176 protein-coding genes, 2 tRNA genes and 2 riboswitches (1 of these 180 only partly in view) are annotated in these 190,940 nt (G+C 50.4%); of the genes, 67 read left to right on the top strand and 111 right to left on the bottom strand.

Going from position 1 to position 190,940, the window contains the following annotated elements:
- Window positions 1-98 precede the first annotated feature (98 nt).
- The gene (locus tag CRG97_RS03660) at window positions 99-1,349 is read right to left on the bottom strand and encodes an MFS transporter (protein ID WP_098741796.1); all 1,251 of its coding nucleotides are present in this window, start codon (window positions 1,347-1,349) and stop codon (window positions 99-101) included.
- A gap of 327 nt (window positions 1,350-1,676) precedes the next feature.
- On the opposite strand from CRG97_RS03660, the gene CRG97_RS03655 reads away from it, so the two are divergent.
- Window positions 1,677-2,195 (top strand): sigma-70 family RNA polymerase sigma factor, encoded by a 519-nt coding sequence (locus CRG97_RS03655; RefSeq protein ID WP_098741795.1) that lies wholly within the window; start codon window positions 1,677-1,679, stop codon window positions 2,193-2,195.
- Window positions 2,192-3,040, top strand: coding sequence for a hypothetical protein (locus CRG97_RS03650; RefSeq protein ID WP_098741794.1), 849 nt, complete (start codon window positions 2,192-2,194; stop codon window positions 3,038-3,040). Before CRG97_RS03655 ends, CRG97_RS03650 begins: the two co-directional genes overlap by 4 nt.
- Before the next feature lie 128 nt (window positions 3,041-3,168).
- Here CRG97_RS03650 and CRG97_RS03645 read toward each other — a convergent pair whose 3' ends face one another.
- From CRG97_RS03645 to CRG97_RS03635, 3 genes are all read right to left on the bottom strand, one after another.
- Window positions 3,169-4,230, bottom strand: coding sequence for an NAD(P)-dependent alcohol dehydrogenase (locus CRG97_RS03645; RefSeq protein WP_098741793.1), 1,062 nt, complete (start codon window positions 4,228-4,230; stop codon window positions 3,169-3,171).
- A 39-nt stretch (window positions 4,231-4,269) separates the two neighbouring features.
- Window positions 4,270-5,946, bottom strand: coding sequence for a glycoside hydrolase family 13 protein (locus tag CRG97_RS03640; RefSeq protein WP_098741792.1), 1,677 nt, complete (start codon window positions 5,944-5,946; stop codon window positions 4,270-4,272).
- Window positions 5,947-6,245: 299 nt separating this feature from the next.
- The gene (locus CRG97_RS03635; RefSeq protein WP_098741791.1) at window positions 6,246-8,498 is read right to left on the bottom strand and encodes an ATP-binding cassette domain-containing protein; all 2,253 of its coding nucleotides are present in this window, start codon (window positions 8,496-8,498) and stop codon (window positions 6,246-6,248) included.
- Between the two features lie 287 nt (window positions 8,499-8,785).
- Here CRG97_RS03635 and CRG97_RS03630 point away from each other — a divergent pair, with 287 nt between their 5' ends.
- Both CRG97_RS03630 and CRG97_RS03625 read left to right on the top strand, forming a co-directional pair.
- Window positions 8,786-9,361: a 5' nucleotidase, NT5C type gene (locus CRG97_RS03630; RefSeq protein WP_071222106.1), complete on the top strand. Its 576-nt coding sequence runs from the start codon at window positions 8,786-8,788 to the stop codon at window positions 9,359-9,361.
- Window positions 9,362-9,592: a hypothetical protein gene (locus CRG97_RS03625; protein WP_071222107.1), complete on the top strand. Its 231-nt coding sequence runs from the start codon at window positions 9,362-9,364 to the stop codon at window positions 9,590-9,592.
- Between the two features lie 51 nt (window positions 9,593-9,643).
- Here the strand turns inward: CRG97_RS03625 and CRG97_RS33175 are convergent, their stop codons facing one another.
- The 7 genes from CRG97_RS33175 to CRG97_RS03595 all read right to left on the bottom strand — a co-directional run bounded on the left by CRG97_RS33175 (window position 9,644) and on the right by CRG97_RS03595 (window position 16,190).
- Window positions 9,644-9,802 (bottom strand): hypothetical protein, encoded by a 159-nt coding sequence (locus tag CRG97_RS33175; protein ID WP_202618862.1) that lies wholly within the window; start codon window positions 9,800-9,802, stop codon window positions 9,644-9,646.
- Window positions 9,803-9,990: 188 nt separating this feature from the next.
- The gene (locus CRG97_RS03620; protein WP_098741790.1) at window positions 9,991-10,509 is read right to left on the bottom strand and encodes a DinB family protein; all 519 of its coding nucleotides are present in this window, start codon (window positions 10,507-10,509) and stop codon (window positions 9,991-9,993) included.
- 113 nt (window positions 10,510-10,622) lie between these two features.
- Window positions 10,623-10,922, bottom strand: coding sequence for a phage holin family protein (locus tag CRG97_RS03615; protein ID WP_098741789.1), 300 nt, complete (start codon window positions 10,920-10,922; stop codon window positions 10,623-10,625).
- A gap of 189 nt (window positions 10,923-11,111) precedes the next feature.
- Entirely contained in the window at window positions 11,112-11,666 is a 555-nt protein-coding gene (locus CRG97_RS03610; protein ID WP_098741810.1) for a hypothetical protein, read from the bottom strand.
- A gap of 143 nt (window positions 11,667-11,809) precedes the next feature.
- Window positions 11,810-13,615 carry an ABC transporter ATP-binding protein gene (locus CRG97_RS03605; protein WP_098741788.1) on the bottom strand — a complete coding sequence of 602 codons (1,806 nt, stop codon included), beginning with the start codon at window positions 13,613-13,615 and terminating at the stop codon, window positions 11,810-11,812.
- Window positions 13,612-15,357: an ABC transporter ATP-binding protein gene (locus tag CRG97_RS03600; RefSeq protein ID WP_098741787.1), complete on the bottom strand. Its 1,746-nt coding sequence runs from the start codon at window positions 15,355-15,357 to the stop codon at window positions 13,612-13,614. The genes CRG97_RS03605 and CRG97_RS03600 overlap by 4 nt, the downstream gene beginning before the upstream one ends.
- Before the next feature lie 230 nt (window positions 15,358-15,587).
- A complete protein-coding gene (locus CRG97_RS03595) occupies window positions 15,588-16,190 on the bottom strand; it encodes a DUF4352 domain-containing protein (RefSeq protein ID WP_237566277.1) in 603 nt (200 codons plus the stop codon).
- A 246-nt stretch (window positions 16,191-16,436) separates the two neighbouring features.
- Here CRG97_RS03595 and CRG97_RS03590 point away from each other — a divergent pair, with 246 nt between their 5' ends.
- A complete protein-coding gene (locus tag CRG97_RS03590; protein WP_076322226.1) occupies window positions 16,437-16,769 on the top strand; it encodes a hypothetical protein in 333 nt (110 codons plus the stop codon).
- Between the two features lie 566 nt (window positions 16,770-17,335).
- On the opposite strand, the gene CRG97_RS03585 is transcribed toward CRG97_RS03590, so the two are convergent.
- Window positions 17,336-18,067 carry an N-acetylmuramoyl-L-alanine amidase gene (locus CRG97_RS03585; RefSeq protein WP_098741808.1) on the bottom strand — a complete coding sequence of 244 codons (732 nt, stop codon included), beginning with the start codon at window positions 18,065-18,067 and terminating at the stop codon, window positions 17,336-17,338.
- 308 nt (window positions 18,068-18,375) lie between these two features.
- Between CRG97_RS03585 and CRG97_RS03580 the strand changes: the two genes are divergently transcribed.
- From CRG97_RS03580 to CRG97_RS33495, 4 genes are all read left to right on the top strand, one after another.
- A complete protein-coding gene (locus CRG97_RS03580) occupies window positions 18,376-18,579 on the top strand; it encodes a hypothetical protein (RefSeq protein WP_098741786.1) in 204 nt (67 codons plus the stop codon).
- 508 nt (window positions 18,580-19,087) lie between these two features.
- Window positions 19,088-20,896, top strand: coding sequence for a laminin G domain-containing metallophosphoesterase family protein (locus CRG97_RS03570; RefSeq protein ID WP_161952909.1), 1,809 nt, complete (start codon window positions 19,088-19,090; stop codon window positions 20,894-20,896).
- A 516-nt stretch (window positions 20,897-21,412) separates the two neighbouring features.
- The gene (locus CRG97_RS03565) at window positions 21,413-21,958 is read left to right on the top strand and encodes a cupin domain-containing protein (protein ID WP_098741783.1); all 546 of its coding nucleotides are present in this window, start codon (window positions 21,413-21,415) and stop codon (window positions 21,956-21,958) included.
- Between the two features lie 663 nt (window positions 21,959-22,621).
- Window positions 22,622-22,969: a tyrosine-type recombinase/integrase gene (locus tag CRG97_RS33495; protein WP_098741807.1), complete on the top strand. Its 348-nt coding sequence runs from the start codon at window positions 22,622-22,624 to the stop codon at window positions 22,967-22,969.
- A 96-nt stretch (window positions 22,970-23,065) separates the two neighbouring features.
- Here the strand turns inward: CRG97_RS33495 and CRG97_RS32995 are convergent.
- Window positions 23,066-23,128: transfer RNA gene (locus tag CRG97_RS32995), tRNA-Thr, on the bottom strand.
- A gap of 174 nt (window positions 23,129-23,302) precedes the next feature.
- Between CRG97_RS32995 and CRG97_RS33490 the strand changes: the two genes are divergently transcribed.
- Both CRG97_RS33490 and CRG97_RS33485 read left to right on the top strand, forming a co-directional pair.
- Window positions 23,303-23,731 carry a hypothetical protein gene (locus CRG97_RS33490; RefSeq protein ID WP_237566276.1) on the top strand — a complete coding sequence of 143 codons (429 nt, stop codon included), beginning with the start codon at window positions 23,303-23,305 and terminating at the stop codon, window positions 23,729-23,731.
- Window positions 23,700-24,428 (top strand): hypothetical protein, encoded by a 729-nt coding sequence (locus CRG97_RS33485; RefSeq protein ID WP_237566275.1) that lies wholly within the window; start codon window positions 23,700-23,702, stop codon window positions 24,426-24,428. The genes CRG97_RS33490 and CRG97_RS33485 overlap by 32 nt, the downstream gene beginning before the upstream one ends.
- Before the next feature lie 447 nt (window positions 24,429-24,875).
- On the opposite strand, the gene CRG97_RS03545 is transcribed toward CRG97_RS33485, so the two are convergent.
- The 3 genes from CRG97_RS03545 to CRG97_RS03535 form a co-directional block, all read right to left on the bottom strand.
- On the bottom strand, window positions 24,876-25,427 hold the full coding sequence (locus tag CRG97_RS03545; protein ID WP_098741782.1) for a GrpB family protein: 552 nt from the start codon (window positions 25,425-25,427) through the stop codon (window positions 24,876-24,878).
- 406 nt (window positions 25,428-25,833) lie between these two features.
- Window positions 25,834-25,905, bottom strand: a tRNA-Thr gene (locus tag CRG97_RS03540).
- A 108-nt stretch (window positions 25,906-26,013) separates the two neighbouring features.
- Window positions 26,014-26,319: an MTH1187 family thiamine-binding protein gene (locus tag CRG97_RS03535; protein WP_076322239.1), complete on the bottom strand. Its 306-nt coding sequence runs from the start codon at window positions 26,317-26,319 to the stop codon at window positions 26,014-26,016.
- A 368-nt stretch (window positions 26,320-26,687) separates the two neighbouring features.
- Window positions 26,688-26,920, top strand: a riboswitch (cobalamin riboswitch).
- Between the two features lie 194 nt (window positions 26,921-27,114).
- Between CRG97_RS03535 and CRG97_RS03530 the strand changes: the two genes are divergently transcribed.
- Window positions 27,115-29,448 carry a ribonucleoside-diphosphate reductase subunit alpha gene (locus CRG97_RS03530; RefSeq protein WP_098741781.1) on the top strand — a complete coding sequence of 778 codons (2,334 nt, stop codon included), beginning with the start codon at window positions 27,115-27,117 and terminating at the stop codon, window positions 29,446-29,448.
- Between the two features lie 600 nt (window positions 29,449-30,048).
- Complete coding sequence (locus CRG97_RS03525) at window positions 30,049-31,080, top strand: ribonucleotide-diphosphate reductase subunit beta (RefSeq protein ID WP_098741780.1); 1,032 nt, start codon at window positions 30,049-30,051, stop codon at window positions 31,078-31,080.
- A gap of 205 nt (window positions 31,081-31,285) precedes the next feature.
- Here CRG97_RS03525 and CRG97_RS03520 read toward each other — a convergent pair whose 3' ends face one another.
- From CRG97_RS03520 to ssuE, 14 genes are all read right to left on the bottom strand, one after another.
- Window positions 31,286-32,740, bottom strand: coding sequence for an MDR family MFS transporter (locus tag CRG97_RS03520; RefSeq protein WP_098741779.1), 1,455 nt, complete (start codon window positions 32,738-32,740; stop codon window positions 31,286-31,288).
- A gap of 220 nt (window positions 32,741-32,960) precedes the next feature.
- Window positions 32,961-33,431 (bottom strand): DinB family protein, encoded by a 471-nt coding sequence (locus tag CRG97_RS03510; RefSeq protein ID WP_098741778.1) that lies wholly within the window; start codon window positions 33,429-33,431, stop codon window positions 32,961-32,963.
- A 51-nt stretch (window positions 33,432-33,482) separates the two neighbouring features.
- Window positions 33,483-34,109 carry a ThuA domain-containing protein gene (locus tag CRG97_RS03505; RefSeq protein WP_237566274.1) on the bottom strand — a complete coding sequence of 209 codons (627 nt, stop codon included), beginning with the start codon at window positions 34,107-34,109 and terminating at the stop codon, window positions 33,483-33,485.
- Between the two features lie 238 nt (window positions 34,110-34,347).
- Window positions 34,348-34,749, bottom strand: coding sequence for an Rrf2 family transcriptional regulator (locus tag CRG97_RS03495; RefSeq protein WP_053490127.1), 402 nt, complete (start codon window positions 34,747-34,749; stop codon window positions 34,348-34,350).
- A gap of 323 nt (window positions 34,750-35,072) precedes the next feature.
- Window positions 35,073-35,681, bottom strand: coding sequence for a TetR/AcrR family transcriptional regulator (locus CRG97_RS03490; RefSeq protein WP_098741777.1), 609 nt, complete (start codon window positions 35,679-35,681; stop codon window positions 35,073-35,075).
- Window positions 35,608-36,549: a CPBP family intramembrane glutamic endopeptidase gene (locus CRG97_RS03485; protein WP_098741776.1), complete on the bottom strand. Its 942-nt coding sequence runs from the start codon at window positions 36,547-36,549 to the stop codon at window positions 35,608-35,610. Before CRG97_RS03485 ends, CRG97_RS03490 begins: the two co-directional genes overlap by 74 nt.
- Window positions 36,550-36,757: 208 nt before the next feature.
- Entirely contained in the window at window positions 36,758-37,699 is a 942-nt protein-coding gene (locus CRG97_RS03480; RefSeq protein ID WP_098741775.1) for a GNAT family N-acetyltransferase, read from the bottom strand.
- Between the two features lie 132 nt (window positions 37,700-37,831).
- Window positions 37,832-37,966: a hypothetical protein gene (locus CRG97_RS33970; protein ID WP_272914349.1), complete on the bottom strand. Its 135-nt coding sequence runs from the start codon at window positions 37,964-37,966 to the stop codon at window positions 37,832-37,834.
- Window positions 37,967-38,130: 164 nt separating this feature from the next.
- A complete protein-coding gene (locus CRG97_RS03475) occupies window positions 38,131-38,928 on the bottom strand; it encodes a DUF817 domain-containing protein (RefSeq protein WP_098741774.1) in 798 nt (265 codons plus the stop codon).
- Between the two features lie 310 nt (window positions 38,929-39,238).
- Window positions 39,239-40,657: an MDR family MFS transporter gene (locus tag CRG97_RS03470; RefSeq protein WP_098741773.1), complete on the bottom strand. Its 1,419-nt coding sequence runs from the start codon at window positions 40,655-40,657 to the stop codon at window positions 39,239-39,241.
- 82 nt (window positions 40,658-40,739) lie between these two features.
- Window positions 40,740-41,165: a MarR family winged helix-turn-helix transcriptional regulator gene (locus CRG97_RS03465; RefSeq protein ID WP_237566273.1), complete on the bottom strand. Its 426-nt coding sequence runs from the start codon at window positions 41,163-41,165 to the stop codon at window positions 40,740-40,742.
- A 322-nt stretch (window positions 41,166-41,487) separates the two neighbouring features.
- Window positions 41,488-42,255 carry an AAA family ATPase gene (locus CRG97_RS03460; RefSeq protein WP_237566272.1) on the bottom strand — a complete coding sequence of 256 codons (768 nt, stop codon included), beginning with the start codon at window positions 42,253-42,255 and terminating at the stop codon, window positions 41,488-41,490.
- Between the two features lie 286 nt (window positions 42,256-42,541).
- Window positions 42,542-43,132 (bottom strand): P-loop nucleotide/nucleoside kinase family protein, encoded by a 591-nt coding sequence (locus tag CRG97_RS03455; protein WP_098741771.1) that lies wholly within the window; start codon window positions 43,130-43,132, stop codon window positions 42,542-42,544.
- Between the two features lie 60 nt (window positions 43,133-43,192).
- Window positions 43,193-43,738, bottom strand: a complete 546-nt coding sequence (ssuE, locus tag CRG97_RS03450; RefSeq protein WP_098741770.1) for an NADPH-dependent FMN reductase — start codon at window positions 43,736-43,738, stop codon at window positions 43,193-43,195.
- Window positions 43,739-44,287: 549 nt separating this feature from the next.
- On the opposite strand from ssuE, the gene CRG97_RS03440 reads away from it, so the two are divergent.
- Together CRG97_RS03440 and CRG97_RS03435 are read left to right on the top strand one after the other, a co-directional pair.
- The gene (locus CRG97_RS03440; RefSeq protein WP_098741769.1) at window positions 44,288-45,196 is read left to right on the top strand and encodes an SDR family oxidoreductase; all 909 of its coding nucleotides are present in this window, start codon (window positions 44,288-44,290) and stop codon (window positions 45,194-45,196) included.
- 56 nt (window positions 45,197-45,252) lie between these two features.
- On the top strand, window positions 45,253-45,708 hold the full coding sequence (locus CRG97_RS03435; RefSeq protein WP_098741768.1) for a hypothetical protein: 456 nt from the start codon (window positions 45,253-45,255) through the stop codon (window positions 45,706-45,708).
- Between the two features lie 67 nt (window positions 45,709-45,775).
- On the opposite strand, the gene CRG97_RS03430 is transcribed toward CRG97_RS03435, so the two are convergent.
- On the bottom strand, window positions 45,776-47,524 hold the full coding sequence (locus CRG97_RS03430) for an NAD(P)H-hydrate dehydratase (RefSeq protein ID WP_098741767.1): 1,749 nt from the start codon (window positions 47,522-47,524) through the stop codon (window positions 45,776-45,778).
- A gap of 66 nt (window positions 47,525-47,590) precedes the next feature.
- Entirely contained in the window at window positions 47,591-48,223 is a 633-nt protein-coding gene (locus CRG97_RS03425) for an NAD(P)-dependent oxidoreductase (protein ID WP_098741766.1), read from the bottom strand.
- A 364-nt stretch (window positions 48,224-48,587) separates the two neighbouring features.
- Here CRG97_RS03425 and CRG97_RS03420 point away from each other — a divergent pair, with 364 nt between their 5' ends.
- Window positions 48,588-49,478 (top strand): hypothetical protein, encoded by an 891-nt coding sequence (locus CRG97_RS03420; RefSeq protein ID WP_098741765.1) that lies wholly within the window; start codon window positions 48,588-48,590, stop codon window positions 49,476-49,478.
- A gap of 391 nt (window positions 49,479-49,869) precedes the next feature.
- Here the strand turns inward: CRG97_RS03420 and CRG97_RS03415 are convergent, their stop codons facing one another.
- Both CRG97_RS03415 and CRG97_RS03410 read right to left on the bottom strand, forming a co-directional pair.
- Window positions 49,870-50,622: a MerR family transcriptional regulator gene (locus CRG97_RS03415; RefSeq protein ID WP_098741764.1), complete on the bottom strand. Its 753-nt coding sequence runs from the start codon at window positions 50,620-50,622 to the stop codon at window positions 49,870-49,872.
- A 21-nt stretch (window positions 50,623-50,643) separates the two neighbouring features.
- Window positions 50,644-51,627, bottom strand: a complete 984-nt coding sequence (locus CRG97_RS03410; RefSeq protein WP_098741763.1) for an alpha/beta fold hydrolase — start codon at window positions 51,625-51,627, stop codon at window positions 50,644-50,646.
- Between the two features lie 149 nt (window positions 51,628-51,776).
- On the opposite strand from CRG97_RS03410, the gene CRG97_RS03405 reads away from it, so the two are divergent.
- Window positions 51,777-52,688, top strand: coding sequence for a hypothetical protein (locus CRG97_RS03405; protein WP_098741762.1), 912 nt, complete (start codon window positions 51,777-51,779; stop codon window positions 52,686-52,688).
- A 248-nt stretch (window positions 52,689-52,936) separates the two neighbouring features.
- On the opposite strand, the gene CRG97_RS03400 is transcribed toward CRG97_RS03405, so the two are convergent.
- From CRG97_RS03400 to CRG97_RS03385, 4 genes are all read right to left on the bottom strand, one after another.
- Window positions 52,937-53,158: a YezD family protein gene (locus tag CRG97_RS03400; protein ID WP_098741761.1), complete on the bottom strand. Its 222-nt coding sequence runs from the start codon at window positions 53,156-53,158 to the stop codon at window positions 52,937-52,939.
- Between the two features lie 145 nt (window positions 53,159-53,303).
- Window positions 53,304-54,167, bottom strand: coding sequence for a sulfate ABC transporter permease subunit CysW (cysW, locus tag CRG97_RS03395; RefSeq protein WP_098741760.1), 864 nt, complete (start codon window positions 54,165-54,167; stop codon window positions 53,304-53,306).
- Between the two features lie 13 nt (window positions 54,168-54,180).
- Window positions 54,181-55,029 carry a sulfate ABC transporter permease subunit CysT gene (gene cysT, locus CRG97_RS03390; protein ID WP_098741759.1) on the bottom strand — a complete coding sequence of 283 codons (849 nt, stop codon included), beginning with the start codon at window positions 55,027-55,029 and terminating at the stop codon, window positions 54,181-54,183.
- 38 nt (window positions 55,030-55,067) lie between these two features.
- Window positions 55,068-56,144, bottom strand: a complete 1,077-nt coding sequence (locus CRG97_RS03385) for a sulfate ABC transporter substrate-binding protein (protein WP_098741758.1) — start codon at window positions 56,142-56,144, stop codon at window positions 55,068-55,070.
- Window positions 56,145-56,505: 361 nt separating this feature from the next.
- Between CRG97_RS03385 and sleB the strand changes: the two genes are divergently transcribed.
- Window positions 56,506-57,165 carry a spore cortex-lytic enzyme gene (gene sleB / locus CRG97_RS03380; protein ID WP_098741757.1) on the top strand — a complete coding sequence of 220 codons (660 nt, stop codon included), beginning with the start codon at window positions 56,506-56,508 and terminating at the stop codon, window positions 57,163-57,165.
- A 204-nt stretch (window positions 57,166-57,369) separates the two neighbouring features.
- Here the strand turns inward: sleB and CRG97_RS03375 are convergent, their stop codons facing one another.
- A complete protein-coding gene (locus CRG97_RS03375) occupies window positions 57,370-58,278 on the bottom strand; it encodes a phosphotransferase family protein (protein WP_098741756.1) in 909 nt (302 codons plus the stop codon).
- 186 nt (window positions 58,279-58,464) lie between these two features.
- Window positions 58,465-59,529 (bottom strand): lactonase family protein, encoded by a 1,065-nt coding sequence (locus tag CRG97_RS03370; protein ID WP_098741755.1) that lies wholly within the window; start codon window positions 59,527-59,529, stop codon window positions 58,465-58,467.
- A gap of 235 nt (window positions 59,530-59,764) precedes the next feature.
- Here CRG97_RS03370 and CRG97_RS03365 point away from each other — a divergent pair, with 235 nt between their 5' ends.
- The 4 genes from CRG97_RS03365 (at window position 59,765) to CRG97_RS03350 (ending at window position 62,448) form a co-directional block, all read left to right on the top strand.
- The gene (locus CRG97_RS03365) at window positions 59,765-60,925 is read left to right on the top strand and encodes a copper amine oxidase N-terminal domain-containing protein (RefSeq protein ID WP_098741754.1); all 1,161 of its coding nucleotides are present in this window, start codon (window positions 59,765-59,767) and stop codon (window positions 60,923-60,925) included.
- Between the two features lie 174 nt (window positions 60,926-61,099).
- Window positions 61,100-61,483, top strand: coding sequence for a cytochrome-c oxidase (locus CRG97_RS03360; RefSeq protein WP_098741753.1), 384 nt, complete (start codon window positions 61,100-61,102; stop codon window positions 61,481-61,483).
- Between the two features lie 146 nt (window positions 61,484-61,629).
- On the top strand, window positions 61,630-62,040 hold the full coding sequence (locus CRG97_RS03355) for a hypothetical protein (RefSeq protein ID WP_098741752.1): 411 nt from the start codon (window positions 61,630-61,632) through the stop codon (window positions 62,038-62,040).
- A gap of 198 nt (window positions 62,041-62,238) precedes the next feature.
- Window positions 62,239-62,448, top strand: a complete 210-nt coding sequence (locus tag CRG97_RS03350) for a DUF6199 family natural product biosynthesis protein (protein ID WP_076322269.1) — start codon at window positions 62,239-62,241, stop codon at window positions 62,446-62,448.
- 2 nt (window positions 62,449-62,450) lie between these two features.
- Here CRG97_RS03350 and CRG97_RS03345 read toward each other — a convergent pair whose 3' ends face one another.
- The 3 genes from CRG97_RS03345 to CRG97_RS03335 form a co-directional block, all read right to left on the bottom strand.
- On the bottom strand, window positions 62,451-63,854 hold the full coding sequence (locus CRG97_RS03345; protein ID WP_098741751.1) for a DUF4179 domain-containing protein: 1,404 nt from the start codon (window positions 63,852-63,854) through the stop codon (window positions 62,451-62,453).
- Window positions 63,847-64,377, bottom strand: coding sequence for a sigma-70 family RNA polymerase sigma factor (locus tag CRG97_RS03340; RefSeq protein ID WP_098741750.1), 531 nt, complete (start codon window positions 64,375-64,377; stop codon window positions 63,847-63,849). Before CRG97_RS03340 ends, CRG97_RS03345 begins: the two co-directional genes overlap by 8 nt.
- A gap of 138 nt (window positions 64,378-64,515) precedes the next feature.
- On the bottom strand, window positions 64,516-64,707 hold the full coding sequence (locus tag CRG97_RS03335) for a hypothetical protein (RefSeq protein WP_076322272.1): 192 nt from the start codon (window positions 64,705-64,707) through the stop codon (window positions 64,516-64,518).
- A 229-nt stretch (window positions 64,708-64,936) separates the two neighbouring features.
- Between CRG97_RS03335 and CRG97_RS03330 the strand changes: the two genes are divergently transcribed.
- The 3 genes from CRG97_RS03330 to CRG97_RS03320 all read left to right on the top strand — a co-directional run bounded on the left by CRG97_RS03330 (window position 64,937) and on the right by CRG97_RS03320 (window position 66,831).
- A complete protein-coding gene (locus CRG97_RS03330) occupies window positions 64,937-65,656 on the top strand; it encodes an MBL fold metallo-hydrolase (protein ID WP_098741749.1) in 720 nt (239 codons plus the stop codon).
- Entirely contained in the window at window positions 65,653-66,213 is a 561-nt protein-coding gene (locus tag CRG97_RS03325) for a TetR/AcrR family transcriptional regulator (protein WP_098741748.1), read from the top strand. Before CRG97_RS03330 ends, CRG97_RS03325 begins: the two co-directional genes overlap by 4 nt.
- Before the next feature lie 126 nt (window positions 66,214-66,339).
- Window positions 66,340-66,831, top strand: a complete 492-nt coding sequence (locus tag CRG97_RS03320) for a cytochrome c biogenesis protein CcdC (protein WP_098741747.1) — start codon at window positions 66,340-66,342, stop codon at window positions 66,829-66,831.
- Window positions 66,832-67,198: 367 nt separating this feature from the next.
- On the opposite strand, the gene CRG97_RS03315 is transcribed toward CRG97_RS03320, so the two are convergent.
- Both CRG97_RS03315 and CRG97_RS03310 read right to left on the bottom strand, forming a co-directional pair.
- Window positions 67,199-68,212, bottom strand: coding sequence for an NADP-dependent oxidoreductase (locus tag CRG97_RS03315; RefSeq protein WP_098741746.1), 1,014 nt, complete (start codon window positions 68,210-68,212; stop codon window positions 67,199-67,201).
- A 223-nt stretch (window positions 68,213-68,435) separates the two neighbouring features.
- Complete coding sequence (locus tag CRG97_RS03310; RefSeq protein WP_076322276.1) at window positions 68,436-68,696, bottom strand: metal-sensitive transcriptional regulator; 261 nt, start codon at window positions 68,694-68,696, stop codon at window positions 68,436-68,438.
- Window positions 68,697-69,040: 344 nt separating this feature from the next.
- On the opposite strand from CRG97_RS03310, the gene CRG97_RS03305 reads away from it, so the two are divergent.
- Window positions 69,041-70,789: an alpha-glycosidase gene (locus CRG97_RS03305; protein WP_098741745.1), complete on the top strand. Its 1,749-nt coding sequence runs from the start codon at window positions 69,041-69,043 to the stop codon at window positions 70,787-70,789.
- A gap of 65 nt (window positions 70,790-70,854) precedes the next feature.
- Here the strand turns inward: CRG97_RS03305 and CRG97_RS03300 are convergent, their stop codons facing one another.
- The 3 genes from CRG97_RS03300 to CRG97_RS03290 all read right to left on the bottom strand — a co-directional run bounded on the left by CRG97_RS03300 (window position 70,855) and on the right by CRG97_RS03290 (window position 75,138).
- A complete protein-coding gene (locus tag CRG97_RS03300; protein ID WP_098741744.1) occupies window positions 70,855-71,730 on the bottom strand; it encodes a UbiA-like polyprenyltransferase in 876 nt (291 codons plus the stop codon).
- 12 nt (window positions 71,731-71,742) lie between these two features.
- Entirely contained in the window at window positions 71,743-73,050 is a 1,308-nt protein-coding gene (locus CRG97_RS03295; RefSeq protein ID WP_098741743.1) for an aspartate aminotransferase family protein, read from the bottom strand.
- Between the two features lie 108 nt (window positions 73,051-73,158).
- Window positions 73,159-75,138, bottom strand: coding sequence for a peptidase U32 family protein (locus tag CRG97_RS03290; RefSeq protein WP_098741742.1), 1,980 nt, complete (start codon window positions 75,136-75,138; stop codon window positions 73,159-73,161).
- A gap of 222 nt (window positions 75,139-75,360) precedes the next feature.
- Between CRG97_RS03290 and CRG97_RS03285 the strand changes: the two genes are divergently transcribed.
- The 5 genes from CRG97_RS03285 to CRG97_RS03265 all read left to right on the top strand — a co-directional run bounded on the left by CRG97_RS03285 (window position 75,361) and on the right by CRG97_RS03265 (window position 80,035).
- A complete protein-coding gene (locus CRG97_RS03285; protein WP_098741741.1) occupies window positions 75,361-76,110 on the top strand; it encodes an alpha/beta fold hydrolase in 750 nt (249 codons plus the stop codon).
- 7 nt (window positions 76,111-76,117) lie between these two features.
- A complete protein-coding gene (locus CRG97_RS03280; RefSeq protein WP_098741740.1) occupies window positions 76,118-76,702 on the top strand; it encodes a TetR/AcrR family transcriptional regulator in 585 nt (194 codons plus the stop codon).
- 277 nt (window positions 76,703-76,979) lie between these two features.
- Complete coding sequence (locus CRG97_RS03275; protein WP_098741739.1) at window positions 76,980-77,927, top strand: helix-turn-helix domain-containing protein; 948 nt, start codon at window positions 76,980-76,982, stop codon at window positions 77,925-77,927.
- A gap of 151 nt (window positions 77,928-78,078) precedes the next feature.
- The gene (locus CRG97_RS03270; protein WP_098741738.1) at window positions 78,079-79,161 is read left to right on the top strand and encodes a Gfo/Idh/MocA family protein; all 1,083 of its coding nucleotides are present in this window, start codon (window positions 78,079-78,081) and stop codon (window positions 79,159-79,161) included.
- A gap of 34 nt (window positions 79,162-79,195) precedes the next feature.
- Complete coding sequence (locus tag CRG97_RS03265) at window positions 79,196-80,035, top strand: Gfo/Idh/MocA family oxidoreductase (protein WP_098741737.1); 840 nt, start codon at window positions 79,196-79,198, stop codon at window positions 80,033-80,035.
- Between the two features lie 113 nt (window positions 80,036-80,148).
- Here CRG97_RS03265 and CRG97_RS03260 read toward each other — a convergent pair whose 3' ends face one another.
- From CRG97_RS03260 to CRG97_RS03235, 6 genes are all read right to left on the bottom strand, one after another.
- A complete protein-coding gene (locus tag CRG97_RS03260; RefSeq protein WP_098741736.1) occupies window positions 80,149-80,883 on the bottom strand; it encodes an ABC transporter permease in 735 nt (244 codons plus the stop codon).
- A gap of 1 nt (window position 80,884) precedes the next feature.
- A complete protein-coding gene (locus CRG97_RS03255) occupies window positions 80,885-81,601 on the bottom strand; it encodes an ABC transporter permease (protein ID WP_098741735.1) in 717 nt (238 codons plus the stop codon).
- Complete coding sequence (locus CRG97_RS03250) at window positions 81,598-82,518, bottom strand: ABC transporter ATP-binding protein (RefSeq protein WP_251036145.1); 921 nt, start codon at window positions 82,516-82,518, stop codon at window positions 81,598-81,600. Before CRG97_RS03250 ends, CRG97_RS03255 begins: the two co-directional genes overlap by 4 nt.
- Before the next feature lie 540 nt (window positions 82,519-83,058).
- Window positions 83,059-84,447 (bottom strand): sensor histidine kinase, encoded by a 1,389-nt coding sequence (locus CRG97_RS03245; RefSeq protein ID WP_098741734.1) that lies wholly within the window; start codon window positions 84,445-84,447, stop codon window positions 83,059-83,061.
- Entirely contained in the window at window positions 84,444-85,118 is a 675-nt protein-coding gene (locus tag CRG97_RS03240) for a response regulator transcription factor (RefSeq protein ID WP_098741733.1), read from the bottom strand. The genes CRG97_RS03245 and CRG97_RS03240 overlap by 4 nt, the downstream gene beginning before the upstream one ends.
- 250 nt (window positions 85,119-85,368) lie before the next feature.
- Complete coding sequence (locus tag CRG97_RS03235) at window positions 85,369-86,313, bottom strand: helix-turn-helix transcriptional regulator (RefSeq protein ID WP_098741732.1); 945 nt, start codon at window positions 86,311-86,313, stop codon at window positions 85,369-85,371.
- A gap of 99 nt (window positions 86,314-86,412) precedes the next feature.
- Here CRG97_RS03235 and CRG97_RS03230 point away from each other — a divergent pair, with 99 nt between their 5' ends.
- Window positions 86,413-88,680 (top strand): ATP-binding cassette domain-containing protein, encoded by a 2,268-nt coding sequence (locus CRG97_RS03230; RefSeq protein ID WP_237566271.1) that lies wholly within the window; start codon window positions 86,413-86,415, stop codon window positions 88,678-88,680.
- A gap of 119 nt (window positions 88,681-88,799) precedes the next feature.
- Here CRG97_RS03230 and CRG97_RS03225 read toward each other — a convergent pair whose 3' ends face one another.
- Window positions 88,800-90,497, bottom strand: coding sequence for an alpha-amylase family glycosyl hydrolase (locus tag CRG97_RS03225; RefSeq protein ID WP_098741731.1), 1,698 nt, complete (start codon window positions 90,495-90,497; stop codon window positions 88,800-88,802).
- Window positions 90,498-91,110: 613 nt separating this feature from the next.
- On the opposite strand from CRG97_RS03225, the gene CRG97_RS03220 reads away from it, so the two are divergent.
- The 3 genes from CRG97_RS03220 to CRG97_RS03210 all read left to right on the top strand — a co-directional run bounded on the left by CRG97_RS03220 (window position 91,111) and on the right by CRG97_RS03210 (window position 95,339).
- Entirely contained in the window at window positions 91,111-92,145 is a 1,035-nt protein-coding gene (locus tag CRG97_RS03220) for a LacI family DNA-binding transcriptional regulator (RefSeq protein ID WP_098741730.1), read from the top strand.
- A 149-nt stretch (window positions 92,146-92,294) separates the two neighbouring features.
- Entirely contained in the window at window positions 92,295-92,945 is a 651-nt protein-coding gene (gene pgmB / locus CRG97_RS03215; RefSeq protein WP_098741729.1) for a beta-phosphoglucomutase, read from the top strand.
- 90 nt (window positions 92,946-93,035) lie between these two features.
- Window positions 93,036-95,339, top strand: coding sequence for a glycoside hydrolase family 65 protein (locus CRG97_RS03210; protein ID WP_098741728.1), 2,304 nt, complete (start codon window positions 93,036-93,038; stop codon window positions 95,337-95,339).
- A gap of 252 nt (window positions 95,340-95,591) precedes the next feature.
- Here CRG97_RS03210 and CRG97_RS03200 read toward each other — a convergent pair whose 3' ends face one another.
- Together CRG97_RS03200 and CRG97_RS03195 are read right to left on the bottom strand one after the other, a co-directional pair.
- Window positions 95,592-96,626 (bottom strand): EAL domain-containing protein, encoded by a 1,035-nt coding sequence (locus tag CRG97_RS03200; protein ID WP_114149299.1) that lies wholly within the window; start codon window positions 96,624-96,626, stop codon window positions 95,592-95,594.
- 205 nt (window positions 96,627-96,831) lie between these two features.
- A complete protein-coding gene (locus tag CRG97_RS03195) occupies window positions 96,832-98,370 on the bottom strand; it encodes a GGDEF domain-containing protein (protein ID WP_098741726.1) in 1,539 nt (512 codons plus the stop codon).
- Between the two features lie 235 nt (window positions 98,371-98,605).
- Here CRG97_RS03195 and CRG97_RS03190 point away from each other — a divergent pair, with 235 nt between their 5' ends.
- The 6 genes from CRG97_RS03190 to CRG97_RS03165 all read left to right on the top strand — a co-directional run bounded on the left by CRG97_RS03190 (window position 98,606) and on the right by CRG97_RS03165 (window position 103,522).
- Complete coding sequence (locus CRG97_RS03190) at window positions 98,606-98,989, top strand: VOC family protein (RefSeq protein ID WP_098741725.1); 384 nt, start codon at window positions 98,606-98,608, stop codon at window positions 98,987-98,989.
- Window positions 98,990-99,161: 172 nt separating this feature from the next.
- A riboswitch (TPP riboswitch) is annotated at window positions 99,162-99,273 on the top strand.
- Between the two features lie 113 nt (window positions 99,274-99,386).
- Window positions 99,387-100,418 (top strand): ABC transporter substrate-binding protein, encoded by a 1,032-nt coding sequence (locus CRG97_RS03185; protein WP_098741724.1) that lies wholly within the window; start codon window positions 99,387-99,389, stop codon window positions 100,416-100,418.
- Between the two features lie 274 nt (window positions 100,419-100,692).
- Window positions 100,693-100,986: an MTH1187 family thiamine-binding protein gene (locus tag CRG97_RS03180; RefSeq protein ID WP_098741723.1), complete on the top strand. Its 294-nt coding sequence runs from the start codon at window positions 100,693-100,695 to the stop codon at window positions 100,984-100,986.
- Window positions 100,983-101,738 (top strand): ABC transporter permease, encoded by a 756-nt coding sequence (locus tag CRG97_RS03175; protein ID WP_098741722.1) that lies wholly within the window; start codon window positions 100,983-100,985, stop codon window positions 101,736-101,738. The genes CRG97_RS03180 and CRG97_RS03175 overlap by 4 nt, the downstream gene beginning before the upstream one ends.
- Window positions 101,739-101,792: 54 nt before the next feature.
- Entirely contained in the window at window positions 101,793-102,626 is an 834-nt protein-coding gene (locus tag CRG97_RS03170) for an ABC transporter ATP-binding protein (protein WP_098741721.1), read from the top strand.
- Between the two features lie 80 nt (window positions 102,627-102,706).
- Window positions 102,707-103,522: a TatD family hydrolase gene (locus CRG97_RS03165; RefSeq protein ID WP_098741720.1), complete on the top strand. Its 816-nt coding sequence runs from the start codon at window positions 102,707-102,709 to the stop codon at window positions 103,520-103,522.
- 32 nt (window positions 103,523-103,554) lie between these two features.
- Here CRG97_RS03165 and CRG97_RS03160 read toward each other — a convergent pair whose 3' ends face one another.
- The 4 genes from CRG97_RS03160 to CRG97_RS03145 form a co-directional block, all read right to left on the bottom strand.
- Complete coding sequence (locus tag CRG97_RS03160) at window positions 103,555-103,731, bottom strand: aspartyl-phosphate phosphatase Spo0E family protein (protein WP_076322303.1); 177 nt, start codon at window positions 103,729-103,731, stop codon at window positions 103,555-103,557.
- Between the two features lie 157 nt (window positions 103,732-103,888).
- Entirely contained in the window at window positions 103,889-105,439 is a 1,551-nt protein-coding gene (locus CRG97_RS03155) for an extracellular solute-binding protein (RefSeq protein ID WP_098741719.1), read from the bottom strand.
- A 69-nt stretch (window positions 105,440-105,508) separates the two neighbouring features.
- Window positions 105,509-106,393, bottom strand: a complete 885-nt coding sequence (locus tag CRG97_RS03150; protein ID WP_098741718.1) for a carbohydrate ABC transporter permease — start codon at window positions 106,391-106,393, stop codon at window positions 105,509-105,511.
- 32 nt (window positions 106,394-106,425) lie between these two features.
- On the bottom strand, window positions 106,426-107,406 hold the full coding sequence (locus CRG97_RS03145; protein ID WP_098741717.1) for an ABC transporter permease: 981 nt from the start codon (window positions 107,404-107,406) through the stop codon (window positions 106,426-106,428).
- Window positions 107,407-107,784: 378 nt separating this feature from the next.
- On the opposite strand from CRG97_RS03145, the gene CRG97_RS03140 reads away from it, so the two are divergent.
- Complete coding sequence (locus CRG97_RS03140) at window positions 107,785-110,103, top strand: helix-turn-helix domain-containing protein (RefSeq protein ID WP_098741716.1); 2,319 nt, start codon at window positions 107,785-107,787, stop codon at window positions 110,101-110,103.
- 251 nt (window positions 110,104-110,354) lie between these two features.
- The gene (locus tag CRG97_RS03135) at window positions 110,355-110,582 is read left to right on the top strand and encodes a hypothetical protein (RefSeq protein ID WP_098741715.1); all 228 of its coding nucleotides are present in this window, start codon (window positions 110,355-110,357) and stop codon (window positions 110,580-110,582) included.
- A 199-nt stretch (window positions 110,583-110,781) separates the two neighbouring features.
- On the opposite strand, the gene nfsA is transcribed toward CRG97_RS03135, so the two are convergent.
- Window positions 110,782-111,522, bottom strand: coding sequence for an oxygen-insensitive NADPH nitroreductase (nfsA, locus tag CRG97_RS03130; RefSeq protein WP_098741714.1), 741 nt, complete (start codon window positions 111,520-111,522; stop codon window positions 110,782-110,784).
- 187 nt (window positions 111,523-111,709) lie between these two features.
- Complete coding sequence (locus CRG97_RS03125) at window positions 111,710-111,913, bottom strand: cation transporter (RefSeq protein ID WP_076322308.1); 204 nt, start codon at window positions 111,911-111,913, stop codon at window positions 111,710-111,712.
- A gap of 298 nt (window positions 111,914-112,211) precedes the next feature.
- Between CRG97_RS03125 and CRG97_RS03120 the strand changes: the two genes are divergently transcribed.
- The 8 genes from CRG97_RS03120 to CRG97_RS03085 all read left to right on the top strand — a co-directional run bounded on the left by CRG97_RS03120 (window position 112,212) and on the right by CRG97_RS03085 (window position 120,123).
- Window positions 112,212-112,832 (top strand): DUF5317 domain-containing protein, encoded by a 621-nt coding sequence (locus CRG97_RS03120; RefSeq protein ID WP_098741713.1) that lies wholly within the window; start codon window positions 112,212-112,214, stop codon window positions 112,830-112,832.
- 264 nt (window positions 112,833-113,096) lie between these two features.
- Window positions 113,097-114,953: a bifunctional diguanylate cyclase/phosphohydrolase gene (locus tag CRG97_RS03115; protein ID WP_098741712.1), complete on the top strand. Its 1,857-nt coding sequence runs from the start codon at window positions 113,097-113,099 to the stop codon at window positions 114,951-114,953.
- A 100-nt stretch (window positions 114,954-115,053) separates the two neighbouring features.
- On the top strand, window positions 115,054-115,284 hold the full coding sequence (locus tag CRG97_RS03110) for a hypothetical protein (protein WP_098741711.1): 231 nt from the start codon (window positions 115,054-115,056) through the stop codon (window positions 115,282-115,284).
- A 151-nt stretch (window positions 115,285-115,435) separates the two neighbouring features.
- A complete protein-coding gene (locus CRG97_RS03105; protein WP_098741710.1) occupies window positions 115,436-116,563 on the top strand; it encodes an ArnT family glycosyltransferase in 1,128 nt (375 codons plus the stop codon).
- 174 nt (window positions 116,564-116,737) lie between these two features.
- Window positions 116,738-117,358, top strand: a complete 621-nt coding sequence (locus CRG97_RS03100; protein ID WP_098741709.1) for a hypothetical protein — start codon at window positions 116,738-116,740, stop codon at window positions 117,356-117,358.
- 55 nt (window positions 117,359-117,413) lie between these two features.
- Window positions 117,414-118,175, top strand: coding sequence for a stalk domain-containing protein (locus CRG97_RS03095; protein ID WP_098741708.1), 762 nt, complete (start codon window positions 117,414-117,416; stop codon window positions 118,173-118,175).
- A gap of 200 nt (window positions 118,176-118,375) precedes the next feature.
- The gene (locus CRG97_RS03090) at window positions 118,376-118,876 is read left to right on the top strand and encodes a sigma-70 family RNA polymerase sigma factor (protein WP_098741707.1); all 501 of its coding nucleotides are present in this window, start codon (window positions 118,376-118,378) and stop codon (window positions 118,874-118,876) included.
- Entirely contained in the window at window positions 118,873-120,123 is a 1,251-nt protein-coding gene (locus tag CRG97_RS03085) for an anti-sigma factor (protein ID WP_098741706.1), read from the top strand. The genes CRG97_RS03090 and CRG97_RS03085 overlap by 4 nt, the downstream gene beginning before the upstream one ends.
- A gap of 210 nt (window positions 120,124-120,333) precedes the next feature.
- Here CRG97_RS03085 and CRG97_RS03080 read toward each other — a convergent pair whose 3' ends face one another.
- Entirely contained in the window at window positions 120,334-120,528 is a 195-nt protein-coding gene (locus tag CRG97_RS03080) for a hypothetical protein (protein WP_098741705.1), read from the bottom strand.
- Window positions 120,529-120,817: 289 nt separating this feature from the next.
- Here CRG97_RS03080 and CRG97_RS03075 point away from each other — a divergent pair, with 289 nt between their 5' ends.
- From CRG97_RS03075 to CRG97_RS03060, 4 genes are all read left to right on the top strand, one after another.
- Window positions 120,818-123,280, top strand: coding sequence for a UvrD-helicase domain-containing protein (locus CRG97_RS03075; RefSeq protein ID WP_098741704.1), 2,463 nt, complete (start codon window positions 120,818-120,820; stop codon window positions 123,278-123,280).
- Window positions 123,281-123,552: 272 nt separating this feature from the next.
- A complete protein-coding gene (locus tag CRG97_RS03070) occupies window positions 123,553-123,960 on the top strand; it encodes a VOC family protein (protein ID WP_098741703.1) in 408 nt (135 codons plus the stop codon).
- Between the two features lie 246 nt (window positions 123,961-124,206).
- Window positions 124,207-125,709 carry an MDR family MFS transporter gene (locus tag CRG97_RS03065; protein WP_098741702.1) on the top strand — a complete coding sequence of 501 codons (1,503 nt, stop codon included), beginning with the start codon at window positions 124,207-124,209 and terminating at the stop codon, window positions 125,707-125,709.
- 4 nt (window positions 125,710-125,713) lie between these two features.
- Window positions 125,714-126,295 carry a PadR family transcriptional regulator gene (locus CRG97_RS03060; RefSeq protein ID WP_098741701.1) on the top strand — a complete coding sequence of 194 codons (582 nt, stop codon included), beginning with the start codon at window positions 125,714-125,716 and terminating at the stop codon, window positions 126,293-126,295.
- Between the two features lie 96 nt (window positions 126,296-126,391).
- On the opposite strand, the gene CRG97_RS03055 is transcribed toward CRG97_RS03060, so the two are convergent.
- A complete protein-coding gene (locus CRG97_RS03055) occupies window positions 126,392-127,222 on the bottom strand; it encodes an aldo/keto reductase (RefSeq protein ID WP_098741700.1) in 831 nt (276 codons plus the stop codon).
- 208 nt (window positions 127,223-127,430) lie between these two features.
- On the opposite strand from CRG97_RS03055, the gene CRG97_RS03050 reads away from it, so the two are divergent.
- A complete protein-coding gene (locus tag CRG97_RS03050) occupies window positions 127,431-127,622 on the top strand; it encodes a hypothetical protein (protein ID WP_098741699.1) in 192 nt (63 codons plus the stop codon).
- Window positions 127,623-127,725: 103 nt separating this feature from the next.
- Here the strand turns inward: CRG97_RS03050 and CRG97_RS03045 are convergent, their stop codons facing one another.
- Together CRG97_RS03045 and CRG97_RS03040 are read right to left on the bottom strand one after the other, a co-directional pair.
- A complete protein-coding gene (locus CRG97_RS03045; protein WP_098741698.1) occupies window positions 127,726-128,097 on the bottom strand; it encodes a hypothetical protein in 372 nt (123 codons plus the stop codon).
- Between the two features lie 101 nt (window positions 128,098-128,198).
- Window positions 128,199-128,783: a nitroreductase family protein gene (locus tag CRG97_RS03040; RefSeq protein ID WP_098741697.1), complete on the bottom strand. Its 585-nt coding sequence runs from the start codon at window positions 128,781-128,783 to the stop codon at window positions 128,199-128,201.
- Window positions 128,784-129,086: 303 nt separating this feature from the next.
- Here CRG97_RS03040 and CRG97_RS03035 point away from each other — a divergent pair, with 303 nt between their 5' ends.
- Window positions 129,087-131,087 (top strand): alpha/beta hydrolase family protein, encoded by a 2,001-nt coding sequence (locus CRG97_RS03035; protein ID WP_098741696.1) that lies wholly within the window; start codon window positions 129,087-129,089, stop codon window positions 131,085-131,087.
- A 76-nt stretch (window positions 131,088-131,163) separates the two neighbouring features.
- On the opposite strand, the gene CRG97_RS03030 is transcribed toward CRG97_RS03035, so the two are convergent.
- The 13 genes from CRG97_RS03030 to CRG97_RS02970 all read right to left on the bottom strand — a co-directional run bounded on the left by CRG97_RS03030 (window position 131,164) and on the right by CRG97_RS02970 (window position 147,006).
- On the bottom strand, window positions 131,164-132,324 hold the full coding sequence (locus tag CRG97_RS03030) for an N-acetylglucosamine-6-phosphate deacetylase (protein ID WP_098741695.1): 1,161 nt from the start codon (window positions 132,322-132,324) through the stop codon (window positions 131,164-131,166).
- 14 nt (window positions 132,325-132,338) lie between these two features.
- A complete protein-coding gene (locus CRG97_RS03025) occupies window positions 132,339-133,076 on the bottom strand; it encodes a glucosamine-6-phosphate deaminase (protein WP_098741694.1) in 738 nt (245 codons plus the stop codon).
- A 36-nt stretch (window positions 133,077-133,112) separates the two neighbouring features.
- Window positions 133,113-134,387, bottom strand: a complete 1,275-nt coding sequence (locus CRG97_RS03020) for a Gfo/Idh/MocA family protein (RefSeq protein WP_098741693.1) — start codon at window positions 134,385-134,387, stop codon at window positions 133,113-133,115.
- A complete protein-coding gene (locus CRG97_RS03015; protein WP_098741692.1) occupies window positions 134,380-136,578 on the bottom strand; it encodes an alpha/beta hydrolase family protein in 2,199 nt (732 codons plus the stop codon). The genes CRG97_RS03020 and CRG97_RS03015 overlap by 8 nt, the downstream gene beginning before the upstream one ends.
- The gene (locus CRG97_RS03010) at window positions 136,575-137,816 is read right to left on the bottom strand and encodes a Gfo/Idh/MocA family protein (protein ID WP_098741691.1); all 1,242 of its coding nucleotides are present in this window, start codon (window positions 137,814-137,816) and stop codon (window positions 136,575-136,577) included. The genes CRG97_RS03015 and CRG97_RS03010 overlap by 4 nt, the downstream gene beginning before the upstream one ends.
- 16 nt (window positions 137,817-137,832) lie before the next feature.
- Entirely contained in the window at window positions 137,833-138,663 is an 831-nt protein-coding gene (locus CRG97_RS03005; RefSeq protein ID WP_098741690.1) for a carbohydrate ABC transporter permease, read from the bottom strand.
- Window positions 138,656-139,537 (bottom strand): carbohydrate ABC transporter permease, encoded by an 882-nt coding sequence (locus CRG97_RS03000; protein ID WP_076322333.1) that lies wholly within the window; start codon window positions 139,535-139,537, stop codon window positions 138,656-138,658. Before CRG97_RS03000 ends, CRG97_RS03005 begins: the two co-directional genes overlap by 8 nt.
- Before the next feature lie 80 nt (window positions 139,538-139,617).
- Complete coding sequence (locus tag CRG97_RS02995) at window positions 139,618-140,931, bottom strand: ABC transporter substrate-binding protein (protein ID WP_098741689.1); 1,314 nt, start codon at window positions 140,929-140,931, stop codon at window positions 139,618-139,620.
- A 327-nt stretch (window positions 140,932-141,258) separates the two neighbouring features.
- A complete protein-coding gene (locus tag CRG97_RS02990) occupies window positions 141,259-142,296 on the bottom strand; it encodes a LacI family DNA-binding transcriptional regulator (protein WP_098741688.1) in 1,038 nt (345 codons plus the stop codon).
- Window positions 142,297-142,544: 248 nt separating this feature from the next.
- Complete coding sequence (locus CRG97_RS02985; protein ID WP_098741687.1) at window positions 142,545-143,765, bottom strand: asparaginase; 1,221 nt, start codon at window positions 143,763-143,765, stop codon at window positions 142,545-142,547.
- Between the two features lie 347 nt (window positions 143,766-144,112).
- Complete coding sequence (locus CRG97_RS02980) at window positions 144,113-144,928, bottom strand: hypothetical protein (RefSeq protein ID WP_098741686.1); 816 nt, start codon at window positions 144,926-144,928, stop codon at window positions 144,113-144,115.
- Window positions 144,918-145,460, bottom strand: coding sequence for an RNA polymerase sigma factor (locus CRG97_RS02975; RefSeq protein ID WP_098741685.1), 543 nt, complete (start codon window positions 145,458-145,460; stop codon window positions 144,918-144,920). Before CRG97_RS02975 ends, CRG97_RS02980 begins: the two co-directional genes overlap by 11 nt.
- A 154-nt stretch (window positions 145,461-145,614) precedes the next feature.
- Window positions 145,615-147,006 (bottom strand): MATE family efflux transporter, encoded by a 1,392-nt coding sequence (locus tag CRG97_RS02970; RefSeq protein ID WP_098741684.1) that lies wholly within the window; start codon window positions 147,004-147,006, stop codon window positions 145,615-145,617.
- Window positions 147,007-147,162: 156 nt separating this feature from the next.
- Here CRG97_RS02970 and CRG97_RS02965 point away from each other — a divergent pair, with 156 nt between their 5' ends.
- Together CRG97_RS02965 and CRG97_RS33170 are read left to right on the top strand one after the other, a co-directional pair.
- Window positions 147,163-148,032, top strand: a complete 870-nt coding sequence (locus CRG97_RS02965) for an AraC family transcriptional regulator (protein WP_098741683.1) — start codon at window positions 147,163-147,165, stop codon at window positions 148,030-148,032.
- 184 nt (window positions 148,033-148,216) lie between these two features.
- Window positions 148,217-148,369 carry a hypothetical protein gene (locus CRG97_RS33170; protein ID WP_179090620.1) on the top strand — a complete coding sequence of 51 codons (153 nt, stop codon included), beginning with the start codon at window positions 148,217-148,219 and terminating at the stop codon, window positions 148,367-148,369.
- Window positions 148,370-148,511: 142 nt separating this feature from the next.
- Here CRG97_RS33170 and CRG97_RS02960 read toward each other — a convergent pair whose 3' ends face one another.
- The 12 genes from CRG97_RS02960 to CRG97_RS02910 form a co-directional block, all read right to left on the bottom strand.
- On the bottom strand, window positions 148,512-149,066 hold the full coding sequence (locus CRG97_RS02960; protein WP_098741682.1) for a hypothetical protein: 555 nt from the start codon (window positions 149,064-149,066) through the stop codon (window positions 148,512-148,514).
- Between the two features lie 135 nt (window positions 149,067-149,201).
- On the bottom strand, window positions 149,202-150,779 hold the full coding sequence (locus tag CRG97_RS02955; protein ID WP_098741681.1) for a helix-turn-helix domain-containing protein: 1,578 nt from the start codon (window positions 150,777-150,779) through the stop codon (window positions 149,202-149,204).
- Complete coding sequence (locus tag CRG97_RS02950; RefSeq protein WP_237566270.1) at window positions 150,754-152,679, bottom strand: cache domain-containing sensor histidine kinase; 1,926 nt, start codon at window positions 152,677-152,679, stop codon at window positions 150,754-150,756. The genes CRG97_RS02955 and CRG97_RS02950 overlap by 26 nt, the downstream gene beginning before the upstream one ends.
- A gap of 181 nt (window positions 152,680-152,860) precedes the next feature.
- Window positions 152,861-154,534: a type 2 periplasmic-binding domain-containing protein gene (locus tag CRG97_RS02945; protein ID WP_202618858.1), complete on the bottom strand. Its 1,674-nt coding sequence runs from the start codon at window positions 154,532-154,534 to the stop codon at window positions 152,861-152,863.
- Between the two features lie 135 nt (window positions 154,535-154,669).
- Window positions 154,670-155,551 (bottom strand): carbohydrate ABC transporter permease, encoded by an 882-nt coding sequence (locus CRG97_RS02940; protein WP_098741679.1) that lies wholly within the window; start codon window positions 155,549-155,551, stop codon window positions 154,670-154,672.
- 31 nt (window positions 155,552-155,582) lie between these two features.
- The gene (locus tag CRG97_RS02935) at window positions 155,583-156,572 is read right to left on the bottom strand and encodes an ABC transporter permease (protein WP_098741678.1); all 990 of its coding nucleotides are present in this window, start codon (window positions 156,570-156,572) and stop codon (window positions 155,583-155,585) included.
- A 335-nt stretch (window positions 156,573-156,907) separates the two neighbouring features.
- Window positions 156,908-157,081 carry a hypothetical protein gene (locus CRG97_RS33165; protein WP_179090623.1) on the bottom strand — a complete coding sequence of 58 codons (174 nt, stop codon included), beginning with the start codon at window positions 157,079-157,081 and terminating at the stop codon, window positions 156,908-156,910.
- Between the two features lie 187 nt (window positions 157,082-157,268).
- Window positions 157,269-157,505, bottom strand: a complete 237-nt coding sequence (locus CRG97_RS02930; RefSeq protein WP_071222231.1) for a cold-shock protein — start codon at window positions 157,503-157,505, stop codon at window positions 157,269-157,271.
- Window positions 157,506-157,601: 96 nt separating this feature from the next.
- Window positions 157,602-157,802: a cold-shock protein CspD gene (gene cspD, locus CRG97_RS02925; RefSeq protein WP_006207896.1), complete on the bottom strand. Its 201-nt coding sequence runs from the start codon at window positions 157,800-157,802 to the stop codon at window positions 157,602-157,604.
- A gap of 304 nt (window positions 157,803-158,106) precedes the next feature.
- Window positions 158,107-158,571, bottom strand: coding sequence for a pyridoxamine 5'-phosphate oxidase family protein (locus CRG97_RS02920; protein ID WP_098741677.1), 465 nt, complete (start codon window positions 158,569-158,571; stop codon window positions 158,107-158,109).
- Window positions 158,572-158,591: 20 nt separating this feature from the next.
- Window positions 158,592-160,241 (bottom strand): cellulase family glycosylhydrolase, encoded by a 1,650-nt coding sequence (locus tag CRG97_RS02915; protein WP_098741676.1) that lies wholly within the window; start codon window positions 160,239-160,241, stop codon window positions 158,592-158,594.
- Window positions 160,242-160,467: 226 nt separating this feature from the next.
- Window positions 160,468-161,649, bottom strand: coding sequence for an acyltransferase (locus CRG97_RS02910; RefSeq protein WP_098741675.1), 1,182 nt, complete (start codon window positions 161,647-161,649; stop codon window positions 160,468-160,470).
- A 147-nt stretch (window positions 161,650-161,796) separates the two neighbouring features.
- Here CRG97_RS02910 and CRG97_RS02905 point away from each other — a divergent pair, with 147 nt between their 5' ends.
- From CRG97_RS02905 to CRG97_RS02880, 6 genes are all read left to right on the top strand, one after another.
- A complete protein-coding gene (locus tag CRG97_RS02905; RefSeq protein WP_098741674.1) occupies window positions 161,797-162,570 on the top strand; it encodes an amino acid ABC transporter ATP-binding protein in 774 nt (257 codons plus the stop codon).
- A gap of 157 nt (window positions 162,571-162,727) precedes the next feature.
- The gene (locus CRG97_RS02900; protein WP_076322350.1) at window positions 162,728-163,537 is read left to right on the top strand and encodes a glutamate ABC transporter substrate-binding protein; all 810 of its coding nucleotides are present in this window, start codon (window positions 162,728-162,730) and stop codon (window positions 163,535-163,537) included.
- 135 nt (window positions 163,538-163,672) lie between these two features.
- Window positions 163,673-164,332: an amino acid ABC transporter permease gene (locus tag CRG97_RS02895; RefSeq protein ID WP_098741673.1), complete on the top strand. Its 660-nt coding sequence runs from the start codon at window positions 163,673-163,675 to the stop codon at window positions 164,330-164,332.
- Window positions 164,333-164,374: 42 nt separating this feature from the next.
- The gene (locus CRG97_RS02890; RefSeq protein WP_098741672.1) at window positions 164,375-165,025 is read left to right on the top strand and encodes an amino acid ABC transporter permease; all 651 of its coding nucleotides are present in this window, start codon (window positions 164,375-164,377) and stop codon (window positions 165,023-165,025) included.
- Between the two features lie 263 nt (window positions 165,026-165,288).
- Window positions 165,289-165,786 carry a hypothetical protein gene (locus CRG97_RS02885; protein ID WP_098741671.1) on the top strand — a complete coding sequence of 166 codons (498 nt, stop codon included), beginning with the start codon at window positions 165,289-165,291 and terminating at the stop codon, window positions 165,784-165,786.
- Between the two features lie 81 nt (window positions 165,787-165,867).
- Window positions 165,868-166,302: a DUF6376 family protein gene (locus CRG97_RS02880; RefSeq protein ID WP_098741670.1), complete on the top strand. Its 435-nt coding sequence runs from the start codon at window positions 165,868-165,870 to the stop codon at window positions 166,300-166,302.
- 123 nt (window positions 166,303-166,425) lie between these two features.
- On the opposite strand, the gene CRG97_RS02875 is transcribed toward CRG97_RS02880, so the two are convergent.
- From CRG97_RS02875 to CRG97_RS02795, 18 genes are all read right to left on the bottom strand, one after another.
- Window positions 166,426-167,535 (bottom strand): hypothetical protein, encoded by a 1,110-nt coding sequence (locus CRG97_RS02875; RefSeq protein ID WP_237566269.1) that lies wholly within the window; start codon window positions 167,533-167,535, stop codon window positions 166,426-166,428.
- Window positions 167,536-167,709: 174 nt separating this feature from the next.
- Window positions 167,710-168,336, bottom strand: coding sequence for a nitroreductase family protein (locus CRG97_RS02870; RefSeq protein WP_098741669.1), 627 nt, complete (start codon window positions 168,334-168,336; stop codon window positions 167,710-167,712).
- Window positions 168,337-168,358: 22 nt separating this feature from the next.
- Window positions 168,359-168,763 (bottom strand): DoxX family protein, encoded by a 405-nt coding sequence (locus CRG97_RS02865; protein WP_076322356.1) that lies wholly within the window; start codon window positions 168,761-168,763, stop codon window positions 168,359-168,361.
- 304 nt (window positions 168,764-169,067) lie between these two features.
- Window positions 169,068-171,473, bottom strand: coding sequence for an arabinan endo-1,5-alpha-L-arabinosidase AbnB (gene abnB, locus CRG97_RS02860; RefSeq protein ID WP_098741668.1), 2,406 nt, complete (start codon window positions 171,471-171,473; stop codon window positions 169,068-169,070).
- A gap of 275 nt (window positions 171,474-171,748) precedes the next feature.
- On the bottom strand, window positions 171,749-172,972 hold the full coding sequence (locus CRG97_RS02855) for a family 8 glycosyl hydrolase (RefSeq protein ID WP_098741667.1): 1,224 nt from the start codon (window positions 172,970-172,972) through the stop codon (window positions 171,749-171,751).
- Between the two features lie 349 nt (window positions 172,973-173,321).
- Window positions 173,322-174,329 (bottom strand): zinc-dependent alcohol dehydrogenase, encoded by a 1,008-nt coding sequence (locus CRG97_RS02850; protein WP_098741666.1) that lies wholly within the window; start codon window positions 174,327-174,329, stop codon window positions 173,322-173,324.
- Window positions 174,330-174,350: 21 nt separating this feature from the next.
- On the bottom strand, window positions 174,351-176,591 hold the full coding sequence (locus CRG97_RS02845) for a helix-turn-helix domain-containing protein (RefSeq protein ID WP_098741665.1): 2,241 nt from the start codon (window positions 176,589-176,591) through the stop codon (window positions 174,351-174,353).
- Between the two features lie 65 nt (window positions 176,592-176,656).
- Entirely contained in the window at window positions 176,657-177,538 is an 882-nt protein-coding gene (locus CRG97_RS02840) for a carbohydrate ABC transporter permease (RefSeq protein ID WP_009595681.1), read from the bottom strand.
- Complete coding sequence (locus CRG97_RS02835) at window positions 177,532-178,497, bottom strand: ABC transporter permease (protein ID WP_098741664.1); 966 nt, start codon at window positions 178,495-178,497, stop codon at window positions 177,532-177,534. The genes CRG97_RS02840 and CRG97_RS02835 overlap by 7 nt, the downstream gene beginning before the upstream one ends.
- 79 nt (window positions 178,498-178,576) lie before the next feature.
- Window positions 178,577-180,187, bottom strand: coding sequence for an extracellular solute-binding protein (locus CRG97_RS02830; protein ID WP_098741663.1), 1,611 nt, complete (start codon window positions 180,185-180,187; stop codon window positions 178,577-178,579).
- A 511-nt stretch (window positions 180,188-180,698) separates the two neighbouring features.
- On the bottom strand, window positions 180,699-181,631 hold the full coding sequence (gene sdaAA / locus CRG97_RS02825; protein WP_098741662.1) for an L-serine ammonia-lyase, iron-sulfur-dependent, subunit alpha: 933 nt from the start codon (window positions 181,629-181,631) through the stop codon (window positions 180,699-180,701).
- The gene (gene sdaAB / locus CRG97_RS02820; protein WP_076322365.1) at window positions 181,628-182,311 is read right to left on the bottom strand and encodes an L-serine ammonia-lyase, iron-sulfur-dependent subunit beta; all 684 of its coding nucleotides are present in this window, start codon (window positions 182,309-182,311) and stop codon (window positions 181,628-181,630) included. The genes sdaAA and sdaAB overlap by 4 nt, the downstream gene beginning before the upstream one ends.
- Window positions 182,312-182,350: 39 nt before the next feature.
- A complete protein-coding gene (locus CRG97_RS02815) occupies window positions 182,351-183,433 on the bottom strand; it encodes a dihydrodipicolinate synthase family protein (RefSeq protein WP_098741661.1) in 1,083 nt (360 codons plus the stop codon).
- Window positions 183,433-184,449, bottom strand: a complete 1,017-nt coding sequence (locus CRG97_RS02810) for an NAD-dependent epimerase/dehydratase family protein (RefSeq protein WP_098741660.1) — start codon at window positions 184,447-184,449, stop codon at window positions 183,433-183,435. The genes CRG97_RS02815 and CRG97_RS02810 overlap by 1 nt, the downstream gene beginning before the upstream one ends.
- A 312-nt stretch (window positions 184,450-184,761) precedes the next feature.
- Entirely contained in the window at window positions 184,762-184,896 is a 135-nt protein-coding gene (locus CRG97_RS33965) for a hypothetical protein (RefSeq protein WP_272914348.1), read from the bottom strand.
- Window positions 184,897-185,026: 130 nt separating this feature from the next.
- Window positions 185,027-186,121: a DUF4349 domain-containing protein gene (locus CRG97_RS02805; protein ID WP_098741659.1), complete on the bottom strand. Its 1,095-nt coding sequence runs from the start codon at window positions 186,119-186,121 to the stop codon at window positions 185,027-185,029.
- 491 nt (window positions 186,122-186,612) lie between these two features.
- Window positions 186,613-187,944 (bottom strand): hypothetical protein, encoded by a 1,332-nt coding sequence (locus CRG97_RS02800; protein WP_098741658.1) that lies wholly within the window; start codon window positions 187,942-187,944, stop codon window positions 186,613-186,615.
- A 295-nt stretch (window positions 187,945-188,239) separates the two neighbouring features.
- Window positions 188,240-188,692, bottom strand: a complete 453-nt coding sequence (locus tag CRG97_RS02795) for an SRPBCC family protein (protein ID WP_098741657.1) — start codon at window positions 188,690-188,692, stop codon at window positions 188,240-188,242.
- Window positions 188,693-188,902: 210 nt separating this feature from the next.
- On the opposite strand from CRG97_RS02795, the gene CRG97_RS02790 reads away from it, so the two are divergent.
- Together CRG97_RS02790 and CRG97_RS02785 are read left to right on the top strand one after the other, a co-directional pair.
- Window positions 188,903-189,703 (top strand): helix-turn-helix domain-containing protein, encoded by an 801-nt coding sequence (locus tag CRG97_RS02790; protein ID WP_098741656.1) that lies wholly within the window; start codon window positions 188,903-188,905, stop codon window positions 189,701-189,703.
- Window positions 189,704-189,721: 18 nt separating this feature from the next.
- Window positions 189,722-190,180, top strand: a complete 459-nt coding sequence (locus CRG97_RS02785) for an SAM-dependent methyltransferase (protein ID WP_098741655.1) — start codon at window positions 189,722-189,724, stop codon at window positions 190,178-190,180.
- A gap of 134 nt (window positions 190,181-190,314) precedes the next feature.
- On the opposite strand, the gene CRG97_RS02780 is transcribed toward CRG97_RS02785, so the two are convergent.
- Window positions 190,315-190,940 carry the 3' portion of an ATP-binding protein gene (locus CRG97_RS02780; RefSeq protein WP_098741654.1) on the bottom strand. The gene runs 1,003 nt beyond the window's last position, so 626 of the gene's 1,629 nt are visible here — the last part of the coding sequence; the start codon falls outside the window, past its right edge — the gene reads right to left on this strand; the stop codon is at window positions 190,315-190,317.

The raw sequence follows: 190,940 nt of genomic DNA, 5'->3' as shown, positions 1-190,940 counted from the left end.
GAAGTGACCACTTAAAAAGGGAGAAACCCTGTACTTTGAAAAAAGCACAGGGTTTCTCGACAATCTGACGAGCTTTAAGCTCGCCTTTTGTTTATTGATTATTCGATGCCGATCCGTCCTTGTTCAAGCCCCTCCCCTAACTCCGGCAATCTCGTTCGTATCCGTAATGCGTAACATCCCGAGATGAACAACACCGTGGCAGCGATAATGTACGTAGCCCGAATGCCGAATTCATCGGTTATGAACCCAAACAACAGGGTGGATAAGCCGAATACCAGCGAAACGAGCGCGCTTTGAGCTGCGTACACTTTCGGCAATAAATGAACAGATACACCCCGCTGCAGTGTAGTCTGAAGCGAGACTGCCTTAAGCTGTTCAAAAACGCCGAAGCCTGCCGAGAACACCAGGGCCAGCCAAGGCACCGAGGTCAATCCAAAACCGAACGTCATGATACTAATGCCGAAGGAAGAGCAGATGACGAACTTGCGGATATTGCGGTCGATCAGCCCCGCGTTTCTCATTCCAAACAGTCCACCCAGCATGAGTCCCAGGAAAAAGCTTGCGTTGATATATCCCCACCAAGCCTCCTCCCTGTGCAGCACATCGGCTACATACACGTAGATGGTCGCTGCGATCCAAATCACGCCCGCCATCGTCTCCAATACATAAATCACATGAATCGCCCGAAGAGAAGGCTGTTTCCAAATGAGTGTCCAGCCTTCTTGAATGGAGCTCCAATTCGAAACGCGCGCCTTCTCTTTCTGTTCCTGGGTGGATTCATGCCGATCCTCTATAAGCTTCATGAAGACAGCGGCTGCCAGGGCCAAGGCAAAGGTCAGCCATATCACGTTGCTTCCGCCCAAGGCTACGACCAGCAGTCCCCCAACAGCCCATCCTCCCAGTTGAATTAGCTGATCCACGATGGCAACAAAGCTATTCGCTTTCGTCAGCTCGGCGGCATCCACCAGACGCGGCAGCATGGCATGGCTTGCAGGTGCAGCCCAGCCATCGAGCAAAGAGATGAGGAATACGAATCCGAGAATCGCATAGACCGTCACCTCCTGCTCTCCCAGCGCATAGTAGGTCATTAACAATAGGAACAACACGGCCGTTTTCCCGATTTGCGACGAAGCAAGCAGCGACTTGAGGCTGTATTTATCCATCAACACGGGCGCAAAGCTCCCGCTTATAAACCGTGCCATCGTCGTGACAAAAGGTATCATGGCCATCATCATGGCGGATCCCGTAATCCCATAGATAATTGCCATCAGGCCGACAATGTAAAACAAATCGCCGCTATTGGCGAGCGCCTGACCTATCCAGAGATACCGAAAAGATTTCCTCTTCATCTTTCTACCCCAATTCTGTATTTAGTTGTGTTGGTTAGGGTATAAAAACCTACATGTTCTGGCCTCCGTACATTTTATATGGTTAATATAGTAACACCGTTAATGACTTCTGTTAAGTTCACGGATTAATTTTTTTAAGTGAATCAGATGGTATATCTCACCAAGTCGCAACTTTTTTATCCCCGGCTAAAACTATTTGGCCCGCTCCACGGTCTAATGATCAGTCAAGCGCACTCAAGTACTTGAGCATGATCCAACCCATTAAACCAGGAATAGATCAAAACGAATTCGTGCCATGACATAAAATACTAGCGCTAGTAGTTAGGGGTGAGTGAACTGAGAGCGAAAGAGTCGAAGCCAAAACAGTTCAGCGAAAATATTGAGAAATGCAAAAGCAAGTTATACCGGGTGGCCTATTGCTATGTCAAAAATGAGCAAGAGGCACTCGATATCGTCTCCGAGGCAACCTATAAGGGATATCTCGCTTACGAGCGGATGAACACGCCGCAGTATTTTGAGTCCTGGATGACCCGGATTGTCATTAACGCTGCCATCGACCATCTCGGTCGCAAGAAGCGGGTAACTTATATGGAGGACCAAACGCAAGACTATGCAGCCGCAGAGCATACCATACCGCTGGAAGAGAAAATGGATTTATATGAAGCGCTGGACAGACTGATGCCAGAAGAGAAAACCTATATTATTCTGAAGTTTTTTGAGGACCTGCGCTTTCGAGAAATGGCAGATGTGCTGTCATTGTCCGAAAACACGGTCAAGACCAGATTCTACCGCATTATCGGAAAATTAAAATCGTATTTAATCGAGGGAGAGGTCGATAATCTATGACAGGAAAAGAACGCTACGAACACATTGAGATCCCTGCCCAGCTAACCGACGTTATGGCCGCAGCACAGAAAAAGGCGGCTGCCCGCAAACGCTCCATGCGCTTGACGAGATATTCGTCCGTTGTTGCAGCTGCCATTGCCCTGCTATTCGTGGTCAACATCCCGACGGTGGCCAACGCCTTAGCCAAAGTCCCTGTGGTGGGCAGCATCGTTCAGGTTCTGCAGTTCGGGGGCGGAGGCGAGCGGACCGACGGCGTTACCGTGGGTACGGAAGCTTCCGAGGACGTGTTTAAGATTCAATTTGATCAGGAAGGCAAGTCCGTTTCCAGCGTCCCGGCCTACACCGTGGATCATCGGGATGCACCAAACCGTCTGATCTTCACGTTTAACGGCGTACGAAACTTTGATTATGAAACCCTCAAGAACGACATGCTGGCCCTGCCGCTGGTGAAGGATGTCTATGAAAATGTGATTTTGGACGACTCGGCCATGCGTTTTGTCGTTGAACTGAAGGATGGCGTGAAGCATACCGTATCCGAATATAAAGACCCCGGCTATATTGAGCTGAAGCTCACTTCGACCGGCGAGCCGGTAACCCCGCGCGAGGTCTTCTATATCCGCAGTGAATCCATGCCACAAGGGGAATCCCTTGCTATTCTTGAAGAGATTTATATGGAAGACGACGTGACCTTCATTAAGACCGCTGGCGGTGACTTCATCGCGGTCATCGGCGGGTTCGATACCCGTGAGGAAGCCGAGCAGAAGCTTGGTGAAATTTCGGCTCGCGACAGCTACAGCGATGATCTGCGTATCGACAGCTGGATGAGCAATGAACGCCCGAACTAACCTGGATTATGAAAAGGCACCGCTCCGACTAATGTTGGAATGGTGCCTTTTTATGATGATCAATGACGTTGTTTGGACACGATTAAACGTGCTGGACCCGAAAAGCGACTCTCCCGGTTGCAACCATGTTATGCGGTTGGATGAGGATAGATCATGACTTTTACGCTGGTGTCCTTTTGCGTGCGAGCAAGCTCTACAGCTTCCTCGATCTGTTCTAAGGAAAACTGGTGGGTGATGATATCGCGTATGCGGCTGCCCTTGTTTTGCAGCATCTGAATAGCCGCCGGGTACGTGTTTGCATAGCGGAACACGCCGTATACATCCAGCTCGGCATCAACCAAAGCGCCAATATCCACCGGGATGGCATCCTTTGTGGGCAGACCTACATACACAATCCGGCCACCGCGGTTTACATAACCGATTGAATCCGCGATGGCACCGGCGTTGCCCGACGTTTCAATAATAAGATCAATGCCTTTGCCGCCCGTAAGTTCGTTCAATCGCTGCGGAACGGATTCATCCATCGGATTGATCACACCGGAGGCTCCCATCTGCAGGGCCAGATTACGCCGGTATTCCACGACGTCGCTGCCATATACCTGTGAGGCTCCGGACATTTTGGCCGCCTCCATCGCAAGCAAGCCAATCGGCCCCAGTCCGAGCACCAGCACCCGGTCCTCTGGCCGGATACGCCCGCGGCGTACGGCATGAAGTCCTACGGACAGCGGTTCAAGCAAAGCGCCTTCCTCAAAGGACATTTCATCCGGCAGCCGGAACAGGAAGTCGCTTCGCACCGCGACGTATTCAGCCCAAGCTCCGTCAACCGGCGGGGTGGCCATAAATACAACATCCGGACAGAGGTTGTAACGTCCGCTTTTACAATAAGAGCAACGCCCGCACGTAACGCCCGGTTCCACGGCCACGCGGTCACCGACGGAGACATTTCTCACCTTCTCCCCCGTTCTTACGACAACGCCGGCAAGCTCATGTCCCAGAATCAACGGTTCCTTCACCTCATACCTGCCAATCCGTCCATGCTCATAGTAATGCACATCCGAACCGCATATGCCGATGCAATACACTTGAATCAAGGCTTCATCCGGCTTCGGCTCCGGAATGGGAACCTGCTTCACCCCAATGGATAAAGGGCGATCAAGAACGGCGGCAGACATCATGTTTGGTTGTGACAAGCTGCATTCACCTCTCATCTCAAGAAATCGCTTACCAACTTAGTTTACACGATAAACTATCGCTTCATAAGGGTGTAGAGCGAATTCGTCGAAACTTCGGTCCGAGCGCTCGTAATTCGAGAGTACCACTTCTGGATGATGCTCACGCCATTCTGCCGGGAATTGAAAATCCGGTGTTCCGCTATAGAAATTGAGTACGACCAAGTACGTCTCATTCCCCAACGATCTGGAATAAGCGAAAATTTCTGAGTGTTCCTTAAGCACGGCTTCATATTTTCCGTAGATCAGCGCCTCACTGGATTTGCGCAATCGGATCAAGGTTTTATAGTAATTCAGAATGGAATCGGGATCATCTAACTGCTGCTCCACGTTGATCTCATGATAATTCGGATTACAGCGGATCCACGGCACAACCGTGGAGAAGCCGCCATAAAGCGTGTCATCCCACTGCATCGGCGTTCTTGCATTGTCCCTTGCCCGGTACGCGATTCTGCGCATCGTCTCGGACACATCTTTCCCGTCCAACAGCCGCTCTCGGTAATAATTGTAGATCTCTACATCCCGATAATCGCTCAGCTCCGCAAACTCGACATTCGTCATTCCGATTTCCTGCCCCTGATAAATAAACGGCGTCCCCTGCATCAGCATAAAAAAAGTAGCCAGCATCTTGGCCGATTCCTTATGATAGTGAACCGGATCGCCAAAACGGGATACGGAGCGCGGCTGATCGTGATTCTCCATATAGAGAGCATTCCAGCCCATGCCTTCAAGGCCCGTCTGCCATTTATGCATGATCTGCTTCAATTCGGCCAAGTCCCAGATCGCATAATCCCAGCGTCCTTCGAGTCCGAAATCAAGATTGACATGCTCAAATTGAAAAATCATGTTCAGCGCCCCGTTCTCTTCCCCGATCCAGCGGTCTGCTTCCGCTATCGGAATGCCGCTCGCTTCGCCAACCGTCATAATGTCATAATGCGCGAACGCCTCGCGTTTGAATTGCTGAAGAAAATCATGGATGCCCGCTATATTCCGATGTCCAGGATTCGAGTCGACATATCGAAGGTGATTCGGATTCGGCATATCCGGCAAACCCGGAAGCTTCTTAATATGGGTAATCGCATCCACGCGGAAACCGTCAATCCCTTTATCCAGCCACCAACGGATCATCCTGACCAGATCATCCCTGACCGCCGGATTCTCCATATTTAAGTCAGGCTGCTTCTTGGAATAGAGGTGGAGATAGTATTGATCCGTTAACTCGTCATATTCCCAAGCGGAACCGGTGAAGACGGATTCCCAATTGTTCGGCTCGGCCCCGTCCCTCGCATCCCGCCAGATGTAGTAATCCCGCTTCGGATTAGTCCTTGAGGAACGGGATTCAATAAACCAAGGATGTTCATCCGAGGTATGATTGAGCACCAGATCCATAATAAGCCGCATGCCGCGGTTATGGATTTCGGCCAGCAGCTGATCGAAGTCGGCCATGGATCCGAACTCCGTCATAATATCCTGATAATCGCTGATATCGTAACCGTTGTCGCTATTGGACGAGCGATAGATGGGGCATACCCATATAACGTCAATCCCGAGATCCTTCAAATAATCCAGACGGGATATAACCCCTTGCAGATCCCCGATGCCGTCTTCATTCGAATCCATAAAACTGCGCGGATAGATCTCGTAAGCAACGGCTTCTTTCCACCATACCTTCTGCATTGTCGTATCCCCCATTCACAATAAAGATGCTGCTAAGTTAGGAATTCAGACCGAGTTATTACACCTACTTCATTAACCAACTTGGTCTGTCGCAGCATACAGTATTGCCGTTTAAGCGGTCTTATAAGCCTAACAACGCTAGAATGGCCATACCGCGGGGATAAGCGGCATGGCCACTATAAAGTCCACTATGAAACAACTACGGAAATGAATTCGTGCCAACTCCATGTAACATACTGCATGGGTTAGGTCAGACTCCGGTAAGGACCCGCCATTCACTCCACTTCTTTGATCTCCCGCTAACCCCGTACATACTTCCCTGTCAATGAGTGTTCCGCCATGATCAGTTCAGCAGGCGTTCCTTCGAACATGACCCTGCCTCCCCTGCTGCCTCCCTCAGGTCCGAGATCGATAATCCAATCCGCCTGACGAATTACATCCAGATTGTGCTCGATCACGATCACCGAGCTGCCGTTATCGACGAGCCGATTCATCATGTCCAGCAAATGCCCGACATCCGACATATGCAGCCCCGTTGTCGGCTCGTCCATCACGTAGATCTTTCCCTGCTTGTGCAGCTCGCTGGCCAGCTTGATGCGCTGGCTTTCGCCCCCGGACAGGGTGCTTAGCGGCTGTCCGAGTGTTAGATAGTGCAAGCCGACATCGTGCAGGGCCTCCAGCCGCCGTCTGATTTCTTTTTTCTCGAAAAAATCGAGTGCCTGCAGCACCGTCATATCCAGTACGTCGGTAATCATTTTTCCATGGAGCTTATACTGCAGCACATCATCCTTAAAGCGCCTGCCATCACAGGTGTCGCATGGAGACTTGATGCCTTCCATAAACGCCAGGTCCGTATAGATGAACCCGAGACCGTGGCAGTCGGGACAGGCTCCTTTGGAATTGAAGCTGAACAGGGATGGACTCTGATCGTTAGCTTTGGCAAACATGCTCCGGATGTCATCCATGATCCCCGTATAGGTAGCAGGGTTGGAACGGATCGAGGTGCTGACGGCGGACTGGTCGATGACGACAGCCTCGGGATGCTGGGACAGGAAGGCATGATGAATCAGCGAGCTCTTACCTGACCCCGCTACGCCCGTGACCACGGTCAACACGCCTTCCGGGATATCCACCGTTACATTTTTCAGGTTATGATGACTGGCATTAGCAATCCGCATTTGTCCTGTCGGTACCCGGAACTGTTCTTTCATCGGCATGCAACGTTTCATATACTGCCCGGTTAACGTAGCGTCTTGGCTGCACAGCTGCTCAACCGTACCCTCGAAGACAACTTCTCCACCCCGAGTACCGGCATTCGGTCCCACATCCACCACATGGTCGGCAATTTCAATCACGTCACGGTCATGCTCCACGACCAGTACCGTGTTGCCCTTATCACGAAGCTTCCTGAGCATGTCGTTTAGACGGTGAACATCCCGTGGATGCAAACCAACACTAGGCTCATCAAAAACATACATCATGTCCGTCAGACTGCTGCCCAGATGCCTAACCATCTTCACCCGCTGCGATTCACCTCCGGAGAGCGTGGTCGTCTCCCGATTCAGCGTCAGGTAATCCAGCCCCATATCCATCAAGTGCTGCAGCCGCTCGGCCAAACTGGCCACCATACTGGCAGCCACCGGCTCCTTGATATTCAGGATGACCTCTCTTAACTCCCCAATCTCCATGGCCGCACACTCGGCGATATTATACCCGTTGATTCTGCAGCTTAATGCCGCTTGACTGAGCCGTGTTCCCTCGCATAACGGGCATGTGCCATGCGTAATAAAATTTTTGACGTGATTTAAGGTCCGCTCGGATAACTCACTGCTGTCTCTCTGTATATACAGTCGGTTGAACTTCAACACGAGGCCTTCGAAGTCAGACTGTACCGGTCCACCCTTGGACGGAAACGTCACCTTTCCCTCCTTGCCGTATAGAAAGAGATCCCATTCCGCTTCCGAATAGTCGGTCAGCTTCTTATCGTTATCAAAGAAACCGGACATGGTGTAATTTTTCATATACCAGCTATCCACTGAGAAAATAGGAAATCGGACTGCTCCCTCATTCAAAGATTTGCTCGTATCCAGCAGTTTATTTAGATCCAGCTCGACCTTCCTGCCAATACCTTGACATTCCGGACACATGCCTTGCGGGTCGTTAAAAGAAAAGACGTTGGAGTATCCCACAAATGGCTGTCCCACCCTGGAAAACAACAGACGGAGTATGGCGTACAGATCCGTGATCGTGCCTAGCGTGGACCTTGAATTCCCCCCCAGACGCTTCTGGTCGATGACGATGGCCGTCGACAAATTCTCGATCGAATCGACGTCCGGCTGGCTATGCCGTGGAAGTCGGTTACGGACAAAAGCGGTAAACGTCTCATTCAGCAATCGCTGAGCTTCCGAGCTAATGGTATCGAACACGATGGACGATTTGCCCGAGCCGGATACGCCGGTAAAGACCGTGATTTTCCGTTTTGGAATTTGCAGCGAAACATTCTTCAGATTATTCTCCCTGGCTCCACGTATGTTGATATATTCTTGCGCCATGGCCGTTCCTCCCTTGTGCCCTGTAGTGTTCTTATTATAAAAGGGCAATCATGACATGTACTGTCATAATGGGTGAAGGTCTCTATTATTAAGTTATTCCCGCAACCGGTAAATATCAGGAAGGTTGTTGACCGTATTAATGCTATACTTAGTTTATAAGAGTTTGGGGAAAGAAAATGTTACATCCTCCCATTTTTAATTCCGGTTTGCCAATAAGCATCCTGTCCCTTACAATTACGGAACATCATCGTTTCCAGAATTCATGATTACAGGAGAGTAATGACGATATGAGCAAAAAAATAGTCGCCATCGATATGGATGATACCATCTGCCATCTCATACCCAAGGCCATTCACTATCACAATCTGCAGTACAAAGATCCTCAGCTGACGCTGGATCAGATTACCGATTATAACCTGCACCAAATCTGGCATCCTGAATGCTCAGAAGAGTTTTTCTTCGGAAAGCCGGGCTTATATGAAGAACTTGAACTATTTGATGAATATACGATTGACGAAGTCCACAGAATGACGCATGATTATGACGTTATTGTTGTTACCGCAGCGCGTCCCTCCTCGGTGCCCGAGAAGTGGAGATGGCTGCAGCGGCATATGCCTTTTATTCCGTTCGAGAATTTTTTCGTGGCCAAGCGCAAGGATTTAGTGGAATTCGATCTTCTGATTGACGACGGTCCCCATAATGCGATTGCCGCTAGAAAAGCCGGAAAGCAAACCATTCTGATTCCGCGTCCGTGGAACGCGCATATTCAGCATGAATTTATTCTGAAGGATTCCTGGAAGGGAATGAACGAGTTAGTTGACCGTATTTTATCTGATTCTAACCATCAAGGGGATATGAAATAAATGAATACAGACCGCAATAGTCGGTACCTATCGCAAGACATCCATTTTTTCGCGGCCGCACTGTCGGAAACGGTGGTTTCCGTATGGGAAGAGGATCCCGCAAGCGTATACGTGGAGATCGAGCGAGGTTACATTGAATGCTACACACCGGATGTCGTCCGCATCCGCAACGAAGAGACAGGTTATCTGACACACTACAGCCGTGACACCGCCATGTTTCAACGGATGTAATACGATAAAGGCCGCTTCCCTTGCCGGGAGGCGGCTCTTTTATTGCTCAAATCATCTTTTAGCTGACAGAACAAGAAACAGGGTTGCGAGCGGGCCTAACAACAGGGATAGCAGAAACCAGTTTAATCCCGTTCTGTTTTTTCCTTGAGCCAACCCCGCATTAATCAACGCCAGCGTTCCCCATCCCACGTAAAATTCATTATTCATCATATCTCCTCCGATACCGTGCTCTTTATCTGCTTATTACGTTTTGACATGCTGAATCGTTGCAGGATATACAAAAAAGAGCAAGGAAAGCTCCATGCCCCGGGAAAATTTAACGCTTATAGCAGCAGCCTCAAAAGGCTCCGGCATTATGCAACGAAGGCCCCAGTCTCACTTGAGTGGACAATCGATCCTTATGCGTGCTCCAACTCTCTTAACAGCTGAAATATCTGTCCCCGATGATGGGACTCATGCTCAATCAGATGATAGATTACCCATTCTGGTGTTACATCGTACGGTTCCAGTTGTCTGACTCGCCTCCAGTCCGAAAGGTCCATGCCTTTGAAATGGGCAAGCAATTCCTGGCGTACCCTCTGCATGCGGTCAAGGTGTTCATCCAGTGACTGATCCGGCACTTCAGAAAGACTGTTATCCTCGGTACGGTGATCCCAGGGAAAGCACGCCTTTATTTTCGGGTCCCAATCGGATTCAAGCACCTCGGCGTACAGCCAGTCCGCTTCAATGTAAGCAATATGGTACAACAGTGAACCGATCGACTGCCGACCGTCCACCTTATGGTTCAAATGATCATATCGAATCCCTTCCAGCCGTTTCAATATCGTTCGCCGCACATCCTCAAGTCCCCATATCCAGCGGCCGATCTCCGGCTCAAACCCAGGCAATGCCTCAACCGTCAACGTTTTCCTCTGCAAATCTTCACGCTCCCTTACATCATCTCATAAACCTAAGAATAACAGGCTCAAGCGGCAGACTGCCAGGTAAAGTTCGGTTTAGGCAAAAACAATCCTGAGCCATTCAGCCCTTCTTACTTCTTTCTAGTCGCAATCGCCTCTGCCGTTTGTTTAACGGCCTGATGTCCGAATACCGCAAACGCCCCTGCGAGTATGCCTTGAATGATATTTTCCACGCTCCAGCCGATCAAGCCGGTTGTGAACAGAATCGATACGACCATAACCAGATATACAATGCTCCAATTCGGAACCTTGGGGGTTTGCTTCAGCACATATCCGATTACCCAACAGGCAGCAACGACCATGAAGAGCCGCGGGTCGATCAATTGAAAAATGACGCTCCATTCCATGGTAAATTCACCCTTTCCATTCATCTTCTACATCCTATCCCTCGAGCCTATCGATTGGCTTGTATTTATATCCTTATTCTCGCAAGTAAAATAATAGAATCTGCGAAATGGAATTTTCGATAGGTTTGACGATGAGCAGACGCAGCACAAATTTCGTTATTCCCGGGTGGAGGAAATACGCAGTGAGTATCCAATATGAATGGCGGGAGACACTTAAGGCTGCTGCCTCCCCGCTTCAATAATTCCGTTGATCCAGTCGGTCAGCCGCCGATCCTTCTCTTCTTGACTGCAATCAGAGGGAAAGGCTAGGTAGTGCTGATGCTCAGGAATCCGGGGTACCCCGTTCTTAAGAGAAGCTTCTTCAGAATCCTCTTCGTACTGCAAAAAGCGAAGATCCCTTCCATCCAATGTCTGATAGGCATAACAGCTGTACTCGTGCCCATCAATAACGGTCCAGTGATGTCCTTGCACCCTCGGATTACACAACACGTGTGTGCCCTTCAGCTTGTTTAGCGAGTAAAGAAAGCCTTGCAGTTGGGCTTCTGTGACGTGGTAATCATCCAAGTAATACCGCTGCGAGACTTTGGCCACATTCGTGTCGATGATCTGATAGTTTAGAATAAACGCAGCCCCTGTGTGCAGCACCGGATCGAAGTAATCCTTCTGAATCCAGCCCTTATGGGGGGACAGGCGATCTGACACCAGGTAATCGATATTGCTATGGTCCAGGTTATAACCGAAGGTAACCAAGAATTTGCGATTCTTCATATAGATCTCCCCCTGATATATCAGAATAAATGACCCATTATTTTCCATTCATATTATACAAAAAAAAGGCAGCCTCCATACCAACGGAAGCTGCCTTGCTCGAAACCTGTTCTAACATCCCCAATTCCAAACCAAACTTGATGTTATACCTTGCTAACCTCAGCTCTATCCTCTACGGGGGCCTGAGTCTCGACAGTGGACTGCTCACCCTGCCATAACAGCTGCATCTCTTCGCTCGTGGCGAGCAGCGCAGGCAGGCTGCCCTCCGCTTCGATCCGGCCATCCTTCATGACGATGATATGATCGGCCTTCGAAAGGGCTGCCCTGCGATGCGATACCGCGATGCAAGTGACGCCCTGCTCCTTGAACAACCCATCCCATACCAGTTGCTCCGTCTCCACGTCCAGCGCGCTGGACAGATCATCAAAAATGAATAAATCCGCGCCCGTGATCAGCATGCGTGCCGTAGCCGCCCGCTGGATTTGCCCTCCCGACAGCATGACGCCCCTCGGACCGACCAACGTCTCCAGTCCCTGATCCAGATTCTCGATATCCTTCTCCATGACGGCCAGACGGATGGCCCGTTCCAGAGCTTCCTCCGTCCGCTCTTTCTTCCCTTGCACAATGTTCTCTCTCAAGGGATCACTAAACAGCCTAGGAACCTGCGGTGTATACGCCGCCCGAGGAGGCATAAGGAAGGTTGCCGGATCCACCTCTTCCCCGTTCCAGCGGATCGTCCCTTCCTGTTTCGGCAGCAGACCCAGCAATGTCCGGACAAGCGTCGATTTACCCGCTCCGATTCGTCCTGTCACCACCAGAAACTTGCCGCGCTCCAAGCGGAAATGAATATCCGATATGCCATTCTCCGAATTCGGATAATGATATGATAAATTCTTGACTTCCAGCTCCTGCAGCTTCTCCCCCGGTTCTCTGTGAATGACGGGCAGTTCCGGCGGCTCTTCGTTCAGATACGTTTCCCGCGCCTCAATAATCCGGTCTTCCTCACCAGGACGGAACAGCGAGCGCATCCGGTCAAAGGAAACCTTCAGCCGCTTGTGCTGAAACACCATATACCCGAACAAGGAAATGCTGAAGCCGATATTAGCCAGGTAAGACGTAAACAAAGCGAAATCCCCGACGGTAAAATGCCCGGCCTGCATTTCGGCAGCGCACATCAGCAGAATCAGTCCCGTACAGATGCTAAGCACATGCTGATTCAAAGATCGCATCCATTGCTTGAACAGATTATCCTTCAGCGCTGCCTGCCGGCGGTCTTCGTTCAGCTTCATGAAGCGCTCATGAACATGATCCTCGGCCTGCCCGAGCTTCAAGGCTTGAACCGCACCGAAGGTTTCGGCGATAAAGCTGGTAATGCGCCCCGTAGCTTCCCGGTTCTTTAGCCCGTAACGACGCGCGCGGTTGCCGGACAGATTGTTCAGGAGCGTGACCACTACGAGCGGCAGCACGGCCACCAGCATGATCTTCCAGTTAATGCTTGCCATAATGACTACGGATACGAGGGCAAAAACGAGGCGCCCCCAGAAATCCACCCAGGATTCCACGTATTCCACAACTTCTTCCACGTCATCGCGGAAGCGACTCATCGCCTCCCCTGGAGAAGCCGGCAAATTCCGCCCCGGCCAGCGCATGATCCCAGCCAGCATGTTCGTGCGCAGAATGGCCTGAATGTGGTAAATATACGTTACCCATTGATAAAAGGCCGCAAAGAACGTCCCCACCCGCGCAACCCTTACTACGGCAATGAAGATCAAAGGAACGGCTAGCCATACATAATCCGTCGAATTCGATGTAGCCCGGTCAAAAAACCACTGCATCCCAAGCCCGATCAATAGCGGCAAGGAATGAAATATGCACCACAACAGACCGTTGAATAAAAATAATGAAGGCTTGAAACGAAATAGGCGCCCTATAAAACCTGTGATGGTCATGCCAGTTCCTCCTCTCTGCCTGTGATCAGCAGTCTGGCATAATGCGATGCCGGATCTTGTGCAAGTGCTTCCCGTGCGCCGAATTCCAGAATTCGTCCGTCACCCAGCACCATAATTTTATCCACCTGCTCCAGCGTAGCCAGCCGGTGCGCGATGATGATGCCCGTACAGCTGCTCATCAGCTGATCCACCGCCGTCTGCAGCATCATTTCCGTTGCAGCGTCTAGGCGTGAGGACGGTTCATCCAGAATCACCAGGCTCGGCTGCGTCAAAAATACCCGGGTTAAAGCGAATAGCTGCGCTTCCCCCGCGGATAGCGATGCTCCGCCTGTTGTCAGATGCGTATCCAGACCTTCCGGCTGCGCATCGATCCATTGCCGAAGTCCCAGACGCTCCGTCGTTTCCAGAATAAATGCATCCGACACGCCGTTATCGAACAACGTCAGGTTGTCACGCAGCGAACCATCGAACAGCTGTACATCCTGCGTGACCATCCCCACCCGGCGGTAAAGCGCCGGCAGCTTCAGCTTCGTAATATCGGTCCCCCCGACGCGGATCACACCGCTGTCGATGTTATACAGTCGAAGCAGAATACGGCTGAGACTCGACTTTCCGCTGCCGGTACGTCCGATAATGCCCAGGCGTTCGCCTGGTTTGACCTCAAAGTTGATGTCTTTTAACACCGGCTTATCTTCGTTATAACTGAAGTTGACGCCCTCAAATTTCAAACCGAGCGCTCCCTCCGGAAGCTCTTCTTGTTCTCCGTCCACAATTTCGCTCTTGTTGGACAACAGCTCTCTGGAGCGCAGCATGCCGGATTTTGCTTTTTGGAACTCCTGCACCTGGTCACCCAGCATCTCGATCGGGTCATTCAGCATCTGCGTATATTGATAGATTAGGAACAGGGTCCCTAGCGTAATTTCACCGATCAAATAATAACGAACCCCTAGTAACAGGACAGCGGTAACTGCAAGGGCAAACAGAATCACCGTGGTGTTCCAAGGGACGACGCGGAGCATCCAGGCTTTTCTCCCTTTCAGGAACACGCTGCGCATCATGCGATGAAACCGATTCATTACATACGGCACATTGCCGTTCGCTTGTACATCCTCAATGCCAGCAATGCGTTCCTCAATTAAGCCGAACAGCGAAGCGCTGGCTTCCCGTTCATTCTTCGAAGAATTGACGCCCATATTCCGGATGAACACCATGAACAAAATAGACAGCAGTGTAAACACCGTCATGACGATCGCGATCGGCAGATTGACCGTGAACATAAATCCTAGTATGCCGGCAAGCAGCACAAAACTTCCGATAACCTGCACGATGAACATCGCGAAGAAGTTCGAAATATTCGTCACGTCTCCGTCAACCCGCTCGATCATCTCGCCTGGCGTTTTCACATTATGAAATCGCATATCCAGCCGTAAGCAATGCTTCAAAAGATCGCCGCGAAGCCGGTTCGTTGCGCGCCATGAAATATCGTTCCCCATATAGCTGACGGCCACGGTAATCAGCTGGTTAAAAACAGCCACGACCAGAAACAATCCCGCCAGCTGAATCAGCGTGGCTATAACGCCGCCTTCGGCTGCCGTGTCAATAAACCGTTTGACAATCTGCGGATTCAGAAGCTGCAAGCCTGTCGACGTCAGCAGCATCATGATCAGCAGTATCAGCCGTCCTTTAACCGGTTTCAAATACCGCAGCAGCCATGACATTGAAACCTTTTCTTGTTTGGGCACAGTGCCCACCCCCATATGCAAGCAAGTATGTACAGACCTCCATTCCCCATAAAGCAAGGCGTGGCGGCAGTAAATCATTACCAGTCTACATGATATCCACAGTCATTCCTAGGTAAAGAATAATTATAATATGTACTAAGAAAAAGCAAACGAACGCCTAGCTTCTGCATCTATGCAGAGCTGGCGTTCGTTTATTGTGCTAGAATATAGCGTCGGTCGTTCTCTCGGTGTTATCGTAATGTGATTTGTGCCTTGTCCTGATCTTCAAGCTTGATGACCAAGCTTTCTTTAGAATCAGCTACGCCATCGGGTACTTCTATGACAACAAATCCGGATTTCGTAGCCAAAGGCTTGATGCTGCCTGTTCCCAGATCGCCATCAATCATGGTTACCGTGTAGTTATACTCATATTCCTCTTTAAATATGGCTTTCATACTAACGCCACCAATGATTGATGTGAAATCCTTTGCCTCTTTACCATTATTGGTGACTGTATAATTTAGAATAAGGAACTTGTTGCCTTCATCAGCACTCGACGAAAACATATCTGCACTTACTTTTTGATCAAACTCAAACGAATCAAGTACAACTTCCCAATCACCTAAGGTGAATTTTTCTCCAGGTTTGTTAGAAGCCTCTTTTGGTTCCTCTTTTGGCTCCTCTTTGGCTGGCTCTGTTGTTGCTTCTTTGCTCGGCTCATCCTTAACGGTCTCCCCAACTGCATTGACACTTTCGTCTTGCTTAGCGGAGTCACTGCTCGTAGGATTATTTCCGCATGCCGAAATAACTAAAAATGCACAAATCATCAAAATCAATCCAAACTTTGTTCTCATTTACTGACCTCCGTGTAGGTAATATATACCACATTATCATACCATATATGATTTTTCTATTATTTTCTTAACTATTCGACATTTTCTTATGCAAGATTTAAACCATTCAGTCTAACGAATTTCCGTATTCTCCTCCTATATAAAACAAGCAAGTCAATACCCGCTTCAAAAAAAAGCGAATCCAATAATTCAGCATACTCGTATATGTATAATAGAGTGACGTGCAACTTTTTGGAGGTGGGCATAATGAATACTGGGATCAGTGGATTAGACGGACTGGATGAACAGAAGCTATCAGAAATTCGCGAAAATGCCGCAAGGCTCTCGGACATGAAACAAGAAGTGCCCGTGGAAGAACTGTTCTCGGAATCATTTATTCAAAGACATACCAAGTTTTCTTCAATCGGTCACTTGCTGAAAGCCGCAGGTTATGAGGGAAGCACAGATGAAGAGTTTGACGAATTCATACAAGGACATACGATTAACCCATTTATCGTTGAACATACCCCATTTCGCAGCTGGCAGGATTTTCAGGAGTTAGCCGTATCCGCTTATATCACGAAATGGCTGGGATTCTAAATATTCAATCAGAAATCCGCCTGTACGCAGGCGAGGGAAGATAACCAAAGAAGCCCCTCTAACCGATGTTAGAGGGGCTTCTGATATATTTTTTAAGGGGTGCTTTTATCATATGCTCCGAATATTAATGGAAGCTTAAATTATGATTAAAGGGACATAAATTGTTTAGTTCAGGTTTCTGATGGTATTGTAATTAGGCTGAACTAGGAAAGATGGTTTGACGATTTTTGTCCTACGACAGCTAATAAAGAAGGAAGCGAATCTACTGAATTATCCATTCTTTTGGGTTCATCTAATTGTCTGCAAATGGATCATATAATGCCATCTGGTAACCTCCATAAAAGGTACTTACTGCAGCTACAATGATTTCCTTCATGTATTATTATTCTACACTAGTATTTCCAGTCCTGTTATTTATTCTAACGAATCACTCCACTCCCTGAATTAATTCGGGAAGCTCTGTTAATGAATATCGGATACTACTAAAATATTGAGTTTTAGAAATGCATACTTGGTAAACAAAACAAAGACCCTGCCAGCGTCCAAGCCAGTAAGGTCTTAATAATTTATGGCTTTGTTGTAACTGTAGCCGTCTTGGTCTTGTTATCCCAGACCACCTTGGCGCCTAACGCCTCACCGATGGCCCGAAGCGGCACATAGGTCACGCCATTCTCAAGCTTGCCGTCCGCGATCTGCTTCCCGTTTACGATGACATGTACCTTATCCTCCACCGTAACGCCCCCCTCTTTCTTCTGAAGTCCCAAATATTTAGCAATGCCATTCATATGACCGATCGCAATAGCATCAATCACATCCTGCCGTTTAAGCTTGGCTGCATCTGCCGCCACATCGATAAACAAGTTTTCGGTTAGGACAGCAGGCATCTTAGATTCACGGACCATATGCAGGTTAGCGGCCTTCTGCCCTCGATCGATGACACCGAAGGATTTAATGGTACTCATGATTTCCGTGTGCATAACGTTCTGCAATTTTACCGAAGCCGAACTTGCCGAGGTATATCGATATGACTCAAAGCCCCCAGCACCGCCACCCGCGTTACAATGGATGCTGACTAGGATATCGGCGCCAGCAGCGTTTGCCTTATGGGTCCGTTCAGCCAATTCAAGGAACACATCTGAAGATCGGGAGAGTAGTACTTGGACATCGCCATATTCCGCTTCCAATCGTTTCTTCACAGCAAGAGACACCGCTAATACGATTTCCTTCTCCTGCAGGTCGTTTCCGGTTGCTCCAGAATCCTTCCCGCCATGCCCTGCGTCAATCCAAACCTTTTTCACGATCATTCACCGCCTTTGTAGGTTGTTGAATAGCCCGGTGATCCATTACAGCGAAGGCAACTGCAGCAATTGCTTCCAACTAATGCTTCAATGGTTATATTAGGCAAGCAACTGTAAGTCCTACTGCAAGGACAAGTATAATATATAAGATACTCCTGTTTAGTGCATTCGGTGTTTGCTTGTGCCTATATTGAACGGCCTAGATACGGTTTCTAGTCACCTTTTGAGCATAGATACAAGCCCTGCATTTTACATTTAATGGAACCCTGAATTGGGATTTTCGTATTATCTGTTAAGGGGTTGATTCTATGTTTACCATGCTCGTCGGTGCCATTAATATCTGGCTTGGTCTATTAATATTCAGAAATCCCGAAGAAATGGAAATCCGCATGAATCGGGATGAATACCACGAAATAGATGATAATGATATATTAAAAATGCAGTTTCTTGGAGTATTTGTTGTTGGTTTTGGTATTATTTTAGCTCTTGTAGGGTTATCTACTTTTTTCTAACTTGTAATATGTATTACTCGCATTTAACTTTTTCATTAAGCCATTGATGAGGGGCTGGTTATATGTCTGGCTTTACACTTATCCTGTTCGCTGTCGTTTTTCTAATACGTGGTCTATTGAGAATACGCAAACCCACATGGGGTTCGTTATATAAGGGTTGGAAAATAAAGTATGAATCCGAGCCGAGCTTGGACTACATTCAATATATCAAATCTAGTGGGCTTCCCTGGATCGTTCTAGGATCCTTTTTTCTAGTGTTAGGCATTCTCCTTATGACTCTTTGAACACTCCTTCATAGCTTAGTGGCCGGGTGCTCGCGATTCCCAAGATCCATATACTGCCGATTGGTCCACACTGGAAGCCACCGGCGGCTGACCGCCAACGGCAATTTAATCAGTACAGACCATTTTCCATACTTTACACAAATCCGTTTCTCTCCTAACATCCCGGTAATACACATTCCGTACAATGTCCCTATCACATTACATCAATGAAGGGATATGACAGAATGAAAAAGAAATTCAAGAAATTGCTCGCGCTGCTGTTGCCAGCGACGATGATTGCGGGGCTGCTGTCGGGCTTCCAAGCGTCCGCAAGTCCGGCCACTTCACCAGATAGCGACAATAGCTTCAAAATGGCCATACTGCCGGATACGCAAAAGTATGCGCGTTACAAAAACGAGCTTTGGCTGTCGCAAACGAATTGGATCGCAAAGAACGCGAAAAAAGAAAATATTGTGTTCACCGCACATTTAGGCGATTTGGTCGATCGTGCCGATGAAGAATACGAATGGCGCAACGCCGACGAGGCGATGAAAGTACTCGATAAAGCCAAGCTTCCATACGGTTTTTTGGCAGGAAACCATGATGTGCTCAATTCGCAGCAATACGACAACGAACGGGATTTGGCCAAGGAACCGTTTTTGAACTATTTTTCGACAGATCGGATGAAGAACATCCCGGGTTTTACTGGCCATTCGGAGGACGGATTTAATTCCTACTATATTTTTGAAGGGTCCGGGAAAAAGTACATGGCACTCTTTCTGGATTGGAGAGCGTCCGAAGAGACGTTGAAGTGGGCGCAAAAAGCAATCGACAAACATCCTACGTACCCAGTAATGGTGTTCACCCACCAACTGCTGAACATTTCCAACGACAAAAAATCAGCCGTCATGACAGATCACGGGCAATTTCTATGGGACAAGCTGATCGCGAAGAACGATCAAATCTTCCTCACCGTAAACGGTCATCATCATGGCTATGCTCATACGGTCAAGAAAAATAACAAAGGTCACGACGTCGTTATGATGGTCGTTGATTATCAGAGCGCCTTTCACGGCGGCAACGGAATGTTACGAACGCTTGAATTCGACATGGAGAAAAACCGCATTCATACATCCTCCTTCTCCCCATGGGTCATGGGAATGCCGGAGAAACAAAGAACCGCGTTTGATGAGGAGAAATTAGTAGACGATTTGAACGATTTTACAGTCGCGATGGATTTTGAAGAACGGTTCTCCGGATTTCAGCCCATCATTTCCGTCAATAAAGAAGTGCCAAAAGTAGAAGGTACGGTCGCTTACTGGCAAATGGACAACCGTTCGGCCGCTGAAGGGCAAGCTGTGACAGGCAAGGGAGCAGCGGTCAAAGATCTTTCCGGCAAAGGGAACGATTTGTACCGTATCGACGAAGGCGACGCCAAGCCAGGCGATCTGATCTGGTACAAAGGAAATGCGCAAAATCCGCAAAGTAATTCGGGCATTCGCTTCTTCAATAACAAGTCACAAAAGAAGGGCTCGTATTTGAAAACATCCGATCATGCGCCTATCAATGCACTGACATTCCCGAACGGATATACGATTGAAGCGGTCGTGAAGCTCGGGCCTGACTTTGACGCCGACAAGCATTCCTGGATGGGCATTCTGGGCCGGTACGGCACCGGACAAGACGTTGGCAAGAAAGAAGGCGACGCCGACGCTCCGCTAGCAACGTTGGCTGTGTCAAGCTTACGGGAAATTCAATGGGCGTCCTTCCCGCTCAATTACGGAAGCGAGCAAACGAGTTGGTCATGGGAAATGAACGACAGCTGGCATCATATCGCGCTGGTAAACAACGGGCAATCGACTAAGATGTATATCGACGGCGTGGAAGTACTGCGCAACCCCGACACGAAGCCGCAGGGCATCGCCACGACCGGCAAACCGTGGATCATCGGCGCGAGCCAATATGCCAATAAGCTGGACGGCGTGTTTAACGGATGGATCAGCGAAATTCGTATCGTCGATCATGCGCTGAACAAGAAAGATTTCTTACAATAGTTAGACATGCGCAAGCGCCGGGACGATTCCCGGCGCTTGAAGCGCTCCTGCTCGCTTTTATGATGTTTCATCTTCCAGACATTTTTGAATGGCTACTGCTGAGATGATCAATGGTTCCTGATTTGGGTAAAAGATATGGTAGAAGTTCTGGTAGAGGACTACGGCTCGCTGGCTAAAAGCCGGCGGGCAATTTTTATTAATGCTGGTACGATATTGGACTTATTAGACGAATAGACAAGAAAGTTTAACAATAATTGCTTTTTCCCTATCGATTTGCATATCCTCCTTGGCCGGAGGATATCCTGGATGACTCTTCCAATAACCAGGAAAAGCGCTCCTTCATCCCAGCGACCAGATATCTTGTTAAGAGCTGTTTTAAAGGAAAAAATATCATTTCCAAAAAACGGTCGATAATATTGTTATAAGCCATAGACTCCAGCCCATTTTTGTCTCCTCTATATAGGCTACTGCATAGGATAGAAAGAAAATAACGAAACCATGAAGAGGAGATTGAATATGTACCGTTATCCATGCCACCCTTACCAAGGGCATAATCCCACGCATAACTACTGGAATAACCAAAGTTGGAGCGATAATTTGAATTTTCGTTATTCGAGTTGGAACAATAACAATTGGCATCGTTATGATGAAAATATGAAATTAACTGATTATGGACAAAGGCCTCTTGTGTTGAATATTGATCAAGCAGCCAAACATAACAATACTTACCGAACCGCCTTATGGACAGGGAAGCACTTTCAAGTGACACTAATGAGCATTAATGTTGGAGATGACATTGGTTTAGAAGTTCATCCTACAACTGATCAATTCATACGAATTGAACAAGGTAAAGGACTTGTTCAAATGGGTGATAGTAAAGATAATTTGGATTTTCAAAAAATGGCCTATGATGACTATGCAATCATGATACCGGCTGGAAAATGGCACAATGTAACCAATATGGGGAATGTACCACTAAAAGTATACGTCATCTATGCTCCTCCTGAGCATCCATTTGGCACGGTTCAAGAAACCAAAGCAGATGCCATGTCTGCTAGGTAAAATAAAGGATAGAACCTTTTAAATTAAAACAACGGCAAACTGGGGTTTTGACATCTCAGTTAGCCGCTGTATTTATTCCCCTTTCAAAACTCCACATTATCTTGATCAAAGAACCCCATGAGCTTAAGCGTGTTGGCCATGCTCTCTTGCCCTCAGCTATCTTCCGACGAATAGTGCTGTCACTCAGACCATGCCGAAAGAACAGCATCGTCTCTTTATATGAATAACCTTACATATATCTATAGTCTACAGCTTTCCTCGAGTCGTCATCCTGAATCAAGCTGAATGCTCTCCGAAGCTGATGAGTATAAAACTGATATCTCTGATACCCAACGTTGCTTTTCGATCAGAATCGTGGCGTTAGCCGTCTTATCGGATTCGCCTGATCAATACGGCGAGCTGCTTCGCCATTATGTGGCTTTCGAGCTCGCGGCATCTACCGACATGAGGCAAAGTGAGATCCTTGCTTTAAAGACGAATTGATGTAGACCTAAACATCAGGAGCATATCTGTAAGACAGGCATATACAATTGCTGAGGTTGGACATGACTTTGATGATACAAAAAATGATAGCAGCATTCGATCAATAGCTCTATTTGCTAACACAGTACAAATGCTCCGAGACCATTTTGAAAAACAGCGGATAGTGAAAGAAACAAATAAATTCTACACAGATTCGGGTTTAGTCGTACAAACAAGCTTGGGTACCCCTCTTGGACCGCGAAACCTCCTGAGGATTACTATAGCATTCTTGACAGCATTATTAAGGAACACCCGGAATTTCCGAGGATTCGATTTCACGATCTCCGCCATACCCACGCTACACTTGTTCTAAAAGCAGGTATACACCATAAAATCGTTCAGGAACGTCTAGGCCATTCTTCTATTAATGTAACCTTAGATACGTATTCCCACGTACTACCCAACTTACAAGAAGCTGTTCTTAATACAATCGGTGACTCAATCTTAGGGAACCAAATCGAGGACGAAAAACCCACTTTACTCGACTAAAGGTTAGAAGAATGTTAGAAGTGTAGTTTAATAAACAAAAATGGCGCGATTCCAAAATCTCGGAAAACCGCGCCGTTATTGACTTTGTAAAGATGCTGGTGAAGGGAATTGAACCCCCGACCTACGCATTACGAGTGCGCTAGATAGCGCTATTTCCCTCCGATACCTGACGTTGCCTATAACGCACATTCAGACGTGTCTTATGGAAAAATGAGTTGTAATGGGAATGAATCATCTATTTCATTATTAGGAAGAGCTCAAGGAGCTAGCTAATTAGTACTACATATGATACCTTTGGATAGGTAATGATATCCATATAAGGTGGGAGAATTCATGAAAAAGGAACTAAAGATGCCTCTTTTAATCGCTACATTAGTTTCAGTAATTCTGTTCATAAGTCCATTAACTAAAATAGAGGCTGCATCCAATATTATCCCTAGTAATGCATATGCCTCTGAAGCAATTGCGATATTTTTAGATGGGCAGATAGTTGTAACAAAAGAAAAAACATACAACCTTGATGGGATCAAAAAGAGTGGGATCTATTTACCAGTAAAACTTTTAGCCAAGCTCAAGAATGTAAAAGTGAATTATGAAAAGCCTATTACGGTCAAATCTGATATTGGCACTTTTAAACTGAATAATACTAATTCATATTTGTATGATAATACGACTTATATAACTATTGAAGATTTCTATAGAATGACAGGCTTATCAGGGAAGTACTTATATGAGCCTAACTCCCTTTTTTTTATGGAGTGACACGAATGGAAAATCTAAAGCTACACAACTAATTGAACAAATGGATAAGGTTTCAGATGATCTAAAAACCTATATGGGTAAGAAAATATACATATATAAAGGAGAAAAAGTAGGTCACGTCATTGAAATAGACCCTATAACTAGTAATTCAGTTAGATTTATTATCCTTCTCAATAATGGTAAGGTAATTGAAGAAATTGTTATTGGTGAAGTACCCGATTCATTTTGTACATACTTTCACTATGAGCTCATAAGTTATCTCTATACAGGCAAGTATTTCTGGGCAAATAAAAATCTCTTACCAACCTCTAGTCCCCTGTTGAATATTGAAAAGGTGTATTTTAAATCAATTAAAATGAAGGGGAAAGAATTAATTATTCAAGCAAAGCGTGCGAGCGGCCATGATGTCACTTTTAAGCTAAGTTTTTACGATGATCCTAGTGAACCAATTAAGAATGGATTTTATTCAACCAATCCAAAGAGTGTGTATACCAACTGGTCATCTAATGTCTGGGCCAAAATAACACACCAAAAAATAAGCATAGGTATGTCTGAGGATCAAGTCTACTTGTCTTGGGGGGCACCAGATGAAATAAACTCGTACACAAGTGCTAACATGAAAATAGACCAGTGGGTTTATGGAAGAACCTATATACACTTCCATAATGGAAAGCTTAACTCGTGGACTGAATTCTAGTAAATCCTTCAGATTAATTTTAAAAGGAGACAATGATGGAGAAGTGGTTACTCCGCATGAATGCGTAAAAAATGATTGAAACTGTTCGTGGAATGCGTTAGAAATGACAGTAATAACTAACCCCAAAATAGGAATTAAGTTTTCATGAAGTTAGAGACACGCTCGATGAGTTAATGAGTCGTAGGTTACAAATTAGCTGGAGGAATTGCTTCAAGTAAAGAATTATTTAGTGTTATCCCCTTAGGCAGGGGCAGGGGCCCCACTTCAGAGTTGAAATATCTCATCTTTGTCTTACACAATTCCAGATAAATCGATTCCGTAGTATTTACGACTTGAAGACAAAAAGGGATGTTTATAAATAACTAAATTTTCAAAAGAGGAAGAGCCTCTATAATGACGGGACTGCCTCCCATCTGTGAGGATTCAACCGGCACTGTACTAGACGAACTAATCAACCCATACGTTTTGAAGAGGAAGTCCTCGTTCTGTTCGCGCCAAGTCAACAACACGTTGGATAAAGTCGGTTTTTGCCCGCGTATAACCTTCAGGATCTGAAGGATATTCTTCAGCCAACGTTCGTTTTAGTTCCCCGTACTCTATTACGAAATCGGGATGGGCCCTAAGGTAATCGCGAAATAGTAATTCATTTCTTTCGTAAAATCCTTCAAGTGGAAAGATATGCAAATGATGCGTACGTATTCCTGCGTGTTCTTTTGCGAAGAAGTGTCGCCCGGTCTTGAAGGCTCCAATATAACGATAGCCTGAATTGCTAAGCAGATTTTCATAGATTTGTTTATCAAGCAAAGTATGAACTGCAGCGGAAATATCGATAATAGGCTTTGCGCCTTGATTGGGTATTGAAGTACTGCCGGTATGTTCAATGGCAGCGATGTGTGGGGCCAATATTCCAAGCAATCGCTCTTTCTCTTTCTCAAATTCCATAGACCAGTCAGAACTGTAGGGAACTACGTTGACTAAATAATGTTGTTGGGCGGACATTCTTTCACTCTCCTTTTTTTCTATTTCAAGATAGAATGTACAAAAAATGTGATGAAGATACTACCATTTCATGTTTGTTTTGTCAATGTCGCAAATGATCGCCTTGGCGACGAAGGGACCCTAAAATTGTCCAGGAGAGACTCGGTCATAGTTCAATTAATATTACCCTAGAACATATTCAAATGTTCTCCCCAACCTTCAGGAAGCTGTCCTGAATAATATTGGCGATTCTATACTCGGCAAGGAATTTGACGCTTTGATCGAGAACAAAAGTGATCCTATCGACGGTGAAAATAACACTTCATCAGATTAAAGGGTAGAAAAATGGTAGAAGAACGGAATAAATAACAAGAATGGCCCGGTTCCCGAATGCCGGAAAACCGCGCCATTATTGACTTTATGAAGATGCTGGTGAAGGGAATTGAACCCCCGACCTACGCATTACGAGTGCGTTGCTCTACCCCTGAGCTACACCAGCAAATGTGGTTCGATGATATTCCTCACGAAACAACAAAAATTATTATAATACTTCAGCAGCAAAATGCAAGTCCTATTCTTACGGAAATATCCTCCGTAACTGGCGGCATTACCCGCCTAATTTCTCCTGCACGGACTGGATCTTCTGTTTGCTCGAGGAGACTTGATCCCTGCGGTCGTCGATCTTCACGGAAGTCGATACGCGCTTCGCACCGGACAGAAAAGGTGCTTCATGCAAAGCCTCGATCGCCCGCCAGATCATGTTAAGCTCTCCCTCGATGATGGTGCTCATCGAAGTTAGCTCATAGGATATTCCATCCTGTTGTTTCAATATACGCTGCATCTCGGCAACATAAGAACTCAAGCTCGTTGTTGCGGTTCCGATCGGAATCACCGTTACCTCCGCTATAGCCATCTTGAATACCTCCCTCGTTGCATCTCATTTATATGGAATGCTTCCGAATGCGTTAAACTCCCGGATACAGTTATCATATCAATGCTGACCCTCCATATCAAAGTCCGTCTGTCTGTAACTTCATACAAGATATGGTGTATCTTCCTCGTTTCGTCCGTACGAATATATCCTATTTTGTCAAAACGATAATATACGTGGTATCTGCGCAGAAAAGGTCGCATTTGGTCACAATTCAGGAAATGTTATGGCCTTTTGGCAGTTTCTTAACTGGCACAATGGCCGCTCGTTTGCTATAATTCTTTTTGCGTTCAATTTTAAGAATATAGTTTACAAACACAATATATTGGGTTAAATTAGATTAACAACAACCAAATATAGTGTATGTAGGTGCCGGATCAACCTATAAGGCAGTCCGGCTTAATAGGGAAGCATGGTGTAAATCCATCACGGTCCCGCCACTGTAAGGGCCTAAGGCTGTTTATGATCTATCAGCCATCCACATACGACATATGCCACCGAGGAACCGGATCAAGGTCTCAGGGGAGGCAATGCCGAGGGAAGTAGCTCAAGTCAGGAGACCTGCCTATATGCAGCAGACACCAACCTACGGGGTTTTAGGTAAGTGTTCGTTAAGCTTGCGTCTGTACATAACATCATGCCCATTCATGGGCTTATGGCAAACGTCATTTTCGAATCACAGCGCACGGACATTTTCAAGCCTGCCCGCGGGTTTTAGAAAATGTTTTTTTGATGTCCTTTTTCATATTTCCCCCGAAGAAAGCGAGGAATTTATTCATGCCCCAGCTCGTAGTTAAACCGAACAACCGTCAGCTCGCCTTTGATGAAATTCGTCTCTCCGTCTATGCCGACCGGACTCTAAAAGGATTGGACATGCTCGATAAAGAGCGCCTGCTTCGCGGCGTCAATGCCAAATTGCGCGGTGAGCAAGTTACCGGCGAAGAAATCAGCAACGCCTTCACGATGTCCGCCCTTGAGCTTGTAACCAAAGAGGAGCCGGATTGGAAGTTTGCAGCTGCGCGTTCGTTTCTGACCTCTTTATATAAAAAAGCGGCCACCAACCGCCGATACAAAGCATACCCGGAAGAACCATACGGTGCCTTCTACCCGCTCATTACAGAGCTTGTACAGAAAGGCATTTATCGCGAGGATCTTCTGACCAGCTACACCAAAGAACAAATCGAAGAACTCGGCGAATGCATCGATCCAAGCCGCGACCTGCTGTTTGATTACATCGGGCTGTTGACACTGGCTGAGCGTTACCTGGCAAACGACTTTGACGGTCGCGTCATGGAACTTCCGCAAGAACGGTACATGGTCATCGCGATGTTCCTCATGCACAACGAGCCAGCTGACAAGCGTCTTGACCTTGTCAAAGAAGCCTACTGGGCCATGAGTAACCTGTATATGACGGCCGCTACGCCGACCATGTCTAACGCAGGTAAAAAAGTAGCCGGCCAGCTTTCCAGCTGCTTCATCGATACCGTGGACGACTCCCTGGAAGGAATCTTCGATTCCAATACGGATATCGCCCGTCTCAGCAAAATGGGCGGCGGCATCGGGGTTTACCTCGGTAAAGTTCGTGCACGCGGCTCTGACATTCGCGGTCACAAAAACACCAGCTCCGGCGTTATCCCTTGGATTCGCCAGTTGAACAACACCGCTGTTAGCGTTGACCAATTGGGAACTCGTAAAGGCGCTATCGCGGTTTACCTGGATGTGTTCCACAAAGACATTCTGTCCTTCCTGGACCTGAAGCTGAACAACGGTGACGAGCGCATGAGAGCACATGACGTGTTCCACGGCGTATGTCTGCCTGACCTGTTCATGGAAGCTGTAGAAGCACGTGAAGAGTGGAGCCTGTTCTGTCCACATGAAGTGAAGAAAATCATGGGCTGGAAAGACGAGAACGGCCGTCCCCTGGGCCTGGAAGACTTCTATGATCAAGGACAAGGCGAAGGTGAATTCCGTCAAAAGTATGCTGAAGCCGTGGCGAGCCCGCTGCTGCCGCGTATTACGGTACAGGCCATCGACATTATGAAGCGCATCATGAAATCCCAGCTTGAAACGGGTACACCGTATATGTTCTACCGCGACACGGTCAACCGTGCGAACCCGAACTCTGCACATGGCATGATCTACTCTTCCAACCTGTGCACCGAGATCATGCAGAACCAATCTCCGACGGTCGTTGAGCAAGAGGAGCTGGTTACGAAAGACGGCCAAACCCGGATCGTAATTTCCAAAATTCCTGGCGATTTCGTTGTCTGCAACCTGAACTCCATTCACTTGGCTCGTGCTGTACCTGCTGGTGTGCTGGAGCGTCTCGTTCCGATCCAGGTTCGCATGCTGGATAACGTTATCGACATTAACAATATTGAAGTTCTGCAAGCTCAATATACCAACAGCCAATACCGTGCGGTCGGTCTCGGCACCTTCGGTCTGCACCACTTGTTGGCGCTGGAAGGCATCCGCTGGGAATCCGACGAAGCCGTTGCATATAATGACAACCTGTATGAGCACATCAACTACCTGCTCGTTAAATCCAGCATGGAGTTGGCCAAGGAAAAAGGCCACTATCCGAAATTCAAAGGCTCCGACTGGGAGAGCGGCGAGTACTTCACGTTCCGCGGTTACACCGACGGCGAGCATGAAGGCAAGTTCGTAACCACCGAACAATGGCGCGAATTGCAGCAAGAAGTACAAGAAAGCGGCGTCCGTAACGCATGGCTGTTTGCCATCGCGCCGAACGGCTCCACATCGATCATCGCGGGTTCCACGGCGAGCATCGATCCATTGTACGAACTTCTGTCTTATGAAGAAAAAACCACTTACAAAGTGGCTAACCCGGCTCCGGATCTGTCCGAAAAAACGATCTGGTACTATAAAACGGCTTTCTTGATCGACCAGCATTGGTCCATCAAAATGGCTGCCGCCCGTCAGCGTCACGTTGACCAAGCGCAAAGCTTTAACCTGTACGTCCGCCCTGATATCCGGGCTTCGGAATTCCTGGAGCTGCACCTGCATGCCTGGAAAGCCGGCATCAAGTCCACTTATTATGTACGCAGCCGTGCGCTGACGATTGAAGAGTGCGAGTCGTGCGCAAGCTAACCTTTAATTTCGAACCCACCCAAACCCTCCCTTCCAAGGGAGGGCCCCAAGGGCTCTGCCCTCTGGACACCCGCAAGGTGCTTAGGTTCTGAATGAGGCGCTTCTACGTTACTTTAGTGGTTAGGAGCGCTTTCTCCCTTCGGGAACGCTGGAATTTAGTGCGGAGGCTATTTAGTTACTTCTTGCGATTGGTGAGTTGCTGCCTGCTGGGATCGCTCGCCCTTTGGGAGTCGCTTCTCATGCGGCGCAGGGACTGTGAGTTACTTCGTGCGTTTGTTGAGTTACATCCTGCTAGGAGCGCTTTCCCTTCGGGAATCGCTGTAAGTTTGGTTCACATCGAACGGCTGCATGCGGGTGTTCCCGCTAAGTAGGAGTGAATATGCTATCTAATAAAAGACTACAAGGGTAAGGGTATCCAATCGGAAGAGTTTACGTCCGCCTTTGGGAGCCCTTTGCAACCTTAAAAATACATTCAGGCAAAGGGCGGACAACAGCGGCTGGAGAATGGATACCCGTCCCGTGAATATGCTGGGAGTTGTCCCTGTCCCTCAGCTTCGCCTCTGCACGCCCTACTATGATATACAAGGAGAGAAAATCGGCATGCAAATGCAAAAGATATTTAACACCGAAGCACCCAACCGCTCCACTCGCGTCATTGAAGGTGAATGCTCCGGGATCCTGAACTGGAACGATATTCGGATGCCTCATATGTATAAGCTGTACAAGGTTCTGCTACTGAACCACTGGATCGCGGACGAGATTCCGATGTCCAAGGATGCGCAGCAGTTCCCGCGCCTGGACCCTGAAGAGCAGCGCACCTTCAAGATCAACATCTCCCTGCTCGCTGTTCTAGATTCCATGCAGACGATGTTTGTCAGCGACGTGAAGCGTTACTTCACCGATTCGTCGCTCGAAGCCATCTCGGCCATCATCGGTCAACAAGAGGTGGTTCACAACCAATCCTATTCCTACGTGCTTTCCTCCATCGTATCGGATCAAGAGCAGAAGGAAATCTTCGAATACTGGAAGCATGACCCGGTACTTCTGGAACGCAACCAGTTCATCTCGAACATTTACCAGAACTTCCGTGACAATCCGTCGCCGCAATCCTTCTTCGAAGCGATGGTGGCCGACCTGATCCTGGAAGGCATCTTCTTCTACAGCACGTTTGCTTTCTTCTACAACTTGGCTCGTGATCAGAAGATGATGGCAACCAGCCAGATGATCTCCTATATTCAGCGTGACGAGAACCAGCACTGCTACTTCTTCGCCGAAGTGTTCAAGCAGCTGCTCAAGGATTTCCCTGAGCTGAACTCCAAAGAGAACATCGACTACCTGTACCGTACCATTGACCGTGCCGTCGAGCTCGAAACCAACTGGGCCCACTACACGCTCAGCAATGTGCGCGGCATCGATCTGAACGAATTGGGCGATTACATCAAGTACATCGCGAACCGTCGCATCACCATGATGGGTCTGGATAAAGCTTACGAAGGCGTGGACGTTAACTGCATGCCATGGATCAAGCCTTTCTCCGATGAAGCCCTTAACGCGACGAAGACCGACTTCTTCGAAGCCAAATCCCGTAACTACGGCAAAGTTGGCGACGACAACGGTTTTGACGATCTATAAGCTCCTCTCCATATACACAAACCTCCGTGATCCCTTAATAGGGATCACGGAGGTTTTTTATATCATATGATCGGCTGCAAAAAAATGTAATACAACAGTGTGTCATCATAGAATTTATGAAGGTGACATTTCTGTACCTGATCGGTTCCGTGCCGCTGAAACTGCTGGCCGCGCTGGTTGATTTTCAAATTTCAAACATTGAAGATTATTTCTGCTCCGCTATGTGAACACGCTTCATGAAAAGAGAAAAGACGAAACCTACAATCGCAACAACAATAGCAATATCAAAAACATGTTGTATACCTTCTGTCAAAGCAAGCGCGGCGTTAGCGGGGTCCGCCTGGTCTGCCGTTTGCTTCAGAAAGCTGCTCATGCCCATAGACATGATACTTACCGCAACCGCTATGCCGATCGCACCCGCCACCTGCTGGACCGTATTCATAATGGCGCTACCGTGCGGGTAAAGTGAAGGTGGCAATTGGTTCAGTCCATTCGCCTGCGAAGGCATCCAGACCATGGAGATCCCGATCATCAAAAAGGTGTGAAGCACAATGATTTGGGTTATTGTCGTCGTTGTCGTAATTCCTGAGAGAAACCAGAGAACGACGGATATCAAGGCCATGCCAGCGGGAACAACCCATCTCGGCCCAAATTTATCGAATATTCTGCCCATAATCGGTTGCGTGATCGCGTTCACAACCCCCCCGGTCAACAAAACAAGTCCGGCCGAAAAAGCATTAAGTCCGAGGCCTCTGATCAAGTACAAGGGCAACATAATCATGGCTGCCATCATCACCATTACGGCAATCATAAGCATAACAGTGCCAACCGTAAACATAGGCTGTTTGAATGCCCTCAAATCCATCATCGGCTGCTTCATTCGCAATTGCCGTACCGCAAATATCAAAATCGACAATATGCCGACAATCATCGGGATCACGACCTTGGGCGTTCCAAGTCCTCCTTCCCCTTCCCCTGCACTGCTAAAAGCAAATACAATTCCGCCGAAGCCAAGCGTGGATAAGATAAGCGAGTAGATATCTATTTTCGGCTTGGTAATCGTCGTTATATTTTGCATATATCGCATTCCAAACAGAAGAGAAAACGCCAAAACGGGAAGAGTCAATCCGAAAATCCAGTTCCAGCTAAGCTGCTCGATCAACAAACCGGAAAGGGTAGGTCCGACAGCAGGAGCAACCACAAGGACAAGTCCGATCAGCCCGTAGGTCGTCCCCCTCCTCTCAGGTGGAACAATGACCAGCACTGTGTGAAACATCAGCGGCAGGATAAGCGCTACGCCCGCAGCTTGAATAACCCGTGCAATCATGAGCAACTCAAATCCCGGGGAAACGGTCGCCACCGCTGTGCCGAGTAAAGCCAATAGAAGCGAAGCCGTGAACAATTGTCTGGTTGAAAACCATTGGAGAAACAACCCGGATACCGGAACCAATATGCCGAGGGTCAATAAGTAACCTGTCGTCAGCCATTGTGCCGTTGCGGCGGTGATATGAAACTGGTTGATTAAATCGCTGAGCACTACATTTAAAGCTGTCTCGTTAAACATCCCAATAAATCCGCTTAATAGTAAGGAAATCATGATTGGAATAACATTATATTTTTGCACCGCATTATGCTGTGCTTCTGGCGTCACTGCTTGCATATCTCCACTCTCCCAGTAATAATTCAATATTACAGACTTTAAAGGCATCAGTTGTCTTTAATTGGTTTAAAAAAAGAACACTACCTTTTGAATCGAGCATCCTGGTCCATAATCGAAACTGCAATCGAACAAGGAGACCGAGCCTTTAATTACATGAATAATGCCCCATTAAGGTAATATTTTCCTGATTTCGTTTGTCGAAAGTATCTCCATGAAATCACTAAGGTTTAGCGAGGTTCATTTTCGGCGGGATATACCCGAGTTGCCTGCCTATTTTTACAATTTGTCCTCTATGATGAAATTCGTGGGTGATGGTGTGCGTAAAAAGCCATAATTCGGTTAACTCTACGCTGTCACTCTGCCAGGATGCTGGAATGGTAGGATCCCATTTGTTTTTAAATTCATTCAGAAATTCATGAACCAGGGCATCCGTTTTCTTAAAAACTTCACGCATTTCCTGTACATTGTCAACGGATTCTGGTTTTATTTTGGGAAGTGATTGACCAAGGGCACGGCTCCCCAACCATACCCTATAACAATCGGCTACATGAGCATGCAGACTGCGAATAGAAACTCCGCCTAAGGTTTCAACTTCTTTAACATAATCTGTGGGGGACAACGTTTCGCAATAACAAAATAATGATTCCCTTGTGCGTCGGATCAATTCATACTGGCTTTCGAATACATCCATCTTCTCGCTCCCCTTTTGATAATAAGACACGTATGGGTTAAATTGTGGATTTCACCCCCGGGCAGCCCACATTCCGCTATTCCGAATCAGCTTACGCACGGATTCTACCTGGAAAGATGGAAGATGATGCCCCGGCATCAGATATACCACGCGACCAGAGCCATATGTATGTGCCCACGCAGCAGGCCACCGCTGGCCATCATGCACATATTCGGCAAGTATAACCACCGATTCATGCGGACTCAGCTCGAACCGAAACGGTTCTTCATCTATCGTAAAATCGCTTAAGTTCTCCACAATAGGGTGACTCCCTTGATTATATCGAATTGGCAGTGACGTATATTCCGGATGTCCCGTAACCCTGCCGCCGATTAGCTTTTCCAGCTCTTTGCTTTGCTGCAGCGAGATTCCGTTGTGGATAACTAGCAGCCCTCCGCCGTTTCTCACATAGGATATGAGCGCTTGTACCTGATCTTGGAGTATCTCCATATCCGAAAAATCCGCGTACGATATGAACAGATCATAGCCCTCCAGCTTATCCTCCTGAAGCACGGCGTAATCATCCGTACATTCAACGTCCATATGTTCAAATATGGTTTGTAATTCGTGATCAATATGCGTAAAAGGATGATATTTCGCTCCCTCGTATTGTCCAAGCGCAATTGCTTTCATATTCATAGTCTCCTCTCCTTCCCGTTTGCCAGGGTCACTCTTGTCCTTCATGCTGTTCGCCAAGGTACGCCTTTTGGTCCATCACAAGTTTCATGATGCGATCGGCAGACACATCCGGCGGCACGGCCGCTTCTTGATCCAAATCGCGGCTCATGTAGGACTGCAGCCACCCCGGTTAGTTATAAATCGATATTGTAGATTTTAAAGACACTTGTTGTCACTAATTGACTTAAAAAAAGAAGTGTCATATGACTATATTATGTTCCCGTACAAGATCCGACATTTTCTGATTTCTCAACTGTTCTTCCATTTTCTCTTCTGCCGATAACACCACCTTTTGAATCGGGCATCCTGGTCCGTGATCGAAACTACAATCGAACAAGGAGGCCGAGCCTTCAATCGCATGAATAATATCTAGGAACGAAATATTTTCCCAATTTCGTTTGAGTCGATAGCCGCCATTCACCCCCGTTATCGATTCAATCATGCCCGCCTTCACCAACTTGGTCAGTATTTTGGACAAATAGGTTGGAGACACACTTTGTCGCTCCGCCAACTGCTGTACACCTATTGGTTTTTGGGGCGTCGCCGCAGTAAGAAAGAGCATCGTATGGAGGGCATAATCGGTAGCCTTGGAGTACTTCATTCAACATCACCTCAATTAAGGACTTTGCAGATCTATAATAACTATTATGTTTCATTACGTCAAGCATAAAACATGGCTTTTTTTGGAATCTCACGAAGTTTCTTCAGGAGAAAAAGGAGCGGTTTAGAAACGACCACGTCATTGAAGACGCCACTCCGGATGAAATTCGCCAGGCAGAGCCGAAGGCTGCTAAAAAAGCTGTACCCGGATCGATGAGGGAAGTGCATAGTGGATCGCTTGGGTGAAGAAAGCCTACGATGCACACCTATCGATCATCGATTGTCCGAGCAATGAGTGTTTTTCAGCAAGTGTGTTCTCTTTTTTCAGTTGGGATCATCCATCGATATTCCCTTTAAAAGGAGCTTGATCGCATTGACATGCAGGGCTGCATATTCGTCCCCGCTTAATTTTGGCATCGTTAGGCAGAGCTGCGTTGCTCCAGCTAATGCGGACATCACACCAAAACTCAACGTTTCGATATCTTCATTAATAAAAACGCCTTGCTCGATCCCTTTTTGCAGCACTTGTCTAATCGCACGATAGGCTACGTCTGTGATCTCTCTCAATGTAGCCAATGCTTCGGATTCGCTTGAAAGAGTTTTAGCATACTCTTCGAGTGCTTGGATTAAGGGACTTTCACAATCTCGTCCGAATAAATCAGCCATTTCAAGCAACTGTTCGCTGGGAGACGTGGATTGCTCGGCCGAACGAAGCCACTTTTGTGACATGTCTTCGGCATGCTGGGTAAGCAATTGGAGAAAGAGTACCTCTTTATTTTTAAAATGATGATACAAATTGCCTTTACTCATCTGTGTCGATACACATAAATCGTCCATTGTAGCTCGATCATAACCTTTTTCAATAAATAATAACTTGGCATGGTTCAATATAATCGTTTTTGCTTCTTCTGCTGGCAATCGCCTTCTGGTCATAAGCTCCTCCCGGAACCTTAGAACGGTTCCTTTTATGCTTGAAAAATTGAAAAGCACCATATGAGATAACAATAGCAAAAACCATAGAAAATGCAAACGGCATATCTAGCGTGTGGCGGTATACAATATTTTGCAGCCCCATGTTTTCCAGCGTCGATGATCCATATCCCCAAATGGATGTATTAAAAATGTTCGTGGCAAAATGGATCCCGATGGGAGCAGCCAGACCATTGGTGTGGTAGGCAACGATTCCCAGAAAGAATGCCCCCAGCAGGTAATACAACGGTCCAAAAATCCCGTAGTTTAGCATTTCGGGGTTAACACCATGGATCAGGGCAAAAATTAGGGAAGTGATGAAAATGGACCAGAATACACCGCCTCTTAATGATCTAAACATACGGTACATATAACCTCGGAACAAAATCTCTTCAGCAGCACTTTGAACCAAAATCAAAGGAGCGGTAACAATGAGTACACCTAACCATGGAAGCGGGTCAAAATGAAGCGTAAAAGCTTGAGGATGCACGACGATATCGACAAGCAAATACAAAATAAGCGCCATAAAATACCACAAGAAATAAATCGCAAACTTTCGGAAATCGGGCCTTTTACCTTCAAACAAAAATGTTCTAAAACGAATTTTGAAGAAATATTTGGTGACAAGGAAGATGCCGAGAATAAGGAATAAAAAAGACAAATAGAGTGTGATTAAACTTGGTAACCCTGAGCGAGTAGCGGGAATCAAAGCATTAACAAGATTTAACCATAATAAAGTGCCGCCTTGCCAAATTATAAAAATGACGATGAACCCTGCTACAGATTTGAAGCTGAATGGTATCGGCGGTTGAAGGCCATATTTTTTTTCCATGTCATGCACCCATCTCTCATTGTAATTACCGACTAAATAGTCGGTAATTACAATATACATACCCAATATATGTCTGTCAACAATGAACAAAGATTTTGACGCTTGTTATCGCTTGGTTGACTATAAAAACCATCGCTTCTTTGCTTGATCAGCAGCTAATTTTGTTGAAACCAAGGAGCTGAAGATTCAATCTATCCTCCTGGTCGTTTTACCCCTTCGCTGCCCATACCTCGATCTCTACCTGAATGGACGGCATCGCCAGTGCCGGTATGTAGGCCATCGTCATAGCCGGCGCCTTCCCCCCGTGGAATTTCTCCCATACCTGGTGGAAGTGATCCCAGTCGACCTCCTGAGCTGCCCAAATGTTGATTTTGACAATATGATCCGCCGACATCGCTTCCGTTGCCAGTAACCTCTCAATGTTCGCCAAGGTATTTTCCACCTGCTGTTTCATATCTTCCGGCAAGTTCCCCTCCCTATCGGTTCCCACCTGACCGGAGAAGACCAACAGCTCAGCCCCTCTCGGAACCTTGGTTACATGGGTATAAGGCCCGATCGGCGGGGCGATACCTGGCGGATTGTACCGCTGAATTGGAGACGGCTGTTCCTCATCGGCTTCATTCAAAATAGCCAGCGTCTGATGGTCTTCCCATGTCCCGTTGATTTTCACGTTTTTCCGGGCAATGCCTTCTTTATGGAATCCAGCTTTCAAAAGCACTTGGATCGAGCCCAGGTTGTGCGGCATCACACCCGCCTCAATCCGGTGAAACTTCAATTCCTGAAAGGCAAACTTCACAATCAATTGAACCGCTTCGGTCATATAGCCCTTTCCGTTGTGGTCTTGGTCCAGAAAATAACCGATCCAGCAGCTCTGCAGATTCTCCCGCACCACTTCGGTCAGCATAATCTCGCCGATCATCTCTCCGGAGTCCTGTAATCCAATCACATAGACATACCCTTGGTCTGCCTTGCTGGCTTCCATGGCCTTTCGGATCCGCTCAAGTTGTCCCTGATGGGTGTAGAAGCTCTCTTCCCTTAAGCCCGTGAACCGCTGAAAAAAGTCCCGGTTATCCTTCTCGAGCTTCAGCAGTGCCTCTACGTCCGATTCCTCTACCGACTTGACATAAATCTGTTTCCCTTGCATGAACATGGTATCCTCTCCTTTGTTCGAATCAATTAGAAACGCAAAAAAACACCACAGCGCACCTGTGGTGTACATACCGATCTATGCAACCACAAGCAAGCGACCTGTGGTGTTTAATTCCACTGCATCCTCATTCGGTTACCGAATGGAAGGATCCTTGATCGCTGAATATCCGATTTTGGACACACTTCTCCCATTATCGGACGGATCAAAGAAAACAGCGGTGGAGTATCCCATGCCTTTTGCCAAAGACGCCAATGATCTTTTTTTCATGTGAATACTCCTCCCTTCTGCTTCGCGCGGTTCATCTGTTCCAAACATCTATGTTCATACAAAGTCTCTCGCTTTACAGCTCGAGTCGAACGTTAGCCTTCCATACCTTAATTAGCCATAGGATACCTGATTTCGCATGAATGGTCAAATCCGCTAAACTGGATTCACATGACCGTTCCCTTCGGATTGTCTTTGGCCGGTCCTCTGCCCTGCTTCAGATGCTTCAGCTGAGCCACAATGATGACGCTGATAACCACTAACAGAAACCACGAGCTGATTTTGCCAATATGCACAAGGCTCCATGTCCGCTCCTGACCCGGATAGGTCCAGGCCCCGAGAAACGTAGAAATATTCTCAGCGATCCAGATGAAAAAGCCAATCAGCAGAAACGACAGCACCAGGGGCATCCGCAAGGTTTTTCCGTCCACGTCAAAATACACCATGGTTCTGCCAAAAACCACAAATAATAATGCCGTGAGAAGCCAGCGTGCATCCCACACGTAGTGATGGGTAAAGAAATTGGCATAGATCGCTGCGCTGATCAGCACGGTCAGCACAGGCAGCGGCCAGCCGGTGATGCGTAAATTCATTCGGCGCCATGCCTGGCATATATAACTGGCTACGCTGGCGTACATAAAGCCGCTGTACAGCGGGACGCCGCCGATTTTGCTCCAGCCCTCCTCCGGGTAAGACCATGAGCCCATATGCACTTTATACAGCTCCAGCATCAAACCGATGATGTGAAAGACGCAGATAACCTTCAGCTCATCCCATGTCTCCAGCTTGCTCACCAGCATCCCGATTTGTGCCAGTACACATATGAGAAGGATGAGATCATACCGCGCCAAACCGGGAATTTCAATCACCTTGCTCAATCCCAGCGCGCCGAAGATAATCACCGGAAATATGCAGGACAAGGCCTGCTGATAACCGAAAATCCACAGCTTCCGTATAAATTCCATAAGCTCCTCCTACCACCTGCACATTCGTATACTTCACCCTACCACAGACCACGAATTCAATAAAAGAACAGCGTTGTCATAATTCGTCCAATCCATTGAAGGGTGCAAGGCAAAAAAAGAGAGCAGCCCTTCAGCTGCCCTCTCATCGGTTAACGTCCTATTTGACTATGACTTGAGGTTGTACATGACGCCAATGATGCAGTTCAACCACCCCCGTTCAATCGCTTGATACCTTTCGAGTTACCCTGTCTTGCGCTAAGCTTCAACAGCGCGAAGGATCCTCTTCTTCACATGGCCGATGAACGCCGGGTCAGAGCGCGACAGAGTGAACCGATTTTTTCTTTTTGACCCGTAACAAAAATGTAAGAGGTATGGCAATAACAGCCACCATCGTTCCGATCATAAACACATCATCAATACCCATCGTTGTTGCGGCACGCTGGGTCGAAGCCCCCGCTCCCATGTAATAGGATGTTCTGGATACCACCAGTGCGCTGAATATGCCGATCGATAATGAAGCAAGCCCTTGACGGGCCCAGTTCGTGATGGACGATGCGTGACCTGAATATTCGCTGGACACCGCGCTCATCGCTGCGTTTGTTAACGGCATATTGCATAATGCAATGCCGAGGCAGCGAACCAGCTGCAGCAAGGAAATGTACAGAACCGAGGTGTGGGTGCCGATTCCGCTGAAAGCGAGCGTGGCTGCCACAATGATGAGAACTCCCGTGATCACCAGCCGGAATGGACCGATCCGATCATAAAATTTACCGATAAGCGGCGACGCTGCTGCCATGACAATCGCGCCCGGCAGCATGATCAGGCCGGTATCCATCGGGGACAGCTTCAGCACGGTCTGCAAATAGAGCGGAACCAGCAAGGTTCCCGTATACAGGGATATCGTCACGATGCAGTTCAGGATCAAGCTGTAACGAAATCGAGGAAATTTGAATACTTTAAGCTGCAATAACGGGGATGAAATCCGCAGCTCCCACTTAATGAAGAACAGCAGCAGTAAGACTCCGGAGATGAGCAGGGACAGGGTCTTCCAGGATCCCCAGCCCCAGTCGTTACCATGGCTGAAGGAGAGCAGCAAAAGAGAACTGCCCGCCACCACCGTCAAGAATCCGAGGAAATCAAACGACTTCTTCCCGGTCAGTCGGTAAAAAGGAATGAATTTGCTTACGATGACAATCGAGATCAGGCCGATCGGAATATTTAGAATGAAAATCGATTTCCAGCCAAAATATTGCACCAGCCATCCGCCAAGTGTCGGCCCAATCACCGGTGCCAGCATGGAGGCCAGGCTCCATAGACCCATGGCATAGGCTTGCCGTTCCCGGGGGAATACCTGGTAGATGATCGTCATCGTAATCGGGATAATCATCCCGCCGAACACACCTTGCGTAATCCGGAACGCAATCAAGGTCTCGATATTCCAGGCTACGACGCATAATAGCGACGAGAGCGTAAAACCCATCAATGCCAGGACAAACAGCCTCTTATAACTGAGCTGGTCCCCCATGTAGCCTACGATGGGAGCCACAATTCCCGTTGCTAGCAGGTACCCGGCCATCAGCCATTGGGTGGTGCTCAGCGTGGTATCGAATTGCTTCATTACAACCGGAAAGGCCACGTTGATGGTGGTGATGCTGAGCACCGCCAGAAAGTTACCGAAAAAGATAGCGCTCATAATAAGCCAAAATGAAGATTTATCTTGTGTATTCACATGAAGCCTCCTATACAAAGTAACCCCGCCCGGATCTGATTAACAGAGCTGGAGGCGGGATTCGAAGAGTACAGTCCTAGGGTTATGGAAATAATTTTTTGCCAAGCAATCGCAGTAAAATATACAGGTTATCCGCCTCATCCTCATCCAGCTGCTTGAAGGATTCCATGACGGCATAATCCCCCTCGCTGCGCGCATCGAGTACAAGCTGCCGGCCTTCTGCCGTAAGATTGACATAGTGGCTTCGTCCATCACTGGGATTGGGCGTTCGAACCACCAATCCCCGCTGTCCCAGAGCGTCCACCAAATACGTGATCGTTGCAGCCTTAAGCTCCATATGCTCAGCCAACCGGTTGGGAAGCAGCGGACCCTGCTGCTCGATCAAACTTAGAATCTTATACTGATTCATCGTTAAATCGTTCTTTCTCAAGTGATTCAAAAAAGATACGACGCGATGCCTCGTCATTTTATCCGATAACTCACGGTACATATCCATGAGTCTCTCCACGCTTGCTTCTCTTCCGTTCTCCAGAGCATTTCACCTCGATCTTATTTTAGTTCAATGATTCTAACTTGTAAACACCATTTTCATGTTTTCATTTCCGTATTTCCCTTTTAATTCATGATTTATCACTAAACTAGTTAGATTATTCGAAGTTAATTGCAGGATCTGAGCCGCCATAATCTCTAAAGAAGACACCCTTCCAGAAAACCTCCCCATGGTATGCCCTTCATAACGATTCGTCTAGTCTAAATCCCCGCTGCTATACAAAAAAGGGGCCCGGTAAGGCCAACTAACGCCTTCGGAACCCTTCACACTTGATATATGGCTATTCTTCATCGTCTGCAAACAATTCATGAAGCATCGCTTCCCGGCGATTCACAAATTCCTTCGTAATCATATAATGATCCGTTTCCTCCAAGCTCGACTCTTCCACCCCTTCGGAAGTCAGCTTATAGATGACGGAATCGGGATAGGCCATAACAATCGGCGAATGCGTGGAAATAATAAACTGCGAATCTTCCTGGACCAGGTCATGGATGCGTCTGAGCAGCGCCATTTGGCGAAATGGGGACAACGCCGCTTCCGGCTCGTCCATAATATACAGGCCATTCCCCCAAAACCGGTTCAAAAAAGTGGCAAAAAACGATTCTCCATGCGATTGCTGGTGAAGCGATTTGCCGCCGTAGGAATCTTTGATGGGCGGGCCGAAGCTCCATTCGGCATCCAACCGGTCAATATTCGTCGCGACGTTATAATAGCTCTCCGCACGAAAGAAAAACCCGTCACGCGGTTTGCGTACGCCTCGAACGGTTCGTATATATTCATGAAGCTTGGAATGCGTCTCCTCGGTTGAGAACGAGAAGTTCATCGTTCCTCCTTCCGGATTAAACCCAAGGGCCGTGGCGATCGCCTCCAGCAGCGTGGATTTGCCCATACCATTCTCGCCTACGATATAAGTGACCTTCGGATGAAAATGGAGTCCGTCCAAAGCCGCAACCGCCGGCAAATTAAAAGGATATTCATGAAATGACGGGACACGATCCCTCATTAACACAACGCTTCGCAGATAGGCAAGCATAGCAGCGTTATCCAAGCGCTTCCCCTCCTTGATTTTGAAGCCTATAATTACTAGTCTACTATATAACATTCAAGCAATGGTTCCAATTCAGGATCATCGCTTGATATTTCCGAGCATAAGCATGGTAACTTTTCCTGAAGAATGGACACGAGCAGCACCTCTTTTTTTGCCATAACAGGAAGGCATTCCTTAGAGCTGTTGATGCCTCATTGATATCCAAAAAATGCGCCATCACAGGGCTCGCCGGCACCTGGAATGACGCACTTTTGTATACGATATCGAAAGCTGTTGTTCCGATATGCTATTCGCTTACGATAAATTGATAAAGCTCCTCGACCTTCTCTTCCGTCAGATCGCCGCTGTTATCGAATACCTTAATGGACGTCTGCGGAATATCCCAGTTCACTTCCGGAACGAAATCGACGCGCTTCTTGAAGTCGTCCCAATGATCCAGCTTCCACTGATCCCGCTCGGTCTGTCTGTCAACGATCCGTTCCTTCTGCAAATCCATGTCTTTGAGCGCGACCACAATGACCTTCACGTCAACGTCGCTCTTCGTTAACCCTGCCGATCCGATGACTTCTTCAATCCATTCGCGGCTCTTGAGCTCCGCGGTAAACGGAGAAATCATAAAGACATTTTGTCCGGCACTCAGGTTCTCGATGCAAATGTCCTTGGTCGTATCATATTCCAGATTGCGCAGGTTCTCTTTATAGAAGGAAGAGTCGCGATCGTTCGGATCCAGTCCGTTACTTTCCAGGAACTTCTCAACAAAGCGTCCCCCCACCGTATCACGGTCGAGAAATGCAGCCGGTATACGGACTGCAAGCTTCTTGGCTACGGTTGTCTTGCCTGTACCGGCCACGCCGACAAAAAACACTAGCTTTTGCAAATGGTATCCCTCCATATGATCTCTATCGCTTTCATATCCCTGCCGTTCACTCATGCATCCTTAAACACGTTCTGTCCGGTAACGGGTTTCCTCAATCAATTCCTCCATGGCAGAGGTCAAGCGTTCCTGAAGCACTTCTGCTACATCAAATCCGCCGTCCTCAGTACGTGCCACTTGGGCATCCACCGCGTACACGCCGCCTAGAATATGACGGGCTCCGATCGAAGAAAGCACGGGCTTAAGCGAATAATCAATCGCCAGCAGATGCGCGAGACTGCCGCCGATGAACATCGGGAGCACGATTTTGCCGGCCAATCCTTTTTGCGGAATCAGGTCTAAAAATGTTTTCAGAACGCCCGTAAACGAAGCTTTATAAACCGGACTTGCCACAATCACGGCATCAGCCTCGGCCACAAGACCGTTCGCTTTGACAATATGCTCACTCTCAAACTTGGTATGAATCAAATCCTCAGGCGGCAGCCCGGCCACGTCGATCCGGCTAACCTCGAAATTCGCAGCAGTCAATGCCTGCTCCGCATACTCCATAATCGCATTCAATCGGGATCCGGCTGTGGGACTCCCGTTAATAATAACAGCTTTCGCCATAATCATTCACCTCGGCTTATCTTATAGTGTCGCCATCTCATCCATTCATAAGATCGCTATGTAAGGTCCTCTCGACTTAGAGTCAGACGGCCTTAGCCAACATCTTTTAGAAAAGGAGGACTTTACAAAGAACCACAAAGTCTTCCATAAACAGTCGCTCTTAAATCCGACGTTTACCAACATAAATCAGAGCAAACTTGTCAGAATTAATATCATCGTATCAATGTGTCCGCGCTTTTGTCAATGCAGCAGCAACACCGGCAATTGAACCTTGGCATTTCGCGAACCACTACGCTCATTTCCTCCCCAAACTTCCTGGGTAATGTGATGATCCCGTTCATATACTTCATAGCGATACAGCGGAAGCGGCGCTGGAGCGCCATTCCGCGATCAATTCCTCGCCACTCTTCTTCATCCATTCCCAATAACGCCGATACGTAAAAGCACGACCTTTCACCTATTCTGTTCACAAACGGCACCCCGGACTAGGCGAATGCATAGAGATAAAGCATCGACGTTCAACGATAACAACCTAAAAGGAGGAATGAAATGAATCCCCAGCAGCCCGTTCCCTACGTAGGCTCCAAAACCGAATGCAAAGAACAGCCCATCGCTTTCCCTCCCCAGCATCAATACTGCCAGCCGGGCCTGGAGAGTCTAATGTCTCCGCGTCCGATCAGCGAAGATCCCGCGTACCGGGGCAGCGGTAAACTGGATGGCAAAATCGCCATTGTAACCGGGGGAGACAGCGGTATCGGCAAAGCGGCCGCCATTGCCTTCGCCAAGGAAGGTGCCGATCTGGTCATCCCATACTTATATGAGACTTCGGATGCGGAGGTGACGAAACAACGGATTGAATCGCTCGGCAGACGATGCCTCTTAATGAAGATTGATCTGCGGTACAAAAAAAACTGCGAAGCCGTAGTTAACGAAACGATAGCCTGCTTCGGCAAGCTGGATGTTCTCGTGAACAACCATGGCGTCCAGTATGTGCAGCGCAGCATCTTGGACATCACGGAAGAACAGCTCCATCACACCTATCAAACGAATATCTTTCCCTTCTTCTTCATGATCCAGGCCGCGCTGCCCCACATGAAATCCGGGGCGTCGATCATCAATACGGCCTCCATTACCGCCTATGACGGTTTAAAGGAGCTCATCGACTATTCCTCAACCAAAGGCGCCATTGTTTCCCTTACCCGATCCCTGGCCCTTTCGCTGGTCGATCAAGGCATCCGCGTCAATTCCGTCGCTCCCGGCTCAGTCTGGACGCCGCTCATCCCATCCAGCTTCTCCGCTGAAGAGGTCGCCGTATTCGGAACGAAATCACCGATGAAGCGGGCCGCACAGCCCTATGAGCTGGCACCCGCCTATGTTTACCTGGCGTCATCCATCTGCTCATCTTTTGTCACGGGTCAGGCTATTCACGTTAACGGAGGGCAGATGGTAACCAGCTAGCATGGATGCCGCAAGCATCCGAGGATTCTATGAATAACGAGCAGAGGATGTGTACAATGAACACCGGAATTCCCAAACGGTCTGCCCGGATGGACATGGGGTTTTATGCATTAAACAAGCTCGCCAGTGCCGGCATCGTTGTGCTGCTGCTGAGCCTGCTTGATTGGGTGTGGCCTTCCAGCGCTGATCAAGCTTCGGAATGGTTAGGCCTCTATATGCCGCAAGAGCACTGGGTATACGGTTACGCGCTGACCGCGTCTCTTGCAGCGGATGCCATTCTCTCGTTCCTGCCTTCCCTGCATAAGGGTAAACAAGCCGCCGTGTACGGAGCGGTCGGTTTTCTGTTCTTCGCCTTATTCACAGGCGGGAATCCGGAGCAGCTCTGGCTTCGCGCAGCAGCGGGAGCCTTGACACTGCTGCTCTTCTTGTGGGGGAAGCATACGTTCTCCAGCAATTCTCTGGCCACCCCGTTCTTTGCCTTGGCCGTTCCCCTCTTGTGCTGGGTGATCTGATTCAAGTGCCTATAGCTGCCTTCCATGCAAAAAGGGCCCTCCGAGGGCCCTTCCCTTGCTCTTCGCTTCAAAGTGCTTCAATGACATCCCCGGCGATGACCGAGGCGGGATGTCCCCGGTGCCGCGCGGCCCGCTCGCCGGCACGGCCGTGCAGCCACACGCCAAGTGCGGCTGCAGACGGACCGGCATATCCTTGCGCCAGCAGGCTGGCAATGATGCCGGTCAGCACGTCCCCGGTGCCTCCGGTCGCCATGCCGGAGGTGCCGGTTGGGTTGATGTAGGCTTGTCCGTCCGGCGAAGCCACGACGGTATGCGCCCCCTTGAGCACGAGGGTAACCCCGTGCTCGGTCGCGAACCCTGCGGCGGCACCGATCCGGTCCCGCTGCAGCTCGGCGGTGGGGATACCCAACAGCCGGGACATCTCCCCCGGATGCGGGGTCAGCACGGTTGCCGCATCGCGCGGCTTCCAGGTGCCGAAATCACCGGCTGCGGACAGCATATTCAGCGCATCAGCATCCACCACTAACGGCCCTTCCCATTCTTCCCACAAACGGCGGAGCCACCTGGCATCTCCGTCAAAGCGGCCAAGCCCCGGACCTACGGCCAGCACATCACGGGTTTTGGCGAGTTCCAGCACCTGTTCCGCAGAGGCCTCATTCCAGTAGCCACCACTCTCTTCGCCTGTGGCAGGTGCGAGCATCACCTCGGGTGCGGCTCCGCTCAGCGGCAGCACCAGGCTTGCAGGGAGCGCCCAGGTCACCAAGCCGCAGCCCGCGCGAAGCGCTGCCCGGGAAGCGAGCAGGCCTGCGCCGCTCATCGTGCGGCTGCCCCCTACGGTCAGGACGTGACCGTAGGTGCCCTTGTGTCCGTCCGGCGAGCGGTGGCGGGACACGTCCGCATCCAGCTCGGTCCGAAGGACATGCGGGGTGAGCAGATGCGTGCTAACGCCCTGCTCCCGGCACAGCGATGCCGGAATGCCGATGGCGCGAACCACCACGCGGCCAGCCGCCTCGGCGCCGGGGTACTGCACCAGGCCGCGCTTCAAGAAGGCGAGGCATACCGTCACCGCGGCCGAGATGCACGGCTCGTGCCTCGCGCCGGTATCGGCGTCCAGTCCGCTCGGAATATCCGCGGACACAATCGGCAGGCCGCTGTCATTCGCGGCCTGGATCAGCGCGGCGTAAGCGCCGCGGGGCGCGTCCGTCGCGCCCGTGCCGAGCAGCGCGTCCACGATGCCGGTGTACGCGCCGTAGTCCACGGCTTCACGGCCGTGGACCAGAGCCGGGATGCCGAGCGCTACCGCGGCATCCCGCTGCACCGCCGCCTCGCCGGCAAGCGCAGACGGCTCGGCGGCATAGAGCAGCGTGACGCGCATACCGGCGTCACGCAAATGCCGGGCGGCGACCACGCCGTCGCCGCCGTTATTGCCTTTGCCCACCAGAATGAGCCAGTGCTGCTGGGCCGCGAGCGCGGTGGGCAATCGAGCCTCTCCGTCGATGACAGGCGACGGGCGGCTCATCGCCAGAGCACGGTCATTCCCGGCGGAAGGAGCCTCCGCCACTTCCGAATGCTCCGGTAAAGAGAGCCGCTGTTCTTGCCACCCATCATCCCGTATGAATGACTGAGACTTTCCTGCGGTCACAGCACCTGCAGTGTAAAGGGAACAGCTCACTCTATCACGCTCTAGGCACAGCTTCAGAACTTCCTCGGCAATCGCTTTGCCCGCATTCTCCATCAGCGCAATCGCCGGAATACCGATTTGATGAATCGTATGGTTGTCCAATGCCCTCATCTGTTCAGACGTTACAACATACATCCAAGCTCTCCCCTTTGCTTCGATATATCCTACACAAACGTTCTGTCGACTCAGGATACCCCTCTATTAATAAGCAACAGTAAACCGGGACTGAATAAACTGCGGATCATCCAGCTCATCGATCACGGCTACCGCGAAATCTTCAACCGAAATTCGGCTGCTTCCACTCTCATCGGTCACCAGTCGATCCATGCCGATTCGGAACTGTCCGGTGCGTTTCCCCGGCTCGATGATCGCCGCCGGACTGACATACGTCCATTCCAGATCGCTTTCCTTATACAGGTCGTAAGCATCCGCATGCGCGCGGGCAAGGGGCCTGATCTCCTCCGGAAATTCGGGGGTATCCATAAGGGGTACGCCACTGTCGGCGATCAAGCTACCAGCGCCGCCAACGATCAACAGACGGGTTACGCCGCCGCGTCTCGTTCCCTCTACAATCGTGCGTGCGGCTGCAACGAGTTCCTCTTCCTGGCCGAACTTCGGACCAAAAGCGCTAATGACAGCATCATGCCCTTGAATCGCCTCTTCTAATGATGAAGGATCCATGACATCCGCTTTGACTTTCTTTAATCGTTCATGCTCTGAATCCAATCGATCCGGATTACGCAATACCGCCGTGACTTCGTGCCCCCGGCGCAGCGCTTCCTCCGTAATTCGTCTCCCGATCGTTCCGCTTGCTCCAATTAATGCTACCTTCATGTTCATCGCTCCTTCGCTTAGAAATTATACTATATCACCCCTGGTGATGAATGGCTCTTTACTGAATCTTAAGTAGTATTATAAACACCTAGTGCCGACTATAGCCGTTCCGGGCTGTCGCACCTCCTATTTACTTATCCCCATACAGACCTCTTCAAACTCCATTCATTCATTTTTCCTCAAAACAATAGACCTTTAGACCTATGTATCACAATATTATTTTCACCGATAGAATACATAGATGCATTTTTACGAATATATATATCTTGCATAATGACTTAATTCGCATTACTAAGGTTGTGTGTTTGCTGGAATTTGTCGTTTCCTATGATGTAATCGTAATGTAAAGGAGATTATCCATACAATGAAAATAAAATACGTCCACTTGCTGGCCCTCTGTCTCGCAAGCAGTCTGCTGCTAAGCAGCTTCTCCCTTCAGCCTGATGCGGCTGCAGCCGAATCCCGCCAGAAGGCAACCTGGTTCTGGGATACCCCGCAGATTCAAGATTCGGCTGACGACATTCTGAATTTTGCCGCCAGCCAAGGCGTCAATGTGCTCTATCTGCAGATGAACCGCGATGTTCGGCCCGAATATTATCGCAGCTTTATCCGCCAAGCAGGTGAACAGGGGGTCGAGGTTCATGTCCTTGGCGGCGCGCCTAACTGGGCGCTGGAAACGGAGCGTCATCGATTGGAGACGTTCATTCAATGGACCGCTGAATATCAGGCTTCCGCTGCTCCGAATGAGCGCTTCACCGGCATTCATGTCGATATCGAGCCACATGTGCTGGCCGAGTGGAAAACAAACCAAGCCTCCTTGGTAAAGCAATGGCAAGCGAGCGTCCGCTATCTGGTCCATGAAGCGCACACAATGAATCTACCCATCGGTTCCGACATGACATTCTGGCTGCACGGCTACCAGCTGCCGGATCAGTCGATGTCGATCAGTCGTTGGATGATCCAGCAGTTCGACCAGGTTGTCATTATGGCCTATCGTGATCAGGCAGATAACATTTACAGCGTCGCTGCTGCCGAGCTTAAGGAAGCCGATGAACTTGGCAAGGAAGCCCTGATTGCCGTAGAGACCAAATCGAGCAATGAGGGAGCTTACATTACCTTTTTTGAGGAAGGCACGTCCTATATGGAGGAGCAGTTGTCCAAAGTATGTATCAAAGCGGAGAAGCACCCTTCGTTCTCCGGATTCGCCATTCATGACTACAGGTACTGGAAGGCATTACATGACTCCGATCGATAACATCGCGATTATTTCATAATAGGAATAAAAAAGATGGCGTTTCAAGAGGGTGTTTCCTCTGGCGCCATCTTTATATTTTTAGATGAAGGAACTCATCCTCTCCACCCGGGTAAAGGCCTGATCGCTCTTAAACCGTCAACATGAGAAGCAGTACATAACCGACCGTCAATTTCGCACGTTGCAGCGGCGCTTTTTTTACCTGCACTTCCATCACCCCGGCCCCTCCCTCTCTTTCGATGCTACCGTCTTATTCATATACTATATGCGGCTCGGTCTCTTATGTTGCCTTGAGGAAAAATTGTTTGCCAAGAAAAAACCGATTAGCCGTGTAAACAGTAGAATACGATTTAAGCTTCCTGCATAGGAAGCAGAACCCGAGCTGCAATGCAGCTCATTCACGATCAGGATAGCGCTTCAAGACGTCCTGCAAATATTGTTCTGCTTCCATTACAAGCTGACGCTCTCCAGCGTTCCATTGATCCCGATTTCTATCGACTGCTAAGAAGGCAGCATGAATCTGTTCATCGCCATGTGTCACACGTTGAACCATCCGATGCCATTCTTGGGCCAAGGTCCTGGCTAAACGTGACTCGATCGGAACGTTTGAAGCCTTATAAGCTGCAGCTTGCAGCGATATTTTTCTGAACGTATTGTAAAAATCCAATGCCGCCTGCTCAGAGTTAAATACCTTTTGAAATAGCCGCCAGTCTTCCTCCGAAAATTCGTATTCTTTCCAAGCCGACATATCGACCTCATTCAACGAACGCATGAGATGGGCTAACAGCTCCCAGGGTACGTTGTAACCTTCTTTCATCATTTCCTTTGCGACATGCAATCCGTCAAGCTTGGCCTGGATACTCTCTTTCTGTGAATAGAGGACCGATGCCTGGTAATCTAGAATGTTCTCGATATCCTGCTCCTCGGTGCCCACGATCAATTGTTCTTTGATCTTTCTTAAAGAGAATCCGATGGCCCTATAGAACATAATCTGTTCAAGTACATATAGCTGTTTATCATAATATACTCTATGCCCCAGCTCATCTCGCTCCGCCTTAAGAATCCCTTCATTATCGTAATACTGAATGGTTCGCGGAGTTATTCCCGACAATTGACTGATTTCTTTTACGGAATATTTCCTTTCCATGAACCCATCCCTTCCCGTCCCTTACTCGATTTTTGCTAAAAAAGCTTCTATCGTTTCCAGTAACTCTTTAGGGTATTCCCCGTTAATTGCATGTGAGGCATCTTCAAATACGACCATCTCGCTATTAGGGTCTTTCAGGGAATCCATCCCCGTTTGATACGACTTTTCAGCATGGTGCATCGTCGATTGTCCAGCTAAAATACCGAGCACCGGTATCGTCAGCTCAGCTAATCGTTCCGGCTGGATGGCTTCCGGCATGGGCAGCTTGCTCTTGAATGTCCGCATACCGGTTTCGATTAATTTGGCGGTCGGGTCGCTGTCATCAACTTCAGCCCCGCCGGATATATAGCTGAGCATTTTCTCCCGGATCGGTTTGGGCACCATGGGCACAGACGCCGGAATGGATACCAGTATCATTTTCAGTGGAATGGGGCCAAACACATAGACAGGGTCCAGCAATATGAGCGAGTGAATCTTCTCAGGATGCTTGAGCGTCACATTCGCCGCACTCCACCCGCCGAACGACAGCCCTAATAGGTGGATCTCTGATTCCGGCAGCTGATCCAGCACTTGCCCTAACCATGCTGCTTGGTCCGCAGCAGTTTCAATCCGTCTGGTTTCTGTACTTAAACCCGGCTCTCCTATCAAATCAAGGGTATATACAGGCCGGTGTTCTAAAAAGCCGCTCAGATTGGCCTCCCACATGGGTGTAGCAGATCCTTTTCCGGGAAGCAGCAACAAGGGTGTTTTATGCGGTGTATCGCTCTCCCGGAACTTGTAGAGCTGCACCACGCCAAAATCGGTATTAACCTTAATCGATTCAACCGGTTCTGGTAAGTGATTCATCGCCTCATCATAAGCCACCGCATATTCCTTCTGCCCATCCTCTGTAACAAAACCGCTTAACGACCCGTCATCTCTGAATAGAAAGCCTATTACCGTCAGTATAGCTAGTATCGCAATGAGAATGCTACCCAAGATCACCCATCCTTTTTTTCGTTTCACTTCAATCCCCTCCTAAGGTGACTATAGGATATGACGTAACGTTATACGCAACCCCCTATGCTCTCCATAGCTGCCTGTTACCGAATCGGCTTGAAATCCCTCCCTTGTTATGCAATAGTGAAAGGTAGAATATTGAAGGAGGGGTCCGCTTGTCCCTTACGGAATGGATGGTTGATATCTTTGGCTCCTTGGACACGCTCGTGGCCGTGCTTCTTGCCACTGCAATATTTTCGGGCCTGTACATATACAGTGCATCCCGGCTATTGGGTGCACGCAAGGATTCACTCGCTCGCATTCGTCAGTCTTTAACGATTTACACCAGACTGGCTGGGCCTCTGGGAACCCTCATCAATCGACCGACCCGAACGGCTATCCCCGAAGATCTGTTGATCCGGCTTCTGCAGGAATGCAAATCCGCTGACCTGTTGACGCGGGAGCTCCACGAACAGATTGATACCTTTCTTAGTGATCGTGATGAATCCAGACTAACAACGCTTCACAAGCTGCTGGACCGCGAGATCAACAGACTTATGAAGGAGCGCGACGAACTGGTTGGGCGGCTCGAGAAACCCGGTTGGGGTATGGGGTTGTGGCTGCTCCTGAAACCTGCCGTACCTGCCCTTTCACTGGGTGCCGCGATCCTATGGACGACGATTCTCGTCCAGGAACTAAGGCAATCCTCTGCCTGGACAAACCCCGAGGTATGGTGTCTATGGCTCTCCAACATAATTGCCACGATCTCTTTTTACCGACTATTGATGGATTCCAGAAGAAGAACGCATGGTATGATCTATACCGTACTGCATCTGCTGATTGTAGCTTCAGCCCTGTTTAATCTGATCTGGAGCGAGGCCTCGCCTTATGTTTTGGCTACCCAATGCTTGCTGTATCTGGCGGGTTTCCGGGTTACAGCCACCCGCAAGCGCCGTGAACGGCCCTATGCCGGACACCCGGAGCTAATGGAACAATTCCTTCATCCTACGGGCGAGAATGACCCTCTTAGTGAGACGGGAGGTTCCAGCGACCCGGAGATCACTAACAGCCCTCTGCGATCCAGATAAGATAGCAACGACATGAATATTACGAGATACAGCCCGTGCCGAATTCAACGGCCGGGCTGTTTTTATATCTCCGCAATCCTGAATCCCTATGTTCATACAAAAAAAAGAACTCCCGCATGATTACCAAAACGCACTCCTATAGTCTACATCGGTTAACACTCCAGGGTGTTTCTCCAAAGTCTACTGGGTAAGGCGTACTTATGGCATCTAAGGAAATTCTTCTCTCGGTACTCGATAACCCTTTGGGATCATCTTGCATTCGTTCTTCGCTGTTGGCCGGATGCCCGGGACGGTCCTGACGTCTTGACCGCTCCGGAGGGCGTATTCTCAAAACGCTTGCGCTCCGTTCGTTCCATCTGAACGATTTGACCCTCATGCACTACAATTTGCAGCGAACCGAATTCCATGTCGTTCAGCAGGCTGGCTATGCGTTCGAGCCACATTTCATCCACTTTTAAAGGTTTAGCCATGGATACGCCTCCTCACCGGGCAAAGCCCAAATATATTTACTCATCCCCACAAATCGAAGTGACATTCTACCTGCACGTTTCCATTATTCATTCTTTTCCAACCTACATAGTATGAATTAACATTAGCATGGGTTGGAAACGACTGTCAATGGGCATTTTTTCGCGTAAACCAATTTTTCAGCAGCAGGGTTACGACGGCTAATAACAGCAATAATGAGGCCACCGCGAACGATGCCGAAAACTGATACTCATTGTACAAAATTTCGACATGAAGGGGCAGCGTATTGGTCTCGCCGCGGATATGGCCGGATACAACGGACACGGCCCCAAACTCGCCCATGGCTCTGGCGTTACACAGTATGATGCCGTACAATAGCCCCCACTTGATATTGGGCAGGGTGACCCTCCAGAATATTTGCCAGCCCTTGGCGCCCAGCGTTACTGCCGCCTCCTCTTCCTTCGTCCCTTGGTCTTCCATCAGCGGGATCAGTTCCTTTGCCACAAAGGGAAACGTGACAAATAATGTAGCCAGAACAATGCCGGGCACGGCAAAAATAATCTTGATATCATGGCTTTCAAGCCAAGGGCCAAACCATCCCTGCCGACCGAAGATCAGCACGAAGATTAACCCCCCGATCACCGGCGATACCGCAAACGGCAGATCCAGCAGCGTAATCAACAGATTTTTGCCTTTAAAACGAAACTTCGTTATGGTCCATGCTGCAATAACGCCGAATATCGAATTCAGCGGTACCGCAATAGCCGCCACCAGTAAAGTCAGCTGAAGCGCAGATAGAGCATCAGGATCGGATAAGGCCGCTACATAGACCTCCCAGCCCTTCTTAAGCGCCTCGGACATCACCGTAATCAGAGGCAGCACAATAAGCCACAGCAGCACAAGCCCAGCCAAGCTTATGAATGTCCATTTCACCCACGGCTTCTCCGCTGCCGCCGGAGAGGACGGCGTGTTTCGTTTCGCTGCAGGAACGGCAGGTACAGTTCCAGCCATTAGTATCCCCTCCTTAACGGGCGGTTTTCCGCGTCCAATGTTGTAGTATATTGATGCCGAGCAGCAGTGCGAAAGAGATGAGCAGCAAGATCAAGGCAACCGCCGTCGCGCCGGCATAATCAAACTGCTCCAGCTTCGTCATGATTAACAGCGGCGCAATCTCCGTCTTCATCGGCATATTCCCCGATATGAAAACCACGGAGCCATATTCACCGATGCCCCTGGCAAAAGCGAGCGCAAATCCGGTCAGCAGCGGCGGAATCAAGGTCGGCAGAATGATGGTGCAAAACGTGCGCCATCGGCCTGCCCCGAGCGTTGCAGCCGCCTCTTCCGTATCCCGCTCCGCGTCCTCCAGCACCGGCTGTACCGTCCGCACAACGAACGGTATGCCGATGAACATAAGGGCCAGCGTGATGCCTAAGGGAGAGAATGCCGCCTTGATCCCCAGCGGCTCCAGCAGCGATCCGATCCAGCCGTTAGCGGAATAGATCGCGGTTAAAGCCACCCCTGCTACTGCCGTTGGCAGGGCGAAGGGCAAATCGATAAGGGCATCCCACAATTTTTTGCCGGGGAAATCATACCGCACCAGCACCCAAGCCAGCAGCAGCCCCAGTATCGTATCCGCGAATGCGGCCAGCGCCGCTGTCGTCAGACTAACCCGGTAGGAGGCCAGCACCCTCGGATCGGTTGCAACCGACCAGAACTTCTCCCAGGTTAGTCCGGTTTGATTGAGAAGCAGCGCCGACAGCGGCACAAGCACAACCAAGCTCATATAAAGGACGGTCAGTCCCATGCCGATTCCAAAACCCGGGAGTACGCTGCGATTGTTTCTGCTTTGCTTTTGTAAGGGGAGTACTGCCATATCCACTCATCCTTTCCTGCCTTCGGCGGTTATGCCGATCAGCTGCCTGGCACGTAAATCTGATTAAAGATGCCGCCGTCATTGAAATGCTTCGTTTGTGTCTCTTCCCATGTTCCAAACACGTCCTTGAGCGTAAACAATTCGATAGCCGGGAATTTCTCCTTGTACTTGTCAGCCACGCTGGCAAGCGTTGGACGATAGTAATTCTCCGCCGCAATCGTCTGCCCCTCTTCACTGTATAGATATTGCAGGTAGGCTTCCGCTACCTCGCGGGTCCCACGCTTGTCAACGTTCTTATCCACGACGGCAACCGGAGGTTCCGCCAAAATACTGACGGACGGATTCACGATCTCGAATTTGTCCGGTCCCAGCTCGTTAATCGAGAGATAAGCTTCATTCTCCCAAGCCAGCAGCACGTCCCCGATTCCGCGTTCTACAAAAGTGGTTGTTGCACCGCGGGCTCCGCTGTCCAGCACCGGTACGTGGGTGAATAGCTCTTTCACGAATTCCTGTGCCTTCGCTTCATCGTTATTGTTTACCTTGAGTGCATAGCCCCATGCCGCCAGGTAGTTCCACCGTGCGCCGCCGGAGGTCTGCGGGTTCGGCGTGATGACCTCCACGCCCTCCTTGATCAGGTCCGGCCAATCTTTGATGCCTTTCGGGTTGCCTTTGCGGACGAGGAAAACGATGGTTGAGGTGTAAGGCGCACTGTTATGCTCAAACTTGCTCTCCCAGCCTTCATTGATCAATCCGGCCTGACGGATCGCATCGATATCGTATCCGAGGGCCAGTGTCACCACATCCGCCTCCAAACCGTCGATAACCGAACGGCTTTGCTTGCCTGAACCCCCGTGCGATTGCTTAAATGTTACCTTCTGGCCTTGTTCCTTCTCCCAATGCGCCGCGAATGCTTTATTGTATTGGTCATATAACTCTCGGGTCGGATCGTAAGAAACATTGAGCAGTTCCACGCTCGGCTTGCTTGAACCCGAAGCAGGCGCGTCTCCATTGGCGGTTGCGACTGTCTCTGTTTTCTCTGCACCGCAAGCTGCAAGTGCCGCCGTCAGCATCACTGTTAATCCGATGAGAACCCCTTGCTTCAACACCTTTTTCATATGGATCACTCCCCCTATTATTCTCTACTAAACAGGCCGTATGGCAAAAAAAGACGGAGGAAGGCTCATCAGAACAGAGTCAAGCCGGTTTGCAACCGTGCCTGCTCTTAGTCTTCGAGCGTTCCTCCGTCGATACGGTGAGAACAATATATTATAATTCCTACCTGTTTAGTATGTTATGTTGCTATTGTAATAAGTCCCTCTCCTGCTGTCAAACCTTTTTTTCAAAAAATTTCAAGTTTAGGACCACACGGACCATAGAACCATTTTTGGTGCAACGAACGCAGTCACGGCGCGGATTTCCATTTACTGATGGTTGTATGAACCCGCTTCCAACCTTATAATTCTACCCCAAAGGGAGTTGATCACCATAAGAAAGCCAAATCGAAAAATAATTTCTGCTCTTTTCCTTAGTATTCTGCTGTTCATGCCTGCATTTGCCCAAACGACGGAGGCAGCTCCGGTGTTAAAGCCTGGCAATGAAAACGGGGATGTCTGGGAGCTTCAATATCGCCTGAAAACGCTGGACTTCTACACGCAGCCGCTGGATGGCAAATATGGCGCAAACACGAAAACAGCCATTATCCGTTTCCAAAAAGAATACGGTGTGCCAGCCGATGGAGTTACCGGCGCACAAACCTGGAGACAGCTGAAAAAATATACGTTAAATCAATCCGAAATGGATGTCATGGCCAGAGTCATTTATAGCGAAGCCCGCGGTGAGCCTTACAAAGGACAAGTTGCCGTCGGGGCTGTTGTCATGAACCGCATTCAATCCAGCGAATTTCCGAATGATATTCGGGGCGTCGTCTTTCAAAAAGGGGCCTTTACAGCCGTAGATGACGGACAATACTGGTTGACTCCGAACCGGGCCGCCTATCTTGCCGCATTGGATGCCGTTCGCGGCTGGGATCCGACTTATGAATCCCTTTATTATTTCAATCCGAAAACAGCAACCAGCAAATGGATCTGGTCCAGACCGCAAGTGCTGCAGATCGGCAATCATATCTTTGCGCATTAATGATTCATCGAATGAATCTTTAAACCAATGAATTCGCAATTAACTTCGTTAAATATTTATAAAGAAGCAGCTTGAGACCAAATCCACGGCCTTAAGCTGCTTCTTCTACTGAATAGATAATAACTTCTGTGACAATGATTCAATCTATCTCTTATACCTGCCACGACTACTATCACTAGAAGGCATAAGAGTCCAGCCTTTTACCTAGATGTAAGTCAACAATTGGTTGGCGTTACGTCTCATATCCTCAAGACGCTGTCTGAATGCACTGTAGGCGATATGATCCAAGCCGATGTGAATAAGGCAGCATAGCAGACGGTCTTCCATCTGCGGGGGCCGGTCTCCGTACTTATCCCAGTGGCGTTCTAAAATTCCCTCCAGATCGATGTCCTCCCATTCCGGATACCAGGTCCACCAGTACAGAAGCCAAGCTATGTCATAGAGAGGATCGCCATAGAATGCATTGCCCCAGTCGATGACCCCGGACAACTTCCCATCACTCACCAGCACATTTCGGTTCAAAAGATCACTATGAACAATTCCCCGATACTCTTGAAGCTGCGGTAAGAGCTGACGCAATCTTTCGATGCCGGCGTCGAAGATCTTCGCCTCGTAAGGCGAAGCATCCAGTCGTTCGCGCCAGCCTGGCAGCCGGTCTCTTGGCTCAGCAACAGAGAGAAGCCAGGCCCCCCAGCTGGGCCCCGCCCCCTCAGGGTGCCAAATGCCAGCTTTCTGTGTAGCTGCGAAGTCAAACTTCTGAAATTCATGAAGAGCGTCTATCAATTGCGGCAGTACTACCCGAATCTCAGGCCCGCTCAGCTCATCGAGATGCTTTCCCGGTACCAGCCTGGATACAGCATAGTAGCCGCTCTCCGTCTCGCCAACCTCAAGAACCTTCGGGATCGGAAGCATTTCGGAGGAATAGGCACCCATCGCCCGATCCTTCTCGAAATCACCAGAATAAGCCCCGAAGCGAATAACCATATCTTCCCCATCGAGGATGAAAGAATAGGCACTTGACCAATCCCCGGAAGCGAGAGGGGTGAGATTCGCTGCGCGTTCACCAAAGCGGGCCTCCACAAAACGGCCCGCCGCCCGTATAAAGTCCTCCATGATGCTCCTCCTTATGAATGATGCCTTGAATTCGGTATACTGTTAAATCATACGCCGCTCTTCTATTAACCTTGCTAAACATGAACAAAGGGCCGCACTCGGCAGCCCTTCTGTCTAATCTAAGATTCCCCGCACCAGCACTCATTTGGGCTATAAGCTTCATTCATTCAGCCCATCTAACAGCTCTTACGCCTTTGCCTTCTCCACGGGACAGATGCATACCGGGCGCGTAACTTCTAGTGTATAACCCGTAGATACCAGGTTGCCCGTGTCCGGATCGATCCGATAACTTGCGATCAAACCATTGTCCTGATTCGCCGCCAGCAGGAAGCCATCCGGCATGATATTGAAGTGGCGCGGCGTTTTACCACCGGAAGACACCCAGTTGACGGCACGGAGCGTACCGGTCTCCTGGTCGATTACATATTGAACGATGCTGTCATGGCCCCGGTTGGAGGCGTACAGATAACGGCCGCATGGAGATACCAGCAGATGGGCCGATGTGTTGTTATCCATCACTACGTCTTCTGGCAAGGTCGATATATGCTGCAATATTTTCAAATCCCCAAATGTTCCATCGTTTGCGTAAGCCGTTACCGTACTGTTCAGCTCGTTCGTGCCATACACCCACTTGCCTGATGGATGAAAAGACACATGCCTCGGGCCCGAGCCTGGCGGCAGACTGATCTCGCGGTGGGTCACCAGCTTGCCTTCCTCCAGCCGATACAGGTTCACATCATCCATGCCCAGGTCACTGACCACGATATACTTGCTGACGGGGTCTTCAAATATCGAATGCGGATGCGCTTCGGATTGACGGTCATCGTGAAGACCGCGTCCGCTGTGCTTGATCTTGGAGGCCAGCTCTCCAACCCGGCCGTCCTCTTCTAATGCCAGCACCGATATATGTCCATCGCTGTACCCTGTCGTAAGCAGATACTTCCCGTCCGATGTACGGGATACATGACATGCACCGGACGAGCCGGTAGACTGAACGTTCAGCAGCGTTAATTTACCGGTTACCAGATTGGCCGAATAAGCCGACACATCGCTTTCGCCCTTCTCGCTCGCTGCATACAATACAGAGATCGAATCATCGAAATCCAGATAGGTAGGGTTTTCTATACCAGCCGTACCACCTAAGAGACGCAGCTCCCCAGTACCTCGATCCATCGCCCCCCAATGAATTCGATTCTCTTCCTCCGAACCATAGGTTCCTATGTAAAATATCAGTTCCTGTCCTGCTGTCATGTGATCCACTCCTTTGTCTAATGAATGATCCGGTGAACCGGTCTAATCCTTATTATGTATTACCCATCAGGGCTCCGCGCTTACCGCCTTTTTTCAATTCGATCCGGCAAGCCGTCCCGCGTTGCTCTACCAATTATTACTCATAAAGAAATGTATTGCTAGCATTGGTTTTATCATGTACGATTACCACAATTACCACTCTATTCTATCATTCGTTAAAGGAGATGACAGCCAATTGAAGAAAAAAATCAGCCTACTGACGATCGCTTTCCTGTTCCTGCTCGCTACTGCGGCGCAAGCGGCTCCGGCAAAGAATCAAGGGAATATCCGGGTCTACCTCGATAACCAGGAAATCAAATTTCAGGCAGCGCCTATTATGAAAAATGGAGTCACCTTCGTGCAATTCCGCCCTCTGTTCCAGGCCTTGGATTATAAAGTCAATTGGAACAGCACGAATAAACAGGTGACGGGTACATACCTCGATCAGAAGCTGCAGATGACCATCGGACAGAAAACCGCTTATGTCAATGGTGCAAAAACCACGCTTCAGATTGCCCCATTCACCGATGGCGGCAACACCCTGGTTCCCCTTCGTTTCGTAGCTGAAGCCACCGGACTGCCCGTGAAGTGGGATTCCAAGGCACGTACCATCAAGATCGACCGTGAGGGTGCAATTGATAAAGCCACCGATGAGGTAAAGAAGCTTTACCATACAATTGAAGAAGCTGGAAGTGCCAAGAAACTAGATGCTGTCATGAGCGCCTTCCATCCGAAATCTCCTATTTTTGCGGAAATTCAAGAAAATTATCAGAACCAATTTAAGAACGATCTGCACGTATCTGCTGACGTATGGGAAGTAACGGTAGCCGGAACGTCGATCCATGCCTACACCAGCGTGACCCTCGACCGCACCGGCGGACCTTTTGCTTGGGATGCTACACTCCATTATGAGAATCTCTTGAAGAAAGATGCTTCGGGAGCATGGAAAATCTATGATCTGGTCCATTACGAGACGGAATATCTGGTCGTAGATGAACTGCTGGAAGCTCGTCCGGAAGTGCCGGCAGCGGATCAAACAGCCATCGTGGCTACCATTGATACCCAGTCCAAGGGCTTCAATGAGGAGGATGGTCCGCTGCTTATGTCGGTTATTCATCCGGAATCGGCCTACCACGAGATATTCCAAACCAGCATTGCGGAAGGCATCTTCGATGAGGTGAATTTCAACATCAAGTCCGAGGAGATTCGGACGGTCTTTTTCCAAGGGGAAGACGCCGTTGTCTATGCCAAAGAAAGCGATGATGCAGACGGTGAAATCATCCGTTCGACCTCTCTTTACTGGCTCAAGAAAGCCGAAGGCAAATGGCTGATCTATGATGTACTGGAGCTTGAATAGATCATTGCATAACGAATGCGTACAAATGAACCGTGAATTTCCCGGCGAGGGAGTTCACGGTTTCTTTTTTTGCTGGCTATAAAACATCGGTCTTCATTAAATCTTCCTCCCTCTTGGTCTACTTCACCATAGCTGACATATATCATAGTAGTAATCCATAAGAGGAGGGGTTATATGGGTGTTAAATTAATCAAGATCGCTGCTGTATACTTCGTACTGGGGATATTGCTCGGCATGTACATGTCGATCTCCCACAGCTACGATTACGCCACAGTTCACACACACGTCAACCTTCTGGGCTGGGCATCCCTGGCTCTTGCAGGTGTTATTTATGTTCTGTTCCCCGCAGCCGGAGAATCCACCGCAGGCAAAGTGCATTTCTGGCTGCACAATATCGGTCTGCCTGTCATGATGATCGGTCTCGCACTGCTGGTAAGCGGTATGGAATCGGTAGAGCCGGTCATTGCCGTTGGAGGCGTTCTGGTAACGTTGGGCATTCTGGCTTTCCTCTATAATGTGCTAACCCATGTTAAAAGTACGCATAGAAGGAAACGCTGATTTTGGGCTCGGATCCTCAAGGAATCGCCTCTATTTGGCGGTTCCTTCTTCATGTTTCATGCGCCTCTTTCATCGGAAGATGGGTCATAGTTACCGACTAATGGGTATAAGTAGATACCTTTCTCTTCGAAGGAGGCACCATAGACATGGAAACAAACTCAGCAATTGAAGTCCAATTTCACTGCCGTCAGTGCCAAGCGGATATCGGGGTTACGTTCAAATCAGAACAGTTCACCACGGTACTCTGCCCGCAGTGCGATTACAGCTATTCACTCATGAGACCAACCATTGGGGAAGAGATCCTGCTGGATTGGGAGAAAGAAGCCGTATTCCAAAAAATCCGCGCGGATCAAACCGAGCATGACAAAATGGAGCTGATGCTCCTCGTCATTAAGGTCGTCGAGCTGCTGACCTGGCGGGATGAAGGAAATGGCCATATCCGCGCCATCGAAACGCTTCGTCAATGGCTGCTGCTTAACGGGGTGCCCAAAGCGCTAATTGAACTCCTGGATGCTAAGGGACCTGAAGGCAGCTCCACTACCGAGCATAGGGAATAGTGTAATCAAGCCCATGATTCAAGATATCATAAATGAAAAAAAGAACCGTCCTCCGGCCAACATGGCCGGGGCGGTTCCTTAATCGTGTCCTCAATTCTGGAGCATAACATTAAATGAGAATGCTCTATTATTTACATATGTTGGAACTTTGTTAATTAACCATACGTATTATCTCTAAAGAAAGGAGCTGACTAATCCATGTTCAACTTCATTTTTATTGCCTTTATGGGCATCGTACTCATCGCGATTGGTCTATACGCCATCAGAAATCCGCATTCATGGTGGTTCAGAAGAACAAGGGATGATATTGAACTCAGCGATTTGAGAATATGGTATCTAAAATTCGCTGGCAAAATGACCATCGCATTCGGCGTTGTAGTTATCCTGATGAGCTTTCAGCATCTCTAAATTTATTGAATCGGCACCTCGAATGCCTGCTCCATAACTCCGGGGTAGCTGCTAAACGTAAATGTGAGCGGCTGCGGATAATCCCCAGGTTTAAGGTGGATATACTGCGTGATAAGGCTTACGTCGGTATCCGAAGAGGATCGGGACGAGGAACTGAGCCCCCCTGCATCTTCGTTGATCCTATGCTTTTTCCCCTCTCCATCCACAAACTCCGGCTCAATCGATACACTGCCCATATGCCGGTCAGTCTGTTCTTCGTATTCAAATGTCAGGGTATGCCCCGTGTACTCTCCGAACCGAAGGTCGCCGTCCGGTGAACGGATGACCTCCTTCTTATCCGTATCCACCACGAGTTTCATCTTCGAGGGGTCCACCGCCTGGAATCCGCTTGCTTTCAGCGTGATTGATTCTGGCTTCTCCAATATATTGCTGTCGAAGAAGTAAGTCATATCCCCTCCCCCGGCACCGGGTAAGAATGCGGAATCACTGTTCAATCTGATCTTCTCGCCGTTAACCACAGCTTCCAAATACACATCCCATAAGCCGGTTACCTTCATCGTATTACTGGATGGGACGTTCGCTTTCAAGACGATTCCGGCAGGAGACAATACAGCTTCTTTCAAATAGAACCTCTGGCTCTCAATCTGCAGCATTTTGTTGAGCGGAACGGTGCTGGTATACTTCTGAACTGTCTCCATATCAACGGATACGTTAATATCGAGCACCTGCTCGTTCTCTGTAGCGGATTCATAAACCGTATTCGTCGAATAGGGGGCGATCCTAAAAGATAATGTCAGTTCCTCAGGTATAGGGTGATTCTCGCCCATATGAATGTCTGATCGGGAGTGGAACAGCTTGCCAGGGCCGGGCTTAATCTCGGTTCCACCCGACGACCCGATACTATAAGGCAGCGATTCGCTGGATCCCCGGCGCTTCATCTCCACCCTCTTTAAGTCTGCGGGATTCTCCGCATGGTTCTGGACCGTATAGAACACCTCCATCTGCTGGGAGCCTACAAGTATCCCGTTCACCGTTACCGTATAATCCCCCTTGGTCACCGATTGATTAACCTGCTGAATCATGCCATGTTTATTAGCCGAATTTAAAGTGATATCTTCTCCGAAATCAAACCCGGTCAATGGCGGATACGGCCCTTGAGCCGCCATTTGCTTTTGGGGATTCACCAGCCCTTCGTTCCCGCTCCATACTACGAATAGCAGCGCAGCCGCTACAGTTACAAGCACGGCAGAGACGGTAGCCATTCGTGCCCGGCCCCGCTGCGTGCGCCGTCCTCTTCGCATCCCGCTTCGCACCGCCGCGTCCAATGCTTCATCGGATACAACCGCGGAGATGATCTCCGCGTCCCTATTCATCTCCTTCAGCATTCGCTCTTCCTTCTCAAACATGGAATATGGCACCTCCTAGCTCGATTTTTTGCCGAAGCAGCTTTAATCCTTGATACAGCCGGGTTTTGACTGTACCCTCCGGAACATCGAGAATCTTGGCGATATCACTGATCGTCATGTCCTGATAATATTTCAAAATCAGCACATGGCGGTATTTGGGCTTCATCCGGCTGAGCGCACGCTCCAGATCCAGCTTGCTATCGCTGACCATCTCGGCAGCCGTTTCCCGGCTGCGAATTTCTTCAACCGGAACCATGCGCTTTTTTCGTTTCTGCTCATCCACGCAGCAGTTAATCAGGATCCGAATGAGCCAAGGAACAAATGCCTCCGGATGCTTCAGCTTCCGGCACTTCATCCACGCCCGGCATACCGTCTCCTGCAATACCTCCAGTGCGTCACTCTCGTTATGCAAATAACTGTACGCAATTCCGTATAGGCGCCTTCGGTGCTCCGTAACGAGTGCATAGAACGCTTCCTCGTCCCCTCTGCAGGCAGCAGCCGCAAGCTCTTTATCTTCCATCATCCGATTACCCTTCCCCTCCGACCTACCCCATTTGTATTCATCTCTGTATATAAGACTGCGAAGCGATTCAAACGGTTTTTTTTATTTTCCACACAAAAAAAGTCCGCCCGGGCAGGCAGACTTGAACGTATCTCTTGATTAACTTCGTTTTCTGCGTCCTTTAAAGAAGTAATGGTATCCTAGATATCCGATGCCGCATAACAGCAGCATAAGCGCAGAAAGCCAGATGACAGGAAGCAGATATGGCGTGTGCTGACTGGCTACATACAGAAGTACCGCGGAGAAGGCATACATCACCATCAGAAGTACGATGCGTTTGAAAATATCCATGTCGTCCGCCCCTCACCCTTCATCTCAATAATCTACATTTTTTTCCGTATATCTATCTTTATGGTAACTCAAAATAATGAAAATTGCACTCAAAATTTGGTAAATTTATAAAAAATTTAGGGGTTAAACGGGCCTATTCATGAAAATGTTAAAATTCAGGCTTGATAAAACTAATACCATTAGTTATTATACTAATATGATTAGTTTTGAATGAGAGGGGAACTGTATTATGTTAATAACAACGATTGAACACGTGACTCAAATTTCTTTTCTTCCTCGTCTTTTCCCGGTAAATGTCTATCTTGTAGAAGAAAACGACGGGGTTACGCTGATTGATACAGGTATGTCATTTTCCCAAAAGGGAATTCTTCAAGCGGCAGCCGCTATAGGAAAGCCCATCACCCGGATCGTGCTGACCCATGCTCACGGCGACCATGTCGGGGCGCTCGACGGGTTAAAGAAAGAGCTTCCGAATGTTTCGGTTTACATCTCGCGGCGTGATGCGCTGCTGTTAAAGGGAAATGCCGAGCTCCAGCCTGGAGAGCTGCAAACTCCGATTCGCGGAGATATTCCCAAGAACATAACCACCGTTCCGGATGTGCTTCTGGGTGACGGGGATTCCGTTGGTTCGCTCAAGGCCATCGCCACTCCCGGACATACGCCGGGGCATATGGCATTCCTTGATGAGCGCAGCGGTATCCTGGTAGCCGGCGATGCTTGGCAGACACGGGGCGGATTAGCCGTATCCGGTGTGCTCAAGCCCTGGTTTCCCTTCCCTGCCATGGCGACCTGGAGCAAGGAGCTTGCTCTGGAAAGCGCCAAAATGCTAACCGCACGGAAGCCCGCCGTTCTGGCTGTCGGCCATGGACGGATGCTAAAGAATCCGGCGGCTCCCATGCAGCAGGCCGTTGCGCATGCGGAATCTATTATGAGGAGGAATGCAAAATGAGTCCGAGACCCGGAATCGACCGGCTTCAACTGCTTCAAACCGCTGCCGAACTAGCGGATCAAGATGGGCTTCATACCGTAACCTTGGCCGCACTTGCAGGTAAGCTGGGCGTTCGGTCGCCTTCCCTGTATAACCACGTAGACGGACTGCCCGGTCTGCATGCCGCCCTGATGCTGTATGGCCTCCAGACATTGCATGATCGGCTGCTGAAGGCTGTCGCCGGCCGGTCAGGCGAAGATGCCCTGCGTTATGTATGCCTTACCTATGTTGACTTTGCCAGATCTCACCCCGGATTATACGAAGCCGCATTGCAGCCTCTCCGTCCGGAACAGCAGGAGACGCAGCAAGTAGGCAATCAGATTGTCGAGCTTCTGCTCCAAATCTTAGCTCCTTACCAGCTCAGTGAGCCGGAGGCGCTGCATGCCGTGCGGACACTTCGCAGCCTGTGCCATGGCTTCTCATCTCTGGAACGTGGGGGTCAATTCGCCATGGATCTGAATGTAGATGAAAGCTTGGATTTTATGATCCGGATTTTCATCGATGGACTCCAGCCTTAAAGACTGCCGGCGCTAACAGCACTGCTCCTCCCGAGCCTGCCTGATTTTGCCTGGCATCAGAATGTGCTATAATCAGAAGGCAGCACATTGTCATGTCATTTTATTTATGGAAAGAGGTTCTGAATTGTGGTTAATTTCGATTCCCCAATTCTTCAGATAGGCTCTACGATTGTGATGCTGGTTATGGCACTGACCGTTATTTTCATTCGAATGAAAGCGAGTCACCGACCCGTCACCGTCAAGAAGATCATCATCCCTCCGCTAGCGATGAGCACCGGGTTTCTGATGTTCGTTGAGCCGCAAGTACGCATCCCCATATGGTGGGCGGGAATTGCCTTTCTGGTAGGCTGGTTCATCTTCTCCTATCCTCTGATTCGCAGCACCAAATTCGAGAAGGTCGATGGCCAGATTTTCGTGCAGAAATCGAAAAGCTTTATTTACATTCTGCTGGGCCTGCTGGCTATCCGACTCCTGCTTCACGGATACATCGAGCAGCATATTTCCATCCCGCAGACCGCGGCGTTGTTCTTCATGCTGGCTTACGGCATGATTGTCCACTGGCGCATTTCGATGTATCGCCAGTATCAGCAATTTACGACACCAGAAGCGGCTATATAGCGGACATGTTCCATCGTTAACTATATAAGTTGAACTAAAGATCCTTAGCCTAAGCATCACTACGAATGCGGATTATTCTTCCGATCGCTGTTGCCCCCAGATTTCTTCGATACATTCATATCATGGTTAAAATCCGGGGGCAAAGGCGACCACTTCGTTTCTACATAATAATTCCGCCTTCTCCGTTGAAGTTCTTCTTTTCTTTAGTTCAATCTATATAGTCATTAAACTTAATAAGCGCAAAAAAAGAGTGCCGATGATCACGCAAGCCGGAAGGCTATGACCCTTCCGCTCGCAGAGCTCCCGTATGAGGAGGCTTGCGAAGTGCGTAGATTCGACACTCTTTTATTTTTTGTCTGTCAAAAGACTAGCTTTGCTCTTCGCTTACCTTCACCAGCTGTTTCCCGAGATTTTCCCCGGAGAAGAGCCCCAGAAACGCCTCAATGGTCTTCTCAAAACCGTCGACGATATGTTCGGCGTACTGAATTTTGCCATCCCTCAGCCATTCGGCCAGTTCATGCAATGCCTCATTGTACCGACTGGCGTAGTCGCCGACCAGGAAGCCCTTCATCAGTGCCGTATTGGTCAGTAGCAGGCTCTGGATTCTCGGACCCGTATCGGGTTTCTCCAGGTTATAGAGTGCGATTTGGCCGCAAATCGGAATCCGTGCATTTTTGTTGATAAGACGCAGCACCGCATCGGAAACCTCACCGCCGACATTGTCAAAATAGACGTCCACCCCATTCGGGCAAGCTTCCGCTAAAGCCGATGCCAGATCTTCGGTCTGGTAATTGATCGCTGCATCAAACCCCAGCTTCTCCGTCAGGTACTTGGTTTTCTCTTCAGAACCGGCCATACCGATCACCCGGGTCCCTTTGATCTTGGCAATCTGCCCGACAATCATGCCTACGGCACCTGCGGCGCCCGATATCACCACCGTCTCGCCTTCCTTCGGCTGACCGATATCCAGCAGTCCGAAATAGGCAGTCAAACCGGTCATCCCCAGCACACCCAAGGCGGTCGATACGGGTGCCAGATCCGGGTTGACCTTACGCAGCGTCCCGGTCCGCACGGCGGCAAAGCGCTGCCAGCCCCATGTTCCTGCAACAAAATCGCCTTCCCGATAGGTCGGGTCCGTCGATTCCATCACCTGCCCTACTGCGCCTCCAGCGACAACCTGTCCTACCTCGTAGGGCTTCGCGTAACTTTTGGCATCACTCATTCTCCCCCGCATATACGGATCCACCGACAAGTATACGGTCCGTACCAGGACTTCTCCAGCTTGCGGAACGGGCAAAGGCTGCTCCTCAAATGTAAAATCCGACTCATCCGGCATGCCTTGCGGCCTTTTGGCTAGTATAATTTGTTCGTTCACAGACATCTGAGTACCCTCCTTTAAAAAAACCGTCATCTTATCTTTACCCATTTTGTCCGTTTACAAATTTCCTAGCCCTTGCCAGACCCCTTAACGGCAGGTGATCCTTTCGCGTTCGGGTGCATGTTCAATTCGGAGGGTTCCGCTAAATTCAAGCGGTTCCATCATGGGTCGGATACCTGAGGGGAGCGGTTCATCCAGGCCTTCACCCTGCCTGCTATTCAAACGTTTACCTGCTCTTCACGAGCAGATTAACGGCATCCTGCACAAGCTTCTCCGTATCCTCACCGTTCGCTTCGGCCTGCCGTACACAATCCACCAGGTTGGAGCTGACAACAACGCCAATGGTCCGGTCGATCGCCGTACGCGAAGCGGATAATTGCGTGATGACCTCCCTGCAGTCCTTGTTCTCCTCCATCATCTTCAAGATGCCGCGAAGCTGTCCTTCAATCCGCTTGATCCGGTTTTTCATCTGATCGTCGTATTGCATGTGACTGTCCTCCTATAATACGTATCTGCACTGTCAGGCTTATCCTTGTCCCTATATTATACAACAAACGTCCGCTCTTTCCTTACGACCTGCCCCGCCAGCAGGATCCCGCTTAAAAATCTGCATTCTGCTGCTCGCTACTGCATAGCATTAGCAACTTCGATATAGGGCTTGTATACGCCAAGAGCGCATGGTATATTTTTAAATAACGAATGAAATCATAGTCATCCAGATCCAAACCTCATAATTTAAAGGCAATGTTATCTTACAAAGGTACAACCTCGGCTATTCATAGTCCTGGCTGTGCCTTTTTTTAATTTCACTTACTTAAGGAGGAATTATCGATGTTCTTGGAAGCCATCTATCACCGTCCGCGTAAAAACTGGTCCTACGCCTATAACGGTACGACCATCCATCTCAGAATCCGCACCAAAAAAGACGACATTACCGAAGTGTACGCCCTCGCAGGCGACAAGTACCTGTGGGATCAGACGATGGAATACATTCCGATGACCAAGCTGTCCTCGGATGAAATGTTCGATTATTGGGAGTGCGAGGCAACCCCTCCGTACCGCCGCTTGAAATACGGCTTCCTGCTCCAGCAGGGCGACGAGAAACGCTGGATGACCGAATATGACTTCCTGACGGAGCCGCCGGCCAATCCGGACCGCCTGTTCGAATACCCGTTCATCAATCCGGATGACGTTTTCCACCCGCCTGCATGGGTCAAAGACGCGATCTTCTATCAAATCTTCCCGGAACGCTTCGCGAATGGGGATACAAGCAATGACCCGGAAGGCGCCTTGCCTTGGGGCAGTGCCGAACCGACGCCGAAAAACTTCTTCGGCGGTGATCTTCAGGGGGTTATCGACCATCTCGATTATCTAAGCGAGCTCGGCGTTAACGCGATTTATTTCACGCCGCTGTTCACGGCAACAACAAACCATAAATACGATACGGAAGACTATATGGAAATCGATCCGCAGTTCGGCGACAAGGACACGCTGAAGAAACTCGTCGATCTGTGCCATGCACGCGGAATCCGCGTATTGCTGGATGCAGTCTTCAATCATTCCGGCAGAACGTTTGCGCCGTTCGTTGACGTGCAGAAGAACGGTATGAACTCCAAATATAAGGATTGGTTCTACGTTCGCTCCCTGCCGCTGGAAGTGGTGGATGGCATTCCAACTTACGATACCTTTGCATTCGAGCCGCTGATGCCGAAGCTGAACACGGAGAACCCGGAAGTTCGGGCTTACTTGCTCAAGGCTGCCGAGTACTGGATCAAGGAAACAGGCATCGACGGTTGGCGCTTGGATGTAGCCAACGAGGTAGGGCACAGCTTCTGGCGCGAATTCCGTCAAGTCGTGAAAAAGGCCAACCCGGATGCTTACATCCTTGGCGAGGTGTGGCATGAATCCTCCATCTGGCTGGAAGGCGACCAGTTTGACGCCGTCATGAACTACCCGTTCACGAATGCCGTACTGGACTTCTTCATCAATCGTACCGCCGATGCCGAGAAATTCTCTTTCATGCTTGGCAAACAGCTTGCCGGTTACCCAAGACAAGCCAGCGAAGTGATGTTCAACCTACTGGACAGCCATGACACTGCAAGACTGTTAACGCAGGCGAACGGCGACAAACGCCTGATGAAACTTGCCGCGATGTTCCAGTTCACGTATTTCGGCACGCCTTGCATCTATTACGGCGACGAAATCGGCATGGACGGCGGGCACGATCCGGGCTGCCGCAAATGCATGGAATGGGATGAGTCCAAGCATGACAAGGACCTGTTCAATTTCTATCAAACGCTGATTAAGCTCCGCAAAGAGCATTCCGCTCTCCGTACGGGAACCTTCAAATTCTTGAAGGCCGAGAAGAACGGCGGTAAAATCGCTTACCTGCGCGAGGACGACAACGAAACGATCCTCATTGCCGTCAACAACGACAAGGCGGGCAACACGATGACCGTCCCTGTGCTGGATCATCAGTGGACGAACCTGTGGAACGGCGAAAGCCTTAGTGCGAAGCAAGGCCAGCTGACTGTCAAGCTGCCGGCCTATGGCTTTGCCATCTTAAAGGCCGGTCAATAAAAATCAAACTCCCTTTGAATGCCATATGGCCCGTGTATGCGGGCTGGCAGTCGAAGGGAGTTTTTTTATCCGAGCAAAAATTGGTCAGCCAAGGTAAAGAGCAGAATCGTCAAACTAATCACCTGATTCAGGTTATAGGATGCCAGATGCATCCGCCTGCGGCTGGAAGGCTTGATGATGCGATGTTCCACGGCAAGCAGCATGACCGAGACAGCAATTCCCGTCAAGTAGAGCCAGCCCAAGCCTTGGATAAAGTAAAGGGAAACCAGCAGGATGACCATAATCCCATGCAGCATTCTGGAAATGAGCAGTCCGCCCTCTAACCCAAACGCGCGGGGAATGCTCCACAAGCCGGTGCTGCGATCGAATTCGATATCCTGTGTTGCATAAATGATATCGAAGCCCGCGATCCACAGCATCACAACGGTACCGATGATAAACGGAATGAAGGCAAATTGGCCCGTTACGGCAAACCATGCCCCGATCGGAGCCGAAGCAATCGTGAAGCCCAGGTACAGATGGCACAGCCAGGTGAAGCGCTTCGTGTACGAATACGAGCAGATCAGTATAATCGCTGCCGGTGAGAGCCACAAGCATAGCCGGTTCAGCATCCCTGCCGCGAGAATGAAGATGGCAAAGTTAACGATGACAAACACGTACACTTCGCGAGGCAGCAGAAGCTTTCTCGGCATATGGCGGTTCGCCGTTCGCGGGTTCGCGGCGTCGAACTTCAAATCGGCGATACGGTTGAAGGCATTGGCCCCATTGCGTGCAGCAACAAGCGCAATCAACGACCACAGCATGACATGCCATGACGGTACGCCGCCCGCGGCCCAGATCATGGAAATGATCGCAAAGGGCAGCGAGAACAGCGTGTGGGAGAACATCACCAGTTCTCCGAACATTTTGGTCTTATGAACGACTTTATTGATCATTTGCATCCGGATCCAACCTCATTCGTTTACGAATTGGGATAACCCAGCCAGTACCTTGTCCAAGGCGCTGAGCATGGCCTCGATATCTTCCTCCGGAATCATCATGGCCGGCTGGAACGCCAGCACGTTTCGGCCGATGCCATTTTTGCCAATAATGAATCCTTCTTCCTTCATGCGCTCCAGAATGATATCCGTCCATGCTGCGCTCTCCTCGTCGGTCGCTCCCCGGATTTCGGCCCCGGCCATAAAGCCCTTGCCTCGGACATCGGCGATCAGCTCGTATCGGCCCTGCAGCTCCCTCAAACCATCGATGAGCCGTCCGCCGACACGCAGAGAACGTTCGACCAAGCCTTCCTGCTCGATGTAATCCAATACGGCAAGCGCCGTGGCCGATGACACCGGGTTGCCGCCGAAGGTGGAGGCGGATGGTCGGTTTAGACTGGCGGCAATCTCATCCGTCGTGGAGAAAGCGCCGATGGGCACGCCATTGCCTAGCGCCTTCGCCATAGTCAGAATGTCGGGCACGATGCCGTAATGCTCGATCGCAAACATGCGTCCTGTACGCCCGCAGCCTGTCTGGATCTCATCGGCAATCAGAAGAATCCCGTGTTCCTCCAGCATCGTCTTCAGCTCATGGAAATACCAATCCGGCGGTACGATCATTCCCCCGTTGCCTTGGATCGGCTCTACGATCATCGCTGCGAAGGTGTCTCCTTTCGCAGCGAGCACACTCGCCAACGCATCCAGGGAGCGGCGAGCGGCAGCATCCTGATCCATGGCAGGGTCATAAGGACGCGGAATAAACGTAGTCACCTCCTGGTCCAGGAAATCATCGGCACGCCATATTGGAATGCCAGTCACGTTCATGGTCAGGAAGGTGCGGCCATGAAGGCCGTGTTCCAGCGCCAGAAAGTTGCGGCGTTTCGTGTGCAGACGCGCGACAAGCAGGGCGCCTTCATTCGCTTCGGAGCCGCTGTTCACGAAGAACGTTCGCTTTAGGTTGCCAGGCAAAACACCGTTTGCCAACCGCTCCGCCAGATCCGTCATCGGCTGGGTAAGGTAAATGGTTGACGTATGCTGCAGCGTCTGCAGTTGTTCGATCGTTCTTGCAGTAATGGCTTCATTGCAGTGACCACAGGCGACAACCGACACCCCCGTGAAGAAGTCCACATACGCCTTGCCATCATGGCCGTAAAGTTTATGCATCTTGCCGCTGACGATCTGAGGCGGCTCTTTGTAGAAATTAGCCGTGCAGGGGTAGCCGTACTCCCGACGCTTTGCCACGATAGCTTCGGGACCGATATACGTCTGATCTGCATGCGTCATGGATATTCACCTCTTTGAATTGATCTCATTTCTTCCATGTTCCGTGAAAATATATCAAAAATGATAGCCATATCAGGTTCATCTTCATTCTCCGTTTCGAAGCTCATCTCATACTTCTGTCAGCTCAAGCTGCAGGGTATGGCCGAATTGGAGCGAACCCAGTGTATAACCGGCATAGATCGGTGTCATGTCTGCATACAGCCTGCTGCATGAATCCAGATTCAGGGCAGCTTGGCGATATATCCGCACCAGGCCGCGAAGCTGCTCCGTCGTATATGTCTTCCCTTCAATGCGGAAATGATTTACGCCAGCTTCGAACAGTTCCTTCAAGAACGGCATGTTGCACAGCTCCTTCGCCAGTGCCAAGTGGTTACGTCCCGCGGCATCCCGGTATACAGGGTTCTCCCCTTTATCCGTAAGCAGTACGAGATGACGGTTATCCACGAACCGGTTATCCTCTTCAGCTATGGGCTCAAACTCTGCCGCATTGGTGTATAAGTCATGCTCCAGATACATCACGATGGGCGATCCGTGAACGATGATCTCGACGGGAATCTCCGGATGACGCAGCAATTTCGTTAAATCATGGAGCTGAAGCTCAAGCGACGGATTGATTCTGGATATGCCAAAATGCTTCTGATAGAACGAAGCCGCCATATGGTTGTATATATTCAGGCTGAAATCGGCAATCATCGGCAGCCCTAGGGATTGAAACTTGTGCATGGCACCGATGTTGGATACAAGCAAGCCATCAAGGCCATAATGGTTATGCTTCTTGCCTGCGCTGAGGAATTGATGATACTGCTCCATATGAAGCTCATTCATCATGCGGGGCATGCCAAGAATAATTTCGGTGTTCCCTTTATCCGCCGTCAAAGCTTCGATATCTTCACGGCCGAATGGAAGATCCGGTTGGAACACGTCACCTGTCAGGTAGATGACGTTCGCCCCTTCTTCTATTGCCGCACGGGCCTGCTCTACCGTGTTGACATGCACCGTAATTTGCGGAATCGACGTGCTCGGCTGCTCCCGCTTCGCATGATGCAGCGATTCCTTCACCTGAAGCACCCGTTCCTCCTTCATCTCGCGTTCCGCTGTAGGTGTGCTGAACACCTTCCCCGTACTGTAAAACTTGCCTGTTCCTTCATAACGGCGATTGATGAAATCCAGTCCCGGCTTGCCAAAAGCATAAGCTGTCGTGAAATCACGTTTCCGGTTTTTATGCAGCGTATCTGCCCCGTCTTCGCGGTTAAAGCCTATCGGATCCGCAATGTAACGATCGATGGCATCTCCGTAAGCATTAACGACCATCAGCAAAAATTCGGTATCTCTCATGCGTCCTTCAATTTTGAAGCTGGTAATGCCGGACTTAACCAGTTCCGGAATATGCTCGTACATATACATATCTTTTGCAGCAAGCGGGTACTCGGTAGGATAGAGGTATCCATCTTTTTTCACCCGATAATCCCAGCGGCAAGGCTTCATGCATCGTCCCCGGTTGGAGCTATTGCCAAACAGCATGGAGCTGTACAGGCAGTTCGCACCGTGAACGGTGCACATATCGCCGTGCACGAAGTACTCGAACTCCATTCCGCTCTTAGCGTGCAGCACCTCCGCCGTCTTCAGGTCCATCTCGCGGGAAGCCACGATACGGGAAACGCCCAATGCTTTGACGGCTTCAATCATCTCCAGATTGTGCACGTTCATCATGACCGAGGAGTGAACCGGAATATTCGTATAGTTCATCTCTTGAATCAGGGGAAACACGGCCAGATCCTGCGCAATAATAGCATCCGGGCCAACCTCGTTCAAAAAGGCGAAGTAACGTTTCGCTTCCTCCAGGTCTTCTTCATCCATCAGGTTGTTCACTGTAATGTAGGCGCGTTTACCGCGCTCATGGGCCAATTGAACGGCTTCTCTGACTTCCTCATAACTTAAGTTATAGCCCTTGCGCATCATGCGCATATTTAGGGATGGTCCCCCGAAATATACGGCATCGCAGTTTGCGTCAATGACGGTTTTGAATATCTCGAATGTTCCGGCAGGAGCCAACAGTTCCACTTCTTTACCGTTAAAATAACGAGCCATCGTCCGTTCCTCCTACTCCGCTAAGTTTATTTTTTCCGATTGTAACATAATTCACAATTAACATTAGTGAATTAATTCACAGCGAAATTCACAGTACGATCCCAGCTCCGAAAAGCATCTCAAGATTCGATTCGGTTTTTATATTGACCGATCGTTCATTCAATAATAAAATGAACTCATCAAGCGCTGCAAATGATTGAAAATCGATTGGAGGGTATTCTATTGGATTTGCACTACGAAGTTCATGGCAACGGTAAACCTGTCGTTCTTGTTCACAGCGGTGGAGCAGATATGCGGGATTGGAGCTATCTTATCCCTCTCTTATCCGAGAACTTTCACGTAATTGCCTTTGACGGTCGCGGAGCCGGACGCTCTCCCTCTCCCGTCCAGCCGCCAAGCTATGTTGAAGATCTGTTACCTCTGTTTGATCATCTGGATATTTCGCAAGCTGCGATTGTCGGTCATTCTATGGGCGGCCGGATTGCCACAGAGTTCGCGATCCATTATCCTGAAAGAGTATCGGAATTGATTGTCATTGCGCCAGCCCTGTCCGGTTTTCCTTATTCTGAGGAAATGCAAGCTTACATGCTCCGGGTAAGCGCTGCTGCCCCTGATATCGAGAAAATGATCGAGCTGTGCATAGAGCCGCCTTCTTATGAAATTACAAGGAACCGTTCCGAGCGGGAGCTTATGATCCACATGCTTCGCCACCATTTTGAACGTACGTTTACCTGGTCTACCTTTGACTCGGTTTGGCCGGAGCCGCCGGCAATGGATCGATTACAGGATATCTCGGCCAAAACGCTGTTTATCATAGGAGATCATGAACTGCCCGATAACCAGCAGGTAGGAGAACAATTTCGGAGGGTTCCGAGCATTCGCTTTGTCACCATCGCGGGAGCGGATCACATGGTCACATTAACGCATCCGGAGGAGTTATCCCGCTATATCACCAAATTTGTGAAGGAATGAAGATTTCATGCCACGCACACCCAGCGAGAACGAACGCATACGCCAGATAGCAAAAGACAAAATTTTAGAAGCCGCCATGGATTTATTTATCCATCAGGGCTACCATGCCACTTCCATTAGCGATGTAGCCAAGCAAGCCGGAATATCCAAAGGGCTGCTTTATAACTATTTTTCAGGCAAGGAAGGACTGCTGGCCACCATGGTCGAGGAGCGAATTGCAGGCGTGGCCGAAGTCATAGAGAATGCCGCTTCACTCCAAGCACCTGCAGATCAGCTGAAATTTATTTTGGAGCAAGCCATCGACAACGTCTATCAGCAGCCGGAAGTATTCCGGTTTTACTTGCATCTTCAAACCCAGCCCGAAGCGGATCAAGAGCTGTTTCCCTACAGCAAGCGTCTTGTCGAAGAGGCTGCACGGCAGTTTGAGATTCAATGCCGCATATTCGAAGGCCTCGGAGTTCCCGAGCCGCGCAAGCGCTCCTTGTACTTCTCTTCTACTCTGCAGGGCATCATGCTGATGATATCCACGTATCCCCAGCACTTCCCCATTGATGAAGTGAAGGAGCAGATGCTGAAGGAGTTTTGTCCGTAACAAAAAAGAGCCGAGGTTTCACCTGTGTTTCAGGACGCCTCGGCTCTTTGCAACACGAAACTTGATCTTCGCACGCGAAAGAAGATTTGATCTTTAGAAATTAGCCTAGCCTAATACCACGTACCGTCCCCCTCCAATTCAATCTCCTTATAACATCGTCTCTCTCCCTGAACGCCTTGAATTCGATTAACTTTTTCAATTTTCCTCTTCCTTCATGTCCTTAATCAGTTATGCTGTTAATAACAGGATCGACACGCGTGTGAGGAGGTAATGAATCATGGCTATTCACTGGTTGGCACCGGATATCGCCGAGTGTACCCGAAGAGGAATCGCCTACTTTACATCGGAGCTGGAAATGACAAATGGCCTGCCCTGCAAAATGTACCGGATTACCGAAAAGTTCGGGAGTTTATCCGACCATATGCACGATTATCTTCAGATCTGGTATGTCAGCAAAGGCGAATTCATCCATACGCTCTATGGTCAAAAATACCGGATGGTCCAAGGCAATATATTCGTGCTTCCTCCCTATAGCGTCCATCGCGTAGAGATGATACCGGGCAAAGAGCTGGAGGTGCTGGGGTGCGAATTCATGCCGGCCTTCATTAATGAACGACTGAATGAGACGCCGACTGAGTCGCAGCTGTTCGACCTTTCCTTCATCAAGTCTTTTGTTACGACCGAGGACAACGTCCCGCTCAAAATTACCTTGACTGGCAGCAGCGACCTGGCCGTGAAGGAGCTCCTTACCGAAATGCTGGCCGAGTACGGAAGCCGGGGTCCATTCTTTGATATTTTGCTGAAAGCCAATCTGCTGAAGCTGCTGGCGATCGTGAACCGCGAGCATGCCGAGCAGGGCAAGCATACATCGATCACCGTGGGCAGCGACCAGTACCGGGAGCCCATCCTGGAATCAGTTCAGTATATTCATGACCATTACGACCAGCCCCTATGGCTGGAGGACCTGTGTGCCCGGACGATGATGTCCCGGACTAATTTTTGCCGCCGATTCAAGGAGGTTACAGGCCGGACCTTCAGCCAATACTTGGCCAACTACCGGATACGGATGGCCATGCGGCTGCTCACGGAGCCTGAACTCACGGTAACCGATGTATGCTTCAAGGTCGGGTTTAACGAGCTTCCCTACTTCTGCCGCATTTTTAAGAAATATACGGGAACGACTCCCGCATACTATAAAAAGAATGCTTTTAAAACCGTGGACTAACACCCCGGTACGATAATCCAATAAATAAGCACGATAGTGAAATCGAAGCGAGCGTTCCCATGCTATACTCGGGGCAAGCAAGAACGAAGAATCAAGTGTCAGGCTCATGTATTCCTTTGCATCATCAATCCACGATTTTGGAGGAAAACCGATGAACAAAATTACAATTGCCGTGATTGGCTGCGGCACGATTGCGAACAGTGCCCATATTCCCGCCTATATGGCCAACGAAGACGCCGAGATCAAATACTTTTGCGATATCGTGAAGGACCGGGCCGAAACCGCCGTCGCCAAATACGAATGCGGTCAAGCCATTGAGGATTACCAACAAATTCTGAATGATCCTGAGGTCGATGCCGTATCCATCTGTACGCCGAATGACGTCCATGCCTCCATCGCCATCGATTGTTTACGCGCAGGCAAGCATGTATTATGCGAAAAGCCGGCAGCCCGGACCTACGCGGAAGCGCTGGAAATGCAGAAGGTTCAGCACGAAACGGGCAAGACGCTGAATATCGGGGTGGTCAACCGCTACAATGAAAGCGTAAACAGAATCAGAAAAATGATCCAAAACGGCGATCTTGGCGAGCTGTATCACGTATATGCCAGCTTCCGTTCCCATCGCTCGATCCCGGGACTCGGCGGCGCCTTCACGACTAAGGCCATCGCTGGCGGTGGCGCGCTGATTGATTGGGGCGTTCACTTCCTCGATGTCGTAATGTACTGTACGGGCGATCCGAAACCGAAGACCGTTTCCGGCCAGGCTTACTGCAAGCTGGGCAAGGATATGGAGAATTACACCTTCCTCAACATGTGGGCAGGTCCACCGAAATATGACGGTACGTATGACGTCGACGATTTTGTCACGGCCCTCGTCCGCACGGAAGGCCCAACCATTTCCCTGAACGGTGCATGGGCGCAAAATATCGGCGCCGAAGAAATGTTCATCGACTTCCTCGGCGACAAGGGCGGCATCCGGCTGAAGTACGGCGCGGACTTCACCTTCTATACCACGGAGGACGGCGCATTGATCGAAACCACGCCGAAATTCAATCTCGGCAGCATGTTCCAGAATGAAATCGACGGATTCATCCGCTGCATTCAAACTGGGGAGAAGCAGCCTTCGCATATCGATACGGTCATCCTCTCCTCCCAGATCATCCAGGCGATTTACGACTCATCCGACCAAGGCGCAGAAGTTTCGCTGCAGCCCGTTGCCCAGAACAGCCTTTAACCTATAGTTCGAACGCCAGGGAGGACCATTTATCATGAAAAAAATCGGATTCATCGACCTGCATCTGGACCAATTCCATGCGAATAAATATCCCGGCTGGATTGAACAGGCTACGGAAAGTGCCATGAAGGTCGTGTACGCCTACGGCAAAAGAGACAAAGAGAACGGGCTCACTAACGAAGCCTGGAGCAAGGAGAATGGAATTGAGCTGCTGCCCACGATCGAAGACGTGGTGGAGCGCAGCGATTACCTGATCGTGCTGTCCCCGGATAACCCGGAATTCCATGAGGTGCTGTCCCAGCTTCCGCTGCAATCCGGCAAACCAACCTATATTGATAAAACGTTCGCGCCTGACCGGGATACGGCTATCCGCCTGTTCGATCTGGCGGCAAAACACGGAACGCCGATGTATTCAACGTCCGCACTTCGTTTTGCCAGCGAATACACGGAGCTGGACCGGAGCGATATCCAAACCATCAGCAGCTGGGGCCCCGGTGGATTTGCCAATTACTCGATCCATCAGATCGAGCCGATCGTTAGCCTGATGGGGGCCAGCCCGAAGAGGGTGATGTTCATCGGAACGCCTGACTCCCCCGCCCTGCTGATCGATTTTGGTGATGGACGTCAAGCCACCGTGAATCATCTTGGGGAGAACTGCCCGTTTACCTTAGGGATAAAAAATGACGCCGGGAGCTTCACGCAGGTCACCGCCAATTCGAATTTCTTCGCCTTGTTCATCGAGAATCTGGTGAACTTCTTCGAATCGGGCAAGCCAGCCGTCAACTCAGCGGAAACCATTGCTGTCATCACGATTATCGAGTACGGATTAAAGGCAGCCGACACGCCATTTACGTGGCTAGAATTGCCCCAATAACGTAACCGCGGGTTCGTCACACATATGAACATACAAAAAAAGAGCTGCTCCAGCAGGCCGTAAGGGCCCGGGCAGCTCTTTTTGCATGAAAACACGGTTTTTCTCGTTCTGGATTACACTTCTTTCCGCTGAAAATAGATGAATCCCGCGAGAAAGAACAGGAGAAACCCTCCAACCACGACGGTCATGAGGCTCTCGAACGGCAGATTGAATGCACCGAAATCGGCTTGACCCGCCGGCATCATCGCAAGAAACGGCTGTGTCCACGGATAGTAAGGGGCATATGTCTGCGAGTTGGCCACCAGCATGTTCGGTATGGTAAAAACCACATTCAATGCTAGCGGAGCGGCAAAGCTGCTCCAGGCTGTGGAGACTCCAAGCTGCAGCGCAGCCAGCGGCAAACAGGCAACCCATCCGCCCAGCACGCAGCGCAGCAGCATTTCCCACGGAATCGGAGTTTCCACCTTATGGATCAAACCGGCTCCCAGGACGGCCCCCAGGAACAGCAACTGCACCACGGCAAGCAGCATGGCCACCACCGAGAATTTCGCAAAATAGACGGCGCCGCGTGAAACCGGCAGGACGAGCAGCTGCTTCCACCCCCCGCCCGTATGCTCATACCGGCACACCATGGCACTAAAAATCCCCGTCAGAATCGGGAGCAGCAGCATCGCATGCAGGATAATCATAATGCTGATCAAATGCTCCCATGGCGCCAGCTCCTCAGGCTTTCCATTTAATATGCCCACCAGCATAACCAGGATCGCGCACAGGAAAATCTGCGGCCACAATTTGGATTTTGACAGCTTAAGCCACTCTGCGGACACCGCTCTTATACAGGATGCCATCTTAGTCCACATCCTTTCGGTTAAAATGAATCAGGCCGGCACACGTGATCACCGCACCCAGCAGCAAACCCGCTCCGATGACCTTGACTTCTCCCGGCCCCATGTAAGCCAGCAGCGGCCACTTTAGCGGCATCCAATCGGGAAACTGCAGGGCAAACATCGATACAACGGAGGCGGTAATCCCGATTCCGACCGCGATCCCCTGGTTCTTGAGCGTCAATGATAGCCACAGCTGAAAGGCCAGCATCGGAAGCGCAGCAATTAATTGCACAAAACCGATGCGCAGCAGATCTAGATACGGCATTTGATCTGCGCCCATCCCCAGTATGATGCCGAGCACGGCGGTACTGATCGACAGAAGGAGACAGGATACGCATAGAATTAGGAAGGCCTGCACGAACTTGGCACTGAATACTGCCGTTCTGGAAATAGGCAATGCGAGCAGCTGTTTCCACGAGCTCAACTGATGCTCCACGTTGGCCATCAACGAGCAGACCAGTGTAATCCCAAGAAAAAGGGCAATCGGCACGAAAAACAGTACATTCTCCAGCAGCCCGCCCCACGGATCGGCCGCGTAGGATTTCATCAGGTAATCATATCGAAGTCCGAAGTTCAGCCCTTGCATCGCTACCAGCCCGATGGGACCGAGCGCAGCGAGAAACCAAATGCCTTTGCCCCGGATTTTCAGCCAATCGGCGGAAAGCGCACGGAACATCATACCCGGCTTCCCTCCCCTACGATCTGCATGAAGATATCCTCGAGCGACTTCCGCTGTTCTTCCACTCGGTACACCGCATGCTGATTCTCCACCAGCCGCTTCACGAGCAGCGCGATCTTGGCGTCCTGCATGCTTTCCAGCTCCAGCATCTGATTACGCAGAACTCCTTCACAGCCCAGGTCCAGCGCCAACCCGAGCGCTAACTCCGGCTCGGACACCGATAGACGGAAGCCGCTGGACGCCGTGGATACCAGGTTGCTGATCGTATCCTGGAACACCATGCGTCCCTCACGGATGATGCCGACTTTATCGGCCATCTGCTCAACCTCACCCAGCAGGTGACTGGATACCAGCACGGTTATCCCGTATTGGCGCGGCATATTCTTGATCAGCTCCCGGATTTCATGAATACCGGATGGATCCAGGCCGTTGGTCGGCTCGTCCAGAATGAGCAGCTCCGGATTGTTCAGCAGGGCGGCTGCAATGCCAAGACGCTGCTTCATCCCAAGGGAGTATCCCTTGACCGGGCGCTTGGCTTCCTTCGTCAAGGAGACAATCTCCAGCACTTCCGAGATGCGGGACTTCGGCCCGCCGGTAATCCGGCGAATGGCTTCCAGATTCTCTACGGCTGTTAGATGGCCGTAATAGGATGGGTATTCCACGAGCGATCCGGTCCGGCGTAAAATATTCATTTTTTCGCTTTTCAAATCCTTGCCGAACAAATGAATCGCACCACGCGTTGGTTGAATGAGTCCGAGCAGCATGCGGATGGTCGTTGTTTTCCCGGCACCGTTCGGTCCGAGGAAGCCATAAATATCGCCGCGTGCGATCTCCAGATTCAAATCCACAACGGCTGCGCGCTTTTTGTATATTTTATATAAACCTTTTGTTTGAATGACGAGTTCCGTCACGTTCATCACCTCAGGTATAAATCCTACATGTCCAAGGTTAAATGCCGGTCGACCTCAAGTTTAAATTTTCTTTAAAAAAGCTATGCGGCTATCGAAGTCTATTCGAAATGTCTGTTTCATCGGAGAAGTTCTACAGATCATGAAGCTAAGAGTGAATTCGTGCAGCTAAGGCGCTGCGTGGCCGGATCGTCCTTCCGATCGCTGTTAAAACCGGGAAACTGGAATTTGCCCAGCGGTGGTTTCCCGGTTTTAAAGGCGAACGCTTCGCTTCTCCAGCAACGATTCCGTCCCCTCCGCTGGTGTATCTGCATGAGTTCAAGAGGCAGCCTAGCAGCTGTAGCCTGCCTTGCTTATGAACCCGGTTCACTGACGAGTTCGTGAAACTCGAGCGAAAAGTAATGGTACACAGACGCCTGATAGGATGTCTTTTCCGTTGTGGACAGCAAAAAAAGAGGAACCGGTAAAAATGCCGGTTCCTCTTTCTATATATTCGATCTAGATGTAATCATCCGAGAGATAATGTTTGATAACCTAGCCCCTGATTCTTCACCGCTTCCAGATGCGGATCCTCGTCCCCTCATCTGAGCTTTCCACATGGCATCCAAGTCCCATTTCCCTTGTCAGGTGATCCACGATGGCCAGGCCGATACCTGTTCCTTTGTTGCCAGAGTCGCTTTCGATTCCCGGTCCGTGATCCGAAATGACAAGCACACCCTCAAGCCCTTCTCTCTCCTCGGTATGTATTCCGATGTACTGCCCGGATTTGGCGTGGCGGACGACATTTTGGAACAGATTATCAAGAAGCCTTCGGAACCACAGCACGTCCACGTTCCAGCTTAGCAGCTCGTCACGCACCTGGATATCGGGTTCGATCCCCGCCTTCTCCCATACGGGGTACCAGGCCGCAGCGCTTTCCTTGACGATTCGCAGAACGTCGGTCGGCTCCATGTTCAGCTGCACTCTGCCGCTGGTGAGCAGGTTGTAGGACAACAGGTTGTCGATCAGGCCGCCCAAATCCGCGATTTTCGATTCGATGAGTGACAACGATGCTTTCCCCTTCTCGCTCAGCGGCTCCCGCTCCATGGAGAAAATATGGCTTCGAATCACCGTCAAGGGGGTTCTCAGATCATGAGACAGATTGGCAATCAGCGACTTGCGCAGCTCCTCTTCCTCGCGCTGGCGGCGCTGACCCTCCTCTAATTGGATGACCATATCGTTATAGCCCTCCTCCAGCTGCCCAATCTCGTCATGCTTGGTTAAGGTAACCGGCTGCGGTATGCCTGTCACCGTATGAGAAGACGTCATGGCAAAGCGAAGTCGCAGCAGCCGCTTGCGGATGCGCACAAAGAACAGCCAGGAGACCAGAATGAACAGTCCGGACATCAAGGCCATGAACAGGCCGTACAGCGCCGTTTCGCTGGCAATGGGCTGCTGGACGTTAATATATTTTCTCGGCAGCTGCATGACCATAAAGCCTTCTCCCGATCCCTCTCCCCCAATAAAAGCGACGGATGTGAACGGGTCGCTATCCAGGGAGTTTTTCATAAACTGCACGGTATAAAGCGCGCTCCATACCTCGGGAATGTTAGACTGTGCAGGCAGCTGCAGCCTAGTCTCATTGCTGCCGTCCACCCAGAACATGGAGATTTCCGGATACTCCTGCCGTACCGAATTCAGCTTCTGCTCAATAACCTTCGGCGAGGCTCCGCTTAATCCGATTGCTTCCGCATGCCACATTTTCTCTAACACGGCACCGCTGGTATACTTCCCGACAGGGGCCGGCGGCCGATCCGAGAACGTATCATTCACGAACCAGTAAAAAATCGACGCTAACGGAAACATGATCGGCATGAAGATCATCGCCATTGAGATTAACAGCAGATAGCGGTTGGTCAGGGAATTGCGGAACCTGCCCTGCTTCCTTCTCCATCTCATGCTCTCACCCGATAACCAAGCCCGCGAACCGTCTCAATAATCTCCGGGTTGGCGGGATCCCGCTCCAGCTTCTCGCGCAGATACCGGATATGGACCATGAGCGTCTTGTCCCCCTCGATATAAGACTCTCCCCAAACCGATTCGTAAATTTGCTCCTTGGTCATGACACGCCCGTGGTGCTGGAGCAGGTACATAAAGATTTGATACTGCTTACCGGTCAGCAGCGTCTCCTCGCCGGTATCTTCGTTCACGATCCGATTCTCGGCTTCATATACGGATAAGTGCTTTACTCTCATGGGCTCCGCTGATTTCACGACAGACCGGCGTAGAAGCACCTCCAGACGGGCAGCCAACTCGTCCGGGTGAAAAGGCTTCGTTAAGTAATCATCGGCAAACTCAAGCCCCTGCAGCTTATCGTCAATAGAGGTGCGGGCCGACAGCATCAGGATAGGCAGTCCAGGATAGGCTTTTTTGAGGCGCTGCCCTATTGTAAAACCGTCAAGCCCCGGGAGCATGACATCCAGAACAACGACCGCACACGGAGCCGCTTCCTCTACGGCCTTCTCTCCAGTCAGCAACCACCGCACCTCATAGCCCTTATCCCTGAGAAATTCACTGACCCACCCGCCGATCTCCTGGTCGTCCTCGATATATAGAATGCATGCGCTCATGATCCATCTTCCTTTCTCGTGCCAATATTCATATCCCCTGTGAAGAGGTTCCGTAGATCTTTTAAGTCAAAAAAGACTTCCGTATCTATTTATGTATACATTGATCCATCATTTGTCATTGTATCATGGGATACCAAGCGTGCAGGCATCTAGTTCGCTAACCAACCTTGATCCTTCATCAACCTTCTCTGAATCTCACTCCAAACGCTTCACGCCACTTAATCTTACGGCCCTTAGGTGATTCGGGCACCTATGTATCCGCCACTCCGTAATGTAGGCTCAGCTGCCTTGCCTTCTCCCTCAGCATATCCACGATCTCCGGAGGTTCAATGACTTTCGCCTCCATACCCAAACGCAGGAAGACCTGAGCGACATATTCATAATCATTGCGATCTACGATGGTATCTACAATGCTCCGTTGCTCATCTTGCATGACCACCTCGTTCTCCAGCCACGCAATGCTCTCGCACTGTCTCGCCCCTTCTCTTGTCAGCTCGGCATATAGTCGAACCGGCTCCCGAATGGGATATTCCTCAAGCCATTCTTGCATGCTAACGTCCGCCTCATAGGTGCTATCGGTCAGGGCTAAGGATTCCATCCGGTCCATGCGGAACACACGCACACTCTCCTTCTCGCGCTCCACCGCGGGCATATACCATAAACCATCCTGGGCATAAACGCCAATCGGCAGCACTTCCCGGTCACTCGTGCCTGATTTGGAACGATAGCTGATCCGTATAGCCCGCTGATGAAGAGCGGCTTCAATGACGTCTTTTAGATAGGGGGAGCCTGCGGTTCTGTTTGGACTCCAGAATGTCAGCACCGATTCCAGTCGGCTGATCATCATTTTGGTATCCTCCGGAAATCCGGCCAGCAGCTTGCGGGAGGCAGAGTCGATATTCAGCTCAAACGGTAACGAGGTATAACGCTTTAAGGCTTGAAAGGCAAAAAATATAGCAAACACTTCATCTTCATCGAACAAGATCGGCGGAAGAACGCGACTCTTCAATGTACGATATCCCCCGTGCCGCCCTTGCTCCGTATATAAGGGAACGCCCATATCGCTGATTTCGGTAAGATACCGGTGCGCCGTGCGAACGGAAACGCCGAATTCGTCGGCCACTTCCTGAGCGGTAAAACTCCTTTTGGCATTGACATACATGATGACATCCATAAGCTGTTTCGCTTTTGACATAATACCCACCTCACACGCAATAACTAGACAAGAATTGTCATGTTTATAAGATATGCTATTGCTGTGTCAAGGTCAAAACGATACAAGAAAGGAGCCCTTATGATGTGCAACCACATGGAACAGGCCATCAAGGTAAACGGTGCCCGAAACAAAAACCTGCGTAACGTGAGCCTAACTATTCCCAAAAAACAAATCACGGTGTTCACTGGTGTGTCCGGTTCCGGCAAATCCGCCATGGTCTTTGATACGATTGCCGCGGAATCCCAGCGTCAGTTGAATGAGACGTATTCCAGTTTTATCCGTCATCGCCTCCCACATTACGGACAGCCGGAGGTTGATTCGGTTGAAAACCTGTCGGTGGCCATCGTCGTCAATCAGAAAAGAATCGGCGGCAATGCCCGTTCAACCGTGGGAACCATCACCGATATCCATTCCTTGCTGCGCTTGTTATTCTCCCGGATAGGCCAGCCCTTCGTCGGATATGCGGACGTCTTTTCCTTTAACAATCCTCAAGGCATGTGCCCCCACTGCGAGGGACTGGGCAAAGTGAACAGCTTTCGGATCGAGAACTTGATCGACAAGGAGAAATCGCTGAATGAAGGCCCCATCCGGTTCCCCACATTCCGTCCGGGGGAGTTCCGCTGGAAGCGTTATGTCGCCACAGGCCTGTTTGATAATGATAAGAAGCTGAAGGATTACAGCGAGGAAGAATGGGACACGCTGCTGTACAAAACCGGCTTTAAACCGCCGAACCCGATGGAGGAATGGCCGCCCACCTCGTATTATGAAGGCATTATTCCTCGATTGGAGCGAACATTCCTAAGTAAGGATTCACGGGATGTGAGGACCTACAGGGAAGCCATCGAACAAGTAGTGGCTGAGACCGCCTGCCCGTTATGCCATGGCGGGAGACTGAATCAGGAGGTGCTCTCCTGCAAAATCAACGGAACATCCATCGCCGACTGTGCACGGATGCAGGTCAATGAGCTGATCGCTTTTTTGCAGACGATCGAGAATCCGGCGGCAGCAACCATCGTGGAAACCTGCATAACTCGGTTGGAGCAGCTGCTTCTGGTCGGGATCGGTTACCTGACGATGGACCGGGAAACCGCAACCCTGTCCGGCGGCGAGTCCCAGCGCATCAAGATGGTGCGCCAGCTGGGAAGCAGCTTGACGGATTTAACGTATATTTTTGACGAGCCCAGCATTGGCCTGCATCCGCACGATGTGCACAACATGAACCGCCTGCTGCAACAGCTTCGGGATAAGGGAAACACGGTCATCATCGTGGAGCATGATCCGGACGTCATCCGGATTGCGGATCATATTGTAGATATGGGGCCGCGAGCCGGCACCGCTGGCGGTACAATCGTGTATGAGGGGGACCCGGAAGGGTTGCGGCACGCCAACACCCTGACAGGTAAATATCTCAGTCAACGCGCCCGGATAAAGTCCTCAGTCCGGGAGCCGGCCGGATGGCTGCACATTGAGGATGTCTCCCTTCACAATCTGAAGCAGGTGTCTGTGAGCATTCCAGCCGGGGTGCTGACGGTGGTAACAGGTGTTGCCGGGTCAGGCAAAAGCACGCTCATTAACCAGGTGCTGCCAAACGTTTATCCGGAGGCCATCATTATAAATCAGGACATGATTCAGGCATCCAACCGCTCCAATATCGCGACGTTTACCGGCATTTTTGATGCCATCCGCAAGCTGTTCGCCGACGAGAATCGGGTAAGCCCATCCCTGTTCAGCTTTAATGCCAAGGGGGCTTGTCCGGTGTGCAACGGCTCCGGCACGATTACGATGGATCTGGCTTTTATGGACAGCCTGGTTACCGTTTGCGAAGCCTGCCGGGGCCGCCGCTTTCATGATGACGTTCTGCGCTATCAACTTCGCGGTAAAAACATCAGTGACGTGCTCGCCATGACCACCGACGAAGCACTGGATTATTTCACGGAACAAGGGATCGTAGCCGCGCTTCAGCGCATTCAGCATGTTGGACTGGGTTACTTGACGCTCGGCCAGCCCTTAAGCACGCTATCGGGAGGGGAACGGCAGCGCGTGAAGCTGGCAGCCGAGCTTGATAAGCAAGGTGAAATTTATGTACTGGACGAACCCTCGACCGGGCTCCATCTGTCCGATTGCGAGCGGCTAATGTCCATCATCAACCGCCTTGTCCGTCAGAACGGCACGGTCATTGTGATCGAGCATAATCTGGATATCATCAGCCAGGCCGATTGGATCATCGACATGGGACCCGGTGCGGGGCAAGACGGCGGGAATATCCTGTTCTCCGGTAAACCGGCCGATCTGCTGAAGAACCGGCACTCCCTAACGGCCAGATATTTACGGCAGTTTCAATCCTAGACATCTATGCCTTCCAGGCTCATGTGGAGGCATCCTAACGGTCAAAAAGACCCCGAGCACACCTCCTTCCAAGGGGCTCGGGGTCTTTTTGTGTTCCAATGCAATAGACAAGCTGCGACCTACTCCAATATGACGGTCGTATAGGGCGGTAGCTTTAAGCTGCCACCGCTTAATGCCGCTCTATCGTCCGTTGCTTTCGACAAGGATTGGAATAGCGATTCCCCGCTCTTTGCCGCCAAATCGACCGTCTGCTCTTCGCCTGACAGGTTATGGACCACAAGGGCTTTGTTGTCTTGGGTACGGCGGATATAAGCCATCACCTGCCCATTGCCGGAAGCATAGGATTCAATCGTGCCGCTGTTCAGCGCAGGCATATCATTCCGCCAGCGAATCAGCGTGCGATAACGGGATAGCAGAGAACCCGGGTCACCCGTCTGCTGCTCCACGCCCTGCACCTGGTCGCCCCGGTTATGCTTAAGCGGCTCCCAGGTCGTCTGCCCCTTATCGCTGCCCGTATTGGACCAGATCATCGGCTCGCGGATTTGTTCATCCGGCTTCGCTCCCTTCATCCCGATCTCTTCTCCGTAATAGATAAACGGATTGCCCGGCATGGTCAGCAGAATGCCGGCGGCCATCTTGGCGTGGTTCTCATCGTTTTTCAGCTGTGACATGACACGGTTCATGTCATGATTCGTCAAGAACGCGGCATCCGTAAACTTGCCGCCTGATACCTGGCTGAACAAACCATAAGTCCGCTCCAGGGTGAAGGCCAGATTGTTATCCTTTTCGTTCATCGCGGCACCGATGATGCTCTCGCCCAGGCTAAAGTTGAACCCGGAATCAAACGCGTTATCCAGATACGGCGCAATGACCGCAGCGGAATTATCCCAAATCTCCCCGACAATATAAGCGTCCGGATTCACCTCATTCATGCTGGCGCGGAATTCCTGCCACCATGCTGTATTCTTAGCCGTTGTCGCTTCGCTTTTATCGGACATCAGATCCTCATAAATATGTTTGGCTGCATCGATCCGGAATCCATCGACACCGAGCTCCAGCCAGAACTTCCCGATATCCTTCATCTCCTCGCGGACCTTGGGATGATCGAAGTTCAGGTCGGGCATTCCGCCCCAGAACGTGCCCATGTAATGAGCTCCGTTCATCTCATGCCAAGGCGAGCCGCTGCCTGCCGCGCTGGCTCCCGAAGGGGTCTTCCCTTGATCCTCGGCCCAGATGTACCAATCGCGGGTAGCCGAAGCCTTATCTTTCGCAGCCTGCTGAAACCAGGCATGCTCCGTGCTGGTGTGATTGACTACCAAATCCATAATAATCTTGATTCCGCGCTTATCCGCTTCGGCAAGCAGCGTCTTAAAGTCATCAAGGGTTCCGTAGTCCGGGTGGATGGAACGATAGTCGGTCACATCATAGCCGTGATAGCTCGGCGAAGGATTAATCGGCATCAGCCAAATCCCCGTCACGCCAAGATCGTCAGAAGTGTCCGGATTTCCGTCATTCAGATAATCCAGCTTCTCAATGACGCCTTGTAAATCACCGATCCCATCCCCATCGGAATCATAGAATGATCGTACGAATATTTCATAATAGACATCGGAGGGCTGCTCATCCACCTCCGCTGTCTCCATTGTTGCAGGCGCTTTCGGATCCGACTGTTTCGTTTCCGGTGCCGCTGGCGGCTTAGCCTCCTCTTGCGGTGGAGCCGCGTTGCCGCTGCAGCCTGTCAGCAGACTTCCCGTAAGCGCAAAGGCGACGAGCCATAAAGGTAGGGCCCTGCGTCTTCCCCATGCAGAACGTATCACGTGTTACCTCCTGTACGCTGCAGCAGCTGATGTTCATCCAGTCACTGCACTTATGTATTCGATAGTATCTCTTGTATCTCTACAGCATTCTCAGAAAAGCGCAAACGTTTGTACTCGAATTCACCATCGTTTTCCAGTAAAACGGTTACATTTTGTAGTTCAACTTGAATTCAATCTTCTTCAGTCGATCACGTCCCGTTTTTATCCATCCATATCATAACTCACTTCTTCGTTTTGTTAAATCGTTTGCACAATGCCGTTTTAAGTTGTTTTCCGGGCTTTTCTGGTGATAATGTGGACCTTTCTCCCGTTTTCTAACCCTTGCTTCTTTTTTGATGCATTTGTGAAATAATTGCGCTGGACTGACTTGGATACGTATTTACAAGCCTATCGATTAACGTTAATATAGCAGTGTGAAACCGTTTAACATTCCGGATCAATATGGCTTTAGATCAATAGGTATCATGTATACTCAGGGCCTGACAGACCCACAATTAAATAAAGAAGAACGGTCCGCGATTAGCGGAAGTTACTCTTCTGAAATAAGAGAGAACTCCAGTAGTCGCTTTCTTATTTTCAAAAAAACGCAAACGGTTCCACTGGAGGTCCTATTATGTCTGTAACGATTAAAGATGTCGCAAAACGAGCGGGCGTATCCCCCTCCACCGTCTCACGGGTGCTTTCCAATCATCCTAGAATCAGCCGCGAAACCTCGCGTAAGGTGAAAGAGATTATGGAGGAAATGGGCTATCATCCCAATATTATGGCCAAGAGCCTTGTTTCCAAAACGACGGAAAGCATATGCGTCATTCTGCCGAAGCCTGCGGAGGAATTGTTCCTCAACTTATTCTTCATGGAACTGATCCGCGGTATCGTCACCCAAGCGAACCGGTCCGGATACGACGTCGTTCTCAGTTCGGGCGGCAACGAGAAGGAAGAAGTCGAAGCCGTATCCCGGCTGCTTAACGGTCGCCGCGTCGACGGCGCCATTTTGCTGTACTCCAGGCAGGACGATAAGGTGGTTGATTTTCTCAAGTCCAACAACTATCCGTTCGTGCTTGTCGGCCGGAGCGAGAAATACCCGGATCTGTTATCCGTCGATACCGATAATGTGCAGGCTGCCTATGATGCAACCAAGCATCTAATCTCCCTTGGACATCAACGGATTGGCTTTGTCAGTGGCCCGCCTAACCTGATCGTATCTCAGGACCGGATGAAAGGCTATGGCAAAGCGCTTGCCGATGCGGGTCTGGAGATGAGAAAAGAGTGGATTGTGGAAGGCGAGTTCCTTCAGGAGAGCGGCTATCGCGCCATGTCCTTTTTCATGAACCTGCCTGAACGTCCGACGGCGCTTGTCATTGTTGATGATATTGTATCTTTCGGCGTGCTTCGGGGACTGCACGAGCTGGGGTATAAGGTACCCGAAGATGTATCCATTATCAGTTTCAACAATATCTCTTTGACCGAACTATCGACCCCGCCGCTGAGCAGTGTGGACATCGGGATTTATAACCTGGGTTATACCGCTTCCCAAGCGCTGATCCAGACCGTTCGAAACGATGACAACACGATACTGCCGCACCGTTATATCATTCCGCACCGGTTGATGATCCGCGAATCCTCGATGTTTTCGCTGCCGAAATCTTAAGGTCCGGATCGAATCGCGGAAGATACACAATGTGTTTCCAAAATGCGGAAGATACACGAAGTATTTCAAAATAAAGAAGCATCGTGGTGCTTCCTTTATTTTTGCAGCTTGGTTCAAACGTTTGCACTTATTTGTTAAGGAGGATGTTCATGTCATCCATATCCGCTTGTTTATTTGATCTTGACGGCGTTCTGGTGGATACCGCCAAGTATCACTACATTGCCTGGAAGCGTCTTGCCGGGGAACTCGGCTTTGAATTCACGGAGCAGGACAATGAACGCCTGAAGGGAGTAAGCCGCATGGCCTCCCTCGATATTCTGCTCGAGGTTGGCGGAGTGAAGCTGGATGAAGGCGCCAAGCTGGCACTGGCCGAGAAGAAGAACGCCTGGTATGTCGAGTATATTTCCAACATGGATGAATCCGAGATTTTGCCTGGAGCCCTCGAATTTATCCAAGCGCTGAAGGACCGCGGCATCAAGGTTGCGCTTGGCTCCGCCAGCAAAAACGCCATGCTGATCCTGAACAATACCGGCCTCACGCCTTACTTCGACGCCATTATCGATGGAACGAAGACTGCCCAAGCGAAACCGGATCCAGAGGTATTTACGATGGGGGCTCATGAGCTTGGCGCCCGGCCTGACGCCTGCGTCGTATTCGAGGATGCTGAAGCCGGTATCGAAGCTGCCACGCGCGCGGGAATGCGCAGCGTCGGCATCGGTTCCCCTGAAACCTTAAGGCGGGCCAACATCGTTCTTCCCTCCCTGGAAGGATTCACAGTGGATCGTCTACAGGAGTTGTAAGCGAATGCGTACACATGCTTACGGCATCTGGTAGTTTCAACCCATATAGATCTGCAACCATTTTTCCTAAAAACAAAGGAGCCGATGATTGTGAAACAATATTTAAAGCTTGATGAATGGTCAATTATTGAGGAGGGCTTTGATCCTCACACGCATGAGATCTCGGAGAGTATCTTCAGTATCGGGAATGGATTTATGGGCCAGCGCGCCAACTTCGAGGAATCCTACAGCGGCTCCTCCCTGCAAGGCAGTTATATGGCCGGCGTGTATTACCCGGATAAAACCCGTGTAGGCTGGTGGAAGAACGGTTATCCTGAATATTTCGCCAAAGTGCTGAACAGCACCAACTGGATTGGCATCGGCATTGAAATCGACGGCGCGCCGCTTGATCTGGCTAAGAGCACGGTGAAGAATTTTGTGCGTGAGCTGAATATGAAGGAAGGCTTCCTCTCCCGCAGCTTCACCGCTGTCATGGAAGACGGCAAAGAACTCAAGGTTGAAGCTGTCCGTTTTGTCAGCATCGTACGCCATGAGATTGGTGCCATCCGTTATGCAGTTACCCCACTCAATTTCAGTGGTGAGCTTACGATTACCCCTTATCTCGATGGCGATGTGAAGAACAAGGACTCCAACTATGACGAGAAATTCTGGCTTGAAGTATTCAAGGAAGCTGCGCAAGGTTCGGCCGCATTGACTGTAAAAACCAAGAAGCTCGATTTCCATGTAACCTCCGTCATGTCTTATGCTATTTTAAAGAACGGCGAGAAGCTGGAACTTCAAGCGGAACTGGTGGAGAAAGAGAAATATGCGGGGAACCGCGTAGGCATACCCGTGTCTGAAGGTGAAGTCATCACCATCTATAAATATGTGGCTAATGTTACTTCCCGCAATCATGGATTCGGCGAATTGGTGGATGCTGCACGTGCTGTGCTGGAGCCGGCGGCCCGGACCGGATTTGAGTTGCTGCTGAAGGAGCAGGCCGATGCATGGGGCGATAAATGGAAGGAAAGTGATATCGTCATTGAAGGCGATGTAGCAGCCCAGCAAGCGATCCGTTTTAACATCTTCCAGCTGAACCAAACCTACAGCGGCGAAGACGACCGTCTGAATATCGGGCCGAAGGGCTTCACCGGGGAAAAATACGGCGGCAGTACCTACTGGGATACCGAGGCGTATTGCCTGCCGTTCTACTTGAGCACCGCGGATGCCAGCATCTCGCGCAACTTGCTGATTTATCGTTATAAGCACCTGGAAAAAGCGAAGGAAAACGCCAAGAAGCTCGGCTTTACCAAAGGCGCTCTCTATCCTATGGTGACGATGAACGGCGAAGAGTGTCATAACGAATGGGAGATTACCTTTGAGGAAATTCACCGTAACGGGGCGATTGCCTATGCCATCTACAACTATGTCAACTATACCGGCGACTTCTCTTACCTCGGCCAATACGGTCTGGAAGTGCTCGTGGAAATCTCCCGTTTCTGGGAAGAGCGCGTGAATTACGTGCCGGCGAAGGATCAGTATATGATGCTCGGCGTTACCGGTCCGAACGAGTATGAGAACAACGTGAACAACAACTGGTACACAAACCGGATTGCCAGCTGGACGATGGAATACACGCTCGACGTGCTCGAATATTTGAAAGAGAACGAGAATTCCCGCTATGCCGAGCTTACAGCGAAGCTTGCGCTGCAGGATGTCGAGACAACCAAATGGCAGGATATCATCAGCAAAATGTACTACCCGGTAGATGAGGAGCTCGGCGTATTCCTGCAGCAGGACGGATTCCTCAACAAGGAGCTTGTTCCGGTGAAGCAATTGGACCCAGCCCACCTGCCCCTGAATCAGAACTGGTCCTGGGACCGCATTCTGCGTTCGGTATACATTAAGCAGGCTGACGTGCTGCAAGGATTGTTCTTCCTTGGCGATCAGTACGACTTGGCTGCGAAAAAACGCAACTTCGACTTCTATGAACCGTTCACGGTACACGAGTCCTCCCTCTCACCATGCGTACACTCCATTCTCGCGTGCGAGCTTGGGTACCAGGAGAAGGCGTACGAGATGTACCTCCGTACAGCTCGCCTGGATCTGGACAACTACAACAACGATACCGAGGACGGCTGTCATACAACCAGTATGGCGGGAAGCTGGATGTCCGTTGTGCATGGCTTCGGCGGCTTGCGTGTGAAGGATGGCGTATTGCATTTGAATCCATTCATTCCAGGCCACTGGTCTTCCTTCTCCTTCAAGGTGATGTTCCGCGGGTCCCGCCTGAAGGTCAACGTCAAAGGCAAGGAAACCATCATCGTGAACGAAACGGATACGCCGGCTGTCCTGAACGTGAATGGCAAGGAATACAGTATCAGCGGATTTGGAGAGGTAACAGCCGCAAGATAACAAGCATGCTTGTTCAATCAATGGCTACTCCGAACTATATAAAAACAAGAGCCCTGGAGAAACACTCCAGGGCTCTTGTTCTTACAGAAAACAGGCTCCTTCAGACATCATTACTCCTTCTTGAAGGACCCGTCTTCATCCATGCCAAGCATCTGTATTGTCCGAACTCAGCCGAAGGCTGCGGCAACCAGATGCCAAAGCTCCGCATCAAGATAGCGGGGGGAATTACCGATTATGTATGCTATGAATAGATTAGTTGAGAATGAGGTCACGCGGAGGCCGTTCAGATGGCTTCCCAAACAAATACCCCTGCGAGAGCTCGATCCCGATTTCTCGGCAAAAATGAAACTCCTCCCGTCTCTCAATGCCTTCAGCCAGCACCATGGCCCCAAAATCATGAGCCATGTTGGTGATCATTTTGAGCTGCTTCTGCTGGGCGGGATTACGATCGCAATGGTCGATCAGACTCCGGTCGATTTTTACATAATCCGGCTTAAGCTTAATCATCTGCTCCAATGTGGAATATCCTGCGCCGACGTCATCCATGGCTACCGAGATTCCATGACTGCGATAAACCTCGAAAATCGATTGCAAATGCTTAACATCATCAATCCGCTCGGTTTCCACGACCTCAAATACGAAATCCCTCGGATCCAGATGGAGCCTGTCTATGGTATTAAAGGTGTGGCTTAGACACATCTGCGCATCATATATGGAGGATGGCAGGAAGTTCACGAATCGCTTCACGCCGAGAGGAAGCCACTCGGCACTGGTCTCAATGGCACTGGTTCGTGCTGCCCGGTCCAGAAATGCATGCAATCCGGTTTTACGGGCTGTCTCAAACAGCTCATACGGCTGGAACCTGGCTCCCCATTCTACCGGACGAAGGAGAAATTCATAGGCCACGATCTGCTCGGATGTATCCACGATGGGCTGCATGTAGCTCGTAAACTGCTTATGTAAAATGATACTCACCATATCGTAATGCTCCATCTGCAGTTCGAACTTCTGCATAGGGGTCCACGAATGCCGGATTTGCGGAGCTTCTCCACCGGTAACACAGAAGGACAGCTCTTGACGAATCTTCAGCGGAAGGGGCTGCAGACACTTCATCATAGAGATCAGGTCCGCACGTACCTTGTAGTTCACAGCGCAACCCTCATTGTTCTCTTGTACCGTGTAGCCGTTCACTGCCAGCAATTGAATAAGCTCACCACTTGCAGGCTTCATATGAATGGTCCCCTGGTCCTCAATCGGTTCAAAGGTGCTGCAATTGTCGCAAATCATGTTCGTCCTCCTTGGCAAGCTAGCTCTCACTATGCTTCTTATCGGCATTTTGAATATGATTTCTTTGCATTTTATGGATTTTATATCGAAGTTATGACCTATTTTAAGAGAAATGCGCAAGATTCGTGCAATGATTACGCCAAATTCTACAAAAATCGACTTATATTGCTTTTAACAACCTATTGTCGATACTGTGGTCATACATTCATCTACTCACCTTTTGATCCAAAAGCTGCAGCAGCATCGTCCGCTCTACATCAAAATGCCAGGGGGCGTTCCGTTCCTTCGCCGCATACATCGCTGCATCCGCACGACCAATCAGCTCCTGGTCATTTCTGGCATGATCTGGATAAACCGCAATACCGATACTCGGCGTGGTCCGGACCTCATGCCCTTCCAGCTCGTACGGCTCACTAAGCATCGTCCAGATCTCCTCCGCCATCCAGATCAGCTCCTGATCATCGCCTGCCGGATGGATCATGACGGTGAATTCGTCTCCACCTAAACGGGAAACCAAAACTCCCTTGGATTCGAGTGATTGAAGCCGGTCTGCAACCTTTCGTATCAACAAATCGCCGGCACGGTGGCCGTAACGATCATTGACTCGTTTGAAACGGTTCATATCCATATACAGCAAGCCTACACGGGAACCTGTGCGGTCCGCCTCCTTCAGCGAACTTGACAGCCTTGCATTAAAATAACGACGATTATACAGACCCGTAAGATCATCGCGATGTGCCAGGGATTCACTCTGCATCAGACTTTCATGCAGTCGATCAAACAAGCGGTCGTTCTCGAACTGGATCAAAATCTGCCTGAATAGGATCAGGATAACGCACAGAGATAGACCGGTAAACAGTCCATTCCACCCTCCAAAATGCTGCGCCATAAGGGCAAACATCCCGCCGAGCACGCTGTAGGGAAGCAGGTACCTTACGATCAGGTTTCCGATTGAACGCGGCTCCCGCTCGCCAACAGATGGATTACGGGTATCAGGAGCGGACTGTCCGCCTGCGAAACTAATGAAAAATACCGATAACGTATAGAGTGGATACAGGTAAGAGCGAACCTCGATATCCAAAAGATCAACGAGATAGATGTACAGAACATCTCCGGCAATAAATGTACTTCCGCCAAGACATAACAGGATGGCCGCCCATTTCCTTAACTGTCCGGTATTAAAATACAACACCAGTGTAAAAAAAATAAGTACCATTGCGCACAGTGGATACAGCATGTCCACCCAAAGGTTTCCCCATACTGCCTCATGGGCCAGACCCTGAAGCTCAGGCTTGATGAAATATTCCCATCCTACCGTCATGACCGCTATGCCAACAATCACGATATCCAGCATAAACCGCAGCCCCCGAAACGAACCCTGAACATGCCGGAATAAATAAATGAGAGAACTTGCGAACAGGATAAGTTCGAGCCCCCAGAACAAATGGGTTAGAACCGGCGGGAAAGCGCTCTCTTTTCCAAACCAAATATTGCATGCGTGGAGGGTTCGGGCCACTGCCTCCCCCATCAATCCGAGACTCACAATAAGCCAAAACCTGCGAAGATGAACCTCAAAACGCCGACGAATCCGCATTAAATAAACGGAAGCGGCTGCAGGAGAAATAATGACTAGAACACGCTGAAGCGATAAAGCATCAGGCATCCACAGAGCGATCATTATCTGAATGAATGCATATATTATGGCGAGTCGAATCCACAGATGATCTGCTGGAGTTGGACTCATAAGCATTCCTCCTCGGCCAAAAGGTAAGCTGGTTCACTTTAAGTGTGTTAGGTCTTTTGAATTAACATTTCTATTTCTCATGATACTTTTTGCCCACCCAAAAGTAAAGATGAGGAAATGAAAGAAAAATCATCTTATTAGCCTCTGCACGAACAATATAACACCCACTTGACGTATAGGAATTATATGATAATATTTCTGTCATATCTTATATGAATCGGAAGGGTGTTGAACCATGTCACAGAAACGATTAGATCATGTTGGTATCGTTGTCCGGGACCTTGAAGCTACAATCGCCTTCTATACATCCGTAGTTGGACTTGAATTGAAGGATCGCCTGACCCATACCAATGGCGTCATCCAGCTGGCGTTCCTAGGATTTAACGGCAGCAACGAGACGGAAGTCGAGCTTATTCAGGGATATAGCGACACGCTCCCTTCGGAAGGAACGGTACATCATTTTGCAGTCAGCACGGATAACATTGAAGAGGAATATGCCCGTGTGCAGAGACTTGACGTTCCTCACTTGGACGAGGAAATCGTGACGCTACCGAACGGTTTCCGTTATTTCTTCGTACATGGTCCCGAAGGGGAATGGATTGAGTTCTTCCAGCGCTAACCTCTGTGTAGAAACCGTATTCAAATACTTTATCTTGTGAAAGGTTCATAGCATCAATTAATTCTCCCATTGCATTAGTGTTCTAAACAAAGACCTGTCTCGTTCGCGCCTCTTCGAACTAGACAGGTCTGCTGTGTTAGGACTATAATAGCGGATGTAATGATCGAAACTTCATAAATACCGGGGGAGCTGGAATTTGGCCGGCTGAGAGTGTATCCGATATGATACTGACCCTTACACCTGATCTGGGTAATGCCAGCGTAGGAAGCCCATGTTTGCGGCAGCTATTTATTTGCCGTGGTATACACTTACGCCGTCATGCGTCCTGATATCATCAGGGCGTTTTTTTATGGAGTTACGAGGTAATAGAAAGAGAATTCAAAGGAGAGAAGAAACGATGAAGAAGGGAAAATGGATTCCACTGCTTCTCGCTTGCATCCTGCTGATGGTTGCGTCTGGATGCGGCACAAGCGGAGAGAACAAGAAAACAGGTGCCGAAGGCGAAGACAGTCAGACTCCCGGGAAACTCCGCGATGTACAGCTGATGCTCGATTGGTCCGCCAATACGAATCACACCGGCCTGTATGCAGCGAAGGAGCTTGGGTATTATGAGGAAGAAGGGCTTAATGTCCAGATCGTCCAGCCGGGAGCAGGCGGAACGGATACGCTGGTCGCATCCGGCAATGTGCCGTTTGGCATCAGCTATCAGGAAGGCGTAACGCTTGCCAGAACCCAAGGATTGCCGCTCGTTTCCATTGCAGCGATCATTCAGCATAATACATCCGGATTTGCCGCCCCCAAGGACAAAGGCATCGTGAAGGCAGGCGATTTTGAAGGGAAATCCTATGGCGGCTGGGGCTCGCCTGTAGAGGAAGCAGTCATGAAATCCATCATGGAGATCGATGGTGCCGATGTCAGCAAGGTGAATATGGTTAATATGGGCGATGCCGATTATTTTACGGCCGTCAAACGCGACATTGATTTTGCCTGGATCTTCTATGCTTGGACGGGTATTGAAGCCGAGCTTCGCAATGAGCCGCTTGACATGATTTATGTGAAGGACTACTCTGAGCAGCTTGATTATTATACACCGGTGATCGTAACGAACGAGAAGCTGATCCAGGAGGACCCTGAGCTTGTCAAAGCGTTCATGCGGGCAACTTCAAAAGGTTATGACTATGCGATTCAACATCCTGAAGATGCAGCAGCCCTGCTGACGAAGGCCGTTCCTGACCTGGATGCCGAACTGGTTCTCGCCAGCCAGAAATGGCTGAGCCCCCGTTATCAGGACGATGCATCCCGCTGGGGCGAACAGAAAGCCGAAGTATGGTCGGGGTACGCAGACTGGATGTTTGAGCGCAAGCTGCTTGAGAAGGAACTTGACGCAGACCGCGCATTTACCAATGAATTTTTACCGGAGAAGCCATAAGGTTATTTCTATTTAAGTGAGTGTTCAAAAAGGTCGATTTTCAGCACCGAGAAGGTTGGATGAAGCTAGGGACGTCAGGAGCGGAGCGTACGTTTTGGGTACGTGAGCACCGGAAGGCCCGGCTGAATTCAAGATTCGATGCCGAGCTGCTTCCTGATTCGCTTCGTGATCAAAAGCGGACTTTTTGAACAACCTCTATAAGAAGAGAGACGGCTTTTGCAGCAGGCCGCCTCTCTTCCATTACAACATAGCTTGCACGAAAGGATGAGTTTATATGGCGAATACTCTCTTGAGCATTCAAGTAATACCGAGAACGCCAAACGGGACCGACAGCATCCCTTATGTAGATGAAGCGATCAAAGTTATTCAGGAATCAGGCGTGAAATACGAGGTTCATGCACTCGAAACGACCATGGAAGGAGAGCTCTCCGAGCTGCTCAAGATCGTTGAGCGCATGCACGAGGCGCTGGTGAATGCAGGAAGTCCCAGCATCATATCCCAAGTCAAAATCGCGCATCATCCAAGCGGCATCAGCATGGATAAGCTGACTGAGAAATACCGTCCATGAGAAGCTGGTGGAGTTCTGTTTGGCCGCCCGTTGTGGCGGTCCTCTTCTTTTTGATGGTATGGCAGGCCGCAGTATCCGTGTTCGACATTGAACCCTTTATTTTGCCTGCACCGACGGCCATCGGGCATGAGGCCGTTACCGGAGCTTCCGGTCTCTTCCAACATACAGCGGCCACCCTGCAATTAACCCTGATCGGCTTTATGATCGGTACGGCAATCGGCCTAATCATCTCGCTGGCACTGCACATGGTGCCTTTTCTCAAAACCGCCCTTTATCCGCTTCTTATTCTTAGCCAAAATGTGCCGACAATCGCCCTAGCCCCACTTCTCATGATTTGGTTCGGCTTCGGTATGCTGCCCAAGGTTATCGTGATTATGCTGGTCTGCTTCTTCCCTGTCGCTGTTGCGGCCCTGGATGGACTCGCACGTACCGACCGCACCATGATGAATTATATGCAGATGGCAGGGGCTACCTCGTGGCAAATCTTCACTAAGCTGGAGCTGCCGCATGCCCTCCCCTCCATCTTCTCCGGGATTCGAATTGCGGCCACCTATTCGGTCATGGGGGCGGTTATCGGGGAATGGATCGGCTCGGACCGGGGAATCGGCTACTACATGATGCTGCAAAAATCCGGCTACCGCACGGATCGGGTGTTTGTTGCCATCCTGGTCATCGTCTTGCTCAGCCTGCTGATGGTGCTACTGATCACCCTGCTGGAGAAGCGGCTCATCCGCTGGAACCGAAAAGGCTGAGCCCCCTGTGAATAGACATTTCGAATCTTATATGAAAGGAGGCCATTTATCGATATGACACATCAAATATCCCTGCCGCTCCAGGACGGGGCTGACCCGTCCACTGCGTCGGTCTCATCAGCACCTGCCCTCGAGGTTCGCAGCCTTCGGAAAACCTTCCGCGACCGACGCAGCGAAGTGCATGTGCTGGATGGCCTTTCGCTTCAGGTACAACCCGGGGAATTCGTCTCCTTGATCGGTCCTTCAGGCAGCGGAAAGAGCACACTTTTCCATATCATCGGGGGATTAACCGCTCAGGATACGGGTTCGGTCCTCATGGATGGTCAGGACGTGACCGGGGAAAAAGGCCGCATCGCCTATATGCCGCAACAGCCGGCCCTGTTCCCTTGGCGTACGGTGGAGGACAATGTGCTTCTTCCCGAGGAGCTGAGAGGCACCACGAAATCCACTGCCAGGGAACATGCCCGCAGCTGGATGGAACGGGCCGGCCTCACCGGCTTCGAGAAGGCGTATCCGCACACCCTTTCAGGAGGAATGCAGCAGCGGGCGGCTTTTCTGCGCGCACTGATGAGTCCCCAGGAAGTCATGTGCCTGGACGAACCGTTCAGCGCATTGGATGCGCTGACGCGCAGCGATATGCAGCGCTGGCTGCTCGATATATGGGAGGATACGCGCCGTTCGGTGCTGATGATTACCCATCATATCGAGGAGGCGCTGCTCCTCTCGGACAGCATCTATATCCTGTCAGCACGGCCCGGAACCATTTTGAAAAGGGTAGAAGTCCCGTTCTCCCGCCCGCGCCGGGAAAACATCCTGATGGATCCGTCCTTCATCGCATTAAAAACCGAAATTTCCGCCATCATGCGGGAAGAACAGCACAAACGCTGACCGATGAAGGTCAGCGGAAATACATACATCCATGATTAGCCAAGCGCTTCGTGGAAGCTTACAAGCGAGGTTATGTAACGATGAAATCATTCACGCAAAGTGAAGCCAATTTCCCACTGTTGGATACTCATATTCATCTGGACAGCTATTCGTTATCCGATCAACAAGCGATTCTCGCGGATATCCGTCATCATGAGGTTCAATCCGTTATCTCCGTCTCCATGCATCTGGCTTCCTGCAAGGAAAACCTGGAGCTGGCCAGGCAGTACGGACCGATGGTGCGGCCGGCTTTCGGTTATCATCCGGAGCAGCCCCTCCCTTCCGCTAACGAAACCGAAGAGCTGCTGGATTGGATGGCAGAGCATGCCGATGAGATGGTTGCCGTAGGAGAGGTGGGTCTCCCCTATTACACCAGGCTGGAGGCTGAATCGGAGGGCCGACCTTGGGATAACCGCCCTTACGCCTATCTATTGGAGCAATTTATAGCATTTGCTAAAAAGCATCATAAACCGGTGATTCTGCACGCTGTATATGAAGATGCGGATATCGCATGTGATTTGCTCGAAAAATACGGCATCACTCGTGCCCATTTCCATTGGTTCAAGGGCTCCCGTGACACCTTGCAGCGGATGGCCAGTAACGGATACTATATTTCCTTCACGCCTGACATCCTCTATGAGGAAGAAATTCGTGATATGGCATGTAGGTATCCGGATCATCTCGTCATGACCGAAACCGATGGTCCTTGGCCGTTCGAAGGTCCGTTCACCGGACAGATGACCCATCCTCGGATGACGGCTGCTGTGGCTGCGGCATGGGCGGAGCTTCAGGGGCTGTCCATATCCGAGGCTCGCATGATTTTTTATGAGAACGCCGCGAGACTTTACGATCTATAAAAAGAATCTTCATTCAGCTTTAAGTCGGTTGTTTACGCAATCGGCTTGTTTTCTTTAAGAAATCGGTTATATTGATTAATCAACTCATCAAGCACGATCGATTGACCGAGGACTTTAGGATGGTTAAAATCACGATACCGCTGCTTCATCTTATGAAGCTTATGCCGTTCTTGCTCGATATTAAACTTTATGCCTTCCTTCGTTTCCATGACTTTATATCCTCCCCTCATGTAATATTTTATGCTTTAATGTAAAATTATAGGATGTTTAATATTAGACATCAGAAATATAACATAGAGAGGCTTTTCCTGTTATTCACGCCAAAAAACCACAATGCAAGTTGCAGCATTGTGGTTTTGGATTTCCTTATTTAACGTACTTCTCCTGATATGCCTTTGACATCTCGTCTGTAATTTCCTTCATCTTCGGGTCACTCTTAATCGTTTCAATCAGCTTATCGTACGATTCAACCGGTTCTTTGCCCGTAATGACCATGACCCGCATATCCTCCACCTTCTTGGAAATCTCGGGATAGTATTTGTTGTAGGCTTCCGAATACAGCTCTCCCGAAGGATTAGGAACCTTGACCGTCTTGCGCTCTGTGACAATCTCTACGTTCCGCTCATATACTTCATCCGGCATCCCTACCGCGCTGATGGCCATATCGTCGCTGACGAGGTGAATCATATTGTTCAAGTTGCCGTCACCCGTCTTATCCACGGCGGCCTGCGGCGTTGCAACCTTCTTCCCGTTCTCCACATTGTAATGGACACCTTCGATTCCGTAGGTCAGCATCTCATTGCCTTCTTGACTATAACCGTAATCGAAAAACTCGAGGATTTTCTTTACTTTCGCCTCCGGCACTTTCTTCGGAATCAGGTACACTCCATAGTACGGCGATCCTGAAGGCGTATACTTCACCCCGTTTGCATTCTCCAAGTAAGCAAGCGGCATCAGATCCGCCTTAGGGTCAACGCCTTTCACGGCTTCGCCGGTCACCCAGGCATGGTTCATGGACATGCCCCCTACCCCTGCCTTGGCGCTTCGCATCGTGTCCATCACCTGCGAGAACTTCATGATCGCGAAATCTTTGGGGAACAAGCCCTCGTCATAAGCCTGTTTGATCCACAGCATGGCCTCCCTTGACTCGTCCGACGTCATAATCGGAGTCAGGGTATTATCGGGTTGAAGCTTCCAGGACCCTTGCGTTTCATTAAATACATTATAAATATAAGCGAGAGCCCCCGGATTTGCGGCATATGGAATCTCATCCGCCTGTCCATTACCATTCGGATCCTGTTCCTTAAAAGCCTTTAACACGTTATGGAACTCATCCAGCGTTTTGGGCGTTTCCAGCTGAAGGGCATCCAGCCAGTCCTTGCGGATCATCGGGAACACTCCGCCGCCATAGCTAGGATAATAACGAGGAATGACGATGTTCTTGCCATCCACCTTGGTGATTTCCCACATTTCTTTCAGTTCTTCGCGGTTCAAATTCGGATAGTCTTTAAGAAACGGCGTCAGATCCCAGAAGACGCCCTGCTTCAGCATTTTCTGCAGCTGCGGGTTCTGCATCGTCTCCACGAAAGTAACCTCCGGAAGATCCCCGGATGCAAGCATGACATTGATCTTCTCTTCGGCCGTGGACGGCGACAGCCACGTAATATTCAGCTTGGTATTGGTGCGTTTCTCAAGCTCTTTCCATAGTACATTGTTGTTGTCTATGAATTCGGTGGCATAATTCAGGGTCTGTATCGTAATGCTGGTTGGTTCACTGCTGTCTGTTCCGCCTCCGTTATCGCTCGGTGCACTTCCGTCTCGGCTGCCGCATGCGCTAAGCAAGAGCGAGCTTGCCAAGAGCAGCACCCCCGACATTTTTAATAACGACTTGCCCGGCTTGGTTTCCTTTTTTTTCATCATTAGACCTCCCTTTTAATGTTACATCTCGTCTGACTGAGCATGATGGCAGTTAGACCGTATATCGTTTCATTCCTTGACAGAGCCTACCATCGCTCCTTTGGCGAAGTGCTTCTGCAGGAATGGATACACTAACATGATCGGAACGGTTGCAATCACGACCGCCGCCATCTTCAACGTTTCTGTTGGGACGGGACGGTTCACTTGGAAGGCGAATCCGCCGCCGCTCCCCGATCCCATCGTTGTTGGGTCCACAAGCATATTTTGCAGCAATACTTGCAGCGGCCACATCTTCTGGTCGTTAATAAACATCAGTGCGTTGAAATACGTATTCCAATAGCCGACCGCAAAGAACAATCCAAAAGCCACTAACGCTGGCAGCGACAACGGCAGAATGATTCGCCAGAATACGCCGATATCATTTGAGCCGTCGATCATCGCGGCTTCCTCCAGACTTTCCGGAATACTGTCGAAGAATCCCTTCATGAGCAGCACATACCATGCGCTGGTCAAGCTCGGCAGGATCAGCGACCAGACGCTGTCAATGAGTCCCACATTGCGGACGACCAAATACAGCGGCACCAATCCCGGCGTAAAGAGAAAGGTGATTAAGATCATAATCATGATGCCCTTGCGAAACCGAAGGCGTTTGCGGGACACCGCATAAGCCAAGCCCCCGGTAACAAGCAGGCTGAGCAGCGTGCCGACCGTAGCCAGGAACACGCTCACGGAAATCGAGGTGACAAACAATCCGTTGGACAGTAAATGCTTGTAAGCATCCAGCGTCCAAACCCGCGGCCATAATATCAAGCTTCGTTGATAATATTCCACCGGATCGGTAAACGACAAAATAACGGTATAGTAAATCGGAAATATCGTTGCCAAACCGATGATCAGCAGCAGTCCGTTATTCACAAAACCGAACAGCCTGGTTTTCCATCCTTTCTCATGCATGTTTTACTCCTCCTTGTCTCTTCGCCCATCCTTTAGTACAAGCTTTCTTGACCGTACCGTCTCGCCAACCGGTTGGCCGTGACCACCAGGATGACGCCGACAATCGATTTGAACAATCCGATGGCCGTACTGTAGCTGAACTCTCCCTGCCGAATCCCCACCCGGTATACATAGGTATCGAATACTTCGGCTACATTGGTAACAGGTGCATTCATCATCAGATAAATCTGTTCGAATCCCGTATCCAGAATCGTTCCCAGACGGAGAATCAACAGAATCAGGATCACGTTGCGCATCGCCGGCAGGGTAATATGCCACATCCGTCTCATTCGGCCCGCACCATCCATGACGGCTGCTTCATATAATTGCGGGTCCACTCCAGCGATAGCCGCGAGAAAGATGATGGTCCCCCACCCGACTTCCTTCCAGATGGATTGTCCCGTCAGCATACCCCAGAAGTAGTTCGGGTTGGAGAGAATATCGATTGTCTCCCAATCCATCGAGATGAGCCACTTATTAAACAAGCCCTCCGATTGCGAGAACATGAGGTAGGTTAGACCGTAGATCAATACCCAGGATAAAAAATGGGGGATGTACACCAGGGATTGAATCGTCCGCTTATAGAAAGAGTTTCGCACTTCATTCAGCATCAAAGATAAAATGATCGGTGCCGGGAAAAAGAAAATCAAGCTCAGAAAACTGATCGCCAGCGTATTACGCAGCAGCATCCAGAAATCATGATTGGAGAAAAACCGGGTGAAATGCTCAAACCCTACCCAGGGGCTTCCGAGCACCCCAAAGTATGGAGAATACTCCTGGAAGGCAATTACGAGATTCGTGATCGGAATATATTTGAAAATGATAAAAAAGATCAGACCCGGCAAGGCCAGCACGTACAAATACTTGTCGCGCACAACATCGGACCATATCCGCCCCCACTTCGTTTTGGATCTCACGGGAATGGGGGGACTCCCGCTTCCTTTTGCCGACTGAACGGTTTCTTGTGCTTTCATCGATACTCCCTCACTTTCAGCCTTGTCATCTCGTTCAACATACCGTTCACGGAATGTAGTTCTAATGTAAACGCTTGCAACATTCCCTGCAATTCCACTTTTTTTCCGCCGTTCCCAACCCCCCATCCATTCAATACGCAACACAAGGAAATGCTTGGTATCTACGGCATTGAGGAACCTTTCGTTTCCTCGTATTGCACTTTTTTTCCACGACGAATAAACGTCCGATTCGGTTAATCGATAACGTTGACCCAGCCTCAATTAGGAAGATATGATCTTTTCAACTCATCCACTCATTCGCTATGATAGTATGTAATCATTTACCGGCTCGCTTTGATTAAGCCTTTGATTTGTCTATGCCAACAGGGGGTTAAAGTAATGAGGCAACAGAATCATGAATCCGTTTTCAAAGGTATTATGTATTGGAGAAGCATCGCGCTGGCCGTGTTGTTAACATGCCTCCCCATCTCGGCCATTACGGCCGTTTACCTTTATGTGGGCAACCAGCATATGATTAACCAATATCAGCAGCGGAACGAAGAAGCCCTGGTTGACGCTGCGAGACAAGTCGACGAGCAATTCACCCAGTTGGTCCACTACGCCCTCAATATGGTGGTGAAGCCCCATTTCAAGCCTTCGTTGTCGGATATGGACTTTGTATCGAATGTCGAGGAGACAAACGAGCTGTTCAGTACGCTCAACCTGGTGGGGAATGCCGATCCCCTGGTGGATCAGGTCTATCTCTATATCAAAAAGCAAAATAAAATCATGGAGCCTGATCTCGGCCTGCGGACGCTGGATCAGGAACAGGATGCGTTAAACTTCAACAAGCTCATGGAAGGAGATACGGACATGTTCTGGGTCCATGATCTGGAGCGGCCTTTTAACAAGGATAAGTCCTCCCACGCGCTCGTCATGCGACTTCCCTTCAACGGTCATACGCCCTACGGCGCGATCGTCATCTATATTGATCCGTCGAAGCTGCACGTCATTCGCAATAGCGAGAATCTCTCATTCCTGCTGGACGACCATGGTCACGTCATCGGGGAGTCGGGAATGAGCCGCAACATGCCGAAGGCGATGAGCGCGATTCAGGAACAGCTGAAGCTTCCGGAGAATGCCCGAAGTGCGAATCATTTGCGGTTGAAGGTTCCGGTGGACCAGGATGTGTTGCTGGTGAATACCGTTCAATTCGAAAAAATGCAACAAAATTGGACCTATGTTTCAGGTACGCCGCAATCCAAGATCATTGCTCCAACGAAGCCGTATACCCATATCATTCTGATTTGCTTTGCTTTTGCGCTTGCGGCATCACTGGCTGTGAGCTGGTTTGCCTCTAAGAGCATGTATCGTCCTATAAGCAAGATGCTGAATATGATTGGCGGTGATCTGGCCAAACCGAGCTCGCGATACAATGAGCTTGATTATATTGAACACGAGTGGGAGCAGTACCGGTTCTCGCATGATACGCTTCAAAGCCAATGGAAGCGATCCTTGCCCGCGATCAGGGAGGCTTATATCAATCAATTTTTGAGTGGACAAGCCGCCCACCTGACGGAGCCCGAATACGTGCTCAAGCTGCAAGAGATGGATCTAGACATTACCGATAAACAGTTCTCGGCCATCGTGCTTCAGCAGCATACTCACGGGGAGGATCGGACGCCTCTGACGGAAAACGATCAGCATCTTCTCACCTATGCCGCGCTGAACGTGATCCAGGAGCTGGCAGAGGACATAAGCGCATATATGCATCCCATCAATTTCTTTGACGGCTCCTTCGGCGTCATCCTGATCGTTCCGGCTTCCCATCAAGCCGATGAACAGACGCGTTTAATGAGGCAGCTGTGCGATCAGATCATGCGGGCTTTGCGCGATACGCTCCGCATGTCGGCAACCATCGTCTTGGGAGGACCAAGCTCAACCTGGACCGATGTTCCCCATATTCTCGAACAGGCCAAGCGGGCGCTGCATTACCGGTCCTTTGATGCAGGCAGTCAACTGCTGGAAGCAGAAACCGTGCTTTCCCAGAAAAACGACTGGATCGACTTTCCGCTGGAGTTGGAGCAGGATTTCATTCACACCTTGAATCTTGGGCTTCAGGGGGATGCGCTGCGTTCCCTGAGCCGCTTCGTAACGGCGCTTCAAGCCGGGGGAGGCTCGGAGTGGCATGTCCACCATGGCCTCATGCGGTTAATCACAAGCGTTCACCGGTCCATGCTGCAGGCTGGCTTAAATCCATATCAGGTGTACAATTTCTCCAATCTGCAGGAACAGCTGTCCCTGCTTCGCGACCCGAAGGCCTGCGTGACCTGGTTCCAGAAAGAAATCATCGAACCCTACCTCGATCAGTTAACAAAAAATTTCAACAGCTCCATGAAATCGCTGGTCGAAAACGTACTGGAGCAAATCGAGCAAAACGGGATGCAAGACCTGTCCCTGGATACCATGGCCATGGAAGCCGGTGTCAGCGTATCCCAGCTGAGCAAAGCGTTTAAGCAGATGACGGGCACGAATTATATAGACTATCTGACAACCGTGCGCATGAACCGCTGCAAAGAATTGCTGCTGACCACGGATCTTCGCATTCACGAGATTGCGGAAGCCGCAGGATATCAGCCTCCCTACTTCAATCGAATGTTCAAGAAGCTTGAAGGGATCACGCCCGGACAATACCGTCAGCAGGGCATCGGCAAATAAATCGGACCGGGTTCAGCATACGGAGAAGATGGATTTGCCGACACATGTCATCCTGATCAGCAATCTCCATATAAAAGGAGACCACTGAAAAAGGGCTGTCCCTTGGTCCGTATTTCATGACCTTTTGGGACAGCCCCGTTCTGTGTTATGACTTCCGTTCAAGCGTCGTACATTGCGGCACGCTTAGCGCCGACCAGTCATCCAAGCATGCCCCGAACCACGCATCGTGCGCACAGGGAGCAGTGCGCACGATGTACAAAATAGTTGCACATTTTAGCGGACTCAGCGGACCTTATTTTGATCAAAAGCACCATTTCTCGAATGGTGGCGGACATGAGGTCCGTTATTCACCGAGTAAGGCTCTCATTTTTCGGATTATACGCTACTTAACGGAACGTGTGTCCGATAGATCCGGCAAAAACGAGCCCATAGCGAAAATAACGGATCTGAGGTCCGATACTGCTACTGCCGGGCCGTAACTCGTTCCGGCTTGCGGCTTGGAAGCTACGGTGCAAACTTACGGAGCACTGCGTCTCCGACCCCACCAATCCCACGCCAGCCGAGCTTGGTTCCGAAGCCCGCTGGCGTGGGATTGGTTCCGAGGCGGGCTTAGTTCCTAGCGCCGTGCCCTCCGGAGTATTCCCCACGAGAACAGCCGTATCCGCTCTCTGATGATGTCTAACGCCCCATAAAGCCCTTCCCTTTCAGGAAGTCCTTCATGTGCAGCCTTACCGGCTCTGCCAGGCGTTTAGCCAAAAGCGCCGACCATGGCGTGTTGTTTTTGCCATGGGTACGCTTAGACAAATATTCGGAAGAGGTTCGATCGTAGTTTTTCACTTCCTCTATAGCTGCGCGATGATAGCTGTCGCGGTGCAAAACAGCCTCCACCGGAAGCCGAGGACGAAGCCCCGGCTCCTGATCCGGGTAGCCCAGGCACATGCCAAATACCGGATAGACCAGTTCCGGCAGTTCCAAAGCCTCGGAGAACTCGGCAATGGAGTTGCGGACCCCGCCTATATACACGATGCCAAGACCGAGCGATTCCGCGGCGATCGCGGCATTCTGCGCAGCCAAAGCGGCATCCACCGTGGCCACGATGAAATTCTCGGTCGAATCTTCATACGTCTCTTGATCAACCACGTGCGCCTCTGTGCTTTTTTTCAAACGATACAGATCCGCGCACCACACAAGAAATACCGGGCATTCCACAATATACGCCTGATTTCCCGCTAAAGCGGCCAACCGCTGCTTCTTCTCTGGATCGGTAACGGCAATCACGCTGTATGCCTGGACGTTGCTTGAGGTTGATGCCATCTGACCTGCTGCCACAACTGCCCTAAGCTGCTCCTCGGACACGGGCTGATCCGAATATTTACGAATCGATCGATGGTTCATCAGAAGTGATAGGGTATCATTCATCGGGGTATCCACTCCTTAGGCTCTGAAAGAATTGTTCCATCTATTATGAAACTTCGGCTTGAGCAGTGCAAGTTCACGCGGGAGGTGATGGCAGCGCAAAAAAACCGGCTTGCTGTCGATCGCTTCAGCAGCCGGCTCCTATTTTAGCCAAAGCTCGCGGCTTTGGATTGTTCCAGGGAATCTTTCGTTAGGACACGATATCGTAGCCTTGCTCTTCAATCGCTTCTTTCAATGCTTCAAGGCTGACCTTGGTTTCGTCGTATTCGACGGCCACTGTATTGGATGCAAGATCGACTTTACCAGAAGCTCCCGCATTCTTCAGCGCGCCTTCCACCGAGTTCACGCAATGGTTGCAGGACATGCCTTCCACTGTCAATGTCACTTGTTTCATGCTGTCGTCCTCCTATCATATAATATTGTACCATTTAACTTTACTATACCCCCCATAGGTATGTAAAGTTCGATAATTTGCTCTTTTCTGCAACAGAAACACGAAAAAAGTAGGAAGATTTATCCTTTTTATCTGCTATAATATACATAAATCATGAGATTCATACAGGAAGGGACAAGCTTTTTATCCGACCCCCTAAATTTTTCATAAAATTTTATTTTTGTTGAAGGAATTACCAATTCGCTGTCGAACTATCTTAATTACAGAGATAATGAACTATGAAAGTAGGAATTCTATCATGGTATTTGACGGCATTATACTCGGGTTAATTGTCGGACTGATACGTGGCGGACTCCGTCATGGACTGCAGCAATTCAGTAAGATTCGTCTGAAGGGCGGCTTAATCTTCCCCATTCTCCTGATCGTACAGCTGCTCATATTCCGTTTTCAAGCGAATTCCGACTGGCTGGCATCCGCAAGCAGCTACATATTTATGTTCATCTACATTGCCGGCATGATCTTCCTCTGGATGAACCGGAATCAGAAAGGTTTTGGCAGCATTCTGGCCGGCGTCTTTCTCAATTTCCTCGTCATGGCGGTTAATGGCGGCAGGATGCCCGTTTCGATGAGCGCCGCTTCCGTTCTGGATCCTTATTACGTGGACATGCTTAGCAACAGCACCGTCATCACCAAACATTATCTGATGGACGCCTCTACCCGCCTGCCGTTCCTGGGAGACATTATACCGTTATCCCCGCCATACCCTAGAACACAGGTTATCAGTATCGGAGATATCATCATGAACTTCGGCATATTCCTGTATATTCTAAACCTCATGACCGTGGGGAAGAATGCCGCCAACGCGCAGACATTAAGACCCAAATCCGATACCACTGAACGTGTGGAACCTCAAAATTAATCATACATCATGCCACCTGGAAAGGAGGGAGAACTGTGAAGAAAACTGATAAAATCAAGTATTCCCGCATCGTATTGAATGCGATCATCGTTGCTTCTGTTGTTGTCGCTCTGACTTCCGGTTACAGATTCGGATAATAGACTTCCATAAAAAACAGGCTGGAAAATTCAGCCTGTTTTTTTACATCTTTTTCGTTGTTTTGCATCGCAATATACCTTAAAATGTGGAGAATACACCATTGATTTTATTGAGGAGAAATCATTTATGTCCATATTAAAGCGTCCTAGGTTCTCTCAAGGCTTTGCGGGACAGCTGTATTTTGTTTTTCTTTCTCTTCTGGGCTGTTCAACCTTCCTGCTAGTGCAACAAGGGGAATTTTTCCATTATACTCCTTCACAGTGGGTATGGGTCTATGCGATGTTAGGCGCCGCCCTCATCTTAAATTACTTCACCTTCCAGCTGCCGCCAGAGGGTAATTTACAGTCCATGGATTCCTCTGTTTACCTGGCATGCATCTTTATATATGGAGCACCGTTTGCGCTATCCGTCATCCTGTTCGTCTCCCTTGCCATGGCGCTTTACGACAGAAAAATCCCCTTCTGGAAGCATTTTGTTAATTTCTCTGTGTATACCGTGATGATCGTCGGGTCCTCCTTCATTTTCAAAATTGCAGGCGGACAAGCTGGCCCTATTCACAATGATCAATTTGGTGCGTATGTTGCAGCGTTGGTTGTTTATTTTGTTATCAACGTATTCCTTGTCGGTTTCTACTATTACCTTCTATACAAGGGATCGTTATATGATATTTTGAAAACCTTCATGAAAGATACACTGCTTGTTTACCTCAGCACGCTCATTCTTTCGCTGGTTCTCTCCATACTCATCGTACATAACGGCGTTTTCGGGCTGACCCTGTTTATAGGTCTTAGCGTCATGCTGTCCTATTCCTTCAAGCAGCTCTTCACGATGTATAAACAAGTTCAAGAGAAAGCCATCAAGGATCAACGAACCGGATTGTACAATCACAGCTACTTCGAAAACTTGCTGGAAGACGAAATCAAGAAGGCCAAAGCAAATGAAACGCCATTGTCACTGGCCATGATCGATATCGATGATTTCAAAAAATACAACGATCAATTCGGACACCTGAAAGGCGACATGCTGCTCGGATTTCTCGGCAATTACCTCAAGGTAGAATCCGAAATGGCCGAGGTGGTAGCCTCCCGTTTCGGCGGCGAGGAATTCACGATTCTCATGCCGGGTTACGATGACAACAAAGCACGCTCCTTCATTAACAGGCTCCGCAAAAAACTGAACGATACCTATTTTGACGGCGTCGAGATTTTTCCCTCCGGGTGTCTCTCCTTCTCTGCCGGTGTTGCGTCCTATCGGATTGACATCCATGACAAGTCACAGCTCGTCGAGCTTGCCGATCAGGCGCTGTACTATGCCAAGAAGCAGGGTAAGAATAATGTGCATGTATACGGGAGCGGCGCCGAAAAAGAATCCGAGATCGACTTCGCGGAAGACGTCCGCGATATCGAGCAGCAGCTGAAGCTGTTCTTGTATAAAGATGTGGATACGTTCAAACACTCCAAACGGGTATTCCGCTATGCCATGGATATCAGCGAAGTGCTCGAGCTTGATAGTGTGGAGCGACGCAATTTCGTACTCGGCGCACTCATTCACGATATCGGCAAGCTTGAGATTCCTTGGGGGATCTTGAACAAACGGGACAAGCTCACGGCCGGCGAATGGGAAACCGTCAAACGGCATGTCAGTTGGGGGAAACGCATTGCAGAAACGAACGAGAAGTTCAAGGAACTGGTTCCTTACATCGAATTGCACCATGAAAGATATGATGGCGGTGGATATCCGCACGGCTTCAAGGGCAGCCAAATCCCCAAGCTGTGCCGGATGCTGACCATTATCGATTCCTTTGACGCGATGACAACGGAACGGCCTTACCAGCAAACGAAAACCTTTGAGGAGGGAATTGAAGAATTGCTCCGCTGCTCGGGCACGCAATTCGATCCGGAGCTTGTTGAGCTGTTTATCCGTTATTTAAGACTTAAGGCAGAAGCGCAGCAGCAGCCTGCAGCCGGTTCTGAGACGTCTTAAAAGAGACCGATGCCCCTCCCCTTTATCGCCTCTTCATGTTTGATACTTCCCCAAATAAGGTATAAAGGTAGTATCACAATGATAAATGAGGTGAGAAACGGTGGCTGACAAGAAAAAGGATCTTCCGCTTCACAACGGTCCCGGCAACATGGATCACCCTGAACAATACCCGACGGAACAAGAAAGCCTGTTTGATAAGTTTGAGAGTGAACAGCATGTGGACCCGATTCCGATGGAAGACGCCAGGCTGGAGCGCCAGGAAGAGAAGCAGCGGGACGGGACGTCAAAGGATCGTTCATCCAGTAACGATAAGTATCACAGCGGCTTTTAATAGTGGGACAGACCTTGTCGCTGCAGCGTAACTTGAACTTATGGGCTCCGTTTTGGCGGAGCCTTTTTATTTCACCGTTTATTCTTTAATATATAAGAGTATAAATTCTGATTTGAACCCTAGAGATTATATACAGAGTGGAGTGGACCCTTTGTTTTCCATATGGACGTTAAACCGTGTGCAGCGAAGGATGCTGCTGGTACTGATTGCTGCCGTTCTGGTTATGTCATGTCTGCTGGTTCTTACCGGTCTTCATGAACGTTCCCCGAGCATAAGCAGCGTAATCGAAGAACGATATATCCAAAGTGCGGCCATGATCAGCCACCCCGGTGGAGACCTGGAAGAACATGCCTCCAGCGTCATGCCCGGTGTGCCGCTTATGATTGCCGGACTTACCGCCTTGTTCGGAAGCATGGATGCTGCCCTGATTGCCTACCAGCTGCTCCAATGTCTCTTCCATGCATTTTCCGTCTACTTGGTTTTTGTGCTGTCCCGCTACATGTTTAATACGCGAATCGCTTTTCTATCATGCATGATCTACGCGCTATTCTGGCCGGCTTACGGCGCCGTCCGGCTGATCCTGCCGGATACGACCATGCAGACCTTAATGCTTCTTCTGGTCTGCGCCGTCATCGGAGCGCTTGAATTGAAGCAGGCTGGCTGGTACGCGGCTGCCGGCGCGCTTACGGCGCTTATGGCTTGCTACAACCTTCAGGCGCTGCTGTACCCGGTATTGTTCATTGCCTTTTGGATCAAATACCGCAGTCCGGTCAAAATTGTAACCGGCGGGCTCATTCTTATTAGCGCGGGTTATTTGCTCATCTTGTCCCCATGGTGGCTGAACATCCCGCTTTTCAATCGTTTGATGTATATGTCCGGTCCGTGGAACCTTGCCTCGCTGTGGCTCGAATCGAGATACATCGAAGGCAACCCTTTGGTTCATCTCTTCCGGAGCATATTTGCCGGCCGCACCTCTAAATATGCGGCTGCGATCGGAAATGAGGAGGCCAGAAAGGTCGTCCAATCCGCATTGGACGCCGTCCGTCTCGTCATGCTGTTTGCCGGGACTGCCGGCGTCATCTGGTCGGTTTGGAAATACCACCTGAAACGGCAGCTCCCGGTGCTATTGACCCTGCTGTATTTTATCGCCGCCGAATGGTTGGTTCCGAGCCTCGACGGTACCGGATTTCCTTATTCCGTCTTCCTGCTCCTCTACGCTGCCTTTCTCGCGGACAAAGCGATTATCTATGCACATAAGACCCGACTGCTTCGTAAGTAAGTTTCAACGTGAAGCCTGTCATTCCCATCATCATGCAACTTCTGCGCCTGAAAGCAATTATTTCTTGTGCCTTCAGGTGTTTTTTTTTCGCATTTTTCTAGAACCTTTCAGGCAGACGAAACGTCTATAATATATCTTCGTTTTCATATATCCCTGCCAAGTGAGGTGTCAGGTATGAAAATAAACCGTAAGTATATCACCATTCTCAGCATCGCTGTGGCAAGCGTCCTGACGGTAAGCATCATACTCTTCTTTACGGATGCTTCGAATCGTTCGGGCCGGAATCATCGCATGAACGACAACATGAACGGACAGGCGCTGATTCAAGTTGGTTCCACCTACATCACGCATACCAATTTAACGACCTATAAGAATAATCTCGCGCATAGCACCGCGCCCCTTCCTGATGACTCGGTGCTTCTTAAAGAAATGGCAACAAAAGAATTGATGATTCAATTGGCCGATGAACAAGGCGTTGCGGCGAGTCTGGATGATGGAATTCAAAGGGCCAAGGAGCTTAGGAAAACGCTCCAGACCCAGCCGCAGCAGGTGCAAGAACAGCACACGCGCATTCTGGATACGATGGGCGAAGATCAGTACTGGGAAGACTACTCCCCGCCAGAATATCGGGATATGCTATCGATCGAACGATTAGTGAACAAACTAACAACGGATATCAAGACAAACCAGCCTGAGGTCATAACCAGCACGCAGCAACTGAAGGATGATCTACTACACACCGCGCTAAATGAACAGCGAATTATCGTGTTGGATCCGGATATTCAATTGAGGTAACGCTGTATTGGTATATAATGGTGTAAAAGTCCATATACCGCCATGGGAGGATATTATGAAAAAACGTTTCTCTTCTATTCCTGCTTTTGCACTCGGCGCGATCGTCGGCGTGGCACTGACAGCCGGTACGGTTGTTGGCGCTGCCGTTTATCTGAAGGCCGTACCGTCCCATTCCAAGATCCTGGTCAACGGTTCGGAGGCCAAGCTGACCGAGTCCCCCGTTGTCATTCAGAACAAGCTCTATGTCCCTGTCCGGGACTTCTCGGAAGCGCTTGGATATCAGGTCGGCTCTGTTGGTGCCGATCAGATCGGGATTATTCCCAAATCCTCGAATGGAGAGGCAATCCCGGTTGGCCCGACTACGCCTTCCGAGTCCGAAGGAGCACCTGCTCAAGAACGCCCTTTGGTGAAAAACCTTGGCAAGCTGATCGAAGTGAACGGCGAATTGAATATGCAAAAGATTTATATTGTTATCGCTGCCGGTGAAGCGAAGTTGTATTCCCAAGACGAAGCAACCGGCAACGGCCTGCTGCACTATTTGATTCTAAACGGCGATTCCTCCCTCTACGACCCGTTTGTACAGATGGACGGAAAAGCTGGTGAGCTTGATTACAACCTGCCAAATTTCGATGGTCAGACACCGCTTCATCTGGCTGTCATCCACAAGAATGACTTTTTCATCGACAAGCTGCTGAACCAGCACAAAGTGGATGCCTCCATCCAAGACGCGTCCGGAAAAACAGCGCTGGACTATGCCGAAAAAGACAGCAAGCAATACAAAACGCTGACGGCCTACATAGACAAGAATAGCAAGTGATTTCCGAATGCTGCACAACGCGTGAGTCCCACCGTTTACGGTAACCCCCATTTCTACAGCACTTCATATTCTATCGGAAGCCCGCTCACCTGGCGGGCTTTTGCTTTTGCGGTTTACGGGTTAAAGCCTCTTTTCATTTTTTCACAGCCTAACTGTAACTTTATGCCCTGGTTAAACGTGTGTTACTTAGAGGGGAGGACATGAAACTGAACAGTCTGGAATCGATTTATCAATATTACGTGAAAGACGTTTATCGTTACTTGTACTCCCTCTCCTATGATCACCATACGGCGGAAGACCTGGTACAGGAAACCTTTTACCGGGCGTATCTATATCTCGAGGATTGGAAGGAAGAACGAATCAAGCCATGGTTATTCCGGGTTGCCCATAACGCTTACGTGGATTATCAGCGCAAGGCGAGCCGCAGCATCGTCCAGGACGCGGTGTTTTTCGATCAGATAATGGATCGCAATACCCCGGAGAACACCCTGCTCCAGCAAGAAGCCCAAAGAGAAATCGGGCAAATGCTGACGGATATTCCGGAAAAGCAGCGGCAGGCGGTTATCTTGGTGGATTTCCATCAATTCTCCTACCAGGAGGCGGCGGATATTATGGGCATCACCTTATCCCATATCAAAATCACGTTATTTCGGGCCAGGCAGCGGCTGCGGGACATGAAACGAAAGGAAGGAACGTTATGAGCGAAGAATTCAAACAGCGGCTGAAGGATTATGCAGATGGCAAGCTGAGTGACGACGAAAAAATGGAAATTGAACGGGAAATGGAGAAATTGGAGGAATACCAGGCTTACGTTAACGAGATGATGGATAACACAAGTGCTGATGGCGCTATACCTAAGCGTGCTGCCAACGATCAGACCGGCCTCTCGCCCAAGAAAGAAAAGCGAATCGTGCGCAGGGGCAAATGGAAGGCCCGAATCTCGAATACGCTGACGGTTATTTCTGTGTTTCTGGTTGTATCCATCCTTAGCTCAATTGGTACAGCGTTATTCTACGGTGTCGGCGACCCGAGCCGAAACGATAAATATCGGGATGCCATTGCTTCCGCCATCTCGATCTCCAAACCTAACGTAGATGTTCCACTTAGCAGTCAGGGCAAAACCTTCTTCAGTCAGGAAATGTACGGGGATATGCTCAAACAAGTGGGGAGCGAACGGGTTACCGTCGGTAAATACACCGTAAACTTCCTGTTTGGGCTGCCGTCGGTTGAAATGGATTGGAAAGAAGGCAGCTCGGGTACATCACAGATTTTCTATCGTCCAAAAGATAAATCGGAGACTTCTTCTGCAAGCCGAGAGGAAAATAACAAGGAAAAGCTAAAGGAAGCCAAGGCGGGTTCCTCTTCCACCAAGAGCGGGGACTGGTCCAGGCTTGAAAAACTCCCCGAGGGCACCGTGGCCGAGGCTTATGTATCGTTTAACCGCTTCTTCACGACCGACGAGCTGCTGAAGCAGTTCGAGAACCGGAATATGGAGGCCGTCTGGTTTGCGGTGGATACCGGGCCTGATATGAGATTCGGCAGCGAAGACGAAGTGATCATCCATCCCGTCGGCTTTCCAGCTTCTCCCGTCTGGCATCATGACGATTTGACCGTGACCTCCTATAAGGAAGAAAAAAGAGGTTGGTTCGGCAAAGTCGTGTCCAGTGGCGGACATTATCCTTCAGTAGAAACCTATGGGGACGGGGAGCTGCGGAACGAGCAATTCAAGAAATCGCTGCGCCTTCTGCAGGAGTATAAACTGATTGCCGATCGGGTCGCTCCCTTTATAGATGTGGATGCTTCGTTAGAGTACATTGACCAGAACGGCATTCATCTCTATGGCGCAGTTGTAACCGGCCCCGTCAAGGAACTGCTAACCCTGCAAGAGGTTTCCTGGGTACGTGACCTCCGGGTCGGAGAAGTACGCCTGTGGAATTGGACCGAGTGATGGTCTTTTGGCGAATGCATATAGTACAACAGGCTTACTGACATGAATGATGGTCAACAGCCCACAGCCATCCAAGCCTATCCTGGACTACACCCCGTGCACCACAGGGAACAGTACGCACCATGTACAATATCACATAGAGGCAATAGATATCCCGGACTCCCCTCATTTCGAGCCCGGGATTTTTGTTATCCATATAAATGATTCAGGTCATGAATGATCCGTGCTGCTAGTGCCTGTCTCATGTGACCATGGCTCCATTTGCCGCTTCCTCTCCCGCTCCTCCCGTATTTGACGATCCTTCTCCATCGCCTCAGCAATATAGTCTCGCGGCTTCAGCTTGCCGTTGATGTTCAGCAAAATGCCGATCATAATAAGCTGCAGAATAGCAATAACAACCAGCATGGGATTCCTCCTTGAACATGGTCTCTTCTTCTTCACTCTTCTAAAAATATTCCTATAGAATATAACGCTACCCCCGGATGTGAAGTTGGTTCGTATCCGCGGATCTGGCAGGCTACACGAGTCGGAGCAAATCAGTGCAAATCTGGCGTGTGCCTCTGAAATTCATATCATGCCTTCATAAGTATTCGCATCCCATGGTTCTTATCCATATCCTGCGCTTTGCCAGACCTCCGAGAATCCGGTAAACTGGTAGGACGATAATCGAAATACGAAATGATTGGTGAATTTCATGACATCCATACCCTTCTATAAACGCCCGTACGGCGGAGAGCGTCAGGATATTCCGTTTGCCAAGCTGGCTTCCTTTGAGAACAGCCAGGACCTGATCAGCGATGACGCGCCGGATGCGGCTTTTTTTCGCGGCTTGGAATCCCAGGGGCTGCTGCTGAACCGCGCCCAAATCCAGGCCGTACGACATACGCAAGGACCGCTGCTTACGCTTGCCGGCGCGGGCTCCGGCAAGACCTCCGTGCTGGTCAGCCGGACAGGCTACCTCATTGCGGCCAAGAAGATCGATCCGTCTTCCATCCTGCTTGTCACCTTCTCCTCCAAGGCGGCAGCTGAGATGAAGGAACGCATCATGGCGCTTCCCGGCTTACGGGCTAGCGAAACCGCCAAAGTAACGGCAAGAACCTTCCATTCCTTCTTCTTGTACTTGCTGCGAACTCGCGGCTACAGGCAGGAAATCCTGAGCAACTCCAGGCATCAGCAATTTATTATGAAGCGTATCCTGCGGGAAATGGGCTTGCAGGATAGCTACGAAGCCGAGACGCTGCTATCGCTATGGTCTGCCCATCGAATGAGTTTGACCGGACTTGACGAGCTGCCTGTCAAAACACCTGCGGAAGTCGAGCAAAGGCAAATTTTCGCCCGTTATGAAGCGTGGAAGGAAGACCACGGCCAGATGGATTTCGATGATATTCTGGTCATGTCCTACCGTCTGCTGTCTCAGGATCCCGGATTGCTGGCCTCCCTTCAAAGGCGGTACCGTTATGTGATGGTCGACGAGTTTCAAGATACGGGGCTGCTGCCCTACGAGCTGCTGAAGAAGATTGTCGCCCCGCATCGCAACCTGATGGTTGTCGGTGACGATGACCAGACCATATATGGCTTCAACGGGGCACGCAACGAATTCATTCTGGAATTCGACCAGACGTTTCCCGGGGCCAAGGTGGTGACGCTGGATATCAATTACCGCTCCCTCTCCTCGATTGTCGGGCTGGGGAATGAAATTATCCGTGTCAATGAACGCCGCCGTCCCAAACAGCTGCGCTCTACCCGCAAGAGCAGCAGCGTGCCGCTGTATCTTCGTCCAGGCGATCCCGACCAAGAAGCGGAGCAATTGCTGACCCATATTACCGGACAGGTCCGGGAGCATGGAAAGCAGTACCGCGATCATGCGATTCTGTACCGGACCGCGAACAACAGCCGGGCTATCTTTGAACAGCTCGTGATGCGGGAGATTCCGTTCATTCATTACGAGAATGGAGATCTGTTCTACGAGCAGTGGATTGTCAAACCGCTCATGGACCATCTGCGACTGTCGCTGGACCGGCGCAATTTCACGGCAATGGAGGGCATGCTCCATACGCTGTACATGAACCGGGACAAAGGCATGGCTTTCATCCGGCAGCAGGATGCTCCGCGTCCCAAGAAGGGGCCTCTATCGCATCTTCTATCCTTTCCCGGCCTGAAGGATTTTCAGATCGAGAATATTAGAGATCGCACAAAGCTCATTAAGGGACTAAAGGCGATGGAGCCCCTTCAGGCGGTACAGGAAATGAGGCGCCAATTCTATGACAAGTTTCTGGAGGCAGACGAGCGCCAGGAAATCACCCTCCATAAGGAATTCATACAGGAAGGTCTGGATGAGTTGGAGGCTTCAGCAAAGCGCTTTGGCGATATCGCTGAGTTCGTTGAATTTGTCGATCGGCTGATCATCATTCATAAGGAAATGGCGGCCATGAAACGGGACGAACATGCCGATGCTGTCCGCTTAATGACGATCCATAAATCCAAAGGGCTGGAGTTTCCCTCGGTATGCCTGATCGGGGCAAGCGAGGGCATTCTGCCGCATACGTCCGCTTTGGACGCCGAGCGCAGGGACGATCAGCGTCCGCTGTCGGACAAAGAGGATAAGGCGCTGGATGCACTGGAAGAGGAGCGCAGATTGGCTTATGTCGCTATCACGAGGGCTCGGGATGAATTGATTGTCAGTTCGCCTGGCTTTTATCGGGGGCGAAAAGCGGAGGTTTCCCGCTTCTTCCGCGATGTGTTCGTCACGGACGAGCAGAGCAAGCAAGGCAACAGCATACCAAGCAAGGGCGGCGGGTCAACGCCGCGCTCGACGTTTACGGCAAAGCGTACGGTCCGCATAGAGACCTCAACCTCAGCCAAGCGCTCATCCTTGCCTTCACCTGCTGGGCGGGCAACGGTAAGCACTGCCAGCCAGAGGAGCCAACGCATCGGTTCAGGATCAGGCTCCGCTCCCAGCTTACAGCATCAGACTGCACCCGCTGCGACGGAGATCGTCGATGTGTGGCTGTGCACCAGCGCCAATTGCAAAGGCTGGCAGCGAGTCAACGCGAGAATCGCCGCCGGCGCACGGGATCGGGAGAGCAAGGCCTGTCCTTTATGCCAGTCGCCTATGAAACAGGGGCGTAAAGAAGTTCCGGTGCATCATAGGCGCTAGGGACCTAGTTCCTGGAATCACCGAAAACAATTACATCGATCATTTTGCAATCATTAATCCATGTGTTTGTAAGCTGCTATCCAATATACAAATAAGGACCGACCCTTATCGTTCTTCACCGAACGTAACAGGTCGGTCCTTTTTCTCTCCATTGTTTTATTTCTCCAATTTTGCTGCGAATATATATGGAAGCGTATACAGAATAGGCTACAATAGATTTATGAACTCGCCTGATCCTTAAGCTTTGATACATACCAAGGAGGAATGCCGTCATGATTAAAGGAATCGCCCATCTGGCGTTCGATGTCGCCGATATGGAGAAGTCTCTGCATTTTTACTGTGATATTCTTGGTTTCACCCGTGCTTTTGATATTCCTAACGATCAAGGTGAACCCTGGATCGAGTACATTAAGGTGCGTGAGGGACAGTTTATCGAATTGTTTTACGGTGGGCAACAGAAACCAGAGCAAGTAGAGCGGCCCGTCGGATTCTCCCATCTCTGCCTCGAGGTGGAACATATCGAGCGCATCGCGGAGCATCTCCGCAATCAGGGCGTGAAGCTCGATATTGAACCGGTCCAAGGAAAAGACTTCAACTGGCAGTGCTGGGCCAGGGACCCGGACGGCAACCGCATCGAATTTATGCAGTTGGATCCCAAATCGCCGCAGATGAACTGTTAGGCTTAACTGGCAACAGCTAACAGTGCGCCTTGACGCGAAGGCATCCTTGCAGCCGATTCCTTATTATTGCAAGGTCATCCCGTAAGCTTTGGGTTGGCCTTGTTTTTTCTTGCCCAGAATGTAGAGACAGGCAGTGCCATTAAACATCTTGCCAACATCTGTTAATCCGGCTACAATATAACCACCGAATTATTCAAATTTGAATAATATGTACATAGTTGAATATGGAAAAGGAGTATTCTTAACATGAATGCACAACAAAGCAACATCAAATTGGTCGTGGCCGGTCTGCTGCTCGGCATCTTCATGGCCGCCATCGATAACACGATTGTAGCCACGGCTTTATCGACGATTATCCGCGATCTTCAGGGCTTCGACCAAGTCGTCTGGGTAACCTCGATCTACATGGTTGCCGTTATGGCCGGCACACCGATCTTCGGCAAGCTGTCCGATATGTACGGGCGGAAACGGTTCTTTATATTCGGGCTGGTTGTCTTCCTGGTCGGTTCCGCCCTCTGCGGGATGGCCAACAACATGACAGAGCTTATTATTTACCGGGCGATTCAAGGAATCGGCGGCGGTGCTCTAATGCCGATTGCGTTTACCATCGTGTTTGACCTGTTCCCGCCGGAGAAGCGCGGTAAAATGACGGGTTTGCTCGGTGCCGTATTCGGTACCTCCAGCATTATGGGACCGCTGCTGGGTGCTTTTATTACCGATAGCGTCGGCTGGGAATGGATATTCTATGTCAACGTTCCAATCGGGATCGTATCCTTTATTTTCATCATGACTTCCTATAAGGAGACCCGTTCCCATGCCAAGCAAAAGATTGACTGGACGGGAGCTGCAACGCTTGTAGGGGCAATCATCTGCCTGATGTTCGGTCTGGAACTGGGCGGGCAAACCTATGCATGGGACTCACCGCAAATTCTGGGTTTGTTCGGGGGATTCATTGCTCTGTTTATTGCGTTTCTGTTCGCAGAGACCCGGGCAGCCGAACCCATTATTTCGTTCCAAATGTTTCGTAAACGCCTGTTTGCTTCGAGCAATATCGTTGCCTTGTTCTATGGAGCAACCTTTATCGTGGCAACCATCTACATCCCGATCTTTGTTAGCGGAGTGTACGGTGGATCAGCAACCAATTCGGGCCTCATTCTGATGCCGATGATGCTCGGCAGCGTATTCGGCAGCCAAGGCGGCGGTATGCTGACGACCAGGACTTCGTTTAGAAACATCATGATTCTGTCCGTCTTGTGCTTTATCACAGGCATTTTCTGCCTGAGCACGATAAGCCCGGATACGCCGCGCTACCTGTTGACAATCTTCATGGTCCTGACCGGATTTGGCGTCGGGTTCTCGTTCTCCACGCTCAGCATGGCCTCCATCCATAACTTTGATGCCAGACAGCGTGGCGCGGCAACATCGACGAACTCCTTCCTTCGCTCCTTCGGCATGACGGTGGGGATTACGATCTTCGGGATCATCCAGCGCAACGGCCTGAACAGCCGACTTGCTGAAGCCGGAGGAAACGCGCCGGCCGGTGCCGAGTTAAATGCGGATGCCGTCCTTTCACCTGAAGTGATGGGGCAGCTTCCGCCGAACGTGCGTGAACAGATTACGACTTCCTTGGCGGATTCCATTGCGAATACGTTCTTGTGGGCGCTTGTGCCGGCGGTGTTGGCTCTCGTGTTCGTGCTCATGATGGGCAACGAGCGGGTGACCGTGCCTGCCAAGGCTAAGGGAGCCTAATGGCATGTCGATGAAGCTGGCCATCCTGGGCTTGCTGCTGGAAGGAGACCATCATCCGTACGAGATCCGGATCAAGATGAAGGATCGCGGCATGGATCAGTATACGAAGCTTCAGATGGGCTCTCTCTATTACGCGGTAGACCGGCTTGCCGAGGACGGATATATCGAAGCAGTGGAAACCATACAGAGCGATAGCCGCCCGGACAAAACCATCTACCGGATCACGGATGCCGGACGCAAGCTTTTTGAGCAGCTGCTGCTCAAAAAATTCAGGGACATCGAGCCCGTGCACCACCCGCTCTATATTGCGCTGCCGTTCTCGCGACACGCGGAACCGGCCGTTCTGGCCCCGATCTTGCAGTCCCGTATCCGAGAAGCAGAGCATCGGGTGAACCAGGCATATCAATTATACGTGGAACACCAACATATCGTCCCCCGCAGCACCCAGCACCTGATGATCGGGATGTATGAACATGCCAAGACCGACCTGAATTGGCTGAAAAGATTGCACGAAGACCTGGTACAGGGAAAGCTCGGTACGATTGGTGAACCTTTGTTTCCTGTGGATGGGCTCGAAGAACGATAACTGCAAGAGGCCCTCCATCCTAATAAATAACGTAAAAAAGAGCGGGCACTTCCCTCATTCCGGGTTGTGCTCGCTCTTTTTATATAGAAGCGAAATTTAGAACAGGAATTCATCCGGATTGGAGCCAAAACGTTTGTTTTGGTTCAAGCCGTCAATGGCTGCCATATCCTCCGCCGAAAGCTCGAAATCGAAAATGCCTGCATTTTCGCGAATGCGATGCTCTTTAATCGATTTCGGAATGACGATGACACCGTTCTGAATATCCCAACGCAGAATGACTTGCGCCGTGGTTTTTCCGTATTTCTCCGCGATCTGCGAGAGCACTGGTTGATCAAGATTTCCCTGCATCAACGGACTCCACGCCTCCAGGACGATATTATTCTCGCGTGCATACCCTAGCAGCTCCTTCTGAGAGAGCAGCGGATGCAATTCGACTTGGTCGACAACCGGTACGACACCCGTTTCCTCGATGATATGCTGCAGGTGGCGGATCTGGAAGTTACTGACCCCGATGGAACGCACGAGTCCTTCTTTTTGCAGATGAATCAATGCTTTCCACGTATCGAGGTATTTATCTTTTCCCGGCCAGTGCACGAGATACAAATCAACAATATCCAGCCCGAGCTTCTTGCGGCTCGTCTCAAAAGCTTGCAGCGTCTTCTCATACCCCTGGTCATCGTTCCACACCTTGGTGGTGATGAACAGCTCGTCCCGCGAAACTCCGGATTCGCGAATGGCTTGCCCTACGCCCTCTTCATTGCCGTAGATGGCAGCTGTATCGATGCTGCGGTACCCTGCAGCGATTGCTGATTTTACGGACTGAATAACCTCTTCGCCTTCTTTGGTCTTCCATACGCCAAGGCCCAGCCACGGCATTTTTACGCCATCATTTAAAGTAGGTCCATCGGTAAAAGTTTGATTGGCCATTCTGAAATCCCTCCTGTTGATGTAATGCAGCAGTTGTAAAGCCGCTTTCTCTAGTATATCAAAATCCCAGTATCCCGCTCAACGTTACACCACTTGCCAGGTTGCCTTCATTTTTTAACTACATTTAACCGGGGTTTAAACTTCGTCCGTTACAATGGAATATATCTTATACGCCATTAGCAGCTAAAACAGGAGGATTCACGAACCCATGGAAACCGCTACGCTCATCGTTGCGATCACTTCACTCGCCCTCATACTCATTCTATTCATCGGAAATATAATCAACAACGGACTCTCCGCCGTCTTCAACTTGAACATCCGTGCCAAAAAGTACGCCGTGGTGCTGTTAATCATTTACGCGGTGTCGATCAGCGGCTTTGTCCTTCTCACCCAGTGGTGACCCGTCTCAAATAGAAAAAGGGCCGTCCCTGTCAGAGGTATGTCGCCTCCGGGTTCAGCCCTTCGTTCCTATCAAGCCATATACAAAAGCATGCGCAGCGAGTCTAGTACCTGCGTCTAAAAATACCGAAGCTCAGCAGTCCGCATGACACCAAGAACAAATACGGCCCTGCCGCCGCTCCTCTTATTGTCTGGCCGAAGAAATCTACGGTTTTGGATGATACGTACATCATGGTCAAAAATATAGCGACCAGCGCAAAAACGTAGGCAATCAGCTTGTTCATCTTCTTCTCGCGAACCACTTTCAAAAATGGATAGATGAAACATACTATGAAAAACACGCCGCCCTGCAAGAAACCATTCTCTGCAGCCACGCCGATATCCAGCCATTTAAAAAAGAAAGAGGCCATCGCTAAACAGGTGGCTATAAAAATAAACTTGCTCCCCAGATCCCACTGCTTGAACCGAAATTTCATCCATGTACACTCCCCTAGTGTCAATCGCCCGGATGCCATAACACCCTTTAGACAAACTTAGGGTTCATTATACCGGATTTTTGCGGCTGAGGGTAGATCAACTACAGGTCTGCAGCACTATTCAGCCATACCGTTTTGTTCGCTGCCGGTTGACGTTTCCCCTGCTTAGGTTCCATATCCGGATAGCCGATGTACAGGAAACCCAGCATTTTGTCTTCTGGCTTCAATCCAAACGCTTGATTCATCAGCGTATGGAAACACGGCTCGCCCGTTCTCCACACCGCGCCCAGACCAAGCTCATGAATTTGCAGAAGCATATTCTGAATGGCGGCAAATACCGCTCCGTACTCTTCAAGTTCAATCACCTTGGGATCCGTGGACGGTTCAACCGCGACACCGATAACAACCGGAGCCCGGTATGCCTTCGTACGTCCTGACTCGCGTGCTGCAATTACAGCCTCTTCACTTGTATCATCACCGCCTGCCGCCTGAATGTCACCAAGTGCGTTGCCGAGCACGTCGCGGCCCTCCCCTTGCATGACAAAGAATTTCCACGGCTCCGTGAGCTTATGGTTCGGCGCCCAGGTTCCTGCTTCTACGATCTGTTCAATCCATTCCTGCGGTACGGCGTCAGGCTTGACCTTGCCAAGGCTGCGGCGCGTGCGGATAGCTTCACTTACGTTCATATCTGATTTCCTCCTGAGCTATATATAGTTGGTTTTATTTTACATACTCCTAATTGAGAGCTTGTCTCAATTATAACAAAAAGCACACCGTATCGCTTCTAAATTGACCAGTTGAAAATTAATGAGCTGTTTTCAGTTCTAGAGCTTCATTTTACAACCTAGAATTATTGTAATTTCCCCTCTATTTTACTAGCATTTGGTACGAAACGTTCACAATTCCCCTCTCACTTTTCATCTAGATTTCCATGCCATTATCTGGGATAATGATGTTTAACTCACACAAGAAGATTAGGAGGATGATTCATGACTGATAAGCGACTCATAACGCCAGAGGATTTGTACCGGATGCACTGGGTGAATGACCCTGTCGTATCTCCAGCTAGTGGAGCCATAGCCTATGTACATAAATCCGTCAGCGAAAAGTACGACGGTTACCGTTCCCATATCCGCCTGCTTCCTGCAGAAGGAGACCAGGATGTTCCCTTCACGTCCGGCGAGGCGGATGCAGCACCCGCTTGGTCCCCTGACGGGTCGGAGCTTGCTTTCTTGCGCAAAAAGGGCGATAAGCCGCAGGTATGGATCATGCCTGCCAACGGCGGGGAAGCAAGGCCGGTTACCGACATGAAGCACGGTGTCAGCACTTTTAAATGGTCCCCGGATAGCGCACGCCTGCTTGTTAGAAGCGAGGCGGAAGCAGCCGAATCTACGGAAAGCGATGAATCAGACAAAGACGACAAAAACAAGCTCCCTGAGGAAAAAATCATTAATCGCATTAAATATAAAGCCGATGGCGCAGGATTGTGGAATGAACGTCGGCATCATCTATACCTCGTAAATCCGGCAACGGAAGAATGCAAGCAAATTACGGAAGGAGATTTTGATGTATATGCCTTCGCCTGGTCGCCGGACGGCACCCGCATCGCATACAGCAACAGCCTTGCGACGGAACAATTCCCGGATCCGGATTTTCGTTTGACGGGCGATGTGTTTGTCATGGACCTCGATAGCGGATCCGTAACCGAATTGACGGATGGAACCCTCTCGATCGGCTCCATTGCATTCACCCCGGACGGGCAGTATATGCTCATGCTTGCTAGCGATCTCAGCTGCGGTTTTGCCACGCTGACCAAAATCCACCTGGTTCCGCTATCGGGCGGAGAATCCCGCGTGCTCTTCACGGACATGGATATTCAGCTGGGGCACGCCGCGGTCAGCGACATGAGAGCCGGAGCCGGAACGCCTCCTCAGTTCAGTAAGGACGGCCAATCCGTATACATCCAGCTCAGCCAGGATGGTGGCGTTCATATTGGACGTTTTGCTCTGGACGGTTCATCCTACGAGCTGGTGGTATCGGGCGAACGCGAGGTGTACCAATTCGCTCTGACACCGGAGGAAAACGTGGTGTTCGCCGCTGCCGACCCGCTGCAGCCTGGCGATCTGTTCAGCTTCTCTATCGCTAAGAACGAGGAGAAGCGTCTGACAAACTGCAACAAGGAGCTGTGGAACGAGCTTACGTTAAGCACGCCGGAGTCCTTTACGTTCCGGACGTCGGACGGCTGGCCGATTCAAGGGTGGATCATGAAGCCTGCCGGCTTCACGGAAGGCACCAAGGTCCCAGCCGTGCTTGAGATTCACGGCGGTCCGCAAGCCATGTACGGACATACGTTCATGCATGAGTTCCAGCTGCTTGCTGCAGCCGGTTATGCGGTATTCTACACCAACCCTCGGGGTGGCCACGGGTACGGTCAGGTACACGTCAATACCGTTAGAGGCGATTACGGCGGACGGGATTACCAGGATCTGATGGAAGCTGTAGATTATGTTCTGGATACCTACACCTATGTCGATGCCTCCCGCCTTGGCGTAACTGGCGGCAGCTACGGCGGCTTCATGACCAACTGGATCGTCGGTCATACCGACCGGTTCCAGGCAGCGGTAACCCAGCGCTCGATATCGAACTGGATCTCCTTCTACGGCGTCAGCGATATCGGCTACACCTTTACGCAGGATCAGATCTGGGGCAATCCGTGGGACGATCTGGAGAAGCTGTGGAAGCATTCCCCGCTCGCTTACGTGAAGGACGTCCATACGCCGCTTCTCATCCTTCACGGAGAACAGGATCTCCGCTGCCCGATCGAACAGGGAGAACAGCTGTTTATCGCTTTGAAGCGACTCGGCCGGGAAGCTCAGTTCATCCGTTTCCCTGGCGCAGATCACAACTTGTCCCGAAGCGGCCACCCGCATCTGCGGGTGAAACGCTTGAGTCATATCGTCCGTTGGTTTGTGGAGCATATCGAAAAATAAAAATATAAGAAAAACCATCCCTGTACGAGCTAAGGCAATGATCGCTCGCATAAGGATGGTTTTTTGTATTGGTTCATCAAACAGGACCGTACACCGTCTCGCCCGCCACAACAGTCTCCCGGACAGCCATACCCGATCCGTCTGAATCGCAGTCGAACAGCGTCAAGTTCGCCGGGTTCCCGATCGCCAGTTCGCCCAATTGCGGCATAGCCAGTACCACAGCCGGGCGGATGGTGACCGCGCTTACCGCTTCCGCCAGCGTCATATCCGTATAGCGGATCGCATTCGCAATGCCAACGTCCAGCGAAGAAGCGGATCCGGCCAGTATCGCCGGATTCTCTACCGTATACAGGCGCCCGTCTGCCGTCAGCTCGACCACGCCTCCGATGAGGCTGCTGTACCGTCCGGGAGCCATGCCGCCGAACATGACGGCATCGCTGACAAGCAGCGCTTTGTCCCGTTTCGCCCGCAGCATCGCTTTCAGCACAGGGGGCGCCAGATGGTGACCGTCCGGTATAAAAGTTGCCCATAACCGGTCGTCCGCCAACTGATGCCAGATATAGTTAGGGTGGCGCGGCAGAACGGTCTGTGAACCGTTCCCCAGATGAGTCGATACCGTCGCCCCTGCCTGCACCGCCCGATCGATCTGCTCCCCTGTAGCCATCGTATGCCCGATCGCCACAACCACGCCCGCCTTGACTAACTTCTCTATAAAAGGAACCGAGCCTTCGCGCTCCGGCGCGAGCGTCACCATCCGGATAAGCCCGCCAGCCGCATCCTGGAGCCGCTGAAACTCATCCCAATCCGGATTCCGGATATACTCCCTCGGATGCGCCCCTCGACTGCCGTCTTCACCGGATAGATATGGACCTTCCATATGAATACCGGCAATAGAGACACTTCCGAACTCCCTGGACTGGACATACCGGGACAACCCACTAAATGCTTGACGCATCCGGTCATAACTGCCCGTGATGACCGTCGGCAAGTATGAGGCCACCCCTCGCCGATGCAGCGCCCGCGTCACGCCTTCAATATCGCTCGGCGACGTCACGGTTCCATTCAAATCGTATCCGCCGAAGCCGTTAACCTGCACATCGATCCAGCCGCTGCTGATCCAGGGTAACGCCGCTGTCTTATCGTCCTGTCCCAACCGTCGGATAGCCGTGATCCGTCCGTCATACGCTTCTACCTCTACCGGCTCATCGGTATGCGGGAGCTTTCCGCGCCACAACATAGGCGTCCCCCTAACTACGCCCATTGATAAATCGGCGCTGCCGATGCTTTATCCAGATATAGCATCCAGCTGGGATGCGTCTTCAAGATGGTAGCTGGCACCCGGTTGTCCACCGCGCCTTGAATGGTATTCTGAATGGCAGCCGCTTTCGCCTGATGAGGCACGACCGAGACGATATGGCGGCTCTTCAAAATTTGCTTGACCGTCATCGTAATCGCCTGTTTGGGCACTTCCTCATCCGATGCAAACCAGCCTTCCCTTACCTGCTGGCTCTTGCACGTATCGCTGAGATTCACGATCGTATAAGGCAACTCATTATCAAAATCGGCCGGCGGATCATTAAAGGCAATATGCGCATTTTCCCCAATGCCGATCAGGGCCAGATCCACAGAAGCCTTGGCAATCTCTTCATTCAACCGCTTCACCGTTTCCTCAGGATCTCCTTCCCCGTCAATGAGCCATGCCTGGCCGACGTTCGCATATTTCAGGAAACGCTCCTTCAAGTACTTACGGAAGCTCGCGGGGTGAGATTCCGGCAACGCGATATATTCATCCAAATGGAACATCTCGATTCGTTCCCATTCCATATTCAGCTTCACGAAGTGCGACAAAAACTCAAACTGCGACGCGCCCGTTGACAGGACGATGCGCGCTTTTCCTTTTTCCGCGATCGTGTCGCGGAGAATCGCCTCGCAAGCGCGGGCTGCCTCCAAACCTGCTTGATCCGCATGTTCCAATATGTTCAATTGCATAATGATAATTCCTCCTTGTTGTACAGCTTTGTAAATTTAAGCCAGAACGTCGCTATTCATAAATTCCTCCAGCCTCACCATGCGTTTCTCTACGCGGGAACGCTCGGCGGCAAAGGCCATCAGATGACTCTGTATCGACGCTTGGGCAGAAGTTGAGCTGTTATGCTGCCCCTGGGATCTGACCGACTTCACAAAATCCTCAATTAAGCGCATATCCCCGCCTCCATGTCCTACATGTCCTTCCGGATCGACGAGTTGGATCATTTCCTGCTTGCCGCTGCCAAAGCGGCGGATCTCGATTTCGTTGGTTTCCATCGTGGCCCGAATCTCGCCCTCAGTCCCCATAAGCTTGATGGTACGGTTGCATTTCTCCGTGAACGCGCTCATCGTGAACACCGCCGTAATGTCATGCTCGAATTCCATGCTGACGACCTGGTGATCCACGACATCGTTATCGCAATGGTACACGCACCGGCCAAAAGGACCCTCCAACATTGCTTGGTAACGCGCTTCGTAACTCGGATCGTTGCTCGCCGCCTCGCCCTTCCAACCCGCATTCTCGATCAGATACGTATTCGGCGCATAGTACTGGCATTCATGGGATACCGGGCATCCATCCAGGCAGCGCTTCGGCGCGCCGGGCGGAGCTGATTCCGGACGAAAATGAGACAGGTGGCCATAGGAGGCAACGCTCAGGCATTGTCCTCCCGCCAGCCATTGCATAATGTCGAGGTCGTGACAGGATTTGGCCAGAATCATCGGGCTGGATGACTCGCTGTTATTGAAATATCCCCGCACGTACGAGTGTGCCTGGTGCCAGTAGCCGACGTTCTCATTGTGCTGGATCGACATCAGACGACCGATCCGCCCTTCATCAATCAAACGTTTAAGCTCTTGGAAAAAAGGCGCATAACGGAGAACATGGCAAATCGTTAATGTACGGTCGTAATCTTCTGCCTGCCGACCCATATCGATGCATTCCTGCCATTCCGGCGACATGGGCTTTTCCAACAGCACATGGTACCCGGCGGCCAGCGCCTTCATCGTCGGCTCATAATGGTCCCGATCCCTCGTGCAGATGAAGACCGCATCCGATTGACGGGGCCCGGCAAAAAGCTCATCCCAGCTCGTAAAGCATCGCTCATCCGCTATCCCGTACTTCGCTTGGCAGCGGCTTCGCCGCACCTCATCCGGATCGGCAACGGCAACAATCTGCATCTCCTCAGGTCGCTGGAGCGCATAACCGCTATATATCATGCCGCGAAGGCCGGCTCCGACCAGCGTGACCGTTAATGGTTTTGGTTTACTCATGTCCTTCCACTTCCTTTCCCTCTAGTTGCCCGCGATATACTCCCCACGATTCGTTCAGCTCGGAGGGATCAAGCACCTTCAAAATGCCGGGAAACACAATGCTCATCGCTTCTTCCTCCTCAAGCTGCCGTTCCCTGACCAGATCGGCTGCGCTGCTCAAAGGATGAATGGCCGTGATCGCACCGATTCTTCGGTCAATCTCCGCGGCAAGCTGCACGTAAAGCCCTTCCCGACCCACGGTATAGAACGGGATCGCTCCCCCCTGCCACTCATCAAAGTGGGAGACGACCTCCATGCATCGGAGGACATCGTACGTGCGCAGCGCAGCCAGACTGTCCCCGAGCCAGATCAAATCATCGGCAAGCTTATGCAGCACGCCAAAATAGGAATGCGCAGGTTTTTCGTATATCGGATAAGGCTCATGAGGACCGACCCCGGACGTATTCAGCACCAGTACGGCGCGGCCGGATTGACAGGTCTCCTGAATCCAGGCCCAGTGATCCTTCAACCGCCGGGTCCCTCCCCGCCAAACCGCAACGGTCAGCGGCTGCTTTCGTTCGGTTATATCCTCGGCCAGTCGGAATACATAACCGCTGTTCATGATGCCTTCCTGTGACCACCACAGGCGATAATCAGCCTCAAGGCCCTCCAATGCGCCCAACCGAATGATGCGCGGGTTCAATTCGCAAGGCTTGCGGGAGGCGTAGATTCTCTCCTGTAGCCACTGCCTTGCTCGATCCTGTCTTTGCTGCGTCGGCAGCAGCGACCGGGCTGCGGCCAATTGGTCGCAGCGATCGGCATTGAAGTCCCGGATCGATCTTGCACCCACCTGATCCCGGTACAGCTGACCGCTGGGGCTGCACCACAGTTGTTCCGGCGGAAGTGCCTCTATCTTCACTGCATGACTGGCGGCAACCTTCACCTCAAGATGCCGGACGAAAAAAGCCGCCGCCGCCTCGGCCAGCCGGTCCGTATAGCGGTGCGTCGAGGCATCGGTTACAAGCCGCAGGTCCCCTGGATGACCCAGCAGCTCCCAGAAGCGTCTGCAGCGATCAACGGTGCGCCGCGTGCCTTCGATCGGGAAGAAATCGTATTCCGCCGCCAGCACGATCAGCGGCTTCGGCGCAAAAGCGATGAGCAGATCCTCATGGTCGTAGCCCAGCCCAGACAGACCCGGCCATACCTGCTCGGCATCCTGTACGCCGCCGGCATGCAGATACAGCTGCCGGTTCATGATGAAGGTGGCCGGAGCCGCCGCCGCAATGCGTTCATCGCAGACCATCATCATGGCCGTCTGCGTTCCGCCGCCGGAGTTTCCCGTTACGCCGATCCGCGACGGATCGACCTCGGGCCGCTCGCATAAGTAGTCGATGGCACGCATGGCATCGTGAACGAAATAACGGGCTACGCTGTCGCCGAGCATATGGCACTGAACGCCGTATTGCTGATGCTCCTTCGTTCCCCATATGACGCTCCCTACCCGATCCTCGAAATCATGAAGGCTAAGGCGTTCGCCCTGCCCGATCGGATCGATGGCCAGCACGATCATGCCCGCCCGGACGAAGTGCTGGATTACGCGCTGATAATAGGCATCATGCTTCGCCCCCTGCTCGTGTCCGCTCAGAAACAGGACGGCCGCGGAACGTTCTTCCCGGTGGTTGGGCAGGTACAGATTCGAGGTGACCCAATACCCTGGACTAGACTCGAACACGACCTTCTCCACCTGAAAGCCGGCTCCGCTAACGACACCCGTCGTATATGCATTAAGCGGAGGCTGATGTTTGGCTTGCGCTCCATCATTACCTGTTTCTCCCACTGCGCGCCCGGAACGGAGCCTGACGAGCGACGCGCCCTCTGAAGTCCCTTCTGCCTTTGTACTGATTCGCCCTGCCGCCTTGGTCGTGTATACATTCGGCAAAGAAACACCACGCTGTACCCTCTCCCCGAAAGCCGGCCCTTCCTCCCTTTCCGGGTTCGCAAACGCATCGGGAAGACCGCCGATGGACCTCAGGAAAGCCCCCCTGATCTCCTCCTGCCGCTTTCTCGCCGCCTCGGGCGTGACGATGGCATCCCGAATGGCATCCCCGGCGGCAAAAGCGGCATCGGAACGTTCAAACACATGCGTCTTCAACTGATCCCTCGTGTCGTATAATGTGCAGATATACTGCTCCAGTTCCTGAACGCTGTTCATCTCGATGAACTCCCGTTGACGAACTTCGGCGAAACGTCCGGAAGCTTCATCGCCCGGCCTTCGGCAATGGAACGATTGGCTGTGGCACCAATCAGAAGGGATTCGGCGCCTACCGAGCTATCGGCTTGTTGACCTAGAGGATCTTCGATTCCGCCTTCGAACAGCGCCTTGCGCAGCTTTGCATCCCCGCCGCCATGACCGGCGGCCGATGTATTGACCTCGACCACCTCTTCCGTGCCATCGGTTCTGAAGATATGAATCCTGCTCGCTTCCCCTTGCTTCATATCCGCGTTGCTGTATACATTCGAGACCTCGATCCGGCCTTTGCTGCCGTTGATCGCAGCGCGCCAGCCCTCATAAGGGCTATAGGCGACGAGGGAATAGGTCAGCATCGCATTATTGTCATACCGGACATTGACCGACATCGTGTCATAAATGTCGATCCGGCTGTCAAACAGGCACCGGTCCCGGAAATATCCGTCCGCTTCTTCCGCCTGGCGATAGTATTTTTCAAGAAACGGATCCTTTTCGATATCCATATAGAACTCGCACTCGTCTTTCCGATGGCAAGTAAGGCATCGTTCTCCATGATCCTGCCGATCGTCCCCATACACCCGTCTCGTTCCAAAGGCATGGACCTCCACGGGACGGCTGTTCATCCACCAGTTCATGATGTCGAAGTGATGCGTGGACTTGTGAACCAGCAGTCCGCCGCTGTTCTTCATCTCGGCATGCCATCTGCGGAAATAATCCGCGCCATGCCGGCGGTCCAGAAACCACTCCAGATCAATATGATAGACATCCCCGATGACCCCTTGCAGCAGCAATTCCTTCACGGTCGCAAAATAAGGCGCAAACCGGAGGTTGAACGTAACCGTCACCCTCTTACCGCTATCCTGCTCCGCTTGCAAAATTTCACGGCATTTATCTTCATCAATCGTCATCGGCTTCTCGCTAATAACGTCGCAGCCGGCTCTCAAGGCTTGCACGATATAGGTATGGTGCGTGTAATCCGTACTCGCCACAATGACAACATCCGGCTTCACAGCCGCAAGCATGCCGTGGAAATCATCATATACGGGAACTCCCCCGCATTCCTCGCTAAGTAAGCGCGCCCGCACCGGATTGGCATCATACACGCCTTCAAAGGCAACGCTCCCCTTCCAATCGGTTACCATCGGTTTAGCAAACATATACAGCGCTCTTGACCCAGCGCCGACCAGTACGTACTTCTTCATGTCGTAAGTTCCTCCTTCAGCCCTTCATCCCTGTCGAAGCGATACCCTGAACAAATTGCTTCTGCGCAAACAGATAGACGATGACGACCGGAAGCGTCGTAATGACGGCCCCTGCCATCAGCAGCGCTTGGTTGACGTTCTCCGATTTCAGGTAGAGCAAGCCGAGCGGCAATGTATATAATTCCTTGTCTTGCAGATAAATCAGCGGTCCCAGCGTGTTGTTCCACGCTCCCATGAAAGTGAATACCCCTAGCGCCGCCAGCGCAGGCTTGCACAGCGGCAAATAAATTCTGAAGAATATGCCCGGCGGGCTGCAGCCATCAATCGTAGCCGATTCATACAGCTCTTTAGGCAAAGATTTGATAAACTGATGCATCAGGAAAATACCGAACGCCCCGCCCAGAAAGCTGGGCACGATCAAAGGGTAATACGAATTCAATGCACCAAATTCCTTCCAGATGAAATAGGTCGGGATCATGGTCACTTGAGACGGAATCATTAAGGTTGCCAGCATGATCATATAGATGAGCCCCCGCAGCCGGAAGGTGAACATCGCAAGTCCAAAGGCCACAAACGCGCAGGAGATCAAGGATCCAACCATCTCGATCGAGACGATGAAAAAACTGTTCAGGGTGTATCGACCGAAGTCGACTTTATTCCATATCGTCACATAGTTATCCCAATTCATCGGATTCGGGATTAACTGCGGCGGCATCTGCGAAATGGCGCCTACCGTTTTCAGCGACGTGGACAGCATCCATATGAATGGGAACACCATGAATACCGCACCGATAATCAGTAGCAAGTACATGAGCACCTTAAGTAAGGGGTGAGTAGTCTTAGTCATAATGCACCCACTTCTTCTCAAAATACTTCTGGAACAAGGTGAAGCCTAGAATAATGACAAACAGCAGCCAGGCCGTTGCGGATGCCGGTCCCATTTTGAAGAGCAGGAACGCATCCCGGTACACTAGCAGGTTCGGAACCATGTTCCGTTCCGGAATTCCCGTGGTGATGGAACCGAACAGGCCGAGGAACACATCAAATGCCTGAAACGCCGAGATGGTGGACAGAATCATGACGAGATATACCATCGGCGTTACCATCGGGAACACCACCTTCGTCAGCTGCTTCCAGCCGTTGGCGCCGTCGATTTGCGAGGCTTCCAGCACCTCTTTCGGAACATTTTGCATCCCGGCCAGGATCATGATCATGGATTGACCAACGCCCTTCCATACCTGAACGATCGCGATGCTGGAGACGACCATCAGCCAATTGCTGCTATCTATCCATTTCACAGGATCGAGGCCGATGGATTCCAACACCCAGTTGATGACGCCGTATTGGTAGTTGAACATCCACACCCAGACCACGCCGCCGGCGATCCACGGAGTAACGACAGGCAGGAAATAGAACAAGCGGAACAACCCCTTGGCCCGAATGGCCTGATTCAGCATAAAGGCGATCACAAACGCCATTATCGTCTGAATCGGCACGAAGATGAGTGCAAACATAAAGACATTTCGGATGGATACCCAGAATTCATGTTTATTCAATACGCGTACCCAGTTATCCAGCCCGATCCAGCGCGGCGCGTTAAACAAGTCCCACTCCGTGAAGGAAATATACGTGGAGAATACAATCGGAAATAAGAGGAATACCACGACATTAATGACAAACGGCAATGTGAATATATAGCCCCAGTACCCTTGTTTCTGCATGACACACCTACCTTTCGATAGCGGGAAGAGAGGTGCAACCCGATACGTCGTCAAGACTGCACCGCTCTTATCCCATGAAGCTATTTACTGGAGTCCAGTACGTCCTGAACTTTGGTATGAATATCTTTCACGCCGTCTTCAACCGAGACATTGCCTACCATGATTTCATTGACCACCTGCTGCACCAGAATGCGCCATTCGCTCCAAGTAGCATTTTCATCCAGGGTAACGCCGCCTTCGTTAATGCCGTCCGTGAAAGCCTCTTTGTTCAGCGGTTTGGTTGTGCTGTCCTTCAATTGATCCAGTGCAGACTTCTTCACGGGCAACGTGGATCCCGTCTTGACGATCATGTCCTGCACTTCATCGCCGAGGTAATATTTCAGGAACTCCCAGGCGGCATCCTTCGATTCCTGCTTCGCTCTGGAGGAGACCAGCCACGTGTTGGCTACCATCGGAACATAACGTTTGCCGTCAACGCCTTTCGGAATTTTGACAACATCCCAGTTCGTATCGGCAAAACTCTCGTTCATATTCACCTGCAAGCTGTATTGGAGGAAGTACATCGCGGCCTTGCCGCTTGCGAATACTTCGAGCTCACCGCCGTTCGCTTTTAGAAAGTCGATATCCGCAAAATATCCCTGGTCCAGCCCATCATATAGCTGCTGTAAACCGGCCGCAGTCTTGGGATCGTCAAACCGCGATTTCGTCAGGGTATTGTCCAGGGCAGAGCCGCCTGCCTGCTTGATCCAAGGGAACCAGCCGTTGGTTATAGAGAAGGATCCGATAAATCCGAATTGGCTCGTTTTGTCTCCTTCTTTGATCGTCAGCTTCTTGGAGGCCTCAATCAGGTCGTCATAGGTCCAGTCATCGGTAGGCACTGGCACGTCGGCTTTCTCAAAAACATCCTGGTTATACGCGAGTGCAATAGGGTTAATACCGTGAGGTACACCCCAAATCTTGCCTTCAGGCGTTTTGGCCGAGAACAAGCCATCGATGTATTCGTCTGCCTTCAGATCCGCTTCAATGTAAGAGGTTAAATCCTCTGCTACACCGCGCTGTCCGTAGCTAAGTATGGTGGCGTTCTCTTGGAACCAGACGTCCGGCATGGTGTTGCCTGCAATTTGCGTGGCGATCTTAGACGTAAAGTCCCCCCACGGCGCTTCTTGAATCTCAACGTTGATGTGGGGATGGGACGCAATAAAGCCATCGATAATTTCCTTGCTCGTCACCTCATAGCTGCCGGGGAGCCCAATCTTGAGCGTCACCTTCTCTTTGCTGCCTTCCGGTTCGCCGGGCGAGTTCTCCCCGTCGGTTGACCCGCCGGATGAGGAACATGCGGTGAACATCATCATAAACGCCAGCATCAGGGAGATTACCTTTACCTTTTTTGACATTGAAAACCCTCCTTTTTTTGTTTAAAAATAGGATTGCGTGTTTTCTGCTCCAGCTCATTCCAAATGTTTTGATTTTATAGTAATCGATTTCTGTAACGAGTATAGCATGTAAGCCCTTTCTTGAATAGAGTTTTCTATGCTCTAATCGATTATTTTATTATAAAAGTCTGACTTCAGGCGATACATAAGGCATTCCGAGGTTTAATAGGCATTGTTTTCCACTTGGTTGATTCAGACATGGACAAGTAATTAGTTAGTAATCGATATCTTTTAATGGAAATAAATAAAGCCCGAGCAGTTATGCCCGGGCTTTATGCCATCCTATATTCACTTCGTCTCTCGGATATCCCGGACCGATTTTCTTTCCAGCAATTTAGGCTGCAGCATGACGTCAAACATCGGACTGTCGTCGCCCAGCATCATATCCAGCAGCATTTTGCATGCCATCTTCCCCATCTCGTAATCGGGTTGCTTAATCGTTGTAAGCGGCGGGTGAATCATCTGCCCCACGTCAATGCCGTCAAAGCCCATAACCGACATCTGCTCCGGCACTTGGATATCGCGCTGCGACAATTCGTTGATCACCCCGAAGGCCATCATGTCATTGCATGCAAAAATCGCCGTCGGCTGCGGCGAATGCTCCAGCAATTTCTGCGTCAGCTGCTTGCCCGTATCAAATTCAGTAATCGCATTATATACTTCTTCGGTCTGGGACTCGACCACCAGCGGCTTGAGACCCGCGTCCTTCATCGCCGAAACGTACCCCTGATGGATGCTTCGGCGGCTGGGACGGTCTAGTTTAGAAGTAACGTAACTAATGCGTTCATGCCCCTTTTCCTGCAGATGCTTAGTCGCCAGATAACCGGCTTTGTGGTAATCGAACTCAATCTGGTTGATGTTATCCTCATCGATCTTCTGATCGATGGCAATGACGTTCAGGCCAAGCTTCATCAACTGCGTCAATTGGCTCTTATCTTTGGAGATCGAGGAAATAATCAAGCCTTTGACCTGCTTCTCCATGATCGTCCTCAAGTATTCATCCTCCAGCGCCGGATCTTGCAGGGAATTGCATACGATAACCGTAAAGCTATTCTGCCGCGCCACCTCTTCAATCCCGAATATGACGGAAGAATAGAATGGATTCACAATAGAAGGAATGATGATTCCGATCGTATTACTGCTATTCTTCTTCAGCTGTTTGCCAAACATATTCGGAATATAATTGGACTCCTTCGCGATTTGCTGGATACGTTCTTTAAGCTCCTTGCTGACAGGATAACTGCTGTTACTCAACACGCGCGAAACCGTCGCCGAAGAAACGTTTGCCATCTTGGCTATATCATGTATCGTGGTCGGCTTCTTCATAGGATCCCTCACTTATAGTAATCGTTTACTATTGTAAATTATACAAATAGCTGACATAGAAAGCAATAAACCGATGAAATTATCCTCATCATTCGGTATACGTTACATGGAACCCTGTTAAAATTATCGACGTTTCCTACTAACGATGAACAAAAAAAAGACCGCCAGGGCAATCCTGGCGGCAATATATTGGTGGAAGGAATTTCATCGTTCAGTAGGACTAAGCAGCAGTTAAAACATGACTGAGATTACACTTCAGGCGTGCCGTAGGTTGCGAACCAACCCTTAATGGTATTGAAATCATCCGTAAAGGACAGGGAGAGCAGCAGCAGAACGCGGGCTTGCTGAGGACTCAGGTTGTCACCTGAAATAATGCCTTCACCGCCGCCGTATACGCTGCCGGAGCCTGTACGGGTCGTTGTTACGAAAACCACCCCCTTCTCGATAGCTTCCTTGCGGGCCGCGCTCATCTCTCTCGAGATGCCGCCTGCACCGGTGCCGGAAGTGACGATGCCTTTGGCTCCGTCTGCCACAAAGCCTTTAATCGCACCACCGCCGGCTTCCTGATAAGAGATGGCAATTTCAACCTTCGCCAGGTCCTCTTTCGAGATTTTGCTCAGATCAAATACTGGTTTGCCTTCGCCTTCCGCCTTCATCGCTCGAAGGGGAGCACGGTAGATCCGAATATTCTCATCATCGATATATCCGACTGCGCCCAGCATAGGCGTTTCGAACGTGTCGGTACGGTAGTCATTGGTCTTGGTTACGCCGCGCGCCAGATGAATTGTATCATTCAGCATCAGCACCGTGCCGAAGGATTCCGTGCGGCCGCTTCCAGCCAGCTTGATGGCATTGTACAGGTTCGCCTGCGCATCGGAGCCGATCACCGTCCAAGGCCGCATGGAGCCGGTAATGACTACAGGCTTGTCGCTTTGCACCGTCAGATCAAGGAAGTACGCAATCTCTTCCATCGTATCCGTCCCCGTCGTTACAACGACACTGTCGTAGACCTCAAGCGCATTGTCTACCGTCTGGGACAAATCATACAGATCCGCCATGGTGTACGCGCTTGATCCGGAATTGCCGAACTGGAGCGTGCTGATATCCGCAATCTTATCCGTATTGGGAAGTTCACCGACCATGTCCTCAATCTTCAACGTACCCGCACGGTAGGATTGGAAGCTGGTGGCATCCGTCGATTGGCCCGCCAAAGTCCCGCCTGTCGCAATGACCAGCACATTAGGCTTGGTCGATGGTTTGGAAGCTTCCGATAGAGGAGGTACCGTTGTATTCCTTCCCGGCGTTGCAGGGGTCTGTACGGGTGCAGCCGTACTAACCGTTCCTTTCACTTCCGTCACCGTGGCAGCATGTGCCGCATAGGTTCCAACAGGAGATACAGAAATAACAAAAGCGGTGAATGCAGCGGTACTCCAGACCGCTAAGGGACGTTTTGGCTTTGGTTTCATCATGGCACTCTCCTCATATGTTATAATATATAACATTTAAATATGTATTCGTTAGATTTATTCTATTTAATGTTATTTAATATGACAAATCGAACATGTAATAGAAAAAGCGTTTCCAATTAAAGATACACATCGATATCATTAGATTATAAACCATTTTTGATAAATCAAAAATAATATATTCCAGAATTAGGGAGTGTTTAATGAATCTAATAAGTATTATCCGAGTTAGATAACATTACATATAAATTGTCCACTAACTTTTTAAACCGATCTTTAATCACAAAAAAAAGGATAGCCCTTCATCATACGATTGGGCTATCCTTGTTTATATCATGAACTGAAGCTATCTACTTACTGTCAGACTCTGCATTTGTATTGGTCGTAATATGAAATTCTTTCATCATGTTATGGAAACGCACACCGAAGCCCTCGGAGGCCTCAAGGAAATACTGCTGCTTGACGACAAAGCTGCCGCCCTGCCCGTTATCGAACACATAATATCGTATCACCGGATCGTCCCACTCTTTGCCGCCGGTACCGCCTATCGCACGCACCTCCCAGCCTTGAATCGGTTCATCCACCAGATTCGCCTCGACCTTCGGATACGCTTGCAGCTCAGCTTGGATCTGCTCTGCAGCGGTCTTCGGATCGATGCCCTCCTGCGAAATTTCCATGAACACTTCCGGATAGCGGTCATCCGTCGGCTTCTCCTTCAATTCAATGCGGTCCACGCCCGATTCGTGAACCATCTTAAACCGGCTCTCGTCAATGTAAATAACGTAATCCGCACCCTCATGCAAGGAATCTACGCTCGTTTCCGGTGTACCTTCAAGCTCCTGCTCAACCGTTTTCTGGGGAGCAAACCATTCCTTCACCTGATCAATAAACGCCTGAACCGGTGCCGTCTGGAAGCTGACGGTCAGCACGATGGCTGCCGCAGCGGCGGTTCCCGCAATCCATCCTGCCGTTCTTCGTCCCGAACGGCGGCGCCCTTTCGATTCCCGCGGCGCGAAGGGAGTCTCCGATTTCGCAGGCCGCTGGGCTTGCTCGCTATGAATCCGCTCTTTAATCGCCATCCAAATCTCGTCCTTATGTCGCATCGCGTCATCCGTACCCTTTTTCAGGCCGTCTGTAATCTCTTGATCCAATGGATCACGTGCCATGCTGATTCCCTCCCCTATTCTGCAGTATCCATTCCTTCAACTTCTTTCGGGCTTTGAACAATCTGGACTTCACTGTGTTGACGTTCAGTTCCATCATGTCCGCAATATCCTTCTCGGCAAAATCATTTAAATATTTCAAGATCACGGGAATCCGGTGCTGGTCATCCAGCCGCTGTACCATCTCATATACCTCGCCATGCCGGTCAAAATCGTAGGTGTCGGTTTCCGAGGGAAGGTCCCTCTCCTCCGAAATCTCGGAAGGCACCACTCTCGCATGTTTCTTCAAATACCGATTGCATTCGTTATAGAGAATCCGGTTGAACCACGGGTCAAAGGGTTTGCTTCCATCATAGGCACCGAGGTTTCGGTAAACCCGGATGAACGTTTCCTGGACCACGTCAGCAGCGCTTGCCGGACTTCCGGTTACTGCGGTAGCCGTTCGAATCGCCCGATCCGCGTATAACCGGTAAAGTTCTTCGAAGCATTCGTCACTGTATTCCGTCTTTAGTCGTTGTATAAGGTCGTGTACCAAACCGTGCTTTCCTCCTTTCACTTAGCCAATCACTTACAATACCCCGCCATGAGGGTGAAAAGTTTTCGAATGCGTTATTTTTATAGTATGGCAAAAAAAAGGATACCCCGATGCCGCACGGCCGAAGTATCCTTTTACATATCATAACCCGCCATTATGCTTGCGCCGGTATCGGTTCCATTGACGGCCCCTGATGGCCCACCGGCTCTGCTTGTTCTGCCTTTCTCAAGTGCTTCTGCCCACGCCAGCGGAAGAAGGACAGCACACCCCGCAAATACTCATCGGCAATCATGCAGGAGTATATGCCGATGAGCCCCCACCCCATATGAATACCGAGTATATATGAGAGCACGGTGGCGACCAGCCACATCGAGCCGAGGGAAATGTACATGGTAAACCTGGTGTCTCCGACGGCGTTGAGCGAGTTGCCGAGGGCCATGTTGAGCATTTTGCCAGGCTGGAGAATCAGATTCATGCCCAGGAGCGATGCACCGATCGCAATGATGGTCTTATCGTCCGTAAACAGCCCCAGCAGCTGCTTCCCGAACACATACAGAAGGAAGGCATTGACTACAACATAAACAGCCCCGACGCCCAGCGCGCGATACGCGCTCCGATAAGCCTCCTTGATCCGGCCCGCGCCGAATAGATGCGCGATCTGAATCTGGGCAGCCATCGCAATCGAAGAGCCCAGCAAGAAGCAGAAGGATTCCAGTGTATTCATATACGTGCGCGCAGCCAGCTCGGCAGCGCCCAGCGTTGCAATAAAGGAATAGATGATCAGCTGCGTGAACACCCAGCAAGACATATTGATGCCGAGCGGCCATCCAATTTTCAGAATTTCGCCGAACAGCGGACGGTTGAACACGCGGAATTCCTTCCATTTGATCCGATATTCAAATGAACGAAGGAATATATACAGCAGTAAGAACACAGCGAGCAGCCGGCTGACCACCGTCGAGATCGCGACACCGGTAAGTCCCCACTGCGGGAACCCGAAAGCGCCGAAAATAAACCCATAGTTCATAACAACGTGAATGATATTCATTCCGATCGCGACATACATCGGTGCACGCGTATTGCCGGTATTCCGGATGACCGTGCTCATCGTAGCCATCATGGCAATCAGCACCATCCCGCCGCCGACAATGGAGATATACGTTCCGGCAAGCGGAAGCAGATGATCCGGCAGCTGGAGGACCGAAGCGATCGCCTCCGGCATCGCAAACAATATCCCGCTGCACACCAATCCGATGATTGTGGTGACACTCACCGCCATGATGCCGATCGTTCGGGCATCGCCCGTCCGATGCGAACCGATCTTCTGAGCGATGAGAATGCCGGCACCGCTGGCAACCGTCATGAACAACGTTGTCATCGCCTGAAACAGCTGATTGGAGAAACCAACCACCGCAACCGCATCATCGGAAATCCGGCTGACCATCAATGTATCCACCGCTCCCAGCAAAAACTGCAGGAACAGCTCGATGAATATGGGCCATGCGAGAACCCATAATGTAAATTTGTTTGTGTTTTTATCCAACATTCCAACCTCCACCCATGATGTAAGGGTTAAACACAATTCATGATGAAACGGTCTCTAACCTTCTCAAATTATAGATGGTATACTGGAGTTATAATATCATTTTCCGAACGAAAACTATCAAAATTCAAACCTCGGGAATCACGAAAGGGCTTTCTTATGACAATCCTGAATTTTACCGTTCCGCCGCTGCCGGAATACATCAATAGCGGGCTCACCCGCGCTCCTATTCATAGCGGACATCCCAACCGTAAAAACATCGGTATCTTTGACCTGCTCGTGGTCATGAAGGGGGAGCTCCATGTCACGGAGAATGGCATTCCTTATGAAATCGAACCCGGCATGTTCCTCATCCTGCGTCCCGATACACATCATTTCGGCACGAAGGGATGCACGGTGGAGACCGATTATTACTGGCTTCATTTCCAAACCTCCGGGGAGTGGCATGCGGACGAGGCCTGCCAAACGCCTAGAAGAGAAGAGGCTCCGGAGCTGAAGGCGATGACGCCGAACTATTTTTCCGTTAATATCCCCCAATTTGGCACCCTTCCTCAACCGGAAAAGGCCCTGGAGCTCCTGGCTACCATGTCTTCGCTCGTTCAGTACGGTCACCAGGCCAAATTTCTATGGCGGCAGCAGGTGGTGTTCCAAGAGCTCATCGAACAGCTGGCCGCCGCACTGAATACACCGGTGTCCTCCCCTTCCTCTGCTTGTGCCGAGCGGGCCGCGGCGTATCTGCGGAAGCATTACCGTGAAGAGTTCAAGGTACAGGAGCTGGGCGAACGCATTAACTTCCACCCTGTTTATATCGCACGGTGCATGCAGAAGGAATTCGGCTGTTCGCCTGTTGAATATTTGCAGCGCTACCGGATCGAGCAGGCCAAAATGCTCCTCATGCAGACGGACTTCAGCATCAGCCGGGTCGCTGAAGAGGTCGGTTTCAATCATGCAGCGTACTTTACCTCCTGTTTCTCGAAGCAGGAAGGGATCTCGCCGCGTAAATACAGGCAGCGGTTCTTTATGAATTAATTCACTTTTACGCAAAAATCTAAGAAAGTGACTTGCAACCTGTGCGGGAACTCTCTATAATGAGAATTAGCCATATGATAATGATTATCATTACCGGACAAGTGAGAATGTGTTGAGAATGGACGTTTGAGTTCCTACACGCTTCGCTTGGAGAGTTTATATATAAAGGAGAGCCGATTGACTTATGAAGACGACTTCCCGCCGCTGTTCTCTGCAAATCGATGATTATCTGGACCTGCTGAACCTCGCGATCCAGCTTGGAGATGTGAAATGGCAGAAAGAAATCACCCGAAAAATGGAAATGACGCTGTCCACATTAGAGACCGCAGCTCAATAAACAATATCATAGGGATTACATAATCCTGCATATAGGAAAGACACCCGATCGCGAATTCCAGGCATGTCCCAGGAAAGCCGATCCGGTGTCTTTTTTTTCTGTCATCCATATCGTTCTTCTCTGGATCCTTGGATTCACTAAATTACTTCTTCGTAGTAAAACCATCCAGATCCTGCTTTAACCGGTTGTTAAGCGCTACCAATTCGCCGTAATCGGAGATGTCCAGGTTGACTTCGCCCCCCTCAACCGTTTCCGAAACGTAATAGACCTTGTACATCAGAGGAATCAGTGCTTCCGAATCCCGCATAATAATCGCGTATTTCTCGATATCTTCGTCCGAGAAGCGCCCGTTCTCCACATAACTCTCCCTTATGCTGTCAGACAGAGCCAGGAACTTTGCAGCGATGGGGTTAAGCAGCTGAGAACGGACGGCTTCATCCGCTGTCTTGGAATACGCCTCGATAGCTGCCAGCTTCAGCCGTACTTCTGCAAGGCGCGCTTCATGAAGGGGCATGGACTTCAACTCCAGAATGTCGGTGTAATGACTCCATATTTGAAATAGAGATGTGCCCAATATGCTTTGCAAGGTCATTTTCGTCCCCTGTTCGATCTTCTTCTGATGTTCAATCAGAAACACGGTGCATACCAGCACCAATGCTACCATCCATACCCAGATCCATTTCGCTGAATTCGACATAACGCACCTCCGACTTTTCTATTTTACCATATTAAGGATAAAACGAGATGCGATCTATCGTCGCCAGCGCAAAAAATAAAATCGATCCCGCCAATTCAAGATATGCGGCGGGACCATGCCAAAACGTTAGCCGGACTATTCCTGCTGCAATCCCGCACCTGTTTGTACCTTGATCCGGTATTCATGCGGCGAGATCCCTTCCAGCTCTTTGAATACGCGCGAGAATTGCTTGGTGTTCTCGAAGCCGACCGCTTTGCCAATGTCAGCAAGCTTCATGGCACCGTCCTGTAGCAGGTCCTTGGCCTTCGTAATCCGCAGCTTCTTAAGATATACCACAAAGTTCTCCCCCGTATGGGCCTTGAACGCTTCACTGAAATAAGAATAATTCAAAGACACATAATTGCTGACCATCGCCATGTTCAGCGGCCTGTGATAATTCTCCTCCATGTAACTCACCGCTGCCTTGATCTCGGAATGCTCACTGTGGGCGGAACGAATCCCTTTAACATATTCATTCACGTGCAGCAGCAAATGCTCCAGATTTCTGAAATAGGTGTGAAAGTGACGGTAATTGTCCATCGTCCCTACCTTTCGGTACAGCTTCAACACTTCCACCATGGATTCCCCGTACACGCGGAACACCTCATCCAGCACCTGCTCATTGATCCGCTTGCTGACAAACTCCAAATAATCGATGGCCACATGCGGCATATCCCCGATATGAAAAATATCCAGCAGCAGCGCCTGGATTTCCCGCTCCCGCTCCGTGCCGAGCATGTTGCCCAGCTTGCGGATGCTCTCTTCCGGCACCGGATATGTTCGCAGTTCTCCCTGAATATCATCATGGCTCATCAGCTTGACGTTGGGATGGATGAATGTATAGCTCAGAGCGGTCAGCGCCTGAATGTAACAGATGCGGATATCTTCGATCCGGAAGCCTTCCCGGCTAATGCCAACGAAGAGCCCGTCCATCTCCCGCTCGGTAAACTGCCGTGCCAGCTTCTCGAATTGTCCGTCCGGACTGCCGATGAGCACGACCCTCCCCTTGCTGTCCAGAAAGCAAGCGTTGATCCGTCCTTCCACTGAAGCCCTCATGTTATCAATCAATTGCTTCAGCTCATCCTTATTCATGGAATTGCCGTCTTCGTACTTGTATTTCATCACCGCTACCCGGAATGGCTTCACGAATGATTCAAACCCGATTTCGTTCGCGGCAGACTCCATGTCCATCCCTTGGGGCAGCTCCAGCAGCTCCTTCAGCCGATGAGTCTGCAGCTGCTGAAGATATACTTCACTGGCGGCCACCTGGTTGTGCACTTCCGCTTGCCGGATCAAGGCTTCTTCTGTCTTTCGGAGAGCAGCGAACAGCTCATCCCGTCGAATTGGCTTAAGCAGGTACTCCTTCACCTGGTAGCGGATCGCCGCCTTCGCATACTCAAAATCGTCATATCCGCTCAGGATCAGAACGACGGGTTTAACCCCCAGTGTTTCTTCCACTTCAGCGAGTGCCTCAATGAGGCGTATCCCGTCCATGATCGGCATCCGGATGTCTGTAATGACGATATTGGCCGGTTCTTCGCGGAAAGAATCCAGCGCTTCCTGCCCCTGGGCAGCCAAGCGGATCTCGTACTGATCCGGGAATTCCCGTTCAATCATCGTTTTCAGTCCATACCGGATATTCTTCTCATCATCCACGATCATCAGACTTCTCATGTCCACTGCCTCCTCCTGTTAACAGAACCTTAGGGAATGTCATGGTCACCTGCGTGAACTTTCCCTCTTCACTCTTCACTTCGATTCCATATTCATTCCCGTAGAACAACCGAATTCGCTGGTGCACATTCCGAAGTCCGATTCCTCCAGCCTGCACTCCACCTCGCCCGTAATCTACGGAGGGGAGTTCCTCGTTGTCCGCCGTTCGCAGAATCTCGCTCAGCCTGCCCAGCCGATAAGGCTCCATCCCGATGCCGTTATCCGTGACGTTAATCGTGATCCGGTTTTCTTCCCAGGCAATAGCATCGATCTTGATCCTCTTCTCCTGATCCGGGAACTCGGGCCAGGCATGCTTGACGGCATTTTCCACGATGGGCTGCAGTGACATTTTCAATACCTCGAGCTCCATGAATTCGGACGGAATGTTAAGTTCAAGCCGGATCGGCTCATCAAACCGGATATTCATGACATCAATATAATTGCGAATATGGCGAATTTCATCCTTCAGTTTGACGTACTCCCCCGACCATTTGAAATTATAGCGCATCATCCCGCCAAGGGAGGTCAGCGCGTCTGAAATTGTCCGCTGCCCCTCGATTTCGGCCAGCATCTTTATATTTTCCAGCGTATTGTATAGGAAATGAGAGTCAATCTGGCTGTGCAGCGTTCGCAGCTCCGCTTCTTTGGTCACCGCTTGCTTGCGTACACCCTGGGCAATCAGTTCATTGATGGTGCGGATCAATTTGTTAAAATGATGCGCCAGCTCTCCCACCTCGCCGCCGCCCTGGATGGCAATCGTCGCGGTCACTTCACCCTTGCGGACTCTCTTCATCGTCTCCGTTAAACGGCGTAAACTCTTCAGGATAATGGAATTCAGATAATACGTAATGATCGACAGCAGAAAAATCAATACGATGTTCGCCGCGATAATCTGCCCCTGGGCTTTGGATACGTTACTTAGCGCCCCTTCCAGTGAAACGACATTCAGCACATGGGCATGAAGCCGTTCCATCGGTGTCGCAATCAGCAAGAACGAGGAACCGTTTAAACTGAACCGGGCATGTACTCTTTCCTCAAAGTCACCCGCCTGCTGCTTCAGATTGGCGAATTGGATCGCCACCTCATCTCGGAGTCCCTCGTGACTGGTCATAAACGATTGGCTTCTGTCCATGAACAGCCGTCCTTCCTGATCGACAATGGCCATCTGCGAGCTGTCATCCACGATACCGGCAAAGGTCTTCGGAGCAAAGTGCTTGAGCAGCATATCCACCTGGATCACGCCACGGTAACTCCCGCTATGGACTTGGCGAATCAAGGACACCTTCGGCAGCTCCTCGGAGGCATCTGCAGCGTAACGCTGCAGAATATCGGGATCGCTGTGGTTGAACACCCATAGCTCTCCGCCATCCAAATCCTTGACTTTAGGGAACCAGGGCTCGCTTGCGATCCGTTTCTCCTGGAAAATGATCGGCCACATTTCCGTTACGTTCGAATTATTCGTATATAACCGAAGGTGCGTGATATTCGGATTATTGGTTTGGATCCGTTGGATATCCTTGAAGGGCCCCCAAGCCAAATCGATTAACCACGCTGGCTCGGGATCTTCTTTGATCCGGAGATAATCCTTGATGCCGTCATCCGAAATTGCCAGCTGTGCGGCCATCTCAATCGCCTCAATCTGGTTCAGCATGTTCATCTTCTCAATTTCTAACAGGAACGAGTTCTGGTTGAGCGCATCGCTGATATAGGTATCGCGGATCTGCTTGAAAAAATAGTTCGATACGATAATGCTCGGAATGAGCAAAATCAAGATATACGCAGCAACCAAACGACTCTGCATCGACCTGCGGCCAAACCAATAAGTAAACGATTGAATGAGCGATCTTATTCGTGTCATCATGACTGTCACTTCCCGTTTTCTATGTATGACTGCAGCCGAGCCATAATGGTAAGGCGGCATCAGCCGATCGGATTCCCTCCTATATTAGCTCGTGATGCGACAAAAGGCACCCTATTTCGACAAAATCGATAATAGGGTACCTTGAGTCTTCATTTTGTTCATCCGCCTGAGCGGATCATCCTTACTTCAAGAATTCCTCAAGCTTCTTCACGTTCTCTTCGTATTCTTTCTGTCTGTATTCCTGCACTTTCGCAAATCCCAGCGATTCACGCTTCGCTTGGTAATCATTCCAGATTTGATCGAACTCGGCATCTGTTTTGGCAAAGATCAGCTTCGGCAGGATTTTACCCCACTCGTTCAATACCTTGTCGTTAATGATGCCTTCCTCGGAGCTTGCATCCGGATCCAGTTGATCGAATTGTGAGAAGCTCTCGGTCTTTCCACGTGTCCAGTCTTCCATCTGCTTGAACGGTTCCACGGCCGGAGGCGCCCAAGGCTGCGTAACGTTGTTATCCATCATCATCCAGAAGGTATGGGATGCTCCATACTTCTTGTCGAATGCTCCGCGGTCGCTGTTCAGCAGCTCTGCAACCTCAGGCAGGAATTGATCTTTGCCGTCAATCGTATCCCATGTTACGCCTTTCTCGCCAAGGTAGGTATCCCGCTGACCTTCTTCGGAAATCAGGTAATCCAGGAAGCGAATGGCACGCGCTTTATCTTTTACGTTTTTGGAGATCAGGGTTACCGTCCAGCCGGAGATCGAAGGACCCGACAGCGTCGGCTGATCCAGATTGGTGTTAGCCGGTCCGTCCACCGCGATGTAAACGGAATTCGGATCGTTTGCATACAGGGCGTTCTGTTGGTTCGACATATCACTGCGTTGATACAGCATCGCGAAATAACGGCCCTGGGCAATTTTTTCTTCCATCTGAGGACGTTTATCCACGAAAATATCCTTAGACATCAATCCCTTTTCATTAGCAAGACGTAACGTTTTCAACCATTTTACATATTCCGGATCTGTTGTACGGTCATTCAATTTCCCGTCTTTATCTTGTGGAATGGCAAGGAAGTTCTGCAGGTAACCCTCCAAAGAGCTGTTTCCTTTTTCATGAAAATCATGCAATCCAAACGGAATGAGCGGCTGCCCGTTCACATCCGGGAACATTTTCTTGGCGTCCTCAAGCGCTTTCAGGAAACCTTCCGGTGTGCGCATATTCGGGCTTCCCAGCGCCTCATACATGTCTTTACGTACCAAGAACGTTTGGTTCGATGTGATGTTGTCGCCAAACTTCTCATAGTCCTTCGGTGATGAGGAAGCATTCGGATAACCGTAAATGTTACCATCATCCTTGGTGTACCATGACACTTTCGCAGGGTCCGTCACCTTATAGAAGTACGGATCATATTGATCAGCCAATTCGTTCAGCGGCAGGACCAGATCGCCTTCAATCATCTTTTTGACAGCGTCTTCATACCACCCTAGCGTAATAAAATCTGGCAATGTACCAGAAGCGATCATCGTATTCATCTTCTCAGCTTCGTTTCCAGCCGGTACGATCAGGTTAAGATTAACCCCCGTCTTTTTAGTTACGTATTGGGAAGTAATGTCCTCGCCCCATTTGTTCGGGAACCAGGCAAAGTTGATGTACCAGTCAAATGTAATTGGGGAGGTGTCAACTTCCCATCCCGGCTGATCCTGAGTCAATTTCACTTCTTCTGCCGGCTTTTCTTCCTCTTTTTCTTTTTCCGACGCGCCGCTATTATCACCGCCGGACGAGCATGCTGTTGTAAAGGCCATGACCAGTGCGAACATCAACAACAGAAGGCTCTTTGGCTTAAGCATCTTGCTCATGTGTTTACCCCTTTTCTTATTTAAAAATATGATTATATAGAACTCCCGCCAAATTAGGCAAGAGAAGCTACCTGTAAGAATCTCCCCTCCCCCGTGTCCCCGAGAGAGGGAAGCTGCATGATCAGAGACCGAGAATTAACCTTTAATGGAGCCGATCATCATCCCTTTGACAAAGTACCGCTGCAGAAACGGATAGACGAAGACGATCGGCGCCGTCGTTACGACCATGGTCGCCATTTTGATCGATTGGGAGGTGACCGTCTTGGCAACCCCGCCCGGAACCTGAGCCATCATCTGATTGGAGCTGGATTGTGCGACGACTTTATACAGGTACGTCTGGATCGGCTGCAAATCCGTATTGTTGATGTAGATGACGCCGGTGAAATAGTCATTCCACTGGAACACCCCATGAAACAATGCGATTGTCGCGATAACCGGCATCGATACCGGCAGCACCACCCGTAGGAAGATCGACCAATCATTGGCCCCGTCAATCTTTGCCGCTTCCTCCAGACCGTCCGGAATTTCCCTGAAGAAGGTCATGAAGATGATGAGATCGAAGAAACTGAACATAAACGGAATAATGTATACCAGGAAGCTGTCGAGCATATTCAAATCCTTGATCAACAGATAGGTAGGAATCAGTCCACCACCGAAAAACATCGTTATCGTTCCGAGCAAAATATAGAATTTACCGCCGATCAGACCCTTCCGCGAAAATGCATAAGCGACCATGGCGGTGAAGAGGACGTGAATGAACACGCCGATCACCGTTTTGGCTATGGTAATGCCCATCGCCGTCATAATACCGGAGCTCTGGAACACCGCACTGAAGTTCTCGAGGCTGAACATCCGCGGCCACCAGTAGATTCCTCCGCGCATGGCGTCCTGCCCGTCATTGAAGGCATTCACCAGCACGTACCAGATCGGGTAGATTGTCAGAAAGCATACGATCAGCATGCCGAAATTGTTGAATATATCGAAGAAGGCTTCGCCTTTGGTTCTGCGTTTAAACATGGATTATTCGTCTCCCTTCTTGCTGGTCTCGCTAGAATAGTGATGTGTCGTTCAGTTTTTTGGTCACCTTGTTTGCGATCAGCAGCAGGATAATCGCAATGACGGACTTGAACAATGCAACGGCTTGCGCGTAGGAGTATCGTCCGTTCTGCATCCCAGTGTGGTACACGAAAATATCGATGACGTTGCTCGCGCTTTCGTTCAGCGTGTTTCGGAGCACCAAAATCTGATCGAAGTTGGAGTTCAGCACACCACCAACCGCAAGAATAAAGAGGATGGATATGGTCGATTTGATACTGGGAAGGGTGATGTACCACATCTTCTGAAACCGACCTGCGCCATCAATCGTCGACGCCTCATACATTTCAGGCGAAATGCTGGCTATGGCCGCCAGATAGATAATCGCGGACCACCCAAGCTCCTTCCATATATCCGAAGTAATAATAATTCCCCAGAAGTATTTCGGTTCGGCCAGATAGGTGATCGGCTCATCGATCATATGCAGGGCCAGCAAAATATTGTTGATAATCCCGATATCCGCAAGCCAGGTCATCAGAATGCCGCCCAGAATGACCCATGACAAGAAGTGCGGCAAATAAGAAATCGTCTGAATGGTCCTCTTGTAGCGAACGGACCGGATCTCGTTCAGAAAGAGTGCAAAAATGATCGGAAGCGGAAATCCGATAAACAGCTTCAGCAAGCTGATCCCGAGCGTGTTCCGCATCACGTTCGTAAAGTCCTCGTCTGAGAAAAACTCCTTGAAATGCTCAAGTCCAACCCATGGAGCTTCTCCGATGGACTTCACGATATTGAATTCTTTAAATGCAATGATGACACCGTACATCGGAATGTAGTTAAAGATGATCATCCACGCAACGCCGAGCAGCGCCATTATTTGGAGATGTCGTTGGCCGTAGAGCTTTCTGAGCCATCTTTTTCTGTCAAGCTTCTTCTGTACAGAAGGCTCCATTGAGGGACCGACACCGGTTTCGGAAACATCGGCATGAAGTTGATTTTGCATGGTTATGACCTCCAGGTTGATCCTATCATTTTGAAAACCTTTACATTCTCTATGTTTATATTGTAGATCGTCCTTTCTCTACACGAAAGGTTTCAGATTTCGTTTCAAGGGGCTCATTTTTCGGGTAGGCTCCGGCATTTACGAAAAAATGCATCCTAAAAACGAAATATTGTGCCCTGTGCTCATTCCAGGCACAAAAAAAGGCATGAACAGCAGCCTCCATAGCTGCCATTCATGCCTTCCCTCTTGTTAACGATTGTTCGCCACAAGCGATCCCTCGGATCGTCGCGGCGGCGTTTATCGTTTATCCTCAAGTATATCAAACGGTTCCCCAGTTATTCCCCTTTGTCTTCCTCACGTTGTTCCTGTTTGCTTTCGTGTTCCTGTTGGTATTTCTCACGCATCAGCTTTTGCATGATGAATTTCTCCTGATCGTTCAAGCCGCCTTGGTTATCCTGGCTGATCATGTTGTCAATGTTTCGCTTCAGTACCTCGGTTTGCGTGTTCAATACATTTCACTCCTTTGAATTTTGCGTCCCTTATGCTGTAAATCATTCTGAATGAGAATGAAAGGGTACACATATTACTAACCATTCTCCTTCCAATGAAACAGAAATAGACGGATTTACCATAAAATCCGAAGGTAGCTTCAAGAAGAATTTGTGTTTGCCCAGCGCTTTCTCTAGGTATTAGCTGCTATTTGCGCTCGATCTGAATCCCCTTAGCCAGAGATTTCTGTTGTTTATTGGTATTAACTAGCTGCGGCAGGCTTCTCGTTTCTTTGACCATAGGGGATTGACACAAATGGCATACTGGTTCCGTGTCGAACGCAAAATCGTCCCGCATCCACCCTTTGCAGTCTTCCTTCGTGCATGCCCATACTTCTGTTATTTCTTCAGGAATACTCTCCATCGAGTTTTTACGCGAATACATGAACGCTCCTCCTTATTCTCGTCTTAGAAAATAGAAACGCCGTATAAAAGAAAACTGCCCTTAATGTCACACATTAAGGGCAGTCTTCAATTGTAATTACAATTTAACAACGTTCTCAGCTTGTGGTCCACGGTTTCCTTCAACAATGTTGAATTCAACGCGTTGGCCTTCGTCAAGCGTTTTGAAGCCGTCGCCTTGGATCGCGCTGAAGTGAACGAATACATCGTTACCGCCTTCAACTTCGATGAAACCAAAGCCCTTTTCAGCATTAAACCATTTAACAGTTCCTGTTTGCATGGGGGAATCCTCCTTGATATATATTTACATGACCTTTTTTCTTCGCAGACGGAATAAAAAAATTCACATATTGCACAAGGTTACCAGAAATGACAACCCTCTACAATATGTGAATTCAGGTCGATTTCGATATTCATATCTTAACACATTTTACTGCCGATAGCAAATACCAATGCAAAAGATTCTGCGGAAATATTAAAGTTATTTTCTTCGGCATCATTCCGATTAGGCATGAGTAGGCATATACAACTCCCGGCATATGCCGGGAGCTAGATCTTGAGCAGGTTTTTCACGCCGTAAACGTTTACTTTCGCAATTCCTCCAGCGTTTCCTTCCAGCGCTGCAAGACTTCATCCGGGTCGTGCAGCTGAAACTTCACGGCCGATTTAATATCCGCATACTTCGCGATATCCTCGCGAACAGCCACTACCTCGGCCTCAAAACGCTGCAGCGGATGCCGGGCATCCGGCAGATCGGGAAGCCCTTGAAGACGCAGCCGAACATAATGGGCCGCTCCATCATGAATCGCCACCAACGTACCCTGTCCGGACCGAAGAAGATTGCCAGTCGTAGCCGTCCCCTGCCATAACGCAAGTCGAATCCGGTTCCGGTCTAAGGCCAAAACCTCCCCCACACTGAGCATGGCCGTATGCGGCCATCCATCTTCCGTTGCGCTCAATAGCATCATCGCTTCGTGCTGTTTCGATTCCAGATTACTTCCATCCAGCCATTGGTAAAGCCCTTCCGATATTGCGGCCTGTTCCGTCACAGTGCCATCTCCCCTTCAACTTATAAATTTAAACGCGCTTCGGTAAATTCCAGCCAATCCAGCTCGATTCGGCCCTTATTCACCATGAACACCAGATCCACAGGGCCTTCCACAATCGGCATATTCTCAGCCACCCTATGGATGCGCCACTGTCCTTCGCCAGAGTCCGACAAGGAGATAAGCTCAGGCTCCCGATCCCCGATCTGGAGCATCATATCCACCGTTCCCTCGGGAATCCGTCCCCGAATGTCCAGATGAAAAACGTCTGCGGAAGCGCAATTCGCATCATAAGCGAGCCAATCTCCCTCCCGGAGCTGCACGCATACCAGGTTATCCTCTATCCATGGCTTGCCGCCTTCCGGGGCGTAGCTTGGTTTCTCCACCTTGCCCGTCATCATCCGCATCGGAACACCGTCATGAACCCGGAACCCGATATCCTGACTGGCCTTCATCTCAATATGATAAGAGACACCCTCACCCCGATATCCGTAAAACTCTGCCGGAATCTGAATAGGTAGCCGGCGCAGCAGTGACCGGGATACGTTCGGATAAACATCGCAAGCTGCCAGTGGAAGATGATCCAGATATTCGCCCAGAATCGCTTCCGCTTCGGCTGAAGAGGGCTTCTCTCCGCCTTCCAGGTAACCCGTCAGCTTCTCCCAGCCTTCCGGCATGCGGATCGAGAACGGCGAGTTTTGAGTGTTCATCTTCTTCCAGGTCCAGAAGTTCCAGGATATGTTATGATCCTCGAACATCCGGAATGCGCCCGTATACCACTGCGGGTTGTTCTCGCCGCCTTCACCCATGAAGATCGGCACATTCCATTCTTCGCGAAGATCCAGATACTTCTGAATGCTCTCCGTGTCGGGATTATTCCAGTACTTATGGAACTGCAGCATCAGGTTATCGTCAAATTTCTCGTCGAAAATGCTCCAGTCCGTTGACCAGTGGACACCTTCCAAAATGATCATATGGCGCTTGTCCACTTCGCGTATAGCCGCAGTGATTTCCTTATACAGTGGCATCACCCGATCATGATACTCGCTGAACCAGTCAGGCAGCGGCTCGTTAAGCAGGTCGTAACCGGCCACGATCCACTCGTCTTTATAGCGTTCTGCCAGCATACGCCACAGCGCCACGGTTCGCTCCACATTCAGCCGATCTGTGAACAGCTCCGGCAAATCCCGCTCGGAATCATCGATATTCGCGCCAGTCTGTCCGCCTGGCGCGCCATGCAAATCCAGAATAACATACAGCGAATACGTCCTGCACCAATCGATCACCCGATCGATGAGCTTCAAATGGCCTTCGTGATATACAAAAGGCGGCTGCTGTCCTTCCGCCATCATAAACCTGGCATTGATCGGCACCCGGATGGAGTTAAAGCCCTCGGCAGCGATCTGCCGGATATCGGCTTCCGCGATATAACGCTCATAATAGGCTTCCCAAAAAGCCGCCGCCTTTTCCTCACCGATCAGGTCCCTAACCATGCCTTCGATGCGCCGAGGTCGGTCTCCTTGCTCCGGCATCTTCCACATGTACCCTTCCGGCAGCAGCCAGCTGCCAAGCCCGACTCCCTGCAGCAGAATTTCCTGACCATCTCCATTAACTATGCGTTTGCCGTCCGCCTTTATGAAACCGCTTACTAAGGAATCTCTGCTATCCTTCATATTGGCACTCCCTCGCTTTTCATGTCTGTAACGAATGTAATTGACCTGTACTTAGCAACGTCTTCGTACCACCCACAGACCGAGTATCAAACCAAATATAGCATGACATCCCAGATGATAAGCCTCATTCCGAAAATCAGGGAATCATTCTGAAATATCGCCACTTGGGCAAAAAGAAAAGGCGCTCTCCTCTTTGCGAAGATTGCGCCTTTTCCACTTATCGAACTTACGATGATGCCTCCGTAACCGGCTGAGCCGGAACAGGAGGATTTGGTGATCTTCCCGTCCGCAAGCTGCCCGGCAGTTTGCCGAAGAAGATCCAGGTCCAGCCCCCGAGACGGCTAATGCTGTAGACCACCACATACGAAACCGCCAGTGCGCTGACAAACCCGCCGGCATACCAAGCCAGCATCAGCCAGGAATTCTCCGTCTGCGGAGGAAAGTCCCGGTAGAAGAGCAGGACTAGCGGATGCACCAGATAAACGCCGAAGGAATACACCCCAAGCCGTCTGAATCCGTTCAACCACCATACCCTCTTATTTCCGAAAACCAGCGCGACCTGGAGCATGACCAGGGCAGTGGTTAACGTATGCACATTCCAGAAAGCATCGTAGAGCAGCGGGTGATATTCCGTCCCTAGCAGCCGCTGATTGTATCGCAGGCCGATATGCACCAGGGCGGCGCCCAGCCATATCGCCCAGAGCGCGACCCAGCCCAGCTTGCGCAGGGCCGGTCTTGCGGCATGCTGCGCTGAAGTCAGCCAATCCTTGACCCGGTCATAATAAATGCCGATCCATGCCCCGAGAAAATAATACGACAGAAACGACAGCGACCAGCTGTTCCGGTTCGTTACGTCCCACCAGGCATCATTGCCCATATAGAACACCCACTGCAGTACAATGCCGACCAGCACGCAGACCGCCGCGAAGCCGCGGAATCGCTTCAGTAGCATCAGCACGAGCGGGAACAGCAGATAGAACTGGATGTTAATGAAGATGAAATATAAATGCGTGTAGGATTTCCCCGTCGCCAGCTTGGGCCAGAAGCTCTCCAGCATTGCCGCCAGATCGGGCTCGCCCCCGCGATGATACCAAGCCACCGTAAAGAACAAAACCGAGAACAGCACATACGGCACCAGAATATACATCAGCCGGTTCTTGAAGAACCTTGCCAAGTCACGGCCTTTGAACGGGCGGTGATAATAGTTATAGAACAGCACAAAGCTGCTCAGAAATATGAAAGTTGTCGTTCCAACCTTCGAGAATATGTTCAGGAAGTTATACAAGCCAAAAAAATCGTCCCCGCGCATCTGAACTGTGGCGAACGATGTCGCATGCACCATGAGCACGCCCATCATCGCAAAGCCCCGAACCAGGTCGATTTCAGTTATTTTTGCACGTTTATCCATGTGGCCTCCTTCATATGAATACGCACCCTATTATATCTCACTCCCCACCGCTTGGATACTAAATTTTCCTAAAAGTGGCATGGAACAAGCTCCCTTTGCCATACCAGTGTAAAAAGGGCCTGGCACCAAGACAGGTCACAAGCTTACATGCATGCAAGCGTTCAATTCGAAGTGAATAGGAGGGGATTTCTACTGATTGAATTTAGCCGCGTCAACAAATTTTTCGGAACCTTCCATGTTCTGAAAGAAATCGACCTAACCATTTCCCAGGGGGAAGTGGTTGTCATCGTTGGACCTTCCGGCTCCGGTAAAAGCACGCTGCTGCGGTGTATCAATCGGCTCGAAAGCATTACGGATGGCGAGCTTGTCGTGAATGGCGTTAAGCTGCATGATCGAAAGATCGACATCAATACATTCAGGCGGGATATCGGGATGGTCTTCCAGCATTTCAACCTGTATCCGCACAAAAAGGTGATCGACAACATCATACTCGCACCCATGAAGGTGCTGGGGATGTCCAAAGCGGAAGCGACGGAAAAAGCGATGACGTACCTGCAGCGAGTAGGAATTGCGGACAAAGCGGATAGCTATCCTTCCCAACTCTCCGGTGGTCAGCAGCAGCGGGTGGCGATTGCCCGCGGATTGACCATGAACCCGAAGATCATGCTGTTTGATGAACCAACGTCCGCACTTGACCCGGAGATGATCGGCGAAGTGCTGGATGTCATGCGTTCACTCGCCCACCAAGGCATGACCATGGCCGTGGTTACCCATGAGATGGGCTTCGCCCGCGAAGCCGCGGATCGAATCGTCTTTATGGACGAAGGCCGGATTATCGAGGATACACCCGCCTCCGATTTTTTCAATCAGCCGCGGGAAGAGAGAGCACGGGCGTTCCTGAGCCGCCTGCTGCATCACTAACCCGGGCTTGGTGCGTAGGGGCGGAAAAGGAATTGCCGTTTTGCTTTTTAGAATTGTCATGGTGGCTGCTGCAAGAGACAAGAAGTTCACGCTCGGACAACGCGCCGTTAGAGCTTGCTTGTTCAGAGAATTCATATCTTTAAGGGGGATCTGGTGTATGAAGAAAAGATTTACGAGGCCTTTCAGGTGGAGTGCGGCCCTTCTGGTGTTAGTGATGATGCTGGTTGCATCAGGGTGCGGGGGTTCCGGCAATACGGACACCCTCGAGGCGATCAAAAAACGCGGCAAACTTGTAGCTGGCGTGAAATATGATACGAAGCTGTTCGGACTGCAGGACCCTGCCACCGGAAATGTGGAGGGCTTCGATATCGACATCGCCAAAGCGCTGGCCAAAAAGATTCTGGGTGACGAGACCAAGGTCGAGCTGAAGGAGGTTACTTCCAAAACCCGGATCGACATGCTGAAGAACGGGGACATCGACATCATTATCGCCACGATGACCATAACGGAGGAGCGCAAGGAGCAGGTGGACTTCAGCGATGTGTATTTTGAAGCCGGCCAATCGCTGCTGGTGAAGAAGGGAAGCCCGATCACGGGTCTGGAAAGCTTGAACAAGGATACGAAGGTGCTCACGGTAAAGGGCTCTACCTCTGCGCAAAATATTCGTGAGAAAGCGCCCGACGCCGTCATTCTCGAATTCGAGAATTATCAGGACGCCTTCACCGCACTCAAGGCGGGACAGGGGGATGCCCTGACCACCGACAATTCCATCCTCCTCGGCATGCAGCAGCAGGACCCGAGCTTTGAGCTGGTCGGCGGCAATTTTACGGATGAACCATACGGCATGGCCATCAAAAAAGGAAATCCGGAGTTTGTGAAAACCGTCAACGAGCTGTTGAAGGAGCTGAAGGATAGTGGTGAATACGACAAATTGTATGAGCAATGGATGGGCGTGAAACCGGAATAACCGCAAGCATGTAATGGTCGGGCCGGTCCTAAGACGTCATGGCTCCATTCAGGTTCCTCCCTATTGCGGGGCGGAGCTGCCTGGCTTCTTTCGACCAGCCACCCGATCATCATCCCCCATTGGAGGTGAGGCATTTTGACCTTGTGGGATTTTAACATTCTGGTAGAGCATTGGGATCAATTCATGGCTGGCCTGGGCCAGACCATTCTCGCCAGCCTGCTTGGATTGATCGGCAGCTTGGTGCTGGGCACCTTGATCGCCATCCTGCGGATTGCCCCATTCCGCATATTGAAAGCCATCGGCACCATCTATGTAGAGTTTATCCGCAACATTCCGCTCCTGGTGGTTGTCTTTTTCTTTTTCCTGGGCCTGCCCTCTCTCGGCATACCGGTTGACCCGTTTACTTCGGGTACGCTCGGGCTGATGGTGTATACGGCTGCTTTCATTGCCGAAGCCATTCGTGCGGGGATTCAGGCGGTACCCTCCGGACAGTCGGAGGCGGCCCGCTCCTCCGGGCTGAGTTATATCCAGAATATGCGCTACATCATTCTTCCGCAGGCGATCAAAATCGTACTGCCGGCCATCGGCAACCAATTGATCAATTTGGTCAAGAATTCCTCGGTCCTCGGCGTTATCGCCGGACTCGACCTGATGTATTATGCCGATCTGATTAACCTGAGCACGTTCAAAGGCATTCCCGTCTATACGTTTGTAGCCCTGTTCTACCTGCTCCTGACCATACCGCTTAGCCTGGCCGTCCATTATATGGAGCGCCGCTTTGCGAGAAGCAATTGACATTAAACGCAAGTGTGCCTAATAAACAGGAGGTGGCATGAGATGGATTTTATCGGTGCGTACTCCTGGCCGAATCTGCGATATCTCCTTCAAGGCTTTTGGATCACGGTGCAGGTTGCCGGCTTATCCATTGTGTTCAGCTTCATCATTGGAACCGTGCTCGGGACCGTGAGATATACGAAAACGCCCTTCCTGTCGAGGACAACGGCCTTTTTGGTGGATATAATCCGCAATCTGCCGCTGCTGCTGATCATTTTCTTCATCGGCATGGTTCTGCCGCAGACCGGGATTCGAATTCCCACTTTCTGGGCGGCCGTCGTCGGCCTGAGCATTTTTGAAGGAGCCATGATCGCCGAAATTGTCCGCAGCGGCCTCGTATCGGTGGATAAAGGCCAGATCGAAGCGGCCCGGGCCTCGGGTCTCTCTTATATGCAGACACTGCGGCACGTGATTCTCCCGCTAGCGCTGCGCCGGATGTCCCCGCCCATGGTGAGCCAGTTCATCTCGCTCATTAAAGACACATCGCTCGCCGTGATCATTTCGCTGCCTGAGCTGATGCGCAACGTACAAATTCTTAGCGGTTCCAGCTATGACTATGTTATTCCCGCCCTTGTTTTTGCGTCTTTGCTGTACTTCACGCTGAATTATCTTCTGTCGATTATCGCCAAACGGCTGGAAGCAAGACAGATCTAATCTGGCCTGCTGTTCCCGCTCCTATCCTGGACTACGAACCATTATCGTGAAAACAGCGACCACACCCGCGATACGAGCCCAGGTTCAATCCTGCTCCGCAGCCATTTTGGCTTGCGGGGTATTTGCACTTCTGGCAGAAACTAAGAATTCGATACTTAAGCTTCCTCGCAGCCATTTTGCATCGAATTTATTTCCGACAAACTGCAACCATGGCGAAATCCTCTCCGTCTAAATACATAATCATCCCGAAAGGAGACCCCAATATGAAAAGAGGGTTTCTCATCATGCTCAGCCTCTCCCTTTCTATCGGATTATGGCTTGGCGCAGATCACTCCACAGCATCCGCATTGTCATGCGCGGAGCCTCGAAAGGTTACCGAAGAATTAAAGACATCGGACGAGGTATTCAGGGGCACGTTGGCATCGTCCAACCCTAAAGACGACATATCCAACAGCAGCTATGTATTCCAGATTGCCGAATGGTGGAAAGGAGATTCTGATTCCCCTACCGTCACTCTTTATTCCAATGGCTGGGAATCCTTTGAAACAGGCAAGGAATATATCGTGTTCGCCGACAAAAGCGGGGAAAAGCTCAAGCCCCATCTATGCGGAAATACCGGTCCCTCCTCATCCGTTGACGTGACTTCGCTGGGGAAAGGCATCCAGCCGGAGAAGCCCGCTCCTTCAGTCGAAAGCCCATGGTCCAGCGGCATCCTGGCGGGTTTGATTAAGCTTATTTGCTGGCTGCTGGGGAAATATTAATCCGCGAAAAAAACACAACCATTCTCCTGGCCATACGTATACAACGTATAAGAACTGCGTTTAGACGACAGGAGGATGAGAATGATCAAAAGATTATTGTTGATTTCACTTGTACTGGGAGTTCTCTCCGGCTGCTCCTTGGTGGACAGCGTGAACAATTCTTTGGATTATACAAAAGAAGCCACCACGTTTATTAATGAAACATCCCAATTTGCCGAGTCTATTCCGGAGCTTGCTCAGCAAGCCGCCACGAATACTGATGCCAAGGAAACGCTGACCAAGGAACTCGAAGCGATGAAAACCCGGATCTCGGAGTTTAACGGCATTGAAGCCCCTGCTTTTGCGCAGACCATCCATGAACAGCTGGTCGGTTTAAATGACACGCTGCTGACTGACATCAACGGCTACATGGATCAAATCCAGAACGGAGTGACGGACTTCCAGAATTCCAACATCGTTCAAACCATCACTAAAATAAACGAAACGATGGATATGCTCCAAAATCTTCAGCCGTAATTCAGCCAAGCCCATTGACGATAATATAGCAGCCCTGCTCTTGAACTGTGACCCGATTTGGTCATCGTTCACTTCATGAGCGGCGCTGCTATATTTGTCTTCGCTATGTATGTATTCCATTCCTCACTTGAAAAAAGATTCCAGATTGGCGGTAAGCGTCTGCTTTACCACATATTGAATTCCGTCTTCGCTAGGCGCCATAATCCAGTATGTCCCTTGGTAGCCTGCTTCATCCTTCGGGTTCCAAGCCACAATGAATTGCCATGTGTCGCCAAAGCGTTCATTATATTCTTCTCTATAACTCCCGGCCATATTCCCCCGCGGAACCGATCCGATTGAAATATGCTGCACGCTTTCAAAAGACTTCATCCATTCCGTATATTCCACCATGTCCCGGGCGTACTGACCCGAAAAGTATCCCTCGCTCCCACCCGACATCGCATAAAAGGTTTCTGCATCCTCCGCCTGCGCTGCCTGGTACAGTAAGGAAACGGTCTGCACCGGGTTCCATACAGGCTGCTTCGCTTTTGCCGCAAGAAACGCCCTATCTTCAGCCGTATGCTGGATCTCTATCGCGATAAGTTCTTCCATTGTCGCCTCTCTTCCAAGCTCGTAGGCTCCGGGGTAGACCGTGGATTGCTCCACCACTTTAAGTCCATCCGTAAACGCCGTCACAAACCACAGGTTATGATCGCCCTGACTAAGCTCTTCCAGCACAATCTCGGCTTGGCTGCCGTACGTAAGAGCTAACATCTGACGGCTCTCCCGATCCAGCCCTTCTCTATCAAAAAGCTTGAATCGTTCCGGTCTCACTTCGCGCTTGCCAGCCTCTTCGAATAACACCTTCAGCTTGGCGGGGGACATACGAACGCTCGGAATGTCAGCATGACGGAAATATAATGTAGAATCGTTAGCCTGAAGCGCCTCATACATATTGAGAACTGCTTCAATCGGGTCATAATTGGACTCCCCCTCTGGCGACTCCGCTTCTTGCTTAACCTGGTGATGGCTTTGATCTTCCGGCTGGAATGCCGTACGCGAACTTACCGTTGCCGCTGCCGGCATTTCCGATGGATTCCCAGCTTCTCCTGCGCTCGGCGCGGCGGCAGTCGATCTATTTTGCGGTATGGATCCTGGTACCTCCTTCGTGCATGCCACCATGAACATCATTGTCATGACAGCCAGCACTATGATCTGTCCGGATCGCTGATACGCCCGCTTCCTCGTCTTCATTTCGTTCACCCCCATATATAATGAATACAATCGTATTTAGGATTGGCGCTGCACCGATCTCTTTATATTCATCATCGTCAAAACGGAGAGGAATGTTTATCATAGCGGATGAAAAAAAGCTCCCGCCAGATCTAAAGACCTGCAGCGGGAGCTCCCTCTCATATCATGCATCATTTAAAATTGATTATAGCTTACAAATTCCAATACGGGCTTGCGGTAGCCCCGGGGACGTGGCTTTCTTACATCCTCCTTGCCGATCGCGATCAGCATGGCAGGCACATAAGTATCCGGGATATCCAGTTCCTTCTGCAGAGCCACGGGATCAAAACCGATCATCGGACAGGTATCCCACCCCTTGTCCTTGGCCACCATCATCATCAACATCGCGGATAGACTGGCATTGCGAATGGCTTCATCCCTCATAAAGGATTCTCCGCCCGCTTCATAAAAGTTCGTGACGGATTCAACCGTCTTGTCATATTCGAGCTTGTCGATCACGCCCAAATTCAGAAATCCCTCGTTCATTTTCCCGATTTCCCGGTAGGCCTGCTTATTCCCCAGCACAACGACAACGGCCGATGCGGTGAGTATCTTATGCTGCTTGTTGGCAGCTTCATAAACTTTGTGCTTGATATCGGGATCCTTAACTACAACATAGTGTGTATGCTGCAAATTAAAAGCCGAAGGAGCATATTTAACTTCATTAAATATATCATTCAAATCCTTATCCGGGATTTCAATCCCTTCCATAAACAGATTAGCCGATCTCCGGCTCTTAATTAATGTTGTCAGATCACTCATATCTGCAAGCCCCCATTATCGATTAGTTAAAGATTACCGCATCCAGTGAATATGCACCTGCACCCGTGAGTGCCAGTGCAACTGCGACTGCGATCAACAGCAGATTATACTCATATCCATTCGCTGTAGACCAATACCCGTTCCGGCCATGCACCTTCACAATTGCACCCAGCATCGTTAGCGTGATCAGCGCTGCGCCAAGCACCGTGAGAAATCCGGCAGCAAACAACAGCCCGCCAACCAGCTCCATCAGACCTGACAACACCGCAATTGCGACACCAGGCTTAATGCCAACCGATTCCATCCAGCCGCCTGTCCCCTTTGGCCCGTAACCACCAAACCATCCAAACAGCTTCTGTGCACCGTGCGCCATGAACGACAACCCAACCACCAAACGAAGTAACAACAATCCAATATCTATAGCCATTTTATACGCCTCCATATTCATTTTCATTATTTATAGAAATTCATCGATACCGTTCATCGATATCTTAATTTAAAGATATATACATATAGAATGATTAATCTGCTTCATCTTCGCTAACGTTTGAACACTTTAAACTTACTCCTTTCAACCAACTAACTTTTATATAGTCGCTTAACTTAATATTAAGATATATGATATACATCCTTCTGTCAACCGTTATTTTAAACGCCAATACAAAAAGCGCGCAGACGGTAGTCTGCACGCAAAACTCATAACCCATAACTCATGATTGCATTGTGTAAAGTCATTCCGCCAGCTTCTGAATTTCGCTGTCGGTTAGCGCCTCGTTATAAATCCGCACCTCATCCAAGCTCCCGTTAAAATAAGGATCGGCCGCAAAACGGCTTTTACCTAAATAAGCTTCCGTTGCCAGTAGTTCATTCGGATTCAGCTTCATATGATCACCAGATGCAACGACTTGACCGTTCACGTACAGCTTACCGGTATTCCCTTGCAGCGTGACCGCAACGTGCGTCCATTCATGGCTCGGCAGCGGTGCCTTTGACAAGAGGCTCTGGTCTCCCTCACTGCCATGCAGCGTGAATTGAAGAACGCCCGAATGCTGGGATGGTGTCAGAAACATATGCCTGGCAAGTCCGTTCCCTACGTCCAGCACTCGCTGCCAGGGTGCTCCACCCTTCCAATATACCCAAGCCGCAAAGGTAAAGTCCTCTGTATCCGTAACCCGACTCGGCAGCTCAATGTAGCCGTCTGTCCCGCCAAAGTCCATTCCGCCTCCCTGCCGGCTCTTCTCATTCCACTGGACCCCTCCAAGGACCTTGCCGTGAAATCCATTATCCGAGCTGTCTAATACCGAGCCACCCTCATTCTCACTGAATGGATAATTCAGCAGCAACGGCCCTGCCGACTGCTGCAACACGGTCACGTCAAAGGCTTTGGAAGTCTTCACTTTACCCTTCGTTATCTGAGCGGTCAGCGTCACCTTCGCGTCCCCGGCCCCGGCAGCAGGACGATGGACCTTACCTTCGGCTGATACAACCTCGGGATGAGAGGAACCCCAGCGAATGACCGCACCGCCGGAAGCCTCTGACGGCAAATCAAGATCGTAGAACACCCCGTTCACATCCCCGAGGAACAAGTCCTCCTGCACAGCATCCACTTGTTCCCTGTCGCTCCGATCAAACTGACGAACACCCCACACGGCGGTTCCATCGGCCGCGAGGGCCGTAAAGGTCATCGCCTGCCGCTTCGCTTCCGGATCCCACTGCGGAGTTAATACGCCTTTATAACTCTTTCCATCCAGGGTAAGCTGCACATCCCGCTTTCCGCTGATCTTCCATGTGCCTTCTGCTTCACCCGTGACTTTGCCGTTCTTATGAAGCTCCATTGGCACCGATTCTTTGATGACGGACGAAATATCTTTTCCGTGTTGAATCAGCTTGTAGTCTCCAGCCGCATCATTCGGCGTGATTTTCTTGGATTCCTTGGCTTCTTCACCCGCATAGCGGTATGGAGCGGATACCGGCCAGCCGTCCTGGTTCATATACAATTCATGCACCCGGATTTCATGCTCTTCCCCCCGCTGCGGGAAGCGGCTATGAAAAATAAGGAATGTTCTTCCATTCTGTTCATCGTAATAGACGGAGTTATGGCCCGGCGATACGGCCCCCGTGCCAATTCCCGTTCCCGGATCGCCGATCAAGCGCTTAAACAAGTAGTTCCCCATCAGCTTCACGCCATACGGCTCAATCGACCGGTCATCAAAGAGCGGAAGGGAAGGATCCGCCTTCACCTCTCTCATATCATTACCCTCCGCATCGTAGAAAGGACCGTCCGGATTTTTGGAGCGGACGACCCGCATATTGTAGCCGCCAACCGCATCCAATCCGCCATAGGACAGATACAGATAATAATAATCCGTCACCGGGTTGTAGAGCATGTACGGCCCTTCAATCCGGCTGTGGTTACCGCCGAGCAGCTTCTTGCCGTATCCCTGCCCAGGCAGCGGTTTTCCGGTCTTCGGATCCAGCTCCATGATAAAAATCCCGCCGGAATAGGAGCCGTATACCATCCACAGCTTGCCGTTCTTATCAAAGAACACATCCGGGTCCACCACATTCGGATGCTTCGTTGCATCATAGATGGTTCCATCCTCACTGATCTCGTCCCACATGCCGGATTTCAGAATAATGCCCGTATCCTTATAAGGCCCCTCAATCTGATCTGCAACCGCAATCCCCATGGCAGATCGCGGGGAATCCCCTTTACAGGCGTTATAGTACATATAGAATTTGCCGTCTGCCAGCTGAATCACATCGGCTGCCCACAAGGTATCGCTCTGTGCCCATTCCAGCGTTTCCTTCAATTCCTCCGTCACGTTCGGAATCAGCGGGTTGCCATTCGAGACCCCCGACGCCACCATGTCCCAGCTCATCAGGTCCTTCGATTTGGCGGCGGCCAGGTGGGAACCGAACACATAGTATGTATCCCCTGTCTTGATGACGGACGGATCATGAACGGATGCCTCTCGGAATATAGGCGCCTTCTCCCCCTTCTTTAGCGGCGCTGCCTCCGCGTATACCTCCGGACCGCTCGCCGAAGGTCCTTGACCTGCAGAGCCTAAACCTCCAACCAGTAAAACTGCGGCTATCCCTGCCACAGCCGTCTTACGCAGCATGCTCTTGTGCATACGATTCTCCCTTCGTTCCCGATTTCATTTTTGTAAACCCTTTCATAAAAGAAAAACCAAAATGTCAATGCCCATAGTTAAAGCCTTCAGCTGCATTTAATTCACATTAATATAAAACGTTTTATATTTAATAAGATATTAACATTGCTCGATATGAAATATCAATGCAAACTCTTATTATTTTTTACTTATTGGTAGGAAAGAACTAAAAAACCCTGATCCGTAACGGATCAGGGTTTTATTTTATAATTACTTAAACTTAAGGGGCGTGATGTTTAATATGTCCACCAGTTCCCCGACATCACGATCATCGAGAACAGCTTGATGCTTTCCTCATAATATCCCTCTGCGGATGCGTTCGCCGTGTAACTCCATACCGAATTCAACCAGCTCTGGTGGCTGGACGAAGTCATCGCACTTACGCCAAAAGGAGCATAGAACGCCCCACTATTATAAGTCACCAGCGCGGTGCCGTTCAGGTTATACCCTGCCTTGATGTTGGCAGGATTGCTGCTTGTGGCTGATTTAATGAACGTGTTCATCTTGTTCAATTGATTCAGCGCACGCGTATCGCCGGTCATCAGATAGTCGGTCGTAATCCGCCAAGGAGTCCGGGAGGAATTGTAATAGTATTTTCCATCATTCGCCCCTTCAAGGAATCCCCCTTCCGCAGGCTGATAATTGCTGCCCGACTTGACTACGAAATCCGGAAGCAAGCCAGTATTGGAGCTGTGGCCGTTATAGATGGAGTTGATGATGGTATAGGTTTTGTTAATGACGTTATCCCAACGGGCATCGCCGGTAGCCGCACGGAATGCCTTCATATGGTTCAGCATGAAATCCGATGGCCGCGTGGCGGTGTCGAAGATGCCGCTTGTTGCCCAATCGCCTAAGCGCAGCGTCCACTGGGACTGATTAACGTCATTGCTCATGATAGCATTGATAATATCCTTAGCTGACTGGAGGTAATTAATCGATCCGCTGCTTCCCCACTGCTTGTCCGCAAGCAGGAGTGCGTAAGCAATGTCCATATCGCCGTCCGTTGCCGAATTGGCTCCCCCTATATTCTGAAAGCTGCTGTTTTGCTTCCAAGCCATCAGATACGGATTGTTATTACTCGGATGCGCCTTGTAATAGCGGTAAAGTCCGTCGAAATACGACTGGGCATTACTGTCGTATCCCGCCATCAGAACGGTGAAGAGCATCCCGTAGCCATGAGCCTCGGACACCGTCTCGCCCGCCGAATTGTATTTTACGTAATATTGCCCTGTCGCTGCAGGCTTCAGGAAAGACCCTTTCCAGCTGTTCCATTTGTTCTTGATCGCATTGTCCATCGCTGACTGCGTCACATTGTTTGGTTTAATCGAACCGCTCGTATACGACGTATGCTGGGGAAACGGCTTGTTGGCCGCCAGAGACAATCCGGCTGGCAAGATCAGTAGAACAGCACAGAACAACACAGCCGACTTACGGATGATCGAATTTCGGAATACTTTCATCACGCTTCGCTCCTTTGTTCTTCGAATTGGAAAGCCATTACCGCTACAGGTAAAACGGTTTCGAATAAACCACCACCCTTCCAAAATCGATGGAAACGAGGAATGCTGCTTATATGTATAAATCCCAAGAAGATTAGATATGTAACTACCTCCATATAACATGAGATATTATTCATATCTACTATTAGTATAATAGAATTGTATATTATTGTAAATTAATAGTTTGGCGGATCGGATCCCGACGCACGCAAAAAGCCGTCTTTCTGCAGTGCCATCACTGCTCGGAAAGACAGCTATCATGATTTCTTTCTATTTACAATTCCTTTGACGCGAATCCCATTCCCAGGATTCACGCGTTGTCCGCGTAGTTAAATATCGTCCCCAGCGTCGTTGATCCGGGGCCGTACCGCTCATAAGCCTTGTCCGCTTCATCCACGGGGATCACATGCGAGATCTGCGGTTTGACCGATATTCTCCCTTCCGCCAACAGACGAATATACTCGGCGATGTTTCGGCCTTCCGTCCAGCGGACAAAGCCGATCGGGTAATCCGTATTTCGGAGTTCATAACTTGCGTCATACCGGCCCGGGCCGCCTGCTCGCGATATGAGCACCTGCGCCTCCTTGCCAAACATCCGGTCCCGCGCGTACGTCATAGACAAATCGCCGACAATGACGATTTTCCCCTTATCCCGAATCCATGTCATCGAAGAGTTAATGAGCTCTTCCCCGGGGCCGCTTGCACACAGAATGACACTGTCGGCTCCATGCCCGCCGGTCATTCGCTGAATCTGCTCCTCAAGCTGCCCCTGGTTATCGTAGGCATAGGCAATATGCCGCTTCATTCCCTGTACCCGCTCCGGGTTCAAGTCAAATCCCGCAACCGGGCAAGCTGCCGCGTGCGCGATCTGGGCAATGATCTGCCCCAGAATGCCCAGCCCGACCACCACGGCCGATTCGCCAAAACGAAGATCCGCTACCCGCAGGGCATGGATCGCTATCGCTCCGAGTCCCGCAAATGCCGCTTCCTGCGGATCCACCCCATCCGGAACGATCGCTGTTAGGTTGGAAGGCACCGTAAGCCACTGGGCATGACGCACGTAAGGAGCCCCATAACAGGCCACCCGTTGACCAACGGTTAGCCCTTGCACGCCTTCCCCCATGTCTTCGACAATTCCAACAGCGCTGTAACCCATAATGACTTTTTGATCCGATGCTCTTCGAATAAAGATCATCTCCGTACCCGGGCTGACCGCCGAGTATTCGGTACGAATCTGCACATGACCTGCCGGTAATTCAGCCGGCTTCTCGATTTGATCAACGATCACTTTTCCATGAATCGTGGTAACAGCTTTCAATATGAACCCTCCTGCTCCACCTTATTTTCCTGATGCTTTCCGATATTCGCTCGGCGATACGCCGCTATACTTCTTAAACGTTGTCGTAAATGTGGAAGAGTTCGAATACCCTGTTTTCTCTCCGATTTCGGCAATGCTGAGATCCGTGTTCCGGAGATATTCACGTGCGTGCGATAGTCGGACCTTGTTCAAATACTCCACATAATTCACGCCGAATGTCTTCTTGAAATAATTCGAGAAATATTTCGAGCTGGTATCCAGCACTTCGGCCATATGGTCCAAATACAGATTCTCCATATAATGAAGTTCGATGTATTGCGAGATGAAAGCGGGATTCAGCTTGCTCCGCGGATCATGGTTTCGCGTATTGGCCACCACGCGCATCACTTCCATTAGCGCCTTCTGGATCTCTTCATAGGTAAAGGCTTGATCGACCTTGCGGATGAAATCACTCTCCAGCTGAAACAGCTCATTGCGATCAACGGACGGCGAATCCGCCTGCTTCATGACAAGAAAGAACATGCTCTTCGCGATGTGCACCATCTGATGATGATGGATATGAAGGTCCGCATTCTGCTGAAAAATGTCACTCACGATCTGCAGTCCTTCATCCACCTTGCCGCTCAGCATGCAGTTGCTCAGCTTCTCAATCTTCTGAAGCGGATAATAAATATCCGGGACGTAACGGATTTGCTCCGTATCAACCATATCCGTGTTCGCATTCACATTCCGGTATAATCGGCCATCCTTAATGTTCCGGTATGCCTCGCAGCAGTTGCTGATCTTAGATTCATACGTCTGGCTAACGCAGCCCCACACCATGAACGTATCCGTATACTCCTGGTTGCACAGGCGGATATATTCTTCGAATTTCCGTACCAGTTGCTTGCGGTCCGACGGCTGATCCAAACCGATGAGCGCGAGGAATCTCAGCTCTTCGATATGATAAACCACCACATGTTCATAGCGTTCCTGCAGGCCGCTTCGGATCTGGGCCGTCAACTCTTCCAGGACAAAATCCGCCGTGGCTGCTCCCTTGCCGGCAGGTTGCAAATACACGGCCGCCATCATGAAATGCCGGCACTGGAAAAAATGCGTGTAATGCTTCTGCATCTGCATTTCCTGCTCGCGTGAATGGTGATGGCCGTCCAGCGTTTGTAGAAACACGCCGCGGCGAATATCTTCATCCACCAGGTCCATCTGCTTCTTCAGGGATTCATTCTCCCGCTGGACCTTGATAATGCCGCTCTGGATTTTTACAAAATCATTCCCTTTCAGCGAACTGCCTCCGAGCAGCTGCACGATGTTCTTCACCGGCCGATACAGATAAATGCTGAGCAGAACCGACAGAAAAACGTTTAACGCAATCGCGCCGTACATGATCCACGTATTGGCATTAGTGACGGAATCGATATTTTGAAACTTGTACGGCAGCTTGTTGATATAAATAAAACCGTTATAATCCGATTTGTAAAAATTGTACTCAAAATCATTGTGTGTGAGGGAGGCTTCCTGCGACGGGTTAAAGTATACGTCGTTAAGAATGCCTACCAAATCCAGTTCCTTCTCGGTGCTCAAGATGACGTTCCGGTTCGCATCCAGCACGATGAGCGAGGCGCCAGGAATCATCGAGTTCAAATCGATCCCTTTAAGCAGCCGGTTCACGTTGATCAGGACCATGAGGTTTTTGTTCGACATCCTGACCTTGTTGCCGTCCACGGCAATCATCAAATTCCGGCCATACCCGCTGCTCTGATCCGCATAAACCTCTGCTGGAAAGATCGTAAGCTCGTGCTCCGATCGGGTAAACGTCTTCCAGAACATCGAGTTGAACTTCTGGGATTTGTACCGTCTGTCAAACAGAGCGTCCAGATTGCTGGTCCCGCGTGTCGTAATGGCCAAATCATGATTGTCGAAAGAGACGACCACATCTTCCACGATGTCCACATTGGACACTATGCTGGTGACGCTATCCTGCAGGGAAATGACCTTCTCCATGTCCAGCATGCCGTTATCCAATTGCATCCGGTCTGAAGAAAGCGCATGAATGTTAAAAATTAAATTGTTCACGGAGGAGAAACTGGTATCAAACGACTGAATAATGTTTCTGATCACCATCCGGTTGTTCTCGCTCACCTTGTCGTAAATTCCCGTAATGGAATTCTTGTACACGATGTAATTGAATATGAACATGATGCCGACGACCAGTTGCAGAGCGAAGAAAATCTGGAGCAATCCTCTGTTGGCGATCAATCGATTCATACGGATTCACCTCTCTTGGATGTCATCCCTTCATATTCAACATGAAAGCCCCCGGCACCTTCCCGTTATCCCTTTTCGGAACCGAGCATAACTCCTTTGGCAAAATACTTCTGAGCAAACGGATAGATCAGCAGCACCGGAATCATGGACAACACGATCGTTGCATTCTTCATGGCTTGCGGAGCCAGCGCCGACGCGTCCACCAGGCTCGGGTTGCTTCCGTTCTCGCTGAAAATCAGCATATCCCTAAGCACGACCTGGAGTGGATACATATTCGCATCGTTCAGATAAATCAGCGGGATAAAGAAGCTGTTCCAATGGCCCATGAAGTAAAACAATCCGATCGAGGCCAGCGCCGGCTTGGACAGCGGAAGCACGATCTGGAACAGGATACGGTACTCGGAAGCACCGTCAACTACGGCTGCCTCGCGCAGGGATTCCGACATGTTCTCGTAGAAGCTTTTGAGGATTAACAGTTCAAAGGTCCAAATCGCATTCGGAAGCACTAGTGCCCATACGCTGTCGAGCAGGCCAAGCTCCGATACGATCAGGTAGTTCGGAATGATCCCCGGATTCAGGAACATGGTCATGATGATCGCCAACAGGAAAAACTTCCGCCCGAAGAAGTTTTTGCGTGCGAGCGGATATGCCGCTACTGCCGTAAGCAGCAGGTTAATGGCCGTACCGAGCGCGGTATAAAAAATCGTGTTCAGGTAGGCGCGCGGCACCCGGTCATCGTTCAGCACCTGGGCATAGGCGTCCAGATTAAACCCCTTGGGAAACAAGGTGATATTCCCTTGCACCACTTCGGAAGTCGCACTGAGGGAAACGGCGGTGATATAGACGACGGGGTACACGGTAATTATGGCAAGGCACGTCAGAATCAGCGTGTTGATGATACCGAATAACGAGATGTTCCGAAGGCTGAATCGTTTGTTGTTTACCATAGTCCGCTACCTCCCAGTCTCTTGCTGAAGTAGTTAGAGGACAGCAGCAATATCATGGCGACAACGGCTTCAAACAAGCCCACGGCTGCACCATAGCTGTAGTTGCTCTCCAGTAGCCCTTTCCGGTAGACATAAGTCGAGAATACGTCCGCTACCTCATAGGTCATCGGATTGTAAAGCAGCAGTACCTTCTCGTATCCGATCCGGAGCATCGATCCCGTCTTCAAGACAAACATGATAATGATCGTAGGCAGAATGACGGGAATCGTGATTCTGAAGATCATATGGCGCCTCTTGGCACCATCCACCTTGGCCGCTTCGTAAAGCGATGGGCTGATCCCTGCGATCGCAGCCATATAGATGATAGCCTCATAACCGACGGTTGCCCAGATGTCCGATGAAACATAGATGGTTCGGAACCAGCTCGGTTCAATGAGAAAATATGTCTTCTCAAAGCCTAACGCAGCGATGAGCTGGTTAATGATTCCCTGATTGGGCGACAGGAAGTCGATAATCATGCTGCTGATAATGACGACCGACAGGAACGAAGGGAGATAGCTGAGCGTTTGAACCGACTTTTTAAACCATCTGACTCTGACCTCGTTTAAGAGAATCGCCAGAATGATGGGAAAAGGAAAACCGAAAATCAGATTATATACGCCGAGAAGCAGCGTATTCTTGAACAACAGCCAGAAATCCGGACTGCTGAAGAATTTCTCGAAATGCTTGAGCCCCACCCAGTCGCTCTCCATGATGCCGGTGAATACGCTGTAGTCCTTGAAGGCAATGATTAAGCCGTACAGGGGCCCGTAACGGAAAATAACGTAAAACAACAGGCACGGGATAAACAGAATCAACAGCTGTCTGTCCCGCTTCATATGCTGAAAGGCCGAAGCCATTCTTCTCCCAAGCCCGCCGCGGGGGTTGGCCAGTTTTGTCTCTGTCCCTGCACTTGACATGGTGTTCCCTCCTTAAGATAATGAGCAGCACCCGAGCGTTGTACCCGGATGCCGCCATCACTCCTATTTCTTCCGCGGATTAATTCGTGGCTTCATCCAATCTCTTCTGGGCTGCGTTGAAAATATCGACGAGCTGCTTGGCTCCCTGCTTCTCAGCCTGAGCCTGCCATTGCTGCCACTGCGCATCGCCGTAGTTTTTGTTGAGAATGTATTTCGCGTTAAACTCATCCGCCAATTTCTTCAGCGAGGTTTGAATCTCCGCAATCGTTGCGGTTTCGTCGTCCGTAAAGTTCAAGACCGGATCCAGCGGCTCGAATTTATTGCCGTTCAGCAGCTTATCCTGAGCCTCCTGTTCCTTCTCCGTGTAGTTGAAGTACACGCTGCGCTTATCGGAATTGACATACAGACCTTGCAGCCACAGACCATAACGGTCCTCCAGCACGCTGATATCCACCAACGGCACGTCGGTCAGCTCCGGATAAACGGCTTTATCGCCTTCCATCTTGAACGTCTCGCCTTCCACGCCCATCGTTACCAGCGTTGCGCCGGACGGGCTCGTCAGGTAATCAAGCAGCTTCAGGGAAGCTTCCTTGTTGTCATTGTTTGCTACTGCGATGCTGAAGCCGTTCGTGATGCTCTCGATCGTCTTGCCGTTACCGGTCGGTCCAACCGGATTGCCGTATCGCAGATCATAGTTCGGATTTTGGTCCTTGACCTGGTTGTAGAACAGGTCCAAACGTCCGATCCAGTCATAGGTCACAAAGGATTTATTGCCTGACGTCATTTTCGCCGTCCAGGAATCGTCGGTATCCGTCATGAATTCCGGATCAAGGAGTCCCTCGTTGTACAGCTTCTTCATGAAATCGAGCATTTCTTTATGCTCGGGCTGTATGGTAGCGTACTTCCACACCTTGGCCGTCTCGTCGTAATACGTCGGATAGTTGGCTCCGCCGATTCCCCAGCCGAAGGCCCAATCGCGGAAAATGTGCTCCTTCGTCTTGGAGGCATAAGGATAGGAGTCCGGATACGCTTCCTTCAACTTCTTCAGAGCCTGATAAAACTCATCGGTATTCGTCCATTCCTTGATGCCCAGCTCATCGAAAATATCTTTGCGGTACAGGAAGCCGTGGTTCACATCACGGTTGATGTTCGTAACGGGCCAGGTATAGATGTTACCGGATTCGTCTCCGAAGGAGGGAATGACCCACGGGTTCTCATCCACATACATTCTTTTGAAGTTCGGCAGCATGTCGAGATATTCGTTAATGGCAACGACCGCTTTCTGCTTACCGATCTTCTTCAGCTCCGGAGGCGTCAGCCCATGGATAATGTCCGGGAGCTTGCCGGAAGCAACGGTTACTTTCAGTTTGTCTTGAAACGTAGCCGAAGAATAAGCTTGGAAATTCACTTTGATTCCTGTTCGCTTCTCAATTTCCTTGGCAAGCAAGGAATCGTTCAGGTTGGTTTTCTCGCTGACGACCATCCAATTGATCGTTGTTGGTTTATCGACCAATGGAAGCTTAAGGCCTCCTGTATCTCCATATTGATCGGGATCGACAGGTGCCGATGGAGGTGGCGCTGTGTCTCCGCCCGTTTCCGGAGCTGCCCCTTTACCCCCTCCGCTGCATGCGGCCAGGATCGAAACTATCAGTGTGAATACGAGAGCCATACGAAACCACTTTTTTGTCATTTGCGTTCCTCCTCTAAATCCATCATTTGAATGTGGCTGACTGAATCTGTGTGATCGCTATTCTACCCCCGTCATTTCTTCTCATCTGTGCGTGTTAACTTATTCATCTGGATTACGTTTCAAATGGCAAGATGCCCCCTATCACTCCTCCTTGTTAGCGAAGATCCCTAGCTGAGCGCAGGGAATATTCTAAAATCACTCGGCAGCCGATACCGATCCTCCGGCACGGATTTTTCTACCCATCCACATCATAAAAACGCTTTCACGTTTCGTAAAGAAGCGTATTTCGGCGAGATGCCGTTTTTTCTCACCCAAGCCATTAAAATGCCAAAAAACCGCGTAGTATCAAGATTTTCGGGCATGTGGAAAATGCTAAAGCGGTAGAAATAGATAAAAAAAAATGAGGGATTTCATAACGAAATCCCTCACGTAGCATGTTAAATTCCTTCTCTTCCTCATCGTACATTTAAGCAGCCGGACGCCTTGGGCTTAGATGAAAATGAGTGTGAATTCATTCACTCGTTTCGTCTTTCTTTGCTTTGACACCCTTTTCCCGCAATTTCTTGCCTTCCTTACCGTACAAGTCCTTCAGGATTTTCTTGCCGGTCGGCGTCTGCGCAAGGCCGCCCTTCGCCGTTTCCCTGTGCTTGGACGGCATAGCCGTGCCGACTTCCAGCATCACGTCAATTACTTCATCGGATGGAATGACACTGCGTACGCCGGCAAGAGCCATATCCGATGCCGCCAGTGCTGTCACGGCCCCGAAGCCGTTGCGCACGATGCAGGGGATCTCGACCAGTCCGCCAACCGGATCGCAGATGAGCCCCAAAGAGTTTTTCAGTGCAAGTCCAACAGCATGAACTGCCTGCTCCGGCGTGCCGCCTCGAAGTTCAGTCAAAGCGCCTGCCGCCATACCGATGGCTGAGCCAACTTCGGCTTGACAGCCGCCCTCCGCACCGGAGATAAACGAGTTGTTGGCGATAACATAACCGATCGCGCCTGCGCTGAACAGCCCCATCACCAAATGATCGTCTTCCCAGCCGAAGCGTTCCTGAGTGCTGACGAACACCCCGGGGATAATGCCGCAGGAGCCTGCCGTCGGCGTTGCCACGATGCGCCCCATGGAGGCATTCACTTCAGACACGGACAGGGCGTAGGCCAGTGCCGTGCAAGCGTCCGTACCGAGCGCGGGTACCCCGCTGCTCATATATTGATGGACGCGCACGGCATCGCCGCCGGTCAGGCCGCTTTTGGAAGGGACGGGTTCATGGATCCCCCGGTGCACCGCTTCCTTCATGATGCCGTAGTAATCGGCCATTTGCTTGAACGTCTCGTCCCGGCTTTTCCCCGTTTCCTTGATCTGTTCATTCAGCATCAGTTGGCCAATCGTAACCTGATCCTCCCGGCAGCATGCGATGATCTGCTCCAGCGTAGAAAACTTCATGACTGCGCCTCCTCTACTGTCAAATCCGCAACGACAACGCGGTGCACGCTCGGCAACCCTTCGATATGCTTCATCAACTCAGCCGGAACCGCTTCATCTGACTCCACCACCGTCATGGCATCACCACCTCTTCCCTTGCGGTCGACATCCATATAGGCAATGTTGACGCCGCCGGCCTCTAGGAGCCGGGTGATATGCGCGACCATGCCCGGCGTATCGTCATGAAAGACCAGCAGCACCGGATAATTCATCGTAAACTTGACGTCGAAACCGTTCACGCGCAGCATTTCCACGCTGCCTCCGCCAATGGAAGCGCCTGCAATGACATCGGTATGATCGCCGTCCGTCAGCCTCAGCTCCACGGTATTCGGGTGAAAGGCCACATTCTGTGCCGTCTTAAATTTAAGTTCAATGCCTGCCGCTTCGGCAAGCTCGATCGAATTCCGGATACGCATATCATCCGTGGCAAAATCGAGCAATCCGCCCACGACAGCCAGATCGGTGCCGTGGCCGCGGTAGGTTTCAGCAAAAGAACCGTAGAACACAATTTCCGCTTGATCGGGGAATGCTCCAAATATGCGCCGCGCAGCCCTTCCGATCCGCACGGCCCCAGCGGTATGAGAGCTCGACGGCCCCACCATACTGGGCCCAATAATAGAAAACACATCTTTAAACCGCATGCGCGATTCCCCACTTTCAACTATTCTGCCCTCATTGTATCAGTCCGCCAGCCATCTTTCCAAGTGCTCTTGAATAAAATCGTCATCGTTCAAATGCGGATAATCCCGGTAGACTCTGTCAATCTCTTCGGATTGGCCGGGGGACAGCGTCTCATGCGGATTCAGGCACCATATGCCTTGCAGCAGTCCCTGCCTGCGGAGCACCTCATGGATACCTGGAATACAGCCTGCAAACTGATGTGCAGGATCGAAGAAGGCCGCATTGGAGTCGGTAATCTCCACGTTGCGTGTCAGCCATTCCTTCGCGAATCGATCCTGCTTGCGTGCCTCCTTGATCTCTTCCAGCAGCTCCACCGCTTTCTTCGTCCAGACTGCCCAATGACCGAGCAGACCGCCGACGATAGGCTTGGTGACTAGCATCCCGTCCACCTGGAATTGATACGTCGTCAGCAAATCATTGACGATGTTATCGTCGTTCCCCGTGTACAGCGCAATATCATCTCTACGGCTCGAATAACAGACGGCACGAACGACGTCCATCGTCTGGTAGCGGTTGAAGGGAGCCATCTTGATCGCAACGATATTCGGAATTTCGGCGAAGGCCCGCCAGAAATCGAAGGAGAAGATATTACCGCCAACCGACGGCTGAAGATAAAAACCGATCACCGGCATCCTCTGCGCAATCTCCTCCGTGCGCTTTAGAATGTCTTCTTCGCTCCATCCTCTTAAACCGCCCATGCTGAGAAGGACGGCGTCATAACCAAGCTTGCGGGCAATCTCTGTTTCCTCCACAGCCTGCTCCGTGGGGCCGCAGACACCGGCCACCATCATGAACGGCCGATCGAGCTCCGCCCTGCGAACCTCTTCTGCCGCAAGTCGCAGCACGGGTTCATACAAGTCGATGCCCTTGTCGCGGATCTCGAATTGAGTCGAATGAACGCCGACCGCAACACCGCCTGCACCGGATGCCGCATAATAACGCGTTAATGCCCGCTGGCGTCGTTCGTCCAGCTTCCGATTCTCATCCAATGCCAGCGGGTGAGCCGGTATAACGAGCCCTTCATGCAGAGCTTTAAGCTTCTCGGGGGCCAAACGTTGAGTTATAGGAACCTGTCCGCTCATTAGAATTTCCCCTTTCTCTCTTGGAAGTGAGTCGGCTTATTCCAGCTCTCGCCGCCGGATTGCACCCATGCTGCGGTCCAGTCGAGCATCTGCAGCAGAGACACCTTCGGATAACCGAACAGCTGGTGGGATTTCGCAGCATTGTTCAGGAGTGCAGTCTCGGATTCCGTACCCGTAAAGGTCACTTCCTTGCCCATCCGTACCGCCAATTCCTGTGCCGCCCAGCGGATCGACATCGTCTCCGGTCCGGTAATGTTGATGATTTCCGGAGGCGAGCTGCAGTACAGGAGCGAACGGAGCGCCATTTCGTTGGCATCCCCTTGCCATATGATATTCGCATGCCCCATCGCCAGGTGAATCGGCCGGTCCTCATGGATCGATCTGGCCAGCTCATGCAGAACGCCGTACCGCATGTCGATGGCATAATTCAGGCGGTAGATCGCCATCGGCGTACCATTCTGGTGGGAGAAATATTCAAAGACGCGCTCTCTGCCGAGACAGGACTGCGCATACTCTCCGACCGGCTCCGGCGCTACCGATTCATTGACTCCGCCGCTGCCCACCGGTGAGAACGGATACACATTTCCTGACGAGAACACCACCATGCGAGATTGCTTGAATTTCTCGGCCACCCGGCCCGGCAAATACGAATTCATCGCCCAAGTAAAATATTCACGACCGGTCGTGCCGAATTTATTGCCCGCCATATAGATCACATTAGGAGTCTCAGGCAGCTGCTGCAGCTCCCCATCGTTCAGCAGGTCGCACGAAATCGTCTGGACGCCCGCCTCTTCCAGCTCGCGTCTGGCCTCTTGGTTCGAGAACCGGGATACGCCGATGATCCGTTTGCCGCCACCGCCTTCGCGTACGGCGTTCGCTGCCAGCCTTGCAAGACTGGGACCCATCTTCCCGCCGACACCCAGCACAAGGATATCCCCCTCCAAAGACGCCAGATCGGCAACAAGCTGTGCTGAAGGCTCAGCCAGCTTCGCTTCTAATTCTGCAACGGTTAACATGAACAATCTCCTCCTCCGATTGATGATTCATCCTCATCATACGGCCTCGCTTGATATAAAGACAAATCTTTAAATCGTCTTTAAATAGGCGGCGATGTGCCATCATACTCGGCAGACTTGCTTCCCGGGAAACGGCGACTTTCAGCCCCTGGCGGTCGAGCTGCAACCATCTTCATGACAGCATAAGAAAAACGTCTATCGACGTACTTTCTCAGTAGACAGACCGCGTTTAGAGGAAGTTTTTCTTGCGACATAAGGATGCTAAGCCTCGGATGTTTATACTTCTTATCTCTTAAAAAAAGCCCCCTGATCTCAGGGAGCAAACGAAACGTTCAGCACGATGTGTCGAAGCACGAGGAAGGCAATGAAAAAGGAGGCTGCCAGCCCCAGCATCGTGAAGATGACGATTTTCTCAACGCGAGTAAACTTGACCTTCGTTTTATTCATCACGATCACCTCGTCTTCCATTATAGTACAAATATGATATCCTATTCCAGAAACGTAAATCTGGGATTTGCCTTGGCCTTCCTCTGGATTTTATGTGCGTTTTTTGATGCATTCGGGTCTGCTCCTGCCATTATTCGTCTTTCATTCGTTTTTCCTCGTCCTTTTGGTCTTCCGGATGCCCTTGCTCAGATGTCGGGCCGTTATTGAGCAGCTTTCGTTTACGGGCTACCTCTTCCCGTTTCCGTTGCCCCGATCTTCGCGCCAGCCATAGGATGAGCAGAACGAAGGCCGCGATGACCAATACGGGAAGCGAGCCGGAAAGGATGACGATAATCCATTGGACGATGATGGTGATCACGTCGATGCTGCCCTGAAAAGCTTGGGAAATCCGCTGCCCGAGCGGTGCCTGAATGGCGGACGTTTTGGGATCATCCTTTTTTTGGGGCGTCTCGTAAAGCCTGATTTCTACCGTGGAATAAGACACGTTTTGGTCAATGTAACGCATTCGGCCTTTCATCTGCTCGATTTCCGATTGGATGCGCTCCAGCTCGTTGGCAAAAGCGACAAGGTCGGTCGTTTTGGTCGCTTTTTTCATGAAGGCGACGTACTGCTCCTCCATGATTTGCTTGGCCTTGAGCCTGGATTCCAAATCGACGTATTCCTCAGTCACGTCCTGCCCTTCGATGCTTCGCTGCAGGTTTTCATGCGCAATGTTCTCCAAACGGTTTAAAAAGGAGGAGAAATCGTTTGCAGGAACTTTCACAATAAACGTGCCGCCTTTTTCGCTGCTGGACTGGGTTTCGCTGAAATTAACAATATAACCGCCGGAAAGCGTCACTGTGTTCCGGACTTCCGACTGCGCTTTTCCATAGTCCTGAATCTCCATCACGATATTCGCTTTGTACATCAGCTTTTTGTTGAGCCCGCCTGATAAATCCTGGGAATTAAACCCTGCGCCGGAAGCCTGGGCAGGCGATGGCATATTCGGAAGCTCGGCATCCGCCGATGCCGGCTCCTCGACGCTCTTCTTGCTCGTCACCGCCATTTCGTTTTTGGCTTCCGCCTCACCTCCATCTGTTTTGATTGAGGCTTGATCCGCCGTTGTTTCTTGCGATTCTACGGCCGCGGCACCTCCAGCGCTTTTGTCTTGAGAACCCGAAGAGCAGCCGCCGACCAGCAATACGATAAGCATCAAAGCAGCAATCCATGAACCCCGCTTCCTCATACTTCAACCCCCTGAAGATAAATATTTTCCATTTTATCTACTAACGGTTCCATCATCTGGAAGGTTGCAAGCACTAAAGAAATTTATCAAGGCGGGGCCTTTTGCTCCGAGAAACCTTTGCCCTCTCCATGTATCGCTTCGCCGCACACGGTAAGTACGAACGTCATTGTCAATGCACACCGGCAGGTTCAATCTGGCCTGCAGTTTTTCCGGAACTCTCCCGGCAGATAGCCTGTCATTTCGCGGAATACCTAAAAAAAATACTTCTCGTTCGGATAACCGGACTGAACGGAAATAGGCCTGCCGTGCCGCTTTCCTTAATAAAGGCGCGTGGTCCCCGTCACTTTATATCCCCGCATTGATGGTACCTGACCGTATTCGCCATGTCGATATGGCACCACCGCGCCTTTTTCGTTCAAAACAGCGCAGGAAAAGCGCCTCCTTTCGTCGCGAAACGAAAGGGGCGCTCGTTCCAAAGCAATTTCACAGCGCTACTCCAAAAACGTAAATCTAAAAATCTGCCTTGGTCTCCCCCTCGGGACCTTCTCGATTCCGGCAATCTCGACCAAGTCGTTGTCGGTCCACAACTGGAGCAGCCGATGTGCACTGCGGACGGTAATGTCCAGCAGGTGAGCGAGCTCATGGACCTTGTATTCATATTTACCCGAACGGGCACGCTGGTTCAGCAGCTTGCTCAAATAGGCACTCGTCATACCCGCATCCTCTGCCCGCTTGATCAGCTCTGCATCTGTAAAGGACAGCACCTCCTGCACAGGGTCGGCCATCTCCAGCGGTCCTATCAGCGTTCCATCCTCCCGGACTATAAAGCAGGCGTTGCCGCCAACCTCCTTGGATTTCCGCATCGCGATGCGCGCATTGGTTCCCGCCATGCTGGCCGACTGGCCGAATCCCATGCCGATGCTGAGCGAAATACCATAAGTTTTGTTCACGTCTTTAGCCAAGGGAATCGTTTTGTAACCGCCGGTTTCCCGTTCAAAGATGCCCCGCGTCGTGAAGAACAGATACTCGTCCCCACCCAGATGGGTCAGATAACCGTCCAACGATTCCACATAATCGAGCACCATCCGGTGAATATCCAGCTTCAGCTTCTGCACCTCATGCTCATTATTCCGTCTTAATGCCTGCGCGCCAAAATCGTCTATATTAATCATCCCGACCACGATCTGTCCTTCCCTGCTGCGGCGGGATGCCGTGGACAGCAAAGCCCGCTCCAGCGATACCACGATATCCTGATCGGAAGGCAGCATCCACACATTCGGGACCCCTAGCTTCGTCAGCTCATGGGCCACCGATTCCACGCCCGTGAACGCAACAGAGCACCCGCCGGATTCATATTGAAGACGGTGAAAATCAATCAGATTCCCCTTCGGGGCATAAGCAGGTCCATCGTAAATAACAGCTTGTACAGCCGGGATACCCAGATCCTTTATCGTCCGGACCACCATCGTCTCGGTTAAGGTATCCACCGATATGCCACCAGCCAGTCTTCCCCGCTGCCCGGCATGGAACAGCGCTTTATATAAACCCGCGTCCGTGACGGGGACATAATGCACAGGGATTGAGACCTGTCCGAGCTCCTTCACCTTGCGCTGGGACAGCGGATCCGAGAGGAACAACACCTCAACCTCGCCCCCGATCCGCTCAGCCAGTGCCGGCGCTTCATCATCATCCTGAAAAACAAGCGGCATGGGGTCAAAGGAAGGAAAGGTTTCAATAACCTTCATGATTTTATCAACGATCGTCTGGGTTCCGATAATACCGATACGAATTTGCTGGACAGGGAGTTGCCTCCGCTCCGTCATGTTTCCTTCACTCCCATCTTTCCCATTGCCGAGAAGCCGCTTATCGGCAAGCCGGCATGGATACCTAAATCATACCCGCTATCGAATATTTGGCAAGTGAAATTGGCCAGCGGGATTCATTACTTTTCAATTCCATCCATGCTGCCTACCTCTATAAATCCCCGCAAAAAAAGAGCCATTACGGCTCTTTAATAGGCTTTCTTTAATATATAACGAATCCATAAATCATGCGCACGGTGCGCGGTCCGGGCATGCTTGGATGCGATCGGCCATATGCCGATTATTCACCATGAGACTACCAGCCCAGATCCAGGGTCTCCCCCGTCTCCGCATAGGTCTTCAGAATGCTCATGACCATCCACCAGCTGTCCGCTGCCTTGGCGCGGGACGGATGATCCGGCGTGTATTGATCATTGACGAGCGTCAGCTTGGTACAATTCCCTACCGGCTCGAGGGTGAACGTAATCCGAGACTCCAACTCCTCATGATTCGCGTAATACGACGGACCCGGATGTTCGGACAGACTCAATCTCTTCTGCGGCTCATAAGCCAGAACCTTCCCATAGACATGAACAATCTCCTCTCCGTCATTCCCCGGACCCACATAAGCGTAAGGCTCCCCTACTTGAAAAGAAGACCTCAGCTCACTCCCGAAAAAGGTGGCCCGAGTTCCCTCCGGCAAAGTCAAGACATCCCACACCTTCTCCGGCGAAGCACCGATATAAAACTCATAATGTAACGGCTCCATTATAGTTACCTCCTACCATCCATGTAATGCACAGTAAGACCGGCTTGTCCTCCTGTGATATGATGATGTTATCAAGCAGCTGCGATCCAAGTATTGTAAAAATGCGACAGGCTGCAACCTGTAGAATCACTTCAAGCACAAGTCCCGTGTGAGGGCCAGTGGTCCATCGATCCTGGCCTGTTACGGATTATCGGAGGTGTTTATGTATCCATGATTCAGCATCCTCATCCGTCCAGCCTCGGCATTTTGAACATGAACAGAGCCGGAGAGAAGTTCCAGCTCCTGCGAGTTCCCCCATCCAGGGACCTTTCCTATTTCATCAAGCATTACTGGATCATTCATTGGGATTTAACCGATCAGGAGCCTCATCTGCAGGATGTTGTTCCTAATCCTTGCGCCAACTTGGTGGTTCAGCCCCATCGAACCGCTTTTTATGGCGTATCCAGCACCAGGCATTCCCACCATCTGGAGGGCATTGGACAAGTATTCGGAATCAAGTTCAGACCCGGCGGATTCTATCCGTTCGTGAACACGTCCATGGACCGTCTGACGGATTCCTCCATAGGGACCATGGAGATTCTCCAAATCGAGCCCCATACGCTGGAGCAGCAGCTATTGACCGCAGAGGAACCGGAGCATAAGGTTAGGTACATGGAGGAGCTTATTCGCCGCGTTCTCCCCGAAGAAGACGAACAGATCGAACGGATTCATACCATCATTGATCGGATTCATCACAACCGGGACATCATTCGGGTCGAGCAGGTTTGCGAATGGTTCCAGATGAGCCCGAGAGCACTTCAGCGCCTATTCAAGCAATACGTCGGGGTAAGCCCTAAATGGGTGATTCGCCTGTACCGGCTGCAGAATGTCGCCGAGATGCTTGAAGGCCTTGATCATCAGGATGTGCTGGAGCTGGCCATGGACATGGGTTATTATGACCAGTCGCATTTTATCCGGGATTTTAAAGCGGTGATCGGTAAAACACCAGAAGTTTATATAAAGGAACGATAATCCTGAAGGAGGTACAGCATGTATACGATACAGGCGATCGGAACGATCCATAACGAAAGAAAGGCGATTCAGGATGATTACTGGGGGGATGTTATCTCGGAGATCAAGCTGGGCGAAGAATGGGATGAATGCTCCCTGGATGGGATTGAAACGTTCAGCCACCTTGAAATCATCTATGTATTCCATCTCGTCCAGGACGACAGCATCCAGTACGCGGCGAGACATCCGCGAAATAATCCGAGCTTTCCCAAGGTCGGTATCTTCGCCCAGCGGGGCAAGAACCGCCCCAACAAGCTTGGAGCCACCATGGTGGAGTTGGTAAGCAGGGAGGGCAGGTCCGTTTTCGTTAAAGGGCTCGATGCCATAAACGGGACTCCCGTCGTTGATATCAAGCCTGTCATGGAGGAATTTTTACCGAAGACAAAGACCAAGCAGCCCGAATGGGCTACGGACATCATGTCCCGTTACTGGGAATAATCGCAGAACGCTTCATTTAAGCAAAAAACAGCGTTGCCGCGCCCGGTCCATATAGGTTCAAGGACCGGCATGGTCAAGCGCTGTTTCTGTTGATCCGCATAATTCTGCATAACCTTAATAGTTCATCAGCTTAACTAGACCGGGCTCTGACTCGAGATCGGCAGACTTATTTCGACCGATGTTCCCCGCTCTTCCTCGCTCCGGATGACAATCCGGCCATTGTGGCTCTCCATGATCCGGTGGACGATCATAATGCCAAGGCCATTGCCGTCCGGCTTGGTCGTATGAAAAGGCTCCCCAATCCGCTGAAGCACGTCATCCGTCATGCCGGAGCCGTTATCCGTAAAAATCACGCGTTGATATCCTTCCTGCACATCCAGATGAATGTGAATGTTCCCGCCATGCGGCAAGGCTTCCATCGCATTCTTCAGAATATTAAGAAATACCTGCTTAATCTGGTTCCGATCACATAGAATCGTTGCATGCTGCCCGATGCATTGGGTCATGTCGATCCCGCTAAGCTTCGCCTGAATGGCAAACAAGTGGAGCACCTCTGCCAGAATCTCACCGCAATCCTCTAGCTTAAAGACCGCAGCCTGGGGCTTGCCCAGAATCATAAATTCCCCTACCATCAGATTAGCCCGCTCCAGCTCGGACATAATCAGGTCATAGTGCCGAAGGCAGGCGTCCTTATTCGCTAACTGGAGCATTCCCTTCACCGTGGTGAGAGGATTGCGCACTTCATGAGCGATGCTTACGG

Origin of the sequence: Paenibacillus sp. EZ-K15 (genome assembly GCF_002573715.1) — a bacterium.
GTDB lineage: Bacteria > Bacillota > Bacilli > Paenibacillales > Paenibacillaceae > Paenibacillus_AQ.
This window is presented reverse-complemented; position numbering and strand designations above follow the sequence as displayed.

Bases quoted from the DNA above. Each gene is read 5' to 3' on its own strand.
- CRG97_RS03660 (WP_098741796.1), bottom strand. From the start codon at position 1,349: ATGAAGAGGAAATCTTTTCGGTATCTCTGGATAGGTCAGGCGCTCGCC.
- CRG97_RS03650 (WP_098741794.1), top strand. From the start codon at position 2,192: ATGACAGGAAAAGAACGCTACGAACACATTGAGATCCCTGCCCAGCTA.
- CRG97_RS03640 (WP_098741792.1), bottom strand. From the start codon at position 5,946: ATGCAGAAGGTATGGTGGAAAGAAGCCGTTGCTTACGAGATCTATCCG.
- CRG97_RS03635 (WP_098741791.1), bottom strand. From the start codon at position 8,498: ATGGCGCAAGAATATATCAACATACGTGGAGCCAGGGAGAATAATCTG.
- CRG97_RS03630 (WP_071222106.1), top strand. From the start codon at position 8,786: ATGAGCAAAAAAATAGTCGCCATCGATATGGATGATACCATCTGCCAT.
- CRG97_RS03625 (WP_071222107.1), top strand. From the start codon at position 9,362: ATGAATACAGACCGCAATAGTCGGTACCTATCGCAAGACATCCATTTT.
- CRG97_RS33175 (WP_202618862.1), bottom strand. From the start codon at position 9,802: ATGATGAATAATGAATTTTACGTGGGATGGGGAACGCTGGCGTTGATT.
- CRG97_RS03615 (WP_098741789.1), bottom strand. From the start codon at position 10,922: ATGAATGGAAAGGGTGAATTTACCATGGAATGGAGCGTCATTTTTCAA.
- CRG97_RS03610 (WP_098741810.1), bottom strand. From the start codon at position 11,666: ATGAAGAATCGCAAATTCTTGGTTACCTTCGGTTATAACCTGGACCAT.
- CRG97_RS03605 (WP_098741788.1), bottom strand. From the start codon at position 13,615: ATGACCATCACAGGTTTTATAGGGCGCCTATTTCGTTTCAAGCCTTCA.
- CRG97_RS03595 (WP_237566277.1), bottom strand. From the start codon at position 16,190: ATGAGAACAAAGTTTGGATTGATTTTGATGATTTGTGCATTTTTAGTT.
- CRG97_RS03590 (WP_076322226.1), top strand. From the start codon at position 16,437: ATGAATACTGGGATCAGTGGATTAGACGGACTGGATGAACAGAAGCTA.
- CRG97_RS03580 (WP_098741786.1), top strand. From the start codon at position 18,376: ATGTTTACCATGCTCGTCGGTGCCATTAATATCTGGCTTGGTCTATTA.
- CRG97_RS03570 (WP_161952909.1), top strand. From the start codon at position 19,088: ATGAAAAAGAAATTCAAGAAATTGCTCGCGCTGCTGTTGCCAGCGACG.
- CRG97_RS03565 (WP_098741783.1), top strand. From the start codon at position 21,413: ATGTACCGTTATCCATGCCACCCTTACCAAGGGCATAATCCCACGCAT.
- CRG97_RS33490 (WP_237566276.1), top strand. From the start codon at position 23,303: ATGAAAAAGGAACTAAAGATGCCTCTTTTAATCGCTACATTAGTTTCA.
- CRG97_RS33485 (WP_237566275.1), top strand. From the start codon at position 23,700: ATGAGCCTAACTCCCTTTTTTTTATGGAGTGACACGAATGGAAAATCT.
- CRG97_RS03545 (WP_098741782.1), bottom strand. From the start codon at position 25,427: ATGTCCGCCCAACAACATTATTTAGTCAACGTAGTTCCCTACAGTTCT.
- CRG97_RS03535 (WP_076322239.1), bottom strand. From the start codon at position 26,319: ATGGCTATAGCGGAGGTAACGGTGATTCCGATCGGAACCGCAACAACG.
- CRG97_RS03530 (WP_098741781.1), top strand. From the start codon at position 27,115: ATGCCCCAGCTCGTAGTTAAACCGAACAACCGTCAGCTCGCCTTTGAT.
- CRG97_RS03525 (WP_098741780.1), top strand. From the start codon at position 30,049: ATGCAAATGCAAAAGATATTTAACACCGAAGCACCCAACCGCTCCACT.
- CRG97_RS03520 (WP_098741779.1), bottom strand. From the start codon at position 32,740: ATGCAAGCAGTGACGCCAGAAGCACAGCATAATGCGGTGCAAAAATAT.
- CRG97_RS03510 (WP_098741778.1), bottom strand. From the start codon at position 33,431: ATGGATGTATTCGAAAGCCAGTATGAATTGATCCGACGCACAAGGGAA.
- CRG97_RS03505 (WP_237566274.1), bottom strand. From the start codon at position 34,109: ATGAATATGAAAGCAATTGCGCTTGGACAATACGAGGGAGCGAAATAT.
- CRG97_RS03495 (WP_053490127.1), bottom strand. From the start codon at position 34,749: ATGAAGTACTCCAAGGCTACCGATTATGCCCTCCATACGATGCTCTTT.
- CRG97_RS03490 (WP_098741777.1), bottom strand. From the start codon at position 35,681: ATGACCAGAAGGCGATTGCCAGCAGAAGAAGCAAAAACGATTATATTG.
- CRG97_RS03485 (WP_098741776.1), bottom strand. From the start codon at position 36,549: ATGGAAAAAAAATATGGCCTTCAACCGCCGATACCATTCAGCTTCAAA.
- CRG97_RS03480 (WP_098741775.1), bottom strand. From the start codon at position 37,699: ATGTTCATGCAAGGGAAACAGATTTATGTCAAGTCGGTAGAGGAATCG.
- CRG97_RS33970 (WP_272914349.1), bottom strand. From the start codon at position 37,966: ATGAAAAAAAGATCATTGGCGTCTTTGGCAAAAGGCATGGGATACTCC.
- CRG97_RS03475 (WP_098741774.1), bottom strand. From the start codon at position 38,928: ATGGAATTTATACGGAAGCTGTGGATTTTCGGTTATCAGCAGGCCTTG.
- ssuE (WP_098741770.1), bottom strand. From the start codon at position 43,738: ATGGCGAAAGCTGTTATTATTAACGGGAGTCCCACAGCCGGATCCCGA.
- CRG97_RS03440 (WP_098741769.1), top strand. From the start codon at position 44,288: ATGAATCCCCAGCAGCCCGTTCCCTACGTAGGCTCCAAAACCGAATGC.
- CRG97_RS03435 (WP_098741768.1), top strand. From the start codon at position 45,253: ATGAACACCGGAATTCCCAAACGGTCTGCCCGGATGGACATGGGGTTT.
- CRG97_RS03430 (WP_098741767.1), bottom strand. From the start codon at position 47,524: ATGTATGTTGTAACGTCTGAACAGATGAGGGCATTGGACAACCATACG.
- CRG97_RS03425 (WP_098741766.1), bottom strand. From the start codon at position 48,223: ATGAAGGTAGCATTAATTGGAGCAAGCGGAACGATCGGGAGACGAATT.
- CRG97_RS03420 (WP_098741765.1), top strand. From the start codon at position 48,588: ATGAAAATAAAATACGTCCACTTGCTGGCCCTCTGTCTCGCAAGCAGT.
- CRG97_RS03415 (WP_098741764.1), bottom strand. From the start codon at position 50,622: ATGGAAAGGAAATATTCCGTAAAAGAAATCAGTCAATTGTCGGGAATA.
- CRG97_RS03400 (WP_098741761.1), bottom strand. From the start codon at position 53,158: ATGGCTAAACCTTTAAAAGTGGATGAAATGTGGCTCGAACGCATAGCC.
- cysW (WP_098741760.1), bottom strand. From the start codon at position 54,167: ATGGCTGGAACTGTACCTGCCGTTCCTGCAGCGAAACGAAACACGCCG.
- cysT (WP_098741759.1), bottom strand. From the start codon at position 55,029: ATGGCAGTACTCCCCTTACAAAAGCAAAGCAGAAACAATCGCAGCGTA.
- CRG97_RS03385 (WP_098741758.1), bottom strand. From the start codon at position 56,144: ATGAAAAAGGTGTTGAAGCAAGGGGTTCTCATCGGATTAACAGTGATG.
- CRG97_RS03375 (WP_098741756.1), bottom strand. From the start codon at position 58,278: ATGGAGGACTTTATACGGGCGGCGGGCCGTTTTGTGGAGGCCCGCTTT.
- CRG97_RS03370 (WP_098741755.1), bottom strand. From the start codon at position 59,529: ATGACAGCAGGACAGGAACTGATATTTTACATAGGAACCTATGGTTCG.
- CRG97_RS03360 (WP_098741753.1), top strand. From the start codon at position 61,100: ATGGGTGTTAAATTAATCAAGATCGCTGCTGTATACTTCGTACTGGGG.
- CRG97_RS03355 (WP_098741752.1), top strand. From the start codon at position 61,630: ATGGAAACAAACTCAGCAATTGAAGTCCAATTTCACTGCCGTCAGTGC.
- CRG97_RS03350 (WP_076322269.1), top strand. From the start codon at position 62,239: ATGTTCAACTTCATTTTTATTGCCTTTATGGGCATCGTACTCATCGCG.
- CRG97_RS03345 (WP_098741751.1), bottom strand. From the start codon at position 63,854: ATGTTTGAGAAGGAAGAGCGAATGCTGAAGGAGATGAATAGGGACGCG.
- CRG97_RS03340 (WP_098741750.1), bottom strand. From the start codon at position 64,377: ATGATGGAAGATAAAGAGCTTGCGGCTGCTGCCTGCAGAGGGGACGAG.
- CRG97_RS03335 (WP_076322272.1), bottom strand. From the start codon at position 64,707: ATGGATATTTTCAAACGCATCGTACTTCTGATGGTGATGTATGCCTTC.
- CRG97_RS03330 (WP_098741749.1), top strand. From the start codon at position 64,937: ATGTTAATAACAACGATTGAACACGTGACTCAAATTTCTTTTCTTCCT.
- CRG97_RS03325 (WP_098741748.1), top strand. From the start codon at position 65,653: ATGAGTCCGAGACCCGGAATCGACCGGCTTCAACTGCTTCAAACCGCT.
- CRG97_RS03315 (WP_098741746.1), bottom strand. From the start codon at position 68,212: ATGTCTGTGAACGAACAAATTATACTAGCCAAAAGGCCGCAAGGCATG.
- CRG97_RS03310 (WP_076322276.1), bottom strand. From the start codon at position 68,696: ATGCAATACGACGATCAGATGAAAAACCGGATCAAGCGGATTGAAGGA.
- CRG97_RS03305 (WP_098741745.1), top strand. From the start codon at position 69,041: ATGTTCTTGGAAGCCATCTATCACCGTCCGCGTAAAAACTGGTCCTAC.
- CRG97_RS03300 (WP_098741744.1), bottom strand. From the start codon at position 71,730: ATGCAAATGATCAATAAAGTCGTTCATAAGACCAAAATGTTCGGAGAA.
- CRG97_RS03295 (WP_098741743.1), bottom strand. From the start codon at position 73,050: ATGACGCATGCAGATCAGACGTATATCGGTCCCGAAGCTATCGTGGCA.
- CRG97_RS03290 (WP_098741742.1), bottom strand. From the start codon at position 75,138: ATGGCTCGTTATTTTAACGGTAAAGAAGTGGAACTGTTGGCTCCTGCC.
- CRG97_RS03280 (WP_098741740.1), top strand. From the start codon at position 76,118: ATGCCACGCACACCCAGCGAGAACGAACGCATACGCCAGATAGCAAAA.
- CRG97_RS03275 (WP_098741739.1), top strand. From the start codon at position 76,980: ATGGCTATTCACTGGTTGGCACCGGATATCGCCGAGTGTACCCGAAGA.
- CRG97_RS03270 (WP_098741738.1), top strand. From the start codon at position 78,079: ATGAACAAAATTACAATTGCCGTGATTGGCTGCGGCACGATTGCGAAC.
- CRG97_RS03265 (WP_098741737.1), top strand. From the start codon at position 79,196: ATGAAAAAAATCGGATTCATCGACCTGCATCTGGACCAATTCCATGCG.
- CRG97_RS03260 (WP_098741736.1), bottom strand. From the start codon at position 80,883: ATGGCATCCTGTATAAGAGCGGTGTCCGCAGAGTGGCTTAAGCTGTCA.
- CRG97_RS03255 (WP_098741735.1), bottom strand. From the start codon at position 81,601: ATGATGTTCCGTGCGCTTTCCGCCGATTGGCTGAAAATCCGGGGCAAA.
- CRG97_RS03250 (WP_251036145.1), bottom strand. From the start codon at position 82,518: ATGAACGTGACGGAACTCGTCATTCAAACAAAAGGTTTATATAAAATA.
- CRG97_RS03245 (WP_098741734.1), bottom strand. From the start codon at position 84,447: ATGAGATGGAGAAGGAAGCAGGGCAGGTTCCGCAATTCCCTGACCAAC.
- CRG97_RS03240 (WP_098741733.1), bottom strand. From the start codon at position 85,118: ATGAGCGCATGCATTCTATATATCGAGGACGACCAGGAGATCGGCGGG.
- CRG97_RS03235 (WP_098741732.1), bottom strand. From the start codon at position 86,313: ATGTCAAAAGCGAAACAGCTTATGGATGTCATCATGTATGTCAATGCC.
- CRG97_RS03230 (WP_237566271.1), top strand. From the start codon at position 86,413: ATGATGTGCAACCACATGGAACAGGCCATCAAGGTAAACGGTGCCCGA.
- CRG97_RS03220 (WP_098741730.1), top strand. From the start codon at position 91,111: ATGTCTGTAACGATTAAAGATGTCGCAAAACGAGCGGGCGTATCCCCC.
- pgmB (WP_098741729.1), top strand. From the start codon at position 92,295: ATGTCATCCATATCCGCTTGTTTATTTGATCTTGACGGCGTTCTGGTG.
- CRG97_RS03200 (WP_114149299.1), bottom strand. From the start codon at position 96,626: ATGATTTGCGACAATTGCAGCACCTTTGAACCGATTGAGGACCAGGGG.
- CRG97_RS03195 (WP_098741726.1), bottom strand. From the start codon at position 98,370: ATGAGTCCAACTCCAGCAGATCATCTGTGGATTCGACTCGCCATAATA.
- CRG97_RS03190 (WP_098741725.1), top strand. From the start codon at position 98,606: ATGTCACAGAAACGATTAGATCATGTTGGTATCGTTGTCCGGGACCTT.
- CRG97_RS03185 (WP_098741724.1), top strand. From the start codon at position 99,387: ATGAAGAAGGGAAAATGGATTCCACTGCTTCTCGCTTGCATCCTGCTG.
- CRG97_RS03180 (WP_098741723.1), top strand. From the start codon at position 100,693: ATGGCGAATACTCTCTTGAGCATTCAAGTAATACCGAGAACGCCAAAC.
- CRG97_RS03175 (WP_098741722.1), top strand. From the start codon at position 100,983: ATGAGAAGCTGGTGGAGTTCTGTTTGGCCGCCCGTTGTGGCGGTCCTC.
- CRG97_RS03170 (WP_098741721.1), top strand. From the start codon at position 101,793: ATGACACATCAAATATCCCTGCCGCTCCAGGACGGGGCTGACCCGTCC.
- CRG97_RS03165 (WP_098741720.1), top strand. From the start codon at position 102,707: ATGAAATCATTCACGCAAAGTGAAGCCAATTTCCCACTGTTGGATACT.
- CRG97_RS03160 (WP_076322303.1), bottom strand. From the start codon at position 103,731: ATGGAAACGAAGGAAGGCATAAAGTTTAATATCGAGCAAGAACGGCAT.
- CRG97_RS03155 (WP_098741719.1), bottom strand. From the start codon at position 105,439: ATGAAAAAAAAGGAAACCAAGCCGGGCAAGTCGTTATTAAAAATGTCG.
- CRG97_RS03150 (WP_098741718.1), bottom strand. From the start codon at position 106,393: ATGCATGAGAAAGGATGGAAAACCAGGCTGTTCGGTTTTGTGAATAAC.
- CRG97_RS03145 (WP_098741717.1), bottom strand. From the start codon at position 107,406: ATGAAAGCACAAGAAACCGTTCAGTCGGCAAAAGGAAGCGGGAGTCCC.
- CRG97_RS03140 (WP_098741716.1), top strand. From the start codon at position 107,785: ATGAGGCAACAGAATCATGAATCCGTTTTCAAAGGTATTATGTATTGG.
- CRG97_RS03135 (WP_098741715.1), top strand. From the start codon at position 110,355: ATGTACAAAATAGTTGCACATTTTAGCGGACTCAGCGGACCTTATTTT.
- nfsA (WP_098741714.1), bottom strand. From the start codon at position 111,522: ATGAATGATACCCTATCACTTCTGATGAACCATCGATCGATTCGTAAA.
- CRG97_RS03125 (WP_076322308.1), bottom strand. From the start codon at position 111,913: ATGAAACAAGTGACATTGACAGTGGAAGGCATGTCCTGCAACCATTGC.
- CRG97_RS03120 (WP_098741713.1), top strand. From the start codon at position 112,212: ATGGTATTTGACGGCATTATACTCGGGTTAATTGTCGGACTGATACGT.
- CRG97_RS03115 (WP_098741712.1), top strand. From the start codon at position 113,097: ATGTCCATATTAAAGCGTCCTAGGTTCTCTCAAGGCTTTGCGGGACAG.
- CRG97_RS03100 (WP_098741709.1), top strand. From the start codon at position 116,738: ATGAAAATAAACCGTAAGTATATCACCATTCTCAGCATCGCTGTGGCA.
- CRG97_RS03095 (WP_098741708.1), top strand. From the start codon at position 117,414: ATGAAAAAACGTTTCTCTTCTATTCCTGCTTTTGCACTCGGCGCGATC.
- CRG97_RS03090 (WP_098741707.1), top strand. From the start codon at position 118,376: ATGAAACTGAACAGTCTGGAATCGATTTATCAATATTACGTGAAAGAC.
- CRG97_RS03085 (WP_098741706.1), top strand. From the start codon at position 118,873: ATGAGCGAAGAATTCAAACAGCGGCTGAAGGATTATGCAGATGGCAAG.
- CRG97_RS03080 (WP_098741705.1), bottom strand. From the start codon at position 120,528: ATGCTGGTTGTTATTGCTATTCTGCAGCTTATTATGATCGGCATTTTG.
- CRG97_RS03075 (WP_098741704.1), top strand. From the start codon at position 120,818: ATGACATCCATACCCTTCTATAAACGCCCGTACGGCGGAGAGCGTCAG.
- CRG97_RS03070 (WP_098741703.1), top strand. From the start codon at position 123,553: ATGATTAAAGGAATCGCCCATCTGGCGTTCGATGTCGCCGATATGGAG.
- CRG97_RS03065 (WP_098741702.1), top strand. From the start codon at position 124,207: ATGAATGCACAACAAAGCAACATCAAATTGGTCGTGGCCGGTCTGCTG.
- CRG97_RS03060 (WP_098741701.1), top strand. From the start codon at position 125,714: ATGTCGATGAAGCTGGCCATCCTGGGCTTGCTGCTGGAAGGAGACCAT.
- CRG97_RS03055 (WP_098741700.1), bottom strand. From the start codon at position 127,222: ATGGCCAATCAAACTTTTACCGATGGACCTACTTTAAATGATGGCGTA.
- CRG97_RS03050 (WP_098741699.1), top strand. From the start codon at position 127,431: ATGGAAACCGCTACGCTCATCGTTGCGATCACTTCACTCGCCCTCATA.
- CRG97_RS03045 (WP_098741698.1), bottom strand. From the start codon at position 128,097: ATGAAATTTCGGTTCAAGCAGTGGGATCTGGGGAGCAAGTTTATTTTT.
- CRG97_RS03040 (WP_098741697.1), bottom strand. From the start codon at position 128,783: ATGAACGTAAGTGAAGCTATCCGCACGCGCCGCAGCCTTGGCAAGGTC.
- CRG97_RS03035 (WP_098741696.1), top strand. From the start codon at position 129,087: ATGACTGATAAGCGACTCATAACGCCAGAGGATTTGTACCGGATGCAC.
- CRG97_RS03030 (WP_098741695.1), bottom strand. From the start codon at position 132,324: ATGTTGTGGCGCGGAAAGCTCCCGCATACCGATGAGCCGGTAGAGGTA.
- CRG97_RS03025 (WP_098741694.1), bottom strand. From the start codon at position 133,076: ATGCAATTGAACATATTGGAACATGCGGATCAAGCAGGTTTGGAGGCA.
- CRG97_RS03020 (WP_098741693.1), bottom strand. From the start codon at position 134,387: ATGAGTAAACCAAAACCATTAACGGTCACGCTGGTCGGAGCCGGCCTT.
- CRG97_RS03015 (WP_098741692.1), bottom strand. From the start codon at position 136,578: ATGAACAGCGTTCAGGAACTGGAGCAGTATATCTGCACATTATACGAC.
- CRG97_RS03010 (WP_098741691.1), bottom strand. From the start codon at position 137,816: ATGAAGAAGTACGTACTGGTCGGCGCTGGGTCAAGAGCGCTGTATATG.
- CRG97_RS03005 (WP_098741690.1), bottom strand. From the start codon at position 138,663: ATGACTAAGACTACTCACCCCTTACTTAAGGTGCTCATGTACTTGCTA.
- CRG97_RS03000 (WP_076322333.1), bottom strand. From the start codon at position 139,537: ATGCAGAAACAAGGGTACTGGGGCTATATATTCACATTGCCGTTTGTC.
- CRG97_RS02995 (WP_098741689.1), bottom strand. From the start codon at position 140,931: ATGTCAAAAAAGGTAAAGGTAATCTCCCTGATGCTGGCGTTTATGATG.
- CRG97_RS02990 (WP_098741688.1), bottom strand. From the start codon at position 142,296: ATGAAGAAGCCGACCACGATACATGATATAGCCAAGATGGCAAACGTT.
- CRG97_RS02985 (WP_098741687.1), bottom strand. From the start codon at position 143,765: ATGATGAAACCAAAGCCAAAACGTCCCTTAGCGGTCTGGAGTACCGCT.
- CRG97_RS02980 (WP_098741686.1), bottom strand. From the start codon at position 144,928: ATGGCACGTGATCCATTGGATCAAGAGATTACAGACGGCCTGAAAAAG.
- CRG97_RS02970 (WP_098741684.1), bottom strand. From the start codon at position 147,006: ATGTTGGATAAAAACACAAACAAATTTACATTATGGGTTCTCGCATGG.
- CRG97_RS02965 (WP_098741683.1), top strand. From the start codon at position 147,163: ATGACAATCCTGAATTTTACCGTTCCGCCGCTGCCGGAATACATCAAT.
- CRG97_RS33170 (WP_179090620.1), top strand. From the start codon at position 148,217: ATGAAGACGACTTCCCGCCGCTGTTCTCTGCAAATCGATGATTATCTG.
- CRG97_RS02960 (WP_098741682.1), bottom strand. From the start codon at position 149,066: ATGTCGAATTCAGCGAAATGGATCTGGGTATGGATGGTAGCATTGGTG.
- CRG97_RS02955 (WP_098741681.1), bottom strand. From the start codon at position 150,779: ATGAGAAGTCTGATGATCGTGGATGATGAGAAGAATATCCGGTATGGA.
- CRG97_RS02950 (WP_237566270.1), bottom strand. From the start codon at position 152,679: ATGATGACACGAATAAGATCGCTCATTCAATCGTTTACTTATTGGTTT.
- CRG97_RS02945 (WP_202618858.1), bottom strand. From the start codon at position 154,534: ATGAGCAAGATGCTTAAGCCAAAGAGCCTTCTGTTGTTGATGTTCGCA.
- CRG97_RS02940 (WP_098741679.1), bottom strand. From the start codon at position 155,551: ATGTTTAAACGCAGAACCAAAGGCGAAGCCTTCTTCGATATATTCAAC.
- CRG97_RS02935 (WP_098741678.1), bottom strand. From the start codon at position 156,572: ATGCAAAATCAACTTCATGCCGATGTTTCCGAAACCGGTGTCGGTCCC.
- CRG97_RS02930 (WP_071222231.1), bottom strand. From the start codon at position 157,505: ATGTATTCGCGTAAAAACTCGATGGAGAGTATTCCTGAAGAAATAACA.
- cspD (WP_006207896.1), bottom strand. From the start codon at position 157,802: ATGCAAACAGGAACTGTTAAATGGTTTAATGCTGAAAAGGGCTTTGGT.
- CRG97_RS02915 (WP_098741676.1), bottom strand. From the start codon at position 160,241: ATGAAGGATAGCAGAGATTCCTTAGTAAGCGGTTTCATAAAGGCGGAC.
- CRG97_RS02910 (WP_098741675.1), bottom strand. From the start codon at position 161,649: ATGGATAAACGTGCAAAAATAACTGAAATCGACCTGGTTCGGGGCTTT.
- CRG97_RS02905 (WP_098741674.1), top strand. From the start codon at position 161,797: ATGCATGCAAGCGTTCAATTCGAAGTGAATAGGAGGGGATTTCTACTG.
- CRG97_RS02900 (WP_076322350.1), top strand. From the start codon at position 162,728: ATGAAGAAAAGATTTACGAGGCCTTTCAGGTGGAGTGCGGCCCTTCTG.
- CRG97_RS02890 (WP_098741672.1), top strand. From the start codon at position 164,375: ATGGATTTTATCGGTGCGTACTCCTGGCCGAATCTGCGATATCTCCTT.
- CRG97_RS02885 (WP_098741671.1), top strand. From the start codon at position 165,289: ATGAAAAGAGGGTTTCTCATCATGCTCAGCCTCTCCCTTTCTATCGGA.
- CRG97_RS02880 (WP_098741670.1), top strand. From the start codon at position 165,868: ATGATCAAAAGATTATTGTTGATTTCACTTGTACTGGGAGTTCTCTCC.
- CRG97_RS02875 (WP_237566269.1), bottom strand. From the start codon at position 167,535: ATGAAGACGAGGAAGCGGGCGTATCAGCGATCCGGACAGATCATAGTG.
- CRG97_RS02870 (WP_098741669.1), bottom strand. From the start codon at position 168,336: ATGAGTGATCTGACAACATTAATTAAGAGCCGGAGATCGGCTAATCTG.
- CRG97_RS02865 (WP_076322356.1), bottom strand. From the start codon at position 168,763: ATGGCTATAGATATTGGATTGTTGTTACTTCGTTTGGTGGTTGGGTTG.
- abnB (WP_098741668.1), bottom strand. From the start codon at position 171,473: ATGCACAAGAGCATGCTGCGTAAGACGGCTGTGGCAGGGATAGCCGCA.
- CRG97_RS02855 (WP_098741667.1), bottom strand. From the start codon at position 172,972: ATGAAAGTATTCCGAAATTCGATCATCCGTAAGTCGGCTGTGTTGTTC.
- CRG97_RS02845 (WP_098741665.1), bottom strand. From the start codon at position 176,591: ATGAATCGATTGATCGCCAACAGAGGATTGCTCCAGATTTTCTTCGCT.
- CRG97_RS02840 (WP_009595681.1), bottom strand. From the start codon at position 177,538: ATGGTAAACAACAAACGATTCAGCCTTCGGAACATCTCGTTATTCGGT.
- CRG97_RS02835 (WP_098741664.1), bottom strand. From the start codon at position 178,497: ATGTCAAGTGCAGGGACAGAGACAAAACTGGCCAACCCCCGCGGCGGG.
- CRG97_RS02830 (WP_098741663.1), bottom strand. From the start codon at position 180,187: ATGACAAAAAAGTGGTTTCGTATGGCTCTCGTATTCACACTGATAGTT.
- sdaAA (WP_098741662.1), bottom strand. From the start codon at position 181,631: ATGAAGTTTTCTACGCTGGAGCAGATCATCGCATGCTGCCGGGAGGAT.
- sdaAB (WP_076322365.1), bottom strand. From the start codon at position 182,311: ATGCGGTTTAAAGATGTGTTTTCTATTATTGGGCCCAGTATGGTGGGG.
- CRG97_RS02815 (WP_098741661.1), bottom strand. From the start codon at position 183,433: ATGAGCGGACAGGTTCCTATAACTCAACGTTTGGCCCCCGAGAAGCTT.
- CRG97_RS02810 (WP_098741660.1), bottom strand. From the start codon at position 184,449: ATGTTAACCGTTGCAGAATTAGAAGCGAAGCTGGCTGAGCCTTCAGCA.
- CRG97_RS33965 (WP_272914348.1), bottom strand. From the start codon at position 184,896: ATGAATAAAACGAAGGTCAAGTTTACTCGCGTTGAGAAAATCGTCATC.
- CRG97_RS02805 (WP_098741659.1), bottom strand. From the start codon at position 186,121: ATGAGGAAGCGGGGTTCATGGATTGCTGCTTTGATGCTTATCGTATTG.
- CRG97_RS02800 (WP_098741658.1), bottom strand. From the start codon at position 187,944: ATGACGGAGCGGAGGCAACTCCCTGTCCAGCAAATTCGTATCGGTATT.
- CRG97_RS02795 (WP_098741657.1), bottom strand. From the start codon at position 188,692: ATGGAGCCGTTACATTATGAGTTTTATATCGGTGCTTCGCCGGAGAAG.
- CRG97_RS02790 (WP_098741656.1), top strand. From the start codon at position 188,903: ATGATTCAGCATCCTCATCCGTCCAGCCTCGGCATTTTGAACATGAAC.
- CRG97_RS02785 (WP_098741655.1), top strand. From the start codon at position 189,722: ATGTATACGATACAGGCGATCGGAACGATCCATAACGAAAGAAAGGCG.